We start from the raw sequence: 230686 nt of genomic DNA, 5'->3' as shown, positions 1-230686 counted from the left end.
GAGGCAAAGCTCCGCCAGCATAACAAATGATTGAGGTGCCGTCGCAAACATACGATCAATCAGCGTTTCGCGTTGTTGTGCCGTTAACTCAGGAAAACAGTAAATTAAATTGATTTTCGCCCTGCGACGCGCACTTTTTGCTTTTCTGCCCGCCCAAGTGCCTATTTTAGCCAGAAATGGATCACGCCATTTTGCAGGGACATAGGATAATCCTGCCAATATACCTACGCCGGCCCAAAGCCCCCAATAACGGGGATGTAAATAAGCTCGATGAAACCGAGGGACATATCCCAATTTACTATCTGTATCTTTTTCTTTATTCATGAGCTAACTCTGATGATTCCAACATTTGTTCTCAAGGTGCAAGTTTACAACAAAAAATAATATAAAAGCGGATGATATCAATCATCCGCTTTTATGTCTGTCAATAATCTGAAGCTGGTGTATTTAATCTAGCAACAATTGCGGTTTCATCTCCTGAACCATTGCGACATATTCTGCACGCTCTTTGCCACCCAACCCACCAGAACGCGGCAATTTTGCCGTGAGCGGGTTAACCGGCCGCTGATTATCCCAGAATTCAAAGTGCAGATGTGGGCCTGTTGAGCGCCCCGTACTCCCTGACAACGCAATACGTTCACCTCGTTTCACTTTCTGGCCTGGTTTTACCAATATTTTCCTCAAGTGCATGTATCGCGTGGTATATTGCCGACCGTGCCGAATGGCGATGAAATTACCCGCCGCACCATCAAATTTAGCGACAACGATTTCACCATCACCCACCGCCAGAACCGGTGTTCCTACCGGCATAGCAAAATCAACCCCTTTGTGGGCTGTAATTCTGCCGGTTACCGGATTTAAGCGGTGTGGATTGAAAGAAGAGGAGACTCTGAATTGTTTAGTCGTAGGAAAACGCAGGAAACCACGTTCCAGACCGGAAGCATTGCTGTCATAAAAACGGCCATCATTGGCACGAAAGGCATAATAATCATTGCCGCCACTTTGCAAGCGAACGCCTAACAACTGGCTCTGTTCACTTTTCCCGTCAAGCAGTTCACGGGACATCAACACAGAAAAACGATCACCTTTACGCAATTTGCGGAAATCTATCTGCCATTGCAGCGCCTTTGTCACTTCTCTGGCTTCACTGCTGGTTAACCCAGCAATCAGGGCACTGCTGTTAAAACTACCATTGACGGTTCCGGTGATAACACTGTTTTTCCATTCTCCCTTCTGGAGTTCTTGTGTTTCGTTGAACGTATCCCCTTCGCGGGTATAAACACGTGTTTCACGGCGTGATATATCCCACGTCAGCGTTTTTAAGTTACCGTTATCGTCAGTCGTCCAAGATAATGACTGACCAATACCTAAGTTACGCAATACCTTATATTGGTTTGCCAACAACGCGACATCAGAGGAATCAATACCAAACTGAGTTAAAATCGAACTCAGTGTATCACCGCTGGAAACAACATACTGATGCGGCACATTCGCTGCGGTATCAGCAGAATTACCATCATCATCCCCAATGCCTTCATTGGGGAGTTGTTCGTTCTCATCCCCAGCGACATCATCCGTTGCATCCGGAATACTATCGGGAGTACTGAGAATAATGCTACCAGTCCGTTCTTGTTCATGGTAGACAACAGGCCGCCATATCGCGATAGCCAAAGTGACTAGCGTTAAAGATCCAAGCATGATCTTGTGTGGTTTGGGCAGGTTGTTGTATACCAGAACGATAGTTTTCGCTATCTGCTGCACTAATAAAATTCCTTATTGTACTAATTCAGGCAGCTCGCGTATTGTCTTGATAGCTGCGTGATAAATTCCATGTAGCTATCTCTGTCCAATACGATGCCGCTCCCTAAAGGGTCAAGTATTCCGATACGTACATCAGTACCTTTTGCCACGGCATGAATAACGGCTGGCCTGAATTGAGGTTCAGCAAAAATACATCTCGCTTTCTGCTCAACCAGTTGTGTTCGTATGTTGTGTAATCTCTGCGCACCTGGTTGTATTTCAGGATTGACCGTGAAAACCCCTAACGGAGCTAATTGGTAGTGTTTTTCAAAATAGCCATAGGCGTCATGAAAAACGAAATAACCCTGTTTTCGTATGGGCTTTAAAACATTAGCAATATTCTTATCAGTTTGTGCAAGCTGTCCATTGAATTTACGTAGGTTTACTTCTAATTGCTGTTTTTGTTGAGGATACTGCTCAACAAGCCTTTCATATATTGCCTTAGCGGCTTCTCCGGCAATCTCTGGAGAAAGCCAGATATGCATATTATATTCGCCGTGATGATGATGTCCGTGATTTTCCTCATGTTTAGGCTGATATGATTCAGCACTCAGATTTTTGCCGTCTTCACCACTCTTCGATTCTTCACTATTCTTTAATAAGAGTGGCTTAATCGTAGACAATTCAGCGAGTGTCAGTTGTTTATTCCTTTCAATTTTAGCTATCGGTTTCGCCAAAAAAGTTTCCATATCCGGACCAACCCAGACAACCAAATCAGCTTGGTTAATTTTCTGCACATCCAGGGGCCGTAGCGCATAATCGTGTGGAGACGCGCCATCGGGCAGAAGTACCTGAGTCTTTGTGACACCATCAGCAATGGCAGCAGCAATAAAACCCAATGGGCGGATAGAGGTAATGACATCTGCCTGTACAGAGCAGTTAACTCCTGCCACCAATACAGTTGCCAGGGCGATCTTATGAAAAAATTTATGCGCGTATTTCTGTGAGTTGTGTAACATAATATGAATATTCCATGCAGAAAACTGAGTAATGTTATATTATAACATATCAATGATTCTGCAAGACACTTTTAACATGTCAACTATGATCACCCTAAAAAACATTACGGTTGAATTTGGTCACCGCAAGGTATTAAACAATATTTCATTCAATCTCAAACAAGGGAAAATCCTGACCCTAATCGGCCCAAACGGCGCAGGGAAATCCACTTTGGTTCGCGTCGTTCTTGGTTTAGTCCAACCCACTTCGGGCACTATCGAGCAAAGCCCTGCATTGAAAATTGGTTATGTTCCGCAAAAACTTCACCTTGACCCTACCCTACCCCTGACGGTTAAGCGTTTTATGCTGCTAAGGCCCAACGTGAAACCCGCAGATATCCTGCCGGTATTAAATCGGGTCAAGGCCGCCCACTTACTGGAGCAACCGATGCAAAAGCTGTCTGGCGGAGAAACTCAGCGAGTGCTCCTCGCCAGAGCCTTACTTAATCACCCTCAGCTTTTAGTTCTTGATGAACCCACACAAGGTGTTGATGTCAATGGTCAATTGGCGCTTTACGATTTAATCAACCAAATCAGAACAGAGCTTCATTGCGCGGTACTTATGGTATCCCATGACCTGCACTTAGTGATGGCAAAAACAGACGAAGTTTTATGCCTTAATCAGCACATTTGCTGCTCTGGCACACCCGAAGTCGTATCAATGCACCCAGAATTTATTGCCATGTTTGGGCGGCATGGCGCAGAGCAACTGGCCGTCTACCGCCATCATCACAATCATCATCATGATCTTAAAGGAAAAGTTATTTTGAAAAATGTTGGGGGATCACCTCGATGATTGAATTATTGCTTCCCGGCTGGCTGGCCGGTATTTTTTTGGCTATTGCCGCAGGGCCTCTTGGTTCTTTTGTCGTTTGGCGCAGAATGTCCTATTTTGGTGACACACTGGCACACGCCTCACTGCTGGGTGTTGCATTTGGTTTTTTACTGAATGTCAATCCATTTTATGCCGTGATTGCGGTGACACTCATTTTGGCCATTATTTTAGTTTGGCTGGAAAAGCGGCCACAATTAGCGGTTGATACCCTATTGGGTATTTTGGCTCACAGTGCCCTGTCACTGGGCTTAGTCGTCGTCAGTTTTATGACCAGTGTCAGGGTCGATATGATGGCCTATTTATTTGGCGATTTATTGTCTGTGACGTATGAAGATTTGTGGCTGATTGCGGTGGGTGTCACGATGGTTGCCGGATTACTGATATGGCAGTGGCGCGCGCTGTTATCAATGACAGTTAGCCAAGATTTGGCATTCGTCGATGGCATAAAAATCCAACGCCTGCGTGTTCTGCTGATGCTAGTGACAGCATTAACGATTGGGCTGGCAATGAAATTCGTCGGAGCGTTAATTATCACTTCCCTGCTGATTATCCCTGCCGCGACGTCCCGTCGTTTCTCCCGTACCCCTGAGCAAATGGCCGTTTTTGCCATTATTGTCGGTATGCTTTCTGTGACGGGAGGATTAACATTATCGGCATTCTATAACACACCGGCAGGGCCTTCTGTTGTGCTTTGTTCGGCGGTGTTATTTGCATTGAGTTTAACCAGCAAGGCCAGGAATTGATAACTTATATCGATACGACTGAAAAGAGGGCTATGATTTAAATAATCGTAACCCTTTTTTACTGGCTGTGTATTGTGGTCAGTTTAGCGTCACTCAGTCCGTCAATGCTGAGCTGATTCAGATGTACTGGGACATTGGTCGTATACTCCATGAACGTCAGAAACGACAGGAATTGGGGGCGGGAATTATTCCGAAAAGTGATCGCCCATATTTTTGGTCCAAGGACAAAAAAGGCATTGATGCGTCTGATGGCGCTGCTAGCTCCTTTCAACATGGTTGTGCTGAATTAAGATTAAATATGACACCAATAAAGGTTTTAAATGAATTAACCCCCATCGAAGCCTATACGGGGCGCACATTGCACTTATTGTGTTAATCCAGCCAACCCTATACAAAAAAATAGCCATTATTTCAGCCAGTAACTTTTGATGCCAGCAAAATTCCAAGGATAGAATTGACAGGAAGCACAGTCAAACTTCCCACACCTATGTTATTCTCTTTAATTCAATTTTAAGGAACATGGACTGATAAGGCATATCCAGAATAATGAAAAGCACTTCGAAAATTATCCTCACGGCTTGGCAAGATTATCTGAAATGCAGCGGCGCAGAAAAAAGTAAAATATCAGCCAATAAGGTACATGAAGATCATCAGCTCGTACTTAGTCAAGAAAACTGTGAGGATACTCAAAACGGAGTACGCATTCACATCACACCTAAGATGTATGAAAACTGGCGCAAGCGCTTTGTCAAATATGGTAAAAAGGGTGAAATTATCCATATTGAACCCGTCAATCTGCTGTTTCCGCTGTTACGCTGTACAGAGAATGTGCGGGGCAAATCTTACGTGAAATACCTGCCGCTATTCTCTTTCCCACTGCCAAAAGCGTTATTTGAACAAAATAGCACCTCTTTATTACTCCCGGTTAAAGATGGACAACAAATAAGCGCTTTGCCATTCGCTTTCCGTGAGATGTTTGGCATTCAGTTGGCTGAGTTAGGTGAAAATCGCCATATGATGAGCATTGTTAGCGCATTGACGGGCCGTAAATATGACACCTTCCTTGAAGCATTTAAATCGCTTCAAGGCTGGATCACAAAGCAGTCTAATAGTAAGCATCAAGGACTAGAAACTGCATTTAATGCCCTTGTTGCGCCACTACATAATGAAGATTACAACCTGAAACGAGATGCAGAAGATTTCAGTTGGCTGTGTGACAATTCCGAAGGCGAATTCCCACTGCTAGAACAGTATCTCAACCATGTTCACAGTGAGGATAATTCTCCAGACATATATGAACTGGTAACGGGAGGATTGTTTGAAACACACCATCTTCTTGGGTATGGGCAGATGGAAGCGATACAGGCGATTAATCAGGATGAACGTCTGATCGCTGTACAAGGTGCCCCTGGTACAGGTAAAACTACTCTATTTAAGTCTTTGATTGCTCAGCAATTGGTAGCGCGTGCATTGTTCATCGCTGAGGGTAATGACCGTAACTTAGGTATGTTGGTGACATCTACCGCCATAAAAGCAGTAGAAAATATTATTGACGACCTATGTAGTGACCCTCTTACACAACAACTTGACTGGCTCTGGTTTCACGGTGGATCTAAGGATCAAGTACAGAATGAACTTGTCCGATTAGAGAGACTCATCAGCCGATTGCGGCAGGAACGTTACGAAGAACACACCCAACGTGATTACTTATCTGTGTTGCTCCAACATCGTGATGAACTGAATACCTGCTATCAAACATATCTGACTGAAAAAGCCGCGGCTCTGCAGTCTGTTGTCAATTGTGGACTTGGGACAACAGATGTACAGGAACTTCCTCTACGTTTCGCTAATAAATTCACCTCATTTGCTACCCATGTTCAACATCAAGGTATCAATGCCTCACTTAACCACCCTGACGACCTTGATAACTTCGATTACTATCTGGAGAAAAGCTTGTATGTATTACGGCAGGAAAAGGAATTACGCCAGCAAGCTCTAAAGGTTTATCAAACCCTGCGAGCAACTTGGCCACTACCGCATAATGTGGAAAAAATTCTCCACTGGATAGATTCTCCACTACGTCCTGCACTTGAGCTACATTACCGTGACTATCCACGAAGGGGAATCAGGCTCCATCTTGCACGCCTGTTCGAGGGAAAATACCGAGCACGATTACAGCAAATGCAGGCTGCTGCCCCAGAGGATTTTCAACATTTCAACCTTAGCGCACTTACTCACCACCAGTTAACAGCTCTGGCAGATGCCGGAGAAACGTTGTCGCAACAGGAGGAAAAACTTCAGCTACTGAAATTGCTCCTGCATTCTGAACCTGATGCCCAGCAAGAAAAACGCCTGTTAAGCCTCAGAGTCGAAGTGGCAGATCTGCAAAGCCAATGGCGTAAGGTAGTGTATGCACAACAGATGATGGCTCAGTATCAGCAGCACTATCCGGAAGGTAACTGGTGTGACATCTTACGTAAACGTTTTATCAATCAGCATCGAGAAATGTTTGAAATGGCTATTGGCTATCTCTGGCAGGAACAGCTGAAACGGAAAATAGAATTAGAAGAGGTGTTGACCCATTGGCAGGCTCTGGTTAATGGACGCCGCAGCGCAGGTTATTATCGCTGGCTGGATAAGCTGGATGAATTCTATTCTATACTGTCGTTGGCATATCCGGTGATGGCGACTACGCTGGTATCCGCTTGGAAGATGGCTGGCTATCGTAAGCTTGGTGAACTTAAAGGCCATAAACCTTGGCATCTGGCACTTTGCGATGAGGCAGGCATGATTTCGGTTGAATCACTGATTCCGTTGCTAAGCCGCAGCGAGAAAGCGATGATTGTCGGTGATCCGTTACAAATCGAACCTATCCGTAATCTCTCTGAAAATCTACAAACGCAACTGCGTGAACGCCACTTTACAGACAATAACACGTTATATGAACGAGTTTCACCTGCAACCGTTACGGCTTGGCACCGCGCTGCTGGTACTCTTTCAGGTCGTGTAAATGATATTGGCAACAGTATTATTTTGGATGAACATCGGCGGTGCCAGAAACCAATTGCTGATCTTTTTATCCGTTTGGCCGGTTATCACGGGGTTACAGTAGAAACTGCAACGCCTGACGAACGTATCGCCAGTGCTTTTGAGAAATCAGGCGGTCACCATTTGATGTTCTACAGCGTAGAAGGTCAGAAAGGGGATGCCGTGAACACTAACCTCGACGAAGTCGATGCCATTGAACAACTACTGGATAAGCTGGAAGAAGCGGGTTATGACCTGACCACTGATATTGGTATCGTTACCCCTTACACCAACCAAAAGTCATTACTAAGTAATCGCTTCGCTCAGCGCATGAATCACGATCAGAAAAACTGTATCGGTACTGTACATCAGTTCCAAGGGGTAGGATTTGAGGTCATTATTTATAGCCCGGTAATTTTTCATCCCCTTGATAATCCGAATTTTCAAAATGATTCTCCTAATATGCTAAATGTAGTGGTTTCACGCGCTAAACAACAACTAATCATCGTAGGTAACTATCATCGACTGCAACAAGCAGGAGGTTATCTAAAGGTACTCGCCGATAGCGTTGCGGAAGATTTTCTTCTTGAGCAAGGTAGTCAGCACCCGCAGTTTGCAAGCCTGAGCCAGACTCCACGTTTACAGCGTTATTATCGTGACTGTGAACACATTGCCGCATTCAGCGCGTTGATAGCACAGAGTAAAAAGGAGGTGATAGTGATTACACCGTGGATTCGACGAGGAGGGAAGCAGTATCAACGGCCTGAACTGGCACAACTGTTGGCTACGCAGCAGCGTGGCGTGAGCGTCAAGGTCTATTACGGTTATTATCATCAACGCTTAGATCGTGCAGATGATAATGATCAAACGCTAATTGCCGAGTATTGTGAACAACTTGGAAAAGAAAATGTTATCCGTCTAACAGAAGGTACACATGAAAAAGTACTGATGATCGATGGGCGTTACATTATTCTCGGTAGCTGGAACTGGCTTTCCCATGGTTACCACGATAGCTGCCAGCGTAGAGGACAATTCAGTAACGCCATTCGTCATGAGATAAGCGCCGAATTGGATGACGTTACGTTTGTGAAGGAACTCAGAGATCGACTGGGGCTGGAATAACCTCAACGTTGAACTCGGGAGACCAAATTGTCTTGAATTATCGGTACGCCCCCTGAGTGTAGTAGTACATTAAATCCGGACACCTCAAAAGCCTGCTAATGTTATTAACATGACAATGAGGTATGACAATGAAATTGAAACCGACCAAACGCCACTATTCCGTTGAATTTAAGCTGGAAGCGGTTCAGCAGGTTGTTCTCCATCATCAACGATTGATATCGCCTGTTCACTGGCCGTTGATGCCAGTACCTAAGATTATCCAAAGCATGAGCCGCTGAGGCTGCTGCTATGATAATTCGCCGATGGAACGGGTATTCCGGAGTCTGAAAAGCGAATGGGTGCCACCGGAAGGCTAACTTAGGTGGGTAAGTGGATTGGGCACAAACATCCAGCTCTTGGCAATGCCCCAGAGCTGGTGATTAAGGGAACGATTATTCGTTGTTTTTTATTGAGTCACTGTCCTTACTCAACCCAAAATGCCGATAAGCATGATGGGTTGCAATTCGTCCTCGTGGCGTTCGTTGAATAAATCCTTGTTGGATCAGGAAAGGCTCCAGCACATCTTCGATAGTTTCTCGCTCTTCACCAATCGCCGCGGCTAAGTTATCCAATCCAACGGGACCACCCATAAATTTATCAATAATGGCAAGCAGCAACTTACGATCAAGGAAATCAAATCCGGCAGAATCCACATTCAGCATATCAAGGGCTTGGGATGCGATATGGCTGTTAACAGAACCATCACCTTTCACTTGAGCAAAGTCCCGCACCCGACGCAATAACCGATTCGTGATACGGGGCGTGCCACGGGAACGCATCGCAATTTGTCTTGCCCCGTCATCGGAAATAGCTAATCCCATATAACGCGCACTACGGGAAACAATACTCTGCAAATCATCGACATTGTAGAATTCAAGGCGCTGTACGATCCCAAAACGGTCACGCAAGGGTGACGTTAAAGAACCGGCGCGCGTGGTCGCCCCTATCAACGTAAATGGCGGGAGGTCAATTTTGATGGATCGAGCGGCTGGCCCCTCGCCAATCATAATATCCAGTTGATAATCTTCCATTGCAGGATAGAGGATCTCTTCCACAACCGGCGATAAACGGTGGATTTCATCAATAAATAACACATCATGCGGTTCCAGATTAGTGAGCATGGCAGCAAGATCCCCTGCCTTTTCCAATACCGGGCCTGATGTGGTACGAAGATTAACCCCCATTTCATTGGCAACAATATTTGCCAGCGTCGTCTTACCTAATCCGGGGGGGCCAAAAATCAACAGGTGATCCAGCGCGTCGCCACGTTGGCGTGCCGCTTGGATAAAAATTTCCATCTGTTCACAAACATGGGGTTGCCCGACATATTCAGACAGAAACTTCGGCCGAATCGCACGATCAATGGCTTCATCATCTTGCAGAACTTCTGCTGAAACCAGGCGGTCAGCTTCAATCATCACTTAACTCCTGTGATTACAGAGCCGCACGAAGCGCTTCTCGAATAAGGGTTTCACAATCTGCGCCCGGTTTAGCCACTTTGCTCACCATCCGGCTGGCTTCCTGCGGTTTATATCCCAAAGAGACCAGTGCGGCGGCGGCTTCTGCTTCAATCTCAGCAGCCGAATTCGCTTGTTTGCTGGCAACAGGTAAATTAATATCGCTACTTTGCTTAAACAGATCACCATTAAGCCCCTTAAAGCGATCTTTCATCTCTACGACGAGTCTTTCGGCCGTTTTTTTGCCGACACCCGGCAATTTGACCAGTGAAACGATGGCTTCTTGCTCTATGGCTGTAACGAATTGTTGGGCAGACATGCCCGAAAGGATGGCCAGTGCTAATTTTGGCCCCACCCCGTTGACTTTAATCAGTTCGCGGAAAAGTGCCCGCTCTTGTTTATCATTAAAACCGTATAATAACTGGGCATCTTCACGCACAATAAATTGGGTAAATAAGATCGCTTCCTGACCAATTTCAGGCAGTTCATAAAAGCAGGTCATTGGCATATGAACTTCATAACCGACGCCATTCGTTTCCAATAAAACCAATGGTGGCTGTTTTTCCAATACAGTTCCTCTCAGACGCCCTATCACTGTTTACCCCTTGAAAAATTATGAAACTTCCTGACGCCTCACGGCGCAAGGCGTCAGGAAGTGATCTATGATGTTGAAATATCATTTAGCTTATAGCATAAAAAAAGCTGGACGTATATCCAGCATCGACTATTTCAAACGGCCTCGCGTCAAATTTAACCGTGCATCACCGACCCGCAGTAAATTTTGGCTGAGATGACAATGCGTAATCGCAATCGCCAAGGCATCGGCGGCATCAGCCTGTGGATTTGCCGATAATTTCAACATTGAACGGACCATATGCTGAACCTGACTTTTTTCGGCCGCTCCCGTACCGACCACAGTCTGCTTAACCTGACGGGCGGCATATTCAAAGACAGGAATAGACTGGTTAGAGGCCGCGACAATCGCGACACCGCGCGCCTGACCCAGTTTCAAGGCAGAATCGGCATTTTTCGCCATAAAAACTTGCTCGATGGCAAACACATCAGGCTGGAATTGGGTAATAATTTCGCTAATTCCGGCATAAATCTTTTGCAAACGACTGGGTAAATCATCGACTTTTGTGCGAATACAACCGCTGCCGAGATAGATAAGTTGCCGTCCATACTGGCGAATAACGCCATATCCCGTGACTCTGGAGCCAGGGTCAATACCAAGAATAATCGCCATATCGAACTGTTTGCTTAAATTTCGTTAAATCTCGCTTACATCGGTTCGTCTGTGATATGGGATAAAAACGTTAGAGAAAGTGCCCTGCATTGAGGAACACTTTCTCTACGCTGTGACCCCTAATGCCTAATTACAGCAGTGCTGCAACCTCATCAGAGATTTCACCATTATGATAAACTTCCTGCACGTCGTCAGAATCTTCCAACATGTCAATCAGACGAAGTAATTTCGGCGCAGTTTCTGCATCCAGTTCCGCTTTGGTAGATGGGATCATCGAAACTTCCGCAGAATCGGCCTTGAAGCCGGCGGCATCCAGTGCGTCTTTCACATCGCCGAAAGACTCTGGAGTAGTATAGACGTCAATTGCGCCATCATCATAAGTTTCAACATCGTCAGCACCCGCTTCCAACGCCGCTTCCATCACCGCATCTTCATCCAAACCCGGTGCGTAGGAAATAACCCCTTTTTTGGTGAACAGGTAAGAAACAGAACCATCAGTTCCCAGGTTACCGCCGGTTTTGGTGAACGCATGACGAACATCAGAAACGGTACGGTTACGGTTATCACTCAGGCACTCCACCATCACCGCCGTACCACCGGGGCCGTAGCCTTCATAAATGATGGTTTCCATGTTATCTGAATCGTCGTTACCCACCCCACGGGCAATCGCGCGGTTCAAGGTATCACGTGTCATGTTGTTGGACAGCGCTTTATCGACGGCAGCTCGCAACCGTGGGTTAGAATCGGGATCACCGCCGCCCAATCGCGCAGCCGTGACCAATTCACGGATAATTTTAGTGAAAATTTTACCGCGTTTTGCATCCTGTGCAGCTTTGCGGTGTTTCGTATTGGCCCATTTACTATGACCTGCCATGAAAATATCTCCGGTAAAACGTCTTGTAGACTAAATAACAAATTCTTCAATTGCTTGCCGATTGCTCCACGACTTCGTCAATCTGGCCGCGTCTTCCACCGCCAGCCATTGATAAGCCAAATGTTCAGTCAGCAAGATCTCCCGCTCCGCAGGTAGCGCCAAAGAGAACCAATGCTCTTTGTTTCGCGTGACCCCCGGCGCGTATCGATGGCGTAAATGCGAGAAAATCTCATAATAAAGACAGCGTTGGCAATCTATCAGTTCAAGATTTTCATTGATAATATCAATGCCTACCTCTTCCTGTACTTCACGTAACGCCGCCTCACGCGGTTTTTCGTCCTGTTCAAGGCTACCTGTTACCGATTGCCAAAATTCCGGATCGTCCCGTCGCTGTAGCATCAGCACCCTTTTGCTGTCAACGGCGTAAATCATAACCAGTACAGATTCAGGGCGCTTATAAGCCATTATTCGTTCTCTTTTTTAACCACTGAAATAGCCAGTTCTGCCAATGATGTTGGGTTCGCCGGGCTTGGCGCATCCGTCATCAAACAGGCCGCTGCGGTTGTTTTCGGGAACGCGATCACATCACGAATATTGTCGGTATTGGTCAGCAACATGACGAGGCGATCCAAGCCAAAAGCCAGACCAGCATGCGGAGGCGTGCCGTATTTCAGGGCATTCAGCAAAAAGCCAAATTTCTCCTGCTGTTCCTGCTCATTAATTCCCAGAATACGGAATACGGTTTGCTGCATTTCATTGCGATGGATACGGACAGAGCCTCCGCCCACTTCATAGCCATTGATCACCATGTCATACGCATTCGCGATAGCGGATTCTGGATCGCTTTCCAATTCAGAAGCCGACATATCACGCGGAGAGGTGAATGGATGGTGCATGGCCGTCAAACCACCCGCGCCGTTGTCTTCAAACATCGGGAAGTCCACCACCCAAAGGGGTTTCCAGCTTGCCAGATCGGTGAGATTCAGGTCACGGCCGAGTTTCAGGCGCAGCGCTCCCATCGCATCAGTGACAATATTTTTCTTGTCAGCGCCGAAGAACAGGATATCACCATCTTGTGCATGAGTACGGGACAGCAAGCCTTCAACCACTTCTGCGGACAGGAACTTGGCAATCGGGCTTTGTATCCCTTCCAGACCCGCAGCACGGTTGTTCACTTTGACCCATGCCAGGCCCTTCGCACCATAGATACCGACAAATTTGCCATATTCATCAATCTGCTTGCGGCTTAACTCTGCGCCACCGGGAACGCGGAGCGTCGCAACACGGCCTTTCGGATTGTTGGCCGGATCGGCAAACACAGAGAATTCCACGTCTTTAACCAGATCCGCAACATCCACCAACTCCAGCGGGTTACGCAGGTCGGGTTTATCTGAACCAAAGCGGCGCATGGCTTCTTCGAATGTCATCATCGGGAAGTGACCCAAATCGACACCTTTCACCGCCAGCCACAATTCACGGATCATTTTTTCCATGATTTCGCGCACTTGTTCGGCGGTCATAAACGAAGTTTCAACGTCTATCTGGGTGAATTCCGGCTGGCGATCGGCGCGCAAATCTTCATCGCGGAAGCATTTCACGATCTGGTAATAACGGTCAAACCCGGACATCATCAACAATTGCTTGAAAAGCTGCGGAGATTGCGGCAGGGCGTAAAATTCGCCTTTATGCACACGGCTTGGCACTAAATAGTCACGCGCCCCTTCTGGCGTCGCTTTAGTCAGCATTGGGGTTTCAACATCGATGAAACCCGCTTCATCCATAAAACGACGGACAAAACTGGTGATTTTCGCGCGGGTTTTCAAACGCTGTGACATTTCTGGACGACGCAGGTCAAGATAGCGGTATTTCAGGCGCTGCTCTTCGCTGTTGTTCTGTTTGCTGTCCAGCGGCAATGGCTCTGAGCGGTTGAAAATCATCAGGCTTTCTGCGAAAACTTCAATTTCGCCGGTCGCCATGTCTTGATTAATCTGGTGATCAGGGCGCGCACGCACGATCCCGGTAATTTGAATACAAAATTCATTACGCAGTTCAGAAGCCTGAGCAAAGACCTCTTTCTGGTCTGGGTCAAAAAATACCTGAACGATGCCCTCGCGATCTCGCATATCAATAAAGATCAAGCCACCCAAATCACGGCGACGATTTACCCACCCACAAAGAGTCACTTTCTGGCTTTCATGGGTCAGGTTCAACTGCCCACAATAATTAGTACGCATACACTATCCTTTTACTCAGCTCGTTATGCTTTCTGCTGCGGAAATTTTGGCATTGTTCTTTTAGGAAGAATTGCAAAAAAGGCTGCTATTATACTGGAAATTCTGACCGGAGATAAGGTCAGAACACCGTTCCTGGCAAGACAATTTTTTGCTATCTGGTTACATTCATAGAATTTATTATTAAATACTATGATTTATAGCGACAGTTTTATTTTTGCGGTTTATCATCACTTGGCCGTTTTTTGGTTAGGCAATGGAGTTAAAAAATGGTTAGCTCGCTTTATATCGTACTGGGCGCACTACTGTTAATTAAACTGTCTCTGGATGTCGTCAAATTGAGAACGCAATATCAGGTCGCCTATGGTGATGGCGGTTTTTATGAATTGCAGACCGCCATCCGGGTGCATGGTAACGCTGTTGAGTACATTCCAATTTCAATGCTGTTATTGGTTATGATGGAGATGAATGGAGCCCCCGTTTGGATGCTGCACATTTGTGGATTAGTCTTACTTGCAGGCAGAGTGCTTCACTACTTTGGCTTGCACCATCGAGATATGCGCTGGCGACGTATGGGTATGGCCGCAACCTATATCTCAATGGTGATAATGATTATCAATAACATCTATTATTTACCGTGGGAGCAGATTTTCTCTCTTTATACCTAATCTTTTCCCTATACCCAAACCAAGGCGGTATCGTACCGCCTCAGGGGTTTCTGCCTTTTCCCGCATTCTGCTAGAATAACCGCTTCTTATTGTTTCCAACATCAATGCTGTTATGTCAAATCAAGAATCTCATAATCAACGGGACAGCCTGTTCTCTGCCCCAATAGCCAATTTAGGTGACTGGAGTTTCGATGAACGTGTGGCCGAAGTCTTTCCTGATATGGTTAAACGTTCAATACCCGGTTATTCCAATATCATCTCTATGATAGGTATGCTGGCAGAACGTTTTGTCACGCCAAACAGTCAAATTTATGATCTCGGTTGTTCCCTTGGGGCAGCCACGCTATCCATCCGCCGTGCTATTAGTGACGAAAAAAATCGTACCGAAGACAACAATAACCCCTCCCATACAGCGGGTTGCCGTATCATTGCTGTCGATAACTCACCCGCAATGATCGAGCGCTGCCGCCGCCATATTGATTCTTTCAAGGCCAGCATCCCCGTTGACGTCATCGAACAGAACATTCTTGATACCGATATTCAAAATGCCTCAATGGTTGTTTTGAATTTCACCTTACAGTTCCTGCACCCTGATGATCGCCAGAAAATGCTGGATAAAATCTATGCTGGTTTAAAGCCTGGGGGTGTTTTGGTTCTGTCTGAAAAATTCAATTTTGAAGATAATCAAATTGGCGAATTGCTGTTCAACATGCACTATGATTTCAAGCGCGCCAATGGTTACAGCGAACTGGAGATCAGCCAAAAACGCAGTATGTTGGAAAATGTCATGCGGACAGATTCGGTTGAAACCCATAAATCACGCCTCAAACAAGCTGGCTTTCAGCACGTTGAAGTCTGGTTCCAATGCTTTAACTTTGGATCATTACTGGCGATAAAAGGAGCTGAATAATGATTGATTTCAGTAACTTTTATCAATTGATCGCCAAAAACCACTTGAGTCACTGGTTAGAATGCCTGCCTGCACAGTTAAATCATTGGCAGAAAGACGCACTGCATGGTCAGTTCAATTCATGGGTAAAAATTCTGGAGAATCTGCCTGAAATTCACCCTAGCCAACTTGACCTGAAAAATGGCGTGATGGCGAACCATGAGCCAGCATTATCAAACGGCGAAAAAGCCCGTATTCAAAATATCCTGAAGCTATTGATGCCGTGGCGTAAAGGGCCTTTTTCGCTGTATGGCGTGGAGATTGATACCGAATGGCGCTCTGACTGGAAATGGGATCGTGTCCTGCCCCATATTTCTTCCTTAGCAGGCAGAACCATCCTTGATGTCGGCTGTGGCAGCGGTTACCACATGTGGCGCATGGTAGGTGAAGGCGCTGATTTAGTCGTGGGAATTGACCCAACTCAGCTTTTCCTTTGTCAATTTGAGGCGGTCAGAAAATTACTGGGCAACGATCAACGCGCCCATCTGCTGCCTTTAGGTATCGAACAACTGCCAGAACTCAAGGCCTTTGATACGGTGTTTTCAATGGGCGTGCTTTATCATCGCCGCTCTCCCCTTGACCATTTGTGGCAACTGAAAAACCAGCTCGTTTCCGGTGGTGAGTTAGTTTTGGAAAGTTTGGTCATTGAGGGTGACGAACATCAATGCCTGATGCCGGGTGATCGTTATGCACAAATGCGTAATGTCTACTTTATTCCCTCGGCCAAGATGCTGAAAATTTGGCTGGAAAAATGTGGTTTCATTGATGTCAGAATTGTTGATCACGCGGTCACAACACGGGATGAACAGCGCCAAACAGAGTGGATGAAGACGGAATCACTGGCCGATTTTCTTGATCCAAACGATCACAATAAAACGATAGAAGGTTACCCGGCCCCCCTGCGGGCTGTCCTTATTGCCCGCAAAGCATAGCTTTTATATCCCCCAGACACGCAGTTAGCTGTGTGTCTGGAAATTTGGGTATTTATATGAAATTGGAGTATTTTATTTTTTCCGTTGAACCAAACTAATCACTCCCTTCATTGATTCAACTAACTGCCCATCAACACAGTGGTAAGCATATTCATCTACCTCACTGTCGTCAGAACTCATCGTCACACCGGCTTTCCGGTATTTCATGGCAGAAGGCACCATTTTGCCTGCTGAACTGTGAACTTCTGTTATGCCAATTTCCAGAAACTTACTGATATTGCTCATTCTGACCCCAGCCCCCGGCATAATAATCGGCCCTTGGCTCGCCTGTAATAACTCTTTTAACAGGGGCAACCCCAACTCCGCATTTTGTTGCTGGCCTGAAGTTAAAATACGTTGTACACCAAGCTCTGTCAGTTGATCCAACGCAACGTGAGGGTTGAAGCACATATCAAAAGCGCGATGAAAAGTGACTTCCATATTTCCTGACAATGACATCAATTGTCTCATGCGAAGCCTGTCGATATGACCTTCTTCGTTCAAAACGCCGAAAACGATCCCAGGAAATCCCATATCACGAATACGCGCAACATCATTTTTCATCACGTCGAAATCCGTGTTGCTGTAACAGAAGTCTCCCCCTCTTGGACGGACAATGGGATGCACAGGAATGGATAAACACTGTAAGGCGTGCTGCAACGCCCCGAAGCTGGGTGTCACCCCACCTTCCGACGGGCTTGCACACAATTCGATGCGATCAGCGCCCGCCTTTTGTGCAACCAAAGCACAGCTTATGCTATAACAGCAAATTTCCAGCTTTATCATTCAAAGCCCCTTGGATATAAACTTTCAACAATCTTTTATACTCGTCGTATTTCAAGATGCCTTTATTAGTGAACTCATTAACTATGGCAACTAATTTTCTTTAGTAGTTTGTTGGAAATCACAAGGTTAGAGTTTTTTGCTAAATCTGCCTAAGGAAAAAGTCATTTTTGCTGGCTATGCCACATTTTTTATGATCTCTTTAACCAAAACGACGAATAATCGCCTGAAAGACAAGCTGAAAACAAAAAGTTATACCACCCGCGGCGGCTGATGGTAGCATGCAGGAAGCTGAATATGATATAAAACCCGTTATTTTCTCATAACTCACACGCTTGAAAGTCATTGCATAGTCCAAATGCAGGGGCTTTTGTGCGTAATTTAAGGTAATACGGTGAATATTCAGGCAATTCTTTCAGAAAAAATCAGCCATGCGCTGATTGCTGCGGGTGCCCCGGCTGACAGCGAAGCACACGTTCGTCAATCTGCAAAAGCTCAGTTTGGTGATTACCAAGCAAATGGGGTCATGGCGGCAGCTAAAAAAGTGGGAATGCCCCCCCGACAATTAGCAGAAAAAGTCGTCAGTTTGTTGGATCTGCAAGGCATTGCCAGCAAAATTGAGATAGCAGGCCCTGGTTTTATTAATATTTTTCTGGATAAAGCGTGGATTGCGACCAATCTCGAAACAGCGCTGAAAGATGAAAAACTGGGCATCACGCCGATAGCCCCCCAAACCATCGTCATCGATTATTCTGCACCCAATGTTGCCAAGCAAATGCACATTGGCCACATTCGCTCCACCATTATTGGCGACGCAGCCGCACGTACCCTTGAATTTCTGGGACATAAAGTCATCCGGGCCAACCATGTTGGTGACTGGGGCACCCAGTTCGGGATGCTGATTGCCTATCTGGAAAAAGTCCAGAATGAAGATGCCAGTGACATGGCACTGGCGGATTTGGAAGCTTTCTATCGTGAAGCGAAGAAAACCTATGACGAAGATGAAGCGTTTGCGGTTCGTGCCCGTAACTACGTCGTCAAACTGCAAGGGGGTGATGAATATTGCCGTGCCATGTGGCGCAAACTGGTTGATATCACCATGTCACAGAATCAGGAAACTTATGATCGCCTGAATGTGACGCTGACAAAAGAAGATGTCATGGGTGAAAGCCTGTATAACGATATGCTGCCCGGCATTGTTGCCGATCTGAAACAACGCGGGCTGGCGGTTGAAAGTGATGGCGCTACCGTGGTTTACCTTGATGAGTATAAGAACAAAGAAGGCGAACCGATGGGGGTTATCATCCAGAAAAAAGACGGTGGCTATCTTTATACCACCACGGATATCGCGTGTGCCAAATACCGTCATGAAGTCCTGCATGCTGACCGCGTGCTTTATTACATCGATTCACGCCAACACCAACACCTGATGCAGGCTTGGACAATCGTCCGCAAGGCGGGTTACATTCCTGAATCCCTGTCACTCGAACACCACATGTTCGGTATGATGCTGGGCAAAGACGGCAAGCCATTCAAAACCCGTGCGGGGGGAACAGTCAGGTTGTCTGATTTGCTGGACGAAGCCATCGAACGCGCAGGTGCCCTGATCCGCGAGAAAAACCCGGATATGCCGGAAGAGGAGCTGAAAAAGGTCGTCAATGCCGTTGGTATTGGCGCGGTGAAATATGCGGATCTGTCCAAAAGCCGGACGACCGATTATGTCTTTGACTGGAATAACATGCTCGCTTTTGAAGGCAATACCGCACCGTATATGCAGTATGCCTATACCCGTGTGAATTCGATCTTCAAACGAGCAGAAATCAATGAAAGCAGCCTGACCCACCCTGTTTTGCTGAATGAAGAACGTGAACAGGCATTGGCGACCCGCCTGTTGCAATTTGAAGAAACGATCACCACCGTTGCCCGTGAAGGTACACCGCATGTGATGTGTGCTTACCTCTATGATCTGGCCGGCCTGTTCTCGGGTTTCTACGAACATTGCCCAATCCTGAGTGCGGATAGCGAAGAACTCCGTCAAAGCCGCCTGAAACTGGCACTGTTGACCGCCAAAACCCTGAAACAAGGTCTGGATACATTGGGTATCCAGACGGTAGAACGGATGTAATCACTCTCTTCACAAACTGGCGTAAAAATTTTTTACGCCAGTTTTTTTCCTCTTCCTTCTTGCCTTTACACAAAATTAGCCATCCGATTAAAAAATAGATAAATTTTTATTTACGTTTCTCTTTCTCAACCTCCTGTGAAAATACAGAAAACAAACTATTTATTTTTTATTTTATTTAAGTAATTAATTGATTTTACTTAAAAATTAGGTTAATCACAATTTTTGTGGATACATATTATTCACGTTGGAATACTTAAATTTATCTGGTATATCATGGTATTTATAAGATGTTTTATCAGTATAAGGAGCAAGGAATATGGCTATAGGGCATTTTTTGAGAGTGGGAGATAAAACAACCTGTGGGGGAGCCATTCTGACAGGAACCAGCAGCCTGACATTTTATGGTAAGGATGCAAGCCAAAAAACAAAGCTGGTAACACCGCCCAATCATTATTGGGCGGCTGTTCAATAAAAAGATATTACCGCAAACCCCGCTGGGCGAAATCCTTCAAGCGGAAGCCCATTAACGCCAACGCCGCAAAATAACTACTGGCACCCACAATAACAACACCCATTAATCGTAGCAGGCGCAATGCCATATTGCCCTGCTCCCATGCCGGCATCAGCCATAACATGGCCAATAACGCCGCCACCATCACTGCTATTGCGACTCCCAATTTCAACAGGAAAGCACCCCATCCGGCCAAGGGTTTAAAAATGTCCCGCTTACGTAATTGCCAATACAGCATGCCGGCATTAAAGCAGGCCGCCAACCCAATCGAAAGCGCCAGCCCGGCGTGTTTCAAGGAGCCGATAAACACCAGATTCATTAACTGCGTCAAAATCAGGGTTGCAATCGCAATCTTTACCGGGGTTTTAATATCCTGACGAGAATAAAAACCGGGGGCAAGGACTTTAACCACAATCAATCCCATCAAACCAAAGCAATAGGCAATTAATGCCCGTTGGGTCATTGCTGCATCAAAGGCAGAAAAATTGCCGTATTGAAAAAGTGACACTGTCAACGGTTCTGCCAACATTCCCAGCGCCACCGCGCAAGGCAGTGCCAACAAAAAGCACAGGCGCAATCCCCAATCCATTAGCCTTCGGTATTCTTCATGATCCCCACTGGAAAAACTTTTTGCCAGTGAAGGCAGCAGGATTGTGCCTAACGCCACGCCCAGCACGCCCGAAGGCAATTCCATTAAACGATCCGCGTAATACATCCACGAAACCGAGCCTGAAACGAGAAACGAGGCAAAAATAGTGTTAATAATCAAAGAAATCTGGCTGACTGAAACTCCCAAAATAGCCGGCCCCATCTGGCGAATAACCGGCCATACACCGCTGTCACGGAAGGAAACGCGCGGCAATACCAGCATCCCGATCTTTTTCAGGTGAGGAAGCTGATAAGCCAATTGCAGAATCCCCCCCGCAATCACGGCCCAACCCAAAGCCATCACCGGTGGGTGACAGTAAGGCGCCACAAACAGCGAGAAAAAAATCATGCTGATATTCAGCAAGGTGGGTGCAAAGGCGGGCACAGAAAAACGATTCCACGTATTGAGAATAGCGCCCGCCAAGGAAGCCAGCGATATCAAAAAAATGTAGGGGAAGGTAATTCTGAGGAGATCACGGGTTAAAACAAACTTATCCGGTGTATCAGTAAAACCGGGCGCCGTCACATAAATGACCCAAGGCGCAGCAATCACGCCTATCACGGTGACCAGCGCCAAAATCAGCGTCAACATGCCTGACACATAAGCAATAAAAGTGCGTGTCGCTTCATCCCCTTGCTGATTTTTATACTCAGCAAGAATAGGAACAAACGCTTGCGAAAAAGCGCCTTCAGCAAAAATGCGGCGCAACAGGTTAGGTAATTTGAAGGCAACGAAAAAGGCATCCGTCGTCACGCCAGCCCCAAATATACGGGCAATGATGGCATCACGGATAAAGCCCAGAACGCGGGAGAACATCGTCATTGAGCTGACCGCTGCCAGTGATTTCAGTAAATTCATGGTATTTTCTAAGATTGGTTTCTATGCAATGAATATAAAAGATGTAAAGCGATTAGCGCAAAGAAATCAAGATAATATTATTGAATATTAATCATTTCCCTTCATTTCAATGCGGTATTGTGTTGTTTTTTTGCTCGCCGGATGTCACTCAAAAGCATCGTTCATATCCTGTCAGGGACATCCTGCCCTCAAAAATAACAAAGGGCGATTTTCTGATAAAAGCGATATTAATTAACCAGAAAAAACATTATTTCCGATAAAAAATAGAATAATTAACCCGACCACTCTTATAATGCGCATGATAATTAACTAAATGCCTTTTCATAATGCTGAGACTCTGATATTTCTGATTCCTTTCAACGTCTTTTTTCCTGACGCCGTTTTTAAAAAAATTTTCACATTTTTAATCAGTTGCCACATAAATTGGCAACCATGATTACGGGTAACCGTTTCATGTAACGATTGCCATAACCGCTCTATTTTGTTCAACCAGGGCGAATAAACCGGAAGGAATAAAAGTGTCACGCTTGGATTCTGTCGTAACCACGCTTTTACTGACTTACTTTTATGAATAATGTAGTTGTCTAAAATCACGGTGAGCGTTTCTGCGTGACGATATTGGCGTTTTAATTCTTCTAACGTATTGATAAATAATTGAGCGCTTTTCTTCATGTAACCCGTAAAAACAATTTTGTTGGTCCGGACATCAAGACAACCCGCAACGTAGTATTTTTGATTTTTACCCGGCGTATTAATGCGTTTTTGCTGGCCTTTAAAATACCAGCCCGCCCCGATTTTCGGGTTCAAGTGAATATCCACTTCATCTTCATAAACAACAGGATGTTTCTCTGACGCCCGGGAAAGCGCTTCGGTAATGCGGGCCATTTTTTCTTCATATTCCGGATCGGGTAACTTGACTGTCGGGGCCGCTCTTCTCCAGACAATCCCTTGTTGACGGAAATAACGGTAAAGCGTGCTCATTGAAAGGGTGATATTAAGTAACCTTTTGATTAAAAATACAAAAAAGGCCAGGCTCCATCGGGAACCGAGATAACCGAACTGTTGGGGAGAATGTTCCAATAGATAAGACAGAAAAGGCCAAAGTGGGGTTAAATGCCATCGGGTATGGCGGCCTGCCGGTAAACTGAGTAACCCCATCCATCCCAGCTCCCTAAACCGCTTAATCCAGCGCCAGACAGAAGACTCAGCGCAACACAGTTTATCGGCCACTTGGGAGACCGGCTCTCCTTGGCATAACCAGAGTATGCCCATGATCCGGCGGGCATAATTTTTATCTGTGGTTTTTTGAACGACTTTTTTCATCTGGCGCCGTTCATTTCGGGAGGTTGGTGGTAAGATAAGCATAACTCAGTCCTTCCTTTTGCGGTTTCTTTTATTGCAATCAAGACATTCGCAAAAATAGGACTGAGTTTCTTTGAGACTCCTACCATTTTGGCAAGCCATTTAGTTACGCATTCCAATCTAAAATAAGATTTAATCAACAGAGTTAAACCATTTACAGTGTTAAATAAATTTGCAATCTTTAAAAAATCTTACTTAATAAACACATACATATCTATAGTAATAAAACCGGACAAAACGATAAAAATAAACTTATATATTTCATCAACAGAATAGCAGCCACAGATTGCAAATAGTCAACATTCTGCTTAACTCATACCAGAGAAGCCATCACCCTATATTACCCCCTCTTTTTGTATGTTCCCTGCCCTGCAAGGAATATGCGGTAGCTTTAAACAAAAGCAAGGATATCCCATGAAAAGAAAGTTTATCGCACATAGCTCATTATCTGATAAGTCTTTATATTTCAAATCCCTTAAAGGGGTGGAAAGGTTATCTGAAGCCTACAAGTTTGAGGTTGAATTATTGAGTAAGAAGAGATTGTCGGACCCAATATCACTGCATAATACGATACTCACTGTAGAAATAAAAAATAAATCCACACCGACAAGATACTTAAGTGGATATATAGAAAAAATATCTTACGCACCTTTTTATAAATATGATGACAGGCTTTATTTATATACCGCCACCGTCCGGCCTAAATTGTGGGAGTTGAAACAAAAACTGGGTTATAGCATTTGGCAAGATAAAACGGTACCCGATATTATTGCTGAGGTATTCAGTCAGGCTGGCATTCAATTTGAAAACCAACTTATTGAAAGATATCGCACTTGGGAATACTGCGTCAAACATAATGAAACTGATTTCGATTTTATCCATCGTCTGATGGAACATGAAGGCATTTACTATTATTTCAAACATGATATGGGAAACCATACCCTGGTTTTGGTTGACGCGCCCCAATCCCATCAACCCCTGCCCGGCTATGACACCATTAAGTATCACAGTGTGGGTAATTCATTGAAAAAACACCTTACAGAATATATTTATAATTGGAATGTCTCCAGCATCACCATACCGAATACTTACAGTCTTGACGACTACGACTTCCGTAAACCACGGGCCAAACTCTATACCGCCATTCAAACTCCAAGCAGCTCGATTGATGACACCGAAATATTCATTTGGCCGGGGCACTATGTAGAAAGTGATCAAGGGCAATTTTATGCCAAAGTGCGCCAAAAAGCGGCTGAAGCAAAAAGTGAATTAATTGATGGTGAAGGCAATGTGTTGGGAATGGCGGCAGGACATACTTTCACGCTATCACTGCCCCATGATATCAAGGGCGATACACATAATGATTACCTGATTATCGGCGCACACTACCATTTTTATGAAAAGCCTTACGTTACGACGCCCACGATAACTTCCGCTGACAATCCTGCTGAGATTGTCGTGGGTGAATCGATAAACTCTCCCACTGACGATCTTGATTCCATTTCAAATTCGCATGCACCGAAAAACATCATTCAATTTGAGGCCATTCCGGCTGACACCCATTGGAAACCGTTGGCAGTGACACCGTGGCCAAAAGTGACCGGACTGGAAACCGCCGTTGTCACCGGTCCCAAAAATAAGCAAATATGGACAGACAAATACGGTCGTATCAAAGTGAAATTCCGTTGGGATAAAGATGACAAAAAAGATGATACCCGCTCTTGCTGGGTACGGGTTTCGACACATTGGGCTGGCTGGCGTTACGGCAGTGTTTGTGTCCCTCGCGTGGGTGAAGAAGTGGTTATCAGTTTCGTCAATGGTGATCCTGATAAACCGTTAGTCATCGGCAGCACCTATAACAATGAGAATATGCCACCGTGGGAACTGCCCAAACATGAAACCCGTGTCGGTATTATGTCGAATACCAAAGGAGGTAAGCATGATCAGGCAAACTACCTCTTTTTAGATGATGAACCCGATAAGGAATTATTTAACCTGCACGCAGAACGTGACATGAATATTTCGGTGGAAAAAGATAAAAAAGTCACGATTGACGGCAACCGTACCACTGAAATAAAAAAGCAGCAAAAAGATACCGTCACGGGAAATGCCAGTTTCACCTATAAAGCAAATCATGAAACAACCATTAGCGGCAAAGATACCTTAACGGTTGAAAGTGGTCAGCAAGAAACGATCAAAGATGGACGAAAAACCGAGATCAATGGCGGTGATACTTACAAGGTCAACGGGGATTTAAAGGCAACGATTAATGGCAACTGGGTACAGGACATTACCGGTGTGACAAAAATTTCAAGCCCTAACCTGATTACGATCAAAAGTGATACTAATGTAGTCATAGATTGTCCACAATCTCTATTTTCGTCCAAAGGTTTATCTATTTCCTTGGTGGGACTCAATATGAGCAGTACCGAAGCATCATTCTCCAATACTAAATTTAGCATGAGTCATGACGATATTTCTCTCGGTTTTACTGATGTATCAATGAGCAAAACTGTGGTGGATCTTGCTAAAAATGATGTAAAACTTGGTAACGCGAATGCGTCGATTGATCAAGCAGCCGTCAACCTCTCAAACAGCTCATTACATCTTATGAGTTAATCACGCTATCCATCAGGCTCTGAATGAAAATCATCAAACCACTGCGCCTAAGCCTGCTTTACCGACCTTATCGTTGGTTGCAAAAAAACCATCTGGGGATTGCCATTATGGCGTTGGCGGATATGAGTTCTGCCCCACGTTTGCGCCCGGAGGCGGAGCTTTGGCAACTGGCAGAAAGTGAATTGAAAACCTGTAATGGGATTATCGATCTTGCCATGCCTAAGCCGTGTGCGGAATTTCTGGCCACCGGCTATGCCTACACCCACCATCAAAGCGATAAAACCGCTTGCGCGGCGCGCATTCAAATTGGGCAATTGGATAAGACATTGGCGGTTTTCGGTGATCGTTATTGGCATGATGACCACCCCTCCCCCTCCCAGCCGTTTGAGCAAATGCGACTGGACTGGAGCCGGGCGTTGGGTGGCGAAGGCTATGAAGAAAATCCACATGGCATCGGTGTCAATCCAGAAGAGCGGGATAATGGGATGAAAATTCATCGCCTGCCCAACATCGAAACACTGCATCATCGCTTAATGTCACAGCGGAAATTAACGTCGCAACAGGACGTTCCCGTGCCGGCCAGTTTTTGCCCGCTGGATATTATCTGGCCACGCCGTTTTGCCCGTATCGGGAAAAAATATGATAAGGCGTGGCTGGAAAACGAATTTCCCGGCTTTGCCAATGACATGGATTGGCGGTTATTTAATGCCGCCCCTGAGGATCAATGGTGGGAAGAGCATCCCGCACTGCCGGAACACGCAACGTGGCGCATCTGGAATATGCACCCCGAAAAACCGGTTCAGGAAGGGATTTTGCCATCCTGGAACGCTCGTTGTTTTATCAAACGCTTGCGTCTTGATGAAGAAATTTTTGAAGAAGTCGTCATGCGCAATACCACTGTATGGTTTTTTCCCCATCGGGAACAGATGCTATTGATTTGGCATGGCAATGCACAAATTAACGAAGATGATGCCAAAGATGTTTTGCAAATGATGCCGGCATTGGAATTGCGCGGGAAGCCGCGTTCAACGGAACATTATCTGCGGGTACTTGAACAACGGTTGGATAAAGAAAAAGGCGTTCTTTACACGTTCCGGGAAAAAGATTTGCTGCCCGAAGTGCTGGTTGGCGCATGGTTAGATACTGAACTCCCCGAAAATCACTCCCCCTTACAGCAAAATCTGCAAAATCGGGAAAAACGCCTGCGTGAACAGCAACAAGAACGGTTGGCGGAATATGGTCAGGATATCAATACGTTGCTCTCTACCGAAATGACCCCGGCGGAAACTGAACCCGTTACCCTGCCCAAACTCAGTGACCTGCCGGAATTTGTGGAAAAAATTGAGCACGATATTGCCGAAAAAAACAGTGAGATTGAATTAAAAAAAACCGAGATGCTGGCGAAGATAAAAGAACAAGGTATTGATACCGAAAAATTGACGGCAGAGCCTCAGCACCGGGGACCCGAAAATCTGCATAAAATACGGGACACGCTACACCAGCAACAACAGCAAATGGGACTCAGTGATAAGGACTTGGCTCAAATGGAACAATCGCTCCATACCCTGTACTTATCTTCAGTGCAAAAACAGGCTCCAGCCCTGCGCCTGACCGGTAACCTGTCACAGATCATTCGTAAGCGGGTACAAAATATCATGCGGCAAGGGGGTGATTTCACTGGCATGGATTTTACCGGCGCGGATTTGTCGGGTCTGGATCTGCGGGGAGCCAATTTCACCCGTACTTTATTGGAAAGCGCGTGTTTCAATCATTGCCAATTGGATGAAGCCAATTTCAGCGAAGCCATGCTGGCCAGAACAGAAATCTGCCACGCTTCATTACGTGGCACCAAATTAGATCATGCCAGTTTGGCACTGGCTAACTGTGAACAGAGTGACTTTTCTGCGGCCAGTTTTACCGAAACCCAGTTACAGGAAACGCGATTTGATCGTTGCCGCTTTGACCGCGTCACCTTTACAGATTTACTCCTGCAACAGATCTTTATTACCCATTGCCAATTCCCCGATTCGCAATGGAACAACTGTACGTTTTTGCAACTTGAACTCCCGGCCCTCACGTTCAATAACGCCAACCTGACTAAAGTGGCCTTTATTCACTGCAAGCTGAAACACGCGGTTTTTGACCATGCCACGCTGGAAAGTTGTTCATGGGTGGAAACGCAGGCGAACGGTATCCGCTTTCATTCAGCCAACTTGCTGACCTGCGCGTTTGCCATGAACAGTGAGCTGAATCAGGCCGATTTCAGCCATGCCACATTGACAGAATGCAATTTGCGCCAAATGCCGCTGGTTCAGGCTAACTTCTATGCCACGACGTTGAATAACAGCGATCTCAGTGAAGCTGACTGCCGGTCAGCCGATATGCAGTATCTGAATGCAGGCAAAAGTCTGTTTATCAGAACGGATTTCCGCGGTGCCTTGCTGAATAATGCCAACCTGATGAGCGCATTTATGCAGAAATGCAGCTTTAACAACGCAGATTTACAGCACGCCAATCTGTTCCGTACTGATTTGTCCCAATCCATTATCAGCGATTCAACCTCAATTGCAGAGGCGTATATTAAGCGCACCAAGACCTTGCCTAAACGGGATAAGGATGTGGTATGAGTCTCCTGACGGCGGATGAACTGGTCGACAAAATCCAACAGGGTGAGGTGATTGAAAAAATCAGTTTGCAGAACATCTCCCTGAGCGGACGTGATTTATCAGGGGGAATTTTTAGAGAAGTCGATTTTTCCGGTGCGGATCTCTCCCATACTGTGATTAAGGAATCCATTTTTACCGGATGTCAGGCCGAAGGCGCGACTTTCGATTCAGCAACCCTTGAACAAAACATTTTTGAGCAGTGCGATCTGGGACGGGCAATTTTTAATAACAGCATATTAATCAACGACGTATTCAATCAATCTAGTTTAAAAAAAACCCAGTTTACCGCGAGCAAACAGAACAGTTCCCAGTTTATCTCCTGTTCACTGCAAGATGCTGATTTCAGCCACAGTCACTTTGATCGCATCACATTTCTTCATTCATCGATGGATCAAACAAAGTTTCGCCACGGCCAGCTTTTTCTGGTCACTTTTTTTCGTCAGGATTTACGCACCAGCGATTTTTCTGCCAGTGAATTTAACAAAGCCATTTTTTTTGAGTGTGATCTGCGTAAACAAAATTTTCACAAACAGACACTTAAAATGTGCCAATTTATCGGTAGCCGGCTTGAATCCGCCAATTTCAGTCACGCCATCATGACCCATTGCAATTTCAAAGGCGCTATTTTAAAAGAAGCCTTACTATCACATGTCAATGCAACCCAAACGTTATTTACCGAAGCAGATTTAACCCACGCCCGTTGCAAAAACAGTCTGTTTGAACAAGCCCTGTTTATCGGTGCCTGTCTTGAATCTGCCGATTTTCGGCACAGCAATCTGGCGATGGCTGTCCTGCACAACGTAAACGCAGAGAATGCGCAGTTCACCGGTTGTCATATGCCTTACACGGATTTTTCCTATGCAAACGTCAACAACAGTGATTTTCGTACTGCTCACTTTATGAGAACCCTTTTTCATCGTGCTCAACAGGTTGGCGCATTGTTCTCTGACCGCCAAGGTATTCTGGAAAATGATCCTGAACTGTTGGCCGCTGAAGAGTGGAGTCTGCAACATAACAAGATTTAATCAGGAGAATCAACATGACGAAGCCTTCTTATGCGCTCTCCTCATACCCCCTTGCAACGCCCTTTGCGATCGATACCTTTACGACTGATCCCCTTACGACTGAGCCATTGCAGCAGATTAGCGGCCAGATTGTTGATGTTCTTCAGGATGGCAGCTTTATGGCTGATTTTATGGCAAACAGTCATGCCAACCGTGAGTGGCATTGCCGGCGAGCCGTGAGTTGCCTATTGACTCCCTGTATAGGCGATACCGTATTAATTACGCAAATCAATAATCAGCGCTGGATCTTAGCCATATTAGAACGGGCAGAACAACAGAGCATTGCTGAAATCAGCGTCCCCGGTGATCTGGCCATCACTGCTCAAGGGAACCTGAGTATGAACAGTAATGACTTAACCATCACCGCTAACAACGGAAACTGCCATATCAGCGAAATGCAGTACAGCGGAAAATCACTCTCAGCATGGATCTCAATCACCCGCTTGGTTGGCAATCAGTTTGAATCACTCTGGAAAACCGTCACACAACTCAGTCATCGCTTGTTCCGGCATACCACCCAAACTGAGCAGGTTCGTGCCGGTCAATTAGATATGCGGGCGGAAAATTATGCCCGATTACACGCCCAACAGACGATGGTCACGGCAAAAGCCATGACCAAAATTGATGCTGAACAAATTCATATCGGCTAAATATCGGCCAGGAGGAAAACGATGTTTGCTAATTCTCAAGGGGGTGGAATGGATCTCGCCGTTCCCGATGTCTGCCTGACCCCAATGTTTACGCCTGTACCGGTGCCCTATCCCAATATGGCACAAGGGACGACCGGTATCAGCAATGCACCCAACATTTTATTTATGGGTTGCCCGGCACATAATCTGGCAACCACCATCCCCATGACCACCGGAGATAACGCCGGCACCAATACCGGCGTCGCTTCCGGCACGGTAATGGGTTCCTCCCGCCATGTTATGGGGGCTAACTCAGTCTTGATCAAAGGTTCTCCGGTAACCCGGATGTCAAGTTCTACCATGCAGAATTCGACGAATGCGATGGGTTTCCGCATTGTTCCCAGCCAGATCAAAGTCCTGATCATCGCCGCCTGACATGTTTGGTTTAAGTTCAATCGGATTGTGGAGAAAGGGACTTTTGCTATCCACAACAATGATGACCACCATACTGTTAACCTTAATACTGTTAACCATAACGGGTTGTTCATCAAAGGCAAAATTGCCGCCCTATCAATTTATCTTCAGTACCGAATCGAATGTAAATGATTCTGAACCGATGAAGATAGACGTTTTTTTGCTGAAATCGAATGAAGCGTTTATGTCTGCCGATTTTTTTTCCTTGCAAGGCACAGCTCAGGAGGCATTGGGCGATAAACTGGTTAATGAAGATCAACTGTTTATCCTCCCTTCCCAATCCACGCATTGCCTGATGGAAAAAAATCAACCGGAAGCCAGCCATATCGGGCTGATCGCTGAATATAAAAATTTGAGCGGTAAGAAATGGCGGATTTCATTTCCCGTTCCTGTACCTGAAAATCCCCCTTTTTATCAGTTCTGGCGTTCTCCTTCTGACGAACTACGGGTGTGCGTAAAAGTCACCAACAAAGGCTTAAGTCTAATTAAAGAGTGTCATTCAAGCTGTGCGGCTGGAGATAAAGAAAATAATGAATAAATCAGAAAAAGTGATCTGGACGGAAGGGATGTTTTTACGCCCTCACCACTTTCAGCAGGCGGAAAACTATTTTGAAGCCTATATTCGTGACTGGGGAATAGCGCAAGCGCCTTACTATTGGGGTTTTTTGTCGCTCGAATTAGATCAAAAACTCCTCAACCAAGGTAAAGTCAGCCTTTCCTCCGCCAGCGGTATTTTTCCTGACGGAACGCCCTTTAGTTTTGATGCCACCCATGCCCCTACGCCGTTACAGCTTGGTGAAAATCTGTCGGATACTCATGTTGTTCTGGCCTTGCCCATTTTCCGGCGCGGGAAAGAAGAGGTTATTTTCAGTGAAAAAGGTGACTCTTTAGCCCGCTTTGTCAGCTTTGAAGTTGAAGTCAATGACTTTAATGCCATGTCAGTCGGCAACGCTGCGGTACAATTCGGCAAAATGCGTTTGCGCCTGATGTTGGAATCTGATTTAACGCCCGAATGGACGGCATTGGGCATTGTGCATGTCATCAATAAAACCAGTGATAAGAAACTCCACCTTGATTCGCAATTTATTCCTCCGCTGCTCAACAGTCATGCCAGCCCACAAATCGTCGGCTTTATCAACGATATACAGGACTTACTGGAACAACGCCGCCAACAAATCAGCCAGCGCTTGTTACAGTTGGGGCGCTACAATGATTCTGAGATTATGGACTTTCTTCTGCTGTCACTGTTAAACCGCTATAGCGGCCAAGTGAACCATATCCGGCATCTGTCATTACTGCATCCGGAACGGTTATTCAGTGAATGGCTACAATTTGCGACTGAATTGGCGACCTTTTCCCAACACCGTGTGCCGGAAGAGAATTTGCCTCGCTATGATCATGACCATTTAACGCAGTGTTTCAATCAACTTATGTTCCAACTGCGCCAAGGGTTATCAATCATTTTGGAAGAACATGCGATTCAGTTGCCATTAACGGAATACTCTCACGGCTTAAATATTGCGACGTTACCCGACGCCAATATGATACATGTGTTCAGCTTTATTCTGGCTGTCCATGCTGACGTTGCGAATGAGATGCTGATGAACAACTTCCCGGCTCAAATGAAAATTGCCCCCGTTGGCCGCATACGTGAATTAGTTCAATTGCAATTACCCGGTATTTCACTGCGGGCAATGCCCTCTGTCCCCAGACAGATCCCCTGGCATTCAGGTTATGTCTATTTCGAACTGGAAAAAGAGGGGGATTTATGGAAGCAGATGGAAAAATCCAGCGGCTTTGCATTACATCTGGCCGGTGATTTCCCTGGCCTGAATATCGAGTTTTGGGCGGTTCGTAATCAGGAAAAATTGAGGTAACACAGCCGATGATGCAGGAAAAGCAGAAAACTGAACCTGACATGCTTTCTGGTGATACCAATCATAACCCATTGGTTTCTGCCGCCAATCCATTATTAAATACCATCCCGCAGATCCGGCATTCAACGGTTCACCCTGATCCCGCCCATTTACGCCAGCAACTGATTAATGAAATCCGGCGATTTGAGGTGGAATGCCAACAGGCCAAACTGCCCTACGCCGTGATCATCGGTGCCCGCTACTGTTTATGTACCGCACTGGATGAAGCGGCAGCCCTGACACCTTGGGGGGTTCGCAGTGTTTGGTCTGGCAGTGGCCTGCTCGTCACTTTTCACAATGAAACCTGGGGAGGGGAAAAATTTTTCCAGCTATTAGCCAAGCTATCGCAAAATCCCAGGGATAACTTGTTCCTGTTAGAACTGATTAACTTCTGTCTCCAACTGGGTTTTGAAGGGCGTTATCGGGTGATGGATAACGGCCGCACCCAATTGGAAACGGTAAAACAACGCCTGTTTCAGTTAATACGTTCAATGAGAGGGAGTTACCCCGCTGAATTATCACAAAAAGTACGCGCCATTACTGCACCAATCAAATCCCGGCACTTTTCCTTACCGGTGTGGATCTCGACAATAATATTAATTTTTTTGGTCGGTATCCTGTATATCAGCCTGAATTGGCGGTTGAATGATATGGTCAATCCTATTTTGGCAAAAATTTACCAGACTAATTTGCCCAATCTGGTAGTCAGCGATCGGGTGTCACCGCCTGTCCCCCCTCCCCTGAATCTGCAAAGTATGCTGCGGGAGGAAGTCGCGGAGGAATTATTGACTGTCACTGACCTGCCTGACAGGAGCGTGATCACATTAAAAGGAGACGGTTTGTTTAACACCAGTGCTATTCAGGTCAAAAGCCGTTATTTGGATGTCATCAGGCGAGTGGCTGAGGCGTTGAACCATTTTAACGGAGAAATTCTGGTGGTCGGATATACGGATAATATTCCGATTAAATCCCGCCGTTTTCCCTCCAATTACGCTTTATCACTCGCAAGGGCGAAGTCGGTAAAAAAAGAACTGCAACGTTACCTGAACCAACCTGAAAGAGTCAAAACCGAAGGCAGAGGTGCCAGCGATCCGTTGGTTCCCAATAATAGCGCCGATAACCGAGCCAAAAACAGACGAGTCGAAATCACACTGTTAGTTTCTCCTGTAAATCAAACGATGCAAGGAAACTAAGACATGCTGAATGCCCTCTTTTCTCTTATGACCAGCCGATTAACCTGGAGTTTTCTCGGCATAACCGCTTTCTCTTTCGTTATCTGGTTTTTTGGACCTATTATTTCTGTCGGTAATTCGGTTCCTTTTGCGTCAATGACGACACGCATTATTATCATTATTATTTTATTCGTGATTTGGTTACTCACTCAGCTAATACCGCGGTTTTACCAATCCTGGATCAATCAAAAGCTGACCAAGCAATTAAATATCACCAAGGATGAAAACCAAGAAAATCAGCAGAATGAACACTCTATTACATTGGCAGAACGTTTTTCCGATGCGGCAAAGTTATTGAAAAGAGCCTATTTTTCTGGTTTATACAACAAAAATAAACCGAGCTGGATAAACTTCTTCAACCGCCAATATATCTATCAATTACCTTGGTATCTGGTTATCGGTGCCCCTCATTCGGGTAAAACAACCGCTCTGGCAAATTCCGGCCTGCACTTTCCACTGTCGGACTATTTTGGTCAATCCGCCCTGTACAGTATGCAGGGCAGGGATAGCTGTAACTGGTGGTTTACCCATAGGGCGGTTCTGCTCGATACCACAGGCCGTTATACCACACAGGACAGTGTGCACCAGCAAGATGCCGATGAATGGAAAAACCTTATCTGGTTGTTGAAAAAATACCGTATCCGCCAACCGCTTAATGGCGTCATTATTACGATTAATGTGGAAGATTTACTGAATCCTTCAACGGAGAAACGGGATCAACAGGCCTATATGCTGCGCCGGCGTCTGTCAGAGTTACATGAACAACTCAAGATACGGTTACCTATTTATGTCATGGTCACCAAAACCGATTTATTAAAAGGATTTAGTGCTTATTTCGCTCATTTTGACAAAAACGCCCGTGAGCAAATTTGGGGATTTAATTTCCCGTGGGATTCGGTTCCACAAGGCAAATGGAATAAAAATAATGAGTTCAACCTGAATGGCATCTTTGAACAACGATATAGCCAGTTACAATTGCGGTTGGAGGCTGAATTACCCTCTATTCTGTTAAACGGACATAATCCACGGCAATGTGCCGAAAGTTATCTATTCCCACAAGAAATTGCGTCCCTGCGCCCGCTGATTGCACAATATCTTGACATCGTATTCGCCAGGTCGGGATTTGAAATACCCTATTATCCACGAGGGCTGTATTTCACCAGTGGGACACAAGAAGGGACTCCATTTGACCATGTGATGGAAAAATTTAACCACACTTTTCAGTTACCCACAGATAACAATAGCCATGCGATGTCATGGGGAAATGGTAAAGGAATGATTCCCCCTGTCCCAACCCGGCAAACTTATTTTTTGAAAAATTTACTGGACAATATCTTTCAGGAAGCAGGCATTGCCGGTTATAACCGCTGGTGGGTATACCGCAAGCGCATTTTGGGTGGATTGGGATATATTATTTCGGTTGCCATACTGGCATTGTTGGCGAATTTACTTTTGACCAGCTATAGCAATAACAAAAATTATTTACTGGAAGTCCAAGCCAAAATTCCGGCGATTGTGAAACAAGGTGAACAATTAAAAAAAGAGTCCCATGATGTTTACGCCTTATTACCCATTTTAAACAATTTGGCCTATTTAGATAAAAGCTCGCATTTCTCTTTAGAAAATCCCCCTTTATCCTATCGGATGGGGCTGTATAGCGGTGAAAAAATCAGTGATGCCAGCCAATCTCTGTACAGAAAAGCACTGCAAACTTTATTACTGCCGCAAATAGCCATCATCATCACCCACCAGATGCATGATGATAATAGTGAGGACGCAGAGAAAAGTTACAATACGCTCAAGGCTTATCAAATGTTATATCAGCCTAAACATTATGAGGGTAAATTTCTGCATAACTGGATCATGCAGTATTTAAAAACCCACTTAAATGCAGATACCACTCAACAGCAGTTGCAACAAATTGGGGAACATATCGGCCAATTGTTAGATCACCACGTTGTGGCTTCCCCCTTTATTTTTGATGACGCTCTGGTCGAAAAAAAACAGGCATTAATCAGCAGCCTGCCACCGGCACAACGCGCTTATAACTATTTAAAAGAAAAGTTAATGAATGATCCCAATTTATCTCCCGTCAATCTGGACACCCTTGCCGGCCCTCAAGCTGAATTGGCTTTCTCACGTATCAGTGACGCGCCTATTACAGAGGGGATAGCGGGCATGTTCACACCGGCGGGTTATCAGACAGGAATTGGAAAAAACCTCAATACTTTTCTCACCACGTTGTATTCACAAGATAACTGGGTGCTCGGTACTTATGCAAACGGTACTTATGCAAAAAAGCAGACCGATAAGGAGATCAAATATTCCGTTAAGCAATTTTATATTAATGACTACATCTATCAGTGGAATCAATTTTTAGCGGATATTCGTTTAAGAAATATCGATAGTTTAGAGCAACGGGCCAGTACAGCACGTTTATTGTCTTCTTCCGATTCCCCGATGCGCAATCTTTTAATTAATATCAGCAAGAATGTCACGCTGAATGAAAATAACCCAAATATCAAGCAACTCAATAATATTGTGAAAAGCAATCTTGTGAAGAATCAGTCGAATAAATTAACCTCGAAATTAGTGCCCAGACAGATCCCGAAACAAATGTTGTCCTATAACACTCAATCTTTACCGGAACAGCAACCCGAACAAGAAATAGAAAAACATTTTGCCCCCATTCTTGAATTGGCAAAAAGAACCAATAAAAACAGTTCCATTATTCCTTTTGATAAAACTTTAAAAGAAATTGGTGAGTTATATCTGTATTTAATCTCAGTGCAAAATGCAACCAATACGGGGATGCCCTTGCCTGACGGTAAGATTATTACGCAGTTACAAACCACATCGGAACGGCTGCCCATGCCGTTTCAGAGCATGGTTTCCTCACTCGCGGTTGGCGCAAGTCACGATACTCAGCTCAGTGACATGAAAAATGTCGGTAAGCACCTCAATGCAGAAATTGGTGGCTTTTGCAACCAGGCCATTGCTCATCGCTATCCGCTGATGCCTAACGCACGGCAGGATATCAAGCCTGATGACATGGCCCGGATGTTTGCTCCCGAAACCGGTTTAATGGACAGTTTTTTCCAGAAAAATTTAGTGGGTAAGGTCGATACAACGCAACCAACATGGCAATTTATGCCCGGCGTGAATGGTAAATCCCTGCCGGGGGGAAAAGCGTTGCTTAAACCTTTTCAGCAAGCCCAGATTATCCGCGATACGCTATTTACCGCCGGAACCCCGACGCCATTATTTCGCGTCATGGTTCGCCCGGTCAGCATGGATAATGACATATTAAGCATGATACTGGATGTCGATGGACAGAAAGTAGAATACAGCCACGGCCCGCAACTTTCACAGCTCGTTAGCTGGCCGGGACCCGCTAAAACCAATCTGGTTCGCATTCAATTAAATCTCAGTAATGGTACAACCGCGAACTTATCAACGTCGGGTTTCTGGGCACTGAACCGACTACTGGATCATGCCAAACGAATCTGGCGTGGCAAAACCGGCAACCCAACTTATGCTGATGATATGAGCTTACGGGCAGGGTTTAATATCAGTGGCCATACAGTGTTACTGGAATTTACGCCGAACAGTGTTTTTAGCCCGTTTAACTTCCCTGCTTTCTCGTGCCCAAGCCCGGAACTGTTTCAAGCAGCATAATCAATATCCCCACGATCGAGATCACCACGGTGAACTGAATATAAGCTGAAAATACCATGAATATTGATGCCTTACTCACTCCGATCAGTGCGGAGTTTCCCTGCGGGGAAGACCTCGAATATGATGATGAATTTCTGGCATTAGAACGGTTCCTCATCGAAAAACCAGAACAACAGTTTGGTGAGGTGCTTATCCCGGCTGAGCCGCCCAACTGGACAGAGGTGGAAAAAAAAGCCACTCAGTTGCTGTCCCGTTCTAAAGATCTGCGTGTCATCATCGCCCTGATGCAGGCATGGTTAAATACACGGGGAATTTGTGGCTATGCCGATGGCCTGAATTTACTCCGTCAGACGCTGGAGCGTTATTGGCAAGATGTGTGGCCAAAACTGGAGTTTAATGGTGAATATGATCCCCTGTTTCGTCTCAACACGCTGGCTGCGATCGAAGATGGTTCCCCGTGCACGCTAAAAGCGCAACACACCGTGATACTCAAAAGTGTTTCGACAGAATTGTCATTACAGGAAGTTTGCTTACTGCTTAACGGTACAGTCACCGAAATCAAAGGTTATACCGGTGGACGCAATCGATTAGTGGATGAATTAAAACAACAAGCTAATAGCCCTGAGATCTTGGCAATCATCACCATTCGCGAGCAACTCACTGCCCTGACTGAAATTATTCGCCACAAATTATCTGATACCCATATCCCCGAATTGCCGCAGTTTTTAAAACAACTGGATACCATCATTGGGTTTTGTGGTATCGCAGAACATGCTGCCAATACAGAACTCATTGAGTCCGCGCCGTTTATAAAACCGAAAACTGCAACAGGACAAACGGCGTCATCAGCAGCAACCCTTGCAACTTCCGAGAACGTGACATTGGTTCATTGGCACGAAGTCGAAGCCAGTCACCGTGATGATGCACGTATTTTATTGGAAAAAGCCAAAACGTATTTTCTTCAACATGAGCCAAGCCACCCGGCTCCGATAATGATTGATCGCATTCTACGGCTGATTGACCGCGATTTTATGAATATTATCTACGATCTTGTGCCAGAAGGGTTAAATCAGCTTGAGACCATTTTCGGCCGTCCAAATCATCCTGATGATACCCCTGATACAGATTAATCATTTTTTATTTTAATCCATTCACTTATTTGTCGGTGAATCCAGTCATGGAGAAGGTGTTATGAAATCCAGTGGACAAAAGTTTATTGCACGCAATCGTGCTCCACGCGTACAGATTGAATACGATGTCGAGCTTTACGGCTCAGAGAAGGCAGTTCAATTACCCTTTGTTATGGGCGTTATGGCCGATTTGGCAGGAAAACCGGTAGAAGCCTTACCTGACGTCAATGATCGCAAATTTTTGGAAATTGACATTGACAACTTTGATGAGCGCATGAGTTCCATCAAGCCAAGGGCGGCCTTTCAGGTTGAAAATACCCTGACCGGTGATGGCAAACTGAATATCGATTTAACCTTCGAAAATATGGAAGATTTTCAACCTGATGCCATCGCCAAAAAGGTCGAGCCTTTGGCGCAATTGCTGGAAGCACGCACCCAACTGGCAAACCTGCTTTCTTATATGGACGGTAAAAACGGCGCAGAAAAACTGATTGCCGAAATATTGCAAAACCCCGCCCTGCTGAAATCCTTGGCGGAAGCACCAAAACCTGAAGATCATGCTTCAGAAGAAGGTACTGAAGATAAGGAGTAATTGATGAGCTCAACTGAACAAGAAACCCAAATTCAACAAGCGCAAGTCGCAAAAGAGTATACCCCTGATGAACTAAGCTCTTTGTTGAATAAGGAATTTCGTCCGCAAAGTGATCATACCCGCAGTGCCGTTGAAAATGCGGTGAAGACACTGGCACAACAGGCATTGGAAAATACGGTCACTATTTCTGGCGATACCTACCGTACTATCCAGTCATTGATTGCTGAAATCGATGCCAAAATATCACAACAGATGAATCATATTCTGCACCATGAGGAATTCCAGACCCTGGAAGGCGCTTGGCGTGGTTTGCATTATATGGTCAACAATACCGAAACTGATGAAATGCTGAAAATCCGGGTGATGTGTCTTTCCAAAAAGGAATTGAGCAACACACTAAAACGTTTCAAAGGGGTGAGTTGGGATCAAAGCCCGATTTTCAAAAAGATCTATGAAGCGGAATATGGTCAGTTTGGTGGCGAGCCTTTCGGCTGCCTGGTGGGAGATTACTATTTCGACCATACGGCACCGGATGTTGAACTGCTGCGCCAAATAGCACAAATCAGTGCGGCAGCACACTGCCCCTTTATTTCAGGCGCCTCACCAAGTGTGATGCAAATGGAGTCCTGGCAGGAACTCGCCAATCCCAGGGATCTGACAAAAATTTTCCAAAACACGGAATATGCGCCTTGGCGCAGCTTACGTGAATCCGAAGACGTGCGTTACATCGGGTTGGCGCTACCGCGTTTCCTCTCCCGCCTCCCCTATGGCGCGCTCACAAACCCCGTTGATAATTTCAATTTTGAGGAGAATACCGAAGGTCCCACTCACAATAACTACACTTGGGCAAACGCCGCCTATGCTATGGCAGTGAATATCAATCGTTCTTTTAAACTGTATGGCTGGTGTACTTCTATCCGTGGCGTAGAATCCGGCGGTATTGTGGAAAACTTGCCTTGCTACACGTTTCCCTCTGATGACGGCGGTGTGGACATGAAATGCCCCACAGAAATCGCCATTAGCGATCGCCGTGAGGCAGAGTTGGCAAAAAATGGGTTTATTCCGTTATTGCATCGCAAGAATACGGATATGGCCGCCTTTATTGGCGCCCAGTCCCTGCAAAAACCGGCGGAATATTACGATCCTGATGCCACTGCCAATGCCAACCTTGCGGCTCGTTTGCCCTATTTATTTGCCTGTTGTCGTTTTGCCCACTACCTGAAATGTATTGTTCGCGACAAAATTGGGACTTTTCAGGAGCGTTCTGACATGGAACGTTGGCTGAATGATTGGATCATCAATTATGTTGATGGTGATCCCGTCAATTCATCACAAGGAACCAAGGCAAGAAAACCGCTGGCAGCCGCAGAGGTTCAGGTCGAAGACGTAGAAGGTAATCCGGGATATTATCAGGCTAAATTTTTCCTGCGTCCCCATTATCAGCTAGAAGGCTTGACCGTTTCTCTGCGCTTGGTTTCAAAATTACCTTCATTAAAAGGAGCGTGATATTAAGGAATTAAGCTATTTTACCTATAGAACATCCTACTAGCCAAAACCTCCTACCCATCTTTGATTTTCAACACGCATATATTTTTATGCTTAACGCCAATAAGCATTTATTGAATGCTTTTATTGGCCCCATTATTTCATTCAACTTTAATAAGGCGGAAGTTATGTCTATTCCTGGCATTGATGCATATATTAATTTTACTGATGTTAAAGGGGAGTCAGGTGATAACGAGTTCAAAGATTGGACTGCTGTCAGATCGTTTTCACTGGAAGTGCTTAATCGTATCAATCATGCCACTCAAGGTACTGGATTGGGTGCAGGTATCGTGTCCGTTTCTGGTTTGTCTTTGGATATCTTGTTTGACAAATCGGCTATCACCTTGCGCCAGTATCTCGTCAAAGGGACACATATCAAGGAAGTGAAACTGAATGTACGCCGGCAAGGAGGTAAACAAGAGCCTTGGTATACATTAACCTTGACCAATGCCTTGATCGCGCGATCCAGCCTGGCATACGGGGATGGCGGTTTTTATGCTTCTATTCTTATCGCCTTCCAAAAACATAAAGAAAGCTACTTCTCTCAAGAGTTTGCCTCAGGTTCTAAAGGCGCTGAAGTCAGCTATGAATGGGATTCTTATAGCAATCAAGTCGGATAAAGCACATAAACCAACATTAACAACCTTCCTGTGGGTTCCCGCAGGAAGGTTAAATAGGTATTCATACTTATGAGATTCACCATTGTTAAAAACTCAGGTTCAAACCAACCACCACAACTGAGTTATGACTTTTCTCCTCCAGGCGGCACAATCGGTCGCGGCACGGAAAATAATTGGTATTTACCCGATGACGAGCTGACCATTGCCAGATTGCAGGTTATTGTGTCCATTTCCGCTGATGGAGAATGCCGGCTCAACAATCAAGGTTCTGCTTCTGAGGTCTTATTGAACATGATACCTCTGGCTCCCGATCGTCAGGTTGAAATCCGCGATGGTGATATGCTGAATATTGGCAATTATCAGATCCAAATCATTGATATTAATAAGCGTGCATCACAACAGGCAACTTCCCAAATAGCTCATGGTGAACATCCGCTGACCGGTGATGAAACAAAGATCCCCAGTGAAGTCTGGGATGATCTTGAGCAAATTTTCCCCACGCCTGATGCTGGCTCTCCTGTTAATGCTCATCAGACCCAACAAGCGTTAAACGATAACGATCCGCTGGTCAGCGATCTTCGGGTAAACAATCCCCTGATAAAAGGCCAACATTATCAAGAACGGAACCCCATTGACCCACTGGCGCACATTGAGGTAACAACCGATCTTGATGCCTTACAATTACGGGCGACCGATCCGATTGCGATGTTCAATTCAGATACGACGTTCCAACAGAAAGATATCCTGAATGACCATACACCGACCACATTATTGCCGCCTGATGGATTGCCACCTGATGATCAAGATGATGATAAGCAGGAAATTGACCCACTGGCACTGTTTTCTGATAAGCACATGAAGACACTACAACATGTCAAAAATGATGATCTCTTAAACCAAATATTGTTAGATAACGCAGCCCCCTTGAACTCAGTGGATGAAGCGACTAATTCGAAACCTCAATTTATTTTTGAACCTTCTGAGCTGCCTGAACCGCCCTCTGAGCCTGTATTGGCTGATACACAAAAAAGAAATCCGATTAAAGAGGAAGCCTTCCACGACCCACAAGGATCTTTCCAAGATTATTCCCAAACTAAAGGAACAGATAATTATCAAACCCATAGTGTCAAATTGGAAGGGAAGTTACTGGCGGCATTATTGGATGGCATGGGGCTAAAAGAGATAAGCAGACTGCAATTTGATGAACACCAGATGTATCAGTTAGGTCTTTTGGTTAGCCGCTTAACCCAAGGCATCATCGCACTCAATGCTTCACGTACCCAACTCAAACGCGAAGCCAATGCCGCCATGACCCAACCCCTGCTTGACGCCAACAATCCCTTTAAACTGTTACCTTCCGGTCAATCGGTTTTAGCACTGATGTTTGGTGGCCATATACCCGGTTTTATGCCACTTGAACAGGCAACCCATGACATTTTAATCGAGTTACAAGCGCACCAATCAGGCATGATTGCGGGAATACGCGCCATTACAACAGACATATTACATTTATTCCATCCTGCTGTTCTTGAACGAAAAGCGCGGGAAGACGATTGTTTGCCACGTTTGTCGCTATCATCGAGCAACAAAGCATCAATGTGGGAGTATCTCACCAAACATTATCAAAAAATCGTGCATGAGTTTGAACAAGATTCTGTTCTGTTTGGGGCAAATTTCCTGCAAGCCTATGAAGCAGAAGTGAATCGTTATAAAAACGCCCAATCATAATAGCGAGTAGGTAATCCATGAATGACAATCTCACTTTACTGCATGGTGGTTATCATAGTCGCAATAACACGGTACGCATTACTGCTAAAGACAGAATGCTGCCTTCTTTATTGGACAGGCTCACCGATAATGAGCCGGATAAAAAACAAGAAGCAATCAACAATTACATGCTATCGCACTCGGCCTTACGACAGAATGTCCTGAGGGATTTGCAATGGTTGCTCAATAATATCAATAGTGAGTCTGAACAAAATCTCACGCCCTTTCCAGAAATTCGCCATTCGGTTTATAACTTTGGTTTGCCTCCCTTATCGGGTAAATGTCTGTCTGAAATAGAATGGGGAGATATCCAACATCGGATCATGACAGCAATTCATATCTTCGAACCCCGTATCATTCCCGATGGGCTTGAAGTGAGTTGTGTTTCCGATACCCATTCATTGACGCTATACAATACTTTATCCATAGAAATAAAAGGGTTTTTGTGGTGCGTTCCCTGGCCACTGGAATTCCTGTTCCGTAGTGATATCGATCTGGAAAATGGTTATTTCACCATCAAAGAAGCCGGGTAAGGTCGAAACAGAGAAGAGATAAGAGGGGCTATGGACAATAAATTGCTTGAGTATTATAACCGTGAATTAATGTATTTACGTGAAATGGGCAAAGAATTTGCCGAACGCTACCCTAAGGTCGCCAATCGCTTAGGCATGCATGGCATTGATGTTGTCGATCCCTATGTTGAACGCCTGATGGAAGGCTTCGCTTTTCTGACTTCTCGCATTCAATTAAAAATGGATGCGGAATTTCCACGTTTTTCCGAGCAATTACTGGAGATGCTGTACCCGAATTATTTGTCTCCCACACCGTCAATGGCCATCGTCGAACTCCAGCCGGATACCAGCAAGGGCGATATCAGTCACGGCTTTTTAGTGCCGCGTGGCACCGTCATGCACTGTCAAACATTAAAAAAAGACGGCATCAATTTCCACTATACCACCACACAAGATGTCACTTTGCAGCCATTGCAGCTAAAAAACGTTGAACTGGGCAGAATTCCGGCCGATCTTCCACTCGTGGCATTGAACCTTCATCAATATGGTGCCGTCAGTGCGCTGCGCATTCACCTTAGCTGCCAGGGAAAATTCTTCCTCAATGAGCTGGATCTCAAGAAACTGGTCTTTTTTCTTGCCGGGCCAGATATTCAATCCCAGCAATTGTTGGAACTGATTATGGAACATTCTGTCGGCATGGTATGCCAGACACTGGGTCATGCCCCTCAATATCAGGTCTTGCCCGATATATTCCCCCATCATGAGGGATTTGATGATGATCAGGCATTACTCCCCAATGATCCACGTAATTTCAGTGGTTATCGGCAACTCCAAGAATATTTTGCTTTTCCCGCACGCTTTCAATTTTTCAGTATCAGTGGCATGGAATCTTTGCTGAAACAAACACAAGAAAAAAGTGAATTTGAGCTGATACTGCTTTTGGACAAAGCCGATGCCAATCTGGAACGTCTGGTAGAGACCACGTATTTGGCCATAAACAGTACCCCCGTGATTAATTTATTCCCTAAAATCACGGAACGTGTCTCTGTGGAAGAGAGTACCAATGAATACCATTTGGTAGTCGATAATCTTCGTCCGCTGGACTACGAAATTTTCTCAGTACAGCGCCTGCACGGGGCAAACATCAAGCGCAAAGAAACCCAAGTATTCAGGCCATTTTGGTCGACTTTCAGCGATGATAAAGGCAATTACGGTGCTTACTTTTCTGTGCGCCGTGAACCGCGTATCTTATCTGAACATGCCCAGCACTACGGAACCCGCACCAGTTATGTCGGAACGGAAGCCTTTGTTTCCATTGTCGATGAACAACACGCTCCGTGGCCCAATGAATTAAAATTCCTGACTGCCGAAGTGATGTGTACTAACCGTGATTTATCGGCGATGCTGCGTCAGCAAGATCTCGACAATTTTGCCATGCTGGATTCAATTCCTATTAACCAAATTGCGTTTCTCAAAAGACCCACCATTCCACGCCCTGCCTTAACCCAAGGTTCAGCCGCTTGGAAATTAATTAGCCAACTTCAACTCAATTACCTGAGCTTTATGGATAAAGATGACGAGCAAGGGACTCAGGCATTGCGGCAATTGCTGAGTCTCTATGCCAACCTTGCAGAACCGGCCGTCATCCGCCAAATTAACGGCATCCGCCATTGTACCTTAAAGACCATTTATCGACGGGTGCCTGAACCCGGCCCGATTGTTTTCGCCCGTGGCGTCAGCATCAGGATAGAGGTCAATGAGCAAGAATTTGCGGGCACCAGCCCTTGGCTGTTAGGCAGCGTACTGGAAAGACTCTTCTCACGTCTGGTCACCATGAACGCGTTTACTGAAATGACGCTGTATAGCCAGCAACGCGGCAATATCGGTTTTTGGCCTGCCCGCATGGGCAACAAGCGATTGATATAAACAACAATGAATACGAATCAAAAGAACGCTATTTCTCTGCATCGTCTCTGTCGTTTGCCCGATGATTTTTGGCAACAACTCACCCAAACACCTTGGCAATTCGACTTATTTCAAACGCTGCGCCGTATCGATGCCCAATCCGGGGCATACTACAGGCTGGGTACTGCCCCATTGCCGAAACATGATCTACTGCGGTTGGGGCAAAAAGCGTCCCTGATCTTCGCTCCTTCGACGATTGCCGACGTCAAGCAGCGGGAAAACTCAAAACAGGTTGACATGCTGATTTACAGTTTTGGCTTGTTCGGCCCCAATGGCCCATTGCCACTGCATATGACCGAATATGCTTATACGCGACAATATAATCATCAAGATCCCACGCTGAACGCATTTGCCAATTTATTTCACCACAGGCTAATCCAGTTGTTCTATCGCGCCTGGGCCAATACCCGGCCAACCGTATCACTCGACCGTCAGGATAACCAACGCTTTTGCCATTATCTTTCCTGTTTAGTGGGAATGGGATTACCTGCACAGCAAAATCCAGATGCCATCCATGATCATGCCCGTTACTCATTATCCGGCCATTTATCCCGTCAAGGGCATAGCGCAGAAGGGTTGGAAAAAATACTGGCTTCTTATTTCCAGATCCCGTTAAAAATTGTGCAGAATATTCCTCAATGGCTAAATATCGAAATATTGGATCAAGCGCAATTAAAAGCAGGACGCCACCTGCCCCGCTTAGGTCAATCGGCTTTTCTGGGCATTGCACTCTACGATATTCAGCATAAGTTTCGCATTGAGTTGGGACCGCTCAGCATCGCTGAATATAAGATGTTCTTGCCGGGAGAATCTAAATCAAAACAGTTATATGATTGGGTTTATCAATATCTGGGAATTGAATACGCATGGGACATCCGGTTGATTCTCCATCAATCGGATGTCAAAGGCATTCGTCTGTCAGAACCAGTCAAATTGGGATTAAGTAGTTGGCTTGGCCACGTTGAGCCGGGTAAAAATCCCCAACCCGCCCATCGTGGCGATTTGATCTATCACCGTTAACCCTCACTCTACGGATGATACGCTATGTCAGAAATCAGTCGTTCTGTACTCTTCGGCAAACTTAACCGTACCCTGTTCACTTGTTTAGAGAGTGCCACTTCCTTTTGTAAGCTGCGTGGCAATCCTTATGTCGAATTAGTTCACTGGCTGCATCAACTCATGCAGCAACAAAACAGCGATTTACAGCAGCTTATCCGCTATTTTTCCTTGGATGAATCCGCACTGACGGAAGACATTGTGACCGCGCTGGATCGCTTACCACGCGGCGCCAGTGCTATTTCTGACCTTTCCGAGCATATTGATAATGCGGTGGAGCGCGCCTGGGTATACGGATCATTGAAATTTGGTGTCAGTGAAATTCGCAGCGCTCATTTGCTGATCGGCATCCTGAAAACCTTTAATTTACGCAATACGCTGAAATCCATTTCTCCCCAATTTGATCAGATTAATGCCGATACCCTGCTCGATAATTTCACTGGCATTTGCAACGATAGCGATGAATCCCAGGCAAGTGCATCATCAACGGATATACAGGGAATAACGCCACAAGCTGCGGCAAATTCCTCTCTGCAACAATCTTCTCTGCAACAATATGGCCAGGAACTGACTGCCCGGGCGCGCAATGGGGAAATTGATCCAGTCTCAGGGCGCGATGAGGAAATTCGTCAGATTATTGATATTCTGATGCGTCGCCGCCAAAATAATCCCCTGCTGACCGGTGAGGCGGGTGTCGGCAAGACCGCGGTGATTGAAGGATTAGCGCTCAAGATTGTGGCACAAGAAGTCCCTCCGCCTTTACGCAATGTCCAGCTTTGGTTATTGGATATCGGTATGCTACAGGCTGGAGCCGGTGCCAAAGGCGAATTCGAATCTCGTTTACGCAAAGTGATCGACGAAGTTCAGTCCAGCCCGACGCCCATCATTCTGTTTATTGACGAAATTCACACCTTGATTGGTGCCGGCGGACAACAGGGAACCGGTGATGCGGCCAACCTGTTAAAACCGGCCTTGGCGCGCGGTCAATTACGTACTCTTGGTGCCACAACGTGGTCTGAGTACAAAAAATATATCGAAAAAGATCCTGCCCTTACCCGTCGTTTTCAGGTGGTTCAAGTTCATGAACCTGATGAAAGCAAGGCGCTGCTTATGCTGCGCAGTCTGGTCAAGGCACTGGAACAGCACCATCATGTACTGTTGCTGGATGAAGCCGTGGAAGCCGCCGTGCGCCTTTCACACCGTTATATTCCCGCCCGTCAATTACCCGACAAGGCGGTGGCACTGCTGGATACAGCTTGTGCCAGAGTCGCCATCAGCCAATATGCCGAACCTGCGCAACTGGAAGATTGCCGTCATCGTATAGAGGCACTGCACATTGAGCGGGAGATTGCCGAACGGGAATTTAAGCTAGGCATCGGTGATCAACAACGTTCAGAAACTATTCTGCATGAACTCGCCACGTTGGAAGCGCAGAAAGCGCAATTGCAGGAACGTTGGGAACAAGAGCTTTTCTTGATCGATAAAATTATTTCCCTGCGAATTCAATTGCACACAGAGCAATATGATGATGTCCCTGAAGCAAAGCACGCCGAATTGTCAGCGTTACAGCAACAATTGAAAACCGTACAGGGAGAAGAGCCACTTATTTTTGCCGCTGTAGACAGCAATATTGTCTCTTCGGTTGTTTCAGACTGGACAGGCATTCCCCTCAATCGCATGGTAAAAGACGAAATCGACGCCGTATTACAGTTGGCGGATACCCTCAGCCAACGTGTTATTGGTCAGTATCATGGGTTAGAATTAATTGCCAAACGTGTACGCACTTCACGCGCCAAACTGGACGATCCTAATAAACCCGTCGGGGTTTTCATGTTATGTGGTCCGTCCGGTGTGGGTAAAACCGAAACCGCGCTCGCGCTGGCCGAAACGTTATATGGTGGGGAGCAAAACCTGATCACCATCAATATGAGTGAATTTCAGGAAGCGCACACCGTATCAACCTTGAAAGGGGCTCCGCCCGGCTATGTGGGGTATGGCGAAGGGGGAGTATTGACGGAAGCTGTCCGCCGCCGTCCTTACAGTGTGGTCTTGTTGGATGAAATCGAAAAAGCTCACCCTGATGTCCATGAGATTTTCTTTCAGGTCTTTGACAAAGGTTGGATGGAAGATGGCGAAGGGCGCCATATCGATTTTCGCAATACGATTATTATCCTGACGTCCAATATCGGCACTGAATTGATCAATGCACTTTGCACCCAACAAGAGACACTGCCAGAGCCAGAAAAGCTCAGTGCTGCGTTGCGCAAGCCATTATTGAATGTATTTCCTGCTGCCCTGTTGGGACGACTACTGGTTATTCCTTATTACCCGTTGAGTGATGAAGTAATGATAAGTATTGTGCAATTACAACTGGCGAGGATTAAAAAACGCCTGTTGGAAAACCACGGTATTACAGCAACATTCGATGATGCTATGGTCGAACATATCGTCAGCCGGTGCACCGAAATTGAGTCCGGCGGACGAATGGTTGATGCAATCCTGACCAATACGCTGCTGCCGCAAATCAGTCAGCAACTGCTTTCTGCCAGCGCGCATCATGAACAATACCAGCATCTTCGGGTTTCTCTCGAACAGGATGAGTTTCAATTTCAGTTCACCCATTAAATCACCAAGAGGCCATCCACTTGCAGAATTTTCACCGAACTTATGACGATGGCAACATGGGTTTTACTCCCCCTCTTCCCATTGGGTACTGCCTCAATGAATTTGAAATCGAAGAGGTCATTAGCAAAAGCAGGAGTAGTATTGTATATCGTGTTTGGGATCACCATCTTAAGCAAACTATTGCTATCAAAGAATATATGCCCCACTCTTTCGCTATGCGCTGCCGGGATATGAAACTCAACTTACGGGGAGAAAAGCACTCACGAAGAGAAAAGCTAAGAAAACGATTTCATACCGGATTGCAAAACTTTATCCGCGAAGCGCACTTGATGTCATGTTTCGAACATCCCTGTCTTCCCCGTTTTCTGCGCTTTTGGCAACAAAACTGCACGGCGTATATCGCAATGCCCTTTTATAAGGGGATAACATTAAATAAATTATGGGTAAGGCACCCACATCTTATCAATGAAAACTGGCTTTGCCGGATATTACTTCCTTTGTTGGATGCCCTTGATACGCTCCATCAAAGAAATTATTTACACTGCGATATCTCTTTGGACAATATTTTTATCCAAGAGAATCAATCACCCCTATTGCTGGATTTAGGATCGAGCCGCCAGACAACAAAATGCTTGTCTGATGATACCGAGATAACGGTCCGATCCGGCTTCACCCCGGTGGAACAGTACACCGCCAATGAAGAAAACCAACAAGGGCCTTGGACAGATATCTATGCGTTGGGGGCGGTGTTATATACTTTGATTGTGGGCGCCCCCCCACCCGTCAGCATTGTACGCAATCTTGAAGATAATTATCAGCCTCTGGCCAAACTGCGCCCTATGGGATATTCCTTGTCGTTTCTACATGCGGTTGACTCAGCCCTGGCAATAAACCCGTCAGAACGTCCCCCCTCCATAACCGAATTTGTGGCAATTTTACAAATTATACCAATCTAACTTGAAGATGCAGGTTTTAAAATCTGAAAGTTGTCAGTCAGTCTAGTCGTGAGTTCTTTCGCTTTTTCTGGCAAAGTGACATGAAAAAAGTGACGAAGGGTTTCACGGAATGTCTTCGCATCCGGAAAATAAACATTGTTACGTACTTGCTCATTCATATACTTCCACAATCGCTCTATTGGATTGAGGTTTGGGCTGTAAGGCGGTAGGTAATGCAGTTCAATATTAAGGACATATGCCACCTCTTTCACCAATTCTGCCCGGTGGTAACCCGCCCCATCCAGAATAATATGAATTTTTTGCGAAAGTGGGTAAGTTTCTCTAATAGCGCCGAAAAAATACGCGATATTTTCGGCATTGATACTCGGGTATTCACGGATCACGGTGTCTTCAATTCGTTGTAAATTGAGGGCGCCCAGAAGATTGAGACGGGTACGACTGCCGGTGGTTTCGACCACTTTTACCTGATTTTTCCCCGCTTTCATCCAACCATAGCTGAGCTTTGTGGACTGCGAAGGATGCACCGCATCAATAAATAGGATAGGTTCATTCTGACCTGCCCGGTCTTTCAGAGACTGGTAGTCATCAATAAATTGTTGCTGCTTATCCGCATCGAATTTATGAGGAACGCCCTTTGGCTTTTTGTAGCTGAAACCTTGTCGGTGAAGCCATTTCGTCATGCCTCCCACGCTGAAAGACACCTGCCAACGAGCTCGTACATAATCCACAATTTGAGCGGTCGTATGCAGCAAATTTGCCGTCAAATAATCAACCAGATCGGCGGTTTGTTTGGCAGAGAGATGGCTTTCAGAACCGCCATTTTCGGGGGTGAGTTTTTCCTGCGCGATGAAATCTTTTAGGTGACGGCTTACCGTAGTTTCATGAATACGTAAGGCCTGAGCAATCATCTGAGCTGTCCAGCCCTCTGACGCCAAAAGCACGGCCTTGATGCGATCACAGACTCGACTATCACGAGTGGTATCATGCATCAATTCGAGGGCACGTTTTTGTTCTGGTGTCAGATGAATTTTCATGATTGCAAGCATGATCGGGTTTGGATAAGAAATCAAGCATCTTCAATGGCGATTGGTATAATATGATCCCACCACGTATCATCAATCAATGATGTCAACACATGATCCTGCCAGACTCCATCAATCATTAAATAACTCTTGGCATAACCTTCCCGTTCAAAACCTAATTTCTTAAGTAAATTTCCACTGCGATGATTATGTGGCATGTAATTAGCCATAATCCGGTGCATTTTCTGCTGACGCTGCATATAGCGGATTGTCGGTTGCAAGGCTTCATACATTAACCCTTGCCCTTGCCATTTTTCGCTCAAAGAATAACCAAGATAACAGGAATAAAACGCCCCTCGCACAATATTCGTGAAATTAGCCACTCCCATTACTTCATTTTCATCAGGACTCAATAACAAAAAATTAAATGCCGATCCCTGCCGTTGTAATTCCGCAATATAATTCAGCCGATTTGTCCATCCGGAAGGTTGATAAAAACTGCCATCCCTGCTGGGTTCCCACGGCTTAAGAAAATCTTTATTTTTTGCATAATATTCAGCCAACCGACAGGCATCCCATTCATATACCACACGAACAACCATTCTGTCCGTAATAAAGCGGATCTTGGGAGATGTAGAACGATAACCAAACATGTTTTCTCCTGATATTTACCTTGGCAGATTTTCAAATAATTTAACGCCTGCGACATTTTTTATCACCAGACAACGATAAAAAAATATCATCTATACCCCCTCTACCTTAATGACCAAAATAAGTCCAAAATAACCAGCAATTCATATTCATCTTTTCCCATATTTCAAATACTTCAATGGTGCAAAATGTCACTAGTTTCACAAGCACGTAACTTGGGTAAATATTTTCTTTTGTTTGATAATTTATTGGTTGTTTTAGGATTTTTCGTTGTTTTTCCCTTAATTTCAATTCGTTTCGTCGAACAACTGGGTTGGGCAGCGGTGATTGTCGGTTTCGCACTTGGCCTGCGTCAACTGGTCCAGCAAGGACTGGGTATTTTTGGCGGCGCTATTGCGGATAGGTTCGGAGCCAAGCCAATGATTGTCACAGGCATGTTGCTGCGTGCACTGGGCTTTGCCCTGATGGCGATGGCATTTGAGCCGTGGATATTGCTCCTATCCTGTATTCTGTCCGGATTAGGCGGAACCTTGTTCGATCCCCCCAGGGCGGCATTGGTCATTAAATTAACCCGCCCACATGAACGTAACCGCTTCTATTCACTTCTATTGATGCAAGACAGCGCGGGTGCGGTCATTGGTGCACTGATAGGAAGCTGGTTGTTACAGTATAATTTCAATCTTGTCTGCTGGATTGGCGCAACCATTTTCGTATTGGCCGCCCTGTTTAACGCTTTATTTCTTCCCGCCTACCGTATTTCAACCATCCGGACACCTATCAAGGAAGGTTTGGGGCGCGTGATTAAAGATCGCCGGTTCTTTTACTATGTACTGACATTAGCGGGTTATTTTGTGCTATCAGTACAAGTTATGCTGATGTTTCCGATCATTATCCATGAAATTTCCGGTACAGCCACCGCCGTTAAGTGGATGTATGCCATTGAAGCCGTGATTTCCCTGACGCTGCTCTACCCTATCGCACGCTGGAGTGAGAAATACTTTCGCCAAGAGCAACGTTTGATGGCGGGGCTGTTTTTAATGAGTCTCTGTATGTTCCCAATAGGTTGGGTCAATCAATTGCATCTCATTTTTGGCCTGATTTGTCTGTTCTATTTGGGCATGGTTACGGCAGAGCCTGCACGTGAAACGTTGAGTGCATCACTGGCTGATCCACGGGCACGGGGAAGTTATATGGGATTCAGTCGCCTGGGGTTGGCATTGGGAGGCGCATTGGGCTACACCGGCGGTGGATGGCTCTATGATACCGGCCATGCCTTGGGTATACCGCAGTTGCCGTGGCTCCTGCTGGGACTGGTGGGGTTAGTCACCATTTATGCCCTGCATCACCAATTCAACCAGAAGAAAATTGAACCAATCATTATCAACAAATAGTCAATAATATTCCCAAATTGTCGATGACTTCTTATTCCTCGCACAGCGAGGAATAAGGGCTTAAACAACAAACAAATTAAATAATAAATGGTGTAAAATCCGCCCATTGAAAATAGAAGGAGACAACATGCGAAAATTTTTCTTCGGGGCTGTATGGGTACTGGCAGGATTAATCAGCGGCTGCGATCAATTCAAGGAAGTCAGTATCAACGAAGGCTTGCTCAATGATTATTTATTAAAAAAAGTTCATTATCAAAAGCAAATTAACTTGCCCGCTGCGACCACCGCCAATATCACACTGGGGGATTTAACCAGTCAGATTGGCCGCCAAGATCCGGAAAAAATGGAATTATCAACGCTGGCAAAAGTTCAATTAGCCACCTTACTGGGTACAGTCCAGGCTGATATGAAACTGACCATCAGCGCTAAGCCGATATTTAATGCGGAAAAAGGGGCTATTTTCATTCAGGGGCTGGAAATTGTGGATTACCAGACCACGCCAGAAAAAGTGGCCACGCCAATTAAAGCGTTGCTCCCTTATCTGAATAGCTCTTTAAGTGAGTTCTTTGATACTCATCCGGTTTATGTTCTGAATCCAGAAAAAAGCAAGGCTGAAGCGGCTGCCTTAAAATTAGCCAAAGGATTGGAGGTTAAACCCGGTAAGTTAGTGATTGATTTAGACTAATAAATACACGCGTTTTAAATAAAAAGTTCCAGGGAAGGATAATAATCACCATAGGGCAGAAACCTGCCCTTTAACTCACCTAAAAGCATCTTCCGATTTGATATTTGAACAAAAGCATTACCGCTACTCATTCTCCTACTACACACGTACAAGGCCAAGCTCGCTTACCGCCTGAATTGAATAACGTTCCTTTACAATTTCACCATTGAAGAATACGACGCAATGGTAATCTGGTTCATTCTTGAATATTCTAAAACATTGATTCGAGACATATGCAAAAGCCTTCTCTCCTCCCACCATAAAATAGTTCCACATAGCTTCGTCGTCTGGGCGACTTGTAACAAGGTTCCCTGCATATGCTCTGACGTAAACATTTTTCAAATGCCTGGATAATTGTGAACCAAAAGAGGATGATCTATCCAGTTCCTCTCCCCAATGCTGCGTATATTTATTATTGGAATCGGGATCAGCTGAATAGCAAGCAATCAGTCTGACGCTATACAAACTGGTAATAAGAGTCCATGCTGGGATAAATCGGGCAATCTGCTGTGGGTCATAGAACCGGCCGTCCATCTTGATACGGGGCACTCCAAGCCTATGCCTATATCCATGACTCACAATGGTGAGTCGAGTTTTGCCTGGTGCTTTGCGGTGTGGCTCTGAGAATACACTTGAGTCTGGGTATACACGGATTAGTCTCATACTGGTGCCCTCTTTCTTTTTTCAGGAACACAGTCAACCTACTCTCCTTGCGCTATTGTGTAAACTTTATCCTACTCTGAATATTGGTGCCCCTTCCTCAAATTCCACACCGAATCCTCCGGCATCTGGACACGGATGTCTAATCGGCAACCTTCGGGAATATCACACGGTTTCCCATCAGCATAAATGAACGCATTTGTTCGGTGAGAGTTGCCTTTTGCTGGCGTAATTCAAGTAGCTTTTTCATGGTGTTTTATGGTTGATTTTTATATGCGTTAAACACTATTTAACATCATGAAAAATGATAAAAGCCCCTGATATTCAGAGGCTAAACTAGCAAAAACATGAGGACGGAATATTTACAAAAATTTTCATTCAGTTAATGGAAATATTGCAGTACTTTGCTCCACCATTTTTTTTCTTTCACTGGTATAGTATAACTCCCATCGAAAGGCTCACCGCTAATAAAGAACCGTTCATAGTATTCATCCCCTTTAGAAATATCAGGCAATATATATTCAGAACCATAAATACCAATAGAGTGCGGCATACAAAAAGGATCGCTTTGCCCAATATAATTATTATCTTTATCATAAAGAACTACATATGTAGGGAGTTCGCTTACCACCCAAAAATATAATCCGAATAGATTTATTGGAGCAGGATAATAATATTTAACCATAAAGTCATTATTTTTTGAATCGGTCACATAAAATGAACCAATTGTAAATGTGACATGTGATAAAAAAAACCACCATAGAAAAAATATGGCAATAATGCCATATTTCATTAATTTAATTGCTCTCATATATCACCTGGTGTTCACTTGGCGGCTCAATCCAATAAACATCCGAAAAAACAATATAATCACCACCTTCATTATGCTTTCTCTGCCAAGACCTAAAATCTTTATTGAATACAGGAACATAACCTTTATATTCTTTATACAAGGTTCTCCAATCTTTAAGTTTATAAGTGGTCATAAATTTTAATATATGTCCATAGCCGAGAATATCATTTCGGCTCCAGATGCCTAATGGCTCATAGTCTCCAGAAAAATTATATGCATCTTTAATATAAAAGCCTATTTTATCAACTACAAATCTATTTTTTTTCTGTGATAAATCATAATATCCACGTACACAAAGATTTAAACTACCCTTGCCGATAGCTCCTCTTAACTCATCAATTGCATCATAATTACCGCCAAAGGTTTCCACGTTAATCTGGCTGGTATAATCAATATCAATAATATCACTACCATAGCCAACATATATTTCTTTTTCTGATGATGATTTAACCAAATTTCTTTTCAGTAACCTTTTAAAGATACTATCGTTAGAGGCTTTATTACCTAATTTTTTATTTATTAATATATCTATTGCATCCTGTACTTGTTTATAATTTACTGCCCAGTTCATTTTAACAATGGTGTCATTGTATCGTTCTTTTGGAATGTCAATAGATTTTCCTTTCATATACGTATTTCTTAAAGCATCATCCATTTCAAAAGCAGGTTTAGTATTAAACCAATATTTCATTAATTCAGATGCTATACTCCAACCCATTTTATCCATTACATCGGGAATCTGGTTTAAATAAAATATATCCATTTCCAACTCTGTAACCTCACCACCTTTGACAGTTTTAGTTTTTAAAATAGCCATAATTAAATCCCTATTTTTGTCTGATATAAATACTCAACTTCAATAGTTTCTTCTTTTTTTGTTTCAAACTGTTTTGTCGTACCAGATGTTTTAAACATATCCTCTATTAATCCTTTTTCTGTTCTCACTCCATATGCAATATTTGGGCAAATATCTCCCTGATATTTAAGTTTAAATTTTTGGCTAAATAAAAAAGCTGCAACTGTTTCAATCAATGGCTGAATGTTAGAAAAACCAGAAAGTAATGGCCTTTCCTCTTCACGCCCCTGCAATTGCGATATCGCGTAACCCGTTGTCCCTGCCGCACGATGTGTGAATGATATCGACTTATAATCAAGCTGCACCGTTTCATACGGGATCTGGTCATTATCATCAATTGAGTGCGGGTAGTGACAGGAAAAATCAACAATGGTGGCGCCTGTCAGTTTGATTTCGTAAAAGAGTTCGAGCTGTCCGGCCTGATTAGTGCGGTAACACTTAAAAAGGGCATCCAGCAATTCGTTTTTGTCTATCGCCAACCCCAGCAATGGGGAGGATTTATCAATGGGTTTGGTAAAGTTGACCGGAAGGTGATTGACGTTCTGATCGCGTGTCATTCCATGTCTGATATGTAATACCTGTATTTCATCTTCCCGCCCGGCCTGATAGCGGTTACCGATAGATTCGGGGGTTGAACAGCCCGCCGAGATTAAGCCTTGTTTCTTGCCCTTTAACGACAAGTAAATAAGATATGACATTCCTGTCTCCTGTCATCTGATTTTCAATGGATGCTCATTACAGCATCAATCAAACAGGATATAACAGCAATGCTTATCTATTCCAGCATGAATAAAAGATCACCAGAAAAATTGTGATTAACCTCTCTTCTTAAGTAAAATCAGATAATTACCTAATTTAAATTTCAAATAGCGCCCTAATAGAAAAACAAATTGATACATAAGGTGTACAGTGAGTGCAGAATTTAAAAGCAACTATACACCCATTATATTTGGATACATGATTATCAATACAGTAATAAGGGCAGATCATTAAATAACCTGCCCTTATTTTTTATCCCATATTAACCGATTGTTATCGATTGATAGATAAGACTGATGGATTTATTTAATCAGTATCCAATTCTTCACGTAACGCCTGCAAGGCTTCTCGGGTCATTACCGCCAGTGTCCGATAAAAACCACTCGTTGCATGAGCTTCAACTTTACCGAGAAAGTGCCCGCACCAAGGCAATAAGTACTCATCAAACAACTTAATTTGTGCCTGCACTTCATCTTCCGCCGCCTGATCTTCCAACCAAGATGCGGCCAACAATAACGCGCCAAATTGATCAGCAGGAGCATCAGACAGAGGCATACCCCGCTCCACTAAAAACTGACGTACCTCGCTTTCATCCTTATCGGTATAATCAGAGCGGCAGACTGCAACGCTCGCAGATTCGCCGGTAAATAAGGCATGATAATCCGCTTCAATCACCGATAATTCACTGTGTTGCTGTAACCTGTCCAACAACGCATCCTGCTCCAACGGCCATAATGGTTTCAATTTTCCCTCCGCAATCATGGTGATCACGGGTTGCAAAACAGGATCTTGTGGTGCCCGGTTAAACAATGTTCCCAATATGCGGCAAACAATAGAAAATTCGTTCATAGTTTTATCCCCCCAATAACTTATCTAAATAGTGAATCACGTTATTGTCCCTAATTGCCTGCCTTGCTGTAAAGTAACTTAATAACCGAGGGTCATATCAACGAGGCCGCTGGGGGATTCACCTTTTTCGATTCGCCGGATATTTTCACAAATGATATCCATCGCTTCATCAGGCATCGTTTTTGCCGCAATATGTGGCGTGATATTGATACGCGGATGAGTCCAGAAGGGGTGAAGATTTGATAAGGGTTCTTCAACAAAGACATCAAGCGTAGCACCGGCAACATAACCTTTATCAATGGCAATCAGCAAATCTTGTTCCACGAGTTGGGCACCGCGGGCAATATTGATCACATAGGAACCCGATTTTAATTGCTTAAATAATGAAAGGCTTAAAATACCCCGTGTTTCTGGAGTGTCCGGCAGGATATTAATCAACACCTTGCATTCAGAAAGAAAATCGCCTAACTGCGCTTTCCCATAAAAACTCTCGACATGATCAATTTGTTTTGGCGTTCGGCTCCAGCAGCGAACACTAAAATCAAATTCCCGCAATTTTTCAATCACGCTACGTCCCAAAACCCCCGCTCCCAAGACACCAATAACAAACTCCTTTCGATTATGGGGAGGCACCGGATGCCAAAGACGCTGTTCTTGATATTGTTTATATTCGTCCATGTGGCGGAAGTAGTATAAAACGGAAGAAACCACATATTCCTGCATTTGCCGAGCCATTCCGGCATCTTCAAGACGGATTAATGGGATCGCTTCCGGTAACGTACCCGGATTTTCCAATTCTTGATTAAGGATGGCGTCCACTCCCGCGCCAAGCGAAAATATACCTTTGATATCCTGACGGTTAGCCAGCATTTCATAGGGCGGCAACCAAACTAAAGCATAATCAGCAGGCGCATTATCACCACTCACCCATTGCCGGACATTCGCTTCGGGTAATCTGGTTTGTATTCCTTGGATCCATTTATCAGAATTAAAATGAGAGGCAGGGTGAAAGAAAATGATGTTCATAAAATTTCATTCCTTTTTGTTTTTTAATAGAGTTAACTTATTGCTGAACGGTTGCAAGCCTCTGGTAGAAAGAGAGGAATGAAAATATTGATAATGTTATCTGGTTAACAAATTTGCTGTGATTTATTGCAACAAAAGCCATCTTTTACTCTCGAAACCGACTACTGAGCACACAAATTGTTTTTTATTTGTCTAATTGGTCAAAAAGCCTGAAAAAATCGTCATAAGCCTGTTGACGCCTGCCCTGCTTTTCCCTATAGTAGCGCCCCGTTGCAGCGATGAAGCCAAAAGAAATTTCTGCAATAACAAAATATGGTGAGGTGTCCGAGAGGCTGAAGGAGCACGCCTGGAAAGTGTGTATACGTGAAAACGTATCGAGGGTTCGAATCCCTCCCTCACCGCCATTTTTTATGGGAAAGCCCGAACATCAGTTCGGGCTTTTTTATAGAAAAAAGGAAAATATAACTTAGCAGAACTTATCCCAACTACCTTTATCTGTTATTTCCCCCATTTCTCCATTTGGTAAAATTTCTCGTATAATATAAGGACACATCCCATTACCATCTTTGTCTTTACTCTGGAGATAAATAAATTGATCACTACCAGTAACATATACAAATCCTACATCGTAATGACTATCCCAATAACCACTTTCTACAATCTCTTTATGTCCTTTTTCATCGATTTTCGCAATCATCCAATAAGATTTAGGCGTACTTTGTGATTTATTAATAAAACTCTTGGCTAATCCGAAAATATACTGCTCTTCCCCAAGAGCAAAAGGAAATATTAATTCATAGAAATTTGTCCATTTTTGTCCTGTAGATATTTGCTCTCCTATCTTTCCACCTGACACAAATTTATGTACCGTTACCAGATGATCACTCTTATGTTGACGGAAAAGATACTGTTGATTATTAATGGAATAAGTAAAAACCGTTCTAATATACTTTCCATCGGCAGAAGGAGAATTTTCACAATCCAGATTACGCTGAAAATGAATTTGTTCGATTGCGTGAACTGTTTTGTTGGCATCCAGGAAACCCGTTAACGTTACCGTTTCACCCTCTTTATTAGTATCATAAAGTTCAAAAGTTGCATTTCCTGATGTATCAGTAGTAACAGAAGTCGCTTGAACTTGACTCCCTTTCTCAAAAGATGCCGAGCCTGTAACACTTAGATCTAACTTACGATTGGCAATATTTATCCCTGAACCTGTTCCTGTAAGGATCGCCTTAACCTTATTACTCTGCACACCATCCGCCACTGCATGGTCATTAATTACATTAAAATTAAGTGAGTAATGTGCCGTAGTCCCGAAATGATAGGGTTGTACAGCAATTTGTCTACCAGTCTCCTGAAGAAAAACAGTCAACTGACCATCACCAGCACCAGCCGGACCTACGATCGAGACAGAGGCTTCTCCTGTGCCATCTGTCTGACAAGATAGTTTTTTTTGGCCTGACTCCTGACCATTAATGATAAAGCTACCTAATGAACATTCAACAATTAACTCTAACTTATCCAATGCAATAAATTCGTCATAAGCTAAAAACTTAATATTAGTAGCTGGCCTTCCTTGAAAGAGATCATAAGATTGAAAAAATTTCACTGAAATAGTCATATTATTTTACCCAAAATGTAAGAGGAACGACGAAGACAATAGTATTTCTAATAAATTAGATAAAAATACCGCTTATACTAATAGTAAAATCATAGCGAACAAATTTCTTGAATTTTAATATGCAAACTAATTTCATCTCTTTTTTATTTGTATCAAAAAATAACAAATAACTACTTTTAATGATTTAATTTTACATAATAAAACAGGAATCATTTTTGCTTTAACATTATATTTAACATGGATCTTTTATCCACTTTATTTTTTATCTAACATTTTATCACCCTGCGCTTTGATTCATATTATTTATATCAACCAAGTGGTACTATATTGATTTACTTTCACATTGTGAATATAAAGATCATAAGATAGCAACTCAATATTATTGAGCTTAAGATAAATTTGATATCCTGCCCCTTAGATTAACCATATGAAAACAAAAAGCCAATGATAAAAAATTATCAGTTGATAGCTTTTTATTATAGATTGTTTTTACATGTTTATTTACCGAACTCTAATAATTAAAATTTTCAAAAAAACAACTAATTATGCCTTATGAACTTCAAGTTGCAGATCATAAAACAAAATCCGCTGATTATCTCTTCCCTAGCACCAATAAAGACTAAACTTTTTCACGTAATTCCTTGGCAATATTGCCTTTACATCAGGTTCTCCCGGTTGGCTAATTTCAATCGCGACCATCACCTCAGAAAATGAATAGACTGACATTTTTTCTCCTCATTAGATCATGTGGGCATGAATGGTAGATTAACAATAAAAACCGGGAGATAGCCAATTCATTCGGTTGCAGAACAGGCACTCATAAACGACACATACCTGTCAGGCTTTTTTGTTATTTCTATAATAGGGAATAAATAAATTAAGTGTCCCGCCCCAAAACACACCATCGGTCAAACCACAGATAAATCCAAATATCACATTAAAATTGAAAGAATATAACAACTCAGAGTGAATACTCATCATGGCAGAAAGAACAAACTTCACGATAAAAACGATAACAATCAGAATCAAAGTTAAAGGCGTTCCCGAACGGATGATTAGGCCATTTTCATTATTTTTTCTTAATCTTGGTTGGTTACGCCATAAGCCCCACCCGATAGTTCCTCCCACAATGATCCCTGCAATCAGTGCTAAAAATGCTGAATCTGAGAATGTCGTTTCATTTAATACACTGTAAATAGCCCATATAAAAAATAATATTGGCATAAAAAACAGCCGATCAAGACGCATTTCTCTGTCATATAACGCTTTGATACCCCGTTGAATCAGAAAAATGAATAAAATCCAAACCCAGATAGGCGTACCTTTAATAATGGCTAAAATTGACATATCATTTCCCATTTTAACGAGCGTTAAGCTCTTCATATTTTAATAAAACAGACCATCACTCATGTTTACTCACCATTAAGCGATAAGAAACTATCGATTCTTACTATGATATGAAGAAGTCATTCTGTTCATATCAACTGCCAATGACAGGCCAGATTAAAAGTAACATACATAAATAATACCAAATGTAAACCACCTCCATTTCACACTGACTTTTTTCTTGACGATTTATCAAAAAATATGAAGAATGTCGCCGATGGTAACTTGATCCTGCCATTAACTTCTCTCTTCTCACTATATAGGGGATATGCGGTGACATTTTTAGGAATAGTCAACAGCAAGGAACATAAGACATGGAAACATCCAACGCCCTTTCTCCCTTGTTTTCATTTTTATGAAATTCATGAATCAAAACCTATCAAAGTATCTTCAGAAGAAATAATTCACACTGTAAAAGATTTTGAAACGCCTGATGATTTATTAATTAAAATCCTGTTAGCCATTAGAAATGCTCCAGATTATTTCCTGAACAGAATAAAAAGAAAGAACAGAAACCATGAATTTGGTTTAAAAACTTTTACCGTACTGAATGAAAACAGCCATGAGATATCAATGGGATTGACGGGTCGATTTTGGCAAATGGATTTAGGTATTATAAAACAACCTAATCTGGAATCATTTATTCACTTTGATGACAATAAATCAGCCAAATTGGTATTACGCTTTTTCGTTAAGGAACATCTTGATGGTTATCGTTCACTGGTAACGGAAACATTCGTTTTTTGTCCCACTAATAACATTAAGAAAATATTTACTCTTTACTGGCTCATCATCAGACCCGCCAGTGGATTTATCCGCAAAAGAATGCTGTCGGCAATTATTAATAAATTAAAAAATAAATATGCCTGAGTCAAAATCAATTTTCTTGCCAAGGAAATATCATTATCAGGCATAATAGATTCAGATAATTAAGATTAATGTTTCCTTAATCCAAAGGACATACTCGAATCATATGACCATCAGGATCTTTTACCAGAAAAGTACGGCCAAAAACGTCAGTATAAGGTTCCTGCTTAATTTCAATGTTTGGATTCTGTTGCCATTGCTCAAAAAGCTGATCAACTTCTTCGCCAGAAGGTAACATAATGCCAATCTCTGAAAACCGTGGCGCGGCGTTGTCTGGCTTAACACCTCCACTCCAAATCGCAAAAATCGCTTCTTTGCCCGCAGCAAAGGCCACATAACGCGGGCTGGAAAAAATCGGTTCAGCATTAAAAATAGTGGCATAAAAGGCAGTAGAACATTCGATATCAGAGACATAAATCAGTTGAAGATTAGGTTTAATCACAGAAACGGATTGTTCTGTCTCAGTTTTTTCAACCACCGCCTTAAGCCTTGAAAGTGTTTCAACCAGATCTTGTGTCACTTGCTTAAAGAAACTGACAGCCTGAGCATAAGGAATATTGTTTTCAGGTGCAAAAGAAACACTCACCTGAATACCATTTGCCATACCACTTTCGTCGGTCAGAATTTGGTGACAAAAAGTTAATACTCCCATCTGTGGCAGCTTAACCTGATCAGTAAATTCTTTATTGACTTCAATCTTTGCAAGATAAAAACGAATTTCCGGCATCCCCCTTAATACCATCCTGCCATATTGCCCCGTTTTCACTTCGCCTTCGAATTCAAAAGACTCAAGATCAATCTCCCATTTTTTCCGCAAATCAAAATCGACATAGTGGGCCCAAATCTCAGACGGCTTTGCATTGATCGATGTAGAAAAAGTCAGGGTTAACATAAAAGACTCCAACAGTCAGATAGTTGATTCAGCACATTAAGAGCCCTCAAAATAGCAAGCCTAAGTGACAGTTTTTGTCAGTAGCTAATGCGGTATTTTTTCCGTTTCCCGCCACTCTTTAAGCAACGACTGCCTTGAACGGGGATAACACTGTTGTTCTATCTTCAAATGGCTCATTCTGTCCGACCTGAAATGGCGAAATGTTTTTCTTAATTCACACCAGCCAATGACAATACTGATATTGTCAAAATATCCCAAGGCAAATGGCCATATTGTTCTGGCTGATTGATTGTTTTTTAGATCTAAATAAGTGAAGGTGATTTTATGCCGATGACTGATCGCTTGCCGTATGCGCGGGATATCAACCGAAGGTTCAATTTTCGTCGCTGCTGGCCCAATTAATAATGAGTTTGTCTCAAGACATTGCCTAAGTTCTGTTGGGATCACTGCCGCAATTTTACTGATTGCACTATTTGCTGATGCCTTTAACTGTGGATCGGCGCGTCTGGCGACCCAACTCGCCCCTAACGCCAAGGCTTCTATTTCATTTTGTGTCAGCATCAATGGGGGTAAAACAAATCCCGGTCGTAAGACATAACCTATCCCCGCTTCCCCTTCGATTCTTGCACCTTGAGTCTGCAAAGTTGCAATATCACGGTAAAGTGTTCTTAAGCTAATATTTAACTTCTGCGCCAATACTTTTCCCTGCACGGGAAAATGATAGCTACGCAATATTTCCATCAGGGTTAATAAACGCTGTGCCCTAGACAATGTATCCTATCCTTAATTAACCAGCCAAGTCACTCAAACTTGTAAAATTCACTATCACTCCATAATAGCGTTTAAACGATAATCTATTTTATTTGATTGCGCTTTTTTGTTATTTATTTTATTAATATCAGTTCTGCCTATAAAGGACTTAGGGTAATATGACTATCTATAATCTAAAACCACTTTTCCAAAATTTATTACGTCCTACCGTAAATTTTCTACAAAAATATGGTATTACTGCCAACCAAGTCACATTAAGCGCGATGTTCTTGTCAATTGCGGTTGGTTTGTTGCTGAGCCTGTTTCCTTCTACTCGCTTCTATTGGCTACTGCCTATTTTTCTTTTTATTCGTATGGCGCTCAATGCCATTGATGGCATGTTAGCACGGGAACATCACCAAAAATCTCATTTAGGCGCGATTTATAATGAACTTGGTGATGTGATTTCCGATATCGCACTTTATCTCCCCTTCTGCTTTTTACCGAATATCAACAGTGTCAGCCTGTTGGTGATTTTGTTTCTGGCTGTCCTGACTGAGTTTATTGGTGTTCTGGCACAAACGGTGGGGGCATCACGGCGCTATGATGGACCAATGGGAAAAAGTGATCGGGCTTTTGTCTTCGGTAGTTATGGGCTGATTATCGCATTTTTCCCTTCCGCCTTGAGCTGGAGCCATTACCTGTTCCCTCTCGTGATTATTTTACTTTTGATAACTTGCTACCCCAGGAGCAGGAGAAAGCAGAAAAAGCCATTATTATTTTTCACCGGGGCCATGAACATTCAGGGCGACTCCAGCATATTGTCGATGAACTCAGTCTTCCTGATGTACCAATGTTTGCATGGGATGCCCGCGGACATGGAAAAACGGCAGGGCCACGTGGTTATAGCCCATCAATGGGGACATCTATTCATGATGTTGATGAATTTGTTCGGTTTATTGCCAGCCAATACCACATTGCGATGGAAAATATCGTGGTCATAGGTCAGAGTGTCGGGGCCGTATTAGTGTCTGCCTGGGTACATGATTATGCGCCAAAAATCCGCGCCATGATACTTGCAGCTCCCGCATTCGATATCAAATTATACGTTCCTTTTGCGGTACAAGGGTTGCGATTGATGCAAAAAGTACGGGGTGTTTTTTTCGTCAATTCCTATGTAAAAGCGAAATTCCTGACTCACGATGAAGCTCGCATCGCCTCTTATGATAATGACCCTCTGATTACCCGTGAAATTGCCGTCAATATTCTGCTGGAGCTTTATCAAACCGCAGAGCGCGTAGTGAAAGATGCCGGCGCCATTACATTACCAACACAACTCTTTATTTCCGGCAATGATTATGTGGTGAACCCTAAACCCCAACACCAATTTTACCAACAGTTAAATACCCCGATGAAAGAGAAACATATTATGGCGGGGTTTTATCATGATACGCTGGGAGAAAAAAACCGCTGTTTGGTCTTCGACAAAATACGCACTTTTATTGACCGTATTTTTGCCGTCCCACGCTACCAACATGATTACAACAATGAAGATATCTGGAGCCGTACAGCCGATGAATTCCGCGCATTAACCCATCCATTACCCCGTTTATGTCCTAAAAACCTCAGCTATAAATTGATGCGTAAGACGATGAATACACGCTGGGGAAAAGCTTCCGAAGGCATTCGTATCGGCCTTGAAACAGGTTTTGATTCCGGTTCCACACTGGATTATGTCTATCGTAATCAACCACAAGGCCAAGGAATTTGGGGACGGTTAGTGGATCAACAGTATCTCAGGGGCAATATTGGCTGGCGCGGCATACGGCAACGCAAAATCAATATGGAAACATTAATCCGTCAAGCTATTCACCATCTGCATCAACAAAATCAACCGGTTAATATTGTCGATATCGCCGCCGGGCATGGACGCTATATTTTTGATGCAATCAATGATTTCAGCAAAATTGACGCCATTTTGTTAAGGGATTACAGCGAACTCAATGTCAATCAAGGCCAAGCTTATATTAAGGAGCGCAATCTTACCGATAAAATCCGTTTTGTAATCGGTGACGCTTTTAATACTGAAAGCATTGCATCCATCACGCCAACACCAACCCTAGGTATAGTTTCCGGTCTTTATGAATTGTTTTCCGACAATAGGTTAATCAGAAACTCCTTGCGCGGCCTTGCCGATGCGATCGCCGAAAATGGCTATCTGATCTATACCGGACAACCGTGGCATCCCCAGCTCGAAATGATTGCCCGTGTTCTTTCCAGTCATCGTGAAAATCAACCGTGGATCATGCGACGACGCACCCAAGGGGAAATGGACGCGTTAGTAGAGGCTGCCGGTTTTGAAAAACAGGAACAATTAACGGATAACTGGGGAATTTTTACTGTATCGATTGCCAAACGCATTCGTCGCCGAGAATGAAACGATGAAATACCCAGTGCAACTTCCCTCTGAAAGTCGCCAGCGTTTATGGCTGACAGCCAGTGTATGGCTATTGTTTCTGGCGCCCTTTTTCTTTATGACATACGGGCAGATTAATCAATTCACCGCACAGAGAAACGATGTGGAAGTCGTCGTTTTCAGTTGGGAACAGAAGCTCCCTTTTTGGCCGTGGACCATTATTCCTTACTGGAGCATCGACTTATTTTACGGAATATCATTATTTATCTGTACTACTCGCCGTGAACAATGGATTCATGGCTGGAGATTAGTGACAGCGTCACTGATTGCCTGTACCGGATTTTTGTTATTCCCTTTGGAGTTTTCGTTTTCCCGCCCTACAACGGACGGGATTTTCGGCTGGTTATTCACTCAATTAGAACGGTTTGATTTGCCCTATAATCAGGCACCTTCCTTACATATTATCCTGTTATGGTTGCTCTGGCTGCGTTACGCCACACACCTTCAAGGCTATTGGCGTGGATGGCTGCATGTCTGGTCTGCCCTCATTGCCCTATCCGTTCTCACCACTTGGCAGCACCACTTTATCGATATGATCACCGGCTTTGCTGTCGGTGTCATCATTAGTTATTTGTTACCCATTTCGCATCATTGGCAATGGCAGCCCAGTCAGGATCGTTATGCGCGAAAACTCTTTGGTTATTATGCAATGGGAAGTTTCCTTTTTACGCTGATGGCGTATGAACTAGGAGGCGTTTTCTGGATGCTGCTGTGGCCTGCGATATCATTATTGATGATCGCTCTTGGTTATGCCGGATTGGGCAGTACAGTGTTCCAAAAACAACCCGACGGACGTATGTCACTGTCTGCACGCTGGTTACTGGCGCCGTATCAATTGGGGGCTTGGCTTGCTTATCTTTGGTTCAGGCGCCAAATCTCACCTTATGATCAAATCACAGAAAGCATTATCCTCGGTTACTTGCCCCGTCAATCTGATATTGCGTCACTCAACACAACCAGTGTGTTTGATCTGACCGCGGAGTGGCCCAGAAAACCTGATAAGTACGAAAAACGCTATATTTGCCAGCCTCAAATAGATTTATTGCCGCTCACTCCAGAAGAATTGCAATCCGCTGTTTGTACCTTGGAAAAATTGCACCAAAAAGGCAGCGTATTTGTTCATTGCACCCTTGGATTGTCCCGTAGTGCCATGGTTGTAGCGGCCTGGCTGCTAAAACAACATCCGGAATATAACATCACCACGGTAATGAATATCCTGCGTAAGGCCAGGCCATTAGTGACTTTTAGGCAGGCACATTTGGATGCGCTGGCACAATGGGAAAGCACCTATCGGCACAGGTGAACGTTTCAAAAGGGCAATAAAACTGCCCTAATTATTTGATTTTTATTTTTCCGGCACTACCCTATTAGTTAACTTTTTGACATATAACACTTTTTTCACCTAACAAAAGCGATATGCTGACAGCTCTTTTTCAGCCCATCATCTGATAGCTTATTTTTGGTTCTCAATTAAATGAATACACGTAAAATTAAGGGGATACGTCCATTTAGCGCGTTTATCGACGCGTGTTGGAAAGAAACTTACTCTTTCCAGCGTTTTATCAAAGACATGATTGCCGGGATCACGGTGGGGATCATTGCTATCCCACTGGCGATGGCGTTGGCAATCGGCAGTGGTGTTGCACCACAATATGGCCTGTATACTGCGGCCATTGCAGGGATTGTTATCGCCCTTACCGGCGGATCTCGCTATAGTGTTTCCGGGCCAACGGCGGCTTTTGTGGTGATACTCTATCCGGTTTCACAGCAATTTGGCCTGAGTGGTTTACTGATTGCCACACTGATGTCAGGCATTATTTTGCTCGTGATGGGATTGGCGCGATTTGGCCGTCTTATTGAGTACATTCCGTTGTCTGTCACGCTTGGCTTTACTTCCGGTATTGCAATAACTATCGCGACCATGCAGGTGCAAAATTTCTTCGGCCTGAAACTGGAACATGTGCCGGAAAATTATATTAATAAGGTGATTGCCCTCTCCCAAGCGTTTCCTTCATTACAAGTCAGCGATACCCTTATCGGTTTAACCACCCTGCTGATATTGATTTTCTGGCCCAAATTAGGGTTAAAGTTACCGGGTCACTTACCGGCTTTGATAGCAGGTACGGGTGTCATGGGCATCATGCATTTGCTGGGTCATGATGTGGCAACGATTGGCTCATCATTCAGCTATACGCTGGAAGACGGTACACAAGGTCAGGGTATTCCTCCCATCCTGCCCCAATTCATTCTGCCGTGGGATTTGCCCGATAGCCATTCCCTCGATATTAGCTGGAATACTGTATCTGCATTACTGCCCGCCGCGTTTTCGATGGCCATGTTGGGGGCGATTGAATCCCTGCTGTGCGCCGTGATCCTGGATGGCATGACCGGAAAAAAACATCATTCCAACAGTGAATTGATGGGTCAGGGAATCGGTAATATTATTGCTCCCTTCTTTGGTGGGATCACTGCAACGGCGGCGATTGCCCGTTCAGCCGCGAATGTGCGGGCGGGGGCAACTTCACCGATTGCCGCGGTCGTCCACTCGCTGCTGGTACTGCTGACGCTGCTGGTTCTTGCTCCCCTGCTGTCTTATTTGCCGCTTGCCGCGATGTCCGCCATTTTGCTGATCGTGGCATGGAATATGAGCGAAGCCCATAAGGTTGTGGATCTCATCCGTCGTGCCCCCAAAGACGATATCATCGTCATGTTACTGTGCCTGTCATTGACGGTTCTGTTTGATATGGTGGTGGCCATTACGATTGGTATTGTGTTGGCTTCACTGCTGTTTATGCGCAAAATTGCCAATATGACCCGTATCAGTACTTCTCCGGCGACAAATCATGATACAGGTCTGCTGGTTGTGCGCATTAATGGGCCTCTGTTTTTCGCTGCCGCAGAGCGTATTTTTGCGGAACTGAAAGAACAAGGAAGCGATTATCACACCATCATTATGCAGTGGGATGCGGTTCCCGTTCTGGATGCCGGTGGGTTACATGCCTTTCAAAGGTTTGTGCGGGAGATGGGAAAAGAGAAACATATCGCCGTGTGCGATATCTCCTTTCAGCCGTTGAAAACGCTGGCACGCGCCAAAGTCGAGCCGATTAAGGGGCAATTGAGTTTTTACGCCACTTTACCCAAGGCGCTGCAAGAAATAGATCCGCCTAAGTTGTAGATAAGGAAGGGAATTAGCTGCTTATTAAATCTGCGGTTACAGAGCAAAATACCTGTAACCGCATTATCCAGAAAACTCGGCGGGTTCAGGGATTATTTGCTGGTATCCAGCTCCGACAAACTTTTTACTACATCATCAATGGCTTTCATCTGCATCAGGAATGGTTCCAGTTTTGCCAGTGGCAGTGCTGACGGGCCATCACATCGTGCATTTTCCGGATCAGGATGTGCTTCAAGGAATAACCCTGCAATGCCTACCGCCATACCCGCACGAGCCAGCTCTGCCACTTGCGCGCGACGGCCACCCGAAGCGGCACCAAAGGGATCACGGCACTGCAATGAGTGCGTCACGTCGAAAATCACCGGTGCACCCTGAGTCGCCTGCTTCATGACACCAAAGCCCAGCATATCGACAACCAGATTGTCGTAACCAAAGTTACTGCCACGGTCACACAGTATTATCTGATCGTTGCCGCCTTCTTTAAATTTTTCAACGATATTCCCCATCTGCCCCGGGCTGACGAACTGCGGTTTTTTGATGTTGATGACTGCGCCGGTTTTTGCCATCGCTTCAACCAAATCAGTCTGACGGGCAAGAAAAGCGGGAAGCTGGATAACATCCACCACATCGGCAACCGGCTGGGCTTGCGCAGGTTCATGCACGTCCGTGATGATTTTGACGCCAAAAGTCTGTTTTAGCTCCTGAAAGATTTTCATTCCCTCTTCCAAGCCCGGCCCGCGGTAGGAGTGAATAGAAGAACGGTTAGCCTTATCAAAAGACGCCTTAAAAACATAAGGAATGCCCAGTTTTTGCGTGACGGTTACATAGTGTTCACAAATACGCATGGCCAAATCCCGTGACTCAAGGACATTCATCCCGCCAAACAGGACAAAAGGCAGATCATTTGCGACCTTGATGTCACCAATATTAACCACTTTCTGTTGCATGTTTATACCTTCTTTTGTTGAGGGCAAATAGTTAAGGGCAAATAAATTTGCTGTACCCATAGAAAATAAATGAGGAACAAAGAAATTCTGTCCCACAATGCTATTTAGCTATTTAAGCCATTTAATGGAGGATGATAGATCTCTGCTCAATGGTGTTAATCTGCATTTTTATCATTTCTGAAATAGGATCTTCGGGGCAGTGCTCCACAAAATAACTCAAATCCGAAACCGCAATGTGATTACAGTCGAGCTGGGCATAAATCAGCCCCCGGTCGCGGATTTCATACGGATCTTCGGGATCGAACATCAGCACGACTTCGCTGGCTTTTAGCGCCAACTCCATCTTTTTCTCTTCCATCAGGGAAACTTTGATGGTATCGGTGATTTTCCGCACAATACTGATATTATCGGCTTCTTGTAAGTCTTTGTTTTCCAGACGAACCATCGGGCCAATATTCCCTTTTAACCAGACATCAAGAATATGTTCGTTGAGCGTATCGCCATTCATGGGATTGATAAACCAGGTTGGCTCATCGGCTAAATCCACTCGCAGGATGAGCTGGGTCGGGAATATGACAGGCTGGACGGGCAATTCCAGCGTTTGGGCAATATGGGCAAATACCGTTCCCAGTGCGACGGGAGCGCCTTGGTGTGAATGCAATACACTGTCCAACCACAGCGTATCAGACAAACAATACACCCCATTGGCTCCGCCAAATTTCCACTCTCGATAAAAAAGCGTCAATAACGATTGCAATTTTGCTTTGGGGCCGACAATAGAAGAAAGTTTCTGCCGGGCTTCTTCAATCAGTGCGGTTAATTGTTCCGTCACCCTTGTTTGGGGAAAATCAGGACGAATGGCCCGTGTTACTAGAATAATACCATCTATCAGGGAAGCATTATTGAATTCATAATTAACTATGGTTTTCATCTTTATTCCATTGACCTACCGTGATACGTTCGTTACCGCCATAATCCTGAAAGGTGGCTATCTGTTGATAACCTTTTTCCAAAAATAGGTTTCTGACAACGATCCCCTGTTTCCAGCCATGTTCCAATAATAGCCAACCGTTTGGTAACAGGAAGTGGCGAGCCTGCTCTATAATTGTCTGCAAATCTGCCATGCCATTTTGTGCAGCAATCAAGGCAGTGGCTGGTTCAAACCTGACATCTCCTTCGCACAAATGAGGGTCAAGTTCATCAATATACGGAGGATTACTGACAATCATATCAAATTGTCTTTCCCCGACCGCAGAAAACCACTCACTTTGCAAAAAATTCACATTGTGAAAAGGAGGATGGAAAGCCAGTTTCCCGGCGTTTCTTTCCGCATTATGTTTCGCTAACGCCACCGCATCCGGGTTGATATCCACCCCGGTTACATCACAATCGTGCCGCTCACTGGCCAGCGCCAAGGCAATTGCCCCGGTTCCCGTACCGAGATCCAGAATGCGTGCCGGTGAATCAGGCAGCAATGCCAATGCCTTTTCAACCAGGCATTCCGTATCAGGACGCGGGATCAAAGTGGCGGGTGATACCGTCAGGGGCAGTGACCAAAACTCACGCTCCCCGACAATATAGGCAATCGGTTCGCCATGAAGACGGCGCGCCAGAAGAGCATCAAGCAGTCCAGCTTCCTCCGGGGAAATCGGCGTTTCATTAAAGGCAATTAAATAAGTGCGGGAACGCCCTGTTACGTACTGCAACAGAATTTCTGCATCACGCTTAGGGCTATCACTTTCAGTCAACTGTCCGGCCGCATACTGGAGCCAATGTTGATAATTCATCAATCCTGCTCTGACAAGGCGGATAATTGGTCTGCCTGATATTCCGTTACGATAGGCTGGATAAGCATATCCAGTTTGCCTTCCATCACTTCTTCAAGGCGGTATAACGTCAGGTTGATGCGGTGATCGGTCACCCGTCCCTGCGGGAAGTTGTAGGTTCGGTTGCGATCTGAACGGTCGCCGGAACCCAGCAAGTTACGGCGTTCAGAAGCCTCAGCCTCCTGACGTTTTTGCATCTCAGCGGCACGAATACGGGCAGCCAGTACCGACATCGCTTTTGCTTTGTTTTTATGCTGTGAACGCTCATCCTGACACTCTACGACAATCCCCGTTGGCAGGTGGGTAATTCGAATGGCGGAATCCGTGGTATTGACGTGCTGCCCGCCCGCGCCGGAAGAGCGAAAAGTATCAATTTTCAGATCACTGGGGCTGATTTCCGGTAATTCCGCCTCCGGGATTTCCGGCAGAATAGCCACGGTACAGGCAGAAGTATGAATACGCCCCTGGGATTCTGTTTCCGGCACACGCTGAACACGGTGGCCGCCAGACTCAAATTTCAGGTGACCATAAACTTGCTCGCCGGAAATTTTGGCAATCACTTCTTTATATCCACCATGCTCGCCTTCGTTGGCGCTCATGATCTCCACTTTCCAGCGGCGGGATTCTGCATAACGGCTGTACATGCGGAATAAATCTCCGGCAAATATTGCCGCTTCATCGCCACCGGTTCCGGCACGCACTTCAAGGAAACAGTTGCGCTCATCATCCGGATCTTTCGGTAATAACAGCAGTTGCAGTTGCTGCTCTAATTCTTCATTACGAATTTTTGCGCCTTTGAGTTCTTCCTGCGCCATTTCCCGCATTTCGGGATCATCAAGCATCATCTCAGCAGTTTCGATATCATCCTGAACGCTTTTCCACGCTTTAAAACAGTTAGTCACATCGGTCAGTTGCGCATATTCTTTTGATAAAGCGCGAAAACGCTCTTGGTCGGCGATAACCGCAGCATCACCGAGGTGAGCCAATACTTCTTCATGGCGTTCTTGTAATGCTTCCAATTTAGCGACAATAGAAGGCTTCATTCGTAATATAAGACCTTAATTTAGGATAGGGTTAATGATGATCCAGCCCAAGGCTGTCCCGTAATAGATTCAGGCGTTCCAAATCGCCATCACTGGCAGCCTGTTGGAGAGATTTCGTCGGTGTGTGGATCAGACGGTTCGTCAATTGGTAGGTCAATTGGTTAATGATCTGTTCAGCATCAGCACCCTGCCTGATGGACATTAATGCCTTTGCCGTCATCTCAGCCCTGATTTTCTCTGCCTGTTCTCGATATTCGCGAATTGTATTAACAGCGCCCTGAGAACGCAACCAATCCATGAAATGGCTGCTTTCTTGTTGCACAATCCCTTCCGCAACCACCGCTGCCGCTTTACGTTGGGCGAGATTCTGCTGAATAATGGCCTGTAAATCATCCACGCTGTACAGATAAACGTCACTCAATTTTTCAACATCCGGTTCAATATCGCGGGGAACGGCAATATCAATCAATAACATCGGTTGGTTGCGGCGTAATTTCAGCGCTCTTTCAACCATGCCTTTGCCAATGATCGGTAATGGGCTGGCGGTGGAACTAATGACAATATCCGCTTGTGCCAATCGGGTATCAATATCGGGCAGGGAAATAACCTCTGCATTGACTTCACTGGCCAGCCTCTGTGCCCGCTCTTTTGTCCGGTTGGCGATCATCATGCGATTCACACCATGCTCTTTCAGGTGACGAGCAACCAGTTCAATCGTCTCTCCGGCACCCACCAGCAGGATATTTAATTGGGAAAGGGATTCAAAAATTTGCCGCGCCAGTGTACAGGCAGCAAAGGCCACGGAAACGGCATTGGCACCAATTTCCGTTTCTGTTCTGATCCGTTTAGCCACCGAGAACGATTTTTGGAACAAGCGCTCCAGTTCACCCGACAGCGATTGATAATTTTGCGACTCAGCGAACGCCTTTTTCACCTGCCCCAAAATCTGCGGTTCCCCCAGGACAAGGGAATCCAGGCCGCTCGCGACGCGCATCAAATGGCTGACGGCATCATTACCTAAATGCCAATAAAGGCTTGCGGTTAAATCATCAGGATTAAGTTGATGGTATCTGCATAGCCAATGAATTAACGGTTCTTTAAAATTACCCTGCTGCTCAACACTGAGGTAGAGTTCCGTGCGGTTACAAGTAGACAGCACAACGCCGCCCCGCACCAGAGGCTGTTGGAGCAAATCATCAAGCGCTAATTTTAGCGTGTCAGGAGAAAAGGCCACCCGCTCACGTAACGAAACAGGCGCTGTTTTATGGTTGATACCGAGTGCTAATAAAGTCATCTTAACTGCATTGAGTTATCATAGGAGGCAAGGTTATGATGATATTGATAATTATTCTCATAAACTCACGCCTTTCATAAGGACTCTTTGGCCGAGCATTCTACTTGATGCGTCAATTCAATAAAAGTCAATCGGACGGTTCTGCGGTAATTTATTCGAGAATTGTTAGCAAATTTTCGCTAAATTACTCCCTTGATTATAGACTTGGGTAGCACGCCTTAAGTTGTTATATAGACCACCAAGGGTTATTGTATGAAAATATTTTCGTTTTTTCGCTTACTTCCCCTCGCCGGTGTTTTGCTGACGGCCTGTACCGTCACACAACCCCCGACAGGCATGGGATCAGCGGATACGCCGCAATGGCACGCCCGTGAGCAGCAACTGATAACGCTGGGGCACTACCAAACCCGTGGTTCTTTCGCTTATCTGGCCGATGAGAAAAAAGTGTACGCCCGATTTTTCTGGCAACAATATTCGCCTGACAATTATAAATTACTGCTGCTCAATCCACTGGGGACCACCGAATTGGAATTATTCGTCGAACCGAATAAGATTCAACTGACTGACAATAACGGTAAAAAATATCTCAGTGATAAACCTGAATCCTTAATTTACCAGCTAACCAATATGCATATTCCACTGGATAATTTAAAAAGCTGGATGATTGGTCTGCCGGGTAGTGCCAAAAATTTTCAGTTGGATGCCAATTACCTGCTGAAATCCGTGAGTGACAAAAAAAATGGTGAGCTCTGGCAAGTCAATTATCAAGGATACGATACCTCGATGACACCCGCCTTACCCACGCGACTGGAACTGACGCAAGGAAAAAACCGCATAAAATTAAAGATGGATAACTGGACGATTCAATAATGACGTTAACCTGGCCTTCTCCGGCAAAATTGAATTTATTTTTGTATATCACCGGGCAGCGACCCGATGGTTACCACGAACTGCAAACGCTGTTTCAATTTTTGGATTATGGCGATCAAATCACCATTTCACCACGCCAAGATAATCAAATCCGCTTGCTGACGCCGGTTGCCGGTGTCGCCCATGATGATAATTTGATCGTGCGAGCCGCCCGATTATTACAGGACCATTTGTTACAAAAACGAACGTTACAAAAACGATCGTCACAAAAACAAATAACCGACTATTTGGGTGCCGATATTCGCATTGATAAATGCTTGCCGATGGGCGGCGGTTTGGGCGGCGGTTCTTCCAACGCGGCCACGGTATTAATTGCCCTGAATCACCATTGGCAAGCCCATCTGTCTGATAATGAATTGGCACAGCTTGGCGTAAGCCTTGGTGCCGACGTTCCGGTCTTTGTCAAAGGCCATGCTGCCTTTGCCGAAGGCATTGGAGAAAAACTCCAGCCCGCGTCACCGGAAGAAAAATGGTTTTTGGTCGCCCATCCCGGAATTGAAATCGCAACGCCGACAATCTTCACAGATCCTGAATTAAAAAGAAATTCTCCGATTCGTGCTCTGGGCGCATTATTACAGGCACCATTCGCAAATGATTGTGAACCAATCGCAAGAAAACGTTTTCGTGAGGTTGAACAGCTTCTTTTATGGCTGTTAGAATACGCACCGTCACGCCTGACCGGAACCGGTGCGTGTGTTTTCGGCGAGTTCGAATCAGAAGCATCGGCCCGTAAGGTGTTAAATCAAGCCCCAGAGTGGATGCAGGGCTTTGTTGCGCGTGGTGTCAACATTTCTCCATTGCATACATTCCGCTCTGGGATACCCGTGTTATTGCACCAATGAACGCTGTTTGTTCGATTGGTCAACAATATCTCTCTGGACGCAAGCCTGAGGTTTATCCCGTGCCCGATATGAAGCTTTTTGCTGGTAATGCTACACCTGAACTAGCACAACGTGTTGCCAACCGCCTGTACACTAGCCTGGGAGACGCTGCCGTCGGCCGTTTTAGCGACGGTGAAGTCAGTGTTCAAATCAATGAAAATGTACGCGGCGGTGATGTTTTCATCATCCAGTCCACTTGCGCACCCACCAACGACAACCTGATGGAATTGGTCGTTATGGTTGATGCGCTACGTCGTGCTTCTGCTGGCCGTATTACCGCTGTTATCCCTTACTTCGGTTATGCTCGTCAGGATCGTCGTGTCCGTTCAGCCCGTGTGCCTATCACCGCCAAAGTCGTCGCGGACTTTTTGTCCAGCGTGGGTGTAGATCGTGTTCTCACGGTAGATCTGCACGCTGAACAGATCCAAGGCTTCTTTGATGTTCCGGTTGATAATGTCTTTGGTAGCCCCATCCTGCTGGAAGATATGCTTCAGCAAGAGTTGGAAAACCCGATTGTCGTTTCTCCGGACATCGGTGGTGTCGTTCGCGCCCGTGCCATTGCCAAACTGCTGAACGATACCGATATGGCTATCATTGATAAACGTCGTCCACGTGCAAACGTTTCTCAAGTCATGCATATCATTGGTGATGTTGCCGGCCGTGATTGCGTTCTGGTTGATGATATGATCGACACCGGTGGCACACTGTGCAAAGCAGCCGAAGCATTGAAAGAGCGTGGAGCGAAGCGCGTATTTGCTTATGCCACCCACCCTATTTTCTCCGGCAATGCCGTGGAAAACATCAAGAACTCCGTGATCGACGAATTTGTAGTCTGTGACACCATTCCTCTGTCTGATGAGATCAAGGCGTTGAACAAAGTTCGTACTTTGACACTGTCTGGCATGCTGGCGGAAGCTATTCGCCGTATCAGCAATGAAGAATCAATCTCTGCGATGTTTGAGCACTAATATTTGTGTTTTAGGGCAAATATTAAACGCCAACTTATTCAAGTGATTAAATAAATCATTGCCTGAAAAACCCCGTTGCTGTTTCCTCAGTAACGGGGTTTTCTGTTTATTTAGCAGGCAAAATTAATGATTCCATCATGAATAAATCACTCTTCGCAATATTAATTGTTGTAAAATAATTAATTATATCAATATGATAAATCAGTTGATGTGAATTTTTTCCACGTCATTAATTTGCTGGATTTATAAACAAATAAACAGGCTTATCCTGAAAGCATAACTTTTCATCTGGTACGTCCAGTTGCCTAATCCTCTGACAATACTGGTGTTATCGAAAAGTTGCTGCTAACCTGCCGCGCAATTAATGACGGCAGAATATTATTTACTTACGTCACAATACCGTATCGACAAGTCAGTATTATTTCTAATCTAGAAAAATAAACTTTATTCATAAATAAGCTATGACACCTAAATTTGAGGTGACGACTTCTTTTGGCCTAAATTTAGCCAAAATTATCTTGTTATCAAGTTATTGCTGGAGGGAAATTTAAAAGATGAATGTATTAACCTCACATTATATATAAAAAATTTAAATCAATATGGCCGATTTCTAACCGGCAACCATACTTAATCGCAGGTAGTTGTTATCAAGAAGTTAACTGCCTGATAAAGATTTATTTCAACAACTCAAGGTATCAGCCCCAAAGCAACAGGCTGATCGAAATAACCAATACGACTTTTTAAGGAGAGTGCCAATGAAAAAGGCATTTTTATTTACACCTGCACTGTTAGCGCTTTCAATTAATGCGATTTCTAATGCGAATGCTTATACCTATAATACGATTTATGTTTCTGGTGATAGCCTGAGTGATAAAGGGAATGTGGGATGTTTCACCACGGATTGTACGAAAAATAAGTTCTATTTTGAGTATTTTCCTAAATCCATTATAGGTACCAGCCCGACCCCATCCAACAAGGGTGGAACCAATTATGCTGAAGCTGGTGCGACTGCGTTAAAGGAATACAGTGAAAAAGGATATAATACACAACAGCAGGTAAGCGACTATCTGAACGCCCATAATCACCGTGCAGATCCTAACGGTATTTTTATTCACTGGATTGGTGGCAATGATCTTGCCGCAGCATTGTTCGTTGGCCAAAAAACCCGTGAACAAGTTAGTAAAATAGCGGGCGAAGAAGCGGGTAAGAAAGCAGGTGAGAAAGCGGCCCAACATATTGCCATCACTAGCGCGACCGCAGCTTCTAGCCAAATTAACGCTCTAATCCAGGCTGGCGCAGGACTTGTTATTGTACCCACTGTTCCTGATGTAGGCACCACACCTAGGTTATTAGAAACCGTGCTTAATGGCGCATTGGAAACAGCAGGTGTCTCTAAATCAGATGCTCAAGATATCCTGCGAAAAATCCATACCGAGATTAACCAAGCCACTATCCCCAATGGTACTTACCGTGATCAGGGTATTAAAAAGGTTTTTCATCAGCTAGCAGAACAAGCGAAAGAACGTGGTGTCAAAATCCCACCAGAGCAAATTGAAAAAATGCTCAATGATAAATACGCTGAAGCCAGCACAGGCGCTTCAAATCTCACCGCTCTCTATAACGATTTGGTTGACAAACAAATCAGCCAAGGAAACGGCAATATCTTACGTGCCGATATCAATGGCCTACTGAATGAAGTCATCGCTAACCCGCTGATTTATGGTATTCAGAATACATTAGGCTATGCCTGCGGACAAAATGTGACCGCAGATAAATGTTCCAAAGATGATGCAAGCTTCACGAAAGACAAAGAATTTTTATTCTCTGATACTTTCCACCCAACGCCATTAGGGCACAAGATAATGGGCCAATACATAACCTCTATCTTTATTGCCCCCACGCAGGTCATGGCGCTGGCTCAAGCCAACCGTGCTCCGGTTAAAAGTGCCCTCTCTTCCCTTGACGGCCACCTGCAACAACTGCGCAATGGCGGCAATGAGCAGGGTAAAACCGGTGTCTTTGGTGGCTATAGCGGCAGCCAGAACAAAACCTTTACGCTCGGTGGCGATTATCAGCTCCTCGATAACCTGCTGTTGGGTGCCATGTACTCAAACTATACAGACGAACGGACTCCGGCGGCTAACTTCACCTATGAAGGGCATGGTCATGTCCTGACCGCTTATAGCTTGTGGAACTACTACAACAACGGCTGGCTGAGCGGCGATGTCCACTATTCACGCACCAATTATGATACCCTGACCCGTAGCATCCAGCTTGGAGAAGCGACGCGCAGGGAAACCGGTGCGACCACGGGGAAACAGTGGGGAGCACGGATTACAGCCGGTTGGGATATTCCTGTGACTCGCTACCTGACCACCAGCCCAATCGTTCAGTATGCCTGGGATAAAGGGGAAGTCGATGGCTACCGTGAATCCGGCAACAGCAGCTCTTCCATGCATTTTACTGATCAGGACTACACCTCTAAAGTCGGCACACTGGGTTGGCGAGTCGATACTAAACTGGGTCGTTTTAACCCTTATGCCTCTGTTCAGTTCAATCACCAATTTGGTGATACAAGTTCTAAGCTGAGTGGTGCCATTAACTCTTCCAAAGATACTTTTGAGATGGAAAGTGGCAAACAGAGCACCAATTGGCGCCAATATACTCTCGGCATGAACGCAAATTTCACCAATAACGTGCGCGGTTTTGCGGCCGTCACCCGTAATGACGGCAATACGCAAGATCCTACCTACAATTTCAGTTTGGGCATCAACGCCAGTTTCTAATTCAGTACTCAGGGACGCAAGGCAGTCAATAGGGCTGCCTTGCATTTTTGTTTACCTACCGTTTAGTTCTGTTACGTAAACGTTAACCATTCGTTTAATTTTCGTATATGCAGATAGAAGTAATATCGGACTGAAACAATCAGAAAATCAGCCATCAACCGATGAGAAATGAGTTAATGCTCTTTTAAATCAAAGTGTTGGGCTGGCATTAACCTAATGCGCTGTCTTTTCAGGAGAACGATATGAAAAAAGCCCTCTTTTTGGTATCAGCCACCACTGCATTATTCGTTAACCTCATGACAAATTCATATGCCTATGACAATGTGTATGTTTTTGGGGATAGTTTGAGTGATGGTGGGAATCTGTTCGGAAAATTCACAACAGATGGAAAAGATTCTGAACTCTACGATGAATATATCACTCGCAACCTCACTGGCAAACAACTAAAACCCTCCAAGGATGATGGAACCAATTATGCGTATGCAGGAGCGACTGCTGATAGGACTGGTGATCCATTGTTTGACAATGTTACCACGCAAAAACAGCTTGATCGTTATTTGCAAGCACACTCTGGACGGGCTGATCCTAATGGTGTGTATATACATTGGGTAGGAGGCAACGATATAAAGGATGCGCTGGAAAAGTTAGCGAAAGGTGATAAAAACGCGGCACAACAGCTTATTAAGAATAATTCCGCATCCGCAGCATCACAGATCAATCAACTCATTAAGGCGGGTGCGGGTTTGGTTATTGCACCGAATGTCCCGGATATTGGTACAACGCCCAAAATTATGGAAGAGGTACTTAAAGGTGCTTTAGGAAAAAACCAGATACCCAAAGAAGATATCGAAAAAATTCTGCAACAAGTTCATGAAGCCATCAACAAATACCCGACACCCAACAAGGAAATCAGAGATAAAGTGCTTCAGGGGGTTTTTGAAAAGATTGCTGAAGGAGCTTCCCCTGAAGATCCAGATAAAGCTAAAGAAATTTATCGCCAATTGCTTGATGCTTATAATAATGCCAGCAAAACAGCGTCCCAATTTTCCGACCAATATAACCAGCAAGTGGAAAACCTGCTTGGTAACGGTAATATCCTGCGTGCCGATGTCAATAAGCTCTTACACGAAGTCATCGCGAACCCGACTATTTATGGTATTTCTAATACTCTGGGTTATGCTTGCAAACAAGATCAGATGGCTGCGTTATGTTCTTCTTCCGAACCTGGCTTTGATAAAAGCCAACCCTATTTGTTTTCCGATAGTTTCCACCCGACACCTGACGCACACAAAGTCATCGGCCAGTATATTATGTCGATCTACACCGCGCCTTTACAGGTGCGGGTATTGAACTCTGTCAACCGCATCCCCGTCACAACGACCCTTAGCTTACTTGACAGTCACCTGCAACAGCTTCGCAATAATGGTAATGCCCAAGGTAAGGTTGGCGTATTCGGCGGTTATACAGGCAATAACAATAGTACCCTGACATTGGGTGGTGATTATCAATTAGCGGATAATTGGCTATTGGGCGCCACCCTTTCACGTTACAAAACAGAACAAGATGTCACATCTCATTTCAATTATGCCGCGACGGGTCATATTATAACCGCTTACACACTCTGGAACTACTATGACAATGGATGGTTGAGCGGCGATGTGCATTATTCACGCACCCATTACGATAACCTGTCACGTTCCATCCAGCTTGGAGCAGCGACGCGCAGGGAATCAGGTTCAACGATGGGCAGGCAATGGGGCTGGCGTATTACGGCTGGCTGGGATATCCCCATCACGCGTTACCTGACTACCAGCCCAATCATCCAATATGCCTGGGATAACGGAAGTATTGATGGTTATCGTGAAACGGGTAACAACAGCACCACGATGCATTTTGGCGATCAAAACTACCATTCCAGAGTGGGTTCGGTGGGTTGGAGAGTCGATACAAAATTGGGATATCTCAATCCTTATGCCTCTATCCTGTTCAATCACCAATTCGATGATGAACGTTATACTCTTCGCAGCGCGATCAATTCTACCAAAACAAGTTTCGTACTACCGGGCGAAAAACAGGATAGAAATCGCATTCAATACACCGTCGGCGTCAATGCTAACCTGACCGATAATTTCCACGCATTTGCCGCTGTATCACATGAAAAAAATGATAATGGGCCGAATCATAACTACAATTTCAACCTCGGTTTTAATGTCAGCTTTTAATACACAGAATATTTAACCAGCAAAGATAAGGCGGTCACCATTGCCGCCTTATCTAATTTACCGAATGCTAACATTTAAAATTATCACGGATGTCGATGTTTTTTACGACGATAACGTTCATCGTAATTCTTCAACCACCAATACTTATCGGTCACCTGTTCCCGACCGCCAATACTGGCCCCGACCAGCCAAATAAATGCGCCAATAAACAACCCCATTAATGAAAGGTCGGTTAAAAATTCAGAGAGATCAAAATTGAAGATATGGCTCAGCAATACATAAGCCAGACTCACCAGCATTGCCGCCATTCCTGCACCCATGAGGATATTGCCAAAAACAAACGCCTTTTCACGTCTCATAACCAACCTCCAATACTTTTTGTGAACGCTAATTTGCACATACAACGAACGCAAAAGCACGAAAGTAGACATCTTCTTTATAATTGAATTATAGCCTTATCATATAAAAGGTTATTGCGGCAGCGATCACAAGCTGTACAAATTTAAGCCTAATTTTTTACATTCCGGCAAAATAATATTTGTTAAGAAAGGACATAATGAGTTTTGTACTCAAGCTTTGAGATAGGTAAACTAATCTCCTTTTTGTTCTATTGCCAATAAGCGAACCTAAACTGTGAGTAACATAAAATTAATCGTTGGCCTGGCAAACCCTGGGGCTGAATATGCACAGACCAGACATAATGCCGGAGCATGGTTTGTCGATTTATTAGCACAACGCTATCACCAGTCCCTGAAAGAAGAGAGTAAATTTTTTGGGCTTACCGCCCGCATTAACATTAACGGGCAGGATATTCGTTTGCTGGTGCCAACCACTTTCATGAACCTCAGCGGTAAATCTGTCCTTGCCCTTGCTGGGTTTTATCGCATTCAACCGGATGAAATCTTGGTTGTACATGATGAGCTGGATCTACCACCGGGTGTGGCAAAAATGAAACTGGGTGGCAGCAATGGGGGTCATAATGGCCTGAAAGATATTCAGAATAAACTGGGTAATAACCCTAACTTTCATCGTCTGCGGATCGGCATTGGTCATCCGGGCGATAAAAATAAAGTCGTGGGTTTCGTCCTTGGCAAGCCCTTGGCTTGCGAACAAAAACTGATTGATGATGCTATTGATGAAGCATTGCGCTGTACCGACATCCTGATTAAAGACGGCATGAGTAAAGCAATTAACCGCCTGCATGCGTTTAAAGCCAGCGCCTGACAGGGAGTACATGGCGCTGTGGGCTATTGCATGTATAATAGCGCCAATTTTGTCTAACTCACCGACAAGCATATTGCTCGTTGGTTTATAAGTGATTTAAGGTGATAAAAATATGGGATTCAAATGCGGTATCGTTGGCCTGCCTAACGTTGGGAAATCTACATTATTCAATGCGCTGACCAAAGCAGGTATCGAAGCAGCAAACTTCCCGTTCTGCACTATCGAGCCAAACACAGGTGTTGTGCCGATGCCAGATCCCCGTCTCGACCAGTTGGCTGAGATTGTTAAACCACAACGTATTCTGCCAACCACGATGGAATTCGTGGACATTGCCGGTCTGGTAAAAGGCGCGTCAAAAGGTGAAGGCTTGGGTAACCAGTTCCTGACCAACATTCGTGAAACCGAAGCCATCGGCCATGTCGTGCGCTGCTTTGAAAACGACAACATTATCCACGTTTCTGGCCAAGTTGATCCTGCTGCTGATATTGACATTATCAACACTGAACTGGCGCTGTCGGATCTGGATACCTGCGAGCGCGCTATCCACCGGATACAGAAGAAAGCCAAAGGTGGCGATAAAGACGCGAAAGCAGAACTGGAAGTTCTGGAAAAATGCCTTCCCCACCTTGAACAAGCCGGCATGTTACGTGCGTTGGATCTGAATGCAGAAGAAAAGGCCGTCATTCGCTATCTGAGCTTCCTGACTCTGAAACCCACCATGTACATTGCCAACGTCAATGAAGACGGTTTCGAGAATAACCCACACCTTGATACCGTCCGCGCCATTGCAGAAAAAGAGGGTTCTGTCGTTGTTCCGGTTTGTGCGGCAATTGAAGCGGATATTGCCGAGCTGGAAGATGCCGACCGCGAAGAATTCATGGCGGAATTAGGTCTTGAAGAACCAGGCTTGAACCGTGTTATTCGTGCCGGCTATCAACTGCTGAACCTGCAAACTTACTTTACTGCGGGTGTGAAAGAAGTGCGTGCCTGGACGATCCCTGTCGGTGCAACCGCCCCACAAGCTGCGGGTAAAATCCACACCGATTTTGAAAAAGGCTTTATCCGTGCCCAAACTATTGCGTTTGAAGATTTCATCACTTACAAAGGTGAACAAGGGGCAAAAGAAGCCGGTAAAATGCGCGCAGAAGGGAAAGAGTATATCGTGAAAGATGGCGATGTGATGAATTTCTTGTTTAACGTCTAATCGTTTCTCTTGTCTCAACGTATTTCAACAAAATCCACGCAATAGCGTGGATTTTTCTTATCATCATAATTTTTAAAAGATAAGGAAATAAAAAGTGGATGAATCACATCACCAATCCGATAGAGAAATCGAAATCCAGTTACAACAATTGGCAGGCAAAGTAGCGACATTGGCTCGACCCAATACTCATGCGGTAAAAACAGCAATTCCCCAACTGACGCTTTGCCATCTGGAACAGCCCACAGCTCCCATTGGCTGGTTGTATGAACCGAGTATTATGGTTATTGCCCAAGGTGCAAAACGGGTGACAATCGGTGACCGCTCATATTGTTGCAATCCCCAACAACTCATTGTGACTTCAATAAATATCCCTACCATTACTCAGATTTGCACTGCCTCTAAGGAAAAACCTTTTTTTGCCCTGATGTTAAAACTGGATATGCAGGAAGCATCAAAATTAATGGTTGAAAATAAGGTCATAATAAAAAATCAAAATCAAACACAAGATACATGTGCACTGGCGACGACCTCTGCTACCGCTGATCTATTGAACTGCTTTAATCGTCTATTAGATACAGTAAACACACCGGCAGATATCCCCGTCCTCTCCTCCTTAATTCATCAAGAAATTATTTATCGTCTGCTAAAAAGCGAACTGGGGGAACGTTTGCAGCAAATGGCTTCCCAAGAAACGCCAAGTCATCAAATCAGTCACACCATTAAATGGCTAAAAGAACACTTTGCCGAACCCGTTAAAGTTGAACAACTGGCTCAAATCGCCAAAATGAGTCCCTCCTCTTTTTACCATCACTTCAAAGCCGTCACTTCTATGAGCCCACTGCAATACCAGAAATGGTTACGCTTACACGAAGCAAGGCGAATATTACTGACCCAACATCACAACATGACAACAACCGCATTTCAGGTGGGTTATGAAAGCACGTCCCAATTCAACCGTGAGTATAGTCGCCTTTTTGGTGAACCTCCCTGCCGGGATATGAAACGGTTTCGAATAAACCAAACCAAAAAAATAGAGATGACTGGAGGATCAGGCAACGATTGACCATAAACAGGCACACATTCCATCAAAATCAATCCTAAGATAATCTTCGATTTATCAATAGAATAAAACAGAAGATTATTATGGGTCATATTTTAGTTATCAATTCAGCAAAAGATTTTGGCGAATCCAAAGGAGAGCTAAATAACACCTTAACCGAAATTATTAAAGATCACCTGACAGAAATAGGCCATGATATTCAGGTTACCCATGTCGATAAAGGCTATAACATTGCCGCAGAGGTGGATAAATTTCTTTGGGCGGATAGCATTATTTATCAAATGCCGGGTTGGTGGATGGAAGCCCCGTGGATTTTAAAGCAATATGTCGATGAAGTTTTTAGTGCTGGCCGCAGTACCCTGTTTAAAGATGATGGACGAACCCGTCATGATCCTGCCAAAAAATATGGCTCAGGTGGCCTAATACAAGACAAAACTTATATGTTTTCGGTAACCTGGAATGCACCTCTGGAATCATTTGAAGATCCCAATCAATTTTTTGAAGGAAAAGGCATTGACAGTGTTTACTACCCTTTCCATAAAGCAAACCAATTTTTAGGGATGTCTCCACTCCCAACATTTGCTTGCTATGATGTGATAAAAAACCCACAAGTTTCTCAATACATTAAACAATTAAAAAAACATTTATCCGAATTTTTCTAAGCATTGATTTGTTTTGTATATTTAATCAATTCCGATCATCATCCAGAAGATAAAGATCGTATATATCCACTTGTATATCAGGTGGATTTTTTATCTCCCCCAAAATCAATACAATATAAAATCCTTAACCAAAATATAAAAAATAACATCATTAATTATCACCAAAAAAACAAACACTTTATTAACATTAACAATAAATCAAATTACAAAAAAATATTACTTACATATAGTTGTGTATCTTTCTCCAATAAGAAAATGAAAAACAAGCGCTATTATTTTGTAAATAAAATATAAATGTAATGAGAAAATCAATAGCCAAGAACCCAGAACACTTGTAAAAATGAGTATGTTGACACAAGCACTCACGTTGATGTTAACACCATTCGACGTCGTTACGTCGTTAATATGTAGGTTTTATTAATATTAATCCCTAACTTTATGAGGTACAAACCATGAACAGAAAATTAGCTGCTTGTATGCTTTCATTAATTCTGGGAACAATTATTACCGCTAACGCAAATGCGTTTGTTGCTGGACTTTTTGGGGGTGATGTGGGTAAAGATCTCGTCGCGTTATGTAATCTAATCCCTGATGGTAGTACCGCCTTAAAAATAGCTAAAACTGCTTGCTTATAGCTCAGTGTTAATGTTGTGCAGATCAAAAACAAAGACATTCTGTAACTAGTTGATGTTAACACTATATAATATATTATTGATATTTATATTTTGTTGATATTAGTCTCTCACTCTACGGGGTAAAAATCATGAACAAAAAATTAGCCGCTTGTATGTTTTCATTAATCTTAGGCGCAGTTGTTACAACTAACGCAAGTGCCTACACTGCTGGATTTTTTCCAGGAAAATACGGAGAAGCTCTCAAAGGATTATGTAATCTAATACCTGACGGTGGCCTTGTATTAAAGCTAACTAAAGACCTTTGCTTATAATTCAGCGTTAATATTTTACAGATAAAAACAAGGATATTCTGTGAATAAAAGAATATCCTTACCATTATTTAATTCAATTAAAACCTAGGACTACTTTTATAGCAAGAAGTTAAAATTGAATCTGAAAAAATAATGGCAGATAGAAATGTTAAGCTTATAATAGTTGGGAGCTTTTTAAGGTGATTTATTGAATATATCTGTAATAAAAAGCCCCCACTATTATCTATCCTTATTAATGGGTTATCATACCCAATTTCATTGAAAAACTCTATGAGGTACAGACCATGAACAGAAAATTATCCGCTTGTATGCTTTCATTAATCTTGGGAGCAATTGTCACAGCTAATGCAAATGCATACACTGCTGGGTTTATTCCAAAACCTTATGATGCGATTGCCGCAGGAGTATGTTCTCTAATACCTGATGGTGGACCTGCCAGTGGTCTTTTATTAAAGTTAGCTAAAGATTTTTGCTTATAATTCAGCGTTATTTAATTCAATTAAAACTTAAGGTCGATTTTATAGCAGGAAGTTAAAATTGAATCTGGAAAAAACAACGGTGAATAAAAGTGTTAAGGTTATAATAATTGGGAGTTTTTAATCTAACTTATTGAAATAAATATGTAATAAAAAGCTCCCACTATCATTTATCTTCATCAATGGATTACCATACCCAATTACACTAAAAACCCTCAAGGAATTCAACTAAGACTGGATTAAATAATTCAGGCGCTTCCCAGAACGGTGCATGACCAACATTCGCCAAATTAAACACTTTTTCTTGCCAAAGGTTTCGGTAATTTAGCCCATCGATATAAGAAAAATTAATATACGGATCATCTGCCCCGTTAACAATCGCTAACGGTATTTCACTGGTTTCAGCCAATAATTTTTGATCGGTTGCCTGAGGAGAAAGAAACGCCTCAAACATATATTGCCGTGCCAATCCATCGGTCCTTACCACCGCTTCAACAATAAAAGGTTCTTGAAATCCATTCATCCCGTAAGTATCAGAGACAAAATGCTTAATATCTTCCTCAGTAAATTCCGCTTTGCCGGCAAGCCCCAAGCCAGGGCGAAAACCAAGAGCCACGTTATTCGCGCCCGCTGCTACCGGCGGAGTACCACAAATCATCAAGCCAATCATTTTAGGGAATAGGGCCAACATTTCCAACCCAATATGCCCCCCCAACGACCAGCCCAAAACCACGACTCTGTTAATGCCTATTTTTTCCAGTACCTCAATAACCGTGTGGGCATAAGCAGGCATTGAATAAGCTTGACGTGGTTCAGTCGCATTTGATGACAAACCGTGTCCAGGTAAATCTAACGCCACAACCCGATACTTTCCTTTTAACTGATTAATTTGATGACGAAAGACTTCTTTACAACTGGAATTGCCATGAATTAACAACACAGGCAATCCATTACCGCCACTATCGATTACCGAAATACCGGCATAACGGATTTTAATATTATAGTTACGTATGGTAGCCATTATTCTATCTCCTCAAAAATCAATAACAGATTAGTTTAAGGAAGCTATTGAATTAGCTTACAAAGCATTAATATTAAACCATCATAAAACAACAGAGATTTTTATTGTTTTGGCTTTCTCTAAAGTGAATATGATATTTGTTCATAAAACCTGATTTTTTTATCCCCTGCAAGATTATACAGGGCATTTCTTTCACTTAAAATCTATCAGTGACTTCATATTTTTCGTTTATTTTTTACGGTATACAAAACACCTATCACAAATTTTCAACATGAAACTCTGAACCAGACAGGTAATGTTGTATACAAGCTAATGCAAATAGTTAACCTCTATTTATGACACAACATCATCGGGTAATCACATTATGACAATAAAAAATATGGCTTCCTCAAAAGTAAAGCTCCTATTAACGGCTATGATCGCCATTGCCCTGGTTATCATGGCCATGACAGGAAAAATAGAAAATACTAATAGACGTTTTCTCTCCGTAGCAACGGCGTCCACAGGTGGAACTTATTACCCAATGGGCGTGGGATTAGCCAATATCTGGAGTCACCATTTGAAACAGGAGGATATTCAGGTTACAGGGCAATCCTCAGCCGGTTCGATTGAAAATATTGATCTACTCCAGAAGAATGAAGCTCAACTCGCTATTTTACAGAGTTTGATCGCCGTCGAAGCCTATCAAGGAGTGCGAAATTTCAAAAACCACCCTTATCAGGATCTACGTTCTATCTCTGTTCTTTGGCCGAATGTAGAACACTTTGTGTTATTAGACGATAAAATCAAGGATGGAACACTAAACGATATTACCGGAACACGTTTTTCTGTCGGGCCACAAGCCAGTGGGACTGAACAATCTACCTTGATTATTCTGCAAGGTGTTAACCTCAGCAAACAAAATATCCGTCCAGAATATCTTGGTTATGGTGATACGGTTTCAGCCATGCGGGATGGTCGTCTTGATGGTGGCGCCTTACCTGCCGGTGTACCGGCATCGGCCGTCACAGATATGTATGCCAGTGGCGTTCCTGCCCGTATTCTAAACGTCACCGATGAACAACTGGAAAAGATTAACGCTATCGCCAATTCATGGTTTCGCTTCGTCATTCAACCAAAGACTTATCCACGCCAAACACAACCCATCCAAACGATTGCACAACCCAATATTCTGATGACAACCCGCAAAATAGATGAAAAAACCATCTATGAATTAACTAAAGTGATGTTTGAAAATCAGAAGGAAGTCCATCAAATCCACAGCTCCGCGAAATATATTCTGCCCGAAAACGCATTGAAAGGGGTTTCCGTTCCATTACATCTTGGTGCCTATCAATATTATCGTGAGATTGGCCTGAATATTCCGGACTATCTTGTCCCTCCAGAACTGAAATCTGCGGACAAACAACCATGATTTTTGACCTGACACCCTAAATTTCAACCTGATTTTCCATGTTATTGGCCATAATATTATGGAGTCACCATGAATACTGATAATAAAACGCCATCCACGATTGAACCAAATAACATTGAGCTGGATAAAGAAGCCGGATCAGGCAACCGCCATTTAACCGGCCTCTATTTGAAGCTTACAACGATACTTGCCATCGCCATTTCCCTTTATGCTATCTATGCCAATGCGTTATCCAATACGCAGGAATTTTACCGCAATGCGATATTTCTCGCGGGTATTTTGAGCTTAGGTTTTATTCTGTTCCCCATTTCTCAACGTTATTCAACCGCCAAATTCAATTATTGGGATTACTTTTTTATTTTGCTCACCTTGGTCAGTTATGGATATTTTTATTTTACTTACACTGACTTGCATGTTGTCCGCAACAGCATTCCCAATACCACTGATTATGTGATGTCTGTGATGGGTATCGCGGTATTATTTGAGGCAGCAAGGCGCACGACCGGCTATTTCATACCGGGTTTATCCCTGTTTGCCATTATCTATGCCCTGTTCGGAGAGTATTTTATGGGTATTTTCGGGCATGCCGGATTTTCACTTGAGCGCCTATTATTTCGCTTATTTATGACCAGCGAAGGTATTTTTGGTATTACCCTCTCCACAGCATCAACGGCAATCATGGTTTTTATCCTGTTTGGCGCTTTCTTAAGTGTCAGCGGTGCGACAGCATTGTTCAATGACCTTGCGATGGCAATAGCCGGACGCCGCCGCGGTGGGCCTGCTCAGGTTGCGGTCATTTCCTCCGCCCTGACCGGATCACTGAGTGGCAGCGCGGTCGCCAATGTTGCTACAACCGGCACCTTCACCATTCCGCTGATGAAAAATATCGGCCTGTCTCCCCGTTTTGCCGGCGCTGTTGAAGCAGCGGCATCAACAGGCGGCATGATCATGCCACCGATTATGGGCGCCGCTGCCTTTATTATGGCGGGTTTTTTGGGCATTTCTTATACCACCATTGTGATTGCAGCCATCATTCCGGCACTGCTCTATTACGCCGCCCTGATTATTGCTATTGATCTGGAAGCCAAAAAACAAGGATTGCAAGGTGTCAGCAAAGAAAATATTCCCCAAGTCAAAACGGTTCTAAAATCCCGTGGCCTGTTGTTACTGCCGCTATTTATCGTGATCGGGACGTTATTAGCCGGGAAAACACCTATTTATGCCGGTTTTCTCGGTATTATCGCGATTATCCTCGCAAGTTGGATCACACCAGATACTTCCGTGCGCATGACGCCCAAGAAAATTGCCGCTGCCCTCAATGAAGCTGCCCGTGGTGCGATTCAGGTCACCGTTGCCTGTGCCGCCATTGGCGTGATTATCTGTGTTGTCACCATGACAGGCATTGGCTCGACACTCGCTTTCAATATTGTCTCCCTGACCGACAACACACTGTGGATGATCCTGCTGGTTGTTATGGTTGTTTGTATTGTCCTCAGCATGGGGCTGCCTTCAACGGCCTTGTATATCGTTGTTGCCGTGACAGTGTCACCGATATTAATCAAAGCGGGAGTTTTACCCTTAGCCGCCCACTTCTTTGTTTTCTGGTTTGGCGCACTTTCTAATATTACACCGCCTGTCGCACTTGCCAGTTATACGGCTGCCAGCATTGCCCGTGCTGATCCCATACAGACTTCGTGGAATGCCGTCTATCTGGCGCTGCCAGGGTTTATCATTCCCTTTATTTTGGTGTATAACCCGGCATTATTGATGCAGGGTGATGACTTAAACGCCTTATCTATTGGATATATGATCCTGACTGCCCTGATTGGCATCTATTCGCTTTCCATTGCCAGCGCTAATTTTTGGATGTACAAAACCCATTGGTTAGAGCGAATTCTCTTCGCTATTGCCGCAATTCTGTTAATCAAACCAGGAATGATCACAGATCTGGCCGGGGTGATATTGATTGTCGCCGCAGGTGTTATGCACTTCTTTCGCAATAAATCGGTTACGCAATAAATCGGAACGTGTAAAAACAAAAATAATGAGGAACATCCTAAAAATGTATGACGTCATTATCATTGGTACAGGATTAATCGGGCTTGGCACCGCCAATGCCTTGCAAGAACAGCATCCGCACCTGCGCTTGCTATTGTTAGATAAAGAAAATGGCGTGGCGGCACACCAAAGCGGCCATAACAGCAACGTTGTGCACTCCGGCATTTATTACACTCCAGGTAGTTTAAAGGCACGGCTGGCGAAACAGGGAAACCGCTCAATATATGCGTTTTGTCAGCAGCACGGATTATATTACGACCGTTGCGGTAAGGTGATTATTGCAACGCAACTCAAGGAGTTGCCTTTGCTGGAAAATATCTATCAGCGAGGATTGAAGAACGGCCTTGACGTTAGCCTGCTTTCGCAAGCCCAATTGAAAGAGCGTGAACCTTATGTCAACGGCCTTGAGGCACTATTGGTGCCGGATGCCGGGATCGTGAATTACCCGGAAATTGCCGCCAAATTGGCTGAAATTATCCAGACCAGAGGTGGCGAACTTCATTATCAACAGCAAGTACAAGGTATTTGTGAGCATCATGATTATGTTGAGATACAAACTCAGCAAACCCATTATCAGGCAAAATGGTTAGTGAATTGTGCCGGATTGCACAGCGACAGAATTGCCAAACTGGCAGGCTATGAAACAGGGATGAAAATCGTCCCCTTCCGCGGTGAATATTATGTTTTAAATAACCGTAAAAATTATCTGGTCAATCACCTGATTTATCCCGTGCCCAATCCCGATTTCCCTTTTCTCGGCGTTCATTTTACGCGAATGCACAATGGTAAACGGGATGTTGGCCCCAATGCTGTACTGGCCTTTAAGCGTGAGGGATATCACAAGACAGACTTCAATCTACGGGATATGGCAGAGGTACTGGCTTACAAAGGATTCTGGAAAATCGCCACCCGTTATTTCTGTGAAGGCATGGCCGAAATGCGACGCTCCTTTTCTCGCTCGCTTTTTACTGAAAATGCCCGCCAGCTTATTCCTGATTTGCAGCCAGAAGATATTACACCAGGGCCAGCCGGTGTTCGCGCCCAAGCACTTACCACCGATGGCAAATTAGTGGATGATTTTCACTTCGTGAAAGGTCGCCGTTCACTGCATGTTTGCAATGCACCTTCACCGGCAGCCACGGCGTCAATGGAGATTGGCCGGGAAATAGTGAAACGATATTTTATTGAACTGTGAGGAGAAATATATTTTAAACTGACAGATACCGAAGAAAACGGTAGCTGTCAGTTACGCCAGTAATGTAATAACAAGAAAGCTAGAAATGGTACTGTAATCCAAGATCTATGCTGTAGTTTCGGTTTTCAATTCCGATAGAATCGTCGCCTAACTCATTGGTGTAGCCAGTATCATAATAGATGAGTTTTGTTTTGCCTTTACCTTCACGATATTTATTCCAGGTAAATGCCGTATAGATCTTTGTATTTTGATTTAAATAATAACCGGCATCAATACTGACACCATAATAACGAACCTTATCCGATTTCTGGGGCAGAGTTAAACGACGCATATAATGCTCATCATTGCTTCGGGCTTTTACCCACGGGCTATATTTCAGTAACAGGTTAAATTCAAAATCCTGATAACGATACTGCCCGGTTAACCCAATATAGGGCAAACTAAATTTTTGTTTATAGCCCACCCCTGCCATCCCAGAAGGAAATTCCCCGATATTAGCGCCATTATCATAGATATAATGTCCACTATAAGCCGTCCAGCTAAAACGTGTTTCCTGATAACCCAATACACCACCCAATTTGTAATTGGGTTGTTTGATTAGCCAACCGGCGGCATTTAAATCAAATTCATTGGCATCATTCAAGGAAGTATCTGGGCTGGTTGACCAATGAGTCCAATGGCTTTGATTTACATCCAACCAGTCATAATCATCCATTTTGCTATTGCGGGATGATAATTTAACCCAACCACCCCCATTCACGGTTAATCTGTCAAGAGGCTCCCAGGAAACTTTGCCTCTGGCAATCAGGGCATCACCTATTTTCCAATTCAATTGACTGCTTTTGTATTTCGGGTCTTCGGAATATCCATAAAGATGTTCATTAGATTCGCCTTTCAGCCAGCCAAGCCCAAGCATAAAAGAGACGCTATTATCTCCCCAATAATATTGTGATGACGCGGGTTGTGCCATAATTCCAAAAGATAAAGTGACTAATGGAATTACTATCAAGTTTTTAATCATACTTATCATTACCTTATCAGAACAAAAGCTGAGTATTTCTATTTCCTGTTATCTGACAGCCACTCACGGATAAAAGAGATAATTTCTTTAACTATCAACAAAGGAAATGATAATATTTGTGTCGTATTACTTTTATCGTTATATGTTCATAGATTAAGATTATACGCTTTTAGCTATTTTTCATTTTTTAGGCAGGATTTTTTGATTAAAACTTTTAACTATTGGATTTTAATCAATAAAATTCAACAGCCTGTTATAAAAACAGGCCGCTTATATATTGGTTTTCAACGATGATCCCGTTCACCCTATCGGGCGTAAATCGACCCATAACAACTGACTATCTGCAACCAGTGGCTTAATTATCCCTTCCCTAATATCCGGCAACCACCATGCACCTTGGCCAAAAGCAAGCTGGACACAATTTGCGCCTGCCATTTCCCAACGCCCTTTTAAAACATAGAGTACACCGCTGTGTGATGTTGGCAGTAAACGTTCCTCAGAAATGACTGAAACCTCAGAAGCCCAACATGAACGGCGAGTCATGATATTGAAACACTGAACGGGACCATCCAATAATTCCGCATGTCCCAGAATATCGCCTGAAAAATTAAATGGCGTCATCTTTTTCACCAGCTCGTGTTCCAGAAACCCCGGACTGGTCAAGCGGATACCCTTCCCTTTTAATAAAATGATTGTGCGTTCAATATCAGGAAATTGCCCCACTACTCCGCTTTGATGGAGGGTCGTAAAACAGGCTCGCCAGGCAAAATCATCAGACACAGGCCAGCAAACAATATCCCTTGTTTCGCCTTTCCCTTCAGACCATTGCAGCCTTGGTAATGTTGCATAATCGAAACATTTTATTTTCATGCCACTCCCTCACCACTTTTATATTCTGTTTACAAAGCCAAAAGATAATCAGCGTCAAAATGTTAATAGGCACATTGGCAAATAATTTCTCTTGCGACAATATCAAAGTCGTTGAAGTGTGATTGATTACCCGCATTCCTTTAAAAGCTGATGGCACAGCTTCCCCAATTCCTTCATTGCCAAAGCCTGCGTTTCATTCCAGGCAAACGAAGTATTCAGGCGAAAAGCATGATCAAACTGAGCGCTGGTGGAAAACATACTACCGGGCGCAATACTGATATGCTTTGCCAACGCCAGTTGATAGAGCCGGTTAGCATTAAAAGGCGATTCAAACTCCAGCCAAAGAAAATAACCACCCCGTGCGCTGTTAACTTTCACGGATTGGGGAAAGTATTCACTGATTGCCCATAGCATCCGGCTTTGCCGCTGTTCCAACTGCCGCCTTAATCGACGCAAGTGATTGTCATACCCGCCCTGCGCCAGATAATCGGCAATCGCCAACTGGGTTGGGGTACTGGCAGATACCGTACTCATCATCTGGAGTTGCTGAATTTTCTTTGCGTGTTTGCCTGCTGCAACCCAACCTACCCGATAACCGGGGGCAAGGCATTTTGAGAATGATGCACAGTGCATAAAATTATTTTCTGTATCCCAGGCTTTTATCGGTGCCGGAGGCTCCTGCTCGAAATACAATTCGCCATACACATCATCTTCAACCAAGGCAATCTGGCTGTGATTCAAAATCTCTACCAGTCGCTGTTTATTTTCGGGCGGCATGGTGCTGCACAACGGATTTTGAAAACGTGACATCAACCAACAGGCTTTTATGGGATATTTCTGTACAACCTGCTGCAACGTATCCAAATCAATACCCGTGAGCGGATCGGTTTTAATGGCAATGGCTTTCAAACGTAACCGTTCTATCGCCTGTAGCGCGCCATAAAAAGCGGGCGATTCAATCACCACCCAATCACCCGGCGAAGTGACGGATTGCAAACTGAAACTTAATGATTCCATTGCGCCGGCAGTAATGACAATTTCATCAGGGGAAACATGAATACCGTGGGCGGCATAGCGACGGGAGATATTGCGTCGTAACTTTTCATTGCCCGGCGGCAGATTTGCCAGCGAACTGTGTGGAACAAAACGGCGGGCAACGGAAGCCAGTATTTTTGACAATTTTGGCTCGGCCAATAAGGAGGGATCGGGAAATGCCGAACCAAAAGGAATGATTTGCGGATCTTTGCAGGCCTGCAAAACATCAAAAATAGACGCACTGATCTCCACGTTTTCAGTTAAATTGAGTTCTTTTCCTCCCTTTGCCGCCGCAAAAGGTTTTAATCGGGGGGCAACATAATATCCTGATTGTGGACGTGCCACTATCCATCCTTGACTTTCCAGCAACTGGTAAGCTTGTAGCACAGTCATCAAGCTCAAACCCGACGATTTCACCGATTCCCGCAGTGACGGTAATCTATCCCCCACTTGCCAAATATCGTCCTCTATTTGCTGGCGGATCATGCCAGCCAATTGTTCGTAACGCGTCATATGCTTGACCCTTGCTTAAACTGTTATAGGTATTTAGCAAAAAATTTTCAGTATTATACTCATCATACTTCAAGATGCACTTTTTCCTCTAAGCTCGCGTTTCAAGCTAATTTAAGCTAGCATCTGCGCCCTTTTTGAAATTTTCCACGCTTAAAAATGAGGAAACTTATGTTCATCGGTTTTGACTATGGCACATCAAATTGCGCGGTAGCAGAAATGATCGGCGATACACCGCAGCTTATTGCTATCGAAAATGATAACTTTTATATGCCTTCTGCTCTGGCTGCACCGAGCCGAGAATCCGTTTCCGAGCATTTATTTCGCCACTGGAATATCAGACCAAACAATCAGGCGGGTGAGCAACTGCTTCGTAGTGCGGTTGCTGCAAACCGTGAGGAAGGCATCGAACTTTTACCCGCAGATATCGTATTTGGGCAACAAGCATTAGCGCGATATTTGGAAGATCCGCAAGATATTTACTACGTTAAATCACCGAAATCTTTTTTGGGCGCAATGGGCTTAAGAGAGACTCAAATTAGTTTTTTTGAGGATCTGGTTTGCGCCATGATGGCTAATATCAAACAACAAGTCGAAGCCAATAAACAGCAAACTGTCGAAGATGTCGTCATTGGGCGCCCAATCAATTTTCATGGGCGTGGTGGCGATAAATCAAATCAACAAGCTGAAGGGATTTTACTTAATGCAGCAAAACGGGCAGGTTTTCGCCATATTGAATTCCAATTTGAACCCGTGGCAGCCGGTTTGGAATATGAAGCCACATTAACAGAAGATAAAACGGTATTGATCGTCGATATTGGCGGCGGAACAACCGATTGTTCCGTTATTCAAATGGGGCCAAGCTGGCGAGGTCAATTTGAACGCAATGACAGTTTACTGGCGCACACGGGGCAACGTATTGGCGGGAATGACTTAGATATTCATCTGACCTTCAAGCAACTGATGCACCCTTTTGGCTTGGGAAGCAAAGTTGCCTCAGGTATTGAGATGCCATTGACCCAGTTCTGGAACCCGATTGCCATTAACGATATACAGGCTCAGAAAGAGTTTTACTCCCGCCAGAATTTTGCCGCATTAAAATCCTTGCACAGAGATGCCCAAGAGCCAGAAAAATTAGCACGCTTATTGAAAGTATATCAAGACACACTGGGATACAGTCTTGTTCGCAGCGCGGAGGAAGCCAAAATTGCGCTTTCGGAGCAGTCTGAACATCGCGTTAAACTGAATCTATCTTCAGAAATTATTGAAGTAAATATCCAGCGTGACCAGATGATTGCCGCGATCGAATCCACCAAAGAGAAAATGGCGAAATTAGTCAGCGAAGCCGTGGTACAAAGTGGAACCCAACCCGATGTGATCTTTATGACCGGGGGTTCAGCCAGTTCACCTGTTCTACGCCACACGGTTGAACAGGAGTTACCGGGGATTCCGTTGGTTGGGGGTAATTACTTCGGCTCAGTCACAACAGGACTGGCACGCTGGGCAAAAATCTGTTTTGCTTAATTGTCATTGTTGTATTAGTGCGCGCTGACGTTTTGTGAAGGAAATTTGAGCGGCATGATGATTTGGTATAGGACGGCGGGCATGATCCCGCCTCCTATTTGATGAAAGCGATGAAAGGGCAGAGTCATTTAATGTTTTAACGCTTCAATTTTATCCCGGCTCAGTCCAGTACTGGTAACAATGATGTCCAAACTGACACCATGCCGTAATAATGCGCGCGCCGTTTCCAGTTTACCTTCCTCCCGGCCTTGCTCGATACCCTGCCTGATACTTGTTCAATACCTTGCCGATACCCTGCTCGCGCCCTTTTTGCTCAAGCTCTTCTGCAATGGTCATCAACATTGTTTCATGCTCCGGAGATTGTTCAATCAATTGATGGACAAATGAACGCCCGATTATACCCGCATCCGGTCAAGCAGTCAGTCCCGTATCAACCCTATTTTCTTCTGGTAAACCCATACCAATATATCGGCCAACGATTTTCTTTACCCATGTTATTAATAAAAGAGGCAATCACAACAAGCGCCACGCTACCCATCAACACAGGGGTAAAAAGAAAATCAAAACCAACCGCTTCTTGCCCGGCCAAAAATATAACCAACGGATTAGCCCCTGCGGGTGGATGGACAACTCTAAGCAGTTGCATCAACATAATGGCTATTCCCACCGATAGCGACATCACAATTAAAGCGTTTCCCAATGTATATAATGTGATAAGCCCGACAGCCGTGGCCAGTAAATGACCGCCAATCACATTTCTCGGTTGAGCAAGCGGAGAAGCCGGAACCGCGAAGAGGATAACGCAAGTTGCCCCAAACGGAGCCATTAGCCACGGATACTCTGTTGTCTGACTTAAATAACTCAGTACCAAAATACCCAGAAACCCTCCCAATAACCCTTTAATTAATTGAATAAAATCTGGTTTTGGTGGTAAAACACCGCCGCCGCTCAATTTACTCATATTTGATTCTCCAGATAATTAATATGCACTATTATTCAGTCAGCATGATACAGTATGTACAGATCTGTTCACTTAATAAATAGTACAGATCTGTACACTCCAAAACAACCTTTCATTAAATAAGGTTATTAATCAAGGCTGATAGGAATAACGAAGAAAAATGACGATGAACAAAAAAGAACACATCTTAGATATTGCGGAATCACTGTTTAATGAATTCGGTTACAACGCAGTCGGCGTTGATTTGATTCGGGATAAAGCCAGTGTGTCAAAAACCTCTATGTATCGTTACTTCGGCTCTAAAAACAAGCTGATTGAAAGCCTATTAATGAGGAGACATAACAGATTTGAAGCGTCACTCAATAGCGTGGTATCGGCCTCAGAAGGAACGGAAAACAAGCTGAATGCGATCCTTGACTGGCATTTTTTATGGTTCCAATCCCCTGATTTTAAAGGATGCCTGTTTATGCACGCCCTGGCCGAATTTAAAGGCCATGACGAAACTATTGTCAAACAGGCTCAACAGCATAAAAAGTGGCTAAAAGCGCTGTTATCCTCTATTTTTCCCTCCAACCAAAAAGACGCTGAAACTAAAGCAGAAACGTTGATAACGTTTATCGAAGGCATGATAGTCCGGGCTGAATTTGGTGAGGTGACTGGCTGTGAACGAATTTACCGGATGGGGGCAAAAGCCATGCTCTGAGTTTCTCAAAATAAGGCAGCTTTAATTACTGATGACGTTAAAGCCTGCTTTTTATATAGGATTCAAGAGATAAGTCGCTTCCTACTGTAATAAAGTAACTGGCGACTAAAATAATTGTATAAAATCCCATTTGACTAACAATGACTTATTTTTACCTATCTTTAACTTTTGTTTAAATAACTACATAAATAAATAAAATTTCTTTAAAAAAAGAGTGATTATAATAATCCAATTTTAAGTTAATTGATAAAAAGGATAAAATATGCCATTTAACCCACCTTTTAGAACAAAATTTTATAAAGGCGATTTAATATATGGATTAAACCCTGAGAGGACTCGGTATATTAATGGAACTAAAGCCTTTGAAGATGCCCGCGTTCCTATCAATGAGTACGGTTATCCTCCAACAGTCATTGATTATTATCTAATACCTGCGGAATTAGACCAAATTAAATGTTTTGTTAAAAAAAATATTGACACCAATAATGAGAATAAATTAGCCAAAATCCACGATATGGAAAGCAAATACAATTACACTAAAAACGATGAATACAAAAAATATAAAGATAATTTCTTTAATCACCTAAAACACGACGAAAAATATATCAGTGTAACTGAAAGTTTAGAATACAATAGGACAATAATGGGGAGAAAATGCAAAGGGGGACTGTCATGGGTAAGCATAGGCAATAATGAATTAATTAAGAATATACATGTACATTTCATCCTTGATGGTATCGATATGGAAAGTGTTACTAACAAACATAATATGAATAAATATTATAATAGTATGACTGGAAAAGAGCTAAGATGGATTTTTAGGCACAGAACCAATCACAAGATCGCTGAAAAAGTCCAATTTTGGAAGAATAATAATCCTACATTTCCACCCTGGAATGGGCCAGAATCTTTTATATGGATTAACTATGCAAGACATTTACAAAAAAAGAACGAGGAAAAGGAAGAGGAAGAAAGATATGACGGCTTATCCCGATTATTTCATCTTCTTTAATCCCTCCTGAAAATCTGGAAAACAAATACCGCCCCCAGCTTGCCGAAAATCGATCACTCGGCAGGCTGAGTAACTGTTATAGCCAATAAACAAAAAATTGTCACTATTATACCTAAAATCTCTGTGTTCTACTTGTCTGCACCTTCTCACTTCGTTTACCCATATCCCCAATAGATTTCAAATAAGAGGTCATTATGTTAGGGTTAAATGCCCTTGAGCTCGCAAGGATACAGTTTGCATTTACGGTTTCCTTTCACATTATCTTTCCTGCCATTACGATCGGTTTAGCCAGTTTTTTAGCAGTATTGGAAGGCTTATGGCTTAAAACACGTAATACGGACTACAAGACGCTATACCATTTCTGGTCAAAAATTTTTGCGGTTAATTTCGGGATGGGCGTGGTTTCCGGCTTGGTGATGGCTTATCAGTTCGGCACTAACTGGAGCTTTTTTTCTGACTTTGCCGGTACAATTACCGGCCCGTTGTTGGTTTATGAAGTACTGACGGCATTTTTTCTTGAAGCCGGATTCCTCGGCGTTATGCTGTTTGGCTGGCAGCGGGTTGGCGAAAGACTGCACTTTTTTGCCACCTGCATGGTGGCGCTCGGCACCATTATCTCGACATTCTGGATATTAGCTTCCAATAGCTGGATGCAAACACCGCAAGGCCATGAAATTATTAATAATCAAGTCGTTCCAATTGATTGGCTGGCGGTGATTTTCAACCCCTCTTTTCCCTATCGCTTGCTGCATATGGGCACAGCGGCATTTCTGGCCTCAGCATTTTTCATTGCAGCATCTGCGGCCTGGCATCTGCTGAAAGGCCATGATTCATCCGCCATGCGGAAAATGTTGTCAATGGCGATGTGGATGATCCTGATTATTGCGCCATTACAAGCCATGATTGGCGATATGCATGGGTTGAATACACTAAAACATCAGCCCGTTAAAGTCGCCGCGATGGAAGGCCATTGGGAAAATCATCCCGGTGAAGCGACCCCATTGATTTTGTTTGGGATTCCCAACCAGAAAGCAGAAGAGACGCGGTATGCCGTCAAAATTCCCTATCTTGCCAGCCTGATCCTGACACACAGTCTGGATAAACAAGTGCCGGCACTGAAAGAATTTGCGCCAGAAGATCGCCCAAATGTTTTTATGGTGTTTTGGTCATTTCGCATCATGGTGGGACTGGGTGTTTTGATGATTGTGGCCGGTATCTGGGGGCTATGGCTGCGGCATAAAAAGCGCCTTTATGAAAATCGGTTCTTTCTCCGTTTTATGCTGTTTATGGCCCCTTCCGGCCTTATTGCGATTCTGGCGGGCTGGTTCACCACCGAAATTGGCCGTCAACCGTGGGTCGTCTATGGCTTAATGCGTACCAAAGATGCGGTATCCGCCCATGGCGAAATCCACATGAGTATCAGCTTACTTATTTTCTTTGTCGTCTATGCCGCCGTCTTCGGTATGGGTTACGCCTATATGATGAAACTTATCCGTAAAGGCCTCCCACAAAACTCAAATAAGGAATCCGTACATGGGCATTGATCTTCCTCTTATTTGGTTCCTGATCATCATATTCAGCACCATGATGTATATCGTGATGGATGGTTTTGATCTGGGCATCGGTATTTTATATCCCACGATTAAGGGGCAAGCCGATCGTGATTTGATGATGAATTCTGTGGCTCCTGTCTGGGATGGGAATGAGACTTGGCTGGTGCTGGGCGGTGCCGGATTATTTGGTGCGTTCCCATTGGCTTATGCCGTGATTCTGGATGCACTGGCAATTCCGTTGACCATAATGTTATTGGGCTTGATATTTCGTGGCGTGGCGTTTGAATTTCGCTTCAAGGCCACGCCAAAGCACCAACACGTTTGGGATAAGGCCTTTATTGTCGGTTCAATGCTCGCTACTTTTATGCAGGGTGTTGTTGTTGGCGCGGTGATTACCGGTTTTCCTGTCGAAAATCGTGTTTATACCGGCAGCTATTTTGATTGGCTGGCACCTTTTCCCCTATTTTGTGGATTTGGCCTGATTATCGCTTATGCCTTATTAGGATGCGGCTGGCTGGTGATGAAAACCGAAGGTCATCTGCAACAACAGATGTCCCGTGTTCTGCGTCCCTTAACCTTGCTGATGCTGGCGGTGATTGCCATTATCAGTATATGGACGCCACTCGCTCACCCAACAGTGGCTGAACGTTGGTTCAGCTTACCAAATCTGTTTTTCTTTATGCCCGTACCATTGTTGGTATTAGGGTCAAGCTGGCAGCTATTAAAAGCGTCTGCAAACTCAAACCACTACACCCCGTTTCTGACTGCACTGTTACTGATTTTCATGGGTTTCACGGGATTGGGGATCAGCATTTGGCCGAATATTATCCCTCCCTTTATCAGCTATAAAGAGGCCGCCTCTCCGCCTCAGTCGCTCGGCTTTATGCTGGTTGGCGCCCTGTTTATCATCCCGATTATTCTGACTTATACCTTTTGGAGTTATTATGTCTTCCGAGGAAAAATCAGCCATGAACAAGGTTACCATTAAAACAGCACCACAACGCCCTTCATTATGGCAGCGCTTAGGCTGGCTGGTAATCATTTGGTTTTGCAGTGTCCTGGCCTTATACGCCGTCTCCACGTTATTTCGCGCGTTAATGACCCTGGCGGGAATGAAGGTTAAGTGATAATTCACTTTTTAAAATACAATTAACAACGGGTTCAATTTATCTCCCCCAGCCACAAAATTAACTGGGGGTATTTCTCCCGTTGAATACGAGAAACAGTGGGAAAAGGCTAAAATTGTGTCCGGAAGTTCTTGACCACTACACTGTCGCCAAGGAGTACATCCTATACAATCTACTTTGTTATCCGGGTTACATTAACCATCCAATTGTTTTTATCTGGTTTGCAACTGGGCCATCATTTCCAGTCTTCGTTCAGTATCCCGTTTCTCCTTTTCTTTTGCCAGTGGGAGGAAATCTCTGGCTCGCTGAGGCGTCAGAATAAATACACCATCATCATCCCCTATCGCCAGCGAGCCGGGAAGTATATCAATACCCGCCACCCTGACAGGCTGATTGACGTTCCCCCTACACTCTTCAACCGGACGAGTGGTGACAGCACTGATCCCTTCACTAAATATGGGGAACCCATCTTTGCGCAGTGCAACTACATCCGTTACGGTCCCTCCCACAATCACTCCGGCAAGACCTTTAATCCTTGCAGCCAGCGTTCGTAACTCTCCCCAGCACGCATATTTTTTGTCACCGACACATTCAATCACCAATACATCCCTTGGCTGACTGAGCAGCAGTGCATCCCTCAGAATGCCCCCATCCGGCAAAAAGACTTTAACTGTCACCACATTCCCCAGAAGCCGGATGTTGTCAGATACCGGTCTGAGCCCTTCAAGATAGCCCTCACAGGTCAGATGACCGAGGGTGGACGCGGATATATCACGCCAGCTTTCCACAATATCAGTACATGTATCCTGTTCTGGTTCGATAACTTTTGAAATCATGGATTTTTCCGGGGCCGTAGTAAAGGACATGCAGAACAGTATTCAACAGGCGCTGAGGCCTTGTAATAAAAGCAGCAGGTTCGTCTGAACCTGACCTTACAGCCATCTCCCGTGACGGCCAACGGACGCCGAAAGCGACTGAGGGGATTTTCCGGTAACCCGAACAACGCAGCATCTGCCCCATTTATCAGCCAGTCAAAATCCTGAGTGATACGTGCCTTTAACGACGGGCATACCACCTTCGCCATCCGGCGCTCATACAGAGAATACACACGTACCGCGGTGTTCTCCCATAGAATATGGCTTGAAATCTCACCCGCCCGGGAAAAGGTCTGCCATAACGGTGCCAGCAGCCCGGCAAATAAGGTACCGATAATATTTCGGCGCCATGCTTCGCGCGCTCCTTCCGGCGCAACTACCGGCTGAATCTGACGCAACGGGAGGCTGGATGTCCACAACCCGTCGTCATGACCGTATTCAATCAGGGTATTTCCGAGCGACAGATCAAGCCCCTTGTTATACACCGACATCGCATACAGGCAGGAGCCGGTCGTGAGAAAAGCCAGCCGTTTGCTCAGCAGTGAGGCCGTAATGGCTCTGTCCGGAGAACCGATAACCGGCGTCAGCTCGTCCAGCAACGCCCTGCATGTGGTTTCGTCTGTCAATGCGGTTGCTGGCAGAGAACGTTTTTTGTCGCACTGTACCGCCTCACGAAGACGCAGCTCTTCCCCCAGTACCTGCCATTCACCGTGAGTAAATCCCGGTCTGCTCATGACGGAAAATCCCGGCTAAAAGGAATGCACAGAGGAGTGGCAAAAAACGGATCCTCAATAATACGACAGTTAAGGTCAAACACAGTCTTTACCAGTTCCTGGGTGAGAATGGTTTCCGGCGCGCCCTGTGCAAAGACCGTCCTGTCATGCACGGCCACCAGATGGTCAGCATAGCGGCAGGCAAGGTTCAGATCATGCAACACCATCACGATAGTTTTGTGCTCCTGCCGGTTCAGTGCACGAAGGAGATCCAGTACCTCAATCTGGTGTGCAAGATCGAGGAACGTGGTCGGTTCATCCAGCAGAACAACAGGCGTATCCTGTGCCAGCGTCATGGCAATCCATGCCCGCTGACGCTGCCCGCCTGACAGCGCATCGACGGGGCGTTCCGCCAGTGAAACCATACCCGTCTGAACCAGCGCATGTTGCACCCGCTCCTCATCCTGTTTTGACCACTGCTGCATCCAGCTCTGCCAGGGGTAACGCCCCAGGCTCACCAGTTGCCGTACCGTAATCCCCTCAGGAGCAGCAGGCATCTGGGGCAGGATTGCAAGCTCACGGGCCACTTCCCCTGTGGGGCGTGCCTGGATATCAGCCCCGTTCAGGATGACTGTTCCTCGTTCCGGTTTCAGCAGCCTGGCAAAGGATTTGAGAAGTGTACTTTTACCACTGCCGTTACTGCCGATAAGCACCGTCACTTTTCCCTGCGGCAACCGCATATCCAGATTATTAATAATGGTCTGACGCTGATAACTGAGTGTCAGCTTGCGGGTTTCAATGAGCATTTTTACAGGTTCCTTAATGACATTGCTTAATCAGTAGCCACAGAAAAAAAGGCGTTCCCAGTGCGGCGACAAAAATGCCGGCGGGTAAATCGGCAGGAAGAAAAATGACCCGCCCGACAATATCAGCCAGCATCACCAGCATGGCACCACACAGTGCTGTCATGACTGCCTGACCGACAAAACCGGCTCCCACCAGTTGCCTGGCAATATGCGGTGCTATCAGCCCGACAAACGCCATGGCACCACCGTGGGCGATAGCCACCCCGGCCAGCGCCACACTCAGCAACAATAACATCGCACGCTGCAACTGTACCCGCGCACCGATACCGATTGCCAGTCCATCATCCAGTTGCTGCACCACCACATGACGTGAGAGAAGGAACAGGGCCGGAAGATACCCCAGCCACCAGATACCCAGCGACCTGACATCCTGCCAGGTCGCGCCATAGACACTCCCGGTCAGCCAGACATATGCCGACAGAGTGGTGGTCAGCGGGCTGAAAACCAGCACAAATGTCGAGACAGCCGTCAGTAATGCGGAAACACCCACGCCTGTCAGCACCAGATTCAGCGGAGAAACACCCCGATGCCAGGACAGGAGATAAACCGCTGCTACGGCCACCGCAGCTCCGACCATGGCAGCAACCGGCAGGCCTGCACTGCCGAACGTCATGCTGAAAAAAGAAAGATAAATCACCGCTGCCGCACCCGCACCGCTGGTGATCCCCAGCAGGTCAGGTGAGGCCAGCGGGTTACGTACCAGGAACTGCAAAATCAGACCTGCCATGCCCAGTCCGGCACCGACCAGAGCCGCCAGTAAAATCCGGGGAAAACGCAGTTGCCCGACAATGAACGGGATGCCACCCTGATCACCGGAAAACAACGCGCGGAATACGCCGACAGGCGTCAGCGGAATTTTCCCCAGAGAGAGGGACACCAGCATAACCAGCAGGAAGGTCAGCACAGCCAGTCCCAGCCGCCACAGCGCGGAAACATCAACACGCCGGGAATAACGTCCCAGTCGCAGCGTCACAGATTCACGCATACCGCCCTCCCTTGCGTGCCAGTGCGATAAAAAAAGGTGCGCCAAACAGAGCGGTCATCACCCCCACCGGGACCTCCTGGGGTAGGATAACCACACGTGCCAAGATATCCGCCAGCACCAGAAGAAGCGCACCAAGCAGTGCACCTCCAGGCAACAGCCAACGATGATCAATACTGATCAACCTGCGCGCCATATGGGGCACCACCAAGCCAATAAAACCGATACTGCCTGCCAGCGCCACAGCACACCCGGCCAGCCAGACGATCAACACACTGACGACCAGGCGAATAATCGCGATGTTCTGTCCCAGCCCTGTGGCAAGCTCCTCCCCTGTATTTAGGACATTAATCTGCCTTCCCAGCCCCAGCGCTACCAGAAGTGCGGGCAGGCAGGACAGCATCAAGGGAGCAGCGGCCTGTAGGGAACGTTCATTCAGGGAACCCGCCAGCCAGAACAGTACGGTGTCCAGTCCTTCCTGATCAACAACCAGCCAGGCCTGACTGAACGCCGTAAACATTGCCGTGATGGAGGCCCCGGCCAGCACAATCCGCAGCGGGTTCATTTTCCCCTGCCCCATGTTACCGACCAGCCAGACCAACGCGCCGGCCAGAGCAGCACCCGGTAAGGCGCTCCACAGCCAGGAGTTCAACGAGGTGAGGGAAAAAAGTGAACTGCCGAGAATAATGCCAAACACCGCGCCAGCATTGACACCAAACAACCCCGGTGATGCCAGGGGATTACGTGTCAGTGCCTGCATCAGGGTACCAGACACCGTCAGCGCAGCACCGACCATCACGGCCAGCAGTGTACGTGACAGCCGGGTACTGTGCACCAGAATATGGTTCAGATTCATGTCATCAGGCATGAACAGCGCCGCCAGCACCTGAGGGAACGGGATCCACTGTGCGCCCGCCATCAGGCTGAGCAGGACGGATGCCAGGAGTGCTGTAACAAGCAGACTGATTTTCAGCACTGGGTTCATACTGTTGTTGTCCCCTGAATGAGCTGACGCTCGATGTCATCCAGCATCATGTTTGCCCCGAGGATCCCGCCGGACAAACTCCACGCAATCCCGTCCACCAGCCAGACCTGGTTATGTGCCGGAGCCTGCATTCTGCGCCATAAAGGATGCTCCCTGAGCTGATGATAGTACTCAGCAATAACCGGTCTTTCAGCACGCAGCATGACAAAGAAAATATCAGCATCCACCACGGGCAGGCTCTCTTTATTGGTCAGTTTAAGCGACACCCCGGCAGCACTTCGGGCGGTCTTGTTCCATGCGAATCCCAGCTCACTTAACACGGAACCAGCAAAGCTTGCCGGCAGGTAGCTACGCACGTGATCCTCACGGATTTCCAGTACCGACACCGTCGGCGGCCAGTGTTCACTGAAACGTTCATACAACTGACTGCGCAGGGTACCTATCCGCTGCCGCCAGTTGTTCAGAAGCCGTTCAGCCTGCTGCGTACGATTTAATGCCTGCGCCATCTTTTGCAGTGTCAACTTAAATTCATACACTTCATCCAGCATGACCAGCGGCGCAAGCTGCTGCATTAATGGCGCCACCGCCTGATGGCGAAAGCGTGAGGCCACAATCAGCGTCGGTCTGAGCAGTGCAATGTCTTCCAGACTGGGTTGCGTCTCCAGTCCGACATGCGGCACGCCATGCAGGGCCTGACGCAGGTAACGATAAGTGGGTTTTTCCGTCCAAGAATCCACCACCGCCACAGGCAAAACTCCCAGCGCCACGGCACTGTCTGTCGCGCCCTGAAACAGGGTGATAACCCGGGAGGAAGCATACTGTGCCTGGCTTTCCCCGGGAACCATACAACAAGCCAGCAGACCGCCAGCCATCCACAACACCTCACGGCGCGAATAATCCACTATTTTACTGGTCACGTTTATTTTTCAGACTGAGAAAAGGGTTCACCACTTCGCCTTTGCCAAACGGCATGCTACCCGGGCCACCTGCCCGCTCGATCATAGGAGTCAGCAGCAATTTTTGCGGCCAGTGCGGCGTGTCAAAAAGCTGCTGTCTGAACATTAAACGAACATGATCATCAAAATCAATATTATTGATAAGCTGATTCAGGACATCCCGCATGGCCTGCCACAGAATCTCCTCCTGCAGCGTGTAATATTCCGCCAGCGTGTCGATGATCGCCCGCATATTCACCTGAATGGCGAGAGTCTGCAGCCAGAACAGCAAATCTTCCGCATGCTGATGATAAAGCGTGTTCGGATGGCCGGCTTTCAGACACCAGTGAGGATCCGCCAGACCATGTTGCTCCAGCCACGGAACATAAATACGCAGTGAATCATGGTCCCGGAGCAGTACCCCCTCAGCCTGCCCAGCCCGCCAGACCAGTACTGCATTCTGGCCATGCACTTCACCGACCATCCCGAGTCTGAACATACGCAGGTTAACATCAAAGAAGCAGTGGCAGAGTTCCCGGAACAGTGTCAGAACGGTTTCCGGTCCGGTATCCATCCCCCGGACATGCAGCCAGTCATCAAAAAAATGTCTCTGGCTGTCGGGAAGCGGCGTACCCAAGGCCGCCATGGGCATCAGTCGGTAGGTAGGATCCTGCAACAGCTCATCCGGATAACGGCGAACCTGAGCGGACAAATGGCGAGGAAGCTCATCAAACAGCGTGGCATCCGGTGGCATAAAGGCCCACCAGTGCTGTTCCTCACACAGATACAGCCGGTGTTGCAGAACTGCGTCCAGCTCCCTGCCCTGACGAAGCAGCGCTTCACTGAGTCCCCCGTTAATCATCTTCACCGCAGGCAGATAGCGTGATGAAGACAGGGAATACACCGCCATCGGCAGTTTCAGATAGTCAGCACTGCTGAAACAGGGCGTCATGGAGCGCAATGAAGACGTGGCAAAAACCTCTGCGCGACTGAAATCAAGCCAGCAACATTCTCCACTGCTGAACCACTCATTAAATCGGGTCTCAATGACATGCTCACGTTGCCAGGGATGAACCGGTAAGGCGACATGCGTATCCGCTATCCCCCGGTGCTGCATCTCCAGCGCCAGTTCAGCCTGCCATACATCCGGCAACAGATAGTGTGCCGGGTAATGCCGTTGCAGATCTTCCACCCCTTCCCCACACAGCAGTAACGATTTTTCCACCGCAACCCAGTCCAGACGTACCGGTCTGGCAAACTCGGCCTGAAATGCCAGATACTCTTCATCACTAAGTCCCTGCTTGGCCTTCGCAAGCGGGTGATATGGACGATCGCGTAAAGACGCCCATCTCTCCATCATCAGGAAGAAGCCGGCATTATCACGCGCCATCAGACCTTCGGTATCCACATGATGTGCCAGCGATAACGTGGTCTGGCGCAGACTGGTTTCCAGTGCTTCCATAAATAATATCCGCCCCGGTTCCTCCGGATCCCTGAATTTATCGCTGACGTCAAAAGCCCTGTTCATAAAAGCCAGCGGATCCAGGGATACCCACCCCCCTGTTTCTTCCTGCCAGGTCAGAACCGGTGTACCGGGTACTTTTTCCAGCGATTGAGTGATCCCCGGACGCAGGGCTACGGCGACATCAGACCAGAGCCAGATACGTTCATTCTTTTGCAAATCACAGAATGGCAGTACCCGCTTACCGGTCCACTGGTCAGGTGACAACAGAACCGTCAGCGGCTCACCAAAAAAGTTCTCGGCCAGTAAACAATCCACCAGATCCTGCATGACCTTAGCGGCAGCAATTGATTGGGCTGTCATCTGATTATTTTCCTTTATGTGAAATGGTTTCGGCCAGTCTGGCCCTCAGTGCGCGAAAAGCGATCCCCCGCTCATCGCCAAGAACAAAGGCATTCACCCCCTGCGTCTGCCAGTGAGCGAACTCTTCCTTACTTCGGGGAATAGCACACCAGGGGATCCCGGCATGTCTGGCGGCACGCCAGGCATGCTGCAGCGCCTCCCTGACGGATGGATGATCGGTTTTCCAGGGCATGCCCATTGACTGAGACAGGTCGGCCGCACCTTCCAGTATCATATCCAGCCCCGGCACTGCTGCAATTTCCGCAGCCCTCCGGACACCTTCAGTACTTTCTATCATCGCCACCACCATAATTTGCTGGTTCGCAGCCCGGACATAATCGGCCAGACTGTCCCGGCCAAAGCTGCCCGGGCGACCGGCATTCAGGCTGCGCTGTCCTTCCGGATGGTATTTACAGGCAGCCACGGCGGCAGCCAGCTCCTCCGGTCGTTCCACCATGGGCAAAACAATGCCCTGCGCACCACCGTCCAGTAACCGCAGCAACGTTTTCGCATTCAGCTCGGGCACCCGAACCAGCGGCGTCAGCGCATAGCTCTCCGCCGTACGGATCATATTTTCGATGGTCTCCGGATTGATCAGCACATGCTCACAGTCAATGATCACAAAATCAAACCCCGCCTCTCCAATCAGTTCAATCGCCGCAGGTACCGGAATTGAGCTGAAGAGTCCCCGTACCGATGAGCCGGCAAGCAACTTTCTTTTCAGGTGATTAACTCTCAGCATACAGCAGGCCTGAACGGGTAAAGTGGATTGGAAACCCGCTTAAAGCGGCGCTCACCGTCTCCCAGCAGACGACGTTTGGTCAGCTCTTCCACTTCATAGAACGGCGCAAACACATCAAACAGGGCAAAACGCACGTGATGCTGCGGATGACGATGCTGGTAATCGGCAATAATGCCTGCCGTCATCTCCCAGAAACGGGACTCATCCATACCATAGTGCTGATGCAGAAAAATGGCGATATCCGTCAGGCAGATAAAGAAGAGGCAGTCGCAGGAAAAATCACGCACGGCATTCACATCGCCAGTGAGGATAAACGAGTTACGGTTAATCCGGGCGTGACTTGCTGGTAGCGGCACCAGTTCAGGTTGCAGTTCAGGCCGAGCCAGATGTGCAGGAGAATAACGTACCCCGTCATGGAAATCCTTCAGCGCGATACGAACCAGCCACCCCTCTCTGACAATAAGAATGATATTCTGACCATGAGACTCCATACCGATCCCCTCTGCATAGAGCATATGTATCACCGGAAGTACCGTGACCTTCAGCAGTTGCGCTGTCCACGTCTCCAGTCCGTAGCGCGTAATCCAGGGATCAATAAAGGGTTTTGCCTCCCCCTGCTCATCCGGGAAGCCAGTATCACTCAGTCCGTTAAAAGGCACAGCCTGTTCGTCAGGATGTAACCATGTCTGAATGTTTTCACGCCAGATAGCCCCCAGGGTACCGTAGGTCTGGGGGCTACGGCTTTCAGGAAGATGCTGATAATCAAAACTCACGCCCGCCACCTCACCGAGTATGGCGAAATCCAGTTCACGGGCAGTGGCATCCGAGCGGATCAGGGACTGTAGCCAGTCAGTAATAATCGGTCCGTTCATGACGGTATGCCGGGCCAGCAGACGGGTACTGGAGGTATTGGTGATACTGAGTGCCATTTTGACATAAGGCCTCTGTGCATCAGCAGCATTCGCCAGAGTACGAATAGACTGCTGTGCCCTGTAGCTGTCCCGTGAGCGGCCAAGATAAATCAGATCGCCATTTTGCAGTTCAGCACTGAACACCGGCAGGATAGTCTGCTGCCACTGCCAGGGGTGGACAGGTATCAGCCAGTAATCCTCCGGAGAAGCCTTCAGAGCGACAGCCGCCGTTTCAAGCGCCTGCAGGATATGCTCTCCCGCCTCCTGACGTATAAACGTGGCAAAATCCAGCTGGGAGGAATGATTCATTGAACCCGTACGGCGGGTAACGGCCAGCCACACCAGATGTATCGCCGCCGCAAATTCCGGACCGTATGCCAGATTGTCCTGGAGGGAAAATCCGATGCGTGACTTATAGCAGGGATGATAACTGTGGGCATCCATAAAATGTCGTTCCAGTGCATCAGAATCCAGCAGATGTGGCGGACAGGAAGGATGGTAGTGCTGGGCCCGGGACTGAAGATCCTTGATCAGGGTCTGTTCAAGTTCATTAATGAAGCGCGGGAGAAAAGTCTGCTCACCGCTATCCGGCAACAGGTCAGTCAGTAACTGGTGAAAGCCCGGGTAGCACCGTTCACCCTGAGCGGAGATACGTTCCAGACTGTCAAACTCCAGGCGGATCACCTCAAAACTTTTACTTTTCAGCCCATCACAGCAATACGTCACCCCCTCGTCGTTTTCCACAATAAAACGGCAACGGTTGTTTTTAAGGGGCTCTGTCCTGAAAGAGATCACGTCCTCAAACAACAGCGTCTGAAGAAGCTGTCCGGTTACGCGACGGGAAACCTGCTGATATAACGCCGGAGTCACATCTGACAGTCCGCTCCCGGTATCAGCAAACATAAAAGGGAAAGGAGAAGATGATTGTGTCATAAAAGTACCTCTGGTCATGAGTTATGGTTTCCGTTCTGCAGACACTTGTGCCTGTCTGCGGGAGACACTGTCATCCACTGGGAAGCGCCAGGCGCAGGGCAACACCAGAAGGATCATGATGCCCGTTATCACAAAGGATTCATCGATTGCCTCCGCCTGAGAATAAGCGTCTCCATCCATGCGGTACTGCATCCAGAGCGCACCAGCCACAATAGCCAGAGAGGCTCCCAGACGGCGTGAAATGTTATTCATCGCAGAGCCCTGAGTGACCATATCGTCAGGTAACACATTCAGACCTGCTGTCGTGACGGGCATGTATGACAATCCCAGCCCGGCACCACGGATCAACATCAGCAGCAACACGAGCCACAGCGGTGGCACTCCCACCAGACCGAGCAACAATGTCGCAATACCGGTAATAAAGACGCCAAGCGACACGACGCCCCTGGCCCCCTGTTGATCGAGAAGTCGCCCGCCAATCTGACCACAGACCCCGGCACTGACAGCGGTGATCAGCAATGCAAGACCGGTATAAAAAGCGCTGTATCCGAGCACCAGTTGAATGAGAACGGGGACCATCACCAGACACTCGAACATGCCGACGGACTGTATCACCGCAATGATGACACTCAGACGGTAACCCCGCAGCGCAAAGAGTCTCAGGTTCAACAGCGGATCCGGTACGGACAACGCCCGACGGGTAAACAGGCCCAGGCAGACCATCGCACCTGCCAGCATCAGCGCATTACGCCATTCCAGAAGCGCCAGTGGTGTATGCAGTCGCCCCACAGAGATCAGCAGAAGCACGATCCCACCGGCAATCAGCAAATAGCCAGTCAGATCAAAGGGCCGTTTTTCGGTTGCTTCGCCATCCGGCAACACGAATATCCCGGTCAACAATGCAGCCAGACCAACCGGTACGTTTAACAGAAATAACGCCTGCCAGCCGAACCACTCCAGGACCAGACTGCCGACAAGCGGCCCCAGTGCAGTTGACAGCATCACTGCGCCTCCCCACATTCCCGTAATACGGCCACGGCGCTGTTTGTCATATACGGCAAAAATCAGTGACAACGACACAGGGATCATCAACCCGCTGGCTATCCCCTGTATTACCCGGGCTCCCGTTACCTCCGCCCCGCTGCCTGCCAGAGCGCCAGAACAGGAGCCAGCCAGGAACAGGACTAGGCCCGACAGGTAAAGCCGTTTTCTGCCCAGCCGCTTACTGAGCCAGCCAGTCAGTGGCATAGTCACGCCCATACTGGTCATGAAGGCAGCAATAATCCAGGTGGCCGCAACCGGCCCCATAGAAAAAACACGAATAAACGTCGGCAGAGCTGGATTAAGTGCGCTGTTATTCAGACTGACAGTGATCGTGCCCAGCAGAACATTGACCACAACCAGCCAGGGAGCGGCATGAACCTTCAGGCACATGAACAGGGATTCTCCGTTCCGTCAGATAAGGTCTCATCGCTCAGAAAAATGATTTCCGGACGGGGATGACAGAGAAAATCGGCATGAGAAATGTTATATCCGTAGGCACCGGCCAGCGGCAGTAACAGAATATCTCCCTGACTCACCCCACAGAGCTGGCGATCCCGGCTGAGTATGTCCTTTGGCGTACAGAGCTGACCCACAACCGTCCAGGATTGCGGGTCAGAGTCCTGAACTGGCCGCTGTGGCAGATGGATAACCGGATGATCATGTCCCTGCGCCACCGGCAGGCGAAACTGATGAGTACCGCCCCGGCAGACCAGAAATCCCTTACCATGACTGATTTTCCGGTCGAGCACTTCAATGGCATAGTAACCACAGAAAGCACTGACATAGCGCCCGGGCTCAAATCGAAGAACCGGTCTGTCTTCACAGTCCGACAGTAACGTCCGCAGGGTGGTGCAAAATCCCGGCCAGTCAAACTGCTCATGGCCGAGATAATTCACTCCGATACCACCACCAACATTGAGATGCGAGATATGTTGCGGGAATTCAGACAAGGCTTTCCAGTGCGGCCAGCGCTGCAGATAAAATGCCATCAGTTCCTGATGACGCCGGGTGTCCTGCTGGTGCGACATCGCATGAACATGAAAGCCTTTCAGTTGCAAATAACCGGCACTATCCACCATACGAACAGCATCAGCTAAATCGGTTTCATCAATACCGAAGGGAGTGGCGGTCCCGGCCATTGCCAGCCGACTGGTAATCTGCGGGGGCAACTGAGGATTAATACGGATAAACACTGGCTGGACCCGACCAGCTTCCTGTGCGAGTCGTGCCAGACGGGTGATTTCGTTCAGGCTTTCCACATGGATCGTACACTCGCCATGCCCCAGTGCCCGGCGTAAATCAGAGTCCAGTTTTCCCGGCCCGGAGAAAATAAACGGTTTCAGGTTACCGCTGTTTTCCAGTCTTTCTATCTCACCGCCGGAAGAAACTTCAAATCCATCGACCAGTGACGCAAGGGTACGTAAAACCGACGCCTCACTGTTGGCCTTAATGGCATAGTACAGTTCCACCCCCTCAGGCAGCACTGACATCATTTCACCAACATGGCGGGAAAGCGCGGCCAGATCATAAATGAACACGGCCAGCGGATCGTCATGACGGACTCTGGCCTCAGCGATCGCCGAAATAACGGTTGCGGGGATATTATTCATGTTCAGCCTCCGGTCGTTGCCAGGGACTGCGCAGGTGCACATAGCCAGCCTGCCGATCAGCATCCGCCGCCATACGCACCCGCAGGTTCGTTTTACAGGCCAGAAGGTGTCCCTCAATAATGGCATCCAGTTCTGGCGCGTCTCCTTTCAGCCTGTCCCGAATATGAATCAGCTCCATCCTGACCCGTTGCCACATACGGGCAGTCAGCCAGGGGCGCGACCAGGTCAGTGCCAGCACCGCTTCAGCCAGGTTGTTGACGAACAGGCAATAGCAGATACGATTCCAGCCCTGCTCACGGGAATACAACAGAGACTGACGGACACGCGGGTGCATATCCACATCCACCTGATGTATACCCTGTTCTGCAGTGAGCTTCACGCCTTCAAAGTCCCGCAGTAGGACCTGCTCCGGCCAGCCGTTACGGTGGATCACCACACTGTTCTGCAGGTGAGGCTCCAGCACGATGCCGTGATTAAAGAACAGGGATAAAACCGGACTCAGTAATCGCGCCTGATAATCACTGAACCAGCGGAGTAACTGGTCGTCATCCGGCTCCTGCCCGCTCGTATCCCGGAACAGTCCATGGATCAGGGGAACGGCGTTCCCCCCACGGGCAAACAGGGTCCCACCGAGCAGACAGCGCGCCTCGCCAAAACGACGGCAGAAGTTTTCACGCAAAATCGCCCCCGTTTGCTCCCTGAACCAGTGCCGATCCGCCTCACTGGCCAGTCGGGGACTCCAGCTTAACGTTCCCGGCTCCTGTGCCGTCACAAATCCTCCCAGTGTCTCTGGCGTGGTTTCCGTCAGATGATGCAGGAGGCGATCAATAATCAGGGTGCTTTCCAGTTCATACCAGGCATTTTTACGTACACAGTTGGTGATACGGACGTTCAGTGACCCCTTAATAAAGTAATCATGCTCCGGCAGGTACCAGGTCCTGATCGATGCGGTCGGACTGCCGATATACCCTGTCGGCCCCAGATCGATAATCGTATCTGAAGCCAGTAGTTGCCTGACACGCTCATCCTGTCTGAACAGCCAAGCCTGTACCGGGTGCATCACGATGATCGCGTGACCGGGACGGGCCTGACTCTGATCAGCAAATCCAGCGAGGACCTGCTCCGGAGCCAGTCTGTCCGAGCCAATGGAAAGGCCATCCAGCGGCACATCAAACTGATGGAGTGCAGTGCAGGCCTGAAACTCAGGCGCATAACGGATCTGCCCGAGATGGGCAGGCCACAGTCTGGCCTTCGGTGCAGGATGAGAAGGATGCCCAAACCACAGCCCCTGCTCGCTGGCAAGGTAGCCGCTGAGCGGCGCCGGATGTTCCCCCGACAGATTGTGCTGCAGTATGGACTGCACCAGGGACTGACTCTGGCGGATTTGATCCGCCAGCTCGTCATTACAATGACCCGTGATATGCCCGCAGGCAGCCAGAATATGGTCAACCAGATCCGGAAAGAGTGGTGTGAACCATTCACCGTTGTTAAACCTGACCCGGACATCCGACAGATAACGCTGACTGCCCAGCGCATCGCATCGATCCACCATGACCAGAAACTGCCGTTCACCGGGTAACCGCAGATACAGCGGTCTCTCGCCCGTTTCCTGCCGTTGCTGAGTATTCTCAGAACCGGCCATGTTGTCAGGCCATCGGTACTCTGCTGCCCCCAGGGGCAGCGCAAATTCCTTGATCAGACAATTCAGCAGCCCATGAAGCGCTACCTGCTGACTGATCCGTGCTGACACTACTGCAATATCAGGGTGTTTCATCACTGTTCCGCCCTTAATTGTCGGTCACATCCGGCAAGCACTGCCTTTACTTTTAAAAATCAATACGGTATCCCAGCGTCACCGTCCGGCCGCGACCGGCAAAATACCGATCCGGTTCGACCAGAGCACTCTGGGAATAGTAGGTGATATATTGTTTGTCCAGCAGGTTCGAAATCCCGAGATTAAGCTGGCCGCGTGGCAGCTTATACCCGACAGCGGCGTCCACCAGGGCATATCCACTGAAGTCCATCTCCGGATCGTCGAAATCCTGCCCCAGCGCCCAGTTGGCCTGGATAAAGGAGGACAGCTCCGGTGTCCAGTTTGCCGACCAACTGGCAATAATGCAGTCCGGCGCGACATTCAGTCCGTCCAGTTTTGAATCGAGGCTGCCGTTCTGATCGCTGTCATAGCGTCCACGCATATGCGAGTAACTCAGGTTGAGCTTATGATCCTTATTCACGGCATACCCCACGGATGCCTCAATACCATCAATCTCTGTTCGTTCACGACGGGCAACAAACACATCCCCTGATCGCTCAACGCGGCTGCCCAGCTTCGAGGTAGAACGGTAGTAGCTCATTTCAAAATCAAACGGCTGTTTTTCTACCCGGAATCCAACTTCGGTGTTTTTAGTGATAATGGGCTGCAGGCTCAGGAAGTTATCGATACGCATGTCAGGCTGATTGATGGTACGTAACACACGGCCAACGTCGGGGACGGAAAACCCTTCTGAATAGCTGGCAAAGAGACTCAGTGGTTCTACGGGCGTCCATACCGCTCCCACGTTATAAAGGGTTTTATCAAAACTTGGTTTACCCCCTTCAACGGTATAACCGCCGTTACGATACAGCGCCTGATAGCTGTCGATATTCAGCTTTGCATACTCATACCGCACACCGCCGGTCAGTTTCAGGGAATCAACCGGTTTCACCTCAAGCTGAACAAACGGCGACAGGTCGGTATAGTTCACTTCCGGTACATAAGTGCGCCCGGTGCCCCACAAATCCTGCTTCGAGTTATCAAACAGGGTGTCAAAACCCAGGGTGACCTTGAGATAATCGTCCCAGAGATCATCCTTCGTCAGAGCCATTTTGGTGCCGTATTTGGTGGTATATGCCCGGGACTGGTCGTAGAGCGTTCCCACCGGAGCGATTGACGGATCCTGGAAGCTGCCCGAGTTTGTCGCGCCGAACAGCGCTTTGTAATGCTGATAGAAAGCCAACGCATTAAACTTCATTCCGTCCAGGTTGTAGTTGTCGTAGGTGGCTCCCAGCGTCCATACACTGTTATGCGGAGCCTTGCCTTCCGGTGTTCCTTTTTCCGACGTGGTGGGAATGCCATTTTCACGGTCACCAGTGACGCTGACATAGTTGTTCTTGTTTCTGATTTGGTAGCGATTGACGCTCAGCTGAACGCGCTGGTCATTGTCCAGCCAGTAACCGACTTTCCCCAGGATATCGTAGGCGCGTGAATCCATCAGGTCCCCCTGAGTGTTGTCCACCCCGATCGGCCTGTTGTTCGCATCTTTATACAATCCCTGGTCCTCGTAACTGACCGCGAACAGATAGTCAAGATACTCACCGCCACCATCCAGGCTGTAGGAAGTCTTATAGTTCATGGTATCCCCTTCCATATGTGACGTGGGAGATGTCGCTTCCACACTGAAATGCTGGTTGAATGATCCCGGAACAGACCGTTTGGTTATGATATTAATGACCCCACCTGAAGCACCGATACCGTTACTGGCATTGGCGCCGCGGATCACCTCAATACGCTCGATCATTGAAGAGTCAATGGTATGCATCTCACGCCCGGTAGGGCGCAGGGGGGTTGACTGTGGAATACCATCAATCATCACCAGCGGTACATGTCCGCGTAGTGTCTCGCCACTGCCACTCATTTTATAGCGATTCGGTGTAAATGAAGGCACCAGATTACTGAGGATTTGTGATGTGTCAGACGTTATCTGCCTCTGCTGTGCAATCTGCTCTTTCGTGATAATCGTTACCGACTGCGGAGAATCTTTTTGCTCAGTGTCAGTACGACTGGCACTGACCACCATGGTATCGTCGCCCCCGGTGGACTCCACTGCATACAGCGGACTGGTCATCAGCAAAGGGAGCAAAGAATACAACGACCTGACCTTCATACCTGCTATCCTCATTATTGTTGATTTAACCGTTCCGGCTATGTTGTGTGTTTTTTACGTGTTTTAACTGCCTGCTAGGCAGGCAGAGAAGCTGTGTGTTTACTGACGGTATTGCGCACAGGTACATCCCACGGCAGAGCGAAAACGCTCAACCGCCACCCGGCATTCCTCTTCGCTGATAATTAATGGAGGGAGAAAACGAACGACATTCCCTGAACGTCCTCCACGTTCCAACAATAACCCCTGAAGGAAGCAGTGCTGCTGGATGGCTGCAGCAAGCGAAGCATCACCGGGGTAACACCCCAGATGATCGGCGGTCCCGCGCTCATCCACGATTTCAATCCCCAGCATCAACCCCCGCCCTCTCACCTGTGCCAGAGCCGGATACTGATCTGAAAGCAAGCTCAGTTGTTGTCTGAACCATTCTCCGCGTTCTGCAACCTGTTCACAGAAGCCCGTTTGAGTCAGGATACCGAGCGTTGCCAGACCGGTCGCCATCGCCATCTGATTGCCACGGAACGTACCGGTATGTGCTCCCGGCTGCCATGCATCGATAGCTCGCCGGATCCCAAGTAATGCCATGGGCAACCCGCCCCCCACCGCTTTTGACATGACGATGATGTCAGGTTCAATACCGGCATATTCGTAAGCGAACATTTTTCCGGTCCGGGCAAAGCCGCACTGGACTTCATCCGTGATGAGAAGGATACCGTGTCTGCGCGTGACCTCCCGGATGGCACGAAGCCAGGAAACGGGTGCCGGGTTGACACCACCTTCTCCCTGAACCGCTTCAAGGATCACCGCAGCCGGACGGGAAACACCACTTTCCACATCTTCTATAAAGCGCAAGAAATACTGTGACAGGGCCTGTATCCCGGCCTCTCCGCCAATGCCCAGCGGGCAACGATATTCATGGGGATAAGGCAGAAACTGCACGCCGGGCATCAGTCCCGGTACAGGATCTTTTGGCCCGGTATTACCCGTAGCGGACAGCGCACCGTGAGTCATACCGTGATAACCGCCGGAAAAGCTGATGATGCCGGAGCGGCCTGTGGCCGTTTTGGCCAGTTTGATGGCTGCCTCCACCGCATCAGCACCGGATGGACCACAGAACTGTAGGCAGTAATCCTGACCACCACCGGGCAACAACGCCAGAACGGCTTCACTGAAGGCATCTTTTAGTGGCGTGGTGAGGTCAAGCGTGTGCATGGGCAGACCTGAGTCAAGGAACTGACGAAGACTGCCAGTAACAGCTTCATGGTTGTGCCCTAACGCCAGCGTGCCTGCGCCCGCCAGGCAATCAAGGTACGTCTTCCCCTCCACATCTGTTACCCAGACGCCATGAGCGCTGGCTATAGCCAGAGGGAGCTTGCGGGGATAACTGCGAACATTAGATTCAAACTGTTCCTGACGAGAGAGGTAATGCGCATTCCGGGGAGTAGCAGGTAACCATGTTTGTTCACACAAAACAGCACCTCCGTTTCCAAATGTTACAATTACAAATGATAATAATTACTATTATCATAATAACTGGCAATAACAAACCCCTTAATTTCTCCTTTTTTGCCCACAATCATCATAACCATGAAGAAAAACATTCCCATAAAACACATAACACATTGTTAAAAAATGAATTTAAATGTAATCAAAGTCTGGAAGATGTTTCATAAAAGGCCAGGATTTTTTTACGGAGGGAAAGGAATGGCTTAATATGAGGAAAACCAGCCCCCGGCACCGTGAAGCATTATCCGCCAGGAGAAATGGATGCTTTAATCTTATGTATTGCGGGGGAGAATTTTGCTGTGCCCGGTAGGATTAACCTATCCATTATCTGAGAGATCAACCGCTCAGGAGGTTCCCTATCGAAACAACAGCCGAAAATCAGACCAACGTATAGACAAAGGGTTATATTGTTACCGCCATTTAGTGGAAAACGCATTTGCCAAAATCAAACATTTTCGTGCTATAGCAACGAGATACGATAAATTAGAACGAAACTATGCCAGCATGTTAGCACTGGCATTTATTATTATCTGGTTACCAATGTGGGTTGATTGATGGACACAAAACATCAACACGCCCTAGCTGTTCTTAAACAATTCGAAGATTATTCCTACTTCGCAATTGCCTTAACTTGCAATCGATATGTAATTAATGATGCAAGTTCAGCCAGCGGCTTATCACTTAACAACAATTCCAGTGGAATATCCAAACGTAAGTGTTTGTTGATTTTTTGCACCAACATTAAACCATTCAATGAATCAATACCATTGTTAGTCAAAGGTAGATCGGGATGAAATACTTCTGTTGACGTCCCAACAATCTCACCGCAAAAGGTTTGTAGCAAGCTAACGACATCGTCCAGATCACTCACTGCAAGCGCCGCTTCTATGGGTAAAGTCTGAACCACATTTTCTTGCTGAATATCACGCAATAGCGGTAGGTGACGCATCTGGCTGGACAGTAAATTTGACCAATTCGTCAAGAACGGCACCAGTTGCGGCTCAATCCGAGCAAACAAACGCTCTAAAACAGCTAATCCTTCCTCTGAACCAAATGGCTGTAAGCCACTATTTTCCAGTATTGGCAGCGTTCGACTATCCCGCAAAGCGATCCCCGCTTCCCATGGCCCCCAATTAAGGCTTAACGCAGGTAAACCTTGCTGACGCCGTAAACAGGCCAGACTATCCAACATAGCGTTAGCCGCTGCGTAAGATGCCATACCCGGTAAAGCCAATAATGCCCCCAACGAGGAAAACATAACAAAATGCTCTAAAGGTGCATCAGCCAACGCTTGATGCAATGTCCAGGCAGCTAATGCTTTAGCGGCAAATACTCTATCAAACGCCTCGGGGCTGAGTTCACGATATCCCTGATCTTCAACATGCGCAGCGCAATGAATCACCCCACGCAGCGGCTGGCTGGCTTGTTGTCGATACTCAGCCAAACAAATGTGGGTCTTTTCCACATCACCGAGATCAACTCGCAGATAATTAGCCTCGATCCCTTGTTGATGTAGCATTTTCAATAACTCTTGATCAGCCATATCAAGGGCACGACGACGCCCGATCAATAACAAATGTCGAGCACCATGCTGTACCATCCAGGGGATCAATTGACGCCCCATATCACCAAAAGCACCAGTCAGCAGATAGCAGCCATCTGGACGAAAACGCACTGGTGGTAACGCGGGCATTTCAGGTAATGGCACAAGGCGTAGCACATAACGCTGATCATGGCGCAGAGCTAATTGATCCTCGCCATCATCTATCAATAGCGCGCCCCACCATTTGGCTGGAGCCGTGGTACTGTCAATATCCAGTAATCCACCCCATAATGCAGTTGCTTCCTGTTGACCAATAACGCGCATCATTCCCCATAATGCGGCGGCAAATGGATCGGGCTGATCCTGCTCAGTGATTTGATGAGCACATTGAGTCACTATCCACAAACGGGGTTTTATCGACCGTTCGGCCAGCGCCGCACACAAATGGATCAACGAATGATAAGCCATCTGCGGAGCCTGCAACGGCCAGAGGATCAGGATCCTTTCGGTTTCAACAGGAAGAGTATCAACTAATTCTTGAATTTTCTGATAACTGTCAGGCAGACCAGAATACAACGAGGCGCACCCACCACGGCGTTGCAACTCATCAACTAACTCTTCTGCCAGAGCATTTTCACCCCCAAGGATAGCCCATTGCGTCACAGACTCTGTTGATGGCTGAGCGGGCAGTTTACGCCACTGTGGTTGGCCGACAACCAAATTATGCAGTTTGGCAGACAAGCTGTTTTTTCTATTACCAACAAGCTGAACGCAAAACCCGCTGATCTGACAAAGCAACATACCGCTATCAGTATAGACGTCAATATCACCAAGCCATTGTTGTTGTGTCTGCTTAGTATTTCGGGCATGGGCATGAACCCGACCTGACAATTTACCATTGATACGCAAATGCTGAATACTGACCGGGATACGGAACTCGTTGGCAGGAATTGGCGCGTGAATATCAGCAGACTGAATCGCCAACAATGATTGGAAGATGCCATCCAAAGCCGCTGGGTGAAAATTCATTCCCTCCGGTGCAGGTGGTAATTCAATCTCACAGATTGTTTCTTCTTTACCAACAAACGCATGGCGCAGAGTACAAAAAACACCACTATAACTGAAATGCAGATGTTGAAATGCCTGATACAACATCTCTTGGTTCCACATGCAAGGATAGCGATCATTTACCGCTAATGGAGGAATAGCACAAGCAGTAGCACCCGGTACAACGATGTTCACCTGTGCACTGGCTGCAAGTTGGTAATGTACACTCTCATCCAGATTACGGGTAATGTGTACTTGCACTTCCATTCGCTGGCGATCTAGCTGTGTCTTTAACCTGAATTCTATGCCTGGCTCTAGCAGTAAAGCCGATTGCAACACAATATTATCAAGCGCTAATCCAACGTCAGGAAAACAGATACGAGCCGCCGCCAACATGATTTCAATATAGCCCGCAGCCGGAAACATTGCATTTCCCATGACAACATGATCGAGTAACCAAGGCACTTGTTCTACAGCCAACTCAGCTTGCCAACTCTCGCTGCCCGGTTGAACTTCGCCCAATAATACACCGCTCAATATACGTAATCGGCGGCGACGGCTAATCTCTGGCTCATACCAATGAGATTGCTGATGCCAGGAGTAAGTGGGTAGATCAATTGGGCAAGCGGTAGGCATCAGAGTCCGCCAGTCCGGTTCAACCCCAGCTTCAAACAGCTGTCCTAACAGTTGTGGCCAGTTCTGCCCTGAGCGACAAGCAAACACCTGTCCTCGATAAGGCTGGCTCCAATCCTTTAATCCTGCACTCAGTAGGGATTTAGGTGAAATTTCCAGAAAATGGTGGAAACCTGCTTTGAGCATGTTTTCTACCGCATCGTCAAAACGGAATGGCGAGACGACATTGTCAGCCCAATGCTCGGGACTCAACTTCCCATTAATCAATTCCCCGGTGACTGATGAAAACACTGGCAACAAAGGCTCTGCCGCGGGAACGGTTGCCGCATCCGCAGTCAACCCAGCCCTGATTGACTCTATATAATGGGAATGAGAAGCAATTCTATAATTGAGCCAACCACTGGCGATACGCTGCTGCTTTAAGCGCTCAGCAACCGCGGTTAATTCACTTATAGGCCCGGACAATAAGCAACGGTCGATACTATTACGCCCGGCTATCACCACGGCAGGCTCGACACCGGGAGCTGACAAATGAGGTAATATCTGCTCAACTGTCGCTGCTACGATTAATAATCCACCGCCTTTATTTAGTACACGTTGCAGATAATGATAACGTTGATGTAAAAGTGTCAGCGCCTGCGTCAGATCGTAAATTCCCGCCAGATAACAAGCCGCCATTTCACCGGAACTATGACCAAGTAATGCTGCTGGTTTGAATCCCCACTTCTGCAACTGCGCAGCCATTGATATCTGCACGGCAAACTGCATTGGCGGTTCTGTCAATTCATCGGCAGAGATCAATGCCGCATATAAGGAAGGTGCAGAAAATCCCGTCCAAATTGCCTCACAACGCTCGAATTGTTCCGTAAACTCGGGAAATTGCTGAAACCAAGCTATAGCATCTTTCCAATCTTCACTGCCAATACCAGCAAATATCCAAGCCAGACGATCAACTTTTTTATGATTCTGCTTCGGCGACACATTCAGATTAGTCAACTGCTGCTGTAACTGTTCTCGGTTACTGAATGTTACCCCCTTACGTAACGGAAAGCGGTGACGAGTCGTCGCTAGGCTATAGCATAAATCATCAAGGGCAATCTCCGGCTGCCGTTGCAGCAAATCAGCAATGCACTGCGCTTGTTGCTTCAGAGAAAACTCAGATTGCGCAGACAATGGCAGCATGTAAATTGCCCGGCACTTGCCCTCGTTGTATACACAATACCGCTTTAATTAATCCAGCAATACCTGCCGCGGCTTCCGTATGACCAATCACGGATTTACACGCACCGATCAGTAATGGGCGAACTGTCGGATCTGGACGACACACCAGCCCCAGTGCTTCTGCTTCTATCGGATCGCCTACCGCGGTCCCAGTACCATGAGCTTCAATATAATCAATCTCTGCTGGAGAAATCCCCGCCTGAGCACAGGCCATCCGAATTACTCGTTGTTGTGCCGCACTACTTGGCTGGGTAATCGTGGGAGTATGACCATCTTGATTTGCTGCCGAACCGTGGATTACCGCCAGAACGGGATCGCCATCCTGTAAAGCTGCATTTAACGGTTTCAGCAAAACAGCGCCTACCCCTTCACTACGCACATAACCATCAGCATTAGCCGAAAAGCTATGACAGCGGTTGGTGAGAGATAGAAAACCGGTACGACTTTCCACTACCGAAAAATCAGGTATCAGCATTAACTGGCTGCCACCCGCTAGCGCCAGTTGTGATTCTCCACGCCGTAAACTTTCACAAGCCAAATGTACCGCCAACAGGGACGATGAACAGGCGCTATCAATAGTCAGAGACGGACCTCGAAAATCAAACACATGGGATATCCGATTCGACAACATGGTTCCCATCGCACCAGTTGAGGTATAACCGGTAGCCTGACGCAAGTCAGTAAATTGCAAGTGCATATAATCATGAGTGAAAGCGCCGATATAAACACCAACCGCCTGACCCGCCAACGACTTTGGCGCTATTCTCGCCCGTTCCAGCGTTTCCCATGTCACCTGCAACATCAGACGATGCTGTGGATCGAGAAAAGGTGCTTCTGTATTACTGATATCAAACACAGCCGCATCAAAACCAGCAACATCAGCGATAAATCCGCCTTCTCGCGCTACCATTCTCCCTGGTAAATTGCGATCCTGGGAACTATAAGCCTGAGTTGACCAACGTTCAGGGGGAACTGGGGTAATCGCGTCACTTGAACCACATAACAACTGCCAGAATTCCTCTGGGGAGCTAACACCCCCCGGAAAACGGCAACCCATGCCGATAACAGCAATCGGCATATTTTCGTTTCTCATCATATTGATATCCATAGTGGTATTCTTTACTCCGATTAGTCGTTTGCCAGATCATTGTTATTACATGTCAACACCAAGTCGTTGGGCTGGGAATACATCTCGGTGGATGAGGTGGTAATCCCGGTGTCATCAATGATTGATAACTAATACCCGTATTGAGTAACTGATAACGCAAACCACTTGGGCAGGTGGTGGCATCATCCATCGCCTGAGTGATATCAATTGTCACCCCAAAAGCAACATTAATCGGTTGTAATGTATTGTCAGCCGCAACCCGGATGATACGTAATGGCGATCCACCACAAACTTGCAGATGGTTATTGCCGACCTCGCTCACCCGAATCACAACAAAGTTACAATATCCTCGGTAACTCAGATCGGTGTCCTGCGGCTGGTTAGAGATAATCCAATATTGATCTTTTTGTTTTTCGATGATTTTGGCATTAGGCAACAGGTTATAGCCATTATCAGTAAATACCTGCCGCAATTCCTTTGATATCACGCCACTATCTAATGAACTCACCAACTCAAGCGCCGCACTGAATAAAGGCACACCTGTCAGCTTCTTGCCTGCTTCCTCAAACGGCAAAGCTACCGCGCCATTAGTCAGATTAGCGCCAGTCAATTTAGCTTCAGTGAAAATAGTGCCTTGAATTGAAGCAAAGGCCAGAGATGCCGGTTTAAGACCTTGAGTTGGTTCCAACATTGCCTTACTGAAGTTGGTATTCACCAGATTAGCATAGGCCAAATTTGCACCATATAACCGTGCCTGAGTGAAATCCATGGTCGCTAAGTTAGCCTTCGACAAGTTGACTTGCTCCAGATTGGCGTTATTGGCTCTGGCGTTGCTGCCGTACCAATGAGCGCCGGACATATCAACCGCATACAGATTAGCGCCCGTCAGGATAGCATTAGGCATAAATGTGTTGGCAAGAATTGCCGCGTTACCACCATTGTCTTGAGCAACGTCTAATTGCTCATCCTGACGATGGATAAATAGCGGTCTACCCTCATGTTCAACCAACCAGTTTTGGCCCGGCTGACGAACCAACACCTCTGCCTGACCGTTGATCAACATCTTTCCCTGATACAGCATTTGATATAATTGTTCAGGCAGTTGCTGATTATCCAGCGATTGAGCATCGGTTTCATCCAAATGCGCCACTGTGGATAAAGCGCCAAATTGAGCGCCAGTTAAATTAATATTCTCCAGACTAGCATTAGACAAATTCGCACCAACCAAAGAGACATTACCCAAAACAGTGGCACCAGCCAGATTAGCGCCGACCAGAACGGCGCCATTCAGTGATGTATAATCCAGATTGACCTTCTTCATTGACGCCATCAGGAATACGACCTGATCCAACTTCTGCTTACTCAGATTGACCCCATCCATCTGTGCTTGAGTAAAATTGGTTTTAGCGGTAATCGTGGCATCGACCAGATCCATCCCTGTCAGCACCGTTGCTAATAAGGTACTGTCGCTAAGGTTAAGCTGACTATAACCGGTGGTTAACGATAACCGGGCGTTGGTCAGATTAGCGCCACTGAAATTAACATGATTGATATTCGCCCCGGTAAAATCCGTCCCGACTAACGTGGCTTGACTAAAATTCGAAGTCTGCAAAGTGGTATTTTGTAAATTTACCAGCGTCATAATCGCCCCGGTAAAATTGCAGGAAGCCAGACTGGCACCGCTTAGATCAACATTAACCAGATTCGCCTGCGATAAATCAGCATTCTCCATGATCACTGAAGGTAACAACGCACCAGAGAAATTTGCCCCGGGCGCTTTTAGACGATTCAATACCGGCTGACCACCACTGCTCTTACAGCCACGGAAAATGGCGTTCGGTAGCTCAGCATCAGGCATATTGGTATCGCTACCCACGATACACTTTTCAAAAAGCGCATTTTTACCATGAACATGCGTTAGATCAGTCTTACTTAAATCACAACTGCTAAAATTGCAATCATCAACTTTGACATTAGTTAAATCAGCGCCAAGCAATGTCGAACCACGCAGATCGGCATTGGACAAATCGACAGCCATCATCACCATTTCATTCAAATTCTCTTCGGCGAGATAGGCAAAACGTAGATCGGCACCCATGGCTCCCCAGTCTTTGAGATATTCCAGGCTTTTTGTCACGACGGTACGAGTAAATTGGGCTGACAGAGGCGGACTGCTAGTGACTGCCTGCCAAATCAGCCCTGATTGTTGCACCACCAAATAGCTGTCACCACCATTACTGATACGGCGCAGGCGAAATCCAGATCCTCCTACCTCTTCCAACCGGATCTCAGCAACCGTACCATCGCGCGGTTGATTAGCTTGAGGAGTATTACCGCTCGCAGCCAAATATCGACCATTGCCCGCCTGTAACCAAAAGCCAGTAACGCCATAAGCATTAATCATTTGATTTATCGCCCCTGATTGCTTGGCTGACAGGCTAAGCGTACCATCCGCCTGAACAGTAATCAGTTGGCCAGAAGCCGCTGCAAATTGCCATTTGCCAGCAAAAGATCTGGATTCGCTCATGTCATTATCCTCGCAGCAAGTGATTTACAGAAACCTTCCCAGCCCTCCCAGCCTGACCACCGCTGGCGCTAATCCCTCCAATACCATATTCTCCATCGGGTGCATGTGAACCATCTCCATTTACCCCACCGCGCCCGGCGATCCCTCCTACACCACCGGGCTGACCGAGTCCTCCATTCCCGCCATTAGACGTGGCAGATACCGGTTTTGGTAAGCTAGTTTGGTTATATCTAACCCAAACATTACCGCCATCGCCGCCATCCCCCCCATTGCCGCCATTACCCCCATTGCCACCGTTACCGCCGATACCCCCCGGCTTGCCTGACGATGACGAATTACCACGGCCACCATTACCGCCATCCCCCCCATTGCCACCGTAACCTGCTATGCCGCCATTACCGCCATTACCGCCATTATTGCTAATCCGTGCGACACTCTGTACGTCAAAACGGGTACAACGCAGGGCGAACCACCAGCTAGAACCGGATTGACCATCCAAGCCATTCTGGCCAGATTGACCATCGCCACCAGGGCTACCGGCAGTGGGTGGCTTACGACGAGAAGCATTCTGACCATCAGCACCCCGTTGACCATCAGCGCCATTGGCTCCATCGGCAACATTCACACCGTTAGTCCCCAAAATTTGAATATCTGCGACCATAACTCCTCCTTGCGGTTATTGTTTTTTACCGTTGACATAAATTGAACCTACAGCACCAGCTTTTCCGGCAGCTCCTGTGGTCCCCGATGAACCACCCTTACCTGGGGTACCACCGATATAACCCGCACCACCACCACCACCAGCTCCCCCAGAACCACCATTGCCGCCTTTACCACCGGTACCGCCAATCGCCTTAGCCCCGAACGTCGCACTCCCTTCCTGATAAGTAAAATAGATGTTACCGCCAGCGCCCGCATTACCACCATTACCACTTCTACCACCGTTGCCGCCATTACCACCATTACCGCCATTACCAGCCCTACATTCGCTGGTAGAAGCACCGCCATTTCCCCCTTTTCCACCATTACCACCATTACCACCGTTACCGCCATCACCACCATTACCGCCTTGTGTCACCATATTCACAAAACCTTGAACGACAACTACTTTATAATTAACATCACCCGCATCCTCACCTTTTTCGCCATCACTTCCTCCGGCACCATCAGTGGCACTGCCACCAGCGGTACCGTTCGTAGCATCCCTTGCACAGGAGTTTTTATTATCTTTACCAGAACTACCATTGCTGCCGTCTCTTCCATCAGAACCGTCGTTTCCGCTTCCACCATTGCCTCCGTCACCTCCAATATCTACAATAGGTGGTTTATCATCATTATCATCTGGAGTTGTATAGAGGTTTGGGGAATTAATTATGATAATTTCGTTCGCTTCAATGGTGCTATGAGTCAAATGAATAATCTTACCGCCAGGTTCAATCGTTATCTTATTAAACGTCAAATTAACAGGTTCACCATGGCTATATTTATTTCCAATAATCAATGGGTTACTGGCAGTGACAACAATATCTTCACCACTGTATAACGCGACTTTCATCGGAAAACGTTTAGCGTTCAGAATATCCTCATAATCTTTGACTAAAGGAGAATATCCATAGATATAAGCACGGAAAGCTTTACATATATCAACATGATTACCGGTGACATTCGCCAACCGTTCAGCTGAATAGGGTTCAGGTAATGGATGATGGGGTTCCATTCCACCCGGGCCATACTCACTGTCAGGCACCCCGCCAAGCTCCTTCAACTCCTGTATAGTCTGTACAGTAAAAAACGCAGGTGGCACTGTAGCCATTTTTGGATCGTGAGAAAATATTACCGGCCCATCAAAGTCCGAAGTTTTCAATTGTTTTGGCTGCCGCTCTGTGCCGGTCAAATGATAATGCTCACGCAACATAGCCAAAGTTTCGTCAACAGATTTCATTTTATTCATGGGTATTCTCCTCAGTTTGGGTATAAGTTTGCACATTTAAGATCACATTAGCGTCACATATCAGTTGTCCACCCTGTTCAAGCACCAGCGTGTCTACCGCTACCACAATCGGCTGTGAATTTGAGCTGCTAATTTTCAAAATCTCACCATTAGCAATCACCAATTTTCCAATCGCAAAAACATCAACGGTTGCCGGAAATGTTATCGGCGCTTCAACCAGGGGGATACCAGAAAGGATCAACAGCTCTGCTGCTGACAACACGTTTGACTGATGAGATGGGGCCAGTGACTGCGGATCATCAGGCCGTAAAAAGCCTTGCGACGAAGATGGAATAACGACTGTCTCCGTTACATCGCTCTCCAAGATACCTAATAATTGCAAGACCGCTTTAAATCCTGAACTATAACTTTTTAATAACATATTTTTCTCCGAGAAACTGTAGACAGAAATAATCTGCAAATTATCGCCATCTACTGTAGAAATGACCGGATAACGGGTATCAACATCGGTAATGATGAAATAACCATTGTTATTGATAGTTTCGATAGTCGCCTGATGACTAAGAGGGTGTTTGTTCTCAGCAAAAACTGCACGGATTTTGTCCATATCGTGTTGCTGGAATATCGGTAATTGATCGATACCTAAATCAAATATCGGTGTGGTTGGTGTCCACTGGCTGATCTGTGGTTGAGTACGTTGATTTTCACCCAGGAACTTGCCGTAATTCATCGCCACCAGAGTACGGAATTTATCTATCACCAGATGCGCAGCAACAATATACTGACGTTTAGTCGGATCAGGCGTTAATGTCGGATCAGGGACAGTGACCAAGAACTTACCGTCAGGCTCATAGATATCAAGGATATAATCCGTTGGATCACGTCCTTTATTACGGTATGACAAGACATAAATATATCCTTTAGACTCGACCGCCACATCCAAATAAGTTATTCCCTCTGGCTTATTCAGCGGCATGTAGGACAGATAATCAGCGACTATAATTTCAGCCGGATTCGTTACATCAAGGGTTAACAACCAAGAGCGGGCACCAGCAAGATCATCAATTTGCCATTTGACACCTTGACCGATAGCGATAACCTGCACATTACCCAAATCGTTATATACCAATCTAACTTGAAGATGCAGGTTTTAAAATCTGAAAGTTGTCAGTCAGTCTAGTCGTGAGTTCTTTCGCTTTTTCTGGCAAAGTGACATGAAAAAAGTGACGAAGGGTTTCACGGAATGTCTTCGCATCCGGAAAATAAACATTGTTACGTACTTGCTCATTCATATACTTCCACAATCGCTCTATTGGATTGAGGTTTGGGCTGTAAGGCGGTAGGTAATGCAGTTCAATATTAAGGACATATGCCACCTCTTTCACCAATTCTGCCCGGTGGTAACCCGCCCCATCCAGAATAATATGAATTTTTTGCGAAAGTGGGTAAGTTTCTCTAATAGCGCCGAAAAAATACGCGATATTTTCGGCATTGATACTCGGGTATTCACGGATCACGGTGTCTTCAATTCGTTGTAAATTGAGGGCGCCCAGAAGATTGAGACGGGTACGACTGCCGGTGGTTTCGACCACTTTTACCTGATTTTTCCCCGCTTTCATCCAACCATAGCTGAGCTTTGTGGACTGCGAAGGATGCACCGCATCAATAAATAGGATAGGTTCATTCTGACCTGCCCGGTCTTTCAGAGACTGGTAGTCATCAATAAATTGTTGCTGCTTATCCGCATCGAATTTATGAGGAACGCCCTTTGGCTTTTTGTAGCTGAAACCTTGTCGGTGAAGCCATTTCGTCATGCCTCCCACGCTGAAAGACACCTGCCAACGAGCTCGTACATAATCCACAATTTGAGCGGTCGTATGCAGCAAATTTGCCGTCAAATAATCAACCAGATCGGCGGTTTGTTTGGCAGAGAGATGGCTTTCAGAACCGCCATTTTCGGGGGTGAGTTTTTCCTGCGCGATGAAATCTTTTAGGTGACGGCTTACCGTAGTTTCATGAATACGTAAGGCCTGAGCAATCATCTGAGCTGTCCAGCCCTCTGACGCCAAAAGCACGGCCTTGATGCGATCACAGACTCGACTATCACGAGTGGTATCATGCATCAATTCGAGGGCACGTTTTTGTTCTGGTGTCAGATGAATTTTCATGATTGCAAGCATGATCGGGTTTGGATAAGAAATCAAGCATCTTCAATGGCGATTGGTATATACGGATACCGTTGGTCCCTGAGCAGTTAGCGTGTAAGTTGCAGGTTTCTGCGGATCATATACCAACCAGCTCTGTCCTTGCTGTATCACATCAACCGTTGTGCTACCAACTGGGTCAATATTACCGTCTACGGTCTGGTTATAACTCAGATAGATCCCGTCCTCAGCAAAGGCAGCAATAATCTGCTCATCCAGCACTCCGGCATCCAGTGAATGAATAAAGCTCGGATCACTGTTACTAAACAAGAATGTCAGCCCTTGTTCACGAAATGCTTGTTGTAATGCAGGAGAGAACATCTGAGCATCCAGTGTTGCCTGATACTCAGCAGTAGGTAGTTTAAACAGTTTTGCCCCTGGAAAACTGGGGAATGGATTCCCTTTAGTATCGAACGCCTGAATACGGGTATTGATTGTTTCCAATAATAAGATGCGACCATCTGGCGTGACAGTCAGGGCAATTGGCCCATGCATGAGCCCTTGTCGAATCCCCTCGCCAGAGACAATCTGGGCCGCAGGTGCTTGAGCATCCGGGTAACCCTGATCACCCAACGGCAGGATCTGCATCTTGCTGTATTGCCAACTGACTGCAACAACATAACCGCTCGGATGAACCACCATTGCATCCAGATGAGGAATCGTAAACGATCCCCAAGACAGCGGATTATCCGTCAAACTAAAATCATGTTTTCCATCGCGCAGGTCCACTCGACGCAAGTGATATTCGCCGAATCGTGAGTCAATAATAAAGTTATAAGGAGTGATGGTTTTGTCGTCCGGCCCTTCGCCAAAACTGTTATAGCTGATCAGGGGTTGTACTTTGAAACCCACCTCGGATAATTTCAAACGCTCATTCAGCGTGTTGTTGCTCAAAGTGGAAATGTTTTGCAACACATACATCTGACCGCTATTTGGAGGGCTTGATGGATCTTCCAGTGGGATATTCTGACCGGAAGCCTGGTAGCAATAACCCACCTGATAATCTGAATTCAGTATTGTCATATTGACCCGCTTGCAGATGTTATTACCTACATTGCTGCAATTGGTTGAAGACTGGGTTTCCAACGGCACACTGCCTGCAATCCACTGATACTCTTTTTTATCGCTATCGTAAGACAACTGTTCCCAATATTCGTATTGCGTCACCTGAGTCAGAGGCACCAACATCTCTTTTATATTGCCACTGACGTGCATAATGCCTTCATTAGGATCGTCTGGTTGCGCATTCAGCAGCTCGCTGGCGTAGCTCCCCGCTAACCAACCAGTAGCGGAATAAACATTAGCCTTAATTTTCAGGGTTCCACCCCAACCAACCGAATTGAAATTAAAAATTAGCGGCGTATTGGAACCAGTTGTAGGTAATGGAATAGTCTGGGTGTAGTAGGTGCCGTTGGTATATTCGGCCGTCACCTGGCACTGCACTCCCACCGGCGGCCAGATTGCGGTTTCTGGGCGCCCCACTTCACCATGAGCGGGATCGGGATGCAGAGTAAAAGCCAACGTCATCTGGCGCTTGATATCCACTTCCAAAGTGGCTGGCGTAGAGAGCAATTCCCCTGTAGTCACTGCAATCTGAGCCAAATCTAGCGCAATTGCAGCAATCCTAAACGCCCAACCCACCACAGGAACCGCCTGAGCCGCTGCACTGGCTGCTATCTGGGCTGTCACATAAGTGGCTAACGCTTCCAGTCCTTTTTTAGCTAAAATACCAATGGTAATACTGGCTAAACTGGTGAGCACTTTTTTAGTATTGAATAATGCTGAACCGATAGCGGCACCACCGCCAATCAATGGGAAAGCAATACCTGCTAATATGGCAACGTTATCTTTATTAGAAATAAAATCTTTATACCACTGAGTATTGGTCACTGCGGCACCGGCCAACATCATCAACGATGGAATACCGTACTGGAACATACCGGTTAAAATCACACCCGGCCAAACAATCGGGTTATCCCAACGGGAAGTTCCCAAACCACCAAACAAGAATTTAGCTGCCTGAGCTTCAGCCGGCCAAGGCAAACTAAAATTAGTGGGATCAGTGGGCATCGGAATTCCCATGATCGTATTGACATTAGGCAACACCCCAAGGGCTTTTTGTGATGGCGTTTCGAATAATTCCGCTAACTCTTTAGGGAAATAAAACGGCCAATTACCATCAACCGTTGGATTATCGATCGGCTGTTTCATCTCAGTGTCTTTAAAGAATTGAATATAAACACCAAGCTGACGTAAATATTTATTTTTAAAATCAACGGAAAAATGGCTTTGACCGGGATCGTAACGGATGCTGTCAGGATACACATCCATACCATGATTAGGTGTGCGGTTAGTGGCTGTCCAAATTTGGCTGGTATTTTGCGGAGCATTCAATGCTGAAGCTTGATCTTTGAATTCGGTAACGTCGAGAGACGCACTTCGGCTGACACTCCAGTTATGATTTTGCAAACGGGTATCATTATGTGAAGTTTTCAGCGCATTAGAGGCCGGCGATCCTGAATAATTCTCTGTTTCATCCGATAGATTATATTGCATCACCGGATCACCTTCGGCGAAAATCACCTGCCCATCTTCACCAACCCAGTCAAATTCGTAAAACATCTTGTTGCCATCAGGATCAACCAATTGGCCATAAGTGGCAAAACCGCCTGTCTCTGTCGCGGGTCCCTGACTCGATATTGATATAGACAGTTCATAAACTCGGTTATATTGCAGTGGATCTATTTCCTGCGGTGGGGCAATATGTGCATTCATGACAATTGATGCTGCATAAGCCTGACTGTTAGACAATTCCGGATGGGAAAACACAATAGAGCAAGCAAAATCCCATGGTGTTTTCATTTCATTAGTTGCAACCAACAAATCGCCACAATGAATAGGGTTTCGCGCTAAATGTTGGCTATTAACACCAAGAGCGCTCAGTTTACCCGGCAAAGCCATCGCTATATTATTTACGGCTAATTTTTCTATGTTACGTTTGGCATAACGACGTAAATGAGCATTAGGGATATGGTAAGAAAGATGGTAAAGAACCGGTAACGAGGAACGGTAAGGCCCTGATTTATCACCAACCACTTTAATTAGCGTAACGTGATGAGGTAAAAAATAGTGTTCAGGTACCTCTGCGAAATGGCTAATATTGTGTGAACCGTAACGCAGAACCATATCTATTGCAGGATTCTCGCCAGCCGCTTTGGCTAAACTTGACTCATCATGTTCTTGCAACGGTATATTATATTCACCAACCCAGAGACTCAATTGGCTGGATTGGGTACGTAAATGACCTTGAGCCAAATCAAAATGTAAAGTATGTATCTTCATTTGAATTTCATCTCTCTAAGTAATTATTTTCGTTATCACAATAAATACTCAATAACCGTATAAAACCGACATTCCGTACCACTTTCAGGAATAAAATAATTCATAGGGTTTACCCAGTATTTTCAGCAGCTTATTCTTTCTGACTATCACGCCAAGGAATCCACATACCACCGGTAGATGAATCATTTCCCGGAGAAACAACCACGTGATCAGGTATGATGGGAAATAATTTATTTGCTGACTCCTGATTAAATAAATTCACTTTATATTTACAACCAAAATTGTTATCAACATTAATAATATTACTAACATCTGACATAATAATTTACTCCAAATATAGCCATTTAGGGGTTTCAATTTAAGTACTCAAGAGAAATTAATTGCCTATTGGTTACCATAACCGCCCAATAACGTATTTAATTCATTCTCCATTGTCTCCTGAGTCCAAGTGATAAAACGTCGCCAATGGTATTTGGCTTGTTTCCAGACGATTTCAATCAAATTCAGCTCTGGGCTGTAGGCGGGAAGGAAGAATAAAAACAGGTTGTGTTCTCGTAACCAGCTATTTCTGATTTTTTCTTCAATCCCGTGATGGATACGCGCATTATCCAACACTAAAAATGTCAGGCGGTTGTCCCCTTGTTGGGCGAGCTGCTCTAAAAAATCAATCACGTCATCTCGCGTGATACTGCCTGACGTTGTCTGGTAAAACAGCGTGTTATCCGTGTAATTTAACGCCCCCAGAACTGACCGCCTGTCATGCTCTTGAGGCTCAGTTTCATGGGGCTTACCCCGTGGACTCCATCCATATTGCACCGGAGGAGATGCGGCAAAACCCGCCTCATCAAAATAGACCAAACGGTAATGGCCTAACTGTGCTCCAGCCTTAATTTTATTCAGCAAGGCGGATTTGTTAGCAAACTCCGTTTCGTTGCGCTTTTTTTAAGCGATAGACGGGTGCGTTTATAGGTGAGCCCCTGCTTTTTCAGGGTATTTGCCAGCGTTTCAAGCGTACAAGGCAGGGGCCCATGCTTTGCCTCAACGCACTGGGCTATCCGTGCGAGAGTTAGGGACTCTGCACAGGCAGCTTCGACCGCAGTGGCAATCATTTCAGGCGTCATAGCGAGATACCGGCCTCCAGCATGACCGCCTAATAATCCCGCTATCCCTGAATTGTGCCACATGTGAACCCAATTATAGATAACCCGGAGACTGCATCCTATTTCAGCGGTGATCTGGGACGGCTTGCTCCCTCTGGCAAGCATGAGCAAACCCGTTCCTCGCGTACGGATATCCCGGTGGGGATGATTCAAAGCGAGTTGTTGCAATGTTATTCGTTCAGGCTCAGAAAGTATTATCTTCGATTTCATAAGGACAGGCAGAAAATCAGGTTATCGTGTTATCGATTGTAACAGTAATGCAGATAGTTTATCTGATTAACTTAATAATCTACCAAAGGAACTATAATACTGTATATTTACATCCGTCAACGTTATTTACCTACAGTGTGGTATTCTTCCATCAAATAAAAAATAAATTTTATTTTTAAATTTTGATAACTTACGCACCAAGCCAGCGACCGCTGCCGTTAATTTGGTTTTGAACTTTGCTCTGGTATAACATCTGTTAAATTAATATCAATTTTTAGTGTAATTATAATATGATTGTCCATGTTAATATTAGAGATTAATATTAATTAAAAAATGAAATGGGTTTATTATAATTGATTTTAAAAAAATCATAATTGAGTTTCCGGGGCCGGAAAATAAACATTGTTACGTACTTGCTCATTCATATACTTCCACAATCGCTCTATCGAATTGAGGTTTGAGCTATAGGTGGTAGGTAATGCAATTCAATATTAGGGACATACGCTATCTCTTTCACCCATTCTGTTCGGTGGTAACCCGCCCCATCCAGAATAATATGGATTTTTTGCGAAAGCGGGTAAGTTTCCCGGAGCGTCCCGAAGAAATACGCGATATTTTCGGCATTGATACTCGGATATTCACGGATCACGGTGTCTTCAATTCGTTGTAAATTGAGGGCTCCCAGAATCGGTTCTGTTCATAATACGTGTAAAATGTTGGCATAGTCTGTTTTCATACACTAATTGGAATCAGCTTGGGATTTAATTCTGGTGGAAAAATTGTCATATCCACATCATATCGACCAAATCGGCGTATATGGCCACGTTAACGGCAATTAATTTAATCCTGTGCTCTGTGCTTTCTACAAGAGATTGACCGAAGCAGGCAAGCCAAACAAAGTCGCCATCATTGCTTGTATGCGTAAGTTACTGGTCATTCTCAATGCAATAATAAAAACAAATAAACCGTGGGACGAATCACTCCACACGGTTTAAAGTGAAAGGCAGTTGCTCATTAAACCGACGTTAAGATCGTCACTTTTACATCAGTGATTATCTTAAGCGCCGGTTCCTGACCGGAATGCAGTTTCAGTTTCTGTCATTAGCATTCCTCGCATCTTTCCGCTTTCTTTGCTGTAATCTAACGGACTACGATGTCAGTATAATGACAGTTTTTTATTTATGATAAGCTCGAAGGTTAAATTTTACTGAAACATGCTTTGATTTTTATTGGCAAAGACTTTTCACCATTCACAATCGCTATTTTTTACAATTACCGGCTAAACGATAGCCTGCTTTTTTAGCTTCTGCTTCTGAACGGAAATAAACTGCGTTTTTATCTGCCACCGTCTTATAGCCGGAGCAGTGCGCAAAATGATAAATCTGACTATTTTTATTTCCCTTAATCATCTCATTTTGCGCCGTTTTTAAGGTGGTTCTTTGGGCTGATACTTGACTGTTCCCTGCATACTGACTTTGCTTTGGTGCACGGTTCTGTGCCGCTAATCCTTGTTGCGATATTAAACCTTGACCTGCGTTTTTATGCCCTAATTCCCATTTTTGGCTACCCGTCACAAATGGGTTATGGTGCCCCATAATTTTGGCAATTCGGTTATCTCTTTCACGCTCCCAGGCATCCACAGGATATTGACGATCCCATGCCATCAGCAATTGTTGCTGTTGGCGTGACATCGTCAGATTATAGCGGTCATGCATATAGAAATAGACTCTGGCAACCATGCCCTTCACTCTGTCGCGCGGTTCAAACAGATGTGACTTAAAATCTACTTTACTGCTGCATGAACCATACATATTAGGTGTGTTTCTGGCGAGCATTCCATAACCAAAATTACTGCGATCACCATTAACTTCACCAATTGACGGCGCCAAGTTATGCATATCTGATTCTATCCTGCGAAACACGGGATCAGTCTCAACGCAGTTTTTCCGCCCACCCTTTTGCCAACATTGACGTTGATGCCCAAATACCCAAGCCGGCACCATATGTTCCCATTCAATGCGTTCAGCCCTGGTTTGCTGTGATCGGACATGATAACCACAAGACGCCAGATCAACACGCCCGCCACTTTTGCCAACCCATTGCCAATCACATCCACAATATAATGTGCCGATACCTGATTTTGTCTGTCCGCTATAAACATTTTTTCTTGATTCAACTTTGGCTTGTTCAAAGCTACTTGGTGCACTCCATGCATGGAAAGAGAGGGTTAACCCAAAAACCAAAAGATAGCGTGCCCACTGGTGAATTTTACTGTTCAAAATAATACCTATTACTTATTTATCAAAATATTGCTGCATAACATTCAGCTATTATCCTGCCTGACAACACTATAATATGACAAATATTATTCGTCTATTTTTCTTTATAACCCATTTGATGGGAATATTAAGCGTAAAAATATTATGTTTATTAAACTATTGAATGTCATTTATTTGGATAGTATCAAGGTGGTTTAAAAATTTTAATTCATTTTAGTAGGATAAATGACCATTAGCACTAAAACTGAACAACTTGAGCAAGAGTTGCTGGAAGTTGTAAAGAAATATTCAGGGAACGAAGAAGTGACTGTCATTACCACTAACCATTCAGAAAATAATTTACAGATTCAGGTTATTATTGCCGGTAAGAATCAGTTAGATATTACACTGAATTCGTTTTCTGATTAAAAATAACCGTGCTTTTTCAAGCACGGTTTTATAAATAATAACGGATTTAATCCAAATTAAATCCGTTATCTTACGACCAAGACAGAGATATTGGCATAGCCAACGATACCCGACGCATTTGAACCCAGTAAATGAGTCGAAATATCAGGCCGACGCGAGCCGACAATAATCAAATCGGCATTAACCTCACGGGCGGTAGACAGCACCTTATCGCGTGGGGAACCAAAGGCAACTGAAAACGACACTTTATCTTTAGGTAAGTCAATTCGTTCTACGACTTTTTTAAGCTCTTCTTCAGAATTCGTGATAGCTTTTTTGGCAAAAGCACTTAACAAATCATAGTGGTAACTGTAATTCACAGAAAATCGGGAAATATCGGGCACAGAATGAAAAAGATGAACTTTTGCATTCGATATTTTTGCCAAATACTCTGCATGCTTGATGGCATTATCAGTTAATATATCTTCCGAAATATCAATTGGAACTAAGATTGTGTTATACATACATACTCCCCTGTAATCGGATATCACCGCCAGTGACTAAATAATTATCGCACAACTAATACCGATGTTTTTGCATATCTGACAACACCGGCAGAGTTGGAACCTAACAGATGAGTGGTGATATTGGGACGCCTTGAACCAATGACAATCAAATCAGCGCCAATTTCATCCGCTGTGGCCGCAATTTCATCTCTTGGAGAACCAAATGCAATCGAATAGGCGATCTGATGATCGGGTAATTCAATGGAGTCAACCAGCTTCTTCAAGTCTTGTTCTGCCTTGATAGTCGCCCTGTCCTTAATCTCCATATAGCCCAGGGCATAAGCATTAATAATCGCTGATGAAATGGGTAATACATGTAGAAAATGCAATTTAGCCCCGGTTTCTCTGGCGATTTTAAGCGCGCAGCCAACGGCCTTGTTGGTGAGATCCTCTTCTGAAATATCGACTGGTACTAAAATAGTTTTGTACATATGCACGCTCCTACTTATTGAAATACCAAGTTATCCTGATTTCTTTAGTATATTGAAACACGGAAAACTTACTGTGAGTCACCTAACATCTAAAACATGTTATGCCCTATTCAGATTTATGGATAGAGATTAGCCTACAAACTCATAAACATCCCTGCAATCGTGGCACTCATGAGATTGGACAAGGTTGCCGCCAGCAGTGCCCTGAAGCCAAGCCGTGCAATATCTGACGTCCGTTCAGGGACAACCGCGATAAATGCCCCGACCACCACGGCAATCGAACCAAAGTTGGCAAAACCACAGCACAATGGCCCGATGAAGCCAAACAGGCCGTCACTGAAAAAAATAATCCATGAAGTTTATAGTTTTAAACTATAATTATAAAACATAATACTTCAGTTACTGAGTTATTATGTTTTGACTTCCAGTGAAAACCATACACAAATACTTAATATAACAACAAGGTGGCTATATTATGGAAAAGAAATATAACATCATTAAAACACACAGCGTATTTGACTCATATAAATCAATACTTTCAAAAGATGATACAGAAGATGATGAAGAAGATAATATATCCCCTCACGCTTCCTACCTCCTCAAAGACACACATGGACGTACACTCTGTATCAGTGCTAGAGATGATGAAGATGACGCTGATTATGATAATGAGGAGGAATATGCCTATATGGGTTCGGAGGAAGATTATTCTTCTAATTTTATTATGTTACAACTACGAGATAAAAAACTCCCGAAAAACTCAATAAAAGTGGTAGGTGAATACAACGATAATAAGTACGCCATGTATGCCTATGACAATTCTACAAACCTCGCTTCAACTCAAATATACTGGCATGCTCGTAATATCAACATGGATGATAGCCGAATATCATTCAATAAAGAATATGTTAAAACAGAGGACGGAGTAAAACAATATAGACTAGTTTGGAATAATCAAGGAACCGAAATGTTTTTGTTTAGTCATTCCCATGATGAGCGGTTTGCTTGGTTAACCGCAAATAAAAAAAAGTACAGCTTATTTACTCTGCATGCTGATTTTATCAAGAGTAGACTGATAAAACCCTTACTTAAAAAAACCTGGCCAAATATAAAATTTAATTTATTAACGTTTAGGCTTCTGGATACATTCTACAAATTAGTTTCAGACAAGGTGGCAGAAAAAATACACAAAAACTCAGGTCTTAAGAATTTCGAATATAGAAGAAAATCTTTTGATTGTGATGACTTTAGTGTTGTATACAAAGCACAGGCCTCCAAAGAAGCCTATTTAAACAATGAAAATTATGGATATGCAATTGGAATAATATTCGGTTTTCGTGAAAAATCAGCACATGCTGTTAATATATATATCGACCATGACCTCAAGGTTAAACTTATAGAGCCACAAAATGGTTCTATAATAGAGGCTAAAGATTGGAAATACACACCATATTATATCTTAATATAAAATTTTAAGTGTAGGATTTGGCACCAGTGTATGTCGCGTGATTTCACCTGACCACACTGGTGGCATTCCGCTTTAATCCACTAATAAGTTTGGGATATTGTGAAGATATTTCGCATCATCACTATCAACCACAGGCCCAATGAATTTTGTTCGTTAACAGACCTATTTGAGCCACACCATCCCCGCCTATATTGGGATCACCCAGACTTTCATCAAATTCAAAATAAAACTCACTCAAGCCTTCCGGGATAGATTGCGCTGGATGTGCAGTCCCACCAAAATGGTGATCATAAAAATACTTGTCTAAATTAAATAGGTTTTCAAAATAGTAGATCACTTGAAGGGAACTCAGTCCGATTTTCGCGATCTGATTAATCGCCAAATCAAAACAAATCCCAAAATGGACTGAGTCATGCCAATCATAACATCAATACCCCGAAATGAACGACGTCAAATGAAAAAAGCTATCCAGAAAACCCGGGATAAGAACTATGCACGTCGCCTCACCGCGCTCTTGATGTTGCATGAAGGGAGTACGGTTTCTCACGTTTCCAGAACGCTTCACTGTTCACGTTCTTCAGTTAATCGTTGGGTAAATTGGTTAACATTATACGGGTTGGAAGGGCTTAAAAGCCTCCCTGCGGGAAGGCCTGCCATCTGGAATTTAGCCCCGCTTCTCTCCGTCATTTCTTTCTTATTACAGCACTCTCCACAACATCTTGGCTATCTCCGTTCACGATGGAGCCTTGAACTGATTACACTTAAAATCAATGAGATACTGAATATATCGCTCTCTCAAAGTACACTCTATCGCTACTTTTGTCGGGCGGGCATCGTTTGGCGAAGGGCGGCGCCAACCTTAAAATTACCTGACCCTGAGTATGATGAAAAAATGGCCAAAATCAGCGAGGCGTTATCCAATGCCTCAGGGAAACATCCTGTCTTATATGAGGATGAAGTGGACATCAACCTTAACCCGAAAATCGGTGCAGACTGGTGCTTCAAAGGACAGCAAAAGCGTGTTGTTACCCCCGGAAAGAACCAAAAACACTACCTTGCGGGTTGCCTCAATGCGAAAACGAAAGAAATCACGTATGTCGGTGGCTTGAGAAAGAACTCAGATTTATTTATCAAATTGTTAGATGAAATTAATCATCAATATACCAGTGCCAAGACAATCACGTTAATTTTAGATAACTATTGCATTCATAAGAGCCGGAAGGTCAGGGTTTGGCTGGCAAAAAATCCCCAATTTAACCTTCTCTTTTTACCGTCCTATTCCCCGTGGTTGAATAAAATTGAACGTCTATGGCAATCCTTGCATGAAACCGTGACACGAAACCACTGCTGCCAATTTATGTGGCAGTTGCTTCACCATGTCAAAATCTTCATGGAAACCGCTTCCTTACAACAGCAGAAACCGGGGATGAGAAAAATGGGTGTATCACAATTATGAAAACCTATTTAGGCAGCTTCTTTTTCTTAATGGGACTCTCTGTCTTTATGGTAGCAGACAAAAACCTTTACCTTTGGGGACTTGCTGCCGTTATTTTTACGCTTGGTGAACTTATCTATTCTCCGGGTGAATATATACTTATTGACAATATCGCGCCGGAAGGAATGAAATCCAGCTATTTTTCGGCTCAGGCATTGGGCTTACTGGGCGGTGCTTTTAACCCGATACTAAGTGGCGTTGTACTTACCGAGCTGCCGCCTCAATCATTATTTATCATACTGATGGGGATCTCGTTCCTTGCATGGCTCAGTATGCTTAAAGGAATGAGTATCAAACCACCGGCCGTTGTTTACAAATGAACACCTTATCTCTTTTTTCTCAATTTATACGTAAGTGCCATTTCAATACATATGCTTAATTCATCTATGGGCAAATTGTTTTTGGGTTCCAAAACGATTGCCCGATTATAACTGGGTTGCCCCCATTTCAGCATTTCGGTAATTACACCGACGTCTTCGGTTTTTGATGCGACATCAAATATCAATGCTCTTATCGTCAATAGCGACTTTTGATATCGTTCAGGATAATGATTAAATACTAAGTGCACTTCGTTACTTTGAAAGTCTGTCATAAGCTTGCTACCTTATTCATTTAATCAATGAGATTAGTCGGGTTATTATGAAAAAAATACCTATTTACCTCATATTCTTTTTAATCTCCATATCTCAACAGGCTATGGCCGAATCCCCCCGTTATCACCTGCGCGGCGATGATGGCAAAGATATTATTTACTATTTGATACCGCGAGGTAATACACCGTCCAAAGATCTGCTTGTCTTAATTCAGGGATCTGATTGTAAAAGTGTTATCAACAACCAATCAATGATAGAAAATTTTGGTAGTGCTTTTCCTGAGAATGATATTCTTCTGGTAGAAAAGTCAGGTCTTGATAGCAGTATCGGTAAAAAGGGTACTGAAATTGAACATTCGGCATGCCCACAGGCATATATGCAGAATGACTCACCATCAAAACGGGTTAAAGATTATCTCACTGTCTTAAATCAACTAAAAAACAAGTATCATCATATTGTCCTTTTGGGAGGAAGTGAAGGCGCGATTGTCACCAATATGATAGCGTCTAAAGCGGATTTTATTACAGCGGCTATTTCAATAAATGGCGGAGGGCGTTTCTTTATTGATGATATCATTCACAGTATCAAGCGTGGATCGCCAGCCGAAATGTCCGATAAAGACGTTAACAGTTTCAAGGTGTTTGCGGAAGAAGCCAAAAAAAGGCGTTTACCTGCGGGGATGACAGTGAGTGGACATGGTGCGAATTGGTGGTACGATTCATTATCTATTGATAACCAGAAAATGATCCAATCCAGTAAGATACGGCTATTGGTTATACAATGTATGAGTGATAATAATGTTGATGCTGCCGGAGCACGGAAAATGATAGCAGCAATTAATAACCCAATGGTTTCTTTTAAAACTTATGAGGGATTAGATCATTTTTTCAAGGATAGTGACGGAAACTATCATGCTGCAACCATTATTAAAGACATTAAAAATTGGTATCAATCACAAATCAAAATCACTGCCGCCAACAGTCATTAAAATTGAACAGGTTGAGTCTTCGAAGAAGAATATCTTATCCATAGAGCAATAACGATCAGAATAATAAAAAAAACGGGTACAGATAGCGTCAGTTCCTTAAAAATAAACCTGCTCATATTTATCCCTGATACCTCCCAGGATAAAAATAAGGCTACAGGGCATGTCAAAAGAGCTGAGATAAATCCAATAACAGTCAAATGATAAAGTTTTCTTTTGTTCTCTTTTTGAATAGTAAGATCCAATTTTTTCTGATATTGCCAGTACTTTATCGTGAGGTACAGGAGTCCGGACAATGAGCTAAAATGCTGTAACATTTTATATATACCTATTCCCTGTCCGTTAGTAATGGAATGAAAAACGCGGGACTGTAGTAGAGGAATTTGCTCGACAAAGAACCCCTTATCGTGTGTAAATGCATCCCAGACAATATGGGTTACAGCGCCTATAAATAACGACAGCACAAAAATAATTCCGTCTTTATGGCTTTGTTTTTTATAACGAGCAAAGGATATTGGGGTAAGGACAGATAAAGGTGATGACAATAGACGTGCAATTAAAAATATCAATAGACATACAGGAAATGCAGTATAAAACCACCCGGGTAAGTGATGCGCAATCGTTGCAATATCATATAACCCAACAGAGTAAAAGAAATCAGGGGATAAACTGCCGGTAATGAGCGCAGGTAAATTCAATAACCGCCCTCCCGGAAGCACCTTCAAAGGAAAAACAGCGGCTGGATGTGAAAATGTCCATGGCATGACGAAAGATCCTGAAACCCATGTTAAAGTCTGTGAGAGCAAATATACCTTGCTATCTAAATAATAAGAAGCCATTAACTAACACGTTTTACTTCGCCTACCAGAAAAATGTAGGAAAGTGCCCCAATCAGTGCGACAACCGAGATATAAACCAATGCAGGTGCGAAGCCGTAACCCTGTGCTAAATAGCCAACAACCAGCGGGACGGTGATCCCGCCTAACCCACCAACGAAATTGAATATTCCACCTGTAAGCCCGATTAAATGCACGGGTGCCAAAGAAGACACAAGTGACCAAGTAATAGAGGCAAAACCATTACCAAAAAATGCCAGTGCCATTAACAGCATAATCAACATAGGTTCATTCGTATAATTTGCGCCCACGATACAGATGGAGATAAGTAAACCACAAATAATCGGTGTCTTGCGCGCCACTCCCAGAGAGTAACCTTGCTTAACCAGTTTATCCGCAACCCAGCCTGATAAGAGCACCCCGGCAAACGCAGCCAGAAAAGGAACCGTGGTCATAAACCCGGCCTTAAGAGCGGTGATCCCTTTTTCCTGCATCAGATAGTTCGGGAACCAAGTTAAGAAAAACCACAATGTTGATGCTACTGAGAATTGACCAAGATAAACTCCCAGTAATTTACGATGACACATTAATTTCCAATCTTTTTTCGTCAGGGATATTCGATCTTTCTTCTCTACCGCTGCATCACCATCCACCAAACCACCCCCATTACGGATGTAATCAAGCTCTGGCTGGTTGATCCCTTTACTTTTAAGTGGAGGCTGATACACCTTAATCCAAATAAATGACCAGATCATTCCGATACCGCCAGTGATAATAAATACCCAGTGCCAGCTTAATATTTCCTCAATCCAAATGAGCGCCGGGGTAAGGAAAGCCAGCCCCACAAACTGACCGGAGGTATAGAAGCCTACCGCTGAGGCTCGCTCTTGTTCAGGAAACCAACTGGTCACAATCCGGTTATTCGCCGGAAATGTCGGTGTTTCAAAAATGCCTGTTATTGCCCGCAAACCAATCAGTGACAATAGTCCGGTTGCAAACCCTTGCAACAGGGTTGCCACTGACCAACCCAAGATGGCGATAAAATAAGTCACTCTGGAACCCATACGGTCAAGAAACCAACCACCGGGAATTTGACAGAGGGTGTATAACCAGGCAAAAGCAGAGAAAATGTATCCCATCTTGGCTTCACTGATAGCAAATTCTTCCTGAATATGGGCGGATGCAACGGCGAGGTTTGCCCTATCGATATAGCAGATAACGACGGTCACGAAGATCATCGCTAAGGTCAAGTAACGACGGCGTGTAGGTTTTGTCCTCATAACAGAAATCTCCAGTGGGTGCCGTGGATTACCACTCGGCGACAGAACCATCTGCATGACGCCACAGCGGATTGCGCCAGTCAGCAACATTTTGGCTGCGGAGAATGACGTGTTCTTCATCAATTTCAACCCCTAATCCCGGTTTTGTCAGAGGAGAAAAGTTGCCACCCGTCATATCGAAGTCATTTTTATTTTTGACAAAATCCAGGAGCTCTGCACCTTGGTTATAATGGATCCCCATACTCTGTTCCTGGAAAATCGCATTGCGGGAAACAAAATCGATATGCAGGCAAGCCGCCAGTGCAATCGGCCCAAGCGGACAGTGCGGTGCCAGCCCGACATCATAGGCTTCGGCCATTGATGCTATCTTGTAGCACTCAGTAATACCCCCGGCGTGGGAGAGATCCGGTTGCAGAATAGACACGCCTCCCGTCTCCAGAACACGCTTAAACTCAAAGCGGGAAAACATCCGTTCTCCCGCTGCAATAGGAATATGCGTTTGAGCAGCAAGGCGAGGATAATATTCTGCTTGTTCTGCCAAAACAGGCTCCTCAATAAAAAGAGGCCGGTATGGCTCAAGTTCATGTATCAGCACCTTAGCCATCGGTGCACTTACGCGCCCATGAAAATCAAGCCCGAATTCAATCTGATGGCCAAACGTTTCCCGGATCTCGGCCACTATACTGACCGCGGTATCCACTTTCCGGGCATTGTCTATAAGACTCAGCTCCTCGCAACCGTTGAGCTTGAAAGTATCAAAACCCATTTTGCGCAAACTTTCTATCCCGGCAATAATAGCTGCCGGACGATCGCCTCCCACCCAACTGTAGGCTTTGATTTTGTCCCGCACCAAGCCCCCCAGTAATTGCCAGACCGGCGCATTTAAAACTTTACCTTTGATATCCCAAAGTGCCTGATCAATGCCGGCAATCGCGCTCATCAGGATCGGCCCGCCGCGATAGAACCCTCCCCGATACATCACCTGCCACAAGTCATTAATTCTGGCTGGGTCCTGACCAATAAGAGCTTCCCCTAACTCATGAACGGCCGTTTCAACGGTGCGGACTTTCCCTTCAATGACAGGTTCCCCCCAGCCAACAATTCCTTCATCGGTTTCAATTTTCAAAAACATCCAACGCGGCGGCAAACGATAGGTCGTGAGTTTCGTGATTTTCATTGCATTGCCTCCCTGTACGCCTTAACAAATGCAGCGGCTTTTTCTCTGGTACGGCTGACAGGTTGCCCCGCGCGATACAAATCACTGCCCAACCCCGCGCCTAAACAACCTGCGGTTAACCAAACCGGCAAATTTTCGGGCGTCACACCGCCCACCGCAAAGACGGGGATATCAGCGGGCAAGACGGCTTTGAGGGCTTTGATATAAGCCGGGCCAAATGCGACGGAGGGAAAGATTTTTAATGATTGCGCCCCTGCATCGAGTGCCGCAAAAGCTTCTGTGGCCGTCGCACAACCCGCACAAACGGTCATACCGTAACCCACAGCCCGGCGGATCACGGCAGGGTGGGTATTGGGCGTTACGATCAGTTTGCATCCCATCAGGGCAAGTTGTTCAACCTGCTTTGGTGTCAGCACCGTGCCGGCTCCAATCAGTGCGCTATCACCATACGTTTTAACCATCGCGGGAATACTGTTTTCCCAATCAGGCGAATTCAGGGGAATTTCGATAGTATCAAATCCCGCTTCAAGCAAGGCCTCAATATGAAGAGTGATCTCTGATGGCGTGATCCCCCGCAAGATAGCAATAAGGGGAAGATTAGTTTGCCAGTGCATGGGCAATACTCCTTATACCTGCAAGAAAGGCAGTATCACCTTCAACTTGCTGAGTCGATAATTGGAGATGATTAAAGGCTGCCTGATAACGCGCTGCCAACGCAGGATTGCCTACGATAGTCATAGGATGAGTAGATGCTTTTGTGTCGCGGGCGACCTGTTTCGTCATGGTGGCAACTTCATGACCAATCAATAATCCAGACAAAAATTCACTGATAAACTCGGCAGGCAAGGCTTTTAAGACATGAGCAGCCCGGACTTCAAAAAGTTGTGGTAACAATGCCGGGTTTTCAATACCACGTAGTAACCCTGCGTTAAAAATATCCGTATTGGTTTGCTGTTCCGGTAACCCAGCCCCGACCAGAGAGTGCTGCAATAAAACATGATGCAGTTCCCCCGTCATAACGGTACGAAAATCCAAAATGTTTGAGCGGTCTGCCGTCACCCATTTGCAATGCGTACCCGGCATCACATACAAAGAGGAGGGAGCAAAGTGGCAGGCACCGAGAAGCTGAGTTTCTTCACCTCTCATGACATTAATATTGTCTTCGCGTTCAATACTCAGGCCGGGGACAATCCACACCTGTTCGGTAACCGGCATCAATTGTTGACCAATCGCTGTAAAAGCCACAGGACACGGCAAATAAGGCGCAATTTTCCAGCCGGCATTACTGCCTATCATGCCCGCCATGATGACCGGCGTGTTAGAGTCACGCCAGCCTGTTGTGATTTCCGTTAACACCGCCAGCGGTGAAATTCCCTTCAATTTGGTAATACCGGCTGCTGATTGACGTTTATCCAGACAGGCATTATTGTCGAAAAGCCAGGCACGCAAATTGGTGGAACCCCAGTCTATAGCGATGTAGCGGAGTGTCATATTTTTCCCCTTACGTGTCGGTTAAGTTTTCAATCATACGCAAGACAGCGTGTTCAGCGGCATCTGCACTTAGCGACGAATGACCTCAAACAAGGCGTTATGTTGTTTGAGGTTTTTTGGGGCCTATGCTTTTTGGGGCCTATATTGTATTGGGCTTGTCCGCAGAGGTTAGTAGGGAAAGGGCTTATTTCACCGTATATTGCTTATTTTCTAGGTTGAATAACGATGTTAAATAACGAAATTGCAATGACTGTATCCTGACTTAATCACTTTGAACCACGATATTGATCACAGAAAATACAATTCAGAATAAAACAATTTCAAAACGAAACCATCTCGGCCGGATTAAGCGTGCTTATCACGCCCAAAGCGCCTTTAATTAATGGGATCGCCATCGGGGAGAGATAGGAACCCAGCGGAATACTTGAGTGCTCAATACGGGTAAGCATAGTAAAGTCGTGATTGCGTCCGGTGAAATCGTCACTGATGGCCTTGCCAATGCGCACCGTCTGCGCCACGCCATGACCGCTCCAGCCATGCACCATATACACAGGAACACTGTCATCGCTTTTGCGGGCATCAGTGGCACCGTTCAGGGTCAAATCGCTGATCCCGCCCCAAGAATATTCCAATTCGGGTTGTTCCAGTTGCGGGAACACGGTTCTGATACGATCCAGCAAATAGTTGTTCACATCGCGCGGTGACCAAGAGTTGCCGGTGCCCTGTCCACCAAACAGCAGACGGTTATCACGCACCGGACGATAATAGTCTATCTGTAACTGTGTATCGTAGACCGGCAGACCTGACGGGATCAGCGCGTTGATATCCACGGGCAACGGCGGAGTGACTGCCACATAAGTGAAAAAAGGTACGGTCGTGGAAGAGCCGGAGATAAATTTCTTGGTCGCGCCATGCACGCCCAGTACCACGGCTTTACTCGCCCTGATCACTCCCTGCTCAGTTTCTATGATCGCACTACCGGCATCCTGCCTGATGCCCTTCACTTGTGTGCCGTCATAGACTCGCCCACCCAGTCTGGCAAAGCCATAAATCAGGCCTCGCAGCAGCGCCAAAGGCTGAACCTGTCCGCCAATGTTATCGATATTAGCACCATGATAGATCCCCGAACGCACATACTCTTCCTGCAATTCGTATGGCCCGATAACCTTCACCGCTGTATCTCCCAGACGGCGCCGCGCATCAGCATTCGCTACCAATGGCCCCATATGACCCGGATGTATCGCTGCGGTAATATGACCATATTTGCGGTCACATTCAAAACCGTAACGCTCCCGGAGTTCATCCACCAGATCCATCGCTTCAACCGAGGCAAAACGCCATAAACGTTTGGCCTCATCGGGTGAAAATTTTTCCAGTATTGTTTCGGCTGCCCAACGAGCAATACCGGGGGTCATCTGCCCGCCATTACGGCCAGAGGCTCCTGAACCAATGTGATCTTTTTCAACCAGAATCACATCCACGCCTGCTTCTGCAAGATGCAGCGCAGTGGAAGCCCCCAGCAAACCACCACCAACGACGACAACCTCACAACGTTGCTCTCTGAGAAAGCTGCCAAAAGCCGGCCAATCAGCCAGGGAGGCCTCATAATAGTTGGCTGGCATGGCGATGGCAGCCATGTCTCTATGCCAGTTCCAGATGCGCGGGTCCAACCCCAACCGACTGGTTCTGTACTGTGCATCCTGCAACATCCTCGGCCGGAGTTGATCAATATTGACAGCCGAAGCATCGACCGCAGTTAAGGTTCGGGCGAGCAACGAGGTGGTGGGAAGTAGAGATGAAAGTACGCCAGCTCCTGCAAGGGTTGCGGCAGTCGTAGAGATAAAATCTCTTCTGTTTATTGCCATTTCAGCACTCCTGTATGGCCGGAAATTACCCGTTAACCTGGTCCGAAGTATTTCCTTGTGAGTAAATCCTGTTTTCTGCACCGTATTTATTGCTGCCCGCCGGCCCTTTCAGGGCGGCGAGGATCAATAAGATAACCGTGCCGACAAACGGAATAAGATGTAACAGTAGCCACCAGGCGCTATAGTTAATATCGTGCAGACGGCGGGCATTTACCGCCAGCGCTGGCAAAAATGTGAGTAGCAGATAGATAGCGCTGAACCACCCCATGTAAACTTCAGGATTGGCAACAGCAAACCGCCTTTCCAGGAAAGAAATGATAAGAACAGCCAGAATCTGAAACAGAACGAAATACCAGAACTCTTTACGTGGGGCTCTCCCACGAAAGCAAGTATAATTCTTTAATGCATTCAAATACCAGTACATTATTATCACCTCCCATTGTTATCCAGCAGTTTCCTCCCTACCGACACGCTTATTTGGAATTAACTCCTGATCCGGGAAGTTTTACCGCCTGCCAGTAAGGAGCTTCCTGCCACTACTTTCCCTCTTTACCGTTCAGATCAAGCAGTACCGATTTCAGAATGTTGAGCGCTTCGTCAAAAACATCATCTTGTATTGTCAGCGGTGGCAGGAAACGGATCACGTTACTATGCACACCGCACGTCAACAGGATCAGGCCACGCTCCAGCGCTTTCTGGCGCACCGCGTTGGTAAAGTCAGCATCGGGTTCCTGACTGCCCGCACGGTGAAACTCCACCGCAATCATCAGCCCAAACCCACGCACATCGGCGATCTGCGGAACACGCGGCCGCAGTTCATGCAGATATTGTGTTAGCCGCTCGCCTAACTGCGTCGCACGCGCCGCCAGCTTCTCTTCTTCGATCACATCCAGCACCGCATGACTCGCCGCTATCGCCACCGGATTCCCGCCATAAGTACCTCCCAGACCCCCCGGCACCACCGCATCCATCAGTTCTGCGCGTCCCGTTACCGCCGCCAGCGGAAATCCTCCCGCCAGACCTTTTGCCATCGTGGTCAGATCGGCCGCAACCTGATGATGCTCCATGGCAAACAGTTTGCCCGTGCGCGCGAAACCGGTCTGGATCTCATCGGCAATCAATACAATGCCGTAACGATCGGCAATGTCGCGCAGGGATTCAAGAAGCTCGGCAGGGGCAGGATAGAAACCACCTTCTCCCTGCACCGGTTCGATGATGATGGCCGCGACGCGCGTGGGTTCAATATCGGTTCTAAAGAGATTTTCCAGCGCGTTCAACGTCTGTTCCACGCTGATACCGTGCAGTTCTACCGGGAATGGGACATGATAAACATCGCTGACCAGCGGGCCGAATCCCATTTTGTACGGCGCGACTTTGCCGGTTAATGACATCCCAAGGAAAGTACGGCCATGAAAAGCGCCGCTGAAAGCCACCACACCACTACGCCCGGTAGCCGCACGCGCGATTTTGACGGCATTTTCGACTGCCTCAGCCCCGGTGGTGACAAAGACGGTTTTTTTCACAAAATGGCCCGGCACCAGACGGTTCAGCCGTTCGGCCAGCGCGACATAATTTTCATAAGGCACGACTTGATGACAGGTATGGGTAAACTGTTCCAACTGCTCCCTGGCTGCGGCAATGACGCGCGGATGACAGTGGCCGGTATTCACCACGGCGATACCGGCGGCAAAATCGATATAACGTTGCCCCTGAGCATCCCAGATTTCCGCATTTTCCGCACGCTCAACATAGACTTGAGTGGTCACCCCAACGCCTTTTGCAATAGCTGCACTGCGCCTTTTCGCTAACATAGATTCAGTCATAAGTAAAAACTCCTGAGCAATCTGAATTAAGTGGGCTTCAACAGCCAAACGCCCTGTGTGATTCAGTGTGTGATGACGGCAGGATCACCAGACGCAGTGAAGGCACTTCGCCATCGGCCAACCGGTTAACGCCTTGGCTTTTCAATAACGAACCTGAACGTACGCCCGGCACGGTCGAAGTTACGACTCGCGCATCATGATTAATAATCAATGCAGGCTTACCGATAGCGCCCAAGGTTGGCAGAAGTAACCGATCCAGTGTCGAAACCAGCATATCCACTGCCGCAACACCAGCAAACTTTTCATCAATAAGTACCGGGTGGGCTATCGTAATCGTGTAAGCGCCGTTGCAGACATAATCCACATAAGGACCGTCAATGACGGGAAGATGGCGGTGGGCGGGCTGCCGGAACCACTCAAACAACCGGAAATCCAGGCGCCTGCGCTGTTCCTGATTGTGTTCTAGCTGCGCATGTTGAATGGTATTCCCTTCCTGTCGCCACCACTCCAGCGTCCAGTAACCGCCCTCCTCCCCAACCGTCTTTGTTACCGCATAGCTGGCAAATCCCGCCCCATTACACCAAGCGTTGTTACGCAGTACATCGTGGATATGTTTTTGTAATGCGCCGCGTTGCTCCTGTGCCAAACGGACGCCTTCTGCGTGATACAAAGGCAGCCCCGATAAAAGACGCGCGGTCTTATCCGCCAGAGTCGCGGTAACCTGCTGCGCAGTAACCAGAATATCGTCCAGAATGCGTTTGGCTCGTTCTGCGTGTCTATCGTTGTACATATGTCTCTCCCTCTCCTGAGATAAATACAACTGCATTACTCGTGATCAGACCCCTGCAAGAATGACGTATCAGTATCCACACGCAATTTGCATTCAAGCAGGTGGTCAGTAATTTGAGTAATCATCTTTTGTGCTAACTGGTAACAGGCTAGGTCATCCCCTGTATACAGAGCAGCCAAGAGGCTACGCCAGATAGCCGCAACCTCGCGGTGAATGGCATCCTCCCGGTATAAAAGCACGATCAAAGGGGTCCATTCGGCCTGAATCTCCAGCTCCTGATTGGCAAGCCTCGCCGACTGAGACTGGGATGCCAGAGTTAATAAACAGCGCATATCTGTCTGTATGCGGGCATCCGGTTGCGTCGCAGCCGCAAAGCTGTCAATCAGTTGCCCAAGTTTACTCAGTTCGCCCGGCGTTGAACGTTGAGCCGCCAGTCTTGCGCTGTGGCCGATCACGGCACAGTGAAACTCGCTGAAATCCGCCAATTCGCCTGAAGCCATCAGCCGCAACGGGTGATATTTCCGCATTGTTTCAACAGAAACCTGGCACACAAAACTTCCGCCATGACGTCCGCGCCGGGTATCGATTAACTGTCTGGCACGCAGCGTATTCAGGGCATCGCGAACAGTGACCGGTGACACTCCTAACAACCGTGACAACGCGTTTTCGTTAGGCAACTGCTCATCCGTCTGTAATATCCCGGAGATAATTGCGTTACTTAAACGTTCCACAACCTGTTCGGTTCGGGTCGCCTGATCAAGTGGTGCATAGATGATGGAATATGCTGTCATTCTCTAATTCCTGGCTGACATAACATAAGATTCAGCCTGTCTGCAAACAACGCTAAAAAATGCCGTGACGATGCAGCGCTTGCGCATCTTCCGGTACTGGAGTAATCGCATCCCAAAGCTCAGCCACTTTGCCGTTCTCAATGCGCCATAGCTCAAAGTAACTGTGACGTGCCCCGGCAATACTCCCCTCGGAATGGCTCAGGACAAACTGCCCGTCAGCGACGGTACGGTGGATTTTGGCATAATGCAGACCCCGCCCTTCCTCCCGGAGTTGCTTAAGAAACGCAATAAGCGCAGCCGTACCATCGGCAATATCGGGGCTGTGTTGGCGAAACGCTTCACCATTGGTGTAGTTGCCAAATTCATCATAGTGCCCTTCAATCAGGGTACGGGTGAAAAAGTTAACTACCCGTTCGCGGTTCTTCTCTCTGTCATGGCTAGGGTTGATTTCAGTCGGGCCATCTAACTGCGTTCGGCCGCTGGCATTAGGCGCGGACTGTGGCACTAAGCCATCCCAATGCTCTACGATTAAGCCATCGGCAACCCGATACAGATCGAAACCGACCAACGGCTGATCGTCTAATCCGATAAAACGGCCGTGGATAGCCACCAAATCACCATCCTGTAGGACACGATGTGTTTCATGGCGCAGTTCAGGATGTGTCTGAACCAACTCACGCAGCCCGGCAAGCCCCTCTTTGACCAACGGGGAATGTTCAATGAAATTCGGTGCGAAATAACGCTCAAGTGCTCCCACATCACGCTCAGTAAACAGTTCGTCGTGCGCGCGCGACACCAGATCACTTAAGGATCTATTTTGATTCATTATGGATATCCTGTTTTAGTCGTTGGAACTCATCACATGTTTGATGCGGGTATATTCTTCAAAACCATAAGCCGACAGATCCTTACCGTATCCAGAGTCCTTAAAGCCGCCATGCGGTGCCTCTGCCGTCAGAGGAATGTGGGTGTTAATCCAGACCGTGCCAAAATCAAGCTCACGCGACAAACGCAACGCGCGGCCGTGGTCGCGGGTCCAGACACTGGAGGCCAACCCGTATTTCACATCGTTCGCTTTTTCGATAGCTTCCTGTTCGGTTTGGAACTCCTGCACAGTGATCACCGGGCCAAAAACCTCAGTCTGAATCATTTCATCGTGCTGTTCCAAACCGGTAATTACCGTTGGCTCAAAGTAATATCCCGCACGATCGGCCTGACGGCCGCCGGTTTCGATACGGGCATGGGCGGGCAGACGCGCAATAAACCCTTTGACCTGCTCCAACTGGCGAATATTATTCAACGGCCCATACAGCGCCTCTTTATCATCCGGATCACCAAAACGGGTAGCCTTAGCGGCCGCCACCAGTTTAGTGACGAAATTATCGTAAACGGATTCATGCACCAGCACGCGCGAAGCTGCCGTACAGTCCTGACCGGCGTTGAAGTACCCTGCGGTAGCAATGACCTCCACAGCTTTATCGATATCCGCATCGGCAAAAACCACCACCGGTGCTTTACCCCCCAACTCCAAATGCGCTCTGGTGAGATTCGCCGCCGCCGAAGAGGCCACCTGCAAGCCGGCACGCACGGAACCCGTGATAGAAACCATCGCCGGCGTTTTGTGTGAAACAACCAAAGCGCCCGCGCTGGCATTACCCAGTACCACGTTGAAAGCCCCGGCGGGGAAGAATGGCGCGGCCAGTTCAGCCAGCAACAGGGTACTCTCCGGCGTGGTATCGCTCGGTTTAAGCACCACGGTATTACCGGCTGCCAGCGCAGGGGCTATCTTCCATACCGCCATCATCAGCGGATAGTTCCACGGGGTAACTTGCCCCACTACGCCCAATGGTTCACGCCGAATACTGGTGGTCATCTCAGGAAGATATTCAGCCGTGGCCTTGCCTTCCAGAAAACGAGCGGCTCCGGCGAAAAAGCGGATATGATCCACCGACGTCGCAACCTCTTCGGAAGCAATCAAATGCTTGAGCTGCCCGGTATTGCGGCTTTGCGCCTCAATCAGACGATCCGCATTTTTTTCCACCGCATCAGCCAGCGCCAGCAACGCCTGCTGACGTGCCGAAGGGGTGCTTCGTCCCCATATTTTAGATGCGGCTTTAGCCGCTGCATAAGCCGCATCAACCTCCGCCACGGCTGCGTTCGGAGAACGCGCATAAAATTGACCCGTGACCGGGCTGACCAGATCAAAATATTCGGAACCTTTAGACTCAATATACTGACCCTGAATGAAATGCCTGAGCGTGGGTATCGGCATGGTGACCTCCTGATGGATTAAACGTATAAAACATAACCTATGATTTAATATATTTAATGGTTATATTATTGTCAAATTTGTAGCAAAAATGTAAAAACACATGAAAACACAGATACATACATGTAACTTTCAGCGTTTCCATCAGGAAAAAAGTTTGAATCTGTGAGTAGGATCGAGGATTTTATATGTTCGTATTATTGCACTGTTGCAAATGGATTATTGGTGATGAATTTTTCGGTTGGATACCGTTAGCGATTAATTTCAGCGTCATAATGCGCTAAATCGCCGCACTAACTATTATACGGTTTGATTAATGAGGCTGTTTTATCAGTAATACTCGTTGAGAAAACAACCTGTGACCTTTGTGTTTTTTCTGGGGTTACTTAGCCTGCAACTATGGTTCGTTTTCCCAATAATCAACATCCTTGCTCAGAAAATTTATAACACTAAATTTATCAACCCCATTTATATTCGATTTGGCTAAGTATTTGTTTGAATCAGGATATTCACATATTTCAGGACTTTCCATCGTACTTATAGAAAGATAACGTAATAATCCATCGGACGTATTGATAATTTGGTGTGGGTATTGCTCTCCCGCAGGTATGCAAATAACATCCCCTTCTTTGATAGGGATCATGTTATCAGCGATACGGAGTGTTCCAGATCCACTGATAATAATGAACATCTCCTCCTGTGAATGATGGAAATGATACGGTACTGCGCGTTTTCCAGCGGGGACACAATCAACAGAAGCACCAAGCTTACAAGCCAGAGTACCCTCTGTCAGAGATCCCCCACGAGATGCATAAAGTGGAGAACGTTCAAAATTATCCAATTCAATTTCATTTATATTTTTGATTGTAAAATCATACTTTGGCTTCTCGTCTATCATTGTTATTTCTCTAGTTGCTTAGCATAGATTGGTTTACATTCATAAAGTTATATATACATGTGGCAACAGCGTTTTAAGCTCCTTATAGGAAGGTCTGTGATTGCAATCCTAAATACATAATATTAGCTTATCCATAACCACCTGAGATAATTCCCAGCTCACGCCATCTGTCACCACCCTTACCCCTTATGCATCTGCACCTTATTATGGCTTACCACACGTTGCTGCCGGGCAGCATCGGTTTGTTCCCTGACTTTCATTTTGCCGCTGCCGGGAGGTAATGCTTTATCAATCGTCAGTTCCGCACCGGATTTTGCCAAATTTTCCTGCAACTGATGGTGTTGATGGCACCAGATAGCATCAATATCTTTATCACGGCGGGTATCTCTTTCTTCTGAAAATGCCACAGTTCTGGCCTGAAAACGCGCACTTTCTTCACCACCGGTACCCAGCTCTAAACCATAATCCGGCGTTGATGGATGAGAAACGACCACCTGCCCGTCAGTCAGCCACGCATTAACCGCATTTTCGTTCACCTGATAACCTAACTCACGTAAACCTTCCAACACAACATTGCGGCGTTCAGCCGCGATAATACGTCGTTCTATCCGGAAAATCGCCTCATTAACCCGTTCCAGATGGTCTGTTACCTCGGAAAGCGAGCTTTGCTGCGCCGCGCTGTCAGCTTCACGAGCGAGGGTAATTGCCTCTTTATCATCCAAACTCTCCAACTCCGCGATTGCTACCGCCAACTGAGTACGAAGATCCTGCAAACGCTGTTCCTGATGAATTTGCGCTGACAGCGCAAAAATCAGCGAATCGGCTCTAAGCTGCCTTTGTATCTCATCTTTTAGCGATAAAACCGTTTGATATTGTGCCTGAAATGGCGAGAGATCGCGCTGGTTATCAAGAATTCCCAGTTTGATGATCATGGCTTCTATCTGCCCGAACTGAACGGCCGTTTTCGGATCAGGCGTTGTGGGTACCTGCCAGTCTCGTTGCAGATCCGCACTTTGTTCAGCCAGCAATGAAGATAATAATGCCGATTGCTCTTCTGTCAGGTGGGATGGCGTTTTAGCCGCCAATGCTAATGCCGCATTCAACGGATGATTGTCTGCTAACTTGCCTTCAAGAAGCCCGCTTAAGAATGTCAGATTTTTGCTGCGATGATGGCGTTTTCGTGCTTCTTCAGTCTGTTTTTCCAGTAATTCAGCCTGTAACAGGGCTGTCTCTGCTTGAATATCCTGCGTAAATTTCTCAATATGGCGTTGCAGAGTTTCTATTTTGCCGGATGAGATTTTATTACCGGGTAACATAGAAACAGCCTCCTGTTCCAGACGCGTGTTTAATGCCTGAAATTGCTGTGAGAACAACTGATTTCTGGCCTCATCCGTATTGGCAAGCTGCTGACTGATATGCTGCCAGCGCTGATAAAGCGGCTTTAATCTGGCATGTGCACGTCGGCATGTCATCAAGTATTGTTCTCTGATCCTGACCGTATGTAGGGATGAACTCATAATAATTCCTATCGATTATGGGTTAAGAAGGCTTGTGTAATCGCTGAAACCAACTTCTGTTGTGCAATATCCGGCTGATGAAACCATTCCGTAACAGAAACCCGATGACGAGCCGGAACCACCTGTTTTATACCAATCTAACTTGAAGATGCAGGTTTTAAAATCTGAAAGTTGTCAGTCAGTCTAGTCGTGAGTTCTTTCGCTTTTTCTGGCAAAGTGACATGAAAAAAGTGACGAAGGGTTTCACGGAATGTCTTCGCATCCGGAAAATAAACATTGTTACGTACTTGCTCATTCATATACTTCCACAATCGCTCTATTGGATTGAGGTTTGGGCTGTAAGGCGGTAGGTAATGCAGTTCAATATTAAGGACATATGCCACCTCTTTCACCAATTCTGCCCGGTGGTAACCCGCCCCATCCAGAATAATATGAATTTTTTGCGAAAGTGGGTAAGTTTCTCTAATAGCGCCGAAAAAATACGCGATATTTTCGGCATTGATACTCGGGTATTCACGGATCACGGTGTCTTCAATTCGTTGTAAATTGAGGGCGCCCAGAAGATTGAGACGGGTACGACTGCCGGTGGTTTCGACCACTTTTACCTGATTTTTCCCCGCTTTCATCCAACCATAGCTGAGCTTTGTGGACTGCGAAGGATGCACCGCATCAATAAATAGGATAGGTTCATTCTGACCTGCCCGGTCTTTCAGAGACTGGTAGTCATCAATAAATTGTTGCTGCTTATCCGCATCGAATTTATGAGGAACGCCCTTTGGCTTTTTGTAGCTGAAACCTTGTCGGTGAAGCCATTTCGTCATGCCTCCCACGCTGAAAGACACCTGCCAACGAGCTCGTACATAATCCACAATTTGAGCGGTCGTATGCAGCAAATTTGCCGTCAAATAATCAACCAGATCGGCGGTTTGTTTGGCAGAGAGATGGCTTTCAGAACCGCCATTTTCGGGGGTGAGTTTTTCCTGCGCGATGAAATCTTTTAGGTGACGGCTTACCGTAGTTTCATGAATACGTAAGGCCTGAGCAATCATCTGAGCTGTCCAGCCCTCTGACGCCAAAAGCACGGCCTTGATGCGATCACAGACTCGACTATCACGAGTGGTATCATGCATCAATTCGAGGGCACGTTTTTGTTCTGGTGTCAGATGAATTTTCATGATTGCAAGCATGATCGGGTTTGGATAAGAAATCAAGCATCTTCAATGGCGATTGGTATAACACGGATGAGCGCCATATTTCCCGCGCCCTTGCCTGCTGTAACAACGGATGGTGCGGCATATCACATTCCAGCCCGATGAGATATCGCCCACTGCGTTTATCTTCAATAATGCAATCAAAATAGAAAACCCCGGCCTGCTGTACTTCGGCTATCGGCTATCTGCCATCCCTGTTGTTGCTCAAATTGTTGCTCAAATTGCTGCACAAAATTCACCACAGATTGCACAAAACCATCATGGGTTCGGTTGCTGTCATGCTGGCCGGTATCTGTGCGGCACATTCTGTTAAGCAGCGCCTGATTATGTTCGTTTTGTCCGGTTGTCAGGTTATGAGCAAAGGTGAGATACCCTTGTAAAAAATCACGCGGAATGTCAGGTTTGCGATAGGTTGAAAGCAAGTCAGATATTTCATCCAATGGCATGGATGAGAAGATAACCACCTGTTTTCTGGCACGGGTAATGGCGACATTAAGCCGCCGCTCTCCGCCGGTCTGTCCTAACACGCCGAAATGACGCCGAAAAGCCCCCTGCTTGTTACGTCCGAACGTGGTGGAGAATAAAATAACATCCCGTTCATCACCCTGTACGTTTTCAACGTTTTTTACAAACAACGACATATCCTCACCCTGCTCCCGCCGCTGTGTTTCCTGCATATAAGCCTGATGGAAATTCGTATCTGTTTCAGTACGTTCAATCAGCAGATGTTGGATTAGCTGTGTTTGTTTCTGGTTAAACGTCACGATGCCGACAGAGGGGCGGTTTTCAAACGGTTCCAGCCAGATTTCAGCCAAGCGTGTTACGATAGCTTCCGCCTCATCAGGATTAGTTTGATTGATGTACGTTCCATTGATCCTCTCCAGTGACAACGGTTTTATCTTATTGAGTACTTTTTCTGAATGTTGTGCCGGGATATTCAGGCGTTTTTCGTAAAATGCATGGTTTGAGAAATTAATCAGATCACGGTAAACAGAACGATAGTGAATATCGAGCGTATAAACGGGTAACACCGCCCGTGCCAGATGCAACAAATCAGGGCACTCGCCAATTTGGCGGTAATTCCACTGATTTTGTGGATTTTCCTGTTGCTGTTCCGGTGAATCGTTTTCTTCGTCGTCATCCTCATCGTTGTTGAATAAATCGTTGACTGAACCCGCAAAGAAACTGGACGGCGGCATCTGTTTCTCGTCACCGCTGACAATCATCCGCTTACCGCGATACAGCGTCGGTAAGGCATATTCTATCGGCATCTGAGAGGCTTCGTCATAAATGACCGTATCAAAGAAACCGGCTTTAAGCGGTAAAACCTGACTGGCGACATCCGGGGTCATCAGCCATACCGGACGCAGGTGCATCAGACCGAGCGCTTTCCCCTCTTCGATAAATTCCCGTAACCTTCTGGCGCGTTTTCCTGTTAAACGGGTAATCTCTTCCCATACCCTTCTTGGGCTGATTTGCGGGTACTCTAATCCTTTGTTAAAGGCTTCACGGTTCAGTGCCTGCAAATCCGCCAGTGTGTGTTCCAGTTGTTGAACATGGTGATCCAATGTGTCCTGCCCGGTGGATAGCGCAGGAAACTGACGCTCAAACAATGCGCTCAAAGACAGGTAATAATAGTGTTGCAGTGTCTTTTTGATGGTTTGACGCAATACGGTGTCGCTCAACCGGGAAAATTCGTCTGCATAAGGGCGCAATTGCGCCAAGATCGTCCAATGCGCCTCATCGAAATTTTCAGAAAGTGCACTGAATTGCAGATAAGGTTTTAACGTCGGAAATGCGGCGGCTATAACGGCAAGATCGTGGTTAAGCGACGTCTGATGTGTAATCGCTTCAGCAAAACGTTGTTGTGTCTGACTGGTCAGATACGGAATCAACGCATTGAGTGCGGTACGGCTCTTTTCTTGTGCCTGAGCGCGCGTTATCGCGGTCTCGATTTCAAGGCACTGCTGAAAAAAACCGACCTGTTGCCCGTCACTTATCGCGCTTAATAAATGAGCTGGCTGCGGATAATTAACCACAAGCTGTGCCAGATCAGCAATCCTTCGAAGGTTATCTGTCGTATTTTCCAACGCTTGAAGTAATAAAAAGGCATCAGGTTCAAAACATGCCTCTATTTCAAGTTGCTGATGTAACTGATTCAATTCATTACGGATCAGGCGCCATGTCTGTTCGGCACGGATTGAGTGAGAAAATGCGGCGTACTGTGCCGGATGATGGTTGATCCCATGCGTAGCAAAAAAAGCGTTAAGTTGGCGTTGACGGGCGTAATAAAACGGATTCAGATAAAACCAGAATGATGCCTGTTGCTTTTCTTTTAATGCCAGTGACAATTGTGCCAGTATCGGATTTTCACACTTTGCCAGAAGATGAAATAAACGCGGATCACACAACGAAATATCTACCTGCTGTAACCGCGCAATCAGGGCTGCCAGTTGGCTGATCATCTGCTGACCACGTGGCTGTTGCCCTTTTTCATTGCAGAACAACGGCAACCAGCGGGCAAATTGTTGCCATGTCAGCGGAGATAATGCAGCAAATGCCGTTTTACAGGCAGCCAAAGCGGCCTGATGGTGAGTCAGTGTTTCAATGGTAATTTGTGTATCAGGCAGTGTCAGGGTCTGTTCCCGTGCTGCCTCCACCTGCATAAATCCGGTAAAATCTCGCTTAAACTGCTGACAACTGTCGTCATCCGCAGGAAAAAAGCGCAGTTGTGAAAGCGGGCTATTTTCATAATCGGCAGCCAGCCATACAGGTGCAACCTGCACGATATCCTCAATGATTCCGGTTGCTTCCACTGCATCCGATGAACAGAACAGCGACAATAATTGCGGTAAATCAAGACAGACTTCCGAATTATCACGCAATGCAATCAGGGAGGCCATCAGTTGACGATAAGAGCACCCTGCCGCTTCATGATACTGATATAACCCGTTGTAATAGTTATCCAGTTGCGTCTCATATTTGCCCATGCGCCGGGCGGCAATATTGCGCTTGTGTCCCCAGTTTATCGTCTGGACACCATTTTTCTCACGCAGAAACAGTTCATCAATCTGTGAGCGTACCGACTGAATAATATCGCGCCCTTTCTGCGCTTGATGCACAAGCACAATACGATTGATCAGGCCACAGGCTACCAAGCGCTTATACACCACTTCCAGTGCGGCTGGTTTCTGACAAATCACCAGTGCGGTTTTCTGCTGCCCGATGGTATCCGCAATCAGATTAACAATGGTCTGGCTTTTACCGGTTCCCGGCGGGCCTTCAATCAGCAATCCCCGGTTTTGCCGGGCGGCGGCCACCACCGTTTCCTGAGAAGGATCTGTCGCATTAACAAAATAACGTTCTTCGGTTTTTAACGGAACAGGCTTTGACGTTTCGGACTCCGACAATCCCAAGGCTTTCTCCAGTGCCGTATTTGCAATCGGCAAGCCCGCGATTTGTTGCAAATCGTTGCCAATAGCTTGCCCGATAAATGACGTGTGGAAAAGTACGGCAGAACAATACAACGATGAGCTATTTTCTTCGATTTCCGCATCGGAGGGTAATGCGGATAACTGTGTGGCCGTCACCGGCATAACAGCGGAGAGCTTCTCCATCACACTATCGACCGTCAGTCCGGCCTGTCCGAGAAGCTGATCCAAAATCGCCTGCCACTCTTTGATCGGCGGAATACCGTTCAGGCTGGCCAGTGCCGGATTAAGTCTTATGGCTCCACGTTCATTATCAAACTGCAAGCGGGCAACCCCTCGCAGCCCGGCATTCATCACCAGATTAACCGGCCAGAGAAACAGCGGCGCGATGCGGGGCTTCATCTGTGACGGTTGGGTATGAATAAGCAGGAACGGAAATCCCAGATACAGACCGTTTATACCGGTATCACGCTGATATAACTCGGTTTGTGCCTGTAACACTCGTAGCCGATCGTTGACTTTGGGCGTCAACAATAAGGTCTGGCTATCAATGGCAATCGCATTTTTAGAGCGGTTAATTAAATGCTGTAACAGATCCTGCGCGCTTTTCCGTCCACTATTTTTCTGAGCACTATTTTTCTGAACATCATTTTTTTGAACACCATCCAGTTCAATCAGATCAACCCGACCGGCTGATGGGGTCAGACGCATACGAACTAAAGACCCCCGCTGCGTATTTGCGGTAATTTTGCGGGTAAAAAACTGCATGACCTGCTGAATATAGCGCTGCTTTTCCGGTACGACCCATTGTTCCGCGGCAATCGCCAACATGACGATAACCTGTTCAAGCGGCAGGCGTCGTGTCAGTAAAAACTGTTCTGCCCATTCATCAATATCAGCGATCCCGCATCGGCAAAAATCACCGATCCGCTCTGTTAGTTGCTGATATAGCGTCAGACGGGGCAACTGCAATAACGCTTCTGCCTGCTTGCTGTCAAATGTGCTGATACGATAATGTCTTGCCAGTTTACCGGCCTGATCCAGTAATGTCTGGCGTGCAATAAACTGCCCGATATCTGCACCCAACAATAGAATAAGGTCTTCGTCCTGTAAATTCTGCCTGTCAATCAGTGTCCGTAAGCCACTGTGGTGTGTATCGGGAAATAACTGATGATGCGCCTGCCAGCGGACAATAAGCTGGCTATGAGAAGTAATCAGCAAATAGATTTTCAGTATCTTTTCATCAAGGGCGATTTCCAGCGCCTCTGCCCGACTGCGAGTCCGCTGCTGACGATGATAAAGCTGCACCAGCCAGTGTTTGGTATCGATTTTCTGCAATAATTGCGCCAACGGATCATTAATCAGACGGTAACTGATATCTGCATGTTCTAATAGCCAGGAAGGTGTGATGATCTCACCGCGATAAATAAACGGCATATCCGGATTCAGCACCTTTAAAGTCATCATCAGGCGCAGATTGTCATCAAGCTCTGGAGTATCAGCAAAAAGGCGTAATTGCGGGTGGATTGATTCATAATGGCTCATTCCGGCAAGCCATGAGAAAAGTTCTCCGCGTAATAATAAGGACAAGGCTTCATCCCATTGCGCGGTTTCTGCGGCTTTCAGCGCAAACAGTGCCGGTTGGCTATAGACCTGCCCGGCCAGAGTAAGCTTTAGCCCGTGCTGTGGCTGTTGCGGATTTATCTCTTCCGGCACCGCGACAGGTTTCCCTTCCAGCCATGCTGATACTTCCGGCCACTGCCAACGCAATTTTCTGTCACGGGTTAATAATCCACGCAGCAGAATGCGGATATTGTCATCCAAATCATCCGGAATGGTGACACCATGAGTCATTATCTGAATCAGAAATGCATGGGTATGAATCTGTTCAAAGCAGCGGCCACGGGTGAACTGTTCAAGCAGAATAATCCCCAGACTCCACCAGTCAGAAGCAGCGGAAACTCCGCCGGCTAAGGTTTCTGGTGCACTGTAACGGCTGATATCCAGCGGTGAGACGATATCAAGGTCGAATTCCGACAGACAGGCAGAACCAAATTCGATGATCACAATGTCCAGTGGTGAGCGCTGACGGATCAAAAGGTGGGAAGGCCGCAGGGCGCGATGACGTAAACCATGCTCAGCAAAAGCAGCCAGTGCCTGACCCATTTCCCGGATAAGCTGAGGGATCTCTTCCGGTTGCCAATAGTCGCCCTGAATAATAAATGCCTCTAACGAACCACCGGGAATATGCTCTGCCACATGCCACGGTCTGCCGTGTTGACGGCCTGTGTCCAGCAACGCCGGCACATGATTTTGCGGTAAAAGCCGGAACACATTATAAACAGACTGATCAGGCTCTTCACCCAACGGATAAAGTGTTAAAACCCCCTGCCGGCGGGTTTCCCGATGGGTCACATTGTAGCGCTCACGCGGACTATCACTGTTATTGATCCGTTCACCCAACAGCCACTCTCCGATAGCTATCGGTTCTGCCGGTGAAGGTATTGTGTCCTGCCCAGCCGGGTTTTCCGCAGAGAATTCGGCAGCATCCGCACCACATTGCAGACACATAAGATCACCTTCTTCCATTGGGTGACCGTTTACACAAGCATAGATATGCTCCTGAAGCTCTGCATCAACAAATTCTACCGTTGGTGTGCTGGCCGGCTGTTGCGGACGCCGGCCTGATTCATGAATAGGTTCGGCAGATAAATCCCATCCGCACGGCTGTGTGCCGATATGACCTTCACAGAAAATTTCGGTCAGTGGCCGCTCGGTCTGACAATGGGGGCAAAAACGCATCATAGCCATGACATACCTGTACTTGTTATTCTATTTTTTAATTTGTGCTATCTGGTGATCTTCTTGCATAAGCAAAGTTCTGAACTGCTCCATATCGCCTTTTTCCGGAATACCGGCCATAAATACCCGGCCTTGCGCATCCAAAGCGAAATCCAAAACTCTGTCCGTTTTATCCCGCAGCAAATGATAGGTGTGATAACGTTGCCTGCCCAACGGAGTCAAAAGATGAAGTTCCTGATTGTCACTGCCGCGTAAGCGCAAGTTCTGTGTCGCATCCTGCTGATAGGGGCCGGACACTAAGGCATCAATCAGTCCATCCATTGTCTGTAACATGGGTTTTAACGTACTGTATTCGTATCCACTGAAAACCAGAATGTCGCCGGAAAAGTGATCACGTAACGTTTTTAACAAAGTATAAAGTGCGTCCGGCTGATCAAAAGGCTCACCACCGGAAATGGTGATACCGTCTGCTTCTGTCAGCCATAATGTGAGCTGTGCTATCAGAGTCTTGACAGCAATGCGTTGTTGGGTCGGCCGCCATGTGTCAGGTGACATACATCCCTTACAGCGAATACGGCACCCTTGTGTCCAGATCCCAATGCGCTTTCCCGGCCCCAGGGCGGTCACGGGAAAATGCAGGCGTGACAGACTGATCTCCATCAGATGGACTCCGTGATCAGCATCAGTTGCACGGTTGTCATTTCACCTGTTTCGCCTAATGCGATATGGGTGATACAAAAAGCATCATTTGGCTGGGCATTCTGATCGAAGACCGCCCGTGATAACGGGTTGATAAGATGAATTTCGAGCTGATTGCGGATACCGCGTCCGCCGTTGGATAAATCCGCAAGGCAACAAGATTTGAGGGTGGCCATCGCCTTGTCTGCTATTGTGATGGTTAGCGCCTGCTTTTCCAGCCCGCGTAGAATATTATCCACCATCTGGCTGAAAATCTGCTCTGCCACATCCGGCCGGATAAAATCAAATACAATGATATTTTCGCCGATACGGTTGAGTAATTCCGGACGGTTCAGTACCAGCTTGAAGTGACGTTCAATTTCCCGTTTTACATTCTGTTGTACAGTTTCAAACGGCTCATGGGGTGTGACATTAGCGACCCGTTCTCCGTCATTATTCAGTCGATAAATCCCCAGGTTCGAAGTAAAAATAATCAACGATTCTGAAAAATAGACCCGATCCCCGCGGCCGGACGTCAACACGCCATCATCAATAATCTGCAAAAACTTATCCATCAATTGCGGGTGGGCTTTTTCAATTTCATCAAACAACACAACGCTGAACGGCTTTTCACGGATAGCGTTAGTCAGTTCACCGCCGGTGTTATAGCCCACATAGCCGGGCGGTGCACCGATAAGACGTTGATCAGCATGTTCAGCACTGAATTCCGACATATCAAAGCGGATATAAGCACTTTCATCACCAAACAACAATTGAGTCACGGTTTTTGCCAGCTCGGTTTTACCGACCCCGGTAGGCCCAGCAAGAAACAGGATACCACGCGGACGCCCACCTTTATTGCTGCCGACACCCGTTACCGCCCGTTTAATAATATCCAGCAAATGTGTGACCGCATGATGCTGCCCTTTCACACGCCGTTGTATGATGTCATAGGCATGGCGGATTTTATTCTTATCAATCTTTTGCCACGGATCTTCTGTAATACCGACTTTATAACGCCTGACCGCATCACTGATACGCGTGACCGGGACATTCTCAAGACGGGCAAGCTGTACGATAGCGGTTAAATCGAGCAATAACAGCCCTTCGGTTTCATCAATAAAATCATTCAGTAAAGCAATATGTTCCTCATTCGTCCCCTGTCCAAAGTCCGGCAGCGAACGCAATAAGGTTGGAGCCAGTCCCCGGCGCATCTGTCCGTCAGGTTTAGCAACCGGAATGTGACGGATTCGGGGATTATTAATCAGAAACCAGTCGGGTAAATCAGTCTCTTTTTCGACTATCCAGAAAATGGTATTAAAAAATGGCTGGCGTTGTGCCCCTGCCGGACGGGCTTTTGCCTGATGAGAAATAATCAAGGCACGGGTAAACAGATGATGTTCAATCGCAGAGAGATTTTCACGCTGGGAGATCAGGCAGGAAGCAAAATCCACACACAATGCGACCGGTTCATTCGGGTATTCTACCCACTTCTCCAATACGCTATTTAACAGATCGATACCGCCGGGAATACGATGAGTATTCATCGACAGCCCCAGCCGTTGTAATAATGCCTGCCCTTGCCCTTCTGGCTGGGATGGATGATTGATTAAAGTAAATCCTGAAAGCGGATTAAACGTCATGATATGCGCGTATCCCGCATCAAATAACGTATTTTGCAGCACCTGATTTAATGCCAGTGGTGTAGTCACCTCCGGCGCAATTTCATACGCCTGCAAATCCCTGACATTACCGGACAGAACGAACTGACTTTTCAGCGGTAAAAAACGTTGTAAATCCCGTAACCAGCGCGCTTTCTGGAAAGTATTCTCCATGACGCTCTCTCTTCTTATCTTATAAAAATAATGAATCAGTTTATCGTATTCAGATAAAAATAAAGCAGAAAAAACAGCAGATTCGTGATTCAACGGGTAATAATTTAAGAAATTTATCTTGTCAAACAGTCTGGTTTGGCACGTCACATATAGCAAAATACTTTTACTTGTCAGATATCTTCCCGGCAAACCGCATTCGCTGCTCCCCGTTTTTGGGTAGCAAGTAATAATAGCAGACCGGATAATGCCGCAATCCCACCGGCGTAACTGACCGCAGGATACCCGAATCCCAGTGACAGCACACTGGCTCCCAATCCTGCGCCTATGGCATTGCCCAGATTAAACGCCCCCACATTAATCGAGGAGGCCAACGCCTGGGCTTCAGAAGCAACCTGCATCACTTTGACCTGTAGCGGAGGAACCACACCGAAACTGGCGATCCCCCAGATCACTAACATGATGCCGCCACTGATATTGTTAGTCCCGATAAACGGAAGCAACATCATACTGACAGCCAACAGGGTGAATAAGCCGAAAAGTGTCATGGAGACCGAACGATTCGCCCATATTCCGCCAAGATAATTACCCAATGTAAATCCCAGTCCGACGCATACCAGCATGATACTGATTTGTGCCGGCGAAGTATTTGCAATCGTCATCATCAGCGGCGCGATATAGGTATAAAGCGTAAACATCGCGCTGGCACCCAGAACCGTACTCAATAAGGCAATCAATACCTTGGGTCTGCCTAATACCCGTAACTCTTTTTTGAGATGCAAAGGTTGCCCCGGCATATTTCGGGGAAGCGTCAGCCATAATGCAATCATGGTAATGATGCCCAATGCACTGATCAGCAGAAAGGCTTCACGCCAGCCGATCATCTGCGAAAGCCAGGTCACTGACGGTACACCGCCAATATTGGCGATGGTCAGCCCCATAAACATACAGGCAATGGCACTGGCCTCTTTACCTTTTTCCACCACCCGTGTCGCCACCAGTGCACCGATACCAAAAAATGCTCCGTGGTTTAAACTGGTAATAAAACGCGCAATCATTAAGCAAGTAAAATCGGTTGCCAACCCTGAAAGTATATTTCCTACGGTGAAAAGGCTCATCAGGAAAATCAGCGCCGTTTTGGGGGAGCGCTTAATCAGTAATAACGTCATGATTGGTGCACCCAACATCACACCCAGTGCATAGGTCATCACCAATATACCGGCGGTAGGAATCGAAACGGACAAACCGGAAGCAATATCCGGTAACATTCCCATCGGCGAAAATTCCGTTGCTCCGATAGCGAAAGCGCCGACCGACAACGAAAATAGTGCGGTATTTGAACGCATAAGATCCTCTGCCTCTTTAACAATGGTGTTCTGTTTGTCGAATGAGGCGGATTCTGTCATGTTGATCTTGTCAGAAATAGCCGATAATTTACAAAAAATAGTTGAGTAAAATGCAAAAATGAAAATCACCCTTGAAGAAATACAGGTTTTTATTGCCGTCGTTGATTGTGGTTCAATAACGGCGGCCGCAGAGCAGCTCGACCTGACTATTTCTGCAACCAGCCGGGCACTTTCACGACTGGAAGAAAAAATGGCAAGTACCCTGCTTTACCGCACAACCCGTCGGATGAAACTCAGCGAAGAAGGGGCCGCTTTTTTACAAAAAGCGCGGGAAATCGTAAAACTCACGCAGGAAGCTGAAGATTTGCTGCTTACCCGTCAAACCATTCCTTCCGGCACATTACGGGTAGATGCCTCAACCCCATTCCTCCTGCATGTGATTAACCCGCTTATCGGGCAATTTCATGAAATTTACCCGCAAATTTCGTTGGAGCTGACCAATTACGAAGGCGTGACCAACTTATTGGAAAAGCGAACGGATATTGCATTTCGTATTGGGCCTTTGGCCGATTCTTCCCTGCATGCCACTCTGTTGGGTTATAGCCAGTTGCGTATACTGGCAAGCCCGATTTACCTGCAACGCTTTGGTGAACCGAAAACCGTGGATGAACTACAGCAACACTGTTTACTCGGTTTCACCTCGCCGGAATCGCTTAATGAATGGCCGCTGTATCAAGGTGAGAAAAAAGGGGTGAAAATCACGCCAACGATAGCCGCCAGTAGTGGTGAGATTCTGTGCAATCTCGTACGAAAAGGCATTGGTATTGCCTGCCTGTCAGATTTTATGACCTATGAGATGCGGGAAAGTGGTGAATTCCGCCAAATACTGGCCGGAGTCACTGATGATCATAAGCAACCTATCAACGCCGTTTATTACCGTAATCAGGCACTATCCCCGCGATTACGCTGCTTTATCGATTTTATCAAACAGCATAGCCGGCGAATTATTCGCCCATAATCAGCATGACCGAAACGTCTATTGATCTTCCGCTGTATTATGTTCTTTCGGTAATGTGTGATTCACGGCATAAGTAGATAGCGGTACCCATGATGAATTATTGGAGCGATGCCCACTTTACCAATCTCTGTGGAAAAACCACCTTGGCTCAGAAGCGCATTGGCATTTACACCCGAATCAGGTGTAACCCGCCCTATGAACAACAGCGCTTCTGCCATAAGAATCAAAAAGAGGTACACCCACCTTCCAACAAAGCCTGTTCGTTGCAGCGACGGCCGTTCGCCAGTTGGCAAACAGGAACTTGCTGCCCATTCAATTGCTGGGTTAATGCCGGAATACCGCCGGCATCAGAGCAATTGTCACTGGCATCTTTGCTCAAGTTAATACCCAGATCAGAGTATTGATAATGTTTGTGGCCGCTTGATGAAGTCTTTGTTTGATGCCCGCTGCAACCCGCCAATATCGTGCCCACCAGCAACAGGTGGACAAGGACAATGCCTCGCTTTAACAACATATCGTCTCCAGTTTAACTATCGGATTCAATGAATTTTCATAATAATGAGCGTTTGCAATCTTGTCCCGCGTGACGCGCGGGACAAGATTGGCTCCTGTCATTTTGAAACGCTATTTAATATTGATTTAGGTATAGATCAGTGACCTGCGCTTTTAGAAAGTAAATTTATAACCAAAACACCCGCAATAATAAGCAAAATACCGATGATTGCCGGTAAATCTAATTTTTGTTGATATAAAAATATCCCTGCAATAGAAACTAAAACAATACCAAGGCAAGACCAAACCGCGTAAGCAATCCCCAAGGGCATCGTTTTTACAACCTGTGATAACGCCCAAAACGATAAGCAATATCCCAATACGACAACAATAGACGGTACTAAGCGGGTGAAGCCATCAGCCGTTTTTAACATTGTTGTCGCTATCACTTCAGACAAAATCGCGATAAACAAATAACCCCACACATTCATATTGCTCACCAAGCCCAAATGATAAGATAGACCAAATTTCCAAAAAACCGCCCAATTTACCATAACTTAAAATGCAATGCCTTAAAGAAATGAGGTATTTATCTATCTTTATATTCGTCGTACTTCAAGATACCTTTATTATCTCCCTGCGTCGCGGGGCGATAAATTTCACAGAAAATCATTTAATGGAATAATGACAAACATCAATATTTAAAGAAAATCACTTTCCAGTAATTATTTAAATTAATCACTCCACATACTTCAACATCATTACCAATAAATTCAAACCACTTTTATAATTAATAAAAACAATATAAAACCCATGAATAACGCCTAGGCAAAATAACTTAAAGAAATCATTCATTTTAATATAAAAAAGAATAGAAAGTTATTTATCCAGATAAAAAACCATAATAACAATTTAAATACCAACAAATAACCACAAAGCATTTTAACCATATCGCCTTGTATTCATGGGTAATTTAAAAAACATAATCCTATTAAATAAAAAATATTATAGACTTCGTTTCAAATGATAATCACTATTTAAGCTCAAAGCGTTATGATCACATAGCTATGACCATTGGATAACGAGTAATAAATAATGACGATTATTGGGAAAAATAATTTGATCGGAACAGGTAGGTGATAAGGATGTATACTTGAATATATCATATAACAGAAATAAAACTTTAACCATTAGCCGATTAAGTATTAACCATTTTTTATAAGGAAGGGTGCTGAAAGGTTGCGAGATCTGCTGTAATGATGCCATGATAGATTATGCCAATACCTATTAAAATAATATTAAAAATTGTAAGAAATAAGATATAGCGCTCTGAAATAGGTTAACGCTAAAACATAAATACATTAAGGTTAGGCAATGTGCTTAAATCTACTCATTTGTATCATACATTACAAATAACTTGTAAACGGAATGCATTCATATAATTTATTATGAGAATACCTGAAGGTTCGTTAAATTCGAACTTATATCACCTTCATCCCGCTCAAGAGGATGTATTTTACGAACAAACCCTCCATGAAAATCCCCTATTGCACAACCTAGGTTGGTATACCTTGATGGAAGGTGAAATTGATATAGCCACCCTGCAACAAACATGGCGGTTACTGCATCAGCATATTGATATGCTAAGGCTACGCATATCGGTTAATTCGGATAATGAAGCCATCCAATATATGCAGAATCAGCGTGATCCGGAATTAGTCCTGCTCCATGATTTTGCCATGCAGCCTGATCCTGAAGAAAAAGCCAAACTCTGGATGCAGCAACAGATAGAAATTCCCATTAATTTCCCCAATGAGATCCTATATCAAGTCGCATTAATTCGTATTACTAGCGAAAAATATTACTTCTTCACTAAATTCCACCATATTATGATTGATGGCGTCGGTTTATTCCGGCTCCATGAATATGTCCATAAATTGTACGTTTGTCTGAAAAATAAAACATCTACCGCGTGGTTAGCAGAAATCCCGCAATATTTAGACACCATAGAGAGAGCAAAAGAATACCTGAACTCGTTTCATTACGAAAAAGATAAAAATTATTGGTACGACTTTTTAACAAAAAACGATATACATCAATTAACACCTTATTACCAAAATACGGGTTCTGAGAGCGAGGCATTAGCATTACCCCTGTCAATGAAAGCCGATTTACGTGCTTTTTGTAAAAAAAATAAAACGAATCTTCTCTCCGTCTTTTCCAGTCTGGTCATCATTATGATGTCGGCGCTGACAGGACAACAAGCATTAACCTTTAATACCATTACGCATGGCAGAAAGACAAAATTAGAGAAACATGTGGTGGGCATGCAGGCAAATATCTATCCCGTACATTGTCATGTTGCCAACACCGTCCGGGTTATTGAACAGATCCACCGAATGGAATTAGCGCTAAAAGAGAGTTACCGCCACAGCCAATTTCCTCATTCTCATTTGGTTCGCATGGCTCACAACCACGGCATGGCTTTACCCAATATATTTATCTTCTATGAAAGGCTTTCAGAGTCAGCCTCTGAAATCAACCAAGCCCAGCATTATAATGTCAATGGCGGATTGAATACTGATCCTATTGTTTTTCGATTGCAGGACTTTGGCTATGATCAAGCGCTCATCATCACGATAGATTACTTACGGGACTATTTTAGCCGGCAAGAGATAAACAGAATATTTGCGCGATTGCAGAACTTATTTGCTGCTTTGCTTGACATGCCTGCTTTACCCGTCAGTGAATTACCTATTTTATTAGCGCAAGAGCGTCACACCCTGCTGCATCGCTGGAACCAAACCGACGTCCCCTACCCGCAGGATAATATATTGCAGCAGCAGTTTGAGATGCAGGCGGCGGCGACTCCCCATCATGTGGCATTGATATTCGAAGAGAAAACCCTGACCTACCGTCAGCTCAACGAACAGGCAAACCAGCTTGCCGCTGTCATACGTGAACGCTGTCAGCAACAACGCCATGCACCGATGCAAGCGGATACTCCCATCGCCCTCTACCTTGACCGCAGTCTGGAGATGGTGATCAGTATTCTGGCGGTACTGAAAGCCGGCGGCGCTTATGTGCCGGTTTCGCCGGAATATCCGCCGGAGCGCGTGCAATTTATTCTGGAAGATACCGGCAGCCCGTGCCTGCTGACCCAGCAACAGCATCTGACGACACTGGCGGAATGTACCCAGACTTTGCCCATCCCGCCAACACTGATAGCCATCGATGACCGGACAGTCACCCAACACCAATCCGTGGAAAATTTGCTGCCGATAAACAAAAGCACGGATCTGGCCTACATTATCTACACCTCTGGCACGACCGGACAGCCCAAAGGCGTTGAATTAACCCATCAAAACGTCATCAATCACCTGTGTTGGATGCAATCCCGATATCCATTAACGGCATCAGATAAGGTGCTGCAACAAATCCCTTATACTTTTGACGCCTCCGTCTGGGAGCTACTGGCCGCCAACTGGATGGGAGCCAGTATCGTGATGGCTTCACCGGATATCCATAGACAGCCCGAAACCTTATATCAACTGATACAGAAAACCGGCGTGACGGTGGTGCAATTTGTTCCGTCCATGTTAGGGGCGTTTTGCCAGACCATAAGGGATTTAGGGCAACCGTTGCCCCGCACTATCCGTTATGTTTTGTGCGGCGGAGAGGCGTTGACGATGTCCCACGTCAGCGCGTTTAACGCCATCAATCAGGGTTCGGGCATGTTAATTAACCTCTATGGCCCGACAGAAACCACCAATGATGTCACTCACTTTGATGTCGTGGGTGAATTTAACGGCAGCATTCCCATTGGCAAAGCGCACCATAATACCCGCCTGTATGTCCTGAATCATGAGGGCAAACTGTCTCCGATGGGTGCCCCCGGCGAATTGTATATCGGCGGCGCCGGACTGGCGCGGGGATATCGGAATCGCCCGGAATTGACGGCCGAACGTTTTGTGGAAAACCCGTTTGCCACAGCCGAAGACAAAGCTCAGGGTTACACCCGCCTGTATAAAACCGGCGATCGGGTGCGCTGGCGGCCGGACGGTAACCTCGAATATCTGGGGCGCGATGATTTTCAGGTCAAAATCCGCGGTTACCGCATTGAACTGGGGGAAATTGAAACCGCCCTGTCTTCTCACCCGCAGGTGAAACAGGCGGTGGTGATTGACCGGGAGCATGCCGGCCATAAGGCACTGGCTGCTTATCTGGTCACCGATGCCGCACTGACCAATGACACACTGATAGCGCATCTTGCCACTCGCCTGCCGGACTATATGCTGCCCGCCAGCTTTACCCGTATTGATACTGTTCCCCTGACCACCAACGGCAAGCTCGATCGCCATGCGTTGCCCGATCCCGTATGGGAAAACCGGGACAGTTATATCGCACCGCACACGGAGCTGGAAACCCGATTATGTGCGCTCTGGCAAGAGGTTCTGGGATTAGGGCAGGTCGGTATTGAGGATAATTTTTTCCGTATCGGTGGCGATTCGATTGTCAGTATCCGCTTAGTCTCCAAACTGCGGCAGGCAGGCTTTTCCCTGCAAGTCAAAACGATTTTTGAAGCACCTACGGTGGCGCGGCTGGCGCAACGACTGACACAAACCGCCCCTACGGCTACCGTGGTGGCAGAGCAGGGATTACTCAGCGGGGAATTTGGCTTATTACCGATCCAGCACGATTTCTTCAACCAGAACCTGCCGTGTCCGCACCACTGGAATCAGGCCTTTATGCTGCAACTTCCCGGCGACAGCAAACGGGCAGATATTGTGCAAGCCCTGATCGCCCTGACCGAGCGGCATGATATGTTACGTGCCCATTTTATCGCTACCGAAAACGGCTACCGTCAGTGCTATCCGCCGGCAATGCCGTCTTGGTTGCCGGCATTACGGCACTGTCATATCGGTGAATTTACAGAGACAGAATTACACCGGCAACTGACCCAATGGCAAAGCGGCTTTGATTACTGTAACGGCCCCTTATGGCAAGCCGCTCACCTGACCGGATACGCCGACGGCAGCGCCCGACTATTCTTCGCCTTTCATCACCTGATTATCGACGTGGTATCGTGGCGGATTATTGCGGAAGATATGCACAGATTATTGCAGGGCGAAACCCTGCCGGCGAAAACCAGTAGTTACCGGCAATGGGTCGCGGCTGTCCACCGCTACGCCGTGCAACATCAAGACGAAATCCCCTACTGGCAGGGCATCATGACCGGAAAAGAGACTTATCCGGTCATGATAGAAGCCAATCTGCATCAACTGAATTTATCTGCCGAACGGACAAACATCCTGCTCCATGAAGCCAATTTAGGTTACCACACCGAAATTAACGACTTACTGCTCAGTGCCCTCACTCTGGCATTGCAGACAACATTTTCCCGATCAGTAAACCACATTATTCTTGAGGGGCACGGGCGGGAAACCATCGACAATACGCTGGATGTCGCCGAAACCGTCGGCTGGTTTACTACGGCCTATCCGGTGCGTCTGGTCATGCAGGACGATATTGCGCAGACGATTATTCACACCAAAGAGAGGCTGCGGGCTATTCCCAATAGAGGGATTGGCTACGGTGCCTTATATCAGGCCGGATACCTGCCCGACGATTTGCCAGCCATCAGTTTTAATTACCTCGGCCAATTGGGGGGTGAGGCCGGACAAACCCGCCATCAGGACTGGGCATTGACCGATGACAGTTGTGGTTCAGTCATCGCCAGCGAGAATAGCAGTCATTTATTGCTGGATATCAATGGCGCCGTTCAGGCGGGAAAACTGCAATTCAGTGTATTGTCTCGTTTGCCATCAGCCCAGACAAAGATATTTATCACCGCCTTTGAACAGGCACTCAAGACGGTGATCACTGCCGGCCAGCAACAGGCGCAATCGGGCGGCGTGAAGACCCCCAGTGATTATGAATTTAAAGCCGTTTCCATTGCACGCTTAAAACGTTTACAGCAACGCTATCCAATAGAAGCCCTGTATCCGGCCACCAGTTTACAGCAAGGGTTTATTTATCATCATCTGGCTCAACCCCAGGATGATGCCTACCGCGTGCAACTGCTGCTGGATTATCACGCGCCTATTGATCTTGCCGCCTACCAACAAGCCTGGGCGCTGGCTTCACTGCGTTATCCGATCCTGAGAACGGCCTTTGATTGGGAAGGCGAAATTTTACAGATTGTCACAACGGGTGCCAGTATCCGGGCGGATAATTTCCAGATCAACGATATCAGCCAATTGCCCGAACACGCGCGCAATCAGGCGATTGATGCCATCCAGCAACATGACCGCACCCTGCCCTTTGATTTAAGCCAACCCGGATTAACCCGCTTTACTTTAATTAAGCAGCATGAACAACTGCTAACGGTACTGATCACGCAACACCACACGATTACTGACGGCTGGAGTGGCCCGATTTTATTACAGGCCGTGCACGAATATTACAACGCACTGGTGCAAGGACAAGCGCCCCAGATCGTCGCCGAACAGGCTTATCTGGCCACTCAGCAATACTATCTGGCGCACAAAGCAGAATCTGAGGGATATTGGGCAGAGCGCAAAGCCCAATTTCAGGTCGCCAATGATCTTGCGCCTCTGTTAACTCATCGCGTTGATTTAACACAGATAAAAGCCGTCGAAAAGCCAGCCGAACAAGCGCTTATCGTACAGGGCAACACTTATGAGCAACTTAAGAACCTGTGCCGCATGCAGGGCGTTACCCTGAATGTAGTGCTGCAATTTGCCTGGCATAAATTACTGCACAGTTACACCGGGGATAAACAAACGATTGTCGGCACCACCGTCTCCGGCCGTGATGTGCCGGTGGCAGGGATTGAATCCAGCGTCGGTCTGTATATCAATACCTTGCCGTTAATGGTGCAGTGGAACAAAACCGACAGTGTGATGAGTGTGTTACACGATATACAAAAGGCGATCGCCGACCTTAACAGCCACAGTGCGGTCTCACTGGCCGGCCTGCAAGCCGACGGGGAACGGTTATTCCACAGTCTGTTTGTCTTTGAAAACTACCCCGTCCCGGCGGTCAGTGAAAACGGGGACAGTATTGAACATGCCCTGATATTCCGCCGTGCCATCGAAAAAACCGATTATCCCTTATCGCTGATGGCCTATGAGCAGGATAACCGCCTGACTATCAAATTGGGGTATGGTGAAGACTGGCTGGCCGATCAACAGGCACAACGCTTGCTTCACCAGCTTGCGCGTATTCTGCATGCCGTGACTGATAATCCCCACCAACCGCATACATCCATTCAGTTTCTCAGTGAAGCAGAGCGCCATACCCTGCTGCATGGCTGGAACCAGACCGATGCCCCCTATCCGCAGGACAAAACCTTGCCGCAACAGTTTGAGGCACAGTCTGAAAAGACACCGGATAAGGTGGCACTGGTATTTGAGGGCGAAACCCTGACCTACCGGCAGCTAAATCAACGGGCAAACCAATTGGCCGCCGTTATCCGCGAACAATGTCAACCCGCCCTGCAAGCCAATACGCCAGTCGCCCTGTACCTTGACCGCAGTCTGGAAATGGTAATCAGTATTCTGGCGGTGCTAAAAGCCGGCGGCGCCTATGTGCCGATTTCCCGACATATCCCCCGGAGCGCGTGCAGTTTATGCTGGCTGACACCGCTGCGCCTTGTGTGGTGACTCAACAGCGGCATCTCACCACGCTGACGGAGTACGCCCAAGCGCTTGTTGAACCGCCGATATTGCTAGCCGCGGATAACCCCGCCATCACCGCAAATCAGCCGGTGGAAAATCCAGTATCAATCAATAAACCGGTTGATCTGGCCTATATCATCTACACCTCTGGCACCACCGGCCAGCCCAAGGGTGTGATGGTTGAACACAGAAATGTTACCCATCTGGTGGCGGCACAGGCTGAACTGTTTGATATCACAAAGAAAAATAAAGCCTTACTGTTTGCCGCTTATGTTTTTGATGCCTCGGTTTCCGAACTGTTTCTCAGTTTATTGCACGGCCTGACGGGTTACCTGTGCAGTGACGCTGAACGCAGCGACGCTTTGGCGGTGGCGCAACTCATTCAGCGTGAAGAAATTGAAATCGCCACCTTACCGCCGGTGTTGCTGAAATTATTAGTTGGCACGGAACTTCCCTCGCTGCAATTATTGGTGACGGCGGGTGAATCGCCTTCCCTGGATTTTCTGGATTATTTCAGCCGGCACAGTGATGTGGTGAATGCGTATGGCCCGACCGAAATTACCGTGTGTGCGGCCGGAAAACACTATCAACACGGCGATATTGCCGGCAATATTGGCCGGGCAATCAATAATGTTCGGTTGTATGTTCTGGATGAACAGGGCAACCCGTCTCCAATCGGGGCAGCAGGCGAGTTATATATCGGCGGTGCCGGTGTGGCACGGGGCTATCTCAACCGGCCTGAACTGACGGCCGAACGTTTTGTCGAAAATCCCTTTGCCAGTGACGAAGACAAAACCAAGGGTTATACCAAATTGTACAAAACCGGCGATTTGGTGCGCCGGTTACCGGACGGGGAGCTGGAATATCTGGGGCGCAATGATTTTCAGGTTAAAATCCGCGGCTACCGCATTGAATTGGGGGAAATCGAAAGCGCGCTGACCTCACATCCACAGGTCAGACAGGCGGTGGTGATTGACCGGGAGCACCAGGGCAATCAGGTACTGGCCGCCTATCTGGTTATGGACGGAACCGTGTCGGATGATACCTTGCTTGCACACCTTTCTGCCCGTCTGCCGGACTATATGCTGCCCGCCGGTTTTACCCGTATTGACGCCATCCCGTTAACCCTTAACGGCAAGCTAGACCGCCGCGCCCTGCCGGTACCGGTATGGGAAAACCGGGACAGTTATGTCGCGCCGCGTAATGCGCTGGAAACCCGGTTATGTGCCATCTGGCAGGAGGTGTTGGGGCTGGAGCGCGTCGGTATTGCAGATAATTTCTTCCGTATGGGCGGCAACTCCCTGACCGCCATTAAGCTGACAGCAGCCATTCGCCAGACGCTGGCAATGGAAGTGTCACTGACGCAACTGTTTGAGTCGAAAACCATCGCCGCGCTGGCGGCGCACAAGGAACACACCGGTACAGTTATCCCTCACCTTGCATGGGATCGCTATCCCCTGTCATTTGCCCAAGAGCGGATGCTGTTTATCGAGCAGTTTGAACAGGGCACCGATGCCTACCATGTGCCCTATCTGGTTCAGTTGGATAGCGATACCTGCCTGCCATTATTGGAAACCGCCATTAATCAACTGGCCGAACGCCATGCGGTGCTGAAAATGGTCTATCTCAGCAATGATGAAGGGCAACGCTACCAACAGGTACTGGACAGGGCTTTGGTTATCAAGTCATCCCCTTGCTGTGAAGATATCAACACGCTCTTAAATGCAATACATGTTGAGGTCACCACCCCGTTTAGTCTGGCTGCCGAACCCAGCCTGCGCCTGTGTCACTATGCGCTGGCGGATAAGCACTATTTATTACTATTGTGGCACCATATCGCCATTGACGGCTGGTCGATTGATCTCTTTATCAATGAACTGGCCGAGATTTACGCCGCCTTGTCCGAAGGCCGGGACAGCCAACTGCCTGCGCTGGATATCACCTACGGTGACTATGCCGCCTGGCAGCGGGATTATTTGCAGGGCGACGTGCGTGAGCGCCAGCTTGCCTATTGGCAACAAACTTTGGCCGATTACGAATCGCTGGCCTTACCCACTGATTATCCCAGACCCGCTCAAGTGAGCTACGCGGGGCGGGATGTCAATTTTACCCTGAACACCGAGTTATCTGGCCAGCTACGAGCACTGGCAAAAACGCAGGAAACCACCCTGTATACGGTATTGCTCAGTGGCTTTTATGTCACGCTGGCAAAACTGTCCGGCCAAAACGATATTGTACTGGGCACCCCGACCGATAACCGCCACCATGCCCAAACCCAGTCCCTGATCGGCATGTTTGTTAACTCTCTGGTTTTGCGGGCGAAATTTAAGCAGACCGCCAGCGTCACCGTCCTGATTAAACAGATCCATCAGTTGGTGGCCGACGCCAAGGCACATCAGGATATGCCGTTTGAACAACTGGTGGAAGCCTTGGACATTGAACGGGATACCGCCCGTCACCCGATTTTTCAGGTGATGTTTGGTTTGCAAAGTTTCGGGGAGAACCTGTCCTCGATAGGCAAACTGCCCTTCCAGCCGGTGACACTGGATGAATCGCTGTACAGCCCGGCTAAATTTGACCTGAGCCTGTTTCTGTCCGACGGGCAAGCCCGTATTAGCGGTTGCCTGAATTACGCAGTCAGCCTGTTTAGTGAGGCCACCATCGCGCGGCTGGCCGGCCTCTATCAACGGGTGCTGGCCGCCTTGGTGGCCGATCAGCAACAATCCCTGTCCGACATTGACAGCCTGTCCGCCGAAGAACGCCATACCCTGCTGCATGACTGGAACCAGACCGATGCTCCCTATCCACAAGACAAAACCTTGCCGCAACTGTTTGAGGCACAGACCGAAAGGACACCGGATAAGGTGGCGCTGGTATTTGAAGGCGAGACGCTGACCTACCGGCAGTTAAACCAACGGGCGAATCAGTTGGCCGCCGTTATCCGCCAATATTCCCTGCAAGCCAATACGCCGATCGCCCTTTACCTTGACCGCAGTCTGGAGATGGTGATCAGTATGCTGGCGGTACTCAAAGCCGGCGGCGCCTATGTGCCGATTTCACCCGAATATCCACCGGAGCGCGTGCAGTTTATGCTGGCTGACACCGCCGCACCGTGTGTGGTCACCCAACAGCGGCATCTCACCACACTGACAGAGTGCGCCCAAGCGCTTGCTGAACCGCCGATATTGCTAGTCGCGGATAACCCCGCCATCACCGCAAATCAGCCGGTGGAGAATCCGGTATCAATCAATAAACCGGCTGATCTGGCCTATATTATCTATACCTCAGGCACCACCGGCCAGCCCAAGGGCGTGATGATTGAGCATAGAAATGTGACTCATTTGGTGGCGGCACAGGCCGCACTGTTTGATATCACAAAGAAAAAGAAAAGCTTACTGTTTGCCGCTTATGTCTTTGATGCCTCGGTTTCCGAACTGTTTCTCAGTTTATTGCATGGCCTGACGGGTTATATTTGCAGCGAAACAGCGCGTAGTAACGCTTTTGCGGTAGCGCAACTGATCCAGCGCGAAGGGATTGAAATCGCCACTTTACCGCCGGCCTTGCTGAAAGTATTGGTTGGCACTGAGTTATCCTCCCTGCAATTGCTGGTGACGGCGGGTGAATCTCCTTCTTTGGATTTTCTGGATTATTTCAGTCAGCACAGTGATGTAGTGAATGCGTACGGCCCGACCGAAATTACCGTGTGTGCAACCGGAAAGCGCTATCAACATGGCGATATCGCGAGCAATATTGGCAGGGCGATAAATAATGTTCGCCTTTACGTTCTTGATGGTTACGGTAATCCGTCCCCTGTCGGGGCAACGGGTGAACTTTATATCGGCGGTGCCGGCGTGGCGCGGGGCTATCTCAACCGGCCTGAACTGACGGCTGAACGTTTTGTCACGAACCCGTTTGCCAGTGATGAAGATAAAGCCAAAGGTTATACCCGCCTGTATAAAACCGGCGATTTAGTCCGCTGGCGGCTGGACGGGGAGCTGGAATATCTGGGGCGCAATGATTTTCAGGTCAAAATCCGTGGTTACCGCATTGAACCGGGAGAAATTGAAACTGCGCTGACCACGCATCCTCAGGTCAAACAAGCGGTGGTGATTGACCGGGAACACCAAGGGAATCGGGTACTGGCCGCCTATCTGGTCACAGACAGCGCACTGTCCGATGATACTTTGGTGCGATATTTATCTTCCCGCCTGCCGGACTATATGATCCCCGCCAGTTTTACCCCAATTGATGCCGTCCCCCTGACCCTCAACGGCAAGCTCGACCGCCGCGCCCTGCCGGAGCCGGTATGGGAAAACCGTGACAACTATATTGCGCCCCGCAATGCGCTGGAAACCCAGTTATGTGCTATTTGGCAGGACGTGTTAGGGCTGGAACGGATCGGCATTGAAGATAATTTCTTCCGTATTGGTGGTGACTCCATTATCAGTATCAAACTGGTTTCCAAACTACGGCAGGCGGGTTTCTCCCTGCAAGTCAAAGCGATCTTTGACGCTCCCACGATAGCACGGCTGGCGCAATGGCTGACACAAACTTCCGCCGCGGCCACCGTGGTGGCAGAGCAGGGATTACTCAGCGGGGAATTTGATTTATTACCTGTCCAGCAAAGATTCTTTAACCTCAACCTGCCAAATCCACACCACTGGAATCAGGCTTTTATGATCCAGCTTCCCGGTAATATCAATCCCGCAGAGATTGAACAGGCGCTGATCATACTGACCGAACGGCACGATATGCTACGCGCCCATTTCATCGCTACCGAAAACGGTTACCGTCAGTGCTATCCGCCGGCAATGCCGTCTTGGTTGCCGGTATTACGGCAGTGTGATATCGGTGAATTTACGGAGACAGAATTACACCAACAACTCACCCAATGGCAAAGTGGCTTTGATTACTGTAACGGCCCCTTATGGCAGGCCGCTCACCTGGCCGGATACGCCGACGGCAGCGCCCGATTATTCTTCGCATTCCACCATCTGATCATTGACGCCGTGTCCTGGCGGATCATTACGGAAGATATGCGTTTATTGCTACAAGGCATGCCCTTGCCCGCGAAAACCAGTAGTTACCGGCAGTGGGTAGCGGCTGTTCACCATTATGCACAACAGCATCAAGATGAAGTGTCCTACTGGCAACAGGTGGTGGCAGGCAACGATATCAATTCCGCGTTGGATAAAATCACGCATCACCTGTCCGGCATTTCTGCTGAGATAACGGACATCCTGCTGCATGAAGCCAATACCGGTTACCACACTGAAATTAACGATTTACTACTCAGTGCACTGACACTGGCATTACAGGCAACGTTCTCCCGGACAGTAAACGATATCGTTCTGGAAGGACATGGACGGGAAACCATCGATAGCACACTGGATATCGCCGAAACCGTCGGCTGGTTTACGACACTCTACCCCGTTCGGTTGGAAATGCAGGCCGATATTGCAGCAACCATTATTCACACCAAAGAGATGCTGCGTGCTGTGCCTAATAAAGGCATTGGTTACAGTGCCTTACATCAGGCCGGCTACCTGACCGGAGATTTGCCGGCCATCAGCTTCAACTACCTTGGTCAGTTAGGGGGAATCAGTCACCAAAAGCAAAATTGGTCACTGACCAGCGATGGTTGCGGCACAGTGATCGCCAGCGAGAATAGTAGCCATTTACTGCTGGCGATTAATGGCGCCGTTCAGGCCGGGAAACTGCAATTTAGTGTGGACTCCCGCTTGCCACAACCTCAGACAGAAGCCTTTATCAGCGCCTTTGAGCAAGCACTCAATAGCGTCATTATTGCCGGCCAAAAACAGGCCCAACAGGGCGGCATTAAAACCCCCAGTGATTACGGAATTCAAGGCGTTTCCATTGAGCAGCTAAACCAGCTTACTCATCGTTTTGGTCATGTGGATCATGAAGATTCACCCTCCTATCCAGAAAAGAAAACCATTTTGGACGTGTAAAAAATGTTAATGCTATTTAAAGAACTCAAGAAAAACCATGTATCAGTCTGGGTCTGTGAAGATAAATTAAAGCTGGCGTTTGCAGGGGAAACGCCCCCGGTTCAACTGATTGATAAAGTTAAAAAAAGAAGGGAAAACTTATTAGATTTCTTAAACAAAAAGAATATCTTCTCCGAAAAAGATTTCAAAGATTTTACTTTTAGTGACAATCAGGCCGAAAACAAAATTGAAGCGATATTTCCTGCCACCAGTCTGCAACAGGGTTTTATTTATCATCATCTGACCCAGCCACAAGATGATGCCTATCGTATGCAGCTATTGTTGGATTATCACACCCCTATTGACTTTGCCGCCTATCAACAGGCCTGGTCACTGGCCTCGCGGCGTTATCCGATCCTCAGAACGGCCTTTGATTGGGAAGGCGAAATCTTGCAGATTGTCACAACGGGTGCCAGTATCCGTTCAGCAAACTTTACGACCGAAGATATCCGTCAGTTACCCGAAGAAAAACGCCGCCAAGCAATTGAAACGATCCAACAACATGACCGCACCCTGCCTTTTGATTTAAGCCAGCCCGGATTAATCCGCTTCACTTTTATCAAGCAGGGGGAAAAGCGGGTTACCGTGTTGATCACCCAGCATCACTGCATTGCCGACGGCTGGAGTCAGCCGATTTTATTACAGACTGTGCATGAATATTACAATCAATTGATACGCGGACGAACTCCTCTGGTTGTGGTGGAGCAGGCTTATCTGGCCACCCAGCAATACTATCTGGATCATAAGGCTGAATCAGAAAAATATTGGGCAAAGCGCAAAACCCAATTCCAAAACGCCAACGATCTGGCTGCCCTGTTAACGCATCACATTGACTTAACGCAGATAAAAACCGTTGCAAAGCCGGCCGAACAAACGCTTACCGTGCAGGGCGATACTTATGGGCAACTTAAGAACCTGTGCCGCATGCAAGGGGTTACCCTGAATGTGGTATTGCAATTTGCCTGGCATAAACTCCTGCACAGCTATACCGGGGATGAACAAACGATTGTCGGCACCACTGTCTCCGGCCGCGATGTCCCGGTAGAAGGGGTTGAATCCAGTGTCGGCCTGTATATCAATACCTTGCCGTTGATGGTGCAGTGGAGCAAAGCAAGCCGTATTATCAGCGTGTTACAAGAGATACAAAAAGCGATCGCCGATCTTAACAGCCACAGTGCGATCTCACTGGCCAGCCTGCAATCCGACGGGGAACGGTTATTCCATAGTCTGTTTGTTTTTGAAAACTATCCTGATCTTGTGGTGAACGAAAACGAGGACGGTATTGAGAATACCCTGACACTCCGTCAGGCCATCGAAAAAGTGGATTATCCACTGTCACTGAAAGCCTATGAGCAAGATAACGCTCTTATCGTCAAATTGGGTTATGGTGAAGACTGGATGACCGATAAACAGGCACAGCGCTTGCTTTGCCAGCTTGAACGTATTCTGCATGTTGTGGCTAATGATCCCCACCAGCCGCATACATCCATTCAGTTCTTGAGTGAAGAAGAACACTATACTCTGCTGCATAACTGGAACCAGACCGATGCCCCCTATCCACAGGATAAAACCTTGCCGCAACGGTTTGAGGCTCAGGCCGAAAAGACGCCGGATAAGGTGGCACTGGTATTTGAGGGGGAAACCCTGACCTACCGGCAGCTAAATCAACGGGCAAACCAATTGGCCGCCGTTATCCGCCAATATTCCCTGCAAGCCAATACGCCAATCGCCCTGTATCTTGACCGCAGTCTGGAGATGGTAATCAGTATTCTGGCGGTGCTAAAAGCCGGCGGCGCCTATGTGCCGATTTCACCGACATACCCACCGGAGCGCGTGCAGTTTATGCTGGCTGACACCGCCGCGCCCTGTGTGGTGACTCAACAGCGGCATCTTTCGCTACTGACGGAATATACCCAAGCACTGGCTGAACCGCCGGCACTGATTGCAGCAGATGATACGACAATTACCGCAAACCAGTCGGTGGAAAATCCGGCACCGACCAATAAACCCACCGACTTGGCCTATATCATCTACACCTCTGGCACCACCGGCCAGCCCAAGGGCGTGATGGTTGAACACAGAAATGTTACCCATCTGGTGGCGGCACAGGCAACACTGTTTGATATCACAAAGAAAAAGAAAGCCTTACTGTTTGCTGCTTATGTCTTTGATGCTTCGGTTTCTGAACTGTTTCTCAGCTTATTGCATGGCCTGACGGGTTATATTTGCAGTGAAACAGCGCGTAGTGACGCTTTTGCGGTGGCGCAACTCATTCAGCGTGAAGAAATTGAAATCGCCACCTTACCGCCGGCCATGCTGAAAGTCTTGGTTGGCACGGAATTACCCTCATTGCAATTATTGGTGACCGCGGGTGAATCACCTTCTTTGGATTTTCTGGATTATTTTAGCCGGCACAGTGATGTGGTGAATGCGTATGGCCCGACCGAAATTACCGTGTGCGCGACCGGAAAACACTATCAACACGGCGATATTGCCGGCAATATTGGCCGGGCGATAAATAATGTTCGTTTATATGTTCTGGATGAATATGGCAACCCGCCTCCAATCGGGGCAGCAGGCGAACTCTATATCGGCGGTGCCGGCGTCGCACGGGGCTATCTCAACCGGCCTGAACTGACGGCCGAGCGTTTTGTGGCAAATCCTTTTGCCAGTGACGAAGACAAAATCAAGGGTTATACCAAATTGTATAAAACCGGCGATTTAGTCCGCTGGCGGCCGGACGGGGAGCTGGAATATCTGGGGCGCAATGATTTTCAGGTCAAAATCCGCGGTTACCGCATTGAACTGGCGGAAATTGAAACCGCCCTGTCTTCTCACCCGCAGGTGAAACAGGCAATAGTGATTGACCGTGAGCAGCAAGGCAATCAGGTGCTGGCCGCGTATTTGGTTACCGATGGCGCACTGTCCGATGAAATCCTGATTAAGCATCTTGCCGCACGCCTGCCGGACTATATGCTGCCCGCCAGCTTTACCCGTATTGATGCTGTTCCCCTGACCACCAACGGCAAGCTCGATCGCCATGCGTTGCCCGATCCCGTATGGAAAAACCGAGATCGTTTTATCGCACCGCGCACGGAGCTGGAAACCCGATTGTGTACGCTCTGGCAAGAGGTTTTGGGATTAGGGCAGATCGGTATTGAGGATAATTTCTTCCGTATCGGTGGCGATTCGATTGTCAGTATCAAACTGGTTTCCAAATTGCGGCAAGCGGGTTTCTCCCTGCAAGTCAAAGCGATCTTTGAAGCACCTACGGTGGCGCGGCTGGCGCAACTGCTGACACAAACTTCCGCCGCAGTCACCGTAGTGGCAGAGCAGGGATTACTCAGCGGGGAATTTGGTTTATTACCGATCCAGCACGATTTTTTCAACTGGCATTTACCGAGTCCGCACCACTGGAATCAGGCCTTTATGCTGCAACTTCCCGGCGACAGCAAACAGGCAGATATTGCGTCAGCCCTGATCGCCCTGACCGAGCGGCATGATATGTTACGCGCCCATTTTATCGCTACCGAAAACGGCTACCGTCAGTGCTATCCGCCGGCAATGCCGTCTTGGTTGCCGGCATTGCGGCACTGTCACATTAGTGAATGCACAGAAACGGAATTACACCAACAACTGACCCAGTGGCAAAGTGGCTTTGATTACTGTAACGGCCCCTTATGGCAAGCCGCTCACCTGACCGGATATACCGACGGCAGCGCCCGACTATTCTTCGCCTTTCACCACCTGATTATCGACGTGGTATCGTGGCGAATTATTGCGGAAGATATGCGCAGATTATTGCAGGGCGAAACCCTGCCGGCGAAAACCAGTAGTTACCGGCAATGGGTCAATGCCGTCCAGCATTATGCACAACACCATCAACAGGAAGTTTCCTATTGGCAGCAAGTGATGGCGGAGAGCCAGACTCACTCCGCTGTGGATGAAATCAGTCAACATCGGTTAGGCATTTCCGCTGAATTGACCGATATTCTGCTGCGGGAAGCCAATGCCGGTTACCACACCGAAATTAACGACTTACTGCTCAGTGCCCTTACTCTGGCATTACAGGCTGTTTTCTCACATCCGGTTAACCACATTCTGCTTGAAGGCCACGGACGGGAAGCCATCGACAATACGCTGGATGTCGCCGAAACCGTCGGCTGGTTTACCACTCTCTATCCGGTACGTCTGGTTATGCAGGACGATATTGCGGAGACGATTATTCACACCAAAGAGAGGTTGCGCGCCGTGCCGAACAAAGGCATTGGTTATGGGGCGCTACGTCAGGCAGGTTATTTAGCAGGAGATTTGCCGGCCATTAGCTTCAACTACCTCGGTCAGTTGGGCGAAGAAACCGGGCAAAATGGCTCACTGATCAGCGATGACTGCGGAGATGTCGTGGCAGACGATAACCTGAGTCATTTGCTGCTCAATATTAATGGCTTGATCCAAGCCGGTCGGCTGCAATTTAGTGTCAGTTCGCGCTTATCACAAACTCAAACGCAAATATTTATCACCGCCTTTGAACAGGCACTCAAGACGGTTATCACTGCCGGCCAGCAACAGGCGCAATTAGGTGGCGTGAAGACCCCCAGTGATTATGAATTTAAAGCCGTTTCCATTGCACGCTTAAAACGTTTACAGCAACACTATCCGATAGAAGCCCTGTACCCGGCCACCAGTTTGCAGCAAGGATTTATTTATCATCATCTGGCTCAACCCCAGGATGATGCCTACCGTGTGCAACTGCTGCTGGATTATCACGCGCCTATTGATCTTGCCGCCTACCAGCAAGCCTGGGCGCTGGCTTCACTGCGTTATCCGATCCTGAGAACGGCCTTTGATTGGGAAGGGGAAATTTTACAGATTGTCACAACGGGTGCCAGTATCCGGGCGGATAATTTCCAGATCAACGATATCAGCCAATTGCCCGAACACGCGCGCAATCAGGCGATTGATGCCATCCAGCAGCATGACCGTACCCTGCCCTTTGATTTAAGCCAGCCCGGTTTAATCCGTTTCACCTTAATTAAACAACATGAACAACTGCTAACGGTACTGATCACGCAACACCACACGATTACTGACGGCTGGAGTCATCCGATCTTATTGCAAGATGTGCATAAATATTACAACGAACTCACGCAGGGAAACCGCCCCCAGATAGTGGCAGATACCGCCTATCTGGCAACCCTGCAATATTATCTGGCGCACAAAGCAGAATCTGAGGAGTATTGGACAGAGCGCAAAGCCCAATTTCAGGGCGCCAATGATCTTGCGCCTCTGTTAACTCATCGCGTTGATTTAACGCAGATAAGAATGGTTGAAAAGCCCGCCGGGCAAGCAATTACCGTCCAAGAAAGCGCTTATCAACAGCTTAAGAAAATGTGCCATGAACAAGGCGTGACGCTCAATGTGGTATTGCAATTTGCCTGGCATAAATTACTGCACAGTTACACCGGGGATAAGCAAACGATTGTCGGCACCACCGTCTCCGGCCGTGATGTGCCGGTGGAAGGGATTGAATCCAGCGTCGGCTTGTATATCAATACCCTGCCGTTGCTGGTGCAGTGGAACAAAACCGACAGTGTGGTTAAGGTGTTACACGCTATCCAGAAATCTATCGCCGCCCTTAACAGCCACAGTGCCGTGTCGCTGGCCGGCCTGCAAGCCGACGGGGAACGGTTATTCCACAGTCTGTTTGTGTTTGAAAACTACCCCGTCCCGGAGGTCAGTGAAAACGAGGACGGTATTGAACATACCCTGATATTCCGCCGTGCCATCGAAAAAACCGATTATCCCTTATCGCTGATGGCCTATGAGCAGGATAACCGCCTGACTATCAAATTGGGGTATGGTGAAGACTGGCTGGCCGATCAACAGGCACAACGCTTGCTTCACCAGCTTGCGCGTATTCTGCATGCCGTGACTGATAATCCCCACCAACCGCATACATCCATTCAGTTTCTCAGTGAAGCAGAACGTCATACCCTGCTGCATGGCTGGAACCAGACCGATGCCCCCTATCCGCAGGACAAAACCTTGCCGCAACGGTTTGAGGCGCAGGCAGAAAAGACACCGGATAAGGTGGCACTGGTATTTGAGGGCGAAACCCTGACCTATCGACAGTTAAATCAACAAGCGAATCAATTGGCCGCCGTTATCCGCCAATATTCCCTGCAAGCCAATACGCCAGTCGCCTTGTACCTTGACCGCAGTCTGGAAATGGTGATCAGTATGCTGGCCGTGCTGAAAGCCGGCGGTGCCTATGTGCCAATTTCACCGACATATCCCCCGGAGCGCGTGCAGTTTATGCTGGCTGACACCGCCGCGCCTTGTGTAGTAACCCAACAGCGGCATCTTTCGCTACTGACGGAATACACCCAAGCGCTTGCTGAACCGCCGGCACTGATTGCGGCGGATGACCCAACCATCACCGCAAACCAGCCGGTGGAAAATCCGGCACCGGCCAATAAACCCACCGACTTGGCCTATATCATCTACACCTCTGGCACCACCGGCCAGCCCAAGGGTGTGATGGTTGAACACAGAAATGTTACCCATCTGGTGGCGGCACAGGCTGAACTGTTTGATATCACAAAGAAAAATAAAGCCTTACTGTTTGCCGCTTATGTTTTTGATGCCTCGGTTTCCGAACTGTTTCTCAGTTTATTGCACGGCCTGACGGGTTACCTGTGCAGTGACGCTGAACGCAGCGACGCTTTGGCGGTGGCGCAACTCATTCAGCGTGAAGAAATTGAAATCGCCACCTTACCGCCGGTGTTGCTGAAATTATTAGTTGGCACGGAACTTCCCTCGCTGCAATTATTGGTGACGGCGGGTGAATCGCCTTCCCTGGATTTTCTGGATTATTTCAGCCGGCACAGTGATGTGGTGAATGCGTATGGCCCGACCGAAATTACCGTGTGTGCGGCCGGAAAACACTATCAACACGGCGATATTGCCGGCAATATTGGCCGGGCAATCAATAATGTTCGGTTGTATGTTCTGGATGAACAGGGCAACCCGTCTCCAATCGGGGCAGCAGGCGAGTTATATATCGGCGGTGCCGGTGTGGCACGGGGCTATCTCAACCGGCCTGAACTGACGGCCGAACGTTTTGTCGAAAATCCCTTTGCCAGTGACGAAGACAAAACCAAGGGTTATACCAAATTGTACAAAACCGGCGATTTGGTGCGCCGGTTACCGGACGGGGAGCTGGAATATCTGGGGCGCAATGATTTTCAGGTTAAAATCCGCGGCTACCGCATTGAATTGGGGGAAATCGAAAGCGCGCTGACCTCACATCCACAGGTCAGACAGGCGGTGGTGATTGACCGGGAGCACCAGGGCAATCAGGTACTGGCCGCCTATCTGGTTATGGACGGAACCGTGTCGGATGATACCTTGCTTGCACACCTTTCTGCCCGTCTGCCGGACTATATGCTGCCCGCCGGTTTTACCCGTATTGACGCCATCCCGTTAACCCTTAACGGCAAGCTAGACCGCCGCGCCCTGCCGGTACCGGTATGGGAAAACCGGGACAGTTATGTCGCGCCGCGTAATGCGCTGGAAACCCGGTTATGTGCCATCTGGCAGGAGGTGTTGGGGCTGGAGCGCGTCGGTATTGCAGATAATTTCTTCCGTATGGGCGGCAACTCCCTGACCGCCATTAAGCTGACAGCAGCCATTCGCCAGACGCTGGCAATGGAAGTGTCACTGACGCAACTGTTTGAGTCGAAAACCATCGCCGCGCTGGCGGCGCACAAGGAACACACCGGTACAGTTATCCCTCACCTTGCATGGGATCGCTATCCCCTGTCATTTGCCCAAGAGCGGATGCTGTTTATCGAGCAGTTTGAACAGGGCACCGATGCCTACCATGTGCCCTATCTGGTTCAGTTGGATAGCGATACCTGCCTGCCATTATTGGAAACCGCCATTAATCAACTGGCCGAACGCCATGCGGTGCTGAAAATGGTCTATCTCAGCAATGATGAAGGGCAACGCTACCAACAGGTACTGGACAGGGCTTTGGTTATCAAGTCATCCCCTTGCTGTGAAGATATCAACACGCTCTTAAATGCAATACATGTTGAGGTCACCACCCCGTTTAGTCTGGCTGCCGAACCCAGCCTGCGCCTGTGTCACTATGCGCTGGCGGATAAGCACTATTTATTACTATTGTGGCACCATATCGCCATTGACGGCTGGTCGATTGATCTCTTTATCAATGAACTGGCCGAGATTTACGCCGCCTTGTCCGAAGGCCGGGACAGCCAACTGCCTGCGCTGGATATCACCTACGGTGACTATGCCGCCTGGCAGCGGGATTATTTGCAGGGCGACGTGCGTGAGCGCCAGCTTGCCTATTGGCAACAAACTTTGGCCGATTACGAATCGCTGGCCTTACCCACTGATTATCCCAGACCCGCTCAAGTGAGCTACGCGGGGCGGGATGTCAATTTTACCCTGAACACCGAGTTATCTGGCCAGCTACGAGCACTGGCAAAAACGCAGGAAACCACCCTGTATACGGTATTGCTCAGTGGCTTTTATGTCACGCTGGCAAAACTGTCCGGCCAAAACGATATTGTACTGGGCACCCCGACCGATAACCGCCACCATGCCCAAACCCAGTCCCTGATCGGCATGTTTGTTAACTCTCTGGTTTTGCGGGCGAAATTTAAGCAGACCGCCAGCGTCACCGTCCTGATTAAACAGATCCATCAGTTGGTGGCCGACGCCAAGGCACATCAGGATATGCCGTTTGAACAACTGGTGGAGGCTTTGGATATTGAGCGGGATACCGCCCGTCACCCGATTTTTCAGGTGATGTTCGGTTTGCAAAGTTTCGGGGAGAACCTGTCCTCGATAGGCAAACTGCCCTTCCGGCCGGTGACACTGGATGAATCGCTGTACAGCCCGGCTAAATTTGACCTGAGCCTGTTTCTGTCCGACGGGCAAGCCCGTATTAGCGGTTGCCTGAATTACGCAGTCAGCCTGTTTAGTGAGGCCACCATCGCGCGGCTGGCCGGCCTCTATCAACGGGTGCTGGCCGCCTTGGTGGCCGATCAGCAACAATCCCTGTCCGACATTGACAGCCTGTCCGCCGAAGAACGCCATACCCTGCTGCATGACTGGAACCAGACCGATGCTCCCTATCCACAAGACAAAACCTTGCCGCAACTGTTTGAGGCACAGACCGAAAGGACACCGGATAAGGTGGCGCTGGTATTTGAAGGCGAGACGCTGACCTACCGGCAGTTAAACCAACGGGCGAATCAGTTGGCCGCCGTTATCCGCCAATATTCCCTGCAAGCCAATACGCCGATCGCCCTTTACCTTGACCGCAGTCTGGAGATGGTGATCAGTATGCTGGCGGTACTCAAAGCCGGCGGCGCCTATGTGCCGATTTCACCCGAATATCCACCGGAGCGCGTGCAGTTTATGCTGGCTGACACCGCCGCACCGTGTGTGGTCACCCAACAGCGGCATCTCACCACACTGACGGAGTACGCCCAAGCGCTTGCTGAACCGCCGATATTGCTAGCCGCGGATAACCCCGCCATCACCAAAAATCAGCCGGTGGAAAATCCGTCACCGGCCAATAAACCCACCGACTTGGCCTATATCATCTACACCTCAGGCACCACCGGCCAGCCCAAGGGCGTGATGATTGAGCATAGAAATGTGACTCATCTGGTGGCGGCACTGGCAACACGGTTTGATGTGACAAACCGAAAGAAAGCCTTACTGTTTGCCGCTTATGTCTTTGATGGTTCGGTTTTTGAATTATTCCCCAGTTTACTCAATGGCCTGACAGGTTACCTGTGCAGTGAAGCAGAACGCAACGCTCCGGCGGTGGCACAACTGATCCAGCGCGAAGGGATTGAAATCGCTGCCTTACCGCCGGCCATATTGAAGCTATTAATTGGCACTGAGTTACCCTCCCTGCAATTGCTGGTGACCGCGGGTGAATCCCCCTCCCTGGATTTTCTTGATTATTTCAGTCAGCACAGCGAGGTATTGAACTCTTACGGCCCAACCGAAATTACCGTGTGTGCCACAGAGAAACACTATCAACGTGGGGATATTGCCACCAATATTGGTAAGGCGATAAATAATGCCCGTCTGTATGTCCTTGACAAACAGGGCAACCTGTCCCCTATCGGCGCACCAAGCGAGTTATATATCGGCGGTGCCGGCGTGGCACGGGGCTATCTCAACCGGCCTGAACTGACGGCTGAACGTTTTGTCACGAACCCATTTGCCAGTGATGAAGATAAAGCCAAAGGTTATACCCGCCTGTATAAAACCGGCGATTTAGTCCGCTGGCGGCCGGACGGGGAGCTGGAATATCTGGGGCGCAATGACTTTCAGGTCAAAATCCGCGGCTACCGCATTGAACCGGGGGAAATCGAAAGCGCGCTGACCACGCATCCTCAGGTCAAACAGGCGGTGGTGATTGACCGGGAACACCAAGGGAATCGGGTACTGGCCGCCTATCTGGTCACAGACAGCGCACTGTCCGATGATACTTTGGTGCGATATTTATCTTCCCGCCTGCCGGACTATATGATCCCCGCCAGTTTTACCCCTATTGATGCCGTTCCCCTGACCCTCAACGGCAAGCTCGACCGCCGCGCCCTGCCGGAGCCGGTATGGGAAAACCGTGACAACTATATTGCGCCCCGCAATGCGCTGGAAACTCAGTTATGTACTATTTGGCAGGACGTGTTAGGGCTGGAACGGGTCGGTATTGAAGATAATTTCTTCCGCATTGGAGGTAACTCCCTGATAGCGATTAAATTGACCACAGTAATGCGTAATGAAATAGATATTGATATTCCTTTAACTATTTTATTTAGCTACAAATGTATTTCCTTATTATCCCAATGGCTGGAAGCCGGTGGTGATAAATATAATTTACTTAATTTCTTAACGCCGGCATCAACTGCATCCCATAAACTGTTTATGATTCATGCCGTCAATTGTGGCAGTGAGGTATATGAGCCTCTGGCAAATGCTTTATCCGATAGGTATAACTGCATCGGCATCGATAATTATAATCTTTGCACCGATAATCAAATTGATTCATTACAACAAATAGCCCAGATCTACATGAGGTTGATCTTAACCGAAACGGCCATTGATAAACCGATTCGTCTTTTAGGCTGGTCACTGGGAGGGCAATTAGCAATGGAAATTGCTTTTCAATTAGAACAACTTGGTGCCAAAGAGATTCAGTTGTTTTTATTGGATACGGTCATTAATACTGACGAGATAAAAGCACTCAGGAGTAAACTGGATATATCAAGTGCCTATAGTCAAGTCGTCAGGAAATTGCAGGAAATGGGCGCAAGTGAAACTTATATTAATAAAGTATTGGCCGCAATACCGTTTGAATCTGGAATAGCAAACTGTCATTTAAGCGGAAAATTATCACATACTAACATCACCTTATTTAAAGCGGGGCAAGCCAGCCCACATCATAAAGAGGGCGTTGGATTTGCGATGAGTCAATTGATAGCTAAAATACCGGATAATAATATTTCGCCATGGGCAGTCAATCCCTTGGTCATTAAGATGATTGATGATTGTTATCATGAAAATATTATTACCGCTGTTCCCCTTATCAGTACAGAAATAATGAATACCTTGTCAATTAAGGATAATCATTAAAAAATTGCTCACTCCCTTACTCCTCGCCCGGCGAGGAGTAAGGGAAGCACGAAAACCAGTAACGCTCGGTATAGCGCCGGAATTTGTCAGGCACGGATCGGTTTCAAATGACCTGTTGCAAACGATCAGTTTCAAACGATCTATTTCAAAAAAAAGGAAAAATCCGTATAATCCCCCTCCTGCCAAAAGTCCATACAGGAAATCTATCGTCGATATTATCGGCAATGTGAGAAGTCGCAATGAATCAAAAAGATAACAGAAAAGAGATACTTGAATTCAACAAACTCCAAAAACGCCTGAGGAGAAATGTTGGTAATGCGATTATTGATTACAATATGATTGAAGATAATGATGTGGTAATGGCATGTATCAGTGGCGGCAAAGATTCATTCGCGATGTTAGATATCCTGTTGAATCTGCAAAAAGCGGCACCCATAAACTTCAAAGTCGTTGCAGTAAACCTTGATCAGAAACAACCCGGTTTTCCTGAGCATATTTTGCCCCAATATTTTGAAAGCCTGGATATTCCATACTACATCGTCGATAAAGATACCTACTCCGTTGTTAAAGAGAAAGTGCCTGAAGGTAAAACGACCTGCGGGTTGTGTTCAAGACTACGTCGCGGCACGCTCTATTCTTTTGCAGAAAAAATCGGCGCAACAAAAATTGCACTGGGTCATCATCTTGATGACATCGTTGAAACGCTGTTCCTGAATATGTTCCACGGCGCCCGCATGAAAGCCATGCCGCCAAAGTTACGCTCTGACGATAGCCGTAATGTCGTCATCAGGCCGCTGACCTATTGTCGGGAAGCTGACCTTATTATGTATGCGGAACACAAACAATTCCCAATCATTCCCTGCAATTTATGCGGTTCACAAGAAAACCTACAGCGGCAAGCGATCAAAGCAATGCTGGTCGATTGGGATAAAAAAACCCCCGGCAGAGTAGAGAGTATTTTCAAATCTATTCAAAATGTCAGCCCAAGCCAATTGGCAGACAAAACGCTTTTCGACTTTGTTAACTTACCGTTGGATCGTGCGGGAGAGAGGGAAGAGTATGCGTTTAACGAAGCCGTTGTCTCATCAACCAACATTGATGAAACCCTGTTTATCGATGTGACAAACATTTAATGCTCCGCAAAGCAGCCTTGGTGACAGGCTGCTGACAAAAAAATGCCGATACGCAAATCCGCATCGGCATAGTTAATGCGCATTTACAGCCATTTGCTTCGTCTTAACCACCAGGCGAAAATCCCAATCAAGAGTGACATCAAAAGCGTGAATAAGCCGAAGCCAAACGGGTACGTATTACCGGGTATTCCCCCCAAGTTGACACCAAATAACCCCGTCAAAAAGGTTGTCGGCAAAAATACCATCGCCAACAGGGACATCATGTAAGTACGGCGGTTCATGGCATCTGCCATCATGGAACTGATTTCATCGGCCAAAACGGCGGTTCGGGCAATACAACCATCAAGATCATCGATTCCCCTGCCCAATCGATCCGCAATTTCCTGCATTAAACGACGCTCTTCATCACTCATCCAAGGCAGCCGCTCACTGGCTAAACGAATGAAAATATCCCGCTGTGGTGCCATATACCGGCGCAAAACGATTAACTGCTTACGCAACAAGACTAATTCGCCACGACCGGGCACTTTTTGCTCCAAAATACCATCTTCAAACTCAATCAGGTTGTCATGCAGCGCTTCAATAAAATCATTGACTTCATCAGTAATGGCACCAGCGATTTCTACCAGCCAATTACCGGTACTTTTTGCCCCCACCCCGTTATGCAAATCGTCCAGCACTTGATCAATGCAATGAATTTTGCGATGCCGGCTGGAGATAATCATTTTGTCATTAATATAGATGCGAAACGAAACCAGATGATCGGGACGCGCATTATCATTGCGGTTCACCGATCTCAAGGTAATCAAAGTGCCTTCACCAGTGCGCAGTACCTTCGGGCGAATACTTTCGCTCACTAACCCGTCTTTTACCGGGAACGGCAGTAAGGCGGTATCCATGAGCCATTGATGGCTCGCTGAATTTTTGTAATCAAGGTGCTGCCAGACTGGCTGCTCTGCTGTTACGAGTGAATCTCCGCCAAATGCTGTCATGCCTCCCTTACCATTTAACTGACAGGCATAAATGGCATTTGAACCGTTAAATACCGAGCCATAGATCGTTTCCACATCTGCTCCTTATTTGTACCCAATTTTCATGGTGTTTCTTGCTGATATACATGGTTATGACTATAGGCGACATCTTCAGGATTGGTGATCAGGTATCCCTGTAACCAGGGTTTAAACGATATTATAAGACATTGTTAATTAAAGGAAGATAGAGTATTTCATCAACATTGCATCTATTTTTGTGGGCAAGATCGCACTATTCCTTTACACTGACGGCGCAGTTTACTTTATAGAGGGATTAAACCATGACACAAACCGTCAAGTTTCAAGGTGGTGATATCACCGTTAACGGAGATTTTCCACAAGCAGGTCAGGCCGCAAAAGCGTTCACACTCGTTGCCAAAGATCTCGCTGATGTCACATTGAGCCACTACGCAGGTAAACGTAAAGTGCTTAATATCTTCCCAAGCATTGATACCGGTGTTTGTGCCACATCTGTCCGTAAATTTAATCAACTTGCCAGCGAATTAGACAATACTGTCGTCCTGTGCATTTCGGCGGACTTGCCTTTTGCTCAGTCTCGTTTTTGTGGTTCTGAGGGTCTGTCTAATGTTGTCACGCTTTCTACACTGCGTGGCGGGAAATTTCAGGAAGATTACGGCGTTGCAATAAGTGAAGGTCCATTGGGTGGGCTGACTGCACGCGCTGTCGTTGTTCTGGATGAAAATAATCAGGTTATTTATAGCCAGTTGGTCGATGAAATCACCAATGAACCTGACTATGACAGTGCATTAGCTGCATTGAAATAATTATTACATTATTAACAGTCACATTGCTCTTGTTTTTTAACACAGCAATGCATTGTTTTTAAAGGTTTATTGTCTGGCGACGATAAAATTACAATTGTATTTTATCGTCGCTCGTTTATTTTATACATCAAACCTTCCCACAATAATGAAGACGCATTATTCCAGCCGACATCAAGCCCTTTGACCTTCCCTCTGAAAAATATTTTCAAATCAAAGTATTGTATTCATTATCGCACCAATAACCGCCTGTTTTTCAATCACCTCATTATATTCACAAAACCACACTATCACTAACTAAAAAGAAACATTAGTTATAATCCTGTTGCAAAATAATTTACCTTGTGAAATATTGCATATCGATTAATGACATCAGATATCTACTTAGTGTAGCCAGTTGGATCAAGGTAATTCAGTGGATAAAACATTTTGATTTGTTTTCTGAACCTTAATCTAAAGGCTCATGCGGTAGCTTTGGTTGCACAAGGGGTTTTTATGGAAAGGATCATTATCGCTCACTCTTCATTAGGTGATGACGCTTTATTCTTTAAGTCATTAAAAGGAAAAGAGAAACTATCAACTATTTATAGTTTTGAAGTCGAACTGTTCAGTGAACAGAAAGATATTGACACCAAAGCGTTACGAAACAAACCCATATCAATAGAAATAAAGAACCCGGCAAACATTTCAGAAAAACCATGTTTTCTAAGCGGACTTGTCCGTGAAGCAATTACCTGTGATTATTACGATAACTACCATTATTTATATAAGGTTATCATCCAACCTGCTTTGTTTATTCTCACTTTAAATAAAGATTTCAGAATCTGGCAAAAAAAGACCGTTCCTGAGATTATTCAAGATATCCTTAATAAACATAAGGTAAAATTTAAGAATGAGCTCAATGCGAAATACCAGCCATTAGAATATTGTACTCAATATAAAGAAACTGATTTCGATTTTTTGAGCCGGCTAATGGAACGTGAAGGGATTTATTACTATTTCCAGCACAATCAAAGTGATCATATCCTTATATTGGCTGATTCCCCTCAATCCCATGCAGCGCTACCTGAACATGCTTCGCTTGAATATTATCCAAACCCTTTTCCACCCAGAAACAAAGATAAATGTTATCTCTATGACTGGACTGTAAGTTATTCAATCACGCCAAAACTCTATACGATGAGTGACTATAACTTTCTTAAGCCAAATGCTCAGCTAAAAGAAACGCAACAAAATCCCGATCCGGCCGCCCCCAAAACAGAATTGTTTGAGTGGCCAGGGAATTACAGCGAAAATACGCAAGGGCAATTCTATGTTCGGATACTACAACAATCCTGTACCGCGCAGAGTCAGTCTATAAAAGCGAAAAGCCTGGAATCAGGCATTGCCCCAGGTTATACCTTTACATTATCAAATGCCCTGCGGGATAAAGATAACGGTGACTATCTTATTATCAGTGCCAATTATGAACTGCATGAAAGCCCCTATATTATAGCGACGAATTCTTCCCCTACTGATGCTGATAGCACAAGAAAAATCATCACAGCGTTCACCGCTATTCCCGCCAAAGTGAACTGGCGCGCTCCCCGCACCACACCGTGGCCGATAGCAGGCACTGAGCGAGCTACGGTTGTCGGCGCAAGTGGCAAAACCATTTGGACCGATGAATATGGCAGGGTCAAACTCAAGTTTCACTGGGACAGAAGCGATACCCAAGACGATAAAAGTTCCTGCTGGGTACGGGTATCCAATAATTGGGCGGGGGCAAAATTTGGGGCAATACAGGTGCCCAGGGTGGGAGAAGAAGTTCTCGTCAGTTTCATTAATAACAACCCCGATGAGCCGCTCGTCGTGGGACGTAATTTCAACCAGAATAATATGCCTCCCTGGGAATTACCCGCCGAAGCCACCAAAATGGGAATAATGTCACGCAGTCTGGAGGGCGGAAAAGAGAATACCAGTTATTTGTTGATTGATGATGCCCAAGGAAAAGAGTCTTTTGAAATACACGCGGAGAAGGACATGAAAATCTCGGTGGAACACGATCAAACGGTTTCTATTGAGGGTTCACGTACCACAGAGATCAAAAATAAACAAAAAACCACCGTGACCAACGGCAAGGAAATCGAGGTCACCAGTGGCGGCATTAAATATACCATCTCTGACGGATATAAAGCCGATATCACGGGTGATAAATCAGAAAAAATCAGCGGTTCTTATCAATTAGATGTTGGCAGTCATCTGACTAAAAATATCAGTGGAAATTACAAATTGAGCATTACAGGAAATAAAAATGAATCCGTGACAGGAAACATTGAGTTTAAAGCCAGTCAATTCTCCTTAACATCCAGTTCTACATTCGACATTAACGGTACGGTTAAAGTTTCTATAACGGGGGTGCTTATCCAATTGGGTTAAGTGCTTAAAAAAATTCATGCGAGACTTTTCAATGCAAATCATCAAACCTCTGCGCTTAAGTCTACTACACCGCCCTTATCGCTGGTTGCAACACAATTATCTTGGGGTCTCCATTATGGCCTTAACCGATATGAGCGCGACTCCTCGCCTACGGCCTGAGCCAGAACTTTGGCAACTTACAGAGGCTGAATTGAAAACCTGCAATGGCATTATCGATCTCGCGATGCCCAAATCCTCCGCTGAATTTCTCGCAACTGGCTATGCCTATACTCATCACCAGACAGATAAAACTGCCTGCTGCGCGCGTATTCAGGTAGAGCAATTGGATAAGACGCTGATGGTTTCCGGGGATCGTCATTGGGTTGGTGATAAACCCTCTGAACCCCAGAAATTCGGCCAGATGAGACTGGATTGGAGCCGTGCTTTCGGCGGAAAAAATTATGAAGAAAATCCACACGGCATCGGCTTTGCCCCAGAGACAGAGGAAAATGGTGGCGAGATCCATCGGTTACCCAATATAGAAGCCCAAAACAGGCAGCTTTTGTCACCACGGGATACCCCCAATCCCGCCAGTTTTTGTCCTCTGGGATTGATGTGGCCACGTCGTTTCACTCGGATAGGTAAAAAATATGACGAACAGTGGCTGGAAAATGAATTTCCGGGTTTTTCCCGTGATATCGACTGGCGATTATTTAATTCTGCTCCCCGTGATCAATGGTGGGAGCAATATCAAGCGCTACCAGAAAACGCCGCATGGCGCATCTGGAATATGCATCCTGAAAAACCGCTACAAGCCGGGAAACTCCCACCGTGGCAAGCTCGCTGCTTTATCAAACGACTGCGCGCCGACGAAGAGGTTTTCGAAGAGATCATCATGCGCAATACAACGGTGTGGTTTTTTCCCCATCTGGAACAAATGCTCCTGATTTGGCACGGCAGCGCACGTATTAATGAGGATGATGCCACTGATGTGGTACAAATGCTCTCTGCCATGGAACTCAGTCACGAAGCGTGCTCGGAAAATTATTATCTGCAAATACTCAACCAGCGCACGGATAAAGCAAAAGGCGCATTATATGCCTTCCGGGAAAAGGATTTGATCCCGGAAAGTATCATTGGCCCGTGGGTAGATACAGAACAACCGAAAAATGCCAGTCCCTTGCGGACAAACCTGCAAAATCGCGAGAAACGCCTGCGTGAGCAACAAAAGGAGCGTATGGCGAAATACGGGAAAGATATCAGTGCACTCATTCCCCCCTGTATTGAACAGCCTTCCAATCCCAGGCCAGATGAATTACCGGAGTTTGTGCACCAAATCGAGCAAGACGCGGCGCAAAAATATCTTGAAGCCGAACAGCTTTGGGAAAAAATGCGTGCAATAGCTCAAGAACGAGGCATTGAGGTCGACCCCATTGCGATGAAAGATCCGCTCAGGGGGCCACAAAATTCCCAGCAAATACGGAATACGCTGTACCAGCAACATGATCAGCAAAAACATGATCAGCAAACATCACGGGAACTGAGTGATACGAAGCTGGAGCAACTTGAGCAATCTCTCCATAAAATGTATCTGGCCTCAGTACAAGCCCAACCGCCGGCCCTGCGTTTGACGGGTAATCTGTCACAAATTATTCGCAAGCGAGTCCAACGCATCATGCAGGAAGGGGGCGATTTCAGGGCAATGGACTTTACGGGAGCCGATTTATCCGGCATGGATCTGCGGGGTGCCAATTTTTCCCACAGTTTGCTGGAAAGCGCCTGTTTCAATAACAGCCAATTAGATGGTGCTGATTTCAGCGAGGCCATGTTGGCCAGAACGGAGATCTGCCACGCCTCTCTCTATGGTGTAAAACTGGATAGTGCCTGTCTGGCACAGGCAAAATGTGAACAAAGCGATTTTTCAGCGGCCAGTTTTAAGGAAACGCAATTGCAGGAAACCTTGTTTGATCATTGCCGATTTAACCACGCGGTCTTCACCGATCTGCTCCTGCAAACCACCTTTATTAAACGTTGCCGTTTTCAGCATTCACAATGGCAAGGTTGTACTTTTCTTGAAATGGTGCTGCCTTCGCTGAAATTTAACCACGCCAGCTTAAAAAAAGTTTCTTTTATCAAATGCCAGTTGGAAAACGCCGTTTTTGATCATGCCATGCTCGAAAGTTGTTCATGGGTAGCAACAAAAGCAGAAGCGATCCGGTTTCGATCAGCCAAACTGCTCAACTGCGTATTTACCCTGCAAAGTGTGCTTAATCAGGCCGATTTCTGCTATGCCACATTAACGGAATGTAATTTACGCCAGACCCCTTTGGTTCAGGCTTCTTTCTGCGCTGCAACGCTGAATAACAGTGACTTGAGCGAAGCCAACTGCCAATTGGCCGATATGCAGTATTTGCATACCAGCAAAAGTCTATTTGTCAGAACAGATTTTAGAAACGCATTGCTGAATAATGCCAACCTGATTGGGGCTTTTATGCAGAAATGTACGTTTTGTGGCACTAATTTACGCGAGGCTAACTTGTTTCGCACGGATATGTCCCAGTCGATCATTGATAACACCACCTTGATTAATCATACCTATACGCAGCGTACTAAAACCTTACCTAAACGTGATCAGGAAGTGATATGAGTACGCTGACGGCCAATGAAGTCATGATTAAAATCAAACAAGGTGACGTCATTGAAAAAGTCAATTTGCAGGGAATATCATTGGTTGGAAAAAATTTATCCGGCGGCAGGTTCAGGGCGGTAGATTTTTCAGATGCCGATTTCTCTCATACTATTCTTGAAGAGTCGGTTTTTACTGAATGCCTGTTCGAAGAAACTGCTTTCAATTCGGCTCTATGTGAAAAAACCTTGTTTGAACAATGCAATATGATACGCGCGATATTCAATAAGGCGACACTGAACGCCAGTCTGTTCAACCAATGTGTTTTGAACAAAACCCAGTTCAAAATCACAAAGCAAAACAGTACTCAGTTTTTATCCTGCCATCTGCAATATGCCAACTTTATTGATAGTGAATTTGAGCGCGTGACATTTATCAATTCAGTTCTGGGTTACGCAACATTACGTAATAGCCGCTTTTTCCTGGCCACATTTTTTCGTCAGGATTTAAGAAACACGGATTTTTATGCCGGTCAGTTCATCAAAACCGTTTTTTTTGAATGTGATCAGCGCGGTCAAGATTACCAAAAACTGCAATTTCAAGAATGTCAGTTTACGAATAATCAACTTGATGCCGTTAATTTTAATCACTCAACGTTAACTCATTGCAACTTTCAGGGAAGCACGCTGCAAGATGCTCAACTTTCGAATGTCAATGCTACCCAAGCGTTATTTATCAACGCCGATTTGACCCGTGCTTGTTGCCACAACAGTCTGTTTAATGAAGCGATTTTTATCGGTGCTTGCCTTGAGTGGACTGATTTCCGGCAAAGTCAACTGCAACAAGCCATCATGCAAAAAGTCCGGGCAGTCAATGCACAATTTGTTGGCTGCGAAATGACCTATGCGGATTTTTCCTATGCCAATGTTAATCATGGTGATTTTCGTTCTGCTCAATTTATGAGAACCCTTTTTCATCGTACTCAACAGGTTGGGACATTATTCACTGATCGCTTAGGCATATTGGAAAATGATCCTGAATTATTTGCTGCTGAAGAGTGGAGTACACAACAACACCAACGTAAGATTTAATCCGGAGGATCAATATGATGAAATCTTCTCACGCACTTTCTTCATCTACTCTTGCTACGGAACCTCTGTACATGGAACAGCCATACCCAGAACAGCTACAGCAGATTGTAGGCCAAGTCGTTAATATTCTTCATGACGGCAGTGTAGTGGTTGAGAACCAAAACCGTAGCTGGCATTGTCAACAAGCCGCCAGTTGCCTATTGACACCTGAAATTGGGGATAATGTATTACTTGTACAAGCCAATAAACAGCACTGGATATTGGCAATATTAGAGCGGGCACAGCAACAAAATCCGGCTGAAATCAAGGTACCCGGCGATTTATCCATTACCGCTCAGGGAAATTTGAATCTAAACAGTAACGGATTGAATATTATTGCCGACAATGGAAATTGCCATATCAATGAAATGCAATACAGTGGCGAATCTTTGTCCGCTTGGGTATCCGTCACAAAGATGATAGGCAATCAATTTGAATCCGTTTGGCAAACGGTCACTCAGTTAAGCCATCGTCTTTTTCGTCATACGACGCAAACAGAACAAGTGCACGCAGGGCAATTGGATATGCGAGCGGAGAGTTATGCACGGCTACACGCCCAAAATACCGTCGTTTCCGCCAAGGCAATCACCAAAATAGATGCTGAACAGATTCATATTGGATAAAAGAGATAAAGGAGAAAGTCATGTTCGCCAATACGCAAGGAGGTGGCATGGATCTGGCAATACCCGATATCTGCCTGACCCCAAGCCCCCCAGGTGCTCCGATACCGGTGCCTTATCCCAATACCGCACAAGGTACTAGTGGCATAAGTGCCAGTACCGCCAATATTCTCTTTGTGGGTAGTCCAGCGCATAACATAACAACCATCATCGCCATAACGAATGGAGATAATCCGGGGGTCAATTTAGGCGTCACATCCGGGACTGTCATGGGGCCATCCCGCCATACGCTGGGTGCCAATAGCGTCTTGATTAAAGGGTCGCCAGCAACCCGACTAACAAGCCCTACCATGCAGAATTCAACCAATGCCATAGGATCACGCATTAGCCCCAGTCAGACAAAGGTCGATATTTCAGGGGCATAATATCCCCCCGTCTCTTTTCTACTGAAGCGATTGATAATAAAACACAGGAGACTTTCTCTATTAATAGGTTAAGTTTCAAACGGGCAATGCTGATATTGCTGTTTTTTCCATTATTGATCGTGCCATTGATAGCATTGACAGGATGTTCATCATCAGAACAGAAAAAATTGCCATCCTATAAATTGATTTTCAATGCCACAAATAATGTGAATGACTCAGCTCCGCTAAAAATACGCATTATTTTATTGAAGTCGGCTTCAGAGTTTATGTCTGCTGATTTCTTCTCACTGCAAGGTAATGCGCAAGCTGTACTGGGTAATAATTTCATTGATTCTCAGCAATTCTTTTTATTGCCTTTCCAACACCAGTATTTCCTGTTGGAAAAAAACCTGCCAGAAACGAACTATATCGGTATTTTTGCGGAATATAAGCAACTGGATGGAAAAAGATGGCGTATTTCGTTGCCGGTTCCTATTCCCGAACAACCTGCTTTCTACCAGTTTTGGGCGTCGTCACCAGACACATTAGATATATGCCTTCAAGTCACAGCCTGTGGTTTAAATTCCGTCAATACATGCCATTAGCGTTATGCCGTAAGAGAAGGAACGAGATGAGTAGATCAGAAAAAGTTATCTGGACAGAAGGCATGTTCTTGCGTCCCCATCACTTTCAACAGGCTGAAAACTATCTGGAGGCTTATGTCCGCGATTGGGGTATGGCTCAGGTGCCCTATTACTGGGGATTTTTAACGTTAAAATTAGATCCGTCATTTCTCGAACAGGGCAAGGTCATGGTTGCCTCAGCCAGCGGGATCTTTCCTGACGGGACTCCCTTTAATTTCACCGAAGCACACGCCCCCGCCCCATTGCAAGTTGCAGAAAATCAAACTGGGGAAAATATCGTACTGGCACTCCCGATCTTCCGGGGAGGAAGGGAAGAAATTATTTTTCATGAGAGCAAAGACTCTATGGCGCGCTTTGTCAGTGTTGATACGGAAGTCAATGACTTTAATGCTATGTCCGTCGGCAGTGCCACCGTGCAGTTTGGGCGAATGCGCCTGCGGTTGATGTTGGAATCAGATCTGACACCGGAATGGACTTCACTCAGTATTGTGCATGTTATCAATAGAACCCGTGAGAATAAATTACACCTTGACTCACACTTTATTCCTCCCCTGCTCAACTGCCATGCACATTCTCAGGTTGTCGGTTTCATCAATGATTTGCAGGGATTGTTGGAACAGCGCCGCCAACAGATAAGTCAGTGTCTGCTACAATTGGGACGACAAAATAGTTCAGAAGTCATGTACTTTCTCTTGCTGTCATTGGTCAATCGTTATAGCGGCCAAATCAACCATATACAGAATATATCCTTACTGCATCCAGAGCGGTTGTTCAGTGAATGGTTGCAATTTGCTACTGAACTGGCCAGTTTTACGCCATCGCGAATTCCAGAAGAAAAACTGCCCATTTATGATCATGACAATTTAAAATTGTGTTTCAATCACCTCATGCTCCTGTTGCGTCAAGGGTTGTCAATCATTCTGGAAGAACATGCGATTCAGTTGCCTCTGACTGAATATTCTCATGGGCTGAATGTGGCGACTTTACCTGACGCCAATATGCTCAATACATTCAGCTTTGTATTGGCCGTTTATGCGGATGTTCCTAAAGAAACGCTGATATCTTACTTTCCAGCGCAGATGAAGATTGCTCCGGTTGGCCGCATACGTGAATTGGTTCAGTTACAGCTACCGGGTATCCCGATCAGTGCCATGCCATCCGTTCCCAGACAAATTCCCTGGCATTCCGGTTACTTATACTTCGAATTAGAAAAAGAGGGTGAATTATGGAACCAAATGGAAAAATCCAGTGGTTTTGCATTACATCTGGCGGGTCAATTTCCTGGCCTGCACATGGAATTTTGGGCTGTCCGAAATCGATCCCAAAGTCAGGCTAAAAGTTAGCGCTAATAGGAGTCGCCGCTGATATGACGCAGAAAAAAGAAATCCCCAATAGGCGTTTTGTGCTTTCTGGCGACGTTCGGGATAATCCATTAGTCACTGCCGCAAACCCCCTATTAAACAGCATCCCACAGATCCGCCAGTATACTGAGCATCCGAATCCAACCGATTTGCGGCAAAAATTGATCGATGACATTCGCAGTTTTGAACTGCAATGCCAATATGCCCAATTACCTTATGAAGTCATTATCGGTGCACGCTACTGCCTTTGTACCGCATTGGATGAAGCCGCAGCGCTGACACCTTGGGGAGTTAGCAGTGTTTGGTCTGGCCGTGGATTGCTGGTGACGTTTCATAACGAAACCTGGGGAGGGGAGAAATTTTTCCAATTGTTAGCCACGCTATCCCAAAAACCCCAAGAGAATCTCTGGTTGCTGGAACTGATTAATTTCTGTCTCCAGCTTGGATTTGAAGGGCGCTACCGTGTCATGGATAATGGGCGCTCTCAACTGGAAACCTTGAAACAGCGCCTGTTTCAATTAATCCATTCGATTCGTGGCAACTATCCCCCTGAACTTTCACCGGCATTGCAGAGGATCGTAGCCCCAAATAAACTCAGGCAATCTTCCTTCCCTATTTGGGCCTATATAGCAATCGTCTGTTTTATTACCTGTATTCTGTATATCGGCCTGAATTGGCAGTTGGAAAATATATCCAGCCCGGTATTGTCGAAAATATATCAAGTCAATTTGCCCAATATATCAGTCAATGATCGCGTTTCTTCTTTCATGCCCCCGACGTTAAATCTGCAAGATAAACTGAGACATGAAAGTACAGCGGGATTACTGAATGTAACGGATTTAGCCGATAGAAGTCTCATCACCTTAAAAGGCGATGGTTTATTCAATACGGGTTCCACGCAAATTAAAAACCGTTATCTCCGCGTGATTAAACATATTGCTGAGACAATAAATAATATCGAGGGAAGAATTTTAATTATCGGTTATACCGATGATGTTCCCATTAATAGCCTCATTTTTTCATCCAACTATGCACTATCACTCGCCAGAGCCAAATCAGTCAAAAGAGCACTGCAAAAATATCTGGATCATCCTGAACGGATAAGTACAGAAGGCAGAGGAGACAGTAACCCCCTATTCCCTAACGATACGCCAAGCCACCGCGCTAAAAACAGACGGGTTGAAATCATACTGTTAGTTCCTCCTGTAAATCAGATGGAGTGAGGAAAATAAAATATGTTGAATGCCATTCTTGCTATTTTTACCAGCCGGTTAATATGGAGTTTCCTTGGAATAACCGCCATCTCTTCTATTATCTGGTTTATTGGCCCTATTACTTCTGTCGGCAACGTAATACCTTTTGAATCAAGTACAGTACGCATAGTGACCATTGCTTCATTATACCTTGTCTGGCTGTTTATCCAGTTAGCGACCCGCTCATATCAGGCTTGGCTAAATAAAAAGCTTTCTACTCCATTAAACAGAGGCAATGACGAGCGTGAGCAATTACAAGATCCACAATATATCCCCTTGGCAGAGCACTTTTCAGATGCCTTGCGGTTACTCAAAAATGCCTACTTTTATGGTTTGAACACCCAATATAAACCGGGCTGGAGCCTCTTTAACCGTCAATATTTATATCAGCTACCGTGGTATGTCCTTATCGGTGCCCCTAACTCAGGGAAAACCACCCTACTGGCAAATTCCGGCTTGCACTTTCCATTAGCCGATCATTTTAAGACCTTTACCCCGTCCGGCATAAAAGGAACGGATAATTGTGACTGGTGGTTCACTAACCATGCTGTCCTGCTGGATACGACCGGACGATATACCACTCAGGACACACTGCCCGAACAAGATGCCCACGAATGGCAGTGTTTTACCCATTTATTGAAAAAATATCGCACACGCCAGCCACTTAACGGCGTCATTGTGACTATTAGTGTGGAAGATTTATTAAATCCATCAAAGAAAGCGCGTGATCAACAAGCCTATTTATTACGCAGGCGTTTGTCAGAATTACATGAACAGTGCAAGATCCAATTTCCAATCTATGTCATTATCACCAAAACGGATTTACTGAAAGGATTTAGTGCGTACTTTTCCCATTTTGACAAGGCGCAGCGCGATCAAATTTGGGGTTTCAACTTTCCATGGAATAAAACAGATCTGTGGAACAAGGCAGATTGGAATCTGGGCGACGTTTTTGAACAGCAGTATCGTCTGTTACAGGAGCGATTAGAGGCAGAATTACCCCATATCTTATTGCACCTGAATCTCCCTCAGCAGTGTGCCGAAAGTTACCTGTTTCCACAAGAATTCGCTGCACTACGACCATTAATTGCCCAGTACCTTGACATCGTATTTGCTAAATCAGGGTTTGATATCCCGTATTCACCACGTGGACTCTATTTCACGAGTGGAACCCAGGAAGGGGTGCCAGATGCAACTTCCGCTCACCGCGCCTATTTTCTGAAAAATTTACTGGAAAATACCTTTCAAGAAGCGGGGCTTGCCAGTCAGAATCGTTGGTGGGTTTATAGAAACCGACTACTGAGGGGATTAGGTTATATTATTCTGGCGGTGATCCTGGGGCTAATCATTAGCTTATTTTTTATCAGTTATCACAATAATAAAAACTACCTGATGGAAGTTCAGGATAAAATTTTCCCGATCCTGAACCAAGCCGCGGAATTAAAAAAGAGTACGCATAGCATCGATATTTATACTCCGATGCCTATTTTGAACAAAGTGGCGGATTTGGGAAAAAGCCCGCACTTTTCACTTGATGATCCGCCCTTGTCATACCAAATGGGGCTATATCGCGGTGAGCAAATCAATAATGCCAGTTTGACCCTGTACACCGAAGCACTACAAACATTACTGCTGCCACAAGTCGTCTTGTTAATAACATCCCAATTGCGCCAAGACAACGGCAATAATACCGATGACACTTACGATACGTTAAAAGCGTATCAAATGTTATGTCAGGCTCAACATTATGACGGTCGGTTCTTGCATCATTGGGTGATGCAATATTTGCAGGCTCATTTACCCCCCGATATCTCACAAGCGCAATTACAGCAAATTGACGGTCATCTGCGTCAATTACTGGAAGGTCAAGTCGTGACGTCTCCCTATGTGTGTGATAATCAACTGATAAAACAGAAACAGGGACTACTCGGCAGTATTCCTCCGGCACGACTTGTTTATACCCATTTGAAACAAGCGTTATTGAATCATCCCAATTTATCCCCGGTGAACTTAACAACGCTGGCTGGCCCTGATGCCGGATTGATTTTCTCACACATCAACGGGACACCGATCACTCAAGATATATCGGGCATGTTCACGCCGGCAGGATATCGAATCGGCACAGGTAAAAATCTAAATACCCTGATTGATAAGTTATACAGCCAGAACACATGGATACTGGGTCGCTATACAGGAACACCAGACCCAGAAAGACAAGCGCCAAAAGAGATTGCGCTTTTAGTCCGGCAATTTTATATCCGTGATTATATTCAACAGTGGGACAATTTTCTGGCCGGCATTCATCTGAATAATATTGACAACCTGGAACAACGCGCCACTATAGCCCAGTTGTTGGCTTCAGATGCCTCCCCTATACGCAATTTACTGATTAATATCAGTAAAAATGTCAATCTGGATGAAGGGTTAAACACCAGCAAGCTCGACAAAAAAATAGGTAATTTTGTAAGCTATCAATCTGGTTCATTGACAAAAATCGTCTCGAATCAATTACTGCCGGAAGATAATCAACTCACGCCAGAACAAGAACTGAAAGAACATTTTGCCCAACTCATTGCATTGGCAAAAAGTTCTGGGGTAAAAAATTCTGATGACAAAAATAAGCAGATTCCCTTTGATAATATTCTCAGTCAAATCGGCAAATTACATGAATATCTGGGTTTGGTGCAGAATGCGGCTAATCTGGGAATACCTGCGCCATCAGATAACATTATCACCCAGCTACAGGCTACGGCGCAGCGTCTGCCCGTGCCATTCAAGGGCATAGTTTCCTCGTTGGCAATAGGCGCCGGCAGTGATACCCAGTTCAGTAACTTAAAAAATCTTAGTAAGCAGCTGAATGCAGACGTCCGAAGTTTTTGCCAGCAAGCTATCGCCAACCGTTACCCTCTGGTACAAAGAGCACTTGACGATATAAAACCGGATGATATGGCGCGGATGTTTGCTCCGCAAACGGGTATTATGGACAGTTTTTTCCAGAAAAATCTGGTGGGAAAAGTCGATACTTCTCAAGCGAACTGGCACTTTATTCCGGGAACGGATGGAAAAGCGCTGCCAGGTAATAAAAGTTTCCTCCAGCCATTCCAACAAGCCCAGATCATCCGGGATACCTTGTTCAGCAGTGGCTCGCCTATCCCTTCATTCCGTGTCATCGTTCGCACCATGAGTATGGATAAAGAGATCTTAAGTATGATACTGGATGTTGACGGCCAGCAATTGCAATATAGCCACGGCCCACAAGTTTCACAGTCACTCAATTGGCCCGGCCCCAATGGCACCAATCAGGTTCGTATCCAATTGAATTTACAAGATGGCACCACCGCAAACCTCATCACTTCCGGTTCGTGGGCGTTAAATCGCCTCATTGACCATGCGAGATATGCAACACGAAATCCAACTCCAGGTCATGATGCAAGCCAGCGCGTAACCTTTAACATCAAAGGTCATCATGTTTCACTGGAGTTTATCCCAAACAGTATTTTTAGCCCGTTTCAACTTCCCCGCTTCACTTGCCCTAATTTGACCAAATGATAAAGACTATGAACATTGACGCCTTACTCGAACCCGTCAGTCTCGAATCTCCTTGCGGAGGGGATCTGGAATATGACCCTGAATTTATGGCACTGGAGCAATCCCTGTACGGAAGAACAGAACAGCAGTTTGGTGATGTCACCATTCCCGCAGAGCCTCCTGATTGGATACAAGCAGAAAAACAGGCCATTAGCCTGTTAAGCCGTACCAAAGATCTACGCATTATCATGGCGCTAACACAATCATGGCTGGAAACACGGGGATTATGTGGCTATGCCGATGGCTTGAATTTGCTTCAGCAGACATTAGAGCGTTATTGGCAAGAAGTTTGGCCGAAATTGGAGTTTGAGGGAGAATATGACCCCTTATTTCGTCTCAACATACTTGCCGCGATCGAGGACGATTCTCCTCTCACCTTCGAAGTGCAACGTTCCATTCTACTGAAAAGTATTTCAAAAGAATTATCGTTGCAGGAAGTTGCTTCATTGCTCGACGGCACAATGAGTGAAATTAATGGCTATACCGGTGGGCGCTCCCGATTACAGGAGGAATTGAAACAACAGGCTAATAGCCCTGAAATTTTGGCAGTGATCAATATTCAAGATCACCTGATTGCAATACTCGACATTATTCGCCGGGAATTATCAGAAAGCTATGCTCCGGAATTCTCCCGGCTATTAAAACAATTAAATAAAGTGATTGAATTTTGTCCCATACCCCCGAAAACCAGAGGGACGGCTAAGGAGCCAGATCACCAAAATATTTTTGCATCAACTTTATATGCACAACAGAAAGCAGCGGAACAAAAAGCGCTGGCCTCAACACATTCAACAAATCAGGTCGTTGATGATTGGCATGGAATTGAAGCCAGTAATCGTGATGAAGCACGCATATTATTAGAAAAGGCTAAAAACTATTTTCTCATTTATGAACCCAGTCATCCCGCTCCGCTCATGATCGCTCGCATTCAACGGTTAATTGATCGTGACTTTATTGAGATTGTTTATGATCTTGCCCCAGATGGATTAAATCAACTCGAAATCATTTTTGGTCGTCCAGATAATTTTGATGCGAATTAATCGTCGTGTCCCAAATAATCTGTCTTATTAAATTAGCTCGTTATTAGCCAGTATGGAGAATTTGTTATGAAATCCAGTGGACAAAAGTTTATTGCTCGAAATCGTCCCCCACGTGTACAAATTGAATATGACGTCGAACTTTACGGTTCAGAGCAGCAAATTCAATTACCGTTTGTGATGGGAGTGATAAGCGACTTAGCAGGAAAACCCTTGGAGGCTTTACCTGAAGTGAGTGAGCGAAAATTCATGGAAATCGATATTGATAACTTTGATGAGCGCATGAAATCAATCCAACCTCGTGTTGCTTTTCAGGTGGACAATACGTTAACCCATGACGGAAAACTGAATATCGAATTAATTTTTGAAAGAATGGAAGATTTTCAGCCTGATGCGATTGCTAAAAAAGTAGATCCCTTGGCTAAGTTACTGGAAGCGCGAACTCAACTGGCAAACTTATTATCTTATATGGATGGTAAAAGCGGCGCAGAACAATTGATCGCCGATATCCTGCAAAATCCTGCCCTGCTGAAATCACTGGCCGAAGCACCAAAACCTACCGACAGTGCCGCTAATACCGAAAATGCCAACACCGAAGAAGCTGAAAATAAGGAGTAATGCATGAGCACGACTGAACAAGACACTGAATTTCAGCAAGAACAGGCTCCGAAAGAGTATACGCCTGATGAACTGGGTATATTGCTGAATAAAGAATTCCGTCCGCAAAACGACCAGGCACGCAGCGCGGTTGAAAGCGCAGTGACCACACTGGCACAACAAGCACTGGAAAATACAGTGACGATCTCCAGTGATACCTACCGCACCATTCAAGCCCTGATTACCGAAATCGATAAAAAACTGTCACAGCAAATTAATCACATTCTGCATCATGATGAATTCCAAACGCTGGAAGGGGCCTGGCGTGGTTTGCACTATCTGGTCAATAACACCGAAACGGATGAAATGTTAAAAATCCGTGCAATGTGTATTTCCAAAAAAGAGTTAAGCAGTACGCTGAAACGCTTCAAAGGTGTCAGTTGGGATCAAAGCCCGATCTTTAAAAAGATCTATGAAGCGGAATATGGTCAGTTTGGTGGTGAACCTTTTGGCTGCCTTATCGGCGATTATTATTTCGATCACACCGCACCCGATGTTGAACTTTTGCGTGAGATGGCCCAAATTAGCGCCGCAGCACATTGCCCCTTTATTTCAGGGGCGGCGCCGAGTGTAATGCAAATGGAATCCTGGCAAGAGCTATCTAATCCACGGGATCTGACTAAAATCTTCCAGAATACGGAATACGCCCCTTGGCATAGTTTGCGCGAATCAGAAGATGTTCGTTACCTGGGATTGACGTTACCCCGTTTTCTCTCACGCCTGCCCTATGGTAATAAAACCAATCCTGTTGATGATTTTAATTTTGAGGAGGAGACCGAAGGCCCAACCCACAGTAACTATACCTGGGCCAATGCTGCTTATGCTATGGCGGTTAACATCAACCGTTCATTTAAATTGTATGGCTGGTGTACGTCTATCCGTGGCGTAGAATCCGGCGGGATTGTGGAAAACTTGCCTTGCTACACGTTTCCCTCTGATGATGGCGGCGTGGACATGAAATGCCCCACCGAAATCGCCATTAGCGATCGCCGTGAGGCAGAATTGGCAAAAAATGGGTTTATTCCGTTATTGCATCGCAAAAACACCGATATGGCCGCCTTTATTGGCGCACAATCCCTGCAAAAACCGGCTGAATATTATGACCCCGACGCCACCGCTAACGCGAATCTTTCCGCTCGTTTACCCTATTTATTTGCCTGCTGTCGTTTTGCCCACTATTTAAAATGTATTGTGCGCGACAAAATCGGGACATTTCAGGAGCGCAATGACATGGAAAGCTGGCTCAATAACTGGATAATAAATTATGTTGACGGTGATCCCGCAAACTCTTCTCCAGGAACCAAAGCACGGAAACCGTTGGCAGCCGCAGAGGTTCAGGTAGAAGAAATTCCAGGTAATCCAGGATATTATCACGCTAAATTCTTCCTGCGTCCTCATTATCAATTAGAAGGATTAACCGTTTCTTTACGTCTAGTATCAAGATTGCCTTCATTAAAAAGCGCTTAATTTTCTAATATCAGGAGATCCCTTAATCAGCTACAACATTATTCTTTTTATCTGTGACTTTTCATTACTATATAACTGTTACCACATCAACTAAACACATCATCCTGCATTCAATATTATGTATTGAACATCATTTAATATAATAAAGATTTGAGGTGTAACTATGTCTAATGTCGCTCCTATGATGTATAACATTCTTTCTTTCGTCAACTTCGATGGAATTAAAGGTGAATCGCAAACTGATAAATATATAGGTTGGATTGGCGTCCAATATATTAGCCGTGCCATAGTTAATCCTGCTAATAGTTCAACCGACGTTGGGAGCTGGGGTTCAGGTAAAGGTGTTTTAAGTCATTTCATGCTTCATCTTAATTATGATAAAGCGATAACCGCTTTAGAAAAATATGCTGTCACGGGTAAACATATTCAGAAAACAGAAATTCATTCACTTCGCTTCGTTGGGGATAGTGCCCCTTCGTTATGGACTAAATATATACTGACCAATACTTATATTTCTGAAATTGGTAGTGGGCAACCTTCTGATAATATCATGACAGTTGGCCTAAGAACGAAAAAAATTCAGTTCAGCTACACACCAACAGATTATGAAGGTAAAAAACAGGCTGAAGTTAGCTGGACCTGGGATCTTGAAAAGAACACCGCCGAATAATCTTATTTATATATGTTACTCATATCACGCTGCCAATAACCTCCCTGCGGGGAGGTTATCTTCCATCAGCAATACTTCCGCCAACAATAATTCCACCAACAATAGGTATCCATCATTATGCGATTCACCATTGTTAAAAATATCGGTACAAACCAGCCGCAACAACTGAGTTATGATTTTATCCCCCCCGGTGGCACCATTGGCCGCGGCCCAGATAATCACTGGGTTTTGCCCGATGAAGGGCAAGCCATAGCGCGTTTACAGGCGATTGTATCGATTTCTACCGATGGCGAATGCCGTATGACCAATCGGGGAGCAGCCTCTGAGATTTTATTAAATGCTATTCCTATGGCTCCCGATCGCCAAATAGAAGTCCGTGACGGTGATATATTGAATATCGGCGATTATCAAATTCAACTTATTGATATTAATCCCATTAATATCAACCCCATTAATATCAATCAAAGTGCGGGTAAGCCACCGCTGGCAACAACTCGCGTTCTGGATGAGGTTTGGGACTTTTCGGAATTAAATGACAATAATCCGCTGATAAAACAGCAACAGCAAGAACGCAATCCAATAAACCCCCTCGAACACATGGAGGCAATGATTGAGCTGGATTCTCTGCAATTTCGGGCCACTGATCCGGTGACCATGTTTAATGCAGATACTGATTTCCGGCAAGAAAATATTTTCAATGACAGTACGCCCAGTGCCTTATTGCAGCAAGGCAAACAGGGTAATAATCGGAATGAGAAGCAGGAAACTGATCCCCTGATTTTATTCTCCGATAAGCCTATGCGGGGAGTTAAAAATGATCCCACCCTTAACTTGATGCTAAATAGTGCTGAACCGCTGGTCGCTCTGGATGATACGATTATCTCCAGTCATAATAATAATGACCACCGCACCGCCGAACGTCTGAATATCGACCCGATTGCGTATTCCCCTAATCCTCCCCCATCAGATGACGCTAAAAATAGGATTAAATTAGAGGGGAAACTGTTGGCAGCTTTACTGGACGGTATGGGGCTAAGTCATATTCAAAGCCCACAATTTGATGAAGATACAATGTATAAACTGGGAAAATTACTCAGCCAGTTATCACAAGGCATTATCGCGCTCAATGCTTCCCGCACCCGGTTAAAAGAGGAGACTGATACGGGAGTGACCCAGATTCTGGCGGATGGCAACAATCCATTTAAACTCCTTCCCTCTGGTCAGGCTGTGCTGGTTCAAATGTTTGGCGACCATATGCCCGGATTTATGTCACCAGAACAGGCAACACGCGATATTTTAGTCGAGTTACAGGCACATCAATTAGGTATGATTGCCGGATTACGCTCTATGACAAAAGATATTTTACATCCCGTTGATCCTGTTGTTATTGAGCAAAAAGCACGGAAAACAGGTAATCTCCCTCGGTTGTCATTATCATCAACCTATAAAGCCTCTTTATGGGATTACTTCACCCAATATTATCGGAAAATCATGATAAAAATTGAGCAAGATGACCCCCTGTTTGGTGAAAATTTTCAGCAATCTTATGAAGCAGAAATTATTCGATATAAAGATTCGCAAAATCAATCAAAAAATAAAAAATAAGGAATTCTTACCCTGCCCCTTAATTGACACTCTTCTTAATCAAGATATTTAATAGATAACTGATAGCTAATAGATAACTAACTAATGAAAGACAATATCACTTTATTACATGGTGGTTATCATTCTCGCAAGCCCCCTGCGCGTATAACTGCCAGAGACAGAATGCAGTCTTCTTTGCTTGACAGGCTTACTGATAATGAACCGGACAAGAACAAAGAAACCGTTAGCAGCTATTTATTATCACACAGAACCTTTCGACAAAATGTATTACGGGATTTACAGTGGTTACTGAACAGCATCAATAAAGAACCGGATCAAAATCTGGTGTCTTTCCCTGAAATACAACACTCTACTTATAACTTTGGTATCGCACCCTTAGCGGGTAAAAATATGTCCGATGTCGAATGGCATGATATCCAAGATAAAATCGTTAAAGCGATTCATATTTTTGAACCACGCATTATTCCCAATGAATTGCAAGTCAATTGCATTTCCAATATCAATTCATTGGCTATGTACAATATATTGTCTATCGAAATAAAAGGGTTTTTGTGGTGTATTCCCTGGCCAATAGAGTTCCTGTTCCGCAGTGATATCGATTTAGAGCACGGTTATTTCAACATGAAAGAAGCGGGATAAAAAATAGAGGAAACGTTATGGATAGCAAATTGCTGGAATATTATAACCGTGAGTTGGTTTACTTACGTGAAATGGGCAAAGAATTCGCGGAACGCTATCCCAAAATTGCCAATCGTTTAGGTATGCACGGCATCGAAGTCGCCGATCCCTATGTTGAACGTCTGCTAGAAGGATTTGCTTTCTTGACTGCCCGTATTCAGTTAAAAATGGATGCCGAATTTCAACATTTTTCCCAGCATTTACTGGAAATGCTCTATCCCAACTATCTGGCCCCCACTCCGTCAATGGCAATTACAGAGCTCCAGCCAGACATGAGCAAAGGCGATATCAGCCACGGCTTTCTGGTGCCACGCGGCACGATTATGCTCTGCCAATCGCTGAAAAACGATGGCATTACGTTGCAATACGCCACCACTCAGGATGTCGTTTTACAACCTCTCGCGCTGAAAAACGTTGAGCTTGGCAAGATCCCTGCCAACATTCCCCTTGTAGGATTAAATCTTCATCAATATGGTGCGGTCAGTGCATTGCGCATCCGTCTTGCCTGTAAGGGAAAGTTTTTCCTCCACGATTTGGAATTCAATAAACTGACTTTTTTTCTTTCAGGGCCGGATATTCAGTCCCAGAAGTTGCTGGAACTGATTATGGAGCATTCTGTCGGTATGGTATGCCACACGTTGGGTGAAACGCCGCAATATTTGGCATTACCGGATATTTCTCCATATCATGAAGGTTTTGCTGATGATCAGGCGCTATTACCCAATGATCCCCGTAATTTTAGTGGATATCGCCAACTCCAAGAATATTTTGCCTTTCCTGCACGTTTCCAGTTTTTCAGTCTTCGCGGTATGCAGTCTTTGCTTAAGGAAACCAAGAACGAAACGGAATTCGAGCTTATCCTGCTCTTGGATAAAATCGACAGAAGTTTGGAAAGCCTGATCGATACCTCCTATCTGGCATTGAACTGTACTCCGGTGATTAACTTATTTCCCAAAATGACTGAACGGGTCACGGTGGATGAAAGTCGCAACGAATATCATCTGGTCGTGGATAATATCCGCCCCCTGGATTACGAAATTTTTTCCGTGCAGCGCTTGCACGGTGTCGATACCCAATACAAACAAGAACGCCTGTTTCGCCCTTTTTGGTCAACCAACAGCGATGACGACGGTAATTACGGTGCTTATTTCTCATTGCGCCGGGACCCGCGCATTTTGTCTGAACATGCCCACCATTATGGCACCCGTACCAGCTATATCGGCACAGAAACCTTTATCTCAATTGTTGATGAACATCATTCCCCTTGGCCCGACACATTAAAGTATCTGAGTGCCGATGTGATGTGCACTAACCGAGATTTACCCGCCATGTTGCGCCAACAGGATATCAATAGCTTTGTTATGCTGGATTCCATCCCCATCAGTAAAATTGAGTTTATTAAAAGACCAACTATCCCTCGTCCTGCTCTGGCAGAAGGCTCAATCTCATGGAAGCTAATCAGCCAACTGCAAATGAATTACATGAATTTTATCGATAACGATCAAGAAGGAACCCAGGCACTGCGACAATTATTGCGTCTCTATGCCGATCTTGCTGAACCCGCCGTAGTGCGTCAAATCAACGGGATACGCCACTGCTCATTAAAAGAAGTCTATCGCAGAGTATCCGTATCTGGGCCTATCGTCTTTGCCCGTGGTGTCAGCATTAAACTTGAAGTCAATGAGCAAGACTTTGCCGGCACCAGCCCGTGGCTTTTAGGCAGTGTGCTGGAAAAATTATTCTCACGTCTGGTCACCATGAATTCTTTTACGGAAATGACACTACACAGTCAGCAACGTGGGCAGATTGGCTTCTGGCCTGCCCGCATGGGCAACAAGAAATTGATATAACAGTTTAGTGAACAAACCAATACTTAAAAGATGACGGAAATAAAAGGCAGGTGAATATGAAGACAGATGTCATTGCCATTCATCGTATATGCCGCTTACCAGATTATTTCTGGCAACAGCTCACTCAAACCCCTTGGCAATTCGATCTCTTTCAAACCTTGCGTCGCATTGACGCCCAATCGGGAAAATATTACCGATTAGGAACAGCGCCATTACCACGATATGAACCTTTGCGCTTGGGACAAGAAGCGTCAATGGCATTCGCACCTTCCACCCTATCCAAAGTCCATCAGCTAGAAAATTCAGAGCGATATGAAATACTTATTTACAGTTTCGGATTATTTGGCCCCAATGGGCCATTGCCTCTGCACCTGACTGAATATGCCTATTCACGGAAATATAATTATCGAGATCCAACGTTGTCTGACTTTGCCAATTTATTTCATCACCGGCTGATCCTCCTGTTCTATCGAGCCTGGGCCAATGCACAGCCCACTTCGTCGTTAGACAGACCAGAAAACCAAAAATTCTGTCATTATTTAGCTTGTCTGATAGGCATGGGATTACCGGCTCAACAGAACTTCAGCACGATGAATAATGATACGATTACCGGCAACTATATTACTGGCAACTATATTACTAACAACTATAGTGGCAATCGTATCAGCAATCATGCCTGTTACGCTTTGTCTGGCCATCTTTCCCGCCAAGGGCATAGCGCGGAAGGATTGAGGAAAATATTGCTGTTTTATTTCAGGGTTCCCGTAAGAATTATCCAAAATATTCCCCAATGGCTGAAAACCGAAACACAGGATCAGGTGCGGTTGGCAGCAGGTCGTCATATTCCCTGTTTAGGCAAACAGGCAATTTTGGGCATCGCAGTATACGATATTCAACATAAATTCCGTATTGAGTTAGGGCCACTCACTCGTGCAGAGTATGACCGGTTTCTGCCTGGACAGCCGAAATCTCAACAAGTGCGCGATTGGGTTCACCAATACTTAGGGATTGAATATGCGTGGGATATTAGGCTGATACTTGATAAAGCGGATATAACAGAAATGTATCTGTCAGAAACGGTGAAATTGGGCCTCAATAGCTGGCTAGGAAAAGTGAAAAGGCCAACCCATTATGATGACTTAATCTACAGTCCAGAATCTTCCAAAATTCATTAAAAACGATTTCCCATACCCAACCACTTTCAATTTGTGGGCAACCCACAAAGTCATTTCATTCCATCCATCATCCCCATAAACACAACTTATTGCGGGTAATATACTTATGTCAGAAATCAGTCGTTCTGTGCTCTTTGGTAAGCTCAATCGTGTACTCTTCACCTCACTGGAACAGGCTACCACTTTCTGCAAACTACGCAGTAATCCTTATGTTGAGTTGGTCCATTGGTTGCACCAGCTTATGCAGCTACAAAACTGTGACTTACAATCGATTATCCGTTACTTTGCATTGGATGAGGCCAGGCTGACAAAAGATATCATTGCCGCGCTGGATCGCCTGCCACGCGGTGCCAGTGCGATTTCTGATCTCTCCGAACATATTGACAGTGCCGTAGAACGTGCCTGGGTGTATGGTTCACTAAAATTTGGCGTTGACAAAATTCGGAGTGCGCATTGGCTGATTGGTATGTTAAAAACCTTCAATCTGCGCAATACGTTGAAAGCTATTTCCCCACAGTTTGAACACATTAATGCAGATACGCTGGTCGATAATTTCAACGCGATCTGTGGCAGCAGCGATGAAGCACAAGAGAGTGGACTCTCACCCAACCTGCCCAGTTCCCAAGCCATAAAACAACAGACAGAGAGTGCCTTGCGGCAATATGGGCAAGATTTAACGGAGCGGGCTGGTAATGGTGAGATTGACCCGGTATCAGGGCGTGATGAAGAGATCCGCCAGATTATCGATATTCTGATGCGCCGCCGCCAAAATAATCCCTTGTTGACCGGCGAAGCCGGGGTGGGAAAGAGCGCGGTCATTGAAGGATTGGCGCTGCGGATCGCAGCCAATGAAGTTCCTCCCCCTCTGCAACATGTTGAACTTTGGCTACTGGATATTGGCATGCTACAAGCTGGCGCCGGGATCAGGGGCGAATTTGAATCCCGTCTGCGTAAAGTTATTGACGAAGTGCAATCCAGCCCGATCCCCATCATTCTGTTTATTGATGAAATCCATACGCTGATAGGCGCAGGCGGACAACAGGGAACCGGTGATGCGGCCAATTTGCTAAAACCGGCATTAGCACGAGGCCAGTTACGCACACTTGGCGCGACCACGTGGTCAGAATACAAGAAATATATTGAAAAAGATCCCGCCCTTACCCGTCGTTTCCAAGTCGTCCAAATTCATGAACCCGATGAAACCAAAGCCCTTTTGATGCTGCGTAGCCTGGTCAAAACGCTGGAAAAACATCACCATGTCCTGTTACTGGATGAAGCCGTTGACACTGCGGTACGCCTCTCTCATCGCTATATCCCCGCCCGCCAGTTGCCGGATAAAGCGGTGGCTCTGTTGGACACCGCTTGCGCCAGAGTTGCCATTAGCCAACACGCCGAACCTCCGCAATTGGAAAATTGCCGGCATCAGATTGAGGCGTTGAAGATTGAATTAGCTATTGTTGAACGGGAATCAAAAGTCGGGATCGGCAACCCACAACGGTCAGAATTCATCCTTGATGAGCTGGCCACATTGGAAGAACAGCGTATTGAGTTGGAAAACCGCTGGCAACAAGAACGCACACTGACCGATAAAATTATTCAACTGCAAGCCCAACTGCATGAGCAACCAATTCATGAACAACCATTTCATCAACAACAACAATATGATGATATCCATGCCCGGCATACTGAGCTGCTGGCAGCACAACAGCAATTGAAAACGTTGCAAGGAGAAACTCCGCTGATTTTTGCTTCGGTAGACAGCAATGTTGTTTCTGCCGTGATATCAGACTGGACGGGTATTCCACTGAGCCGCATGGTAAAAGACGAAATTGATGCGGTACTGCACTTGGCGGATACCCTCAACCAACGTGTCATCGGGCAATACCATGCTTTGGAATTAATTGCGAAACGGGTGCGCACATCACGGGCTAAATTGGATGACCCCAATAAACCGGTTGGTGTGTTTATGCTCTGTGGCCCTTCCGGGGTCGGTAAAACCGAAACCGCATTGGCACTGGCGGAAACGCTGTATGGCGGGGAGCAAAATCTGATTACCATCAATATGAGTGAATTTCAGGAAGCGCATACGGTATCCACGTTGAAAGGCGCTCCGCCGGGATATGTGGGCTATGGTGAAGGAGGCGTGCTGACCGAAGCCGTGCGGCGGCGTCCCTACAGTGTGGTGTTACTGGATGAAATTGAAAAAGCTCATCCTGATGTGCATGAGATTTTCTTTCAGGTCTTCGACAAAGGTTGGATGGAAGATGGTGAAGGCCGCCATATTGATTTTCGTAATACGATTATCATCCTGACCTCCAATGTTGGCGCGGATTTAGTCAGTTCGCTCTATTTACAACAGAATTCCCTCCCCGATCCGGAAAAACTGACCACCGCCCTGCGAAAACCCTTACTGCATGTCTTTCCTGCCGCCCTGCTGGGGCGTTTGATTGTCATTCCCTACTATCCATTGGGTGATAAGGTGATGGCAAGCATTGTTCATCTGCAATTAGACCGAATCAAAAAACGCTTACGGGAAAACCATGATATTGTCGCGACCTTTGATGATGCCCTGATTGAGTATATTGTTGAACGATGCACTGAAATCGAATCGGGTGGCCGCATGGTCGATGCCATCCTGACCAACTCGCTGCTACCGCAGATCAGCCAACTTTTGCTCTCTGCTAACGTGAATGATCAGCAATATCGTCAATTGCAAGTCTCTCTCGAACAAGGTGAGTTTCAGTTTCGGTTTATGGACTGAGGTCAGATACCTTGATTATCTCCCTGTGATGCAGAAAGATGATCAACTGTTTTTGTCTTGCGGGCTGCAACTTGACGTTTATCAAGGACATATAGATATATTTATCATATGATTATGATGTAGTAGTTTTCACATTCAAGTAAAAAAACGAAAGAAAACAGCGAGGCCGAAATAAAATTTGATAGGAAGAAACCGTGTTTTTTTTCCCACTTCTCAATGAACAAGCTTTACGGGCACCGTAGATAATTCTATTCTGTAAAATAATAGTTGAACGTGCGTGAACCCATATTTTCATACGGCTCACCTAATCAAGCCTAATAATTACAGGAGGTTTTATGACTACAAGGTCTGATATAGAAAAAGGAAGACTGGTTTATACAGAGAAGTTAGGGTGGGTAGATTTGGGGCATGCTCAAGGTGATGATGCCAGATTACTTATGGCAGCGATAAATAAAGGCGCTGATAGATGTACCAGAGACAGGTACTTTATTGTTAGATATGTCCAATATATGGGGAAAGGACGTAGAAATGGAACATCTATAAAAACAAGGTGGCAAGTCAGGGAAAATTTATCATTGCATGATAAAAAAAGAGTCGCTCTGACTATTATGATGTATACAACTCATTCATTTGAATCCTACCAAGATTCTTTTCCGTTTAATTGGGTGACAGACAGTGGTTATAGTGGCGAAGATTTAGTGTCTAATTTACTGGGTTTTTATCGGGCTGTGAATGGCATTGATTACTTACCCCAGTTAGGCGTCGTCAGTAAAGAAAAAGCCTTTAAGCGATGGGATTATTATGGGCCTATAGGTAAATATAAGAATAAAATTTTTAAGCCATTATTATTTCCCGATCCGGAAAAATACCCCAATAATGCCAAGCCTTATCATACGTCTCTGCCTGGTTTTTTAAATACCATATCCCCCATCAGTGACATCAAAAAAGGCCAAGATTTAATACTTATTAGCGACTTAGCTTATGTTAACATAGGTAAGGAATATGCCGGGATTACGCTTGAGTAGTTTTATAAGAATCCTTGTTTTCATATCCATTTTCATTGGTTGTGTAGTGATTTTTTTTATGTCACTTGCAAATGTTAAT

The 230686-nt window shown here is 46.1% G+C and carries 172 protein-coding genes, 1 tRNA gene and 8 pseudogenes (2 of these 181 running past the window's edge); 91 read left to right on the top strand and 90 right to left on the bottom strand.

Annotated features, from left to right (window positions below; genetic code table 11):
- From lpxM to znuA, 3 genes are all read right to left on the bottom strand, one after another.
- Positions 1-324 carry the beginning of a lauroyl-Kdo(2)-lipid IV(A) myristoyltransferase gene (gene lpxM / locus XDD1_RS09575; RefSeq protein WP_045970681.1) on the bottom strand. The gene continues 645 nt to the left of window position 1, outside the view, so only the first 324 of its 969 coding nucleotides appear in the window; its start codon is at positions 322-324; the stop codon falls past the left edge of the window.
- Positions 325-447: 123 nt separating this feature from the next.
- On the bottom strand, positions 448-1761 hold the full coding sequence (mepM, locus tag XDD1_RS09570; protein ID WP_045970679.1) for a murein DD-endopeptidase MepM: 1314 nt from the start codon (positions 1759-1761) through the stop codon (positions 448-450).
- A gap of 20 nt (positions 1762-1781) precedes the next feature.
- A complete protein-coding gene (znuA, locus tag XDD1_RS09565) occupies positions 1782-2759 on the bottom strand; it encodes a zinc ABC transporter substrate-binding protein ZnuA (RefSeq protein ID WP_045970677.1) in 978 nt (325 codons plus the stop codon).
- Between the two features lie 76 nt (positions 2760-2835).
- On the opposite strand from znuA, the gene znuC reads away from it, so the two are divergent.
- The 5 genes from znuC (at position 2836) to XDD1_RS19655 (ending at position 8803) form a co-directional block, all read left to right on the top strand.
- Positions 2836-3594 carry a zinc ABC transporter ATP-binding protein ZnuC gene (gene znuC / locus XDD1_RS09560; protein ID WP_045973446.1) on the top strand — a complete coding sequence of 253 codons (759 nt, stop codon included), beginning with the start codon at positions 2836-2838 and terminating at the stop codon, positions 3592-3594.
- Positions 3591-4376, top strand: a complete 786-nt coding sequence (gene znuB, locus XDD1_RS09555; protein ID WP_045970675.1) for a zinc ABC transporter permease subunit ZnuB — start codon at positions 3591-3593, stop codon at positions 4374-4376. The genes znuC and znuB overlap by 4 nt, the downstream gene beginning before the upstream one ends.
- Before the next feature lie 149 nt (positions 4377-4525).
- Positions 4526-4666, top strand: a complete 141-nt coding sequence (locus XDD1_RS20385) for an IS1 family transposase (protein ID WP_084721130.1) — start codon at positions 4526-4528, stop codon at positions 4664-4666.
- 430 nt (positions 4667-5096) lie between these two features.
- On the top strand, positions 5097-8525 hold the full coding sequence (locus XDD1_RS09545) for an AAA domain-containing protein (protein WP_231854378.1): 3429 nt from the start codon (positions 5097-5099) through the stop codon (positions 8523-8525).
- A 122-nt stretch (positions 8526-8647) separates the two neighbouring features.
- A complete protein-coding gene (locus tag XDD1_RS19655) occupies positions 8648-8803 on the top strand; it encodes a hypothetical protein (RefSeq protein ID WP_167541613.1) in 156 nt (51 codons plus the stop codon).
- Between the two features lie 153 nt (positions 8804-8956).
- Here the strand turns inward: XDD1_RS19655 and ruvB are convergent, their stop codons facing one another.
- The 6 genes from ruvB to aspS all read right to left on the bottom strand — a co-directional run bounded on the left by ruvB (position 8957) and on the right by aspS (position 14375).
- Positions 8957-9982 carry a Holliday junction branch migration DNA helicase RuvB gene (gene ruvB, locus XDD1_RS09540; protein ID WP_045970668.1) on the bottom strand — a complete coding sequence of 342 codons (1026 nt, stop codon included), beginning with the start codon at positions 9980-9982 and terminating at the stop codon, positions 8957-8959.
- A 16-nt stretch (positions 9983-9998) separates the two neighbouring features.
- A complete protein-coding gene (gene ruvA, locus XDD1_RS09535; RefSeq protein ID WP_045970666.1) occupies positions 9999-10616 on the bottom strand; it encodes a Holliday junction branch migration protein RuvA in 618 nt (205 codons plus the stop codon).
- A 129-nt stretch (positions 10617-10745) separates the two neighbouring features.
- The gene (ruvC, locus tag XDD1_RS09530) at positions 10746-11267 is read right to left on the bottom strand and encodes a crossover junction endodeoxyribonuclease RuvC (protein WP_045970665.1); all 522 of its coding nucleotides are present in this window, start codon (positions 11265-11267) and stop codon (positions 10746-10748) included.
- Positions 11268-11397: 130 nt separating this feature from the next.
- Positions 11398-12141: a YebC/PmpR family DNA-binding transcriptional regulator gene (locus XDD1_RS09525; protein WP_045970663.1), complete on the bottom strand. Its 744-nt coding sequence runs from the start codon at positions 12139-12141 to the stop codon at positions 11398-11400.
- Between the two features lie 30 nt (positions 12142-12171).
- Complete coding sequence (gene nudB, locus XDD1_RS09520; protein WP_045970661.1) at positions 12172-12606, bottom strand: dihydroneopterin triphosphate diphosphatase; 435 nt, start codon at positions 12604-12606, stop codon at positions 12172-12174.
- Positions 12606-14375: an aspartate--tRNA ligase gene (aspS, locus tag XDD1_RS09515; protein ID WP_045970659.1), complete on the bottom strand. Its 1770-nt coding sequence runs from the start codon at positions 14373-14375 to the stop codon at positions 12606-12608. The genes nudB and aspS overlap by 1 nt, the downstream gene beginning before the upstream one ends.
- A gap of 266 nt (positions 14376-14641) precedes the next feature.
- On the opposite strand from aspS, the gene XDD1_RS09510 reads away from it, so the two are divergent.
- The 3 genes from XDD1_RS09510 (at position 14642) to cmoB (ending at position 16921) form a co-directional block, all read left to right on the top strand.
- Complete coding sequence (locus XDD1_RS09510) at positions 14642-15040, top strand: MAPEG family protein (RefSeq protein WP_045970657.1); 399 nt, start codon at positions 14642-14644, stop codon at positions 15038-15040.
- A 112-nt stretch (positions 15041-15152) separates the two neighbouring features.
- Entirely contained in the window at positions 15153-15950 is a 798-nt protein-coding gene (gene cmoA, locus XDD1_RS09505; protein WP_045970655.1) for a carboxy-S-adenosyl-L-methionine synthase CmoA, read from the top strand.
- Entirely contained in the window at positions 15950-16921 is a 972-nt protein-coding gene (cmoB, locus tag XDD1_RS09500; protein WP_045970653.1) for a tRNA 5-methoxyuridine(34)/uridine 5-oxyacetic acid(34) synthase CmoB, read from the top strand. The genes cmoA and cmoB overlap by 1 nt, the downstream gene beginning before the upstream one ends.
- A gap of 72 nt (positions 16922-16993) precedes the next feature.
- On the opposite strand, the gene cutC is transcribed toward cmoB, so the two are convergent.
- Positions 16994-17746, bottom strand: coding sequence for a copper homeostasis protein CutC (cutC, locus tag XDD1_RS09495; protein WP_045970651.1), 753 nt, complete (start codon positions 17744-17746; stop codon positions 16994-16996).
- A 391-nt stretch (positions 17747-18137) separates the two neighbouring features.
- On the opposite strand from cutC, the gene argS reads away from it, so the two are divergent.
- Both argS and XDD1_RS19425 read left to right on the top strand, forming a co-directional pair.
- Positions 18138-19868, top strand: a complete 1731-nt coding sequence (gene argS, locus XDD1_RS09490; protein ID WP_045970649.1) for an arginine--tRNA ligase — start codon at positions 18138-18140, stop codon at positions 19866-19868.
- Positions 19869-20184: 316 nt separating this feature from the next.
- The gene (locus XDD1_RS19425; protein WP_231854377.1) at positions 20185-20340 is read left to right on the top strand and encodes a PAAR domain-containing protein; all 156 of its coding nucleotides are present in this window, start codon (positions 20185-20187) and stop codon (positions 20338-20340) included.
- A 7-nt stretch (positions 20341-20347) separates the two neighbouring features.
- Here XDD1_RS19425 and murJ read toward each other — a convergent pair whose 3' ends face one another.
- On the bottom strand, positions 20348-21886 hold the full coding sequence (gene murJ / locus XDD1_RS09480; RefSeq protein WP_045970647.1) for a murein biosynthesis integral membrane protein MurJ: 1539 nt from the start codon (positions 21884-21886) through the stop codon (positions 20348-20350).
- 321 nt (positions 21887-22207) lie between these two features.
- Positions 22208-23251 carry an IS630 family transposase gene (locus XDD1_RS09475; protein ID WP_045970159.1) on the bottom strand — a complete coding sequence of 348 codons (1044 nt, stop codon included), beginning with the start codon at positions 23249-23251 and terminating at the stop codon, positions 22208-22210.
- Between the two features lie 411 nt (positions 23252-23662).
- Between XDD1_RS09475 and XDD1_RS09470 the strand changes: the two genes are divergently transcribed.
- From XDD1_RS09470 to XDD1_RS18430, 19 genes are all read left to right on the top strand, one after another.
- Positions 23663-25867: a type VI secretion system Vgr family protein gene (locus XDD1_RS09470; protein WP_045970645.1), complete on the top strand. Its 2205-nt coding sequence runs from the start codon at positions 23663-23665 to the stop codon at positions 25865-25867.
- A 23-nt stretch (positions 25868-25890) separates the two neighbouring features.
- Positions 25891-28494, top strand: a complete 2604-nt coding sequence (locus XDD1_RS09465; RefSeq protein ID WP_045970643.1) for a DUF2169 family type VI secretion system accessory protein — start codon at positions 25891-25893, stop codon at positions 28492-28494.
- Entirely contained in the window at positions 28491-29558 is a 1068-nt protein-coding gene (locus XDD1_RS09460) for a pentapeptide repeat-containing protein (protein ID WP_045970641.1), read from the top strand. The genes XDD1_RS09465 and XDD1_RS09460 overlap by 4 nt, the downstream gene beginning before the upstream one ends.
- Before the next feature lie 14 nt (positions 29559-29572).
- Complete coding sequence (locus tag XDD1_RS09455) at positions 29573-30247, top strand: DUF3540 domain-containing protein (RefSeq protein ID WP_045970639.1); 675 nt, start codon at positions 29573-29575, stop codon at positions 30245-30247.
- Positions 30248-30268: 21 nt separating this feature from the next.
- Complete coding sequence (locus tag XDD1_RS09450; protein ID WP_045970637.1) at positions 30269-30661, top strand: DUF4150 domain-containing protein; 393 nt, start codon at positions 30269-30271, stop codon at positions 30659-30661.
- A gap of 1 nt (position 30662) precedes the next feature.
- Positions 30663-31238, top strand: a complete 576-nt coding sequence (tssJ, locus tag XDD1_RS09445) for a type VI secretion system lipoprotein TssJ (protein WP_052705679.1) — start codon at positions 30663-30665, stop codon at positions 31236-31238.
- Entirely contained in the window at positions 31231-32577 is a 1347-nt protein-coding gene (gene tssK / locus XDD1_RS09440) for a type VI secretion system baseplate subunit TssK (protein WP_045970634.1), read from the top strand. The genes tssJ (XDD1_RS09445) and tssK (XDD1_RS09440) overlap by 8 nt, the downstream gene beginning before the upstream one ends.
- Positions 32578-32585: 8 nt before the next feature.
- Positions 32586-33809, top strand: coding sequence for a DotU family type VI secretion system protein (locus XDD1_RS09435; RefSeq protein ID WP_045970632.1), 1224 nt, complete (start codon positions 32586-32588; stop codon positions 33807-33809).
- 3 nt (positions 33810-33812) lie between these two features.
- A complete protein-coding gene (gene tssM / locus XDD1_RS09430) occupies positions 33813-37526 on the top strand; it encodes a type VI secretion system membrane subunit TssM (protein WP_045970630.1) in 3714 nt (1237 codons plus the stop codon).
- 56 nt (positions 37527-37582) lie between these two features.
- Entirely contained in the window at positions 37583-38656 is a 1074-nt protein-coding gene (gene tssA / locus XDD1_RS09425) for a type VI secretion system protein TssA (RefSeq protein WP_045970628.1), read from the top strand.
- Positions 38657-38717: 61 nt separating this feature from the next.
- Entirely contained in the window at positions 38718-39248 is a 531-nt protein-coding gene (tssB, locus tag XDD1_RS09420) for a type VI secretion system contractile sheath small subunit (RefSeq protein WP_045970626.1), read from the top strand.
- 3 nt (positions 39249-39251) lie between these two features.
- Positions 39252-40754: a type VI secretion system contractile sheath large subunit gene (gene tssC, locus XDD1_RS09415; protein WP_045970624.1), complete on the top strand. Its 1503-nt coding sequence runs from the start codon at positions 39252-39254 to the stop codon at positions 40752-40754.
- Between the two features lie 89 nt (positions 40755-40843).
- Positions 40844-41413: an Hcp family type VI secretion system effector gene (locus XDD1_RS09410; protein WP_231854490.1), complete on the top strand. Its 570-nt coding sequence runs from the start codon at positions 40844-40846 to the stop codon at positions 41411-41413.
- A 69-nt stretch (positions 41414-41482) separates the two neighbouring features.
- Positions 41483-43141: a type VI secretion system-associated FHA domain protein TagH gene (gene tagH, locus XDD1_RS09405; protein WP_045970622.1), complete on the top strand. Its 1659-nt coding sequence runs from the start codon at positions 41483-41485 to the stop codon at positions 43139-43141.
- Between the two features lie 17 nt (positions 43142-43158).
- The gene (locus XDD1_RS09400) at positions 43159-43713 is read left to right on the top strand and encodes a type VI secretion system baseplate subunit TssE (protein ID WP_045970620.1); all 555 of its coding nucleotides are present in this window, start codon (positions 43159-43161) and stop codon (positions 43711-43713) included.
- A 30-nt stretch (positions 43714-43743) separates the two neighbouring features.
- Positions 43744-45618, top strand: a complete 1875-nt coding sequence (gene tssF / locus XDD1_RS09395) for a type VI secretion system baseplate subunit TssF (RefSeq protein WP_045970618.1) — start codon at positions 43744-43746, stop codon at positions 45616-45618.
- Between the two features lie 6 nt (positions 45619-45624).
- On the top strand, positions 45625-46677 hold the full coding sequence (gene tssG, locus XDD1_RS09390; protein ID WP_045970616.1) for a type VI secretion system baseplate subunit TssG: 1053 nt from the start codon (positions 45625-45627) through the stop codon (positions 46675-46677).
- 24 nt (positions 46678-46701) lie between these two features.
- Entirely contained in the window at positions 46702-49338 is a 2637-nt protein-coding gene (gene tssH / locus XDD1_RS09385; protein WP_045970614.1) for a type VI secretion system ATPase TssH, read from the top strand.
- A gap of 20 nt (positions 49339-49358) precedes the next feature.
- On the top strand, positions 49359-50294 hold the full coding sequence (locus XDD1_RS18430; protein ID WP_084720996.1) for a serine/threonine protein kinase: 936 nt from the start codon (positions 49359-49361) through the stop codon (positions 50292-50294).
- Here XDD1_RS18430 and XDD1_RS09375 read toward each other — a convergent pair.
- Together XDD1_RS09375 and rimJ are read right to left on the bottom strand one after the other, a co-directional pair.
- A complete protein-coding gene (locus XDD1_RS09375) occupies positions 50291-51328 on the bottom strand; it encodes an IS630 family transposase (RefSeq protein WP_045968390.1) in 1038 nt (345 codons plus the stop codon). The two genes, XDD1_RS18430 and XDD1_RS09375, sit on opposite strands and share 4 nt — an antisense overlap.
- A gap of 32 nt (positions 51329-51360) precedes the next feature.
- Positions 51361-51969 carry a ribosomal protein S5-alanine N-acetyltransferase gene (gene rimJ / locus XDD1_RS09370; RefSeq protein ID WP_045970612.1) on the bottom strand — a complete coding sequence of 203 codons (609 nt, stop codon included), beginning with the start codon at positions 51967-51969 and terminating at the stop codon, positions 51361-51363.
- A 186-nt stretch (positions 51970-52155) separates the two neighbouring features.
- On the opposite strand from rimJ, the gene mdtH reads away from it, so the two are divergent.
- Together mdtH and XDD1_RS09360 are read left to right on the top strand one after the other, a co-directional pair.
- On the top strand, positions 52156-53358 hold the full coding sequence (gene mdtH / locus XDD1_RS09365; protein WP_045970610.1) for a multidrug efflux MFS transporter MdtH: 1203 nt from the start codon (positions 52156-52158) through the stop codon (positions 53356-53358).
- A 127-nt stretch (positions 53359-53485) separates the two neighbouring features.
- Positions 53486-54043, top strand: coding sequence for a lipoprotein (locus XDD1_RS09360; protein ID WP_045970608.1), 558 nt, complete (start codon positions 53486-53488; stop codon positions 54041-54043).
- 138 nt (positions 54044-54181) lie between these two features.
- Here the strand turns inward: XDD1_RS09360 and XDD1_RS09355 are convergent, their stop codons facing one another.
- The 7 genes and pseudogenes from XDD1_RS09355 to XDD1_RS09330 all read right to left on the bottom strand — a co-directional run bounded on the left by XDD1_RS09355 (position 54182) and on the right by XDD1_RS09330 (position 59085).
- Positions 54182-54631 carry a hypothetical protein gene (locus XDD1_RS09355; protein ID WP_167541629.1) on the bottom strand — a complete coding sequence of 150 codons (450 nt, stop codon included), beginning with the start codon at positions 54629-54631 and terminating at the stop codon, positions 54182-54184.
- A 185-nt stretch (positions 54632-54816) separates the two neighbouring features.
- Positions 54817-54933, bottom strand: a complete 117-nt coding sequence (locus XDD1_RS20465; protein ID WP_456243157.1) for a phage tail fiber protein — start codon at positions 54931-54933, stop codon at positions 54817-54819.
- 191 nt (positions 54934-55124) lie between these two features.
- Positions 55125-55553: a DUF6201 family protein gene (locus XDD1_RS09350; RefSeq protein ID WP_045970604.1), complete on the bottom strand. Its 429-nt coding sequence runs from the start codon at positions 55551-55553 to the stop codon at positions 55125-55127.
- Positions 55540-56412 carry a DUF6402 family protein gene (locus XDD1_RS09345; protein WP_045970602.1) on the bottom strand — a complete coding sequence of 291 codons (873 nt, stop codon included), beginning with the start codon at positions 56410-56412 and terminating at the stop codon, positions 55540-55542. Before XDD1_RS09345 ends, XDD1_RS09350 begins: the two co-directional genes overlap by 14 nt.
- A gap of 278 nt (positions 56413-56690) precedes the next feature.
- Positions 56691-57149, bottom strand: a pseudogene (locus XDD1_RS19935) (Hcp family type VI secretion system effector); the annotation flags it as partial.
- Between the two features lie 367 nt (positions 57150-57516).
- A complete protein-coding gene (locus XDD1_RS09335; protein WP_045970598.1) occupies positions 57517-58059 on the bottom strand; it encodes a TorD/DmsD family molecular chaperone in 543 nt (180 codons plus the stop codon).
- A 78-nt stretch (positions 58060-58137) separates the two neighbouring features.
- Complete coding sequence (locus XDD1_RS09330) at positions 58138-59085, bottom strand: 2-hydroxyacid dehydrogenase (RefSeq protein ID WP_045970596.1); 948 nt, start codon at positions 59083-59085, stop codon at positions 58138-58140.
- A 314-nt stretch (positions 59086-59399) separates the two neighbouring features.
- Here XDD1_RS09330 and XDD1_RS09325 point away from each other — a divergent pair.
- A tRNA-Ser gene (locus tag XDD1_RS09325) sits at positions 59400-59489 on the top strand.
- Between the two features lie 62 nt (positions 59490-59551).
- Here XDD1_RS09325 and XDD1_RS09320 read toward each other — a convergent pair.
- Complete coding sequence (locus XDD1_RS09320) at positions 59552-60709, bottom strand: Ig-like domain-containing protein (protein WP_045970594.1); 1158 nt, start codon at positions 60707-60709, stop codon at positions 59552-59554.
- 837 nt (positions 60710-61546) lie between these two features.
- Positions 61547-62056, bottom strand: coding sequence for a DUF6622 family protein (locus XDD1_RS09315; RefSeq protein ID WP_045973439.1), 510 nt, complete (start codon positions 62054-62056; stop codon positions 61547-61549).
- Positions 62057-62296: 240 nt separating this feature from the next.
- Here XDD1_RS09315 and XDD1_RS09310 point away from each other — a divergent pair, with 240 nt between their 5' ends.
- Positions 62297-62965: a hypothetical protein gene (locus tag XDD1_RS09310; RefSeq protein WP_148885973.1), complete on the top strand. Its 669-nt coding sequence runs from the start codon at positions 62297-62299 to the stop codon at positions 62963-62965.
- A 76-nt stretch (positions 62966-63041) separates the two neighbouring features.
- Here XDD1_RS09310 and XDD1_RS19930 read toward each other — a convergent pair whose 3' ends face one another.
- Together XDD1_RS19930 and XDD1_RS09300 are read right to left on the bottom strand one after the other, a co-directional pair.
- Entirely contained in the window at positions 63042-63854 is an 813-nt protein-coding gene (locus XDD1_RS19930; protein ID WP_231854489.1) for a VOC family protein, read from the bottom strand.
- 84 nt (positions 63855-63938) lie between these two features.
- Entirely contained in the window at positions 63939-64625 is a 687-nt protein-coding gene (locus tag XDD1_RS09300; RefSeq protein WP_045970590.1) for a helix-turn-helix transcriptional regulator, read from the bottom strand.
- A 158-nt stretch (positions 64626-64783) separates the two neighbouring features.
- On the opposite strand from XDD1_RS09300, the pseudogene XDD1_RS09295 reads away from it, so the two are divergent.
- From XDD1_RS09295 to dauA, 4 genes and pseudogenes are all read left to right on the top strand, one after another.
- Positions 64784-65362: pseudogene (locus tag XDD1_RS09295) on the top strand (CDP-alcohol phosphatidyltransferase family protein); the annotation flags it as partial.
- Positions 65293-67041 carry a bifunctional alpha/beta hydrolase/class I SAM-dependent methyltransferase gene (locus tag XDD1_RS09290; protein WP_071827260.1) on the top strand — a complete coding sequence of 583 codons (1749 nt, stop codon included), beginning with the start codon at positions 65293-65295 and terminating at the stop codon, positions 67039-67041. The pseudogene XDD1_RS09295 and the gene XDD1_RS09290, both read left to right, overlap by 70 nt.
- A 4-nt stretch (positions 67042-67045) precedes the next feature.
- Positions 67046-68383 carry a phosphatase PAP2/dual specificity phosphatase family protein gene (locus tag XDD1_RS09285; protein WP_045970588.1) on the top strand — a complete coding sequence of 446 codons (1338 nt, stop codon included), beginning with the start codon at positions 67046-67048 and terminating at the stop codon, positions 68381-68383.
- Positions 68384-68554: 171 nt separating this feature from the next.
- Positions 68555-70255: a C4-dicarboxylic acid transporter DauA gene (dauA, locus tag XDD1_RS09280; protein ID WP_045970586.1), complete on the top strand. Its 1701-nt coding sequence runs from the start codon at positions 68555-68557 to the stop codon at positions 70253-70255.
- Between the two features lie 92 nt (positions 70256-70347).
- On the opposite strand, the gene kdsA is transcribed toward dauA, so the two are convergent.
- The 5 genes from kdsA to hemA form a co-directional block, all read right to left on the bottom strand.
- Complete coding sequence (gene kdsA / locus XDD1_RS09275) at positions 70348-71202, bottom strand: 3-deoxy-8-phosphooctulonate synthase (protein WP_045970584.1); 855 nt, start codon at positions 71200-71202, stop codon at positions 70348-70350.
- Positions 71203-71323: 121 nt separating this feature from the next.
- Complete coding sequence (sirB1, locus tag XDD1_RS09270; protein WP_045970582.1) at positions 71324-72133, bottom strand: invasion regulator SirB1; 810 nt, start codon at positions 72131-72133, stop codon at positions 71324-71326.
- Positions 72117-72989, bottom strand: a complete 873-nt coding sequence (gene prmC, locus XDD1_RS09265; protein WP_045970580.1) for a peptide chain release factor N(5)-glutamine methyltransferase — start codon at positions 72987-72989, stop codon at positions 72117-72119. The genes sirB1 and prmC overlap by 17 nt, the downstream gene beginning before the upstream one ends.
- Entirely contained in the window at positions 72989-74071 is a 1083-nt protein-coding gene (gene prfA, locus XDD1_RS09260) for a peptide chain release factor 1 (RefSeq protein ID WP_045970578.1), read from the bottom strand. The genes prmC and prfA overlap by 1 nt, the downstream gene beginning before the upstream one ends.
- 31 nt (positions 74072-74102) lie before the next feature.
- The gene (hemA, locus tag XDD1_RS09255) at positions 74103-75365 is read right to left on the bottom strand and encodes a glutamyl-tRNA reductase (RefSeq protein WP_045970576.1); all 1263 of its coding nucleotides are present in this window, start codon (positions 75363-75365) and stop codon (positions 74103-74105) included.
- Between the two features lie 252 nt (positions 75366-75617).
- On the opposite strand from hemA, the gene lolB reads away from it, so the two are divergent.
- From lolB to XDD1_RS09230, 5 genes are all read left to right on the top strand, one after another.
- Positions 75618-76235, top strand: coding sequence for a lipoprotein insertase outer membrane protein LolB (gene lolB, locus XDD1_RS09250; RefSeq protein ID WP_045970574.1), 618 nt, complete (start codon positions 75618-75620; stop codon positions 76233-76235).
- Positions 76235-77137: a 4-(cytidine 5'-diphospho)-2-C-methyl-D-erythritol kinase gene (gene ispE / locus XDD1_RS09245; protein WP_045970572.1), complete on the top strand. Its 903-nt coding sequence runs from the start codon at positions 76235-76237 to the stop codon at positions 77135-77137. The genes lolB and ispE overlap by 1 nt, the downstream gene beginning before the upstream one ends.
- A 59-nt stretch (positions 77138-77196) precedes the next feature.
- A complete protein-coding gene (gene prs, locus XDD1_RS09240; RefSeq protein ID WP_045973432.1) occupies positions 77197-78144 on the top strand; it encodes a ribose-phosphate diphosphokinase in 948 nt (315 codons plus the stop codon).
- A 755-nt stretch (positions 78145-78899) separates the two neighbouring features.
- On the top strand, positions 78900-80930 hold the full coding sequence (locus XDD1_RS09235; protein WP_045970571.1) for an autotransporter domain-containing esterase: 2031 nt from the start codon (positions 78900-78902) through the stop codon (positions 80928-80930).
- 242 nt (positions 80931-81172) lie between these two features.
- Positions 81173-83152: an autotransporter domain-containing esterase gene (locus XDD1_RS09230; protein ID WP_045970569.1), complete on the top strand. Its 1980-nt coding sequence runs from the start codon at positions 81173-81175 to the stop codon at positions 83150-83152.
- A gap of 83 nt (positions 83153-83235) precedes the next feature.
- Here the strand turns inward: XDD1_RS09230 and ychH are convergent, their stop codons facing one another.
- Positions 83236-83511 (bottom strand): stress-induced protein YchH, encoded by a 276-nt coding sequence (gene ychH, locus XDD1_RS09225; RefSeq protein WP_045970567.1) that lies wholly within the window; start codon positions 83509-83511, stop codon positions 83236-83238.
- 274 nt (positions 83512-83785) lie between these two features.
- Here ychH and pth point away from each other — a divergent pair, with 274 nt between their 5' ends.
- The 7 genes from pth (at position 83786) to XDD1_RS19420 (ending at position 88727) form a co-directional block, all read left to right on the top strand.
- Positions 83786-84376 (top strand): aminoacyl-tRNA hydrolase, encoded by a 591-nt coding sequence (pth, locus tag XDD1_RS09220; RefSeq protein ID WP_045970565.1) that lies wholly within the window; start codon positions 83786-83788, stop codon positions 84374-84376.
- Positions 84377-84488: 112 nt separating this feature from the next.
- Positions 84489-85580: a redox-regulated ATPase YchF gene (gene ychF / locus XDD1_RS09215; protein ID WP_045970563.1), complete on the top strand. Its 1092-nt coding sequence runs from the start codon at positions 84489-84491 to the stop codon at positions 85578-85580.
- A 94-nt stretch (positions 85581-85674) separates the two neighbouring features.
- Positions 85675-86643, top strand: coding sequence for an AraC family transcriptional regulator (locus XDD1_RS09210; protein WP_052705676.1), 969 nt, complete (start codon positions 85675-85677; stop codon positions 86641-86643).
- Positions 86644-86723: 80 nt separating this feature from the next.
- Entirely contained in the window at positions 86724-87302 is a 579-nt protein-coding gene (locus XDD1_RS09205) for an NAD(P)H-dependent oxidoreductase (protein WP_045970561.1), read from the top strand.
- Positions 87303-87754: 452 nt separating this feature from the next.
- Positions 87755-87937: a hypothetical protein gene (locus XDD1_RS09200; RefSeq protein WP_045970559.1), complete on the top strand. Its 183-nt coding sequence runs from the start codon at positions 87755-87757 to the stop codon at positions 87935-87937.
- Between the two features lie 128 nt (positions 87938-88065).
- A complete protein-coding gene (locus tag XDD1_RS09195; RefSeq protein ID WP_045970557.1) occupies positions 88066-88248 on the top strand; it encodes a hypothetical protein in 183 nt (60 codons plus the stop codon).
- 284 nt (positions 88249-88532) lie between these two features.
- A complete protein-coding gene (locus XDD1_RS19420) occupies positions 88533-88727 on the top strand; it encodes a hypothetical protein (protein WP_148885971.1) in 195 nt (64 codons plus the stop codon).
- Positions 88728-88929: 202 nt separating this feature from the next.
- Here the strand turns inward: XDD1_RS19420 and XDD1_RS09190 are convergent, their stop codons facing one another.
- Positions 88930-89745 carry an alpha/beta fold hydrolase gene (locus XDD1_RS09190; RefSeq protein WP_045970555.1) on the bottom strand — a complete coding sequence of 272 codons (816 nt, stop codon included), beginning with the start codon at positions 89743-89745 and terminating at the stop codon, positions 88930-88932.
- 379 nt (positions 89746-90124) lie between these two features.
- On the opposite strand from XDD1_RS09190, the gene XDD1_RS09185 reads away from it, so the two are divergent.
- The 3 genes from XDD1_RS09185 (at position 90125) to lhgO (ending at position 94412) form a co-directional block, all read left to right on the top strand.
- Entirely contained in the window at positions 90125-91159 is a 1035-nt protein-coding gene (locus XDD1_RS09185) for a TAXI family TRAP transporter solute-binding subunit (RefSeq protein WP_045973429.1), read from the top strand.
- Positions 91160-91228: 69 nt separating this feature from the next.
- Entirely contained in the window at positions 91229-93178 is a 1950-nt protein-coding gene (locus XDD1_RS09180) for a TRAP transporter permease (RefSeq protein ID WP_045970553.1), read from the top strand.
- Between the two features lie 43 nt (positions 93179-93221).
- Entirely contained in the window at positions 93222-94412 is a 1191-nt protein-coding gene (lhgO, locus tag XDD1_RS09175) for an L-2-hydroxyglutarate oxidase (protein ID WP_045970551.1), read from the top strand.
- Positions 94413-94491: 79 nt separating this feature from the next.
- Here lhgO and XDD1_RS09170 read toward each other — a convergent pair whose 3' ends face one another.
- The 3 genes from XDD1_RS09170 to XDD1_RS09160 form a co-directional block, all read right to left on the bottom strand.
- Positions 94492-95433, bottom strand: a complete 942-nt coding sequence (locus XDD1_RS09170; RefSeq protein WP_045970549.1) for an omptin family outer membrane protease — start codon at positions 95431-95433, stop codon at positions 94492-94494.
- Between the two features lie 300 nt (positions 95434-95733).
- Positions 95734-96303 carry a HutD/Ves family protein gene (locus XDD1_RS09165; RefSeq protein WP_045970547.1) on the bottom strand — a complete coding sequence of 190 codons (570 nt, stop codon included), beginning with the start codon at positions 96301-96303 and terminating at the stop codon, positions 95734-95736.
- Positions 96304-96429: 126 nt separating this feature from the next.
- On the bottom strand, positions 96430-97851 hold the full coding sequence (locus tag XDD1_RS09160; protein WP_045970545.1) for an aminotransferase-like domain-containing protein: 1422 nt from the start codon (positions 97849-97851) through the stop codon (positions 96430-96432).
- Positions 97852-98019: 168 nt separating this feature from the next.
- Here XDD1_RS09160 and yegD point away from each other — a divergent pair, with 168 nt between their 5' ends.
- Entirely contained in the window at positions 98020-99372 is a 1353-nt protein-coding gene (yegD, locus tag XDD1_RS09155; RefSeq protein ID WP_045970543.1) for a molecular chaperone, read from the top strand.
- Between the two features lie 436 nt (positions 99373-99808).
- Here the strand turns inward: yegD and XDD1_RS09150 are convergent, their stop codons facing one another.
- Positions 99809-100333: an HPP family protein gene (locus XDD1_RS09150; protein WP_045970541.1), complete on the bottom strand. Its 525-nt coding sequence runs from the start codon at positions 100331-100333 to the stop codon at positions 99809-99811.
- A 166-nt stretch (positions 100334-100499) separates the two neighbouring features.
- On the opposite strand from XDD1_RS09150, the gene XDD1_RS09145 reads away from it, so the two are divergent.
- The 5 genes from XDD1_RS09145 (at position 100500) to XDD1_RS18850 (ending at position 104728) form a co-directional block, all read left to right on the top strand.
- The gene (locus XDD1_RS09145; protein WP_045973428.1) at positions 100500-101036 is read left to right on the top strand and encodes a TetR/AcrR family transcriptional regulator; all 537 of its coding nucleotides are present in this window, start codon (positions 100500-100502) and stop codon (positions 101034-101036) included.
- A 262-nt stretch (positions 101037-101298) separates the two neighbouring features.
- Positions 101299-102048, top strand: a complete 750-nt coding sequence (locus XDD1_RS09140) for a hypothetical protein (RefSeq protein WP_045970539.1) — start codon at positions 101299-101301, stop codon at positions 102046-102048.
- A 194-nt stretch (positions 102049-102242) separates the two neighbouring features.
- Positions 102243-103592 carry a cytochrome ubiquinol oxidase subunit I gene (locus tag XDD1_RS09135; protein WP_045970538.1) on the top strand — a complete coding sequence of 450 codons (1350 nt, stop codon included), beginning with the start codon at positions 102243-102245 and terminating at the stop codon, positions 103590-103592.
- A complete protein-coding gene (gene cydB, locus XDD1_RS09130) occupies positions 103582-104589 on the top strand; it encodes a cytochrome d ubiquinol oxidase subunit II (protein ID WP_045970535.1) in 1008 nt (335 codons plus the stop codon). The genes XDD1_RS09135 and cydB overlap by 11 nt, the downstream gene beginning before the upstream one ends.
- Complete coding sequence (locus XDD1_RS18850) at positions 104570-104728, top strand: DUF2474 domain-containing protein (protein WP_071827259.1); 159 nt, start codon at positions 104570-104572, stop codon at positions 104726-104728. The genes cydB and XDD1_RS18850 overlap by 20 nt, the downstream gene beginning before the upstream one ends.
- 212 nt (positions 104729-104940) lie before the next feature.
- On the opposite strand, the gene XDD1_RS09125 is transcribed toward XDD1_RS18850, so the two are convergent.
- From XDD1_RS09125 to XDD1_RS09060, 14 genes are all read right to left on the bottom strand, one after another.
- A complete protein-coding gene (locus tag XDD1_RS09125) occupies positions 104941-105564 on the bottom strand; it encodes an RraA family protein (RefSeq protein ID WP_045970533.1) in 624 nt (207 codons plus the stop codon).
- Entirely contained in the window at positions 105561-106337 is a 777-nt protein-coding gene (locus XDD1_RS09120; protein WP_045970531.1) for an IucA/IucC family C-terminal-domain containing protein, read from the bottom strand. Before XDD1_RS09120 ends, XDD1_RS09125 begins: the two co-directional genes overlap by 4 nt.
- The gene (locus XDD1_RS09115) at positions 106334-107122 is read right to left on the bottom strand and encodes an ABC transporter ATP-binding protein (RefSeq protein WP_045970529.1); all 789 of its coding nucleotides are present in this window, start codon (positions 107120-107122) and stop codon (positions 106334-106336) included. The genes XDD1_RS09120 and XDD1_RS09115 overlap by 4 nt, the downstream gene beginning before the upstream one ends.
- 13 nt (positions 107123-107135) lie before the next feature.
- Positions 107136-108167: a FecCD family ABC transporter permease gene (locus XDD1_RS09110; protein ID WP_045970527.1), complete on the bottom strand. Its 1032-nt coding sequence runs from the start codon at positions 108165-108167 to the stop codon at positions 107136-107138.
- Positions 108160-109149 carry a FecCD family ABC transporter permease gene (locus XDD1_RS09105; protein WP_045970525.1) on the bottom strand — a complete coding sequence of 330 codons (990 nt, stop codon included), beginning with the start codon at positions 109147-109149 and terminating at the stop codon, positions 108160-108162. Before XDD1_RS09105 ends, XDD1_RS09110 begins: the two co-directional genes overlap by 8 nt.
- Positions 109146-109994: an ABC transporter substrate-binding protein gene (locus XDD1_RS09100; RefSeq protein WP_231854505.1), complete on the bottom strand. Its 849-nt coding sequence runs from the start codon at positions 109992-109994 to the stop codon at positions 109146-109148. The genes XDD1_RS09105 and XDD1_RS09100 overlap by 4 nt, the downstream gene beginning before the upstream one ends.
- 61 nt (positions 109995-110055) lie before the next feature.
- A complete protein-coding gene (locus XDD1_RS09095; RefSeq protein ID WP_045970523.1) occupies positions 110056-111909 on the bottom strand; it encodes an IucA/IucC family protein in 1854 nt (617 codons plus the stop codon).
- Positions 111910-111913: 4 nt separating this feature from the next.
- The gene (locus tag XDD1_RS09090; RefSeq protein WP_045970521.1) at positions 111914-112690 is read right to left on the bottom strand and encodes an HpcH/HpaI aldolase family protein; all 777 of its coding nucleotides are present in this window, start codon (positions 112688-112690) and stop codon (positions 111914-111916) included.
- A complete protein-coding gene (locus XDD1_RS09085; RefSeq protein WP_045973426.1) occupies positions 112684-114534 on the bottom strand; it encodes an IucA/IucC family protein in 1851 nt (616 codons plus the stop codon). The genes XDD1_RS09090 and XDD1_RS09085 overlap by 7 nt, the downstream gene beginning before the upstream one ends.
- A gap of 21 nt (positions 114535-114555) precedes the next feature.
- On the bottom strand, positions 114556-115968 hold the full coding sequence (locus tag XDD1_RS09080) for a DHA2 family efflux MFS transporter permease subunit (RefSeq protein ID WP_045970519.1): 1413 nt from the start codon (positions 115966-115968) through the stop codon (positions 114556-114558).
- Positions 115959-117188, bottom strand: coding sequence for a type III PLP-dependent enzyme (locus XDD1_RS09075; RefSeq protein ID WP_045970516.1), 1230 nt, complete (start codon positions 117186-117188; stop codon positions 115959-115961). The genes XDD1_RS09080 and XDD1_RS09075 overlap by 10 nt, the downstream gene beginning before the upstream one ends.
- Positions 117181-118962 (bottom strand): IucA/IucC family protein, encoded by a 1782-nt coding sequence (locus XDD1_RS09070; protein ID WP_045970514.1) that lies wholly within the window; start codon positions 118960-118962, stop codon positions 117181-117183. Before XDD1_RS09070 ends, XDD1_RS09075 begins: the two co-directional genes overlap by 8 nt.
- Positions 118963-119014: 52 nt before the next feature.
- A complete protein-coding gene (locus tag XDD1_RS09065) occupies positions 119015-121111 on the bottom strand; it encodes a TonB-dependent receptor (RefSeq protein WP_045970512.1) in 2097 nt (698 codons plus the stop codon).
- Between the two features lie 99 nt (positions 121112-121210).
- Positions 121211-122578, bottom strand: coding sequence for a diaminobutyrate--2-oxoglutarate transaminase (locus tag XDD1_RS09060; protein WP_045970511.1), 1368 nt, complete (start codon positions 122576-122578; stop codon positions 121211-121213).
- Between the two features lie 426 nt (positions 122579-123004).
- Here XDD1_RS09060 and XDD1_RS18845 point away from each other — a divergent pair.
- Positions 123005-123169 (top strand): annotated as a pseudogene (locus XDD1_RS18845) (transposase); the annotation flags it as partial.
- Positions 123170-123224: 55 nt separating this feature from the next.
- Here XDD1_RS18845 and XDD1_RS09055 read toward each other — a convergent pair.
- The 12 genes and pseudogenes from XDD1_RS09055 to XDD1_RS18840 all read right to left on the bottom strand — a co-directional run.
- Positions 123225-127019 carry an SDR family NAD(P)-dependent oxidoreductase gene (locus XDD1_RS09055; protein ID WP_045970509.1) on the bottom strand — a complete coding sequence of 1265 codons (3795 nt, stop codon included), beginning with the start codon at positions 127017-127019 and terminating at the stop codon, positions 123225-123227.
- Positions 126994-128154, bottom strand: a complete 1161-nt coding sequence (locus tag XDD1_RS09050; RefSeq protein WP_167541628.1) for a beta-ketoacyl synthase N-terminal-like domain-containing protein — start codon at positions 128152-128154, stop codon at positions 126994-126996. Before XDD1_RS09050 ends, XDD1_RS09055 begins: the two co-directional genes overlap by 26 nt.
- Positions 128155-128218: 64 nt before the next feature.
- On the bottom strand, positions 128219-130693 hold the full coding sequence (locus XDD1_RS09045) for a pentapeptide repeat-containing protein (RefSeq protein ID WP_045970507.1): 2475 nt from the start codon (positions 130691-130693) through the stop codon (positions 128219-128221).
- A gap of 4 nt (positions 130694-130697) precedes the next feature.
- Entirely contained in the window at positions 130698-131354 is a 657-nt protein-coding gene (locus XDD1_RS09040) for a hypothetical protein (RefSeq protein WP_052705673.1), read from the bottom strand.
- A 15-nt stretch (positions 131355-131369) separates the two neighbouring features.
- On the bottom strand, positions 131370-132644 hold the full coding sequence (locus XDD1_RS09035; protein ID WP_045970505.1) for a hypothetical protein: 1275 nt from the start codon (positions 132642-132644) through the stop codon (positions 131370-131372).
- Complete coding sequence (locus XDD1_RS09030) at positions 132637-133773, bottom strand: hypothetical protein (RefSeq protein ID WP_156979654.1); 1137 nt, start codon at positions 133771-133773, stop codon at positions 132637-132639. Before XDD1_RS09030 ends, XDD1_RS09035 begins: the two co-directional genes overlap by 8 nt.
- 1 nt (position 133774) lies before the next feature.
- Complete coding sequence (locus tag XDD1_RS09025) at positions 133775-134812, bottom strand: IS630 family transposase (RefSeq protein WP_045968390.1); 1038 nt, start codon at positions 134810-134812, stop codon at positions 133775-133777.
- A 42-nt stretch (positions 134813-134854) separates the two neighbouring features.
- Positions 134855-138190 (bottom strand): C-type lectin-like domain-containing protein, encoded by a 3336-nt coding sequence (locus XDD1_RS09020; RefSeq protein WP_045970501.1) that lies wholly within the window; start codon positions 138188-138190, stop codon positions 134855-134857.
- A 130-nt stretch (positions 138191-138320) separates the two neighbouring features.
- Positions 138321-138509: a hypothetical protein gene (locus XDD1_RS09015; protein WP_045973423.1), complete on the bottom strand. Its 189-nt coding sequence runs from the start codon at positions 138507-138509 to the stop codon at positions 138321-138323.
- A 65-nt stretch (positions 138510-138574) separates the two neighbouring features.
- The gene (locus XDD1_RS09010) at positions 138575-139093 is read right to left on the bottom strand and encodes an IS630 family transposase (RefSeq protein ID WP_084720989.1); all 519 of its coding nucleotides are present in this window, start codon (positions 139091-139093) and stop codon (positions 138575-138577) included.
- Positions 139087-139560, bottom strand: coding sequence for a helix-turn-helix domain-containing protein (locus tag XDD1_RS09005; protein WP_045968011.1), 474 nt, complete (start codon positions 139558-139560; stop codon positions 139087-139089). Before XDD1_RS09005 ends, XDD1_RS09010 begins: the two co-directional genes overlap by 7 nt.
- Before the next feature lie 392 nt (positions 139561-139952).
- Positions 139953-140248, bottom strand: a pseudogene (locus tag XDD1_RS18840) (transposase); the annotation flags it as partial.
- 125 nt (positions 140249-140373) lie between these two features.
- Here XDD1_RS18840 and XDD1_RS19925 point away from each other — a divergent pair.
- Positions 140374-140555: pseudogene (locus XDD1_RS19925) on the top strand (IS110 family transposase); the annotation flags it as partial.
- A gap of 264 nt (positions 140556-140819) precedes the next feature.
- Here XDD1_RS19925 and XDD1_RS09000 read toward each other — a convergent pair.
- Positions 140820-141803 carry an endonuclease gene (locus XDD1_RS09000; RefSeq protein ID WP_408068294.1) on the bottom strand — a complete coding sequence of 328 codons (984 nt, stop codon included), beginning with the start codon at positions 141801-141803 and terminating at the stop codon, positions 140820-140822.
- Positions 141804-142064: 261 nt separating this feature from the next.
- Between XDD1_RS09000 and XDD1_RS08995 the strand changes: the two genes are divergently transcribed.
- Positions 142065-142247, top strand: coding sequence for a hypothetical protein (locus tag XDD1_RS08995; protein WP_045970497.1), 183 nt, complete (start codon positions 142065-142067; stop codon positions 142245-142247).
- Between the two features lie 65 nt (positions 142248-142312).
- Here XDD1_RS08995 and XDD1_RS08990 read toward each other — a convergent pair whose 3' ends face one another.
- From XDD1_RS08990 to XDD1_RS18830, 3 genes and pseudogenes are all read right to left on the bottom strand, one after another.
- Positions 142313-142750: a universal stress protein gene (locus XDD1_RS08990; protein WP_045970495.1), complete on the bottom strand. Its 438-nt coding sequence runs from the start codon at positions 142748-142750 to the stop codon at positions 142313-142315.
- Positions 142751-142794: 44 nt separating this feature from the next.
- Positions 142795-143223, bottom strand: a complete 429-nt coding sequence (locus XDD1_RS08985; protein WP_045970493.1) for a universal stress protein — start codon at positions 143221-143223, stop codon at positions 142795-142797.
- Positions 143224-143357: 134 nt separating this feature from the next.
- Positions 143358-143525: pseudogene (locus tag XDD1_RS18830) on the bottom strand (nucleoside transporter C-terminal domain-containing protein); the annotation flags it as partial.
- 173 nt (positions 143526-143698) lie between these two features.
- On the opposite strand from XDD1_RS18830, the gene XDD1_RS08980 reads away from it, so the two are divergent.
- The gene (locus XDD1_RS08980; protein ID WP_045970491.1) at positions 143699-144691 is read left to right on the top strand and encodes a lectin MOA-related protein; all 993 of its coding nucleotides are present in this window, start codon (positions 143699-143701) and stop codon (positions 144689-144691) included.
- Between the two features lie 124 nt (positions 144692-144815).
- Here XDD1_RS08980 and XDD1_RS08975 read toward each other — a convergent pair whose 3' ends face one another.
- A complete protein-coding gene (locus XDD1_RS08975; protein WP_045970490.1) occupies positions 144816-145073 on the bottom strand; it encodes a hypothetical protein in 258 nt (85 codons plus the stop codon).
- A gap of 30 nt (positions 145074-145103) precedes the next feature.
- Between XDD1_RS08975 and XDD1_RS08970 the strand changes: the two genes are divergently transcribed.
- Both XDD1_RS08970 and XDD1_RS08965 read left to right on the top strand, forming a co-directional pair.
- Positions 145104-146147, top strand: coding sequence for an IS630 family transposase (locus XDD1_RS08970; protein ID WP_045970488.1), 1044 nt, complete (start codon positions 145104-145106; stop codon positions 146145-146147).
- Between the two features lie 8 nt (positions 146148-146155).
- Positions 146156-146506, top strand: a pseudogene (locus tag XDD1_RS08965) (efflux MFS transporter YdeE); the annotation flags it as partial.
- Positions 146507-146511: 5 nt separating this feature from the next.
- Here XDD1_RS08965 and XDD1_RS08960 read toward each other — a convergent pair.
- Positions 146512-146778, bottom strand: coding sequence for a hypothetical protein (locus XDD1_RS08960; RefSeq protein WP_045970484.1), 267 nt, complete (start codon positions 146776-146778; stop codon positions 146512-146514).
- 47 nt (positions 146779-146825) lie between these two features.
- Between XDD1_RS08960 and XDD1_RS08955 the strand changes: the two genes are divergently transcribed.
- Positions 146826-147767, top strand: coding sequence for an acyl-CoA thioester hydrolase/BAAT C-terminal domain-containing protein (locus XDD1_RS08955; RefSeq protein WP_052705672.1), 942 nt, complete (start codon positions 146826-146828; stop codon positions 147765-147767).
- Here the strand turns inward: XDD1_RS08955 and XDD1_RS08950 are convergent.
- The 19 genes from XDD1_RS08950 to XDD1_RS08860 all read right to left on the bottom strand — a co-directional run bounded on the left by XDD1_RS08950 (position 147764) and on the right by XDD1_RS08860 (position 173801).
- Positions 147764-148528, bottom strand: coding sequence for a DUF4184 family protein (locus tag XDD1_RS08950; protein WP_045970482.1), 765 nt, complete (start codon positions 148526-148528; stop codon positions 147764-147766). The genes XDD1_RS08955 and XDD1_RS08950 overlap by 4 nt on opposite strands.
- A gap of 74 nt (positions 148529-148602) precedes the next feature.
- Entirely contained in the window at positions 148603-149937 is a 1335-nt protein-coding gene (locus XDD1_RS08945; RefSeq protein WP_167541647.1) for an MFS transporter, read from the bottom strand.
- Positions 149909-151057, bottom strand: coding sequence for a galactonate dehydratase (gene dgoD, locus XDD1_RS08940; RefSeq protein ID WP_045970481.1), 1149 nt, complete (start codon positions 151055-151057; stop codon positions 149909-149911). Before dgoD ends, XDD1_RS08945 begins: the two co-directional genes overlap by 29 nt.
- Positions 151054-151671 (bottom strand): 2-dehydro-3-deoxy-6-phosphogalactonate aldolase, encoded by a 618-nt coding sequence (locus tag XDD1_RS08935; protein WP_045970478.1) that lies wholly within the window; start codon positions 151669-151671, stop codon positions 151054-151056. The genes dgoD and XDD1_RS08935 overlap by 4 nt, the downstream gene beginning before the upstream one ends.
- Positions 151655-152548 carry a 2-dehydro-3-deoxygalactonokinase gene (locus XDD1_RS08930; RefSeq protein WP_045970476.1) on the bottom strand — a complete coding sequence of 298 codons (894 nt, stop codon included), beginning with the start codon at positions 152546-152548 and terminating at the stop codon, positions 151655-151657. Before XDD1_RS08930 ends, XDD1_RS08935 begins: the two co-directional genes overlap by 17 nt.
- Positions 152549-152868: 320 nt before the next feature.
- Entirely contained in the window at positions 152869-154413 is a 1545-nt protein-coding gene (locus tag XDD1_RS08925) for an NAD(P)/FAD-dependent oxidoreductase (RefSeq protein ID WP_045970474.1), read from the bottom strand.
- 25 nt (positions 154414-154438) lie between these two features.
- Positions 154439-154837 carry a DUF805 domain-containing protein gene (locus tag XDD1_RS08920; RefSeq protein WP_045970472.1) on the bottom strand — a complete coding sequence of 133 codons (399 nt, stop codon included), beginning with the start codon at positions 154835-154837 and terminating at the stop codon, positions 154439-154441.
- Between the two features lie 112 nt (positions 154838-154949).
- Positions 154950-156236, bottom strand: coding sequence for a 4-aminobutyrate--2-oxoglutarate transaminase (locus XDD1_RS08915; protein ID WP_045970470.1), 1287 nt, complete (start codon positions 156234-156236; stop codon positions 154950-154952).
- Between the two features lie 37 nt (positions 156237-156273).
- On the bottom strand, positions 156274-157026 hold the full coding sequence (locus XDD1_RS08910; RefSeq protein WP_045970468.1) for a cache domain-containing protein: 753 nt from the start codon (positions 157024-157026) through the stop codon (positions 156274-156276).
- Between the two features lie 35 nt (positions 157027-157061).
- Complete coding sequence (locus tag XDD1_RS08905) at positions 157062-157817, bottom strand: FadR/GntR family transcriptional regulator (protein ID WP_045970466.1); 756 nt, start codon at positions 157815-157817, stop codon at positions 157062-157064.
- A 52-nt stretch (positions 157818-157869) separates the two neighbouring features.
- Entirely contained in the window at positions 157870-158643 is a 774-nt protein-coding gene (locus tag XDD1_RS08900) for a nuclear transport factor 2 family protein (protein WP_045970464.1), read from the bottom strand.
- 15 nt (positions 158644-158658) lie between these two features.
- Positions 158659-160089: a gamma-aminobutyraldehyde dehydrogenase gene (locus tag XDD1_RS08895; RefSeq protein ID WP_045970462.1), complete on the bottom strand. Its 1431-nt coding sequence runs from the start codon at positions 160087-160089 to the stop codon at positions 158659-158661.
- A 394-nt stretch (positions 160090-160483) separates the two neighbouring features.
- The gene (locus tag XDD1_RS08890) at positions 160484-160984 is read right to left on the bottom strand and encodes a cupin domain-containing protein (protein ID WP_045970459.1); all 501 of its coding nucleotides are present in this window, start codon (positions 160982-160984) and stop codon (positions 160484-160486) included.
- 179 nt (positions 160985-161163) lie between these two features.
- Positions 161164-162501, bottom strand: coding sequence for a hypothetical protein (locus tag XDD1_RS08885; RefSeq protein WP_045970458.1), 1338 nt, complete (start codon positions 162499-162501; stop codon positions 161164-161166).
- Positions 162502-162638: 137 nt separating this feature from the next.
- The gene (locus tag XDD1_RS08880) at positions 162639-163676 is read right to left on the bottom strand and encodes an IS630 family transposase (RefSeq protein ID WP_045968390.1); all 1038 of its coding nucleotides are present in this window, start codon (positions 163674-163676) and stop codon (positions 162639-162641) included.
- Positions 163677-163852: 176 nt separating this feature from the next.
- Positions 163853-169954: an AAA domain-containing protein gene (locus XDD1_RS08875; RefSeq protein WP_052705671.1), complete on the bottom strand. Its 6102-nt coding sequence runs from the start codon at positions 169952-169954 to the stop codon at positions 163853-163855.
- Positions 169955-169975: 21 nt separating this feature from the next.
- The gene (locus XDD1_RS08870; RefSeq protein WP_045970456.1) at positions 169976-170605 is read right to left on the bottom strand and encodes a 4Fe-4S single cluster domain-containing protein; all 630 of its coding nucleotides are present in this window, start codon (positions 170603-170605) and stop codon (positions 169976-169978) included.
- Positions 170605-172458, bottom strand: coding sequence for an AAA family ATPase (locus XDD1_RS08865; RefSeq protein ID WP_045970454.1), 1854 nt, complete (start codon positions 172456-172458; stop codon positions 170605-170607). Before XDD1_RS08865 ends, XDD1_RS08870 begins: the two co-directional genes overlap by 1 nt.
- Before the next feature lie 170 nt (positions 172459-172628).
- Positions 172629-173801: an MFS transporter gene (locus XDD1_RS08860; RefSeq protein ID WP_045973419.1), complete on the bottom strand. Its 1173-nt coding sequence runs from the start codon at positions 173799-173801 to the stop codon at positions 172629-172631.
- Between the two features lie 118 nt (positions 173802-173919).
- Between XDD1_RS08860 and XDD1_RS08855 the strand changes: the two genes are divergently transcribed.
- Positions 173920-174819: a LysR family transcriptional regulator gene (locus XDD1_RS08855; RefSeq protein ID WP_045970452.1), complete on the top strand. Its 900-nt coding sequence runs from the start codon at positions 173920-173922 to the stop codon at positions 174817-174819.
- Between the two features lie 223 nt (positions 174820-175042).
- Here XDD1_RS08855 and XDD1_RS08850 read toward each other — a convergent pair whose 3' ends face one another.
- Together XDD1_RS08850 and XDD1_RS08845 are read right to left on the bottom strand one after the other, a co-directional pair.
- A complete protein-coding gene (locus tag XDD1_RS08850; RefSeq protein WP_045970451.1) occupies positions 175043-175333 on the bottom strand; it encodes a putative hemolysin in 291 nt (96 codons plus the stop codon).
- Positions 175334-175469: 136 nt separating this feature from the next.
- On the bottom strand, positions 175470-175802 hold the full coding sequence (locus tag XDD1_RS08845; protein WP_045973418.1) for a DMT family transporter: 333 nt from the start codon (positions 175800-175802) through the stop codon (positions 175470-175472).
- A 957-nt stretch (positions 175803-176759) separates the two neighbouring features.
- Here XDD1_RS08845 and XDD1_RS19920 point away from each other — a divergent pair.
- From XDD1_RS19920 to ttcA, 4 genes and pseudogenes are all read left to right on the top strand, one after another.
- Positions 176760-184373: pseudogene (locus XDD1_RS19920) on the top strand (non-ribosomal peptide synthetase); the annotation flags it as partial.
- Between the two features lie 119 nt (positions 184374-184492).
- On the top strand, positions 184493-188986 hold the full coding sequence (locus tag XDD1_RS18420) for an amino acid adenylation domain-containing protein (RefSeq protein ID WP_408068293.1): 4494 nt from the start codon (positions 184493-184495) through the stop codon (positions 188984-188986).
- 3 nt (positions 188987-188989) lie between these two features.
- Positions 188990-200713 carry a non-ribosomal peptide synthetase gene (locus XDD1_RS08835; protein WP_045970449.1) on the top strand — a complete coding sequence of 3908 codons (11724 nt, stop codon included), beginning with the start codon at positions 188990-188992 and terminating at the stop codon, positions 200711-200713.
- Positions 200714-200952: 239 nt separating this feature from the next.
- Entirely contained in the window at positions 200953-201846 is an 894-nt protein-coding gene (ttcA, locus tag XDD1_RS08830; RefSeq protein ID WP_045970447.1) for a tRNA 2-thiocytidine(32) synthetase TtcA, read from the top strand.
- Positions 201847-201929: 83 nt separating this feature from the next.
- On the opposite strand, the gene zntB is transcribed toward ttcA, so the two are convergent.
- A complete protein-coding gene (gene zntB / locus XDD1_RS08825) occupies positions 201930-202913 on the bottom strand; it encodes a zinc transporter ZntB (RefSeq protein ID WP_045970445.1) in 984 nt (327 codons plus the stop codon).
- Positions 202914-203158: 245 nt separating this feature from the next.
- On the opposite strand from zntB, the gene tpx reads away from it, so the two are divergent.
- The 21 genes from tpx to XDD1_RS08720 all read left to right on the top strand — a co-directional run.
- Positions 203159-203662, top strand: coding sequence for a thiol peroxidase (gene tpx / locus XDD1_RS08820; RefSeq protein WP_045970443.1), 504 nt, complete (start codon positions 203159-203161; stop codon positions 203660-203662).
- 492 nt (positions 203663-204154) lie between these two features.
- Positions 204155-206077, top strand: coding sequence for a type VI secretion system Vgr family protein (locus XDD1_RS08815; protein WP_052705668.1), 1923 nt, complete (start codon positions 204155-204157; stop codon positions 206075-206077).
- Positions 206078-206108: 31 nt separating this feature from the next.
- Positions 206109-208703, top strand: a complete 2595-nt coding sequence (locus XDD1_RS08810) for a DUF2169 family type VI secretion system accessory protein (protein ID WP_045970441.1) — start codon at positions 206109-206111, stop codon at positions 208701-208703.
- Positions 208700-209773: a pentapeptide repeat-containing protein gene (locus XDD1_RS08805; RefSeq protein ID WP_045970439.1), complete on the top strand. Its 1074-nt coding sequence runs from the start codon at positions 208700-208702 to the stop codon at positions 209771-209773. The genes XDD1_RS08810 and XDD1_RS08805 overlap by 4 nt, the downstream gene beginning before the upstream one ends.
- Positions 209774-209844: 71 nt before the next feature.
- Positions 209845-210435, top strand: a complete 591-nt coding sequence (locus tag XDD1_RS08800; protein ID WP_408068292.1) for a DUF3540 domain-containing protein — start codon at positions 209845-209847, stop codon at positions 210433-210435.
- Between the two features lie 20 nt (positions 210436-210455).
- Positions 210456-210857 carry a DUF4150 domain-containing protein gene (locus XDD1_RS08795; RefSeq protein WP_045970437.1) on the top strand — a complete coding sequence of 134 codons (402 nt, stop codon included), beginning with the start codon at positions 210456-210458 and terminating at the stop codon, positions 210855-210857.
- A gap of 86 nt (positions 210858-210943) precedes the next feature.
- A complete protein-coding gene (gene tssJ / locus XDD1_RS08790) occupies positions 210944-211441 on the top strand; it encodes a type VI secretion system lipoprotein TssJ (protein ID WP_045970435.1) in 498 nt (165 codons plus the stop codon).
- A gap of 26 nt (positions 211442-211467) precedes the next feature.
- Positions 211468-212823 carry a type VI secretion system baseplate subunit TssK gene (gene tssK, locus XDD1_RS08785; RefSeq protein ID WP_045970433.1) on the top strand — a complete coding sequence of 452 codons (1356 nt, stop codon included), beginning with the start codon at positions 211468-211470 and terminating at the stop codon, positions 212821-212823.
- A gap of 23 nt (positions 212824-212846) precedes the next feature.
- A complete protein-coding gene (locus XDD1_RS08780; protein ID WP_045970431.1) occupies positions 212847-214064 on the top strand; it encodes a DotU family type VI secretion system protein in 1218 nt (405 codons plus the stop codon).
- Positions 214065-214076: 12 nt separating this feature from the next.
- A complete protein-coding gene (gene tssM / locus XDD1_RS08775; protein WP_045970429.1) occupies positions 214077-217643 on the top strand; it encodes a type VI secretion system membrane subunit TssM in 3567 nt (1188 codons plus the stop codon).
- Between the two features lie 8 nt (positions 217644-217651).
- Positions 217652-218722 carry a type VI secretion system protein TssA gene (gene tssA / locus XDD1_RS08770; RefSeq protein ID WP_045970427.1) on the top strand — a complete coding sequence of 357 codons (1071 nt, stop codon included), beginning with the start codon at positions 217652-217654 and terminating at the stop codon, positions 218720-218722.
- Between the two features lie 66 nt (positions 218723-218788).
- On the top strand, positions 218789-219337 hold the full coding sequence (gene tssB / locus XDD1_RS08765; protein ID WP_045970425.1) for a type VI secretion system contractile sheath small subunit: 549 nt from the start codon (positions 218789-218791) through the stop codon (positions 219335-219337).
- Positions 219338-219340: 3 nt separating this feature from the next.
- The gene (gene tssC / locus XDD1_RS08760; RefSeq protein ID WP_045970423.1) at positions 219341-220843 is read left to right on the top strand and encodes a type VI secretion system contractile sheath large subunit; all 1503 of its coding nucleotides are present in this window, start codon (positions 219341-219343) and stop codon (positions 220841-220843) included.
- A gap of 163 nt (positions 220844-221006) precedes the next feature.
- Positions 221007-221513 carry an Hcp family type VI secretion system effector gene (locus tag XDD1_RS18415; RefSeq protein ID WP_052705666.1) on the top strand — a complete coding sequence of 169 codons (507 nt, stop codon included), beginning with the start codon at positions 221007-221009 and terminating at the stop codon, positions 221511-221513.
- A gap of 117 nt (positions 221514-221630) precedes the next feature.
- A complete protein-coding gene (gene tagH / locus XDD1_RS08750; RefSeq protein ID WP_231854486.1) occupies positions 221631-223118 on the top strand; it encodes a type VI secretion system-associated FHA domain protein TagH in 1488 nt (495 codons plus the stop codon).
- An 84-nt stretch (positions 223119-223202) separates the two neighbouring features.
- A complete protein-coding gene (locus tag XDD1_RS08745) occupies positions 223203-223757 on the top strand; it encodes a type VI secretion system baseplate subunit TssE (RefSeq protein WP_045970418.1) in 555 nt (184 codons plus the stop codon).
- 17 nt (positions 223758-223774) lie between these two features.
- A complete protein-coding gene (gene tssF, locus XDD1_RS08740; protein WP_045970416.1) occupies positions 223775-225646 on the top strand; it encodes a type VI secretion system baseplate subunit TssF in 1872 nt (623 codons plus the stop codon).
- Between the two features lie 56 nt (positions 225647-225702).
- Positions 225703-226821: a type VI secretion system baseplate subunit TssG gene (tssG, locus tag XDD1_RS08735; protein WP_045970414.1), complete on the top strand. Its 1119-nt coding sequence runs from the start codon at positions 225703-225705 to the stop codon at positions 226819-226821.
- 106 nt (positions 226822-226927) lie between these two features.
- The gene (gene tssH, locus XDD1_RS08730; protein ID WP_045970412.1) at positions 226928-229582 is read left to right on the top strand and encodes a type VI secretion system ATPase TssH; all 2655 of its coding nucleotides are present in this window, start codon (positions 226928-226930) and stop codon (positions 229580-229582) included.
- 335 nt (positions 229583-229917) lie between these two features.
- Complete coding sequence (locus XDD1_RS08725) at positions 229918-230607, top strand: hypothetical protein (RefSeq protein WP_045970410.1); 690 nt, start codon at positions 229918-229920, stop codon at positions 230605-230607.
- Positions 230585-230686 carry the start of a hypothetical protein gene (locus tag XDD1_RS08720; protein ID WP_052705665.1) on the top strand. The gene runs 321 nt beyond the window's last position, so 102 of the gene's 423 nt are visible here — the first part of the coding sequence; it begins with the start codon at positions 230585-230587; the stop codon falls past the right edge of the window. The genes XDD1_RS08725 and XDD1_RS08720 overlap by 23 nt, the downstream gene beginning before the upstream one ends.

Origin of the sequence: Xenorhabdus doucetiae, assembly GCF_000968195.1 — a bacterium.
Classification (GTDB): Bacteria; Pseudomonadota; Gammaproteobacteria; order Enterobacterales; family Enterobacteriaceae; genus Xenorhabdus; species Xenorhabdus doucetiae.
The sequence above is the reverse complement of the archived record's forward strand: the minus strand, read 5'-3'. Positions and strand labels throughout refer to the sequence as shown.

Excerpts from the sequence above, each read along its gene's own strand:
- znuA (WP_045970677.1), bottom strand. The coding sequence starts at position 2,759 with ATGTTACACAACTCACAGAAATACGCGCATAAATTTTTTCATAAGATC.
- znuC (WP_045973446.1), top strand. The coding sequence starts at position 2,836 with ATGTCAACTATGATCACCCTAAAAAACATTACGGTTGAATTTGGTCAC.
- znuB (WP_045970675.1), top strand. The coding sequence starts at position 3,591 with ATGATTGAATTATTGCTTCCCGGCTGGCTGGCCGGTATTTTTTTGGCT.
- XDD1_RS20385 (WP_084721130.1), top strand. The coding sequence starts at position 4,526 with ATGAACGTCAGAAACGACAGGAATTGGGGGCGGGAATTATTCCGAAAA.
- XDD1_RS09545 (WP_231854378.1), top strand. The coding sequence starts at position 5,097 with ATGTATGAAAACTGGCGCAAGCGCTTTGTCAAATATGGTAAAAAGGGT.
- XDD1_RS19655 (WP_167541613.1), top strand. The coding sequence starts at position 8,648 with ATGACAATGAAATTGAAACCGACCAAACGCCACTATTCCGTTGAATTT.
- ruvB (WP_045970668.1), bottom strand. The coding sequence starts at position 9,982 with ATGATTGAAGCTGACCGCCTGGTTTCAGCAGAAGTTCTGCAAGATGAT.
- ruvC (WP_045970665.1), bottom strand. The coding sequence starts at position 11,267 with ATGGCGATTATTCTTGGTATTGACCCTGGCTCCAGAGTCACGGGATAT.
- XDD1_RS09525 (WP_045970663.1), bottom strand. The coding sequence starts at position 12,141 with ATGGCAGGTCATAGTAAATGGGCCAATACGAAACACCGCAAAGCTGCA.
- nudB (WP_045970661.1), bottom strand. The coding sequence starts at position 12,606 with ATGGCTTATAAGCGCCCTGAATCTGTACTGGTTATGATTTACGCCGTT.
- aspS (WP_045970659.1), bottom strand. The coding sequence starts at position 14,375 with ATGCGTACTAATTATTGTGGGCAGTTGAACCTGACCCATGAAAGCCAG.
- XDD1_RS09510 (WP_045970657.1), top strand. The coding sequence starts at position 14,642 with ATGGTTAGCTCGCTTTATATCGTACTGGGCGCACTACTGTTAATTAAA.
- cmoA (WP_045970655.1), top strand. The coding sequence starts at position 15,153 with ATGTCAAATCAAGAATCTCATAATCAACGGGACAGCCTGTTCTCTGCC.
- cmoB (WP_045970653.1), top strand. The coding sequence starts at position 15,950 with ATGATTGATTTCAGTAACTTTTATCAATTGATCGCCAAAAACCACTTG.
- cutC (WP_045970651.1), bottom strand. The coding sequence starts at position 17,746 with ATGATAAAGCTGGAAATTTGCTGTTATAGCATAAGCTGTGCTTTGGTT.
- XDD1_RS19425 (WP_231854377.1), top strand. The coding sequence starts at position 20,185 with ATGGCTATAGGGCATTTTTTGAGAGTGGGAGATAAAACAACCTGTGGG.
- murJ (WP_045970647.1), bottom strand. The coding sequence starts at position 21,886 with ATGAATTTACTGAAATCACTGGCAGCGGTCAGCTCAATGACGATGTTC.
- XDD1_RS09475 (WP_045970159.1), bottom strand. The coding sequence starts at position 23,251 with ATGCTTATCTTACCACCAACCTCCCGAAATGAACGGCGCCAGATGAAA.
- XDD1_RS09470 (WP_045970645.1), top strand. The coding sequence starts at position 23,663 with ATGAAAAGAAAGTTTATCGCACATAGCTCATTATCTGATAAGTCTTTA.
- XDD1_RS09465 (WP_045970643.1), top strand. The coding sequence starts at position 25,891 with ATGAAAATCATCAAACCACTGCGCCTAAGCCTGCTTTACCGACCTTAT.
- XDD1_RS09460 (WP_045970641.1), top strand. The coding sequence starts at position 28,491 with ATGAGTCTCCTGACGGCGGATGAACTGGTCGACAAAATCCAACAGGGT.
- XDD1_RS09455 (WP_045970639.1), top strand. The coding sequence starts at position 29,573 with ATGACGAAGCCTTCTTATGCGCTCTCCTCATACCCCCTTGCAACGCCC.
- XDD1_RS09450 (WP_045970637.1), top strand. The coding sequence starts at position 30,269 with ATGTTTGCTAATTCTCAAGGGGGTGGAATGGATCTCGCCGTTCCCGAT.
- tssJ (WP_052705679.1), top strand. The coding sequence starts at position 30,663 with ATGTTTGGTTTAAGTTCAATCGGATTGTGGAGAAAGGGACTTTTGCTA.
- tssK (WP_045970634.1), top strand. The coding sequence starts at position 31,231 with ATGAATAAATCAGAAAAAGTGATCTGGACGGAAGGGATGTTTTTACGC.
- XDD1_RS09435 (WP_045970632.1), top strand. The coding sequence starts at position 32,586 with ATGATGCAGGAAAAGCAGAAAACTGAACCTGACATGCTTTCTGGTGAT.
- tssM (WP_045970630.1), top strand. The coding sequence starts at position 33,813 with ATGCTGAATGCCCTCTTTTCTCTTATGACCAGCCGATTAACCTGGAGT.
- tssA (WP_045970628.1), top strand. The coding sequence starts at position 37,583 with ATGAATATTGATGCCTTACTCACTCCGATCAGTGCGGAGTTTCCCTGC.
- tssB (WP_045970626.1), top strand. The coding sequence starts at position 38,718 with ATGAAATCCAGTGGACAAAAGTTTATTGCACGCAATCGTGCTCCACGC.
- tssC (WP_045970624.1), top strand. The coding sequence starts at position 39,252 with ATGAGCTCAACTGAACAAGAAACCCAAATTCAACAAGCGCAAGTCGCA.
- XDD1_RS09410 (WP_231854490.1), top strand. The coding sequence starts at position 40,844 with ATGCTTAACGCCAATAAGCATTTATTGAATGCTTTTATTGGCCCCATT.
- tagH (WP_045970622.1), top strand. The coding sequence starts at position 41,483 with ATGAGATTCACCATTGTTAAAAACTCAGGTTCAAACCAACCACCACAA.
- XDD1_RS09400 (WP_045970620.1), top strand. The coding sequence starts at position 43,159 with ATGAATGACAATCTCACTTTACTGCATGGTGGTTATCATAGTCGCAAT.
- tssF (WP_045970618.1), top strand. The coding sequence starts at position 43,744 with ATGGACAATAAATTGCTTGAGTATTATAACCGTGAATTAATGTATTTA.
- tssG (WP_045970616.1), top strand. The coding sequence starts at position 45,625 with ATGAATACGAATCAAAAGAACGCTATTTCTCTGCATCGTCTCTGTCGT.
- tssH (WP_045970614.1), top strand. The coding sequence starts at position 46,702 with ATGTCAGAAATCAGTCGTTCTGTACTCTTCGGCAAACTTAACCGTACC.
- XDD1_RS09375 (WP_045968390.1), bottom strand. The coding sequence starts at position 51,328 with ATGAAAATTCATCTGACACCAGAACAAAAACGTGCCCTCGAATTGATG.
- rimJ (WP_045970612.1), bottom strand. The coding sequence starts at position 51,969 with ATGTTTGGTTATCGTTCTACATCTCCCAAGATCCGCTTTATTACGGAC.
- mdtH (WP_045970610.1), top strand. The coding sequence starts at position 52,156 with ATGTCACTAGTTTCACAAGCACGTAACTTGGGTAAATATTTTCTTTTG.
- XDD1_RS09360 (WP_045970608.1), top strand. The coding sequence starts at position 53,486 with ATGCGAAAATTTTTCTTCGGGGCTGTATGGGTACTGGCAGGATTAATC.
- XDD1_RS09350 (WP_045970604.1), bottom strand. The coding sequence starts at position 55,553 with ATGAGAGCAATTAAATTAATGAAATATGGCATTATTGCCATATTTTTT.
- XDD1_RS09345 (WP_045970602.1), bottom strand. The coding sequence starts at position 56,412 with ATGGCTATTTTAAAAACTAAAACTGTCAAAGGTGGTGAGGTTACAGAG.
- XDD1_RS09335 (WP_045970598.1), bottom strand. The coding sequence starts at position 58,059 with ATGAACGAATTTTCTATTGTTTGCCGCATATTGGGAACATTGTTTAAC.
- XDD1_RS09330 (WP_045970596.1), bottom strand. The coding sequence starts at position 59,085 with ATGAACATCATTTTCTTTCACCCTGCCTCTCATTTTAATTCTGATAAA.
- XDD1_RS09320 (WP_045970594.1), bottom strand. The coding sequence starts at position 60,709 with ATGACTATTTCAGTGAAATTTTTTCAATCTTATGATCTCTTTCAAGGA.
- XDD1_RS09315 (WP_045973439.1), bottom strand. The coding sequence starts at position 62,056 with ATGTCAATTTTAGCCATTATTAAAGGTACGCCTATCTGGGTTTGGATT.
- XDD1_RS09310 (WP_148885973.1), top strand. The coding sequence starts at position 62,297 with ATGAAGAATGTCGCCGATGGTAACTTGATCCTGCCATTAACTTCTCTC.
- XDD1_RS19930 (WP_231854489.1), bottom strand. The coding sequence starts at position 63,854 with ATGTTAACCCTGACTTTTTCTACATCGATCAATGCAAAGCCGTCTGAG.
- XDD1_RS09285 (WP_045970588.1), top strand. The coding sequence starts at position 67,046 with ATGAAATACCCAGTGCAACTTCCCTCTGAAAGTCGCCAGCGTTTATGG.
- dauA (WP_045970586.1), top strand. The coding sequence starts at position 68,555 with ATGAATACACGTAAAATTAAGGGGATACGTCCATTTAGCGCGTTTATC.
- kdsA (WP_045970584.1), bottom strand. The coding sequence starts at position 71,202 with ATGCAACAGAAAGTGGTTAATATTGGTGACATCAAGGTCGCAAATGAT.
- sirB1 (WP_045970582.1), bottom strand. The coding sequence starts at position 72,133 with ATGAAAACCATAGTTAATTATGAATTCAATAATGCTTCCCTGATAGAT.
- prmC (WP_045970580.1), bottom strand. The coding sequence starts at position 72,989 with ATGAATTATCAACATTGGCTCCAGTATGCGGCCGGACAGTTGACTGAA.
- prfA (WP_045970578.1), bottom strand. The coding sequence starts at position 74,071 with ATGAAGCCTTCTATTGTCGCTAAATTGGAAGCATTACAAGAACGCCAT.
- hemA (WP_045970576.1), bottom strand. The coding sequence starts at position 75,365 with ATGACTTTATTAGCACTCGGTATCAACCATAAAACAGCGCCTGTTTCG.
- lolB (WP_045970574.1), top strand. The coding sequence starts at position 75,618 with ATGAAAATATTTTCGTTTTTTCGCTTACTTCCCCTCGCCGGTGTTTTG.
- ispE (WP_045970572.1), top strand. The coding sequence starts at position 76,235 with ATGACGTTAACCTGGCCTTCTCCGGCAAAATTGAATTTATTTTTGTAT.
- XDD1_RS09235 (WP_045970571.1), top strand. The coding sequence starts at position 78,900 with ATGAAAAAGGCATTTTTATTTACACCTGCACTGTTAGCGCTTTCAATT.
- XDD1_RS09230 (WP_045970569.1), top strand. The coding sequence starts at position 81,173 with ATGAAAAAAGCCCTCTTTTTGGTATCAGCCACCACTGCATTATTCGTT.
- ychH (WP_045970567.1), bottom strand. The coding sequence starts at position 83,511 with ATGAGACGTGAAAAGGCGTTTGTTTTTGGCAATATCCTCATGGGTGCA.
- ychF (WP_045970563.1), top strand. The coding sequence starts at position 84,489 with ATGGGATTCAAATGCGGTATCGTTGGCCTGCCTAACGTTGGGAAATCT.
- XDD1_RS09205 (WP_045970561.1), top strand. The coding sequence starts at position 86,724 with ATGGGTCATATTTTAGTTATCAATTCAGCAAAAGATTTTGGCGAATCC.
- XDD1_RS09200 (WP_045970559.1), top strand. The coding sequence starts at position 87,755 with ATGAACAGAAAATTAGCTGCTTGTATGCTTTCATTAATTCTGGGAACA.
- XDD1_RS09195 (WP_045970557.1), top strand. The coding sequence starts at position 88,066 with ATGAACAAAAAATTAGCCGCTTGTATGTTTTCATTAATCTTAGGCGCA.
- XDD1_RS19420 (WP_148885971.1), top strand. The coding sequence starts at position 88,533 with ATGAACAGAAAATTATCCGCTTGTATGCTTTCATTAATCTTGGGAGCA.
- XDD1_RS09190 (WP_045970555.1), bottom strand. The coding sequence starts at position 89,745 with ATGGCTACCATACGTAACTATAATATTAAAATCCGTTATGCCGGTATT.
- XDD1_RS09185 (WP_045973429.1), top strand. The coding sequence starts at position 90,125 with ATGGCTTCCTCAAAAGTAAAGCTCCTATTAACGGCTATGATCGCCATT.
- XDD1_RS09180 (WP_045970553.1), top strand. The coding sequence starts at position 91,229 with ATGAATACTGATAATAAAACGCCATCCACGATTGAACCAAATAACATT.
- lhgO (WP_045970551.1), top strand. The coding sequence starts at position 93,222 with ATGTATGACGTCATTATCATTGGTACAGGATTAATCGGGCTTGGCACC.
- XDD1_RS09170 (WP_045970549.1), bottom strand. The coding sequence starts at position 95,433 with ATGATTAAAAACTTGATAGTAATTCCATTAGTCACTTTATCTTTTGGA.
- XDD1_RS09165 (WP_045970547.1), bottom strand. The coding sequence starts at position 96,303 with ATGAAAATAAAATGTTTCGATTATGCAACATTACCAAGGCTGCAATGG.
- XDD1_RS09160 (WP_045970545.1), bottom strand. The coding sequence starts at position 97,851 with ATGACGCGTTACGAACAATTGGCTGGCATGATCCGCCAGCAAATAGAG.
- yegD (WP_045970543.1), top strand. The coding sequence starts at position 98,020 with ATGTTCATCGGTTTTGACTATGGCACATCAAATTGCGCGGTAGCAGAA.
- XDD1_RS09150 (WP_045970541.1), bottom strand. The coding sequence starts at position 100,333 with ATGAGTAAATTGAGCGGCGGCGGTGTTTTACCACCAAAACCAGATTTT.
- XDD1_RS09145 (WP_045973428.1), top strand. The coding sequence starts at position 100,500 with ATGAACAAAAAAGAACACATCTTAGATATTGCGGAATCACTGTTTAAT.
- XDD1_RS09140 (WP_045970539.1), top strand. The coding sequence starts at position 101,299 with ATGCCATTTAACCCACCTTTTAGAACAAAATTTTATAAAGGCGATTTA.
- XDD1_RS09135 (WP_045970538.1), top strand. The coding sequence starts at position 102,243 with ATGTTAGGGTTAAATGCCCTTGAGCTCGCAAGGATACAGTTTGCATTT.
- cydB (WP_045970535.1), top strand. The coding sequence starts at position 103,582 with ATGGGCATTGATCTTCCTCTTATTTGGTTCCTGATCATCATATTCAGC.
- XDD1_RS18850 (WP_071827259.1), top strand. The coding sequence starts at position 104,570 with ATGAACAAGGTTACCATTAAAACAGCACCACAACGCCCTTCATTATGG.
- XDD1_RS09125 (WP_045970533.1), bottom strand. The coding sequence starts at position 105,564 with ATGATTTCAAAAGTTATCGAACCAGAACAGGATACATGTACTGATATT.
- XDD1_RS09120 (WP_045970531.1), bottom strand. The coding sequence starts at position 106,337 with ATGAGCAGACCGGGATTTACTCACGGTGAATGGCAGGTACTGGGGGAA.
- XDD1_RS09115 (WP_045970529.1), bottom strand. The coding sequence starts at position 107,122 with ATGCTCATTGAAACCCGCAAGCTGACACTCAGTTATCAGCGTCAGACC.
- XDD1_RS09110 (WP_045970527.1), bottom strand. The coding sequence starts at position 108,167 with ATGCGTGAATCTGTGACGCTGCGACTGGGACGTTATTCCCGGCGTGTT.
- XDD1_RS09105 (WP_045970525.1), bottom strand. The coding sequence starts at position 109,149 with ATGAACCCAGTGCTGAAAATCAGTCTGCTTGTTACAGCACTCCTGGCA.
- XDD1_RS09100 (WP_231854505.1), bottom strand. The coding sequence starts at position 109,994 with ATGGTTCCCGGGGAAAGCCAGGCACAGTATGCTTCCTCCCGGGTTATC.
- XDD1_RS09095 (WP_045970523.1), bottom strand. The coding sequence starts at position 111,909 with ATGACAGCCCAATCAATTGCTGCCGCTAAGGTCATGCAGGATCTGGTG.
- XDD1_RS09090 (WP_045970521.1), bottom strand. The coding sequence starts at position 112,690 with ATGCTGAGAGTTAATCACCTGAAAAGAAAGTTGCTTGCCGGCTCATCG.
- XDD1_RS09085 (WP_045973426.1), bottom strand. The coding sequence starts at position 114,534 with ATGACACAATCATCTTCTCCTTTCCCTTTTATGTTTGCTGATACCGGG.
- XDD1_RS09080 (WP_045970519.1), bottom strand. The coding sequence starts at position 115,968 with ATGTGCCTGAAGGTTCATGCCGCTCCCTGGCTGGTTGTGGTCAATGTT.
- XDD1_RS09075 (WP_045970516.1), bottom strand. The coding sequence starts at position 117,188 with ATGAATAATATCCCCGCAACCGTTATTTCGGCGATCGCTGAGGCCAGA.
- XDD1_RS09070 (WP_045970514.1), bottom strand. The coding sequence starts at position 118,962 with ATGAAACACCCTGATATTGCAGTAGTGTCAGCACGGATCAGTCAGCAG.
- XDD1_RS09065 (WP_045970512.1), bottom strand. The coding sequence starts at position 121,111 with ATGAAGGTCAGGTCGTTGTATTCTTTGCTCCCTTTGCTGATGACCAGT.
- XDD1_RS09055 (WP_045970509.1), bottom strand. The coding sequence starts at position 127,019 with ATGCTGCCATTGTCTGCGCAATCTGAGTTTTCTCTGAAGCAACAAGCG.
- XDD1_RS09050 (WP_167541628.1), bottom strand. The coding sequence starts at position 128,154 with ATGATGAGAAACGAAAATATGCCGATTGCTGTTATCGGCATGGGTTGC.
- XDD1_RS09045 (WP_045970507.1), bottom strand. The coding sequence starts at position 130,693 with ATGAGCGAATCCAGATCTTTTGCTGGCAAATGGCAATTTGCAGCGGCT.
- XDD1_RS09040 (WP_052705673.1), bottom strand. The coding sequence starts at position 131,354 with ATGGTCGCAGATATTCAAATTTTGGGGACTAACGGTGTGAATGTTGCC.
- XDD1_RS09035 (WP_045970505.1), bottom strand. The coding sequence starts at position 132,644 with ATGAATAAAATGAAATCTGTTGACGAAACTTTGGCTATGTTGCGTGAG.
- XDD1_RS09025 (WP_045968390.1), bottom strand. The coding sequence starts at position 134,812 with ATGAAAATTCATCTGACACCAGAACAAAAACGTGCCCTCGAATTGATG.
- XDD1_RS09020 (WP_045970501.1), bottom strand. The coding sequence starts at position 138,190 with ATGAAGATACATACTTTACATTTTGATTTGGCTCAAGGTCATTTACGT.
- XDD1_RS09015 (WP_045973423.1), bottom strand. The coding sequence starts at position 138,509 with ATGTCAGATGTTAGTAATATTATTAATGTTGATAACAATTTTGGTTGT.
- XDD1_RS09005 (WP_045968011.1), bottom strand. The coding sequence starts at position 139,560 with ATGAAATCGAAGATAATACTTTCTGAGCCTGAACGAATAACATTGCAA.
- XDD1_RS08995 (WP_045970497.1), top strand. The coding sequence starts at position 142,065 with ATGACCATTAGCACTAAAACTGAACAACTTGAGCAAGAGTTGCTGGAA.
- XDD1_RS08990 (WP_045970495.1), bottom strand. The coding sequence starts at position 142,750 with ATGTATAACACAATCTTAGTTCCAATTGATATTTCGGAAGATATATTA.
- XDD1_RS08985 (WP_045970493.1), bottom strand. The coding sequence starts at position 143,223 with ATGTACAAAACTATTTTAGTACCAGTCGATATTTCAGAAGAGGATCTC.
- XDD1_RS08980 (WP_045970491.1), top strand. The coding sequence starts at position 143,699 with ATGGAAAAGAAATATAACATCATTAAAACACACAGCGTATTTGACTCA.
- XDD1_RS08970 (WP_045970488.1), top strand. The coding sequence starts at position 145,104 with ATGCCAATCATAACATCAATACCCCGAAATGAACGACGTCAAATGAAA.
- XDD1_RS08960 (WP_045970484.1), bottom strand. The coding sequence starts at position 146,778 with ATGACAGACTTTCAAAGTAACGAAGTGCACTTAGTATTTAATCATTAT.
- XDD1_RS08955 (WP_052705672.1), top strand. The coding sequence starts at position 146,826 with ATGAAAAAAATACCTATTTACCTCATATTCTTTTTAATCTCCATATCT.
- XDD1_RS08950 (WP_045970482.1), bottom strand. The coding sequence starts at position 148,528 with ATGCCATGGACATTTTCACATCCAGCCGCTGTTTTTCCTTTGAAGGTG.
- XDD1_RS08945 (WP_167541647.1), bottom strand. The coding sequence starts at position 149,937 with ATGCAGATGGTTCTGTCGCCGAGTGGTAATCCACGGCACCCACTGGAG.
- dgoD (WP_045970481.1), bottom strand. The coding sequence starts at position 151,057 with ATGAAAATCACGAAACTCACGACCTATCGTTTGCCGCCGCGTTGGATG.
- XDD1_RS08935 (WP_045970478.1), bottom strand. The coding sequence starts at position 151,671 with ATGCACTGGCAAACTAATCTTCCCCTTATTGCTATCTTGCGGGGGATC.
- XDD1_RS08930 (WP_045970476.1), bottom strand. The coding sequence starts at position 152,548 with ATGACACTCCGCTACATCGCTATAGACTGGGGTTCCACCAATTTGCGT.
- XDD1_RS08925 (WP_045970474.1), bottom strand. The coding sequence starts at position 154,413 with ATGGCAATAAACAGAAGAGATTTTATCTCTACGACTGCCGCAACCCTT.
- XDD1_RS08920 (WP_045970472.1), bottom strand. The coding sequence starts at position 154,837 with ATGTACTGGTATTTGAATGCATTAAAGAATTATACTTGCTTTCGTGGG.
- XDD1_RS08915 (WP_045970470.1), bottom strand. The coding sequence starts at position 156,236 with ATGACTGAATCTATGTTAGCGAAAAGGCGCAGTGCAGCTATTGCAAAA.
- XDD1_RS08910 (WP_045970468.1), bottom strand. The coding sequence starts at position 157,026 with ATGTACAACGATAGACACGCAGAACGAGCCAAACGCATTCTGGACGAT.
- XDD1_RS08905 (WP_045970466.1), bottom strand. The coding sequence starts at position 157,817 with ATGACAGCATATTCCATCATCTATGCACCACTTGATCAGGCGACCCGA.
- XDD1_RS08900 (WP_045970464.1), bottom strand. The coding sequence starts at position 158,643 with ATGAATCAAAATAGATCCTTAAGTGATCTGGTGTCGCGCGCGCACGAC.
- XDD1_RS08895 (WP_045970462.1), bottom strand. The coding sequence starts at position 160,089 with ATGCCGATACCCACGCTCAGGCATTTCATTCAGGGTCAGTATATTGAG.
- XDD1_RS08890 (WP_045970459.1), bottom strand. The coding sequence starts at position 160,984 with ATGATAGACGAGAAGCCAAAGTATGATTTTACAATCAAAAATATAAAT.
- XDD1_RS08885 (WP_045970458.1), bottom strand. The coding sequence starts at position 162,501 with ATGAGTTCATCCCTACATACGGTCAGGATCAGAGAACAATACTTGATG.
- XDD1_RS08880 (WP_045968390.1), bottom strand. The coding sequence starts at position 163,676 with ATGAAAATTCATCTGACACCAGAACAAAAACGTGCCCTCGAATTGATG.
- XDD1_RS08875 (WP_052705671.1), bottom strand. The coding sequence starts at position 169,954 with ATGGCTATGATGCGTTTTTGCCCCCATTGTCAGACCGAGCGGCCACTG.
- XDD1_RS08870 (WP_045970456.1), bottom strand. The coding sequence starts at position 170,605 with ATGGAGATCAGTCTGTCACGCCTGCATTTTCCCGTGACCGCCCTGGGG.
- XDD1_RS08865 (WP_045970454.1), bottom strand. The coding sequence starts at position 172,458 with ATGGAGAATACTTTCCAGAAAGCGCGCTGGTTACGGGATTTACAACGT.
- XDD1_RS08860 (WP_045973419.1), bottom strand. The coding sequence starts at position 173,801 with ATGCGTTCAAATACCGCACTATTTTCGTTGTCGGTCGGCGCTTTCGCT.
- XDD1_RS08855 (WP_045970452.1), top strand. The coding sequence starts at position 173,920 with ATGAAAATCACCCTTGAAGAAATACAGGTTTTTATTGCCGTCGTTGAT.
- XDD1_RS08850 (WP_045970451.1), bottom strand. The coding sequence starts at position 175,333 with ATGTTGTTAAAGCGAGGCATTGTCCTTGTCCACCTGTTGCTGGTGGGC.
- XDD1_RS08845 (WP_045973418.1), bottom strand. The coding sequence starts at position 175,802 with ATGAATGTGTGGGGTTATTTGTTTATCGCGATTTTGTCTGAAGTGATA.
- XDD1_RS18420 (WP_408068293.1), top strand. The coding sequence starts at position 184,493 with ATGCTGTTTATCGAGCAGTTTGAACAGGGCACCGATGCCTACCATGTG.
- XDD1_RS08835 (WP_045970449.1), top strand. The coding sequence starts at position 188,990 with ATGTTAATGCTATTTAAAGAACTCAAGAAAAACCATGTATCAGTCTGG.
- ttcA (WP_045970447.1), top strand. The coding sequence starts at position 200,953 with ATGAATCAAAAAGATAACAGAAAAGAGATACTTGAATTCAACAAACTC.
- tpx (WP_045970443.1), top strand. The coding sequence starts at position 203,159 with ATGACACAAACCGTCAAGTTTCAAGGTGGTGATATCACCGTTAACGGA.
- XDD1_RS08815 (WP_052705668.1), top strand. The coding sequence starts at position 204,155 with ATGGAAAGGATCATTATCGCTCACTCTTCATTAGGTGATGACGCTTTA.
- XDD1_RS08810 (WP_045970441.1), top strand. The coding sequence starts at position 206,109 with ATGCAAATCATCAAACCTCTGCGCTTAAGTCTACTACACCGCCCTTAT.
- XDD1_RS08805 (WP_045970439.1), top strand. The coding sequence starts at position 208,700 with ATGAGTACGCTGACGGCCAATGAAGTCATGATTAAAATCAAACAAGGT.
- XDD1_RS08800 (WP_408068292.1), top strand. The coding sequence starts at position 209,845 with ATGGAACAGCCATACCCAGAACAGCTACAGCAGATTGTAGGCCAAGTC.
- XDD1_RS08795 (WP_045970437.1), top strand. The coding sequence starts at position 210,456 with ATGTTCGCCAATACGCAAGGAGGTGGCATGGATCTGGCAATACCCGAT.
- tssJ (WP_045970435.1), top strand. The coding sequence starts at position 210,944 with ATGCTGATATTGCTGTTTTTTCCATTATTGATCGTGCCATTGATAGCA.
- tssK (WP_045970433.1), top strand. The coding sequence starts at position 211,468 with ATGAGTAGATCAGAAAAAGTTATCTGGACAGAAGGCATGTTCTTGCGT.
- XDD1_RS08780 (WP_045970431.1), top strand. The coding sequence starts at position 212,847 with ATGACGCAGAAAAAAGAAATCCCCAATAGGCGTTTTGTGCTTTCTGGC.
- tssM (WP_045970429.1), top strand. The coding sequence starts at position 214,077 with ATGTTGAATGCCATTCTTGCTATTTTTACCAGCCGGTTAATATGGAGT.
- tssA (WP_045970427.1), top strand. The coding sequence starts at position 217,652 with ATGAACATTGACGCCTTACTCGAACCCGTCAGTCTCGAATCTCCTTGC.
- tssB (WP_045970425.1), top strand. The coding sequence starts at position 218,789 with ATGAAATCCAGTGGACAAAAGTTTATTGCTCGAAATCGTCCCCCACGT.
- tssC (WP_045970423.1), top strand. The coding sequence starts at position 219,341 with ATGAGCACGACTGAACAAGACACTGAATTTCAGCAAGAACAGGCTCCG.
- XDD1_RS18415 (WP_052705666.1), top strand. The coding sequence starts at position 221,007 with ATGTCTAATGTCGCTCCTATGATGTATAACATTCTTTCTTTCGTCAAC.
- tagH (WP_231854486.1), top strand. The coding sequence starts at position 221,631 with ATGCGATTCACCATTGTTAAAAATATCGGTACAAACCAGCCGCAACAA.
- XDD1_RS08745 (WP_045970418.1), top strand. The coding sequence starts at position 223,203 with ATGAAAGACAATATCACTTTATTACATGGTGGTTATCATTCTCGCAAG.
- tssF (WP_045970416.1), top strand. The coding sequence starts at position 223,775 with ATGGATAGCAAATTGCTGGAATATTATAACCGTGAGTTGGTTTACTTA.
- tssG (WP_045970414.1), top strand. The coding sequence starts at position 225,703 with ATGAAGACAGATGTCATTGCCATTCATCGTATATGCCGCTTACCAGAT.
- tssH (WP_045970412.1), top strand. The coding sequence starts at position 226,928 with ATGTCAGAAATCAGTCGTTCTGTGCTCTTTGGTAAGCTCAATCGTGTA.
- XDD1_RS08725 (WP_045970410.1), top strand. The coding sequence starts at position 229,918 with ATGACTACAAGGTCTGATATAGAAAAAGGAAGACTGGTTTATACAGAG.